The sequence below is a fragment of the Mesorhizobium loti genome (assembly GCF_003148495.1).
Taxonomy (GTDB): Bacteria; Pseudomonadota; Alphaproteobacteria; order Rhizobiales; family Rhizobiaceae; genus Mesorhizobium; species Mesorhizobium loti.
Map to the genome: position 1 here is coordinate 1084270 of NZ_QGGH01000001.1, position 223519 is coordinate 1307788.

Here is a 223519-nt window from a genome sequence, read left to right on the forward strand (position 1 = left end):
GCCATCGCCGCTTCGCTTGGCATCGAGGCGCGGGCGGAGCTGTTGCCTCAGGACAAGCAGCGCATCGTTGGCGAATTGCAGCGCGAGGGGTTCAAGGTGGCCAAGGTCGGCGACGGCATCAACGACGCGCCGGCGCTGGCCGCCGCCGACATCGGCATCGCCATGGGCGGCGGCACCGATGTGGCGCTGGAGACCGCGGACGCGGCGATCTTGCATGGCCGCGTCATGGACGTCGTGCGCATGGTGAAACTGTCGCGGGCGGTGATGGCCAATATTGGCCAGAACATCAGCGTGGCGCTCGGGCTGAAGGCAGTGTTCCTGGTCACCACCATTTTGGGCATCACCGGCCTGTGGCCGGCGATCCTGGCCGATACCGGCGCCACCGTGCTGGTCACCGCCAACGCCATGCGCCTGTTGCGCTGGCGCGGGTGATCCGGCGTTCGGCGGCCGCCGCTCAACCGCTAGCCGTCAGGGGTCGATATCCATCGCGAGCGCTGCGTCCTTCTGGTTCTCCAGTTCCGTGAGCCTGCCTTGGAGCGCGCTGCGGATCGAGGCGTAGGCGGCAGCGCCGAAGGTCAATCGGCGCGGAGCGGGATTCTGCTCGACCGAAGCAATCATCGCTTCGACCATCTTGTGCGGGTCGCCCTTGACGTCGAACGAGCCCTCGGCAAAGGCCTTGCGCAGGTCGCCGACCGGCGTGTTCGCATAGATTTCCTCAGACTGGGAACTGATCAGGCTGGCGCCGAAGTTCGTCTGCGTCGGTCCGGGCTCGACGAGTGTCAAGCCGATGCCAAAGGACGCGACCTCCTGCCGAACGGATTCGACGAAGCCTTCGATGCCCCATTTGGTGGCGTGGTAGAGGCTGAAACCGGGATAGGCCATCTGGCCACCCTCCGAAGAGACTTGCAGGATGCGGCCGCCGTGCTGTTTCCTCAGATGCGGCAGTGCTGCCCGGATTACCTGGATGGAGCCGACAAGATTTGTGTCGATCAGGTCGCGGATCTGGTTGTCGTCAAGCTCTTCGGCGGCGCCGAACAGGCCGTAACCGGCGTTGCTGACGATGACATCGATGTGCCCTAGATCGTCAAAGGCTTTGCCGATCGTTGCCTTGATCGCATCGCTGTCGGTCATTTGAAGAGAAGCGATCCAGAGGTGATCGCTATGATGCGCTTTCAAATCGGCGAGCGCCTGCGGCCTCCGCACCGTTGCGGCAACTCGATCGCCACGGACCAGAAGCCTTTCCGTCAGAAGCCGTCCGAAACCGGACGAGGTGCCGGTGATGAACCATGTCTTGGCCATGGGAGAAGTCCTTTCGTTGTTGACTTCGGCCAAGACTACTCCACTCAACTCATGATACTATCCGTTCAATTTTGGATAGCTTGATGAAGATTCACCATGAATTCGAAGCCCGGACTTCCCGAATTGTCGGCGCTGGCCGCAATCGTCTTGCATCGCAGCTTCCGCAAGGCGGCCGACGATCTTGGCCTGTCCCCCTCGACGCTCAGCCACATGATGCGGACGCTGGAGCGGGGCATGGGCGTGCGCCTGCTCAATCGCACCACACGCAGCGTTGCGCCGACCGAGGCTGGCGAACGGCTGGTCGCACGCCTGCGGCCGCTCTTGTCGGATATCGATGCGGCACTAGCCGAGGTTGATGACTTCCGCGGTCTTGCGTCAGGGACGCTGAGGATCAACACCAGCGAGATCGGTGCCCGGCTGTTGCTCGGATCCGTGGTGCCGTCGTTTCTTCAGCGCTACCCCCAGGTCTCGCTCGATCTCGTCACCGAGGGAAAGCTGGTCGATATCGTCGCCGAAGGCTTTGATGCCGGCATCCGCCTGGGCGAGGCCGTACCGCGGGATATGGTCGCGGTGCGCTTCGGTGGGCCGACACGCTTCATCGCCGTTGCATCGCCGGCCTATCTCGCCGGCCGCCCGGCTCCGCACACGCCAGATGATCTCGGGGATCAAGCCTGCATCCGGTTCCGCTTGCCGAGCGGTAAGCCCTATCGGTGGGAGTTCGAGAAACATGGCCAGGAGATTGCCATCGATGTTCAGGGCGCACTGACACTCGACAGTATGGAGTTGATGGCCGAAGCAGCGGCTTGCGGCATGGGCGTTGCCTACATATCGGACAAGACTGCCAAGCCTTACCTCGATCAGGGATCGCTCGTCACCGTGCTGGACGATTGGTGTCCGCCCATTCCCGGCCTGTTCCTCTATTATCCAGGCCACCGGCTGGTGCCGCCGGCGCTGCGCGCCTTCATCGACGTGTTGAAAGAGACGAAGGGCTGAGGTCGCTACTCGGCTGGGGCCGTCAGCGGCGGCGTGGCGTTGCTGCGCCCTTCCCAGACATAGGAAGCGAGCGCCACTGCGACGGCGACAAGCATCGCGATGGCGCCGAGCAGCGGCAGGCTGCGGTAGCCATAGCCGGCATTGAGCATGGCCGCGCCCAGTGACGCGGCAAGCGCGATGCCGACATTGAAGCCGGACGGAATGAGCGACGAAGCGAGATTCGAGGCGTCTGCCGTCCAGGCCAGGATGCGGGTCTGGATCGGCGTGCCGATGGCGAAGTTGAGACCGCCCCAGATGACGATCGCGACAACCATCGGCAGGGGATAGGGGCTGACGGCATAGATGACGGCCAGCGTCACCGCCTGCAAGCCCAGCATGGTGATCAATGACGGCATCAGCTTCCAGTCGGAGAGCTTGCCGCCCAGGAAGACACCGAGCGTGGCGCCGACGCCGTTGAGCAGTAGCACCCACGGCACCAGGTTCTCGTCGAGCCCGGTGACCTCCAGCAGTGTCGGGGTGATGTAGGTGAACAGGCCGAACTGGCCGATCATCAGCATCAGCATCAGGATCAGCGAGGTCCAGATCTGCTGGCGTGCCAGCACGCGAACCTCGCGGGCGAAACCGGCGGGCCTGGCCGACGATCCCGTCGTGCGCGGCAACAGCGCTGCCATGGCAAGCGTTGCCGCCACGCCCAGCGCGCACATCACCCAGAAGGTCGCGCGCCAGCCCCAGATGTTGCCGATCGCAGTGCCAGCCGGCACGCCGATGACGTTGGAGACGGTGAGGCCGGACAGGATGACGGCAACCGCCATGCCGCGCTGGTCCTCGCGCACAAGACCGACGGCAACGACCATGGCGACGCCGAAATAGGCGCCGTGCGCGACCGCAACGGCAATGCGCAACAAAAGCATCGAGGTGAAATCGGGCGCTAGCGCGCAGGCCGCCTGGCCGATGGTGAAGGCGATGGCGAGGCCGAGCAGCAAGGTTTTGCGCGACAGCGACTTGGTGGCGAGCGCCAGCAGCGGCCCGCCGATGGCGATGCCGCAGGCATAGCCGGAGACGAGATAACCGGCGGAGGGAACCGAAACGCCAAGACCTTGCGCCACTTGCGGCAGCACGCCGGCTATGACGAATTCGGTGGTGCCAAAGGCAAAGGCGGCGATGAACAGGGCGATGAGCGGAAGCGACATGGGAAGGCCTTAGCTGGAATGGCCTCAAACCACGGATGGGCTTTGCGGGCAATCCAGAAATTTTTGGCGCCGCTTTAGCTTTTCTTGACCGATGGCATTAGGCCGGGGTCTTGCGGCCATAGGGAATCTTCAGCCACGCCCGCTCGTGGAGATAATAGAGCAGCGATTTGGTGACGACCTCGGTCAGGCCAATGGTCGCGGCGAGCTTGATGCTTCCCGTCACGACCAACGAAATGATGATCGTGTCGATGGTGCCGGTCGCCCGCCAGGAGAGCGCCTTGGCGAAACTGCGCGAATGGGTGTCCATCGATTTCCTCCGAAAGGCTGGGCTAATGGACCCTTATCCCGACTGGAGGAAGCAGAGCAAAGGTATTTTTGCCGTCGAAACGATGGATCAGCTCGCCTTCAGCCGCGACCCCGTCAGCAGCCCGCGCTCTTCGAGCACCGGATAAGCCATCGAGGCCAGCAGCGAATTGATCTGCTTCAGGTCGCGGATGGTGTCGAGATGGATCGAGCTGGTCTCGACGCTCTTGGCCGTGCCGTCGCGCAGCCGCACGAAATGGCTGGCGCTGGTTTCCTTCTCGCGGTCGCGCAGCTGGTCCTTTTCCAGCACCAGCTGGCGGGCAGTCTCGGGATCGCGCGACACCAGCACGTTGAAGGCGAGCCGGGCATTGGCCAACACCGAGCTGTGGAAGGCGAACAATTCACTCCAGCCCTCGTCGGTGAATTCCAGTCCGCGCTCGAACTTCTTCTTCACATGCACCAGCATGTTGCGCACGATGATGTCGCCGACCTGCTCCAGCTTGACACAGGCGCCGATCAGCTCCTGGCAGCGCAGCGCTTCGTCCTCGGTCAGCGGGTTCCTGGTAAGCTTGGCCAGATAGAGCTTGATGGCCGCATGCTTCCTGTCGACGCGGTCGTCGAGTGCGGCCAGAGCCTTGATCTTGTCGGCGTCGGCGCTCTCGTAGAGCTCGATGATGCGCTTGAGCATGATCTCGACGGTCTCGCAGACCCGCACCACCTCGCGGGTGGCGTTGGCCAGCGCCTGGCTCGGCACGTCGAGCGCGCTCTCGTTGAGCGCCGACAGCTCGACGACGTCGAGCGTGCTGGCCGGCGCCGGCTTGGTGCCAAGCGCCACGATCTTCTCCGAAGCGCGGTAGACGAACCCTGCCAGCGGCAGCCCGGCAAGCAGGATCAGCACATTGAACAGGATGTGGGCATTGACGATCTGGTCCGCCGCCGTCGAACCGAGAAAGGCAAAGTGCGGCCTGAAGATCATGACCAGGATCAGCATGACCAGCGAGCCAAGACCGCGCATCAGGAGATTGCCGATCGGCACGACGCGCACTTCGGGGCTCGACGAGCGGGTCAGCATCGGCGCGATGATCGAGGACCCCAGATTGACGCCGAGGATGAGGACGACGCCGAGTTCGGGCGTGATCAGGCCACGGCCGGCCAGCGTCGCCATCAAGAGCACCGCCGCGATGCTCGACTGGAACAGCCAGGTGATCAGCGCCGCCAGCAGGTAGGCGGTGATGGAATCGGTCGAGAAGTAGTTGATGATGACCGGCATGAGCTGGCTGTTGCGCAGCGGCTCCGATGCCTGGCCGATCATCTCCAGCGACAGGATCAGAAGGCCGATGCCGACCAGGATGCGGCCGGACTGGCGCCAGTCGCGCCGCTCGGTGGCCATGAACATCACCGTGCCGGTAATCAGGCAGAGCGGCACCAGCAAGGTCAGATCGAAGGTGAGCAGCTTGACCACCAGAGCCGAGCCGATCTCGGCGCCGCGCACGGCAAGCTGACCGGCGGCGCCCGAGACGATGCCGGAGCCGGCGAAGGAGCCGACCAGCAGCGTGACGGCGGTGGAGCTCTGCAGGGCGATGGCGAGGCAGGTGCCGGCCAGCACCGCCATGATCGGATTGCGCATGGTGGCGCGCAGGCGATGGCGCAGAACGTCGCCATAGGCGCGCTCGACGCCGGTCTTCACCATGCGGGTGGCAAACAGCATCAGCGCCACGGCGCCGGCCAGATGCAGGAGGACGACGGACCCGCTCATGTCGCCGCCTGCATGCAAACAGGGCGCGCGCCCTGTTTGGCGTGGCGAGCGGGATGAAAAACGGGGTTACGAATCATGACCATGGCGTTGGTGGATATTAGCTCGAATATTTTAGCCGGATAATAAAATCTTGTCGATTTCAAGGGGCCGTTGCAGCGCGACAAGCGGTGTCGGAAAATGGACGGACGCGCAAATGGTTGCATGCCGGGCCGTCGCGGCACGGGCGGATCGCGCGGTGCCGCGATTGGTGCCTTACCTTTGCGATGATGTTCAAGTCTCGTGGGTAAATGGAGGAATTCATTACATAATTGTAATGCAGGTGTTCAGTTTCAGTTCATCCTCCTGCGGCTACTCCTCTGGCATCGACAACCAAGGAGACTTCTCATGAAACGCATTGTCCTTTCCGCCCTCGCTTTCTCGATGCTGGCCGCCACGTCGCTCACCGGCCAGGCCGCACCGCTGAATGCACCGGTCGCTCCGCAGTCGAACCCCAGCCAGGTCGACTGGCAGAAGCCCGGCCACCACAGCGATGTGAAGAAGCGCGTTTTCAAGAAGAAGGTCGTCGTGAAGCGCAACAACTGGCGCAATGGCCAGAAATATTCCAGCTGGAAGCGTCATCAGCCGATCCGCGACTATGGCCGCTACGGCCTGCATCGTCCCGGCCGCGGCCAGGAATGGATCCGCGTCGGCAACGACTATGTGCTGGTCGGCATCCTCTCCGGCGTCATCTTCGGCGCGCTTGCCGCACAGTAACCGGCACCTGGCCGGCCATTGAAGCGAGGCGGCCCGCAACGGCCGCCTTTCTTTTTGGCCTGTGGAAACCGGGTATGGCCCGCATTAGGGGTCGTCGGACTTCGCAGGCATGATTATATGGTGGGGAAACGAGTTCCCCGATGCGCTTTCCACCCGCCTTCCTCGACGAGATCCGCGACCGCGTGCCGATTTCATCGGTTGTCGGCCTGCGCGTCGCGTGGGACCGGAAGAAGACCAACGCGCCGCGCGGCGACTATTGGGCCTGCTGCCCGTTCCATGGCGAGAAGAGCCCGTCCTTCCACTGCGAGGACAAGAAGGGCCGCTACCATTGCTTCGGTTGCTCGGTCTCGGGCGATCATTTCAAGTTCCTCACCGAACTCGACGGGATGAGCTTTCCCGAAGCGGTTGAAAAGATCGCCGACATGGCCGGCGTGCCGATGCCGGTTCGCGATGCGCAGGAGGAGCGGCGCGAAAAGGAACGCGCCAGCCTGACCGACGTCATGGAGATGGCGACCAGCTTCTTCCAGGAACGGCTGCAGGGACCGGAAGGCGCCAAAGCGCGCGCCTATCTCAGAGATCGCGGGCTGACGCCGGCGACGCAGCAATCGTTCCGGCTCGGCTTCGCCCCCGACAGCCGAAATGCGCTCAAGGAGCATCTCGCCGCCAAGGGCGTCCCGAAAGCCGATATCGAGGCCTGCGGACTGGTGCGCCACGGCGACGACATCCCGGTTTCCTACGACTGGTTCCGCGACCGCATCATGTTTCCGATCCCGGATTCCAGGGGCAAGATCATCGCCTTTGGCGGCCGCGCGCTGCAGCCCGATGCGCTGGCCAAATACATGAATTCGCCCGATACCGAGCTCTTCCACAAGGGCAACGTGCTCTATAATTTCGCCCGCGCCCGCAAGGCGCTCGCAAAGGGCGGCACGGTCATCGCCGTTGAAGGCTACATGGACGTGATCGCACTGGCGCAGGCCGGCTTCGAGAATGTCGTGGCGCCGCTCGGCACCGCGCTCACCGAGAACCAGCTCGAGCTGCTCTGGCGCATGGCGCCGGAGCCGATGTTGTGTTTCGACGGCGACAAGGCCGGGCTGAAGGCGGCGTGGCGGGCCGCCGACATGGCGCTGCCGTCGGTGCAGGCCGGGCGCTCGGCGCGCTTCGCGCTGTTGCCGGAAGGCAAGGATCCCGACGATCTGGTCAAGGCCGCAGGGCCGGATGCGTTCCGCATCGTGCTGGCCGAAGCACGGCCGCTGGTCGATCTGTTGTGGATGCGTGAGACGGCGGGCGGCGTCTTCGACACGCCGGAGCGGCGGGCCGAGCTCGAGAAGACCCTGCGCGAGCTGACCAGCCGCATCCGCGACGAAAGCCTGCGCTACCATTATCAACAGGAGATGCGCGAGCGCGTGCTGAGCTTCTTCGGCTCGCAGCGCAGTGCGCGCCAAGGGCGTCAAGATGGCGGCCGGCCAGGCGAGCGTGGCCAGGGCAAGGCGGCCGCTCCCGGCGGGCAGTTCGCCAAGCCTGGCGGCGGCCGCATGGCGATCACCGAAAGCCTCGGCCAATCCGCGCTGGTCAAGCGCGGCGGCGAGGGGATGTCGGTGCGCGAAGCGACGATCATCGTCGCATTGATCAACCATCCGGCACTGATCGACGAGAATTTCGCTCATATCGAGTTTCTCGATCTCGCCAACTCCGATCTGAGGCGGCTGCATGCGGCGATCCTCGATGCGATGGCGCATGACATGGCCAATGACCGTCAGGCCGTCATCGCGACGATCGAACGCGCCGGCTGCGCCGAGATCTGGGAGCGGGCCGTCGGCCTGATCCGGCGGATGCGGCAATGGCCGGCGCTGGAGACCGCTGCCCTTGAAGATGCCCGCGATGCTTTCAGCCAGGCACTGCACTTGCAGCGCAGCGCGCGCACCTTACATAAGGAACTGAAACAGGCGGAAGCGGCGCTCGCCACCGATCCCACAGACGAAAACTACCGGCACCTGATCGAAATTCAGGCGCAATTTCAGGATGTACAGGCGACGGAAGCGCTGATCGAAGGTTTCGGCGTGTCCTCGGGCAGGGCTGGGCGAGCTTAGTTTGAAGCGAGTGAGACGCGAAGGCGTCGTTGCGCGTCGAAATGGCGCGTAACGGGCTAAGTCGGGTAATTGATTCGCTTTTTTCATGCGAATCATGCGAGAGGCGCTTGACCTTCTGGCAGATTGGCGGAATCAGGACGATTCGAAACGTTAACCCGAACCCGCGTCGACGGGAAATAAGCGATGTGAGGGTACTGGTCACTGGACAGGCAGCCTGCCTGCCACAGATATCAGGGTTAATCTGGACTTAATGCATGTCGCCCAAAAGGGAAACCGGTTTGGGGCAACGACATTCACCAAACGAACGAGTTGATGCAGTTACTGGCCCGGTGAAGCGCGTTTCATAAGAGCGCATCCGATTTGACTGGTCCGACAGCTTACGCGGCTTCGATGTTCGGCCGCGAGGAGAAGATAAAGACTATGGCGACAAAGGAAAAGGAAGAGGTCGAAACCGAACGCGAAGGCGCCACCGATGGCCCTCTGCTCGACCTTTCCGATGATGCTGTCAAGAAGATGATCAAGGCCGCCAAGAAGCGCGGCTATGTCACCATGGACGAGCTGAATTCGGTGCTGCCCTCCGAGGAAGTGACCTCCGAGCAGATCGAAGACACGATGGCGATGCTGTCCGACATGGGCATCAACGTGGTCGAGGACGACGAGCAGGGCGAGGAGCCCGAGGCCGCCGACACGGCGGCCGATGCCGAGGAAGACGCCAACGAGCTGGCTGAGCAGACCGGCACCGCAGTCGCCGCCACCACCACCAAGAAAGAACCGACCGATCGCACCGACGATCCGGTGCGCATGTACCTGCGCGAGATGGGCTCGGTCGAGCTTTTGTCGCGCGAGGGCGAAATCGCCATCGCCAAGCGCATCGAGGCCGGCCGCGAGACGATGATCGCCGGCCTGTGCGAAAGCCCGCTGACCTTCCAGGCCATCATCATCTGGCGCGACGAACTCAACGAATCCAAGATCCTGCTGCGCGAGATCATCGATCTCGAAGCCACCTATGCCGGCCCCGAGGCCAAGCAGGCGCCGGTGGTCGAGCGCATCGAGGAAGCCAAGGTCGAGGACAAGCCGCGCCGTTCGCGCGACGAGGAAGAAGACATCACCAATGTCGGCGCCGATACGCGCGGGCTGGTCGATGACGACGAGGAAGACGAGGACGAAGCGAGCCTGTCGCTGGCGGCGATGGAAGCGGAACTGCGCCCGCAGGTGATGGAGACGCTCGACGTCATCGCCGACACCTACAAGAAGCTGCGCAAGCTGCAGGACCAGCAGGTCGAGAACCGTCTGGCTGCGGCCGGCACACTTTCGCCCAGCCAGGATCGCCGGCTGAAGGAGCTGAAGGACCAGCTGATCAAGGCAGTGAAGTCGCTGTCGCTCAACACGGCGCGCATCGAGGCGCTGGTCGAGCAGCTCTACGACATCAACAAGCGCCTGGTGCAGAACGAAGGCAAGCTGCTCAGGCTCGCCGAAAGCTATGGCGTGCGCCGCGAAGAGTTCCTGAAGGAATATCAAGGCTCGGAGCTCGACCCGAACTGGACGCGCGCGATCGGCAATTTGACCTCGCGCGGCTGGAAGGAATTCACCAAGAACGAGAAGGACGCGATCAAGGACCTGCGCGCCGAGATCCAGAACCTCGCCACCGAAACGGCGATCTCGATCCTGGAATTCCGCAAGATCGTCAACCAGGTGCAGAAGGGCGAGCGCGAAGCGGCGATCGCCAAGAAGGAAATGGTCGAGGCCAATCTGCGCCTCGTCATCTCCATCGCCAAGAAATACACCAATCGCGGCCTGCAGTTCCTCGACCTGATCCAGGAAGGCAATATCGGCCTGATGAAGGCGGTCGACAAATTCGAATATCGCCGCGGCTACAAGTTCTCGACCTACGCGACATGGTGGATCAGGCAGGCGATCACGCGTTCGATCGCCGACCAGGCGCGCACCATCCGCATTCCGGTGCACATGATCGAGACGATCAACAAGATCGTGCGCACCTCGCGCCAGATGCTGCACGAGATTGGCCGCGAGCCGACGCCGGAAGAACTGGCCGAAAAGCTCGCCATGCCGCTGGAAAAAGTGCGCAAGGTGCTGAAGATCGCCAAGGAGCCGATCTCGCTCGAAACGCCGGTCGGCGACGAGGAGGATTCGCATCTGGGCGATTTCATCGAGGACAAGATGGCGATCCTGCCGATCGACGCGGCGATCCAGGCCAATCTGCGCGAGACCACCACGCGCGTGCTGGCCTCGCTGACGCCGCGCGAGGAACGCGTTCTGCGCATGCGCTTCGGCATCGGCATGAACACCGACCATACGCTGGAAGAAGTCGGCCAGCAGTTCTCGGTCACGCGCGAGCGTATCCGCCAGATCGAGGCCAAGGCGCTGCGCAAGCTCAAGCACCCGAGCCGGAGCCGCAAGCTGCGCAGCTTCCTGGACAGCTGAGCTCGGACGGCGGTCGCCGGCCAGTTCAATCCATTCGAAGGCCCGGAGCGTCCGCCGTTCCGGGCCTTTTTTACAACGGCACGTTCAGCCGCGTCCCCTTGACGATGATGCCGCCCCGGTCGCCGATCTCAATCGAACCATAGCGCTGCCTGAAGCACTCGGGCAGCGGACGGTCGCCGGGGACCGACAGCCACAGGCGCAGCATATGGCGACGCTTGTCCGGGTCTGGCCAATCGCGAAAGCCCATGCGGTCGTGCAGCAGCGAATGATTGTAGACAAACTGCATGTCGCCGGGCCGAAGCCGCATCGACAGGTTCAGCAGGGGATCATTGGCAAGCCTGTCGAAGAGATCCAGCGCTTCGATATGCGCCGCGCTCAGCCGCATGGCATCGGGGAAGCGTTGCGCGCTGTCGATATATTGGCGCTGATAGATACCGGTCAGCAATCCGGCATGCCAGTTGAGGACCGGGATTTCGAAGTAGGGCTTTTCCCCTTCCGGTATCTCGCCGCGCCGGTCGGTGGCGATCGGATCAAACAGCAGGCGCACCAGATCGGGCCGTCTTTTGCGCATCTCGTTGTAGATCGTCACCGTGCTAACCAGCAGGGACTCGCCGCCTTGCATGGCATCCCTTAGGCAAAGCAGACCGACGACATCGGCGGAGTCGGTGTGAAACGTCTGGCGCTCCGACGTCTGGTAGATGCGTGTCGTGGCGTCCCTGGCGTCGGCGCCGATGTCGCGGACATGGCCGAGGACATGGCCCTGGGCATTCTGGGACCGTGCGCTCCCCAGATGCGCGCCGACCCCGCAGAAGACCGTTGCCGCCATTTGCGCGGAGTATCGCTCGACCGGGAGGCCGCGAAGCACCTCGAACCCAATGCCTGCGATGAGTTTTTCGCGAAGGGTGGCAAGATGGCCGGCAAGCCTGGGCAAGGGGAAATCAGCCTTGGTCAAATTGCCGATATCCTGCGAGCGGGCGAGAAAGCCGGTTGCCGCCATTTCCAATTCCGCGACGTCCTGCGGGTCCAATTCGACCAGCCAATTCTGCGGATGCTTCGCCATGTCCTCGCCGGTCCACGCGGCAGGACTTTCGATCTTTCCCGGCGGCAGCTCGATGGTCTCGCGCATGAAGCTCTCCTGCGGCCGGACCCGTCTCGGACACCGCCGGGGATTTCCCAGGCTGACGGCCACGACGGAGATTGCCGCAATCGGGCGGGTTTTTAAACCGGCTTTCCCAGGTCGGCGCCGACTGTTTGCCGTCGTCGCCATGCCGCCGTCTTCGTGGCGCCTGGCGCGAGGCTCGCCTTCACCCAGCAATCGTGCGCCGGAGCGATAGTCCTTGCGGGACGTTCGCCGCGGGAGGATAATTTCGTATCGGATGCATTTCTGGGCGACAACCCGGATGCCCGCCCCGGCGAAGCCGCCGTGCTCCGTGGCCCCGGAGGAGGTGTGCCATGACAAGCTACATCGTGCTGATGAACTGGACGGAGCAGGGCGCCAAAAACGTGCGCGATTCACCGAAGCGGCTCGACGCCGCAAGGAAGCAGCTGGGAGATATGGGTGGATCGTTCAAGGCGTTCTACCTGACCATGGGCGAATACGACATGGTGGCGGTGGTCGAAGCGCCCGACGACGCGGTGCTGGCGCGTTTCTCGCTGATGCTGGCGGCGAGCGGCAATGTCAGGACGCGGACACTGAAGGCCTTTCCCGAATTCGCCTACCGCGAGATCATCACCTCGCTCGGATAGGGCCGTGACGAAACAGCGCGTAAAGCGCATCGCCATTCCTGGGGAGCTTGCGCTAGGATATAGCCATGTCCGAACCGCATTCGCATTCTCATCTGTGGCCTGGCGTGCCGCTGGCGCTTGGCTCGGCCGCCTTGTTCGGGGCGACGCCGCCGCTCAGCAAGCTGCTGCTCGAGGGCGTCAATCCCTTCATGCTGGCCGGGCTGCTCTATCTCGGTGCTGGACTTGGCCTCGCTCTGTACCGCCTGCTCCGGGGCAGGCAGGCCGCGGCCGGGGAAGCGCAGCTGACCGCTGGGGATATTCCCTGGCTGGCGCTGGCAATCGGCATGGGTGGCGTTATCGCGCCGGTGCTGCTGATGTTCGGCCTGACCCTCAACACGGCGTCCAGTTCGGCGCTGCTGCTCAATCTGGAAGGGCTGGCGACGATGGCCATCGCCTGGCTCGTCTATCGCGAGAATGTCGACCGGCGTCTGCTTCTGGGTGCCTTCGCCATTCTGGCGGGCGCCGTTCTGCTGTCGTGGCAAGGCGAGGGTATCGCCTTCAACCGTGGCGCCCTGCTGGTGGCAGGGGCTTGTGTGGCCTGGGGGATCGACAACAATTTCACGCGCAGGATCTCGGCCACCGACCCGGTGGTGATCGCCATGCTCAAGGGGCTGGTGGCGGGTGTCGTCAATGTCGGGCTGGCGCTTGCCGGCGGGGCTTCGTTCCCCCCGGCGTCGGTCGTGGCAGTCATCGCGGCCGTAGGCTTCTTCGGCATCGGGGTCAGCCTGGTGATGTTCATCGTGGCGTTGCGTCATCTAGGCACGGCACGGACAGGGGCCTATTACTCGCTCGCCCCCTTTATCGGCGCGTTGCTGGCAATCGCCATACTGGGTGACGCCGTCACGCTCAAGTTGGCGGTTGCCGGGCTGCTGATGGGCGCCGGCCTGTGGCTGCATCTGTCGGAACGCCATGAGCATGAGCACGACCACGAGGAACTGGAACACGAGCACAGCCATGTGCATGACGAGCACCACCAGCACCAGCATGACGGGCCGGTGAGCGAGCCGCATTCGCACTGGCACCGGCATGCGCCGATGCGCCACCGGCATCCGCATTATCCCGACCTGCACCATAGGCATGGCCACGGATAGATGCTGACTGTCTGGTACAACACGCGATGCCCGGTTTGCGATGCCGGCATTGTCAGGCAGAAGCGGCGGTTGATCGAAGCGGTCAAGGCTGGGCGGATCGAGTTCCGCGACATCAATTTTGAACCGGCAGCGCTTGCCGGACATGGCGCGTCGCTTGAGGATATCCGCCGCCGGCTGCACGCCACCGACGCGGCGGGCGAGCTGCTAATCGGCGCCGACGTTGCCATCGCCGTGTGGGAGGTCACGCCCGGCGAGGGCTGGCTGGCGACTTTGTTCGGCAATCCGGCTGTCTTGCCGCTGACACGCTTCGCCTATGATCGTTTCGCCGACCTGCTCTATGCCTGGAACCGGCGCAAGGGTCGCTGGTAGCAATTCGTCATTGATGACCAGAAGTGCAAAGGTCCGGAGGACATCTCCGGACCTTTTTCGCGCGAGCTATCGGCGGGCCGGTTCGCACAGCGCGCCGACGATGCGGCGCACCACCGGCAGCACCAGCAGCAGCATCGGAAACGCCACCAGCCAGGACAGGCCCCAGGCGGTTAGCCAGATGGACGGCAGGTCGGGGTGGAGGCCAAGGCTTTTCAGCGTCGAGATGAACGAGACGATGAAGGTCATCAACAGCGACAGCACCAGCGGGCTGAGAACAGCGGCATAGCGCGCAGGCAGCTTCCTGCGCTGATGTCTTGCATTCATTTTGAGGGTTTCCCTGAAGTGTCCGGTCCGTCGCATTGGCATCCATTCGCCGGTGACCGGCAAAATTGCCCGGAAAGACCGGGGTTGGATGCGTTGCTTGACGTCAGACGCTTACGGAGCAGCCGGGGCGCTCGCGGTCCTTTTAGCGGCACGTTTCGCTGAAGGCAAGCCTCTGGCGCCATATCGAGATACATCGTAAGATATATCTTGACTCCACCGATTGGCTTGCCTAATTAAGATATATCGTAAGATAGAACTCAAGGAGCAATCAATGCACAAACATTTTGGGAACAATCATTTCGGCGAGCGCATGTTCATGCACATGGCCGGCAAATTCGGCGGGCGCGGCGGCGGCTTCGGCCCGTTCGGGCACGGTGGTCGTGGCGGTGGACGCGGCGGCCCGGGCGACATGTTCCGCGCTGGCCGCATGCTGGCCGACGGCGATCTCAAGCTGATCACGCTGTCGCTGCTGGCCGAGGCGCCGCGCCACGGCTACGACATCATCAAGGCTCTGGAAGAGCGCACCAGCGGCATCTACAGCCCGAGCCCGGGCGTCGTCTATCCGACACTGACCTTCCTGGAAGAGGCCGGCTATGCCGCCTCCGCCGCCGACGGCAACAAGAAGGTGTTCTCGATCACCGAGGCGGGCCAAGCGCATCTCGCCGACAACCGCGAGATGATCGATGGCGTGCTCGAGCATCTCGAGCGCTTCGGCCGCAAGATGGCCAAGGCGCGCGACTGGTTCGGCTGGAACGACGAGCGCGAAGAGGGCGGGCGCCGCGGCGGCCGCTCGGAGGCGCGCGACGAATTCCGCGCTGTCCGCCACCGGCTGCGCGCGGCTCTCGGCGACTTCGTCGATGCCCCGGCTGACAAGCAGGCCGAGGCAATCGCCATCCTCGAAGCCGCCGCCGAGGCGCTGGAAGCGCTGTCGCACAAGTAAGCTCTTCCGGCATGGCAGGGCGCAGCCCTTGCCCGCCAGGCCAAGGACCGATAGTGAAATTCATCCCGCGCCACGCTACATGGTGCGGGATGAATGCTGTTGGAGGAAGCCCGATGTCTTTTCTGAAGCGTCTTTTCGGCGGTGGTGGCGGCGGAGCCGAGGCGGGTGAGCCGAAGAGCACGGCGCCGGCCAAGCAGGTCGAGCACAAGGGTTTCCTGATCAGCGCCACGCCCTACAAGGCGGATGGCCAGTACCAGACCTGCGGCATCGTCTCCAAGGAGATCGACGGTGTGGTGAAGGAACACAAATTCATCCGCGCCGACCGCTTCGCCGGGCTCGACGACGCCGTCGACATCTCGATCAAGAAGGGCATGCAACTGGTCGACGAGCAGGGCGAGCGGATTTTCGGGTAAGCAAGACCGGTCGAGGCGAAGATCCTCGGCATCTCGCAATGAGCCCAATCGTTCAAGATGAAGATGCTGCCACGCCTGTCGGGAATTGCCAAAACAAGACCTGGTCTCCGCAATACGCCCCGCTATGCCGTCAAAGCCGGCTCACTCTAGAGGCCGCCTTGCCGGACGCTATGGCAGTAAATGCATGAGCTCGTCCGGCATTGGGGTAACCGCCGGCACAGGAGTAGCCGCCGGCGTGGGCGCGGCCGGATCGGTAACATCCGTTCCACCGATGACGTAGCCCGGTTCTTCCGACTCCGAGTAGACTTTCGTTATGATGCCTGATTTGAGCGCTTCAGCGTCCCAGACATTATAAAGGCCCTGCGGCGTTGCCAGCCCCATCATGGCGAACACATCGGCACTGTTGATGCCCATTTCGTCGAAATAATCAGACATCATCTGCTTCAGCGCCGGATCAGGCACCGTCGAAATCTCGTCGAGGTCTCTTCTGCCGTTGTGCATTCGGGGTTTCTTCCGGCCGTTCGTTATCTGATGGACGGCGATCCGGGCATTGGCAGCCGCGGCGCGGACCTGGCCTCCAGCCAGGGCCCATGGGCAGGCCGAGAAACAGTATGCCCCGCCAGAATGAACTTCCCCTTCCGACCAGCCGTTCCTGACCATCTTTTCTGGACAGCGCGGCACCAGCATCGGACAGCCGTTCAACTGCGTCCTGCCTATCGCAGTTTCGAGGCCGGCGGTGCGGATCATGCGTCCCATTTCGAGCGCAGCATCCACGTTCCCGCCGCCAGACTGAAACACGACAGGAAGCTTCTGGCCTTTCAGCTTTCTCAGAAACTTCTCAAATTGTCCGGCTGTGTCAGGTTTGATGATGCCTTCGGCAGAGATCCATTGGACGCAGCTTACCGTGCAATCACCGTTCCGAACCAAAATGAAATTCATCGGCCACACTTCGGGCGTTTTCTGCTGTGCGGCGGCCGATGCGGTAGCAACCAGGGCCGCAAAGAAGCCTGTGACGATCAAGCAAAAGGTTGCGAGCGGACGCAGGCGAGTTGTCACGATGAAAAGTCCCCGCAAACAGCAGAATAATTGCTATCGTCTCAGGCCTGTCCGACACAACCTTTTTTAGAATTCCGTCGGCAAGGGATGGCGTCCATGAAGAAGAGTCTCGACAATTGAGCGTAGCATTTGCCAAGGAGGAAAGCGCCGAGGCGGCATCGGAAACCATCCTGCCGGCTCGCCCTATCTCCGATCGGATCAACTTCGTCACCGAGGTGGGCCTCAAGATGCTGCAGGTTGAATTGGCTCGCGCTCAGCAGGCTCTCGAGGCCGCGAACGTGCTGGAAGATGTCAACGAGAGGCGACGGCAGTCAGCGGTTCCGGTTCGGGATATGCGCTACTATGCCGAGCGCGTCCGTACGGCTCAGCTTATGTCGGTGCCGACGTCCAACGAAGTGATCGCCTTCGGTCACACCATTACCTTCGAGCGTGACGATGGCCGCACTCAGACCTTTCGCATCGTCGGTGAGGATGAGGCCAACCCGTCTCAGGCTTCCATATCGCATGGTTCGCCGGTTGCCATCGCGCTGACTGGCAAAACCGTTGGCGACTTTGTCCAGCTGGGGCAGCGCGAACTTGAGATCCTGTCCATTTCCTAGTTGGACATCAGGTATGGCGTACGACCGGGGCGAGTGCCTGGAACCAATGACGGGCGAGACTGTTCAATTGTAACTTTGGTACCACGCTGACGAGCCCAACCGTTGGGCAAGCGGCCACTTGAGGAGCTCTCATCATGATGATTTCGTCCAGACTTCGTTCACTCGCGGTTGCCGCCATAGCCGCCGGGGCCGTCAGTGTTGCCAGTGCCGCGCATGCCGACAGCGGCACGATTCGCTTCGCCGTCTACAAGGCGGCATTCTTCATCGGTGGCTCCGGCGGCGAAGGCACGCTGACCTTCCATGGTCGCAGCTACCCCATCTCCGTCGGCGCCGTCTCGGGCGGTCTCGCCTTCGGGGTTTCGAAGACCTATTTCCGCGGGACAGTGCGCCATATCAGACGCGCCCGGGATGTGACGGGGGTCTACGGGGCAGCGGGCGGCGGCGGCGCTCTCGGCAAAGGGGCTCAGGTGATCGTCATGACCAATGACAAGGGCGCCCAACTCGAACTCACAGGCAAGCAGGTTGGCCTGCAAGTCAACGCCGATCTCAGCGGTATGGCCATCACGGTGAAGTAAAAAAGGTTCGTCAGTCCTTGGATGGGCGGACCGAAAGGCTCCCGCAGCGCCGGCAGCTTCTGCAAGGCGCCGTCGTTCGCATCGTGGAAGACGTAGGTCGGCTTTGGATCAACCGACCTTCGCTCTTTCAATCACAACTCCTGTTGCCCGCTATGCCGCCTGCAACTCCCGTCGCGGCAGTGGCGGGAAGGCGATCGCGATGCCGACCGCGCCAAGGCCTATGATGGCCGAACCGATGAACAGCCAGTGGTAGTTGGCGTAGGCATCAAACACCATGCCGCCGGCCAGTGGTCCCAGCGCCATGCCGAGGCTGGACAGCATGGTGGCGGCGCCGAACACGGTGCCGAGGATACGCTGGCCGAAATATTCGCGCGCCAGCACCGCGTAGAGCGGCATGACGCCGCCATAGGTGGCGCCGAAGATGACGGCCAGCATGTAGAACTGCTCGAGCCGGCTGATCGAGAGATAGGCGGCAATGACGATCGCCTGGATCGCCAGGCCCGCGATCAGCACCGGCTTGACGCCAAGCCTGTCGGCCAGCACGCCGTAGAAAAGCCGACCGCCGAGGCCTGCGAGACCCTCGACGCTGTAGATCGAGACGGCCGCCATGGGGGCGACACCGCATAGCATGGCATAGCTCACCATGTGGAAGATCGGCCCGGAATGTGCGGCGCAGCAGGCAAAGAAGGTGAGGCCGAGTACGATGAATTGCGGCGAGCGCAGTGCCTGGCCTACCGTCAGGCCAGCGCCTTCGGGGGCCGGCGCCGAGGCCACATCCGCCGTTGCGGGCTTTGGCGGCTGGCGGACCAGCAGCACCGCCGGCAACAGCAGCACCCAGGCGGTGATGCCGATGTCGAACATGGCGGTGCGCCAGTCATAGGCCGAGATCAGCCAGCGGGCGAAGGGCGAGATCGTCATCGGCGCCACCCCCATGCCGGCCGAGACCAGCGAGACGGCTAGGCTGCGGTTGGTGTCGAACCAGCCGGTGGTCAGCGCGATCATCGGCGCGAAGAAGGCGCTGGCGGCGAGGCCGACCAGCACGCCATAGGTGATCTGGAAGCTCAGCAGCGAACCGGCGCGGCTGGCCAGCACCAGCGCCAGCCCGAGCAGCACAGCGCCGATCATGACGACGATGCGGGCGCCAAAACGGTCCGAAATGGCGCCCCAGGCGAAGCCGCCAAGGCCCATCACCAGGAAATTCAGCGTCATGGCGCTGGAAATGCCGGCGCGCGACCAGTTGGTGTCGATCGCCATCGGCTCGAGGAAGATCGCCAGCGAAAACATCGTGCCGATGGCGACACAGGACATCAGCGCGCCAGCGGCGACGATGACCCAACGATAGGAAATGCTCATTCAAATCTCCCATGCCAGAGGGCAGCGCTGCGCGCTGCTTGCGTCCGAAGGACGCTGGCACCGAGGCCGACCCTACAATCCGGTTGCATTTTTTATCCAGTCTGAAATGGCGCCGTTTTCGGTGGCATGGTCTTTTTGGACGCATGTCGTTATCCTAAAACCGCTTCGCACTTTTGGGCGACATGCGTTAGATCGGCAGTTCCGACGTGTATTTGATCGTCTGGCTGGGAACGTCGGTCTTGACGTTCTGCACGCCCTTGATGCGGCTCAGATGCTCCGACTGGAAGCGGCGGTAGTCGTCGATGCCGGCCGCCACCACGCGCACCATGGCGTCGCAATCACCGAGCATCAGGTAACACTCCATCACCTGCGGCAGCTTGGCCACTTCGGTGGCGAAATGTTCGATTGTGTCCTCATCCTGCGTCTTCAGCCAGATGCGGGTGAAGAAGGTCAGGCCCTTGCCGATGCTGGCGGGGTTAAGCACGGCGACGTAGCGGTCGATGACTCCGGCCTCCTCCAGCAGCTTCACGCGCCGCAGGCAAGGCGAGGGCGACAGCCCAACTTCACTGGCCAGATCATTGTTGGCCATGCGCCCGTCGCGCTGCAGTGCCCGCAGGATCCGCTTGTCGACCTCATCCAGCTTCATGGCTTTGGATTCCATTTATTTTTGTATTTGTGACACTCAATGCCAAAATTTGGTGAAATACAACAATCTTCGCAACCAAATTTTGAGCCAGCGTCGGTATGTTTGTCGCCGACATCACGAGATTCCAGACGCAACCAGAGGCGGCGGCCGCCAGGCTAGCCGATGGATAGCCATGAGCATTTCACAGGCAGTCGAGGCGGCGGGCGATGGCTCGGGATCCGAGTTCCGCCGTGGCGTGACGTCCTGCGCGCCGGTGCTGTTCGGCACCATCCCTTATGCGCTGGTGCTCGGCGCCCAGGCCACGCAGAAAGGGCTGAGCACGGTCGAACTGTCCATGATGACAGGGCTGAACTTCGCCGGCGGCTCGGAATTCGCGGCGATCCAGTTGTGGACGTCGCCGCCGCACATCGTGCTCATCGTCGCCATCACTTTCCTGGTCAACAGCCGCCATTTGCTGATGGGAGCGGCACTGGCGCCGTTCCTGCGCGATCTGCCAAGGCGCAAGGTGTTTCCGGCGCTGTTCTTCCTATGCGACGAAAGCTGGGCGCTCGGGCTTGCCGATGCCAGGCAGCGTGCAGCGGCAGGCATCACGCCGGCCTTCAGTCCGCGTTATTATATGGGCGCGGCACTGGCGATGTATCTCACCTGGGTGGGGTTCACCACGCTGGGTGCCGTGCTCGGCCCGATGCTCGGCCATGTCGAGACCTTCGGTTTCGACATGGCGTTTCCGGCCGTCTTCCTGGTGCTGATGCGCGGCATGTGGACGAGCATGGCCGCGGCGCGGCCGTGGCTGGTCAGCCTCGTCGTCGCGGCGCTGTTTTATCTCTTCGTCCCGGGCGCCTGGTATGTCGCCGCAGGGGCTGTATCGGGGCTCATCGCGGCCTGGCTGATGGCAGGTGATGCATGATCAATGCTGCGACCCTTCTCACCATCGTTCTGATCGCCGGCGTTACCTATCTGACCCGGATCGGCGGCTACGTCGTGTTGCGCAACCGCACGCTCAGCGCCCGCGCCGCGGCGGTGATGGAGGCGGCGCCCGGCTGCGTGCTGATCTCGGTGATCGCGCCGGCCTTCGTGTCGCGGAATCCGGCCGATCTTCTGGCTCTGGCCATCACTTTTGTTGCTGCCACACGGCTTTCCATGCTGCCGACCGTGCTGATCGGGGTCGCTTCGGCGGGCCTTTTAAGACATCTGATCGGCTAGAACGAAAAAAGGCAGGCGCGAACGCCTGCCTTTCGATGCGGATGAACTTTGGCGCCTTATGCGGCTGCTGCAACATCGCGGCTGGCTGCCACCACGGCATCGACCTTGGCGGTCGCCTTGGCGAGCGCTGCGGTCACCGCGTCAGGGCCCATGCCGACGCCTTCGATGCGGATGACGTCGACATCGGTCATGCCGAGGAAGCCGAGCACGCCGCGCAGGTAGGGAATGGCGTGATCGAACTGTACGGCAGCGCCTTCCGAATAGATGCCGCCGGAAGCCAGCACGATATAGACCTTCTTGCCGGTGACGAGGCCCTTGGGGCCGTTCTCGCCATAGGCAAAGCTCTTGCCGGAACGGGCGATGTGATCGACCCAGGACTTCAGCGTCGAAGAGATGTTGAAGTTGATGAAGCCGGTGGCGAGGATCACCGTATCAGCGGCGAACAGTTCGTCGAGCGCGACGTCGGAGACGCCGACGACTTCAGCCTGGCGGGGCGTGCGGGCTTCGACAGGCGTGTAGATGCCGCTGGCATAATCGGCGTCGATATGCGGCAGCGGGTTGGCGACGAGGTCGCGCACGACAAGCGTGTTCGACGGGTCGGCGGCAAGCAGCTTCTCGGCGAATTCGGTGGCGATGCGGGTTGAGTGCGAGGCAGCGCCGCGCGGGCTCGACGTTACAAGAAGAATGGACATAGCGGGTCTCTCCAGTGGAATTGAATTGTCCCGCCACATATGGGGCTATCGACCCATTCGATAAACTGGTATATTTTCTATACGATCCATCAACAAAATAGATACAGCAATGCAGCCGAACCCGACGCTCGACCAACTTCAGATATTTGTGACGGTCGCTGAAGCCGGCAGTTTCTCGGCCGCCGGCCGCAAGCTCAACCGGGCGCAGTCCGTTATCAGCTATGGCATCGCCAATCTCGAGGCGCAGCTTGGACTGAAGCTGTTCGAGCGCGAGGGCACGCGCGAGCCGCAACTGACCGAGATCGGCCGGGCGATGCTGGAGGACGCGCGGCGCATGGTCGGCGTGCTGCAGCGCATGCGCTCGCGGGTCGATGGCCACCATCACGGGCTGGAGGCGGAAGTGGCGCTGTCGGTCGATGCGTCGCTGCCTTCGCCGGTGCTGGTGCGGGTGCTGAAGGCATTCGAGGCGCAGTTTCCGACAGTGATGCTGCGCCTGCATATCGGCTCGCTCGGCCTTATCCCGGATCACGTCGTCAACGGACAGGCCGATCTCGGCATTGGCGGCTTGCTGGGCGAGGTCGACGTGCATCTTGTGCGCATCGGCTTCATGTCGATCGTGCTGGCTGCCGCGCCCAGCCATCCGCTGGCGCTGCTGCCGAAGCCGGTGGCGCTCGAGGATGCGCGTGAACACACCCAGCTCGTCGTCACCGACCAGTCCGAGCGTACCAAGGGACGCGACTTCGGTGTCTTCGCCTACCGCACCTGGCGGCTGACGGATGTGCGCACCAAGCATATTCTGATGCGCGAGGGGCTGGGCTGGGGCGGGCTGCCGCGCTGGCTGATATCAGACGATCTGGCGAGCGGCCGGCTGGTGGAAATCGACCTCGAGTCCTTCAGGGAGGTGAGTTCGCCCCTGTTTGCGATGCATCGCAACGACCGCAGCCCGAAGCCAGCGGCGGCCTGGCTGATCGACCAATTCAAGCGCCAACTCGGCTGCTTCAACGAGTTCGAGCCGGGCGAGGTGCCTGAAGAGGAGCTGGAGACAGCCCATCGATCAGCGCCATGAGAACAGTGCGATAATCCTGCGCTGAGGCGCCGGCCTCGATCGCCAGGGCGGCGCGGTCGAAGGCTGCGCCGAGCAGCGCGGTCAGCGCTTCCGCCGGCAATCTCGTCATCGCCTGCGCCCGCATTGCCGCGACCAGCCCTTCGCGCAGCGAGCGGTTGCCGTGGCGGTTGTCGATCGCGTCCATTGCGGGGCGTCCAAGCACGGCCGGGCCATCGAGCAGCAACAGCCGCGTGCGGCCGGGTGCGCGCATGGCGGCGAGATAGGCATCTGAGCCGGCAATCAGTGCTTCGCGCGCATCGAGCGAGGGCGGCGAGGCGCGCTCGATCTCTTCGGCGACCGCTGCCGCCTCCTGCTCGACCACGGCTGCAAACAGCGCCTGCTTGTCGGCAAAATGGTGATAGAGCGCACCGCGCGTCACGCCGGCGGCGGCAGCGATCTCCGGCGTGCCGGTCTCGGCATAGGATTTTTCCGTAAACAGCTTTCGTGCCGCGGCAATCAGGTCGGCGCGCGTCGCTTCGGTGCGGTCGCGGTTGGAACGGCGTGTGGTTTCCTGTTGCATACATGCAGCCTGTATGTTAATTCAATCTACATGCAGACTGTATGTTAATTGACGGGAGAAGGAAAGATGAAGACCACGAGCTACTACCCGGTGCTGATGACGGGCGACGTCGCCGGCACGACGGCGTTCTATGTCGAGCATTTCGGTTTCCAGCCGCTGTTTACGAGCGACTGGTATGTGCATCTGCAATCGGTGGACAACAAACGCGTCAATCTGGGCATCGTCCAGGGCGACCATGAGACTATCCCGGAAGAGGGGCGGGGCCGCACCTCGGGCCTGCTGATCAATTTCGAGGTTCGCGACCCGGACGCGGTCTATAAGCGTGTCGTCGCTGCCGGCTTGCCGATCCTGCGTTCGCTGCGCGACGAGCCCTTCGGCCAGCGCCATTTCATCACCAAAGACCCCAATGGCGTGCTGATCGACGTCATCAAGCCGATCCCGCCGAGCGAGGCGTTTCTGGCGCAGTATGCAGAGGGAGCGGCGGGAGCCTGAGCGCCCGCCTCAGCCAGCCCTTGCCACCGGCGTCACCGTCACCTGGCTGACGCCGGTGCGGCGCACGACGGTGCACAGCGTCTCGCGGCCGATGCGTTCGGCGTCGAGCATGCGCACGAGGTCGTCGACGCCGGTGACAGGACGGCCGTCGATGGCGGCGATGATGTCGCCTTCCTTCAGGCCGGCCTTGGCCGCCGGGCCATCCTTCTCGACGCTGCGCAGCCGCACTGCGGTGCTGGTCGAGACCTGCGATAACAAGGCCGCGCGGCGCGGCAGATTGGTGGTGTCGGCCGAGACGCCGATGAAGGCGCGGCGCACGCGGCCGAAGCGGATGATCTCCGAAATGACGAAGTTGGCGGTGTTGGAGGCGACCGCGAAAGCGATGCCTTGCGCGCCGTGGATCATGGCGGTGTTGACGCCAATGACCTCGCCCGCCGACGACACCAGCGGCCCGCCGGAATTGCCGGGGTTGAGCGCCGCGTCGGTCTGGATGACGTCGTCGATCAGCCGGCCGGTGGAGGCGCGCATAGAGCGGCCAAGCGCCGAGACGACGCCAGAGGTGACGGTCCATTCGAAGCCGAGCGGATTGCCGATGGCAATGGCGATCTGGCCGCGCCGCAGCCGCTTGGAATCGCCCAGCGGCGCGACGTCGGCAAAGCTGCCATCGGCGCGCACCAGCGCGATGTCGGTGTCGGGGTCGCGGCCCAGCACGCGGCCTTCGCTGGACGACCCGTCCGGCATCGAGACGCGCACTGTCCTGGCGTCGCCGACGACATGGAAATTGGTGACGACCAGCCCGTCCGGCGCGATGACGAAGCCGGAACCATGGCCGCCCTGACCGCCGACGCGCTCGATGCGGCAGACGGCCGGGCCGATGCGGTCGACGGCGTCTGCAACGGTCGTCGAATAGGCGTCGAGCAACGTGTCATCAGTTTGGAATTTGGTGGCGGCGAGGGCCATGATCAGGCTCCCTGTTTTCAGGCGAAAGGATGACTATATGTGCGGAGCGGGCCGAACCGTCGCGACCTGACCAGATGGCCAGTCAAACCAGCAACTAGCCGTCAGGCGAGTACCTCCGGGCGCGCTGTCGAGCGATATCTGGGGCATGGATGAACCCAGGAGATATTCATGAGCGACTTCAATCTGAATGCATTTTCCGACGCCATCGCCGATCTCGCGGCACAAGCGGCTCCGGCAACGGCGAGTTTCGCCACGCATCATCACCGCACGGCAAGCGCCTTTCACTGGCGTGACGGCTATTTCGTCACCGCCGAAGAGGCCGTCGAGGCCGGCGAGGAGATCGAGCTGGTGCTGGCCTCGGGCGAGACCGTGAAGGCCGAACTGATCGGCCGCGATCCGTCGACCGGCGTTGCCCTGCTGAAGCCGGCGGGGGCCGTCAGCGCCGTGCCGTTGGCCATGGCCGATGCAGTGCGGCCGGGCAACATCGCCATCGCCATCGGCAACAGCCAGGGCTCGGCTCTGGCCGTGTCGGGTTCGGTCGGCGAAGTCGGTCCGGCCTGGCGCTCGATGCGCGGCGGCACCATCGACCGGCGCATCAATCTTGCCGTCGGCGCCGGCGGCCGTTTCGAAGGCGGTCCGGTGCTCGATGCCAAGGGCGCACTGATCGGCATGCTGTTGTTCGGACCGCGCCACCGGGCGCTGGTCATGCCTTACGAGACGATCGAGCGGGCGGTCGCGACCCTGCGTGAGAAAGGCCATGTCGCGCGCGGTTATCTCGGCGCCGGCCTGCATCCGGTACGCGATCGCGATGCGCAGGGCGCGATGGTGATGAGCCTCGACGACGATGGTCCCGCCAAGGCCGCCGGTCTCTCACTTGGCGACATCATCATGGCGTGGAACGGCGAGGCCGTGCATGGTCCGCGCGACCTGATCCGCAGGCTTGGACCCGACAGCGCCGGCGCTTCGGTGACGCTGGGCGTGGTGCGCGGCGGCGAACAGCGCGATGTCGCGCTGACAATCGGCGAAAAGCCGCTGAGCTGAGGTGATCGATGGACACGCTCACCAGCGACCGGATCATGCATGACGGTGCCGTCTCGCGGCGGCTGGTGGTGCTGATTGCGCTTGGCGATGCGGAGCGCGCCGAGCGCCTGGCTACCTCGCTTGCCGCCAGCGATGACCTGCTGCCGGTCGTGGCCGGCAGAGCCGATGTCGCCATCGTTGACGACCGGAGCGGTGAGGCGGTGCCGGCCGCCATTCCAAGGGTGCTGCTGTCGGGACGCGGCGACGAGCGGCCCACCGGTGAGGTGTTGGCCGTCATGGCGGCGGGCGCGGACGATTTGTTGATCGCCGCAGCAGTGCGGCTGGCTGCGGCCGGCTATCGCGTATCGAACGATGGCAGAAGCGGGCGCCATGAGCATTTCCATGCCGGTGATGGCGAGCCGTTCGAGGAGGAAACCCCCGACGAGCATGCTGTCCGGCCTTCGCTGTCGCCGCGCGAAGCGGAAGTGCTGGCGCTGCTGGCTGAGGGCGCTCCCAACAAGGTGATCGCGCGGCGCCTCAACATCTCCGTGCACACGGCGAAGTTCCACGTCGCCGCAATCCTGATCAAGCTCGGTGCGGCCAACCGCACCGACGCGATCGCCATTGCGATGCGGCAGGGGTTGGTGCTGGTTTAGGAACGACGTGTCCGGCAGTTTTTGGCGATCATTGGAAGAGTCAGCGCCGCCCCTCATCCGCCTGCCAGCACCTTCTCCCCGTATAGTGACGGGGAGAAGGGAGATAGCCGCGCCGCTGGCGCTTGCTCTGCAATATTGATGATTGGCGAAATCATCGGCACAGCCTCTTTCTCCCCGTCACTATACGGGGAGAAATGCCCGGCAGGGCAATGAGGGGCGGCGCGACGCTGAGGTTGAGATATGCATCATCTGGTCGGGATCCCGAGTTCGTCGTAGCCGAGTATCTCGTCCTCCGTCATCGGGTGGTCTCTCACAGGTATCTGGCCTGCTTGCTCTGAAATTTCCATAAGCCTCACGATCAGGTCAGACTCGTTTTGCTGAGAAGTCAGGTTTTCGCGAGCAATTTCGTTTTCGAGGCTCTGCCGGATCGCTTCCGTCACGGACACGCCACGGCTCATGGCGAGTTCTCGGGCCAGCCGCTCCACTTCGACATTCTTAATCAACAAAGCCATTTGGTGATCTGCCATCCGGTGTGGGAATTATATGCCAAATCGGTTGTGACGCCACGTCGTTTGCAGCCGGCAAGACACGGGACCCTCCGCAACGTCACCATAGCTTCCGCCTCAAGCTCTTGTATCCGGCAGCGCCACAGGCAAGGATTGCGCAACGAGATAAAGCCATTGGAGGGAAAAATGTCGCTCAAGGGAAAGACGCTGTTCATCTCCGGCGGGTCGCGCGGCATCGGGCTGGCGATCGCGCTGCGTGCGGCACGCGACGGCGCCAATGTGACGATCGCCGCCAAGACCGCCGAGCCGCATCCGAAGCTGCCGGGCACGATCTATACGGCGGCCGAAGAGATCGAGCAGGCCGGCGGCAAGGCGCTGCCCGTGCTGTGCGACATCCGTGAGGAGGCACAGGTGGCCGAGGCGGTCGCCAGGACCGTGGAAAAGTTCGGCGGCATCGACATCTGCGTCAACAATGCCAGCGCCATCCAGCTCACCGGCACGCTGGAAACCGACATGAAGCGCTACGACCTGATGCATCAGATCAACACGCGCGGCACCTTCCTGGTATCCAAAATGTGTATCCCGCACCTGAAGTTGGCTGCAAATCCTCACATCCTGAATCTGGCGCCGCCGCTCGACATGAAGGCCAAGTGGTTCAAGAACCACGTCGCCTACACCATGGCCAAGTTCGGCATGTCGATGTGCACGCTGGGCATGAGCGCCGAGTTCGCCAAGGACGGCATCGCGGTCAATTCGCTGTGGCCGATTTCGACCATCGATACGGCGGCGGTGCGCAATCTGCTCGGCGGCGCGACGGTGGCGGCGATGAGCCGATTGCCCGACATCATGGCCGATGCCGCGCACGCCATCTTCATGCGGCGGGCGCGCGAGGCATCAGGCAATTTCTACATCGACGAGGAGGTTCTGCGCGCCGAGGGCGTCAGCGACTTTTCGGTCTATGCGCCTGATGCGACCGGGCCTTTGGCCGGCGATTTTTTTGTCCCCGATGAGGTGTTTGCGCGGACGGACAGCAAGATCAAGAATATCTACTGACGAGGATCGAGCCGCCGGCGGTTTGTTTCGATAAGTAGGTCGAAGTCGAACAGCTCCGGCTCGCCGATTCATCGCCCTCGTCGATTGCCTGACGAAGTCGATCGAGCCTTGAAAGATCGTCCTCTTCCATTGGTGTTACGCCTCGTCCTTCTTGCCTTTGCTCAGACCCATCAGCCGGTCGATATAGGCGAGCATGAGGGCCGAGACGACGAAGGCGAGGTGGATGATGGTCAGCCACATCAACTGGTCGGTCGTGTAGGACGACGAGTTCAGGAACACCTGCAGCAGGTGGATCGACGAGATGGCGACGATGGTCGAGGCGACCTTGACCTTCAGCGAGCCGACATCGATCGTGCCCAGCCAGTGCACGCCGCCGTCCTAGTCGTCAAAGCGGCTGACGAAGTTCTCGTAGCCCGAGATGATGACCATCACCACCAGCGAGGCAACCAGGGCGGCATCGATCAGCCCGAGCATCTTCAGGATGGTGTCGGTGTCGCCGAGCGTGAAGGCCACGGTGACGAACTCGTAGAGCTTCTTGCCGAAGGACAGCGCATAGATGGCCAGTGCCACGCCCAGCCCGAGATAGAAGACGACGAGCAGCCAGCGCGAGGCGAGAATGATCGATTCGATGGCGAGTTCGAGACGCTTCATGAAGTGGTTCCGGTTGGTTCTCAGTCGGGCCGTATCTCCTTCAGGTCGCCACTGTTTGCAAGACAAAAAACCCCGCCGGAGAGGGTCCGGCGGGGCTCAATGCGTCCCGCTGGAGTCGGGACGGGGCAGGGAACGCCCAGCCCTGAATCTGGGGTAGGTGCGCCGTCGATTCAATGAGCCCGGTTGCATACCGGTACAATTCTTGTTGAACCCGGCACGTCGATCCATCCCCGGCAGGGCCGGGGATGGATGCTTCTCGCGCCGATTCCACAAACCAGGTCATGGTTTTGAAAACATGACCTAATTGTTGCTGGCCACAGGCGCCACCAGCGAGGTGATGCGGCGGATGGCGACGCGCCGGTTCTCGCGGTTGGGCGCCGCGGTGTTGACCTTCAGATACTCCTCGCCATAGCCCTGCGTGGTCAGGTTCTCCGGTGGGATGCCGAAGGCGTTGGTCAGCGCTTCCGCCACCGCTTCCGCGCGGCGATCGGACAGAGCGAGGTTCGCTTCCGGTGTGCCGACCGCATCGGTGTGGCCTTCGATCAAGAAGGTCTCGGCCGGGTTCTTCTTCAACAGTTTCTCCATGGCGCTGGCTACGCCCTCGAGCTTCTGCACCTCGGTGTCGGAGATCGAGGCCGAGCCGAATTCGAAGTTGAGCGTGTCGAGATCGACGCGCCGTGCAATATCGCGCACGCGGGCCGAGCGCTTGACCTCGTCGATCGAATAGAGGCGCTGCACCTTCTCCACCGGCGGCTGTTCGAGGAAGTCGTAGTAATCGTCCGGGCTCGAGACATCCTCGGAATCGAGGATGTACTCCCGGCGCGGGATGGTCAGACGCATTGGCGGCAGGTCGTCGCCGGGATCGCGCCAGTCGCCTTCATCCTGATAGTCCTGCTCGTCGACATAGCTCAGCACATATTCGCGCCCATCAGGCGTGATGCGCGAACGCTGGATGACGTCGCCGTAGCGGTTGCGGATGGTGACGATCTGGACGCCATTGCCGCGCTCTACCGTCTCGCGTGTGCGGCCTTGCGGCAGATCCTCGTAGTAGACGTCCTTGGCGCCGCGGTTCATGCGCGGACCGTCATTGCTCTGGACGATCGTCTGGCCGCCGAGCTGGATGATGACGCGGTCGCCGATCTCCTTGAGCACGTCGACGCCCTTGGGACGGCGGCGGTCGCGGATGTTCTCGTCGGGCGCGCGATCGAGGCGCTTGCCTTTTTCCTCAGTCACCGGAATCATCTTCTCGGGCTTGATCTCCTGCTGTGCGGCCTTGTCGTCGGTCGGGGGCGGGCCCTGGTCGACGGGAGCGACCACCGGCTTCTGGCCCTGATCGCCGCCTTGCTGGGCGTTCTGCCCGCCATTCTGCTGCCCGCCATTCTGCTGAGTGTTCTTGTCGCCATGCTTCCGGCCGCCGCCCTTGCGCTCGGCATCCTTCTGGCTGTCCAGGATGGGGGCAGCGTTGGGATTGGCAGGGGCTTCGCCCTGCACAGGGTTTTCGCCCTGGACTGGTGCTGCCGCCTCGCCATTGGCCGGTTGCTTGCCGGTGGCTGGCTGTTCGCCGGTCGCCGGCTTTTCGCCATTGGCGGGTTGTTCGCCGGTGACGGGCTTCTCGCCATTGGCAGGTTGCTCACCGGTGGTCGGCTGCTCGCCGGCCGGTTTCCTGCCATGCTTCTTGGTCTTGTCCTGGGGCTGCTCGCCCTGGGCCGCAGGCTGTTCGCCGGCAGGGGCCGTCGCCTCTCCAGCGGGAGCTTCCTTCGGCGTCGGGGCGACTTGAGGTTCGGCCTGCTGGTCCTGCTTCTTCTTGCGCGGCTTGGCCTGCTCGGCGGGCTGATTGTCGTTGGCCGGTTCTGCCTGGCCTGCCGGCGCCTGCTCGGTCTGCTGCTGCTGATCGCGCTTCTTCCTGCGCGGCTGCTGTTCCTCGGCGGGTGCGGCCTGTTGAGCCGGCGCCTGCTCGGTCTGCTGCTGCTGATCACGCTTCTTCCTGCGCGGCTGCTGTTCCTCGGCGGGCGCGGCCTGTTGGGCCGGCGCCTGCTCGGTCTGCTGCTGCTGATCGCGCTTCTTCCTGCGCGGCTGCTGTTCCTCGGCGGGTGCGGCCTGTTCGGCTGGCACCTGCTCGGTCTGCTGCTGCTGATCGCGCTTCTTCCTGCGTGGCTGCTGCTCCTCGGCGGGCTGCGCGCTCTGGGCAGGCGCTGCCTGCTGCTCAGGCTCGGCCTTCTTCCTGCGCTCGGGCTTCTGTTCGGGTTCCGCCTGCTGCTTCTGCGCGCAGGCCTCGGCCGATTCGCCCTCGGCGCACGCTGCTTGCGCCAAAATGAATGGGGCTGACGTGCGCTGGGCGGGGCCAAACGCGGCACCTCCCTGAAGCGGGAACGCGCCCAACGGCGCGGATGCCATCAGCAGGCCAAGTGCGGTGCCGGCCAGAATCCGTGGTTGGCGTTTCATCGAAAATTCTCCTTGTGGGGTCCCATCCTTGCCGAAACCGATCTTGCGCCGATTGGTTCCGGTTTGGCGTGAATAGAGGCCGTGCAGGGCGATTGGCCGACCTTTTGAAGGCAACTTCGTGTCATTCCCCTGGCGATCGCCGAATTCCGACCATTGCCGCGCTTGACCTTACCGGCGGCTGGGGCCACATGCCGGGAATGGAAACGCCATTCTGGAAAACCAAGACGCTTGAGGCGATGAGCCCGGCCGAGTGGGAGTCGCTCTGCGACGGATGCGGCAAATGCTGCCTGTCGAAGCTCGAGGACGAGGACACCGGCGAGATCTACTGGACCAGCGTCGGCTGCCGGCTGTTCGACGCCGAGACCTGCCGCTGTTCGGACTACGCCAACCGGCTGGCGCGTGTTCCCGACTGCGTCGGGCTGACGCCGCAGAACGTGCGAACCATCAGCTGGCTGCCCAGCACCTGCGCCTACCGGCTAGTGGCCGAGGGCCGCGACCTCTACTGGTGGCACCGGCTGGTGTCGGGCAGTGCGGAGACCGTGCATGAAGCCGGTATCTCGATGCGCGGCCGAGTCAAGGCGAGCGAAACCGATCTTGCCGAGCCGGAAGACTATTTTGACTACATGCTGGACGACGAACCCTAAGGCTCGCGCCGGGACGAGGAGCCAGGGCTCGCGTTAGAGAACGACGAACTGCTGGGGTTCGCGCCGGGGGCGCCTGATCCTTGGCCCGCTGGTAGGGAACAGGGTCTGTGTCGGGCGTTTGGCGTTCACCGCAGGCTGCGGACGATGGCGAATAGCCGGAATTTCCCTTTTCTCGCCACATGAACCGAAGATGAACAGCAGGTTCGTAAAGAGTTCAGACAGGCAAGTGCATTCTCCCCCCATCGGTTCACGAGGACGGGCGAAAGCCCAAAAAAGGAGAGAAGACGATGTTCAACACGATCAAGACGGCAGCCCTTTCGGCCCTGGTCGGTCTCGGCACGCTGACGGCTATCCCCGCTCACGCCGACAGCCTCTATCTCGGCTTCGGCAACAACAACGACCCGCGCTTCGGCGTCTATGCCGGCGATGATGGCTATCGCCATCGCCGTGACGAGCGTCGCGACGGCTGGCGCCGTGGCTGTTCGCCGGACCGCGCCCTCGACAAGGCCGAACGCATGGGCCTCTATCGTGCCCGCATCGTCGACGTCAACCGCCGCACGGTCAAGGTGATGGGCCGCCAGGACGGCGACCGCGTCGTGATCGTGTTCGCCAACGAGCGCGGTTGCCCGGTTATCTATCGCTGAGGCTGAGGCTGAGGCTGAGGCTGAGGCTGAGGCTGAGGGTGAGGGCCGGTCAGAAGACACGACCTCTGCGAGCCTCAGCCTGGAGACAGGACCTTCTGCGAAGGTCGACGCGGCATGATCCTCTGCGAGGATCAGCCGGGACTAGCCGAGCCCCTTTCCAGTTGAAGGGTGTGGCTCGAAAAAACCCCGCGGGAGCAATCCCGCGGGGTTTTTCATGCTCGCTATCGACTGGTGATTGCATCCGTGGCTGGGCAAGGCTCAGCCACGGATCGTCAGAGCTGCTTATTTCAGTTCGAAGGTGACGGTGACCTGCACATTGTAGGAATTCTCGCCGGCCTGCACCGGAGCCGCAGCACCCGCCGCGGCGTCGAAAGCCTTGGCGTTGATCGGCATTGGCGTCGGCGCGATGTTCTGATCAGTGATCTCAAGCACACGGCCGAGGCTGACGCCTGCGGCCTCGGCCAGCGTCTTGGCCTTGGCCATGGCGTTGGCGACCGCCTTCTTGCGCGCCTCGGTGACCGTGGCCGCCGGGTTGTCATTGGTGAAGGCGATGCCGCCGCCCTGGTTGACGCCGAGCGACACCGCCTTGTCGAGGATTTCGCCGGTCTTGTCGACATCGCGCACCCGCACCGAAAGCGTGTTGGTCACCTGATAGGCGACGAGTTCGGCTTCCTGGCTGCCGTCCGGCTTGTTGGTGTAGTTGTAGCGCGGGTTGATCTGGATGCCGGCGGTCTGCAGGTCGCGGTCTTTGATGCCGGCCGACTTCATCGCTGCGATCACGGCGGCCATGGCGTCATTGTTGGCGTCGAGCGCCGCGCGCGCGGTCTTGGCCTCGCGCATGACGCTCAGCGTCAGGACCGCTAGATCAGGGGCTACGGTTGCTTCGCCTTCGCCTGACACGATAATGCGGGGCGGCGTCGGCAAATCGGTGGCTCCAGCCATCGCCGGAAAAGCGATTGCAGCGGCGAGCGCGAGAGGCAAAAGGTGTCTGGTCATGAAAATCTCCTTGGTCTGCGATCAAGTCGCAGAGGTCGCCTAGAGCGCGATTATGGGTTGATTTGGGCGATCTCCGAAAGCCTGTCGGGAAAGCCTTGTGCCGCGACGGGAAAAACATTAATCCAGCCCGCGTGGGGCCTGTAGCTCAATGGTTAGAGCCGGCGGCTCATAACCGCTTGGTTGGGGGTTCGAGTCCCTCCGGGCCCACCAGAATTAACCTATAACTATTTGACTTTATTTTATTTTTTCTAAGATGCCCACAACGTGGACTCGAACCCCCTTCCGTCGCCAACCGCTCCTTGGCGGGAAGCGGCATCTTTGGGACCAGGTGCACGACATGCCTACAGGCTGTTAGCGTCGACCGAGGCAATCATGTCGAAGGGTGGGACCGTATCCTTAGAAAGCGCAGACAGCCAATGACCGCAAATGGCGCATAGTTGCCGTCGCTGTCATGGCTGCAGTCCTCGACATTGATAAAGCATCTTGGTCAAGGCGTGAGCCGGACACCGCTTACTGGAAATATGGTGTTACAGTTGGTCCAGAGGCTACGGTTGCCCCGCCTCGAACGGATGGACGCTTCGACAAAGCGAACGTAGTCCAAAGCTTTGTGGAGGTAAGACTTGCGACGCACTCCCTTGGAGTCCCTCACAGCGGAGGCGAAGCAAGGCATAGAGCGCCCACATATCTGCCGCGATCTCTAATGTCCTCGTGTGTGAAATTCAGACGTGCAAAACATGGCCTCACCGGAAATGCGGCCCACCAAAGGCGCCACAAGCAGGACATGTCATTCCATCGGCCGTTTCTTGTCCGAACGGGCGACAAAATAGAGCACCGTGATCGCGGCAAACACCAGAATGTTGATGATCGACGAAAGCGCGTAGAGTTCGGGCTTGACGCCGTAGCGCAGTGCGCCCCAGGCGACCGATGGCATAGTAGGGGTTGCGCCGAGCAAATAGAACGAGATGTCTAGGCCATTGAGCGACAGCACGAAGGCTACGATCAGGCTGCCCAATATGCCCGACCAAGTCAGCGGTAGCATCACCTCGTAGAAGGCGCGTGCCGGCGAAGCGCCACAGACCACAGCTGCCTCGTTCATGCGCCAATCATAGCGGTAGAGCAGGGCTGCCATGATCAGGAAACAGAACGAGAAGCAATGCACCGAATTGGCGATTATGGCGGTGACCATGTTGCCCTGCAGTTCGAAGACCAGATAGTAGAGCGACATGGACGAGATGCCGAGCAGTATCTCGGATACGAACAATGGTCCCGCAAAGAAGGCCGCGTAGAGGAGGGCTTTACGCCCGCCGAACCGCAACACCCCTACCGTTGCCAGGAAGCCTAGGACTGTCGAGAGGATCGATGTACAGGTCGCGATGATCAAGCTGTTCAGGAATGCGTCCTGGTATACAGTATTGGTGTAGAGCCTGATGTAGCTCCCATAGTCGAACTCCGGAGGATAGGGAAAATTCGGCCGACTCGACAGCGAGGCGAACAGGATGTGGATGATCGGCATGTAGAGGAACGCATAGGCTATCACCAGGATCGCGCCCATCAGCCATTTCGTCAGCCTTTCATTGCTTGCCTGTGCATACATCACTGTCGTCCCATTCCGGTGAAACCTGTGCGGCGCAGGTCGATTCCGAGGCTGAAGACACCGAGCACCAGCATCGAAAACAAGAAGAGCACGACACCCATGGCGGCGCCGAGCGCCCATGTGCCGGACTCACCAAACTGCTGCGCGATCGACATGCCGTAAAGAACGCCATTAGGACCGCCGAGAAAGCGAGGCGCCAGCGCGGCCGACAGCGTCGGGATGAAGCAGAGGAGGAACCCGACGATTGTACCCGACAGATTGAGTGGCCAGACGATCTCTGAAAATATCCGGAAACGGTTAGCACCACAGGCGCTCGCCGCGCTCGCCAGCCGAAAGTCGAAATTCAAGAGCGACAAATACACTGTCGTTACCACCATAGGCAGGTAGAGATAGACCAATGCGATGAAGGTGGCCGAATTCGAATACATGATAAAACGCAGCGGTGCGGCCCCTAGCTTCAGAAGCACCCCGTTGACCAAGCCAGTCGGCCCCAGCATGCCCTGCAAGGCGATAAGGCGCAGCACTTCGCCAGAGAGGAACGGCACGGCAAGCAACAGCGAAAGGATCAGCTTGTAGCGACCCCCGTGACGCACGATGAAGAAGGCGATCGGCCAGGAGACGACGACCGAGAATACTGAAACGAAGATCGCCATGAACAGCGAACGTATGAAGAAAATGAAATAAGCTGGCTCGGTCGCGAGCGTCACATAGTTCATCGCCGTCCATTCTCGGACGATTTTGTAGTTCTCGGTTTGCCAGAAGCTCAAAACGACCAGTGCGATCAAAGGCAAGACGAAGAAGATGACCAGGAAGACGGTTGGTATGTGCAGGAACAGGCGCCTGTTAAGCCTATTTTCGGCCTCGGACATCATTCACCTCCCTGCCGGAAATACGTGGCACTGTGAGGGGTTCCACGACAACGAAAGCTTGGTTCCGAGTGCCAGAGGTTCCTCTCTCTTGGGCTGCACCGCGATAATGCGCTCGTCGGCCTCGGTTTCGAGGATGTATTCCACGAAGGGTCCTCTCAGCACCACGTCGGCGACAGTGCAGGGAATGCCGGCACTCCCTGATCTTGATGGCAGCAGTTCGAAGCGCTCGTTCTTGACGAAGACCTCGACGCGGGCGTTGCCCTTGCGCTCGGCAACCTCCTCATAAGGGAAAGAATAGTTATAACGCTGCAGATCGACCTTCTTGGAGGCTGCATCGAACGCCCCATCAAAGCGTGTCGACTTGCCAACGAAGCGCGCGACGAAAGGCGTCGGCGGATGGTCGTAGATCAACTGTCGTTCACCGAGGGCTTCGAGCTTGCCACCGTTGATCACGGCGACGCGATCGCTCATTGACAGCGCTTCCTCCTGATTGTGGGTCACATAGACGAAAGGGATTCCGAGTTGCTTTTGATAGCGGCGGATTTCCACTTCCATTTCGTTGCGCAATTCACGGTCGAGATTGGCGAGCGGCTCATCGAGCAGCAAGAGGGTGGGGTGGGTGACCAATCCACGGCCGAGCGCGACGCGCTGCTGCTGGCCGCCGGAAAGTTGATTTGGGTACCTGTCCATCAGCCCGTTAAGCGACAATATTGCCTCGGCCCAGTCCAGGCGCTCGAGGATCATCTGCGGCGGCTGGTTGGTCATCCGCAGTGGGAAGGCCAAATTTTCGCGAACGGTGCGGTGCGGAAACAACAGGAATTCCTGAAACACCATCCCGATGCCGCGTTTGTGCGGCGGCAGGTCTGTGACGTCGACGCCGTCAAAAAAAATGCGTCCTGCGGTGGGCCGGTCAAGTCCCGCAATCAGCCTGAGCAGCGTGCTCTTGCCCGAGCCGCTGGGGCCAAGAATGGCGATGAACTCGTGTTTGTCGATATCGATGCTGAGATCGTGCAGCGCGCGGACCTGGCCGTATTGACGCGAAATATTGGCAATCCGGATGTAGGGGGCCTCGGCGCCGTTTTGGCTCTGATTCATGTTGGATCACCTGACATTGAGGGCCGTGGTCCCTCCGACGGGGCAACGCCCTGCCGGAGGGTAGCGTCATTGCTTGGGAGAATGACGGACGATTAGGCTGCCTGCACGTTCGACCACACGCGTTCCCATTTCTCGGGAGAGGATGGCTGATCAAACATGAAAAGATCCGCGATCTCGCTCGACCGATCCATCAGATAGACTTTACGCTCTTCCTCGGTCGAGATTCCTCTTAGATCGATTGTGGTCGAGCAGCCGGCCACCTCGCCGATCCGCTTCATGATCTCAGATGAGATCATTCTGTCGATGAATTTGTTGCACAGGTCGAGCTTGGGGCCATCCTCGACACCGGACGTTACAAGCCAAGTGTCGACCCAGCCCAATCCCCCTTCCTTCATCTTAAGCGTATGGCGGAAATCCTGTTTCGGGTTACGGTCTTTGGCCGTCAGAAGCTGACGGAATACTTGCGCGAATTCGGTCGCCGCCACGACGGCGCCACTCTGCAAAAGCTGGAACAACGTCGGGTTGTCCTGATAGCGGGTCAGAAGCAGCGCCTTCTGTTCGATCAGCAATTTCTTAACACCGTCAAGTTCCTCATCGGTCAGGACATATGGGTTGAAAGGCTTTCCATCCGGGCGAGGTTTTTCGCGCGAGCCCAACCGGTCCGTCACCAACAATGCCGCCAGGGCGATGTTTTCCTCGAAACGCGCGCTAGTGGACAGTTGGCCTGACAGGGCGGGATCGAACATGCATTCAATCGTACCCGTCTTCTCCGGCGCGACGACTGCCGCGTTGTACGTGATCCCATAGGCGCCCCAGCAGAACGGATAGCCGATCTTGCTGCCGGATGCCGGGTCGGTCAGCACCTTGAACTTCTCGGCATGGAATTCCGGAAGGTAGTTTGCCGCGCTCGGCACGTGAGCGTAGTCGACACTGCGGATCAGTCCGTCTCGAAAATAGAGCTGCGGCCAGAAGCCATCGGCCTGGACCAAATCGAATTCCTTGGCACCGCCGACGCGCAGCTTGTTATAGGCTTCGGAATTGCCGTCGAAGAAAGTGGCGACAAACTTGACGTTGTTCTCTTCCTCGAACTTCGAAACGACATCGGGAAGTACATAGGCCTCCCACATCAGCGCCCGCACCGTCTGTGTCTGCGCCCAGGCGGGCCGGATGAACGGCATGCATAGCGCAGCGCCTGCACCGGCGGCTAGGACGGAGCGTCTGCTAATCTTTTTTTCCTGCATAGTGATCCCCTTTTCGATGTTAGTATCTGCGTACTAATTTTCATGGTCTGTGGTATACGTTGAGGCTGGTCTGATCCTCCTGATCGTTCCGGCTTGTGTTGACGGTTAAGCGATTCCATCGGCCTCGATCGAGCCGAGCACATCGTCGAGCACGTCGAGTGCGTGCGACATGTCTTCATGCGTGCAGTCCAGCGGCGGCTTCACCTTGATCAGGTTGCCGAGGCCGGCATAGCGGCTTTCGCCAAAGAGCACGCCCTTCTCGAGACCGCGCCGGTATACTTCCGAGGCGGCCTTTGTGGCTGGCTCTTTGCTGACCCGGTCTTTGACCAGTTCGAGCGAGACGAACAGGCCAGGGCCGCGGATATCGCCAATCAGCTTGCGGCGATCCGCCATTTCGTGGAGCCGCTGTGTTGCAAAGGCGCCGTGGTCGCGTGCCTTGCCGCACAGATCGTCGGCGATGATCGCGTCGATCGTGGCGACGGCCGCCGCCATCGCGACCGGAAACTGACCGAAGGTCAGCGCGTCCTCGCCCGACTCGAAACCGGTCAGCCGCTCGCTCGCCAAGATGCCGGCCAACGGGAAACCTCCGCTGATACCCTTGCCGAAGGTCATGATGTCGGGAACGATGCCGAAATAGTCGGCCGCGAACATTGCACCCGTGCGGCCGAAGCAACTCTGGATCTCGTCCCAGATCAGGATGATGTCGTTCCGGTCGCAAATGTCGCGCACGCCTCTCAGGAACGACAGCGGCAGATCGATGTGGCCGCCATTGCCGGGAATTGGCTCCATCATGATGGCGACGACACCACCATCGACGCCCTTGTGGATCGTCTCTTCCAGCAGTCGCAGACAGAGCTTTGATTCCATCTCGACATCCATACCCAGCCGCGGACGATAGGGATCGGGATGCGGCACACGGGTAAAGCGCGGCTGGATCGGCAGGAAAGGGTTGTTTGGATGCGGCCAGCTGGCCGCCATCGTGGTCAGCGAACGGCCATGATAGGCGTCCTGCAGCACGATGATATTGTGGCGACCAGGCTTGTTCTTGAACGCAAGCTTCATGGCCATTTCGACGGCCAGGCTGCCGTGCAGGCAGTAGCCGATGCGATTCAGGTCGCCGGGCGAGATCTCGCGCAGCTTGGCGGTGAGCTTGAGCAGTGGGATCGTGTTGAAGTTCGGCCGGGCGTGGGTGATTTCGCGCAACTGGGCGATCGCCGCTTCCACCACACGTGGATCATTGGCGCCGAGATTGTTCGACCACGCCTGGGAGGTGCAGTCGAGATATTGGCGGCCTTGGTCGTCCCAGACATACGAGCCTTTGGCGCGCACCAGCGTAATCTTTGCTTCGTCGCCCCCCAATGGATCGTGGATCAGCGACTGCTTACCCTGTTCCAGAATGTTTCTAGAATGAGACGTGTCTGTCTGGCTGATATTCATGGCTCACCTCAACCTATTGGGATGTGGCTGATTATCGGCGTGGACCGCTTGACAACAAGGACGAATAGCTGAACGATTAATTCGTGACGCTTATGAATATCCAAGTTCGCCATATTCATTCCTTCATCGCCGTCGCGAATGAGAAAAGCTTCGCGCGGGCTGCCGAGAAGCTGAATGTCTCTCAACCAGCCCTGTCGCAGACGATCATCCAATTGGAACAGACCCTGGGCTTTCCGGTGTTTGAGCGCACCACCCGAAGTGTCAGTCTGACGCCGTCGGGCGAAAAGCTGTTGGCTAGGGCGCGGGCGATTAGCCAATCGCTCGAAGCCCTGTACGGTGAGGCACGGTCGCTGCAACTCGCGCTCAAGAACGAATTGCGCGTTGGGTACATGATCGGTACCGCCGTGCAGTTTATCCCAGCAATCGTTCGTGAGTTTGAGCGAATTCGTCCGGGTGCCTCCCTCCACCTGCAAGAGTTTGATTTCTCGGATCCGAGCGCCGGCCTGAGAGACGGCAAGGTCGATTGTGGTATCATTCGGCCGCCGATCGACCTGGACGACATCGACCTTGTCGAAATCGCACGCGAGAAATGTGTCGCATGTCTCCCTACGGGACACCGCCTTAGTCGGCAGGAAACGGTTGTGCTCGACGATATACTCGACGAGCCGATCATTGCCGCGCCGGTGCCGGGCGTATGGCGCGACTACTGGTTAGCAAATGACTACCGCGTCGACAGGCCGGCGAAAGTTGTGTTCGAGGCTGCCACCGTCGAATCCGAGCTTCAGGCGGTCGCATCCGGTCGCGGCATAAGCATCACCGCCGACAGCACCGCGCAATACTACGCTCGGCCAGGCGTGGTCTTCAGGCCGATTCGTGACATGCGGGAATGCGTCATCGCCATCGGTTATCGAGGCACGCCGAACAAGCTGGTCGCAGATTTCATTTCGGTGGTAAACCGGGTTTCCCAAGGCCACGATGGCTAAGTTGGGAGATAGCGGCGCGCCATGTTTCTGCTGTCCATGTCCTCCGCCTAACAGCACCTCGATCGAGGCATGAGGATTGCGGAGTTGCAGGCACTCCCCCGAGAATTCCAGCCTGCCGTCACGCACCCTGGCCGCAGACGCTTCAACACGCCGTGATCATTGGTAGGCAACCCCCGCTTCGCCAGCGGAGGGGAAATCATCCGCGGGTATGATGAAGTCAACAACCCTGCACAGTGCATCCATATCGCGTCGTTCAGGACATATGTCCTTAGTCGCCATGCAGAGCGCTCCCGTTTTCGCGGTCGAAGACGTAAATGCTTTTGGGATCGACGCATAGGGTAAGCCGGGTTCCACGTCTTAGCGAGGCATCAGGCGACACGCGCGCAACGGCCTTCGTGCCGGCGATGATGAAGTGTACCAGGGTATCCATTCCAAGAGGCTCGACAAGCTCTGCAACGGCTTCGATCCGGGTCGATATTTGGCCTCCGTTTGGACTGAGGGATAAATGTTCGGGCCGGATGCCGAGGTCGACTGTCCGCCCCACCGCGTCGGCGAATCTGGAAATGCCTCCAGGCAGTTCGAGACGCGAGCCATCGGACAGGACGCCAATCAGTTGTTCTCCATGTCGTTCTAACGCTGCGCTGACGAAATTCATGCCAGGCGACCCGATGAACCCGGCTACGAACTTGGTCGCCGGTTTCAAGTATAGTTCCTGAGGCGGCGCGATCTGCTCTATCTTGCCGGCATTCATGACGACCACCCTGTCGGCAAGCGTCATCGCCTCGATCTGGTCATGGGTGACATAGACCGTTGTGGTCGGCACCGCCTCGTGGATCTGTTTTATCTCCGCGCGCATCTGGACGCGGAGCTTGGCATCCAAGTTCGAGAGCGGCTCGTCGAACAGGAATACCGCCGGATTTCTGATCATGGCGCGCCCCATTGCAACGCGTTGGCGCTGTCCGCCAGAGAGTTGCCTTGGTTTGCGTTTAAGCAGGTGGCCGATGTCCAGGATCCGGGCGGTCTCGATCAGTCTCGTTTGGATTTCACCACGTGGCGTCTTCTTCAAACGCAGCCCGAACGTGATGTTGTCCTCAACCGAAAGATGCGGGTAAAGCGCATAATTCTGGAAAACCATGGCGATGTCACGTTCTCCCGGCAGGAGGTCGTTAACCCGTCGCTCGCCGATTTTTATCTCTCCACCCGTGATGGTCTCGAGTCCGGCGATCATGCGCAGTGTGGTGGATTTTCCACATCCGGAAGGGCCGACCAGCACCACGAACTCGTGATCCTTGATGCTGAGGTCGATTCCGTGGACGGTTTGAACGTCCCCATAGGCCTTGACGACTTTGTTCAGCTCGATGGCGGCCATAAGCCCTCCGGTGTTGGGTCTTGGCGGTTATCGATCGCGGACGAGGATGTTATCGCTCTTGAGCCAGAACGGCGCGAAATAGAGCGGTGTCGAGGAAAGCGGCAGGATGTCCGCCCGTAGTTCCACGCCAATCACGTTCTTCATGAAATCGCGGCGCGCGGCGATGCGCTTGAACGTCGACGGATGCTTGACCTCGATTTGGGATCTCAGCGGTGCGTCGGCAAACACCACGGCGTCCTCGCAGTTCAACGCCCAGCCGACTGCGATCGGCGTCGGGATCACGTCGACCTGGAAATGCATGCCCGAGCGGATGCGGTCGTTCGAGCCAGGCCGAACCGGGCTATGTGTCCACTCCTCGTAGCCGCCAAGATGCCCCGGATTGAGAGCCGGCCCGAGCTTCGATTTTGCGAGCGTCGATACTACCGTTTCATGAAGAGTGCCGCCCTCGACGCCGATCGCGGCCGTCTCGTACCAGGAAATCAGGCCTTGAAAATAACCCTTGGCGATAGCGAGAAACTCGTCGTTGGCGACATCGAAAAGGCCCGCTCGGGAGGAAAGACCGCCCCAATGTCCGATTGCGGTCGTAACACCGTCGCCACGCTTGAGCTTGCGGCCCGTTGCGCTTCGCAGGCCAATCACGGTTTCACCCTTGCTGGCCGACGCGAACATGGTATGGACGTTCAGCGGGTCTCCAGCATATCCCATGCGCGAGACGGCATCGAACTCGCTGTCACCCTCCTGGACCCCGGAAACGATCCTCCACGTCGCCAGTGAGCTGCGTGTTGCAGCCCATTCGAACGCCGCGATCTGATCAGCATCGACGGTGACGGCGACGCCGTTTTCCGGGTGCATCAGGATATGGGTCGCATCCCGCAGCCTGCCGGAAGGGCCGACCGCTCGCTGAAACGCCTGTACGTAGACCGCGGGGACGAAATAGGCTGTTTCGGAAGCTTCGTCCTCAAATGGCTCGAGATACTTCCAGCCCACCAGCCCTATGGTGTCGCCTGCCTTGATTCCAGCGTCGCCAAGACGGTCGGAAAAGCGAGGGAAACGAGAGCGATCCTGCGCCATGAGGCTCAGGGTCTGGCTCAAAAGCACCGTCAATCCCGACAAGCGCGCGAGTGGAGCGTAGCTTTCGGACTCGTTGCCGGTGAGCAGTACACGCTTGTTGTTCGGCCCAAGAAGAAGGAAGGCTTCTTCGAAGCGCGGCTCGAAACCCGTCAGGAAAGCGATGTTGCCGAAATGCTCCCGATCGGCATAAACGGCCAGCCAGTCGCACCCCGCTTTGTCATAGGCGGCGCGGACACGAGCATCATATATCTCAGCGGGAACGTGCGGCCTTTCGCCGAGGATGCCGAAGTCCGGCAACCGAACGGATGTGAGGGAAATGGTCATTTGGCATCCTTTTGTTTGTGCCGGCGCGAGAGCTGTTGAAATTGGCTGCGAGGGAGATCAATCGCCGTACATCCGGGCCTGCGCGTCCCATTCGAAATCTTTGTCGAGAGGGTAGGTCGGACGAGGCAACAGGTTCCATTGCAACTGCGTCATGTCCAATTGCGAGGTGCCGTCGCTCAGCAGCAGGATATGGCGAGCCGAGACATCTTCGAGCTGAGGATGGAGATACCCAAGCTTGACGACATATGCCTTGTGCTCGGTTGGACTGATGTCCATTGCAACGAAATGGTGCGGCGTGGTTATGCCGATGGCATTGGCGTGGAATGTTGCAATCACGTTGCCGCTTCGCACCTTGGCCCACGCGCCCTCCTTGGATCGGTATGGCTGAAATCCCGGCAGCACCAACTCTTCTCCGCATGCCTCCACGAGCACGCTGACGCGGCGCGCCGTCTTCGGACGGGAAAGATGCTCGGCCCCCAATTCGATTTCCACCGTCGAGCCGACACCGGCCTGGACGAGTTTACGGACAGTCTCGGGAGCTGTAATGCCGGCGACAACGACATCGCGGACCTGTTCGTCGTCGAGCGCTGCCTGCAAGACAAGGGTCAGATCTCCGGCCGCACCGGCCGTGGTGTTGTCTCCCGAATCGGATACGAACACGGGGCGCTGCGGGCATTCGACCGCGAGTCTCAGTCCCTGCCGAACCTCGGCGGTCTCCATCTTGAGATTGAATTCTGCGCGCTTCGCCCATATGGCTTGCGCCAACCGTGTGGCCTGCACGCGCGCCAGCTCGGCGTCGCCGTCGCTTACTGCAATCGCCGATACGGCGGTCCAGGGCCTGTCGTTCCACGCGAATCCGACAAGGATGTTCGCCTCCATCATGCCTGGCACGCTGTCGTATTCGGGCAAGGAGCCGTAGAGGCTTTTCGCGGGCTCCAGGGTTGTGACCGCCGTCTCCCCGGGGACGAGAATTGGTAGGCTCACGACGGATTTCTTGGGCGTAATGCCGGTTCGAATGACCCGGATAAGCTGGTCGGCGGCTCGGTACCCCGTCTGCCTGTCGTCACGATGCGGCGCGGTGCGCAGAACGCTGATGACCGTGGACGCCTCGAGAAGTTCCGGAGTCATGTCGCCATGGAGATCGAGCGACACGCCGATCGGCACATCAGGCCCAAGGACATTCCTGATGGCCTGAATGAAATCGGTGTCTGCGTCGATGTCCAAACCCTGGACCTCCAACGCGCCATGATTGGCAACGAGCATCCCGTCGAACGGCCCGCGTTCGCTGATCAGCGCGAGCGTCTTTTCCTTGACGTCTTGATATGCCGACAGTTCCAGCGGCCCGCCGGGCAGCGCAGTGGCCCAGTACAACGGGACCGCCTCGACGTCGCTATCCTGCGCCATGCGCGCTAGCATGCCCCGGACCATCCAGACATCGCCTTCGGACAAGTCCCTGCCGGTGTAGTGTTGTATCGCGTCCTGCGTGGTTGGAACCGGAGAGGCGAGCATGATTTCAATGGAGAGGCCGACGATAGCTATGCGCATTCTCTGACTTTCGGACGGACTTGGATTGAGTTCATGGAAGGACGTGCGGAGAATCGAGACCCGTGACACCGTCCAGCGCGAGTGCGACACCACCGAGAAACGGGCTGACCGTCGACAACTGCGAGAAAATGACCTTGGTCTGGACCGACATCGAAGGATGCGCCAGTCGCTGCAGGGCGCGTTCGACCGCTGGCCGAAGGTAAGGTTCTGCGCTCGCCATATCGCCGCCAAGGCAAACCAATGGCGGATTGAAGATGTTCACGAGACTGGAAATCGCAGAACCGAGGACTGCGCCAGCATTGTCGAGCACACCGACAACGACCTCATCATTCGCGTTGGCGCGCTCAATGATCTCTTTGAAGGAGGATGGCAGATTGCCGGTCAGCCTGCCGATCTCCTCTGCCAGCGCAGGCTCGCAAAGGTAGGCTGAAAGGCAACCCGAGGCGCCGCAGGAACAATAGCGGCCTTGCGGGACCACCTTGATATGTCCCAGTTCTCCCGCCAGTCCCGTCGAACCGCGATAGATGTCGCCGTCGAGGAATAGAGCGCCGCCGACGCCAGAGCCCGAGAACAGATAAATAAAATCTCTGACGTCGACGCATTCACCGAACATGTATTCCGCCATCGCGGCGGCCTTGCCGTCATTGCCCGCAAAAACGGGAGCATCCAGTGCAGAGGAGAACATATCCACCACAGGGACGCCGCGCCATCCAAGGACGGGAGCGTGAAGCAGTACGCCCTCGTCCGTGAGGAGGCCTGGAAGTGAAATGCCGACTCCGAGCGTCTCGCTGTCGCGACCGCATTCACTGACTATTTCCTTCACCCCCCGAGCGACGACATCGGCGACTTCGTCGAGCTTTCCATCGAAAGCCTGGACCTTGGAGCACACAGGGATTCCGTCGAGTGCGGCGGCGACATAGCCGATTGTGTCAGCCTCGATCTGAACGCCAACGATCAGACCGCTTTCGGGAGAGATGGTGAGGCCTTCCATAGGGCGACCAGGTTTGTTGCTGGTCGCCACAGGGTTGCGTTCAACCAGTCCCAACTCACTGAATTGATTGACAATGGAGGAGACGACAGACTTGTCGATGCCCGTCTTGGCGACGATGTCGCGCTGCGAAACGTTAGGCTCGATGCGTATCCTGTGAAAGATCGCATTGGCATTGAAATGCCTGATGTACGACTTGCTCAAGCCTTGCTCCGATATTTTTCTTGTTTTGAGAATAATTCATACGAGGAGGCCGTATGGGTTGTCAATCGACGAACACCTGTGAATTTCATTTTTCGTATTAATATCGTTATATATCAATCTGTTGCGTGAATTGTCTTCATCGTATGGCTCGCCCACTGGGATATTTTGAACGCGATCTGTTGACGCGCATCGTTTTTTGGAGGTAGGTTTTTCTTGTTTACAGAATATATGCCGACGGCAAAACGCTCGGCTGAACAGAGGGTAGAACAATGAGTAACTTGAAATGGGTCGGCATGGCGCTCGGGGTGCTCGCGAGCGCATCAGCGGCCAGGGCCGACGGTCCCAAGGAGCTTTGGCACTATTATGCGGCGGGATCTGAAAAGGCCGGTATCGAAGCCCTGATCGCTTTCGCCAACAAGCAGAATCCCAACAACCAGATCGTCGGCAAGGTGATTCCGGGCAACGCCGTTGAAATGCGTCGTCAATTGCAGACCGCGTTCATGGGAAACACGCCGCCCGCCGCCTATCAGAGCTCGATGGCATCGGAGCTGAAGACGTTCGTCGACAGCGGCAAACTCCATGATCTCTCGGAGACCTGGGCAAAAATCAAGGGCGACGAGATTTTCCCGGAGGGCGTTCAGCGGGTCGTCAAGATCGGCGGCAAGCCCTATGGCATTCCCTATGACCTGTCGCTGATCAACAACATCTTCTACAACAAGGCCATCTTCGAAAAAGCAGGGCTTCAGCCTCCCAAGGACTACGAAGGCCTGGTGGCCGCATGCGACAAGCTGCGCGCGGCGGGCGTGGAGCCTTTGGGCAATGCGGGGGGGCCGTTCTGGAGCCTGTATAACTTCTACGCGCCCCTCGTCTCCACTGTGGGCACCGAGGGCTACTACAAGATCGCGAGCGGCGAACTCGGCTTCGATAGTCCGGATTTCCGCAAGGCCCTCGACCTCTACCGCAGCACCATGGTGAAGTGCTACGCCAAGAACTGGAGCGGCAAGACCTGGACTCAAACGGCCGACGATGTCGTCAACGGCAATACCGGAATGTTCATGATGGGCGCCTGGGCGGCGGCCTATTTCAAGCAGGCGGGTTTCGCACCCGTTGAGAAGTTCGATGTGTTTCCAGCGCCAGGGACAGAGGGCAAGGCGATTTTCCAGATGGATGCCTTTGCGGTTCCGGAAGGACCGGCCGATACGCTTGAAACCGCTGAAAAATTCGTCATCTCCGCGGCGTCGGCGGAAGGTCAGGCGGCATTTGCCATTCCGAAAGGTTCACTCGCACCAAATGTGACGGTTGATCCGTCGATCTACGATGCCGTGGGTGCCAAATTCGCGAAGGAACTGGCGGATGCATCAAAGGCCAACGCTGTGCTGCCGAACCTGTTTTTCCTGCTGCCCACCAAGGTCGGCACGGAATTGGGCGTCCAAATGGAGAAATTCGCGATCGACCCCTCCGATGCAAACGAAAACGAGATGATAACGACGCTTGAGGGCTTGCGGCAGGAAGCTTTGACGGAGGGATCTTATCTGAAGTGGTGATACCGTGGTCGGGCCGATACATGTCGGCCCGACATCCAGGGACGCTGACGATACGATTTGTTGATTCCGCTCGCCGAGAGAACAATCCGACATGCCGAACTTCCAACTTATGCGCCGGAAGTTTCAGACCGAAGGGGTGACCCACGCAGTCTTTCTGTCGCTTCCTGTAACCCTTTTTGCTGTTTTCTATGTCTATCCCATCGTTTCCACATTCAATCTGTCGCTTCACAGCTGGGATGGTTTCTCACCCTCTCCGAAGTATGTCGGGCTGCAGAACTACGTCGTGCTGCTTCACCAATCGCGCTTCTTCCACGCTCTTTTGAACAACATTTCCTGGCTCGTCTTCCTCCTGCTTGGGCCAACGAGCCTCGGCCTGCTCCTGGCGGCTTTGCTCGACAGGGGCATGAAGGGAGAATCGGTGTTCCGGGTCATCTTCTTCCTGCCCTTCACGATCCCGGCCGTGGCCGTGGCCGCGATCTGGCGCTGGATGTATGAGCCGACCAATGGCCTGCTGACGACAGTCATGCGGTCGGTCGGGTTGGGTGGCCTGGCTCAGAACTGGCTGGGGGACCCCTCGATCGTCAACTTCGCGCTCATGGGCTCGATGATGTGGTGGACGACGGGTTTCGCCTTCCTGGTGTTCTTCGCGGGCCTTCGCAATATTCCGGTCGAGTACATAGAGGCCGCGAGGATCGAGGGGGCGACGCCCTGGCAGGTCTTCTGGAAAGTCAGCTTCCCGCTTCTATGGCCCTCCACGATCGTCGTCCTCGGTATGGCCGCGGTCGACGCGATGCGCCTGTTCGATATTGTCTGGGCGATGACCAATGGCGGCCCCGCATATGCCTCCGAGGTCCTGGCCACGCAGATGTACGACACCGCCTTCGGTAGATTCGAGATGGGCCGCGCCAGCGCGATTTCGGTCTACCTTCTGGTGATCGCCGGGGTCATCATCATGCCCTACATCTACCAGCTGGCAAAACGTGTCCAGGACAGCGAGGCGGAATAGATGAACACTGCAACCGCCAAGCGCACGGCTCTACCGTTTTCGATCCTGGTGGCGGCGGCGGCGATCTTTGCCGCCCCCCTGGTCGTTGCGTTCCTGACGTCGCTCAAATCGCCGTCCGAAATAACGCGAGTGATCGCGTTGCCGAACGAACTCTTCTTCCAGAATTACGCCATCGCCTACGAGCGGATGGGGCGAAGCTTCCTGAACTCGATTGCGATTACGGTGCCATCCGTGATCCTGTCGCTGCTGGTGGGGGCGATTTCCGGCTATCCGCTTGCCTACATGCGCGGAGCTGGCGGACGGGTGGTCTATCTCTTCCTGCTGACGGGCATGCTCGTTCCCTTCCAGATCGTCCAAATCCCTCTGTTTTTTCTGATCAGGGCGATTGGTCTTTACGACACTATTCCCGGCATGTGGCTGGTCCACACCGCCTACAGCGTTCCCTTCTGCACCTTCTTCATGCGGAATTTCTTCGCGTCGGTACCCAGGTCGATGTATGAGGCGGCACTCATCGACGGCTGCAGCCCGGCAGCCTACTTCTGGCGGCTTCTTCTTCCGGCGTCGGGATCAGGTCTCGCCGCTCTCGCGATCATCCAGAGTCGCGCCATCTGGAACGACCTTCTCTTTGCCATTACCTTGACAACGAGCGACGAGGCCAGACCTGTCACGGTGACGATAGCCGGTTTCGCCAGCAGCCTGCAGGTTGAATACGGTCCGCTGATGGCCGCCACGCTTATCTCGCTTCTGCCGGTGATGCTCGCCTACCTGCTCTTCCAAAAAGCCTTCGTGCGCGGTTTGCTTGGGGGAGCCGGGAAATAATCGGATCCAGATCCATCAGATCTGAAATAGTGATCACCAGTTTTAGTCTGACGCATGCTTGGTTGAGTCAACGACGTCTCCTTACGATGAGGTGGCGCCAGCTCGACGTCGTCGACAAGCGCGCGTCAACGCATTATTCCAAGCCCCGCTTCGAGCTGTTCGCCGAACAGCCGGCTGCCTATCGCGCGTCCGTCATCGGCAATACGCCGGTCAAGATCGCTGTCGAGGCCGCCATTCGCCAGGGCTGGGATTGCTTCATTGGGCGGGATGGCGATTTCGTCGGCATGCAGTCCTTTGGCGCATCCGGCCCGGCAAGGATCTGTTCCGGCATTTCGGCATAACCGCCGAAGCGATCGTCGCTGTCGCGCGGAGCAAACTGCCCCCTGCGAGATAAGGCCGAGGCAGGCCCGCAATGTCCCAGAACCATGCCTGCGGAGTGGTGCCAGGCGAACTGAGGATCGGGAAGATGGTTGGTGCAGATGGCGGATGATCCGTTTCTATCGCAAGCGCATCCGTGCATCAATGTCTCGACGGGCGCTCGGCGACATCGGTGGAAGTTCCATTACGGCAAACTGCGTCCTGCTACATGTTAAAGTGCTACATATTGTGACACAGACAGATCAAGACCTTTCCCAATCCAGCCCGATATCGAGGATCGGCGCACCGTGTGTGATCCAGCCAATCGAAATCAGGTCGACGCCGGTCGCGGCAATTGCAGGGGCCTTCTGCGCGGTCACGCGGCCCGATGCCTCGGTAATCGCCCGTCCGCCAACCATCGCCACGGCCTGGGTCAGCTGCTCGACCGACATGTTGTCCAACAAAACCGCGTCGGCTCCGGCCGCGAGTGCCAGTTCGAGCTGCTCAATCGTGTATGAATGGGATGGTTTGAGCGAGCTCGATCGTTCGGCGCTATAACGGACTACGGCTCTGCAAATATATCCGCCGTGCTTCCGGGCTGATCGAGCCTCCAGATGCGGGCCATGCAGAGGCGGATCTCGTCAGCGGTAGCGCCGCCTCGAAATTCGGCAAGGCGTATGGCCTTGGCTTCCAGTTCCTGTTTCGCAAGCGTGTTGCCGGGGTCGCCCTTGGGCTCGTCGACGCGGGCATCGAGTTTGCGGCCGTCAACAGTCGTGACGCTCACCTTGCCGACCCATTGCTTGGGATAAAGGGTGTCGACCTCGGCGTCGCGTTCCATCCGCACCTTCGCGCGGAAGCGGGCGATGCGGGTGTCGGCAAGTGCGTGGCGTTCGAACGCGTCGAGGTCGGCGACGCCATGGACGGCGATGAGCCCCAACACCGTACCCATGGAGAACTTCGCCTGATGGACGGTTTGCGGAATGACCACCGCGCCCAGGACATCGATGGCTCCCTGGTGGACATGGGTCACCACGTCAGTGATGTCGTCCGGACCGAGCCCCTCGCGGAGCATGAGAAGCTGCAGCGCATCAGCGGCCGGATGGGTGTGCCGGCAGGCGGCGTGCCATTTGAAGGACGTCTCCTCGGTTGCCCAACGGCTGCCGAGGCCGTCCGTCAGGCGGGCCGGATCGGCGTCGCTGGACATGCCGGCCGCCATGCCCTTTTTCCCTTCGAGGATCTGCGCGGCCCCCTTGAAGCCATCGCGCGCCAGATAGGCAGAAAACAGGCCGTTGGCGGCCGCTCGCGCCGTATGAAGCTGCTTGGAATCGGCGGCACCACGCAGGAATTCCCAGAGCCCCGCCGCCTGGGTGCCGGCGGAGCCGAGCGCATGGTTGAGGCCGGCTGCGTCCAGCCCGATCAACTTGCCGACCGCTGCGGCCGCGGCGACAGAGCCAGCCGTGCCGGTGGTGTGGAATATCTCGTAGTGCGAGCGTCCGAGGAACTCGCCAACACGAATACCCGTCTCGTAACCGGCTATGCAGGCCGTCAGGATGTCGCGGCCGGACTTGTTCTCGGCCTCGGCAACCGCCAGGACGGCCGGAAAGATCACTGCCGCCGGATGAAAGACCGAGCCGTTGTGAACGTCGTCCTGTTCCACGACATGGGAGGCCGCGGCGTTGACCATCGCCGCAAAATAGGGGCTGGTGCGCCGCCGCGTCGGGATGATGGTGCTTGGGCCGTCCGCCGGCCCCATCGCGCGCGCAAAGCCATCAATCATCTCGACCTGGTGCGCGCCCTTGCCGGCCAGCGCCGAGCCGAGCCAGTCGATCATCAGTCCTTGCGCGAAATGAACGACGCGGGGCGGAATTTGTTCGAAGTCGAGTGCGGCAATGAAGGCGCAGAGCCTGGCGGTCGGCCAGTCGGCGGTGTCCGTGCTCATCTGTTGCCCCTCCTCTGCATGCCCTTTAGACCAAAGCGGCCCGGCGCAGCACCTGCCTTGCACGTTCGATCACCGGCCGATCCACCATCTCGCCGTTGACCTGGCTGGCTTCGCCTGATGAGGCTGCACCAATGATGTCGCGTGCCCATGTGATTTCATTTTCGCGCGGGCGAAAGCCATTGCGAATCGGCTCGATCTGCCTCGGGTGAACAGCCATCTTGCCGCCGAAACCCATCTTCATGGCATGGCGTGCGTCATCTTCGGTGATTTCGGGACTGCTCAGGTCGGTCGTCACGCCGTCGATCGGCGCGGCCCGGCCAGCCGCGCGCGAACGCCAGACGATTTCGTTGCGCGCCGCAAGCAGGATCAGCCGATCATGCGCGCAACCGAGATCGAGCGAGAAGTCGACCGAGCCGAAGGCAACGGCAACGACGCCGGGCGTGGCCAATATGTCCGGCAGGTTGGCGAGGCCTACGGCGCTCTCGACCAGCGCGATGACGGAAACGCTGCGTGCCATGTGCCTGGTCATATCAGCAATGTCTTCCGGGCGTTCGGCCTTGGGCAGCATGACGGAGGCGCCGTCGAGGCGCCGCACGGCATCGATGTCCGCTTCGTGCCAAGGTGTGCCAACGGCGTTGATGCGGACCACGACCGCGGATTTCAGCGCGGCTGCATGAGCGACAATTGCTTCGCGAGCGCGGTCCTTGTCGCCAGGGGCGACGGCATCCTCGAGGTCGAGAATGACCGCGTCCGCGCCGCTGCTGTCGGCCTTGGCAAACCGCTCCGGCCGCGAGCCGGGTACGAAAAGCGGCACGACAGGCGTGACGAAGCTCACCATTGCGCCGTGGCCTTGACCGTCACATGGCCGTCGGCCGACCGTACCTCGAGAGCCATGCCGTCTTGGCCTGGGGATGTTGCACTCAGAAGCAGGCGCTGTGGGCCGCTCGCCGGACGCACGCCGCGGAACGAGAAGCGGCGCGGCGCGGCGCCTACAATAGCGGTGGCGAAGTTCACGAGCAGTGTCGCCTGCAGCGGACCATGGATGACGAGCCCGGGATAATGCTCGACCGTCGTGGCGTAGGGCGCGTCATAGTGGATGCGGTGCCCGTTGAAGGTCAGCGCCGAATACCGAAAAAGCAGCACCGGATCGACGTCGACCGAAAGCTCGTGCGGTGCGGTCGGGTTTGGATTTGCTGGCGGGGCAGAGGGCGCAGCATTGGCTTCGGCACCGCGATAGACGATGGTCTGGTCCTCCTCGATCACCGGGCCGGCGTCGTTGGCAATGTCGTGCCGGACCGTGACGAAGGTGAGCGGGCCGGTGCGGCCCTGCTTCTCCTCGATAGCGGTCAATGTCGAGCGGCGGCGGATGCGATCGCCAGAGCGGATCGGAGCCATGAAACGCACATCGCTGGCAGCCCACATGCGGCGTGGAAGCAGCACCGGCGGCAGGAAGCTGCCTTTGGCCGGGTGCCCGTCAGGTCCGAGTTCGCGCCTATCGGCAATATCGGGCGTCAGGCACCAGTGCAGTCCCGGCGTGGCCGCGCCCTCCGCAGTTTGCGCTGCGTAGTCGCCAAGCGTGGCGCCAAAGCTGGCCAGCAGGCGCGGGGTCACAACATCCTCGACCTCGTATGTGCGTCCAACCCATTCCTGCAGCGTGCTTGTGTCCAGGCTCATGAGGTCCTCGTCAGGCGGCGAATTCGGACCGGATCCGGTCTGTGTCGGCGCCAAGGGCGGGAACGCTGGGGACCGTTGCGAATCCCTCCGCCCGCCCTGGCGGCACCGGCACGGCGATGCGCCTGCCGTCCGGCAGCGCCACCTCTGTCCTGCGCAACGCCTTGTGGTGAGGCAGGTCGCGCATTGCGCTCACCCGACCCCAGGCGATCTGTGCCTCGTTGAGACGGTCTATGGCCTCTTCGCAGTCGATTGCCGCGAAGATCGGTTCGATCTCGGCGTCGAGCGCCGTGCGGTTGGCTACCCGCCAGGCATTGGTGGCGAAGCGTTCGTCGGCGAACAGGTCCTGTCTTTGCAGCACGACGCTGCAGAAGCGCTTCCATTCATTGTTCTGCTGGATGGACACGACCACGCTGCCGTCCCGACAGGCATAGGGTCGATAGGGGTAGATCGAAGCGTGCGCCAGGCCATATCTCTGCGTCTCGCGGCCCGCATATTCGTAGTGCAGCAGCGGCACGGCCATCCAGTCGGCCATGGCGTCGAACATGGCAATTTCGACAATGCGACCGCGCCCGGTCTTTTCGCGCGCCAGCAAGGCTTCGAGGATCGCCGCATGGGCGTTCATGCCGGTGGCGATGTCGGCGGCGGAAACCCCGACCTTGCTCGGCGTGTCCGGTGTGCCGGTCACCGCGCAGATGCCGCTTTCGGCCTGCACCAGCATGTCGTAGGCGCGCATGGCCGCGTAGGGCGTGTCCTGCCCGTAGCCGACGATGTTGATGGCAATCAGCCGAGGGAATTTTTCCGCAATCACATCGGCGGAGAGGCCGAGCCTGTCGATGGCGCCCGGCGCGAGATTCTGCACCAGGACATCCGCGCGCGCCACCATCCGGTGCAGCAGAGCCAGGTCGTGCTCGGTCTTCAGGTCGAGAACCGCGCTTTCCTTGCCGCGGTTGAGCCAGACGAAGTAAGCCGACATGCCTTCAACAGCGGAATCGTAGTGACGCGCGGTTTCGCCTTCCGGGCGCTCGATCTTCACGACGCGTGCGCCGGCATCGGCGAGGCGGACCGTGCACAGCGGAGCGGCGACGGCCTGCTCGATGGAAACGACAAACAGGCCCTCCAGCGGGCGGGCGTCGTCAGACATTGCGCTGCACCCCGGAGCGGGCGAGCACACCAGGCTTCAGCCGCTCGTTCTTGCCGTAATCCTCGGCGGCGTGGAAGAACAGATGCGGCGTGCCGTCAATGTCCTCGAGCCGCTTGCGGTAGGCTTCCAGATAGGCCTGGCGGCCATCGTCGCCGACACGGCCCGGCATATAGGCGACGAAGGGCGGCAGCACGTCGAAACCGGAATAGCGCAGCAGACCATTGTGGATCGGCCACAGCACCGTGAGGATGTCGCCATCGATGCCGTCGGGCGCGTAGGTGTCGGCCGATGTGCCCGTGGTGGCGGCCACCATGGCGAACTTTCCCCTGAACATACCGGTGTCGTATTTGCGGCCCGGCAGATAGGCGAAACCGCGCGCGAAGACACGATCGGCCCAGCCCTTGAGCATTGCGGGCATTCCGAACCACCAGACCGGGAACTGGAACAGCACGAAGTCCGCCCGCTTCAGTTTCTCGATCTCGGCGCTGATGTCGGCCGACAGTGCGTCGGCCTCGTAGGCTACGGTCTGCTCGCGCGGCAGGCTGAAGAAGTCCGCATCGTTGCGCTCGCCTGATATGTCGCCCGGCCCTGCGACAGGATTGAAGCCCTTCGCATAGAGGTCGCTGACGACCACATCGTGGCCTGCGCGGGTCAAGGTTTCCACAGCCAGATCCTTCATGGCGCCGTTGAAGGATTTTGCTTCCGGGTGTGCATAGACAATGAGGACGTTCACGGACGACTCCTAGTAGGAACGCGGTAGTCCAAGCACGTGCTCGGAAAGGTATGACAGGATGAGGTTGGTCGAGATCGGCGCGACCTGATAGAGACGCGTCTCGCGGAACTTGCGCTCCACATCGTACTCTTCCGCGAAACCGAACCCGCCATGCGTCTGGATGCAGACATTGGCGGCCTCGTTCGAAGCGTCGGCTGCCAGCATCTTGGCCATGTTGGCTTCAGCGCCGGGGTTCTTGCTGGCCTCGTAGAGGTTCAGCGCCTCGCGCACCATCAATTCGGCCGCGCGCATGTTGGCGTAGGCTCTTGCGATCGGAAACTGGATGCCCTGGTTCTGGCCGATCGCCCGGCCAAACACATGCCTTTCCTTGGCGTAGGTGCCTGCCTTTTCGATGAACCATTTCGCATCGCCGACGCATTCGGCTGCAATCAGGATGCGCTCGGCATTCATGCCCGAGAGGATGTAGCGGAATCCCTTTCCCTCTTCGCCGATCAGGTTTTCGGCCGGCACGCGCAGATCGTCGAAGAAGACTTCGGTGGTGGCATGGTTCATCATGGTGCGGATCGGCCGGATGGTGAGGCCGTTGCCAACGGCTTCGCGCATGTCGACGATGAGGACGGAGAGGCCGTCGGTCTTCTTCATGCCGTCCTTGAGCGGTGTAGTCCGCGCCAGCAGCAGCATCAGATCCGAATGCTCGGCGCGGCTGGTCCAGATCTTCTGGCCCTTGACCACGAAATGATCGCCATCAAGGCGAGCCGTGGTCTTGAGCGCGCCGGTATCCGTGCCGCTGGTCGGTTCCGTGACGCCGAAGGCCTGCAGGCGCAATTCTCCCGCGGCGATCTTCGGCAGGTATCGCTGCTTCTGGGCTTCCGAGCCGTGGCGGACAAGCGTGCCCATCGTGTACATCTGGGCATGGCAGGCGCCGCCATTGCAGCCGGCGCGCTGGATTTCCTCCAGCACGGCAGCGGCGGCCGAAAGCGGCAGGCCCGCGCCACCATACGCCTCGGGGATCAGGATCGAGAGCCAGCCGGCCTCGGTCAACGCTGCGACGAATTCACCGGGGTAGGTCATGTCCCTGTCGAGGGCGCGCCAGTATTCTCCGGGAAAGCGCGCGCACAGCCTGGCGACGGCATCGCGAATGTCCTGATAGGATTCCATGAGGTTTGTCCGGCTTTTCGTCTTGCTGCGGGCCTCACTATCGCGCCTCAATGCCCTGTCAGCAATGCAAGGCGGACGTGAGCAGATATAACGGAATTCGAATGCTTAGGGCGGGGGGCCGAGAAGCTGGCCAACCCAGACGGCCCGCCCGACAAGATCCTTGACGACGTCCTCTATCGCTTGTCCTGCAAACCGCGCCAGCCGCGAGGCAGGCCGGTCTGCCGGGTAGGCAAGGATCAGGCGGCGCACGGGCACCGGGTCGATCAACGGCGCGGCGGTGAGCAGCCCGGCGGTCACGTCGGCATGGATGGGAGCGAGCGGCAGGATCGTCCAGCCATGGCCGTTGCGCACCAGGTCCTTCAGCGCCGAATACGAATCCGCTTCGATGCCGACATCGAGCGTGATGCCGGCATCCGTGGCGCAGCGTTCGACAATGATGCGCAGCCCGTGCTTGATGCTGGGCAGCAGCAGGCGCTTGCCGGCGAGCGAGGCGAACGATACGGCGCGCACGGTCGAAAATCCCGCGTCGGGCGGTCCGATCAGGAAGAGGTTTTCCAGGAGCAGCGGACGCGAGCGCAGTGAACGTGCCATGCGTGGGTCGTAGAGCACCGCAACGTCGACCTCGCCGCGATGCATCCAGTCCAGCAGATAGCCTGTGTAGGCGCTGACAAGTCTGAGTTTCGCCTTGGGATGGGCCTTGCCGAAGGCGGCAGCCAGCGGCAGCGAAATAATGTCGGCAACAGTGGGTGGCAGGCCGATGGCCACTTCGCCGGTCAGCGGCGCATCGGCGGGCGTGGCCGTGGCGCGGATCTCGTCGATCTCGGCCATCACGCGCATGGCGTGCGTCAGCACCTCCTTGCCCTGCTCGGACAGCACCATGCCGCGTCCGTGGCGCAGGAAAAGGGCAAAGCCCAATTCCTCCTCCAGCATGCGCACCTGCCGGCTGAGCGCCGGCTGCGCGATGTGCAGCCGGTCGGCAGCCTTGCTGAGGCTGCCGAGTTCAGCGACGTGGATCAGGGTGCGTAGCTGCGACAATTCCATGAGCTATCGAATATCATTATATCTGGTCACAAGAAAGAGACGAAGATTAGATCGGACGGCCGAGGTAACCTGGTTCCAATCCAAATTCCCGGAGGTCCAAGGTGACGGCGAGCGTAGAAGCAAAACATCCGCAAGCAGCAGCGCTTGCAGCCGCTCCGGCGGCGTCTGAAAGGCAGTGGCCAGATCAGGTCTATGACGTGCTCAAGGCTGCCGGCATCAGTCATATGTCCTATGTGCCGGACGCCGGCCATACCACATTGATCCGCCTTTTCAGTGAGGATCCCGAGGTCGTCACCAATGTGCTGACGACGGAGGAGGAGGGTATCGCCATTGCCGCAGGCTCCTGGCTCGGCGGCAAGCGGAGCGTCGTGCTCATGCAATCCTCAGGCGTCGGCAATTGCATCAACATGCTGTCGCTTCCCGTGCAGGCGCGCTTTCCCTTGCTCGTCCTAGTGACGATGCGGGGCGAATGGGCCGAGTTCAATCCGTGGCAGGTGCCGATGGGGCAGGCGACGGAGGCCTCGCTGAAGGCTATCGGCCTCAGGGTGCTGCGCGCCGAGACCGGTCCCGACCTCGTGGAGACGGTGGCGCAAGCGGCCCTGATGGCTTTCGACGCGGACCAGCAGATTGCCGTGCTGATCGGGCAGCGGCTGCTCGGCAAGAAGAAGTGGTGAGCGACATGAATTTACCGACGATGGACCGCCGGGTTACGGTGAAGAAGCTGCTCGACGCCCGCGACGGCGCATTGGTCGTGACCGGTCTCGGCTCGCCGAGCTACGACGTGCATGCCGCCGGCGACCGCAACGACAACTACTATCTGTGGGGCGCCATGGGGGGTGCTGCGCTGATCGGCCTCGGGCTTGCCCAGGCCCAGCCCGACAAGCGGGTCATGGTTATTACCGGAGATGGCGAACAGCTGATGGCGTTCGGTTCGCTGGCGACGATCTCGGTGGCGCGGCCGAAAAATCTCGACCTAATCGTGCTCGACAACCAGCATTTCGGCGAGACCGGCATGCAGTCCAGCCACACCGGCAAGGGCATTGGTTTCGACAAGGTCGCGGCCGCCTGCGGTTTTTCGAAAACCGCCGAGTTGCGTTCGCTGGAGGAGGTCGACACGCTGTGTGAAGAGCTTTGCCGCCCGGCCGACGGCCCACGCCTTTTCGTGCTGAAAATCACCGCCGAGAACCTGCCGCGCTCGCTGCCGCCGCGCGACGCGGTCGAGGTCAAGAACCGCTTTCGCGCCCATCTGGGCTTTGCCACCTGTTGAGGGCCGATATGACGCTGGTCAGTTTCCAGAACACGGTCGGCGGTCGGCTGCAACCGATTGCCGATACATTCGAGAGCCATGATCCGTTTACCGGCAAGCCCTGGGCCCTGATCCCGCGCGGCGGAGAGGCCGAGGTGGACGCTGCCGTGGCGTCCGCCAAAGCGGCTTTCCGGTCGAAGGAATGGGCCGGCATTACGCCCACCGCGCGCGGCAAGCTGCTTGTGCGACTGTCTGAGCTGATCGCCGAGAATGCGGATCGCATTGCCGCCATCGAGACGCGTGACAACGGCAAGCTGATCACCGAAATGACGGCGCAGCTGCATTATATCCCGGAATGGTTCCGCTATTTCGGCGGTCTTGCCGACAAGATCGAAGGGTCGGTGCTGCCGATCGACAAGGCAGGGATGTTTGCTTTCACCCGCCACGAGCCGCTGGGTGTCATTGCGGCAATCGTGCCGTGGAACTCGCCGCTTCTGCTTCTGACTTGGAAGCTCGCGCCGCTGCTGGCGGCCGGCAACACTGTCGTCGTCAAGCCGTCGGAACATGCCTCCGCCTCGACGCTGGAGTTCGTGAAACTGTTTGCGCAGGCGGGCTTTCCCCCTGGCGTGGTCAACACCGTCACCGGCATGCCGCTGGATGTCGGCGTGCCGCTCGTTGCCCACCCCGACGTCGCCAAGATCGCGTTTACCGGCGGTGAGCCCGGCGGGATCGCCGTTTACCGCGCGGCTGCCGAACAGCTCAAGACCGTCACGCTGGAGCTCGGCGGCAAATCGGCCAACATCGTCTTCGACGATGCCAATATCGAGAGCGCGGTCAACGGCGCGATATCAGGCATTTTCGCCGCCAGCGGCCAGACCTGCATTGCCGGCTCTCGCCTGCTGGTGCATCGCAAGATCCATGACCGGTTCGTGGAGAATGTCATAACGCTGGCGGCCAGCGCTCGACTGGGCAATCCGGCGCTGGCCGAGACGCAGGTGGGACCGATCACCACGCAAGCCCAGCGCGAAAAGGTGCTGTCCTATCTCGGCATCGCGCGCCGCGAGGGTGCACTTTGCGTGCTGGGCGGTGGCAAGCCGGCTTCCGGCGAACTGGCCGAGGGCTGGTTCGTCGAGCCCACCATTTTCACCGGCGTGAACAACACCATGCGGATCGCGCGTGAAGAGGTGTTCGGGCCGATCCTGTCGGTCATTCCGTTCGACGACGAGGACGAGGCCTTCGCCATTGCCAATGACAGCCCCTACGGACTGGCGGCCGGGATATGGACCAGCGACATGGGCCGGGCGCTGCGCGGCGCGGCCGCGATGGAAGCGGGGATGGTCTGGATCAATTCATATCGCACCGTCTCCTACATGGCGCCCTTCGGCGGCTACAAGAGGAGCGGTATCGGTCGCGAAAGTGGGCAGGAGGCCATCAATTCCTATCTGCAGACCAAGACGGTGTGGATAGACACGGCCGGCAAGACCGCCAATCCCTTCGTTATCCGCTAGGGTAGGCTTCGGTGGGAGAATCTTCCTTATCCGTGGCCAAGCTCGGCACATCGCTCCCTGAGACGGTGGCCGACTTACAATGATCGAGGGACTGGACATGAGACAGGCAGGCAAGGTGGCTGTTGTCACAGGAGCGGCGCGCGGCATCGGACGCGCTTGCGCGGAACGCTTTCTGGCCGAAGGCGCGAAGCTCGTGCTCGGCGACATCGATGCCACGGAACTGAGAAAATGTGCCGCGGAAATCGGCACCACCGACAGCGTCCTGGCTCTCGTTACGGATGTCAGCAAGAAGGACCAGATCGATGCGCTGGTTGCGGCGGCGGTAGCGAAGTTCGGCCGTGTCGACATCATGGTCAACAATGCCGGCATCGCTCCGGTTCAAGACTTTCTCGACATCACAGAGGCGGACTACGACAGGGTTCTCGCCGTCAATCTGAAGGGCGCGTTCATGGGCACCCAGGCGGCAGCCCGGCAGATGATCGCGCAGGGTGGTGGCGGCGTTATCATCAACATGTCGTCGATCAATTCCGGCCTCGCCAACCCGCGCGTCGCCACCTACGCGATCTCCAAGGGCGGCATGAACCAGGTCACCAGCACCGCGGCCGTCGCCTTCGCTCCCCACGGCATCCGCGTGGTCGGTGTCGGCCCGGGCACTATCGCCACGGACATGGTCATGGACGGGACATTCATCGACTCGGAAGAAATGCGGCGGGCGGTTCTTTCGCGCACACCGCTCGGGCGCCTCGGCACGGCAGCCGAGATCGCCTCGGTCGTGGCGTTCCTGGCCAGCGACGACGCTTCCTACATCACCGGCGAGACGATCTACCCCGACGGAGGGCGCCGGGTGCTGAACTATACGGTCCCGATCAAGGAGTGAGGATATGGGTAATTTCGACAAGCTGCATCACATCTGCATCGTCGTGCACGATATCGACAAGGCGCAGGCCTATTATGACTCCATCGGCATCGGGCCATGGGAGTCCTATCCGCCGCTGGCTGAATACGAAGAACTCCAGGTCCCAAGCCCGGAGGGTTTCAAGGCGATGCAATACCGGATTTGCAACCTGCCGAACACTCAGCTGCAACTGTGCCAGCCGAACCACGATCCTTCACCACAGCGGATTCATCTCGATACAAAGGGTGAAGGCGTCTTCCACATCGGCTTTGAGGTCCGTGATGCGGACGCAGCCGAAACCAAGGCGAAAACCGACGGCCTTGCCGTGCTGATGCGCGGGCGCCGGGAAAACCGCACCGGCTTCACCTACTACGACACAGCCGACAAGGCGGGGGTGATCCTGCTGACGCGGGCGACCAATCTGCCCGGCAAATGATCTTCGCGCGAAGGATTGGGGCTGGACAAGGAGACGGGGCGATTGATCAGCTGCCCCGCAATTCCTGAAGCCGGTCGACCAGGAATTTGCCGCTGGTGATGATGTGCATTTCCAAAAGGCCGACTGCGCGCAGTGTGTCCTTGGCTTCGCACAGGTCGATGAGCTGCCAGTGGTCGCGGTCGGACTGGGCTTGGATCTCGGTGAGCGTCACCATCATGCGCGTGTAGCGTTCGAGCTGCTGGTAGATGCGCCCCACCAGTTCGATCGTCGCCTTGCGGCCGGACGGCGCGTAGAGCGCTGCGTGGAAGTTCCAGTTGAGCTGGTTCGAGTACTCGCCGGTCTTGCCCTGCTCCTGGTGCTGTTTTGCGCGCTCGCGGGCCAGCGCGAGGTCGGCCTCCGTCATCCTTGGAATGGCTAGTGCCAGTAGCCATGTTTCGATCCGGGCCCGCAATTCGTAGAGCTCGAGGATCTCGTCCAGGGAAATGGAGGTGACGACGGCGCCCTTGTGGGAAACCAGCGTGACGAAGCCTTCCGAATGAAGCTGATGCAGCGCCTCTCGCACCGGAATTCGGCTGACGCCGAACTCGGTGGCCAGATGCTCCTGCCGCAGCTGGAAGTTGGCCTCGTATTCGCCGATCAGGATCTTCTGCCTGATGGCATCGGCGACCTGGGTCGAGATGGTTTTCTTCTGTACGAGCATGAATCAGCCTGGGGCGGCCGCCGTGTTTGTCGACTGGCGCCGTTTTGATTGAAGAAGTGGACGCATAGCACCGTTGTCACTGCGATGCCATGTCGCCCGTTTCGCTTCAGTAGACATGTTCCTCGATGGGCTGGTTGCCAGCGATCCGTTCGTAGCGGAAGGCCGATAGGTCGACAGAGCGGTACTCGCCATAGGCAATGAGATCACTGACGCCCGACCCGGTTGCCGCTGCATGCATCATGCCGTGGCCGCTGAAGCCGGTGGCCAGGACAAAGTTCGAGATCTCGGGATGCCGGCCGATGATGCCACTGTGGTCGAAGGTGTTGTACTCGTAGAGCCCCGCCCAGGCGCGCAGCATGCGCAATTGTTCGAAGCCGGGTACACGATGGGCCAGCGCCGGCCAGATCAACTCGTCGAACAGGTCGTAGTCCACATCCAGGCCAAAATCGTCCGGGTCGTTCTCGCGCACCGGCGGAATACCGCACAGGAAGAGCTGACCTTCCGGCCGCAGCCAAAAGCCGCTTGTGTCGAAGACGAAGGGGCAGTTGTCGATCCTTGCCGGCGTTTCGAAGACGAAGACGCAGCGCTTGCTCGGGACAACCGGCAACTCGGCGCCGGCCATCCTGGCAATGCCCGCGCTCCATGGTCCGGCCGCGTTGATCACTGTGCCGGCGGCAAGCCGTTCGCCATTGTCCAGAACCACTTCGCCGACCTTGCCGGGAGACGCCATGCTCAGTCCGGTCACCGTCGCGGCGAGATAGTCCACGCCCTGCGTGCGCGCCTTGCGGCGAAATGCCTGCATCAGGCCAGGGCCGTCGAACCAGCCTTCGCTGCCAAGGCCGAGTGAGCCAAGCGCGAGATCGTCCGTGTTGAGCCACGGGAAGCGTTGTGCCAGTTCGACCTGCTCGATCAGCTCGGCGTCGACGCCCATGCCGCGCTGAACGCGGTTCTTGGCGCGCTGCGCGTCGGCCCGCTCGGGCGTCGCCAGCACGAGATAACCGGGCTCATGCAGGCCGATGTCGGCCAACTCATCGCCAATGGCAAGCCGTGTCTTTACCTGGCGCAGGAAGTCGATGCTGAACTTCGACATGGCGATGTTCGGCGCCGTGCCGAACTGCTGGCGTATGGCGCTGGTCGATAAGGAAGACGAGGACGCCGTGTAGTAGGGGTCCCGCTCGATCACCGCGATCCTGCCATCGAAATCCGGATTGGCTGACAGGAAGTAGGCGATCGAGCTGCCGACAACGCCTCCGCCGACGATCACCACATCATAGTTTGTGCCCATTCCAATCGTGTTCCCTATCTCGAATGTTATCGGTGGCGACGAAGGATTGGATACTTTTCTCTATCGACCCACCTCCAAAATGAGACATAACCCGGTCTTCGACGCAGAAAAAGGGGTTTGACGCGAAAATCAGAATACATTATCCAATTTTTACCAAATATCAGGCATGCCGAGGATTGTTCCGTGGGCCTCATCGCTCCCCGTCTCGACGTCATCAAGCCAAGCCCCAGCATGGCGGTCACCGCGCGGGCAATCGAAATGCGCTCAGCCGGCATCGACGTCATCAGCCTGAGCGCCGGCGAGCCGGATTTTCCGACGCCTCCGCACATCGTCGAGGCGGCCTACGAGGCGATGCGCAGGGGGGAGACGCGCTATACGGCGGTGGATGGCACGGCCGCGCTGAAGAAGGCGGTGGCCGGAAAATTCAGGCGCGAGAACGGCCTCGACTACAAGCCTTCGCAAATCAGCGTCGCGGGTGGCGCAAAGCAGATCATCTACAACGCCCTGCTGGCAACGCTGGCTCCCGGCGACGAGGTGGTTGTCCCCGCGCCCTATTGGGTTTCCTACACCGACATCGTCCTGCTCGGCGAAGGCAAGCCCGTGGTCGTTCCCTGCACGGAGGCGCAGGGCTTCAAACTGACGCCGCAAGCCCTGCGAGCCGCGATCACGGGGCGCACGAAATGGCTGCTGCTCAACACGCCCTCCAATCCGACCGGCGCCGTCTACAGCCGCGACGAACTTGCGGGCCTGGCCGAGGTGTTGCTCGATCACCCGCATGTGCACGTGCTGACCGACGACATCTACGAGCATATCCTGTTCGACGGGCGCGCCTTCCACACCATCGCCGGCGTCGAGCCACGGCTGAAGGACCGCACGCTGACAGTCAATGGCGTGTCGAAGGCCTATGCCATGACCGGCTGGCGGATCGGCTACGCCGGCGGGCCGGAAGAGTTGATCCGTGCCATGGCGACCGTGCAGAGCCAAAGCACGTCGAACCCGTCATCCATCTCGCAGGCCGCGACCATAGCAGCACTGGAAGGTCCTCAGGACTTTCTTCGCCCGCGGGCGCTCGAATTCCAGGCGCGGCGCGACCGCGCACTGGAGCTGCTGCGCGCGATTCCCGGTCTCACCTGCCAGACGCCCGAGGGCGCCTTCTACCTCTATCCCAATTGCTCGGCCCTGATCGGCCGTCGCCGCCCGGACGGCACTCCTATCGGCAGCGACGACGATTTCTCGCTCTACCTGCTCGATCAGGCACGGGTCGCGGTGGTGCAGGGCTCAGCCTACGGCCTGTCACCGCATTTCCGCATTTCCATAGCCACGTCGATGGACCTGATCGAAAAAGCGATCAGGCGCATCGCCGAGGCCGTCGAAGCGCTGCGATAGGCCGGCGATGGATCTCGACTTCGTCCAGAAGCTGATCGAATTTGTCTCGCGTTCGCCCATTGCCGAACTGGAGATCGAGCGCGACGGCGTTCGCATCCGCATGTCCAGGCAGGCGGCGCCGGCGCAATCCGCGTCGCAGGTGCAGCCTTCGCCGCAGCCAGCCGCAGACACCGCCGTCTCTTCAAATCCAGCTTCGACAACTCCGCCCATCGCGTGGCATTCAATCCGCGCGCCGCTGACAGGCGTGTTCTACCGTTCCGGCACCGAAGGCGAACCGCCGCTCGCTTCGCTTGGCGATGTGGTCGTGGAAGGGCAGACGATCGGCGTCCTAGAAGCCATGAAGACGTTCAACGTCGTGGAATCCGATCGCGCTGGGCGGATCGTGCAGATCGCGTTCGACGACCATGCCGCCGTGCAGTCCGGTGACGTGCTGTTCGTTCTCGAAGATTTGGGCTAGCGGCGATGTTCGATACCGTCCTTATCGCCAACCGCGGTGAAATTGCACTGCGCATCCTGCGTGCATGCCGCGATCTCGGATTGAAGACGGTGGCGGCGCATTCGGAAGCCGATGCGGGCCTTCGCCATGTCGCGCTGGCGGACAGGGCGATCTGCATCGGACCGGCTGCCGCGACGGATAGCTATCTCAACATCGCCGAGATCATCACCGCCGCGCAGCTCGCCGGCGCGGGTGCGATCCATCCGGGCTATGGGTTCCTCTCGGAAAATGCTGCCTTCGCCGGGGCCGTCGAAAACGCCGGCCTCATCTTCATCGGGCCGTCTGCGGCGGCGATCCGTACCATGGGCGACAAGGTCTCCGCCAAGCGCACTATGATCGCCGCCGGCGTTCCCTGCGTTGCGGGCTCGCAAGGTGCGCTGCCGCAGGATGAGCAAGAAGTGCGCGCCATTGCCGAAGCCATCGGCTATCCGGTCATCGTCAAGGCGGCGGGTGGCGGCGGCGGGCGCGGCATGCGTATCGTGCGCGAGGAGCGCGCGCTGATGGAAGCCGTTTCGATGGCGGTGAAAGAGGCGGACCGCGCCTTCGGCAACCCGCAAGTCTATCTGGAAAAATTCCTCGAGCACCCGCGCCATATCGAGATCCAGATTCTGGCGGACAAGCACGGTAGGGCGGTCTGGCTCGGCGAGCGGGATTGCTCCATGCAGCGCCGCCACCAGAAGATCATCGAGGAGGCGCCGGCGCCCGGCATCGCCCGCGAGGCGATCGCCGAGATCGGCGACCTGTGTGCCAGCGCATGCCTGACCATCGGCTATACCGGTGCCGGCACGTTCGAGTTCCTCCACGAGGACGGACGCTTCTCTTTCATCGAGATGAACACCCGCGTGCAGGTGGAGCATCCCGTCACCGAACTCGTCACCGGTATCGATATCGTGCGTGAACAGATCCGCATCGCCCGCGGCGAACCCCTGTCGTTCAGCCAGGAAGACGTTCGCATTCAGGGCCACGCCGTCGAATGCCGCATCAACGCTGAAAATCCGTACAGCTTTCAGCCGCATCCGGGCCGGGTCGAGCGCTGGACGCCGCCGGGCGGTCCCGGAATCCGCGTCGAATCGCATCTCTATTCCGGCTACACCGTGCCGCCGCATTACGATTCGCTGGTGGCCAAGCTGTTGGCACATGGCGCGACGCGGGCCGAGGCGATCCGGCGCATGAGCGGGGCGCTGGGCGAGATGGAGGCGGTCGGCATCGCCACCAATGCACCGCTGCACGGCCTCCTCATGGAGGAGCCCGGCTTCGCCGCTGGCGGCTTCGATATCCACCATCTTGAACGTCTCATTGAAGGCGGTCTGCTCCGGGGACGAGGCGGTAATGACGGTTGAGGAGATCGAAAGGCTGACCGCCTGGTGCGCAAGTGCCGGCATCGGCGAGATCGAGCTGGCGGAGGCCGGCTTTTCGCTGCGCCTGCTTGTGCAGTCCGTTGTTGCCCCGACACCCGTGGCCGCGACCGAGGCGCCGAAGGCCGAAACGGTCTTCAAGGGTGTGCGCGCGCCCGGCGTCGGCGTGTTCCGTCTCGATCATCCAACGACCGGTCGGTCGGTTGCCGCACCTGGCCAAATGGTCCGCAAGGGCGAGACGGTCGGCGTCCTGCAGGTCGGCCCATGCCTGAAGGCCGTGCTCGCGCCGGCAGACGGCGTGCTGGGCGCGGCGCTGGCCGAGGACGGCGCGGTCGTCGGCTACGGCACGCCGCTCTACGAGCTGGTGTGAAGGCAGAGGCGATGGTTCGAACCACTGAGGAAAGCGCCATGGCGACCAAAGGATTGCAGGTCGATATCAATTCCGACATGGGCGAGGGTTTTGGAGCCTACAGGCTCGGCGACGATGCGGCGATCCTCGACATCGTCAGTTCCGCCAATGTGGCCTGCGGCTTTCATGCCGGCGACCCCGAGATCATGGCGGCCACGTTCTTGATGGCGCGCGAGAAGGGCGTCGCCGTTGGCGCGCATCCGAGCTTCGCCGATCTGTGGGGATTCGGACGCCGCATCATCCCGCATTCCATGGATGAGATCGAAAGGCTGGTCGCCTACCAGATCGGCGCGGCGCAGGCGCTTTCCGCCTATGCCGGCCACCCGATCCGCTATGTGAAGGCACATGGCGCGCTGGGCAACCTCACCCAGACGGACCGAGGCGTCGCCGAAGCCGTGACGCGCGCGGTCAAGGCCGTCGATCCCGGCCTGATCTGCCTGGCGATCGCGCTCGGCTTCCAGGACAGGATCGCGCGCGACGCGGGCCTGACGGTCAGGTCCGAAATCTTCGCCGACCGCGCCTATACGGAGGAAGGCTTTCTTGTCTCGCGCAAGCTGGACGGCGCGGTCATCCACGATGCCGAGAAGGCGGCGGAACGGGTCGTGCGGATGGTCAAGCAAGGCGCCATCGAGACGCTTTCCGGGCAGCTGCTGCGGACGCCGATCGATTCGATCTGCGTCCACAGCGACACGCCGGCGGCCGTCGCCATCGCCGCGCATGTCAGGAGACGGCTGGAAGCGAACGGTGTCAGGGTCCGAGCGTTCGCGGCCTGAGCACGGCCGAACGGTTACGCGGCCGTGCTGGCGGGCACGGCCGCCATCGTTTCAGAACCAGACATCGCTGAGGCGATGTCCGCGTGGATAAGGGTCTATCGGGTCAAGGCCATGCTGGCCGATGCTGGTGATCCAGGCCTGCCCGGCGATGGTGACCACGACGGCGTCGCGCTCGCCGACGCGCGCATTGGCGATCACGCGGGAATCGAAATGGGTCCCGATGATCGACTTGTTGCGGAACAGCTCACCCTTGGCGATCTGCCCTTTCGCAGACATCACTGCCAGCCGCCCGGTGGTGCCGGTGCCGGTCGGCGAGCGGTCGAGCCTGCCATGCAGGCACACCGTGCCGTTGACGCTTTCCACGCGCCCGTCGATGCGCTCGATCGGGCCTTCGAAAATCACGTTGGACACGTCGCGGATCTTCGCGTTCTCCGGATGCACGACCTCGAGCTGCTCGTTGACCGCCTTCTTGATGCGTTGGCCCATCAGCGACATCTGGTGAGCCTCGTCGGGTGTTATGGAAAAGCCGAGTGCGCGAGCGTTGACATGGGCGAAAGTCATGCCGCCATAGGAGGTGTCGACGGTGATCGTGCCGAGCCCTTCAACCTCGACTGGCGTGTCGAGATGGACCGCGAAAGCCGGCACATTGGTGAACTCCACCTGCTTCACCTTGCCGTTCTCGCAGAGGCAGCGCACCTCAATCATGCCGGCCGGTGCTTCCATGCGCAGCAATGTCTCGGGTTCCTTCATCGACACCATGCCGGTCTCCAGCGCCACGGTGGCGACGCAGATGGTGTTGGAGCCCGACATGGGCGGGTATTCGGTGCTTTCGAGGATCACATAGCCGAGGTCGGCCGAGCTATCGCAGGGCGGCAGGATGATGTTGGCGTTGACGTAGGGTGCGCCGCGCGGTTCGAAGAGGACCAGCCCGCGTATGTCATCCATATGCTCTTGCAGATATTCCTTCTTTTCGAACATGGTCTTGCCGGGCACGTCCATGACGCCGCCGGTGATCACATTGCCGACTTCTCCCTCGGCATGGCAGCCGACGACCGTGAATGTTCTAGACCAGCGCATTTCTTCTCCTTCTGAACGATCGGTTCTCAATTCCTGCGGCGATGAGGGGAATGGAGTGCTTTCGCAAAACGCGGATGAGGCGGACGAATGACTTCAAACGCCGTCCAGCCCTTGCTCGAGACAACGGTCGAGCTGTTCGATCTCCTGGGCTGAGAGGCTGATGCCGTCTCTCTCCGAAGCCGCACGAGCAAGGAACCGCCGCTGCGAGGGCAGGCGTGCACCCTGACCTACGATCGCCTCGAACAGGGCTTCAGCACGACCCAGAGGATTTCCGGGACGGCCGGCGGAAAAAGCTTGCGGCGAAAAGGCGATGATCAGCTCTCCATGCGATGGATAAAGCGTCGTGGTGCCAAGCAGATCGAGTGCCTCGGGGCTGGTCAGGTCGCCGATCATAATGCCGGCGAGCAGTTCGATCATCGTGCCGATGGCAGAACCCTTGTGCCCGCCGAAGGAAAGCATGGCGCCTGCCAGGGCAGCTTCCGGATCCGTCGTCGGCCTGCCGTCGACATCGATCGCCCAGCCTTCCGGCAGTTTCTTGCCGGCCCGGCGGTGCAGCTCGATCTCGCCGCGCGCGGCAACCGAGGTCGCGAAGTCGAAAACATAAGGTGGCTGCTCTTCGCGCGGCCAGCCAAAGGCAAAAGGATTGGTGCCAAGCAAGGGTCTGTTGCCACCGGTCGGGGCGACTGTGGCATAGCTCGGGCACATGGCCAGGCCGGCAAGGCCTGCCTGCGTCAGGGCTTCGACCTCCACCCAAAGGGCGGAAAAATGTACCGCATCGTTGATCGCGAGCGCGGCAATGCCGCACGAGCGTGCTCGTTCGACCAGCACGGGCAGACCCAGTTCGAAGGCCGGGTTGGCGAAACCGTGCTTCGCATCCACTTTGACGAGGGCGGGAGCGTCTTGAGGCAACAACTCGGGCACCGCGTTCGGCTCCACCTTTCCGGCCTTGATCGTCCGCAGGGCGCCTTCGATCCGGTAGACACCATGCGATTTGCAGGCGTCGCGTTCCGCCGCGACGATGACCCGTGTGATGGCGCTGGCCTGGATGGGGTTCAGTCCGGCCTTGCGGAAAATTGCATCGACGCGCTCATGCAGGGCATCGATGGTGAGAACGGTGTTGCTCATTTCTGGCCTTCGGGTTTTGGCTGCGCGCAAACGCTGCCTTTAAAAATCCAGACCGCCGGCAAAGGCTCTTAGATCCTTTGCAAGCAAAGCGGGCTGCTCGAGGGCTGCGAAATGACCACCGCGCGGCATCGCTGTCCACCGGCGGATGTCCTTGAAGACGCGTTCGACCCAGCTTCTTGGCGGCATCGGCAGCTCTTTGGGAAACAACGCCACCGCAAGCGGGACGTTGATCGTCGTGCCGGGCGCGAATGCAAGCGGGCGAGCGCGCGTTTCCCAATAGAGCCGCATCGACGAAGCGACGGTCCGGGTGAACCAGTAAAGCGAGATGTTGGCGAGCATGTCGTCGCGCGAAAAAGCGGCGTTACCCAGATCGCCGTCGCAATCGCTCCAGTCGCGGAATTTTTCGATCATCCAGGCTGCCAGTCCGACCGGCGAATCCATCAGCCCGTAGGCAAGCGTTTGCGGACGCGTCGCTTGAATATGAGCATAGGCGCCATGAAGATCCGCCCATCCGGCTTTCCGTTCCAGGAAGGCGCGTTCTTCCAAGGTCAGGTCGCCATCCGGGCTTGGATCGTGAGGGGGGGAGAATGAGCCGGGGATGAAATTGAGATGCACCCCGGCGAGACTGTCGGGATGCGCGTGTGCCAGACAGGTCGACACGCCGGCGCCCAGATCCCCTCCCTGGGCGAGATATCGTTTGTAGCCGAGACGGCTCATCAACTCGGCCCACAGGTCGGCAATTGTGAACAGGTTGAGACCAGGCTTGGTCGGCCGGCTCGAAAAGCCATAGCCGGGAATCGACGGGGCCACGACATTGAAGGCGTCCTCCTGTCTTCCGCCATGCGAAAGCGGGTCGGTCAGAAGCGGGATCAGCCTGTGAAATTCGAAGACGCTGCCTGGCCAGCCATGTGTGAGTATGACCGTTCTGCCGGTCGCAACAGCGGGGCGCGCATGGATGAAATGGATGGTTTGGCCACCGATTTCCGTCTGGTAGTGCGGATGGATGTTCCAGGCGGCTTCCTGCTTGCGCCAGTCGAAGCCGGAGCGCCAGTGCTGCATAAGTAGCCGCAGTTCTTCGTATTCCGTTCCCTGCGCCCAGCCTATCGCCTGCAATTGGTCCGGCTCGCGCCAGTTCGAGATGCGCTTCTTCAAATCGTCGATTTCAGACTGGGCAATCTCGATCGTGAAGGGGCGAATTTTCATGGGGCCCTCTGCTTGCCGACGATGAGGTTGCGGGCGGCGATAAAGTCGCGACGTCGCTGCCGGTTGGCGCGAAGCGCTTCCGTCGACGCTTCGATCGACACAGGCAAGAAACGCAGGCGCGCGCCGACCGGCGCTTGCGCCAGCCGCCAGAGGTCGGCTTCGATCACCGTAGCGATCTTCGGATAGCCGCCGCACGTGTTGGCATCGGCAAGCTGGATGATCGGTTGGCCGGACGGCGGCACTTGAACGGTGCCCGGCACGATACCGTGGGAGAGCAATTCCAGCGGTGAGAGGAGGGAAAGCGTCTCTCCGGAAAGGCGATATCCCATACGGTTGGCGTCGTTGGTGATGCTCCATTCGTTGCCGGTGAAAGCCGCCTGGGCCTCCGGCGTGAAGGCGTCGAATTCGGCGGCCGGCAGAACCCGCAATTCGATTGCGCAGGCAGCGCCGTCCGCCGCGCCGCGCCGCTCCTCCAGCGCTGAGCCAAACCCGCCCGCAGGAAGGCCGCATTGCGCAGGGTTGAGCGCAAGCCGGTCGCCGCGGGACAGCCCGCGTCCGGCGAGCCCGCCGAAACTGCCTTTCACATCCGTCGCGCGCGACCCCATGACTGGCGGCAGATCGAGCCCGCCGGCGAAGGCGATGTAGGAACGGGCACCGATGCGCGGCGCTTCGAGGACAAGGGTCTCGCCGGCGCGGATCGCCATGGCCCACCAGGGCGGGCAGGGCCGGTCGCCGACGCTGACGGCGCAATCCGCGCCGGTGATGGCGACGGCGGTGTCGATGTGCACGCGCAGCCGGAACGGATGAAGCGCGACCTCGATCCCGGCGGCCGAGGGATCATTGCCCAGCATGAGATTGGCGATCGCCAACGCCTGCCTGTCCATGGCGCCGCCATGGCTGACCCCCAGCGCCAGATGGCCGGGCCGGCCGAGATCCTGGACGGTGTTCGGCAGGCCGGTGGTGAGGATCTCGATCATGCCTCGATCCCTGCGATTGCGAAGCGGATCGTGTCTCCAGGCCTGAGCAGCACGGGCAATTCCGCTTCGGCCCTGAACAGCGTCACGTCCGTATGGCCGATGATGTGCCATCCGGATGGTGCTGTCATCGGCATGATACCCGCCTGCGCGCCGCCGATGATAACGGCGCCCTCGGCGACTTTGAGGCGAGGCGTGCTGCGCCGTGCCCACGCCAGCCGCGGGTCGAGACCGGACAGATAGGGAAAGCCCGGCATGGCGCCGATGGCAGCCACGGTGTAGGTGGCCGCCGCGTGGCGCCTGACGGTTTCATCGACAGACATGCCGCAATGCGCGGCCCAGCCGGCGAGGTCCTCGCCGCGCGCGCCGCCATAGCTGACGGGAATGGTATGATGCGTACCGGCTATCGCGGAGGCTTCCGTGCTGGCCCAGAGCGACTTCAGCTGCTCGCCGAGGCTTTGTGCGTCGGTGGCGAGCGGGTCGAACACTACGAGGAGGTTGTTCATGCCGGGAACGGCCTCGCGTACTCCCTCGAGGTTCAGCGCGGCATCCGCTACCGCCCAGACCAGTTCCTGGGTGGCATCATTGAAAGCCCCCTGCGCGCCATCGAGCAGCAGCGCGCCTGATCCCGCAAGACTGATGTGGGGCGTACCTGCAACCACGGGCGGTCAGTCCTTCACCGGCACTGTATAGTTCAGGATCAGGCGACCGCCATCCGGATAGATGGTTTGGCCGACAATGTAGGAGGCGTCGTCGCTGGCCAGGAAGGAAGCGACGCTGGCGATCTCCGAGGGTTCGCCACAGCGGCCGCTCGGCGTGCGCGACAGGATGGTCTGGCGCTGCGCTTCGCTGGCCATGACGGAACTCTTGACCATGTCGGTCAGGATGGTGCCGGGGCCGATGGCGTTGACGCGGATGTTGTGCGGGATCAGGCCGACGGCCATCACCGCCGTCAGCTGCTTGATGCCACCCTTGGACACGGCATAGGCGACGGAATTGGGAATGGCCAGAATGGCGTTGATCGACGACATGTTGATGATCGAGCCGCCGCGTCCCTGCGCGATCATGGCTCTTGCCGCAGCCTGCCCAAGAAGGAAGGGCGCCTTGAGATTGACGCGCTGAACCAGGTCGAAGGCCTCCTCGGGGAAGTCGACGAAATCGTCCAGATGGATGATGCCGGCATTGTTGATGAGCACGTCGACACCGCCGAAGCTTTGCATGGCCTTGGCAATGATGCCGTCGGCCATGTCCCTGCTGATTTCGGAAAGGTCGGCGGACAGCCAGACGGCGCGCTCGCCAAGACGTTCGGCATGCTCGCGCCCGCGATCGGCCTGCACGTCGACAAGCACAACCTTGGCGCCATCGGCATGAAAGCGCTCGGCGCAGGCAAGGCCAAGGCCTTGTGCCGCCCCGGTAACGATCACGACTTTTCCTGCGTGCTTCACGATCCAAATCCCTTTTATGATTTTTGACAATTATGGATATGTTATCCAACTTATCTTGAACTTCGACGCCATTGCAAGCCCGGATGAATGGCTGCCGGATGACTGCACTAGGCCGGCACGCAGCGGTTTTGGGCAGTCTTTGCTTTTTTCAGAGGACTATCCGCAAGTCGGTTGACACTGCCGAATTAATTGTGATTGGATACTATATTCACAAAAGAGGACCGACAGTGGGAGAACGGGAGATGGCAGATGCACCTCAGGGAAGCGAACTGATAGACGCGTTCCGCGCTCTTGCGACGCCACTGATCAGCGACAATCTCGCTCGTGTCCCCGGAGCTGTCGGGTTGCGGCCATTTCATCGGGTGAGCGGCGTCATGGCGGGGAGGGCGCTGACGGTCAGGACCCGTCCCGGCGACAACCAGTTCATCCATCGTGCGCTCGATCTGTTGCAGCCCGGAGACGTCATCGTCGTCGATGGCGGTGGCTATGAGGGCCGCGCGCTGGTCGGCGAAATCATGACAAGTGTCGCGGCGTCGCGCGGCGCCGCAGGCATTGTCATCGACGGCGCCATCCGCGATGCCGGTGCCATCGGCCGCAGTCCGTTTCCATGCTTCGCGCGATCGGCCATCCATCTCGGGCCGTACAAGGATGGTCCGGGAGCCATTAATGTTCCCGTCTGCATAGGCGGCATGGTCGTCGGTCCAGGTGACATCGTCGTGGGCGACGAGGATGGCGTCGTGGCATTTCCAATCGACGGTGCCGCGGCCTTGCTGGCCGCCGTCCTGGCGCAGGAAAGCCGCGAGGCCGACATCATGCAGAGCATCCGGGAGAACCGCTACCAGGGGGCGTATGCCCGGGCCTCCGGCGGCAGTCACTGATCTGCCGGGTCAGTCCTTGCCGGTGACAAATCGCGTGGCCGGCTGGCGATCTTGCTCAACATAACCGCTCCCCAGCTAACCGAGGGGCGAAACAATGCATTTCAGGTACGCCGCCTGGATGCGCCAACAGGGGAAAATGGAGAGAATTAATGGTTGTTTCCTTCAAGAGGCTCACTTGTGCCACCGCCCTTGCCGGGCTGGCTCTGACCACGATGGCCGCGGCTGCCGACATCAAGATCGGCATCGTGGCTCCCATGACTGGCCAACTGGCCAGTGAAGGGCAGGATATGGAGAATGCCGTGAAGATGGCGATCGATGCCGTCAACGCCAAAGGCGGCGTCAACGGCGACAAGATCACCACCACGACCGCCGATGACGCCTGCGATCCGCAGCAGGCGGTGACCGCAGGCAGCAAGCTTGTCTCGGAAGGCGTGACTGCCATCGTCGGCGGCTACTGTTCGGGCGCCGTCTTGCCGACGTTGAAGATCTACGGTGACGCCGGCATCCCATTCGTCATCATCGGAGCGAATTCGACCAAGCTGGTCGCTGCCAATCAGGGCAATGCCTTCCTCGCCAATTCGACCGGCGACATGCAGGCGACGACGGCCGTCGAACTCTTCAAGAAGAACGGCTTCAAGAAGATCGCGGTCGTGGACGAAGGCGATGCCTATTCGTCCGACTTGGCCAAGCTGACCGCCGAAGCCTTCAAGAGCGCAGGCGGCGAAATTGCCGCCAAGGAGACCACCACGGCCGGCGAGCAGGATTATTCGGCGGTCGTCACCAAGATCAAATCAAACGGCGCCGACGCTGTCTTCTGGACCGCCTATCATGCCGGTGGCGCATTGCTCACCAAGCAGCTTCGGCAGGCCGGTTTCCAGGGCGGCATTGTGCTGGGCGACGGCAACAATTCGCCGGAATATCTGGAAATCGCCGGTTCGGCCGGTGAGGGCGTGTACCTGTTGTCCCCGCCCACCGTCGACCTCCTGTCCGGCGCGGCCGACTTCAAGGCCAAGTACAAGGAAACCTATGGCCGCGATGCCGGCGCCTATGCGGCGCTCTCCCACGATGTGGGCGACTTGATCGCCGATGCGATCACGCGGGCCAAGTCGGTGGATCAAAAGGCGATCATCGAAGCGCTCAAGGCAAGCGACTTCAAGGGCCTTGCCGGTGAAATCAAGTTTACCGACAAGAACACGCTCCAGACGTCAAATTTCCGCCCGGTGATCGCCAAGGGCGGCAAGTGGGTGGCTGTCGAATAAAGGCGAACCAGATTGACGCCGAGGCAGGCCTTGTGGCGGCCTCGGCGTCACCGCCGATTGTCTGGCGCCGACGCTGCGCCCAGGCAAGACTTTTTCAATTCTGCCCCCGGAGCATCAATGACGCTCGACCTGCTTATTCAGCAACTGGTGAACGGTCTTATCGTCGGCTCGTTCTATGCCCTGATCGCGCTTGGCTACAGCATGGTGTTCGGCGTCATCAAGCTCCTGAATTTCGCCCATGGCGACATCTACATGAACGGCGCCTTCGTTGGCCTCATCGTGTTTTCCTTCGTCGGCATATGGGTTGGCAACGGCTGGCTGGGCGTGGTCTGCGCCCTGCTGGTGTCGATGTTGGTTGTCGGCTTGCTCGGCGTCGTCATCGAACGCTTCGCCTATCGGCCGATGCGCAATGCGCCGCGCCTCTCCATCCTGATCACGGCGCTCGGTGCGTCGATGGTGCTGAACGGTACGGCACTCGCCCTGACGGGCGGGCGGCATTACGCCTTCAACACGGATCTCGGTTTTGCCGGTGTCGACATTTCCACCGTTCACATCACCTACACGCAGATGGTGCTTGTGGCCGCCTCCATCGCTCTTATGGCCGGGATGCAGGCCTTTGTCTCACGCACCATGTACGGCAAGGCGATGCGCGCGGTGTCCATCGACATGGGGGCAAGCCGCCTGATGGGCATCGATGTCGACCGGGTGATCGCATTGACCTTTTTCATGGGTTCGGCGCTCGCCGCCGGCGGCGGGGTCATGGCCGGCGCCTATTATGGCAGTGTCCATTTCTTCATGGGCTTCATCATGGGGCTCAAGGCCTTCACCGCCGCGGTCATAGGCGGGATCGGCAGCGTGCCGGGCGCCATGCTCGGCGGCTTGCTGCTCGGCCTGCTCGAGGCTTTCGGCTCGTCCTTGCCCTTCGTCGGCTCGGAGTGGCGTGACGTCTTCGTGTTCGGGACCTTGATCCTGTTCCTTGTGTTCAAGCCGACCGGCCTTCTTGGTCGCTCGGTGGTGGAGCGGGTGTGATGACCGACGAAGTGAGGACCATGCCGGCCACCGCGCAACCGCGACTGATGCGCTGGTCCGTTGTGCTGCCTGGCCTGGCGGCACTCGCCTGCGCGCTGGTGTTGCCGCAATTCGCCAACGCCTATGTGACTGAGGTGGCGACCACGGCGCTGCTCTATGTCGTTCTGTGCCTCGGGCTCAACATTGTCGTCGGCTATGCGGGTCTGCTCGATCTCGGCTACGCCGCCTTCTTCGCGGTGGGCGCCTACACATCAGGCATCCTGACCGCGGAGTTCGGCTTCAATTTCTGGCTCACCATCCCGGTCGCCATGGCGGCAGCCTGCGTGGCCGGCATCATCATCGGCGCTCCGACCTTGAGGCTGCGCAGCGACTATCTGGCGATCGTGACGCTGGGCTTCGGCGAGATCGTGCGCATCATCGCCCGCAACCTGGACATCACCGGCGGCGCCAGCGGCCTTATCGGCATCGAGCGGCCGGAGATCTTCGGCTTCAAGCTGATGCAGGTGCAGCACTTCTACTATGCGTTCCTGGTGCTGGCGCTGCTCACCGCCTTCGTCTGCCTGAGCGTCGAGCGGTCGCGAATGGGACGAGCCTGGTTTTACGTTCGCTATGATGAGGACGCCGCCGCCGGTATCGGCATCAACCGTGTCACGGCCAAGCTGCAGGCCTATATGATGGGCGCGGTGATCGCGTCCGTGGCCGGATGCCTCTACGCGGCCAAGATGACGGCCATCTCGCCGGAGAGTTTCACCTTCAACCAATCGCTGCTCATCCTGCTTGGCGTCGTGCTGGGTGGCATGGGCCGCATTCCCGGCGTTGTGCTCGGTGCAGTTCTCGTGGCCCTGCTTCCGGAGGTGCTGCGCGGGGCGGGCACCTATCGTCCCCTGGTGACCGCGGTTGCGCTGCTGGCAATCATGCTCTTCAGGCCGAACGGGCTCTGGCCGGACAAGCGAGTTTGACCATGGCCTTGCTGAAAGTCCGCGATCTGCGCCTCAGTTTCGGAGGACTGAAAGTCCTTCACGACATTTCGTTCTCGGTCGAGAAGGGCGCTATCAACAGTCTTATCGGGCCGAACGGGGCCGGCAAGACGTCGCTCTTCAATTGCCTGACCGGATTCTACAAGCCGAAGGGCGGCTCGATCAGTCTGGGCGGCCGGCCAATTACCGGTTTGCCGCCGCATCGCATCACCGCGCTCGGGCTCGCCCGCACATTTCAGAACATCCGGCTGTTCAAGGAAATGACCGTTCTGGAAAACGCCATGTCCGGCCAGCATTGCCGCAGCCGCCACGGCATTGTGTCGGCGATCCTGCACTTGCCGGCACAGCGGCGCGAGGAGGAGGCGATCCGAGCAGCCGGCATGCGCTGGCTCGATTTCGTCGGCATCCAGCAGCACGCGCATCGCCGCGCCGGCGGTCTTTCCTATGGCGATCAACGGCGGCTTGAACTCGCAAGAGCCCTGGCGTCGGCGCCCGAGCTCATCTTGCTGGACGAGCCTGCCGCCGGCCTGAACGAGCGCGAGAAGTTGGACCTTGTGCACCTGATCCGCCGCATTCGCGACGAGACCGGCGTCACCGTCCTGCTGATCGAGCACGACATGGGCCTGGTCATGCAAGTGTCGGAGAAGATCGTGGTGTTCGACTACGGCCAGAAGATCGCCGACGGGCCACCGGAGGCCGTGCGAGCGGACCCCAGGGTTATCGAAGCCTATCTCGGTACGGAGGAATGATGGACGTCGAAATCGTTCTTTCCGCGGACCGCATCGTCGCGCGCTATGACGGCATCGAAGCCCTTCATGGCGTCAGCCTTTCGGTCAAGCGCGGCCAGATCGTCGCCCTGCTTGGCGCAAACGGTGCGGGCAAGAGCACCACGCTGCGCACGCTATCGGGCCTTGTTGCCGCATCCTCTGGAAGTGTCCGCTTCCTGGGCGAGGACATAACCAGGGTTCCTGCCCATCGCCTGCCGCATCGCGGGCTCGTCCACGTTCCGGAGGGAAGGCGTATCTTCGGCGACATGACGATCAAGGAGAACCTTGACCTCGGCTCGTTTACGCTTGCCGACGATGTCGAGCGCCGCCGGCGGCTGGACCACGTTTTTGAACTCTTCCCCATCCTGGCCCGCAGACAGAATGGCGATGCAAGGAACCTCTCGGGAGGTGAGCAGCAGATGCTGGCGATCGGGAGGGCCCTCATGGCCGCGCCCAAGGTTCTCCTGCTCGATGAGCCTTCCATGGGCCTGGCGCCGCAATTGATCAAGGAAGTCATGAACATCGTGCAACGCCTCAATCGTGAAGGCGTGACCATTCTGCTCGTGGAGCAGAACAGCAAAGTCGCCTTGAAGTTCGCCGACTACGGCTATGTGCTCAAAGCCGGGCGCGTCGTTCTTGAGGGACCAGGCAGCGATCTCGCGAGCAATGAAGCGGTCATCAGCGCCTATCTAGGCGGCGTCGCCGCCTAGATACATGGGCTCGAACCGCTTATGGCTGGGTCGCGGGGCCGTACGAAACAATGCAGGAAATTTGCGAGACCGGTCGCGAGTTGGCTGTCGCGCTATTTGACCGTCATGCGGGTTTGTCATCCGGGTGGCCTAGTTCGCAAAACCAGCCGCCCAGATATTTCACCGAGGGTGCCTTCGGATCGGGAACCGGCGTCCTCGCCTCCACCGCTGCGCGGAACGGCTCGGCACTGTCCTGGGGAACAAATCCGATATGGTCTGCGCCGCTGTTGTCGACCATCTTCAGCTTGTTGTCTGAGATGCCGAAGGAGATCGTGTGGCCGACACGCGGCGCGGTAAGAGCTGCCTCGACCAGGCGCACGCAGTCGGCGAAAGAAAGATACGACCACAGCATGCGGCGGTCGGCCGGCTCGGGGAAGGACGAGAAGATGCGCAGGCACGCGGTCTCGATGCCGAACTTGTCCCAGTAGAGCCGACTCAGGCTTTCGACGAAATTCTTCGAGACGCCGTAGAGGCTGTCCGGACGCACCGGCGCGTCGATGCCGATATGAGCTTCGACTTCATGGTAGCCGATGGCATGCACCGAGGAGGCATAGATGACGCGCTTCACACCGTGTTTCCGGGCGCCTTCGTAGATGTGATAGGAGCCACGGATGCTGGAATCCAGGATCGTTTGCCAGGCGCATTCAAGCGGCGCGCCGCCGAAATGCACGATCGCGTCGCAATCCCTGGTGGCTGCGATTGTCGCCTCCATGTCGGCGAGGTCGAAGACCGCCTCTTCTTCGTGCGGGGCAAGGTCGCCGAACGGTTCGCGACCCGCCAGGCGGATGGTTCTTGCCAGCGGCACCAGCCCCTTTCGCAGTTCCGAGCCGAGGCGGCCGGCTGCGCCGGTGATCAGGATGCGTTCGTAATGGGGCATGGTCTACTCCACTTGCGCGACGGCGGCGTTGATCCGCGCGATCGCTTGGGCGAGCACCTCTTCGCTGGTGGCGGTGGAGATGCGGAAATAGGGTGAAAGTCCGTAAGCAGCGCCGGGAACCGAGGCCACGCGGCCCTCGTTCAGGAGATAGGTCGCCACCGCCGTATCGTCCTTCAGCACGACGCCTTTGGGTGTCTTGCGGCCGATCAGGCTGGCGCAGCCGACATAGGCATAGAAGGCGCCTTCCGGCGGTGGAAGCGTCAGGCCGTTGATGCGTCTTATGCCATCGACCACCAGATTCCTGCGCGCCTCGAATGCATTGCGGAAACGAGCCACCTCGTCCTGCGGGCCGTTCAGCGCCGCGACCGTCGCCGCCTGAGCAATGGAACAGACCGAGGTGACAGACTGGCTCTGGATGGTCGACATCGCCTTGACGAGTGGCGCCGGCCCGGCTGCGTAACCGACGCGCCAGCCGGTCATTGCATAGGCCTTGGCCACGCCGTTGACGATAAGGCTTCGGTCCCGAAGGTCCGGGCAGGCCTTGCCAAAGGAGACGAATTCGCGACCATCGAAGATGATGTGCTCATAGATCTCGTCGGACAGGATGAGCACCTGCGGATGCCTGGCAAGGACAGTACCTAGCGCTCTGAGGTCGTCGGCCGAGTAGACCGCGCCGGATGGATTGCCGGGCATGTTCAGGAAGAGCCATTTGGTTCTGGGCGTGATCGCCTTTTCCAAGAGCTCGGGCGTCAGCCTGAAGCCGCCGCTTTCCCCGCATTCGACCGTGACGGGCGTGCCGCCAAGCAGCTTCACCATCTCAGGATAGGATACGAAATAGGGTGCGGGCAGAATGGCCTCGTCGCCGGGTTCCAGCGTCGCCATCAGCGCGTTGAAGATGATCTGCTTGGCGCCGTTGGCCACGACGATGTCGTCGGCTGTGTAGTCCAGTCCGTTCTCGCGCCTGAACTTCCCGGCCACGGCCTCGCGCACTTCCGGCGAGCCGGCTGCGGCGGTGTAGAGGGTCTGGCCCGCCTTTGCGGCTGCATAGGCCGCTTCGATGATGTGAGCTGGCGTCGGAAAATCCGGTTCGCCAAGGCCAAGGTCGATGACGTCGACGCCTTTGGCCCTCAGCGCCTTGGCCGCCTGCGAGGCCGCCATCGAAGCCGACGGCTTGACCACCGACAGGCGCGAAGCAATGTAGCTCATCGGCTTTTCTCCGAAATATAGCCCCTGGACACGTCCTGTGCCCGCGCCTCCGTACTGCGCTTGGCCGGATCGCCATAGCCGCCACCGCCGGGAAGTTCCAGAACCAGACGACGCCCTTCCGGAACGTGCTGCCAGCCCTTGGGGCGCATCAGCGTGCCATCGTCGAGTCTGACGATGCCGGCAATCCCGTCCTTGCCGCCATTGCGGCCCTTGGCTGGATGTTTGACCCGGTCGAACATGGCGGAGAAATCGAACTCGTGGCCTTCGGTGGCCGCGATTTCGAGGATCTGGCCGAGGCCGCCGCGAAATTCCCCATCGCCGCCGGAATCGGGACGCAGTTCCTTGCGCCAGATGACGATTGGTCCGGTGTGCTCGGTGGCCTCGATCGGCATCGTATGGACACCGGACGGAAAGGCGGTGGCGGAAAGCCCGTCCAGCGTCGGGCGCGCGCCCATGCCGCCGGAATTGAACATCAGCACCTCGGCGCGGCGCCCGTCGCCACCGGCGACCGGCCTGACCGAAATGTGGATGTTCCAGAGTGCCGCCGCGCCTTCGGCCAGGATCTGACCCGGCAGCGCCTTGGCCAGCGCGCCCAGCACCAGGTCGGGCACCATATGGCCGATGACGTGCCGCAGGGAGACCGGCGCCGGCCGCGGGGCGTTCAGGATGTTGGTCGGCGACGATATGGTGAACAGAGCAAGCGAGGCCGCATTGTTCGGGATCTCCGGCGCCACCACGCATTTCAGGGCGTAGCAGGCATAGGCCTTGCTGTAGATGATCGGAACGTTGATGCCCCAGCGGCTTATCGGATCGGTTCCGGAGAAGTCGACATTCAAATGGTCGTCGCCAATCGAGACGGCGGCCACCAGCGTGACCGGCGTGTCGTAGCCGTCGGTCACCAGCTCGTTCGACCAGGTGCCTTTCGGCAGCGCCTTGATGCGCTCCAGCGTCGCGTCATGGGTGCGCGTGAAGATGAACTCTCCCAGCCTGTCCAGCGATGCCAGACCGATCTCCTTCATCATGTCGACCAGGCGGCGGTGGCCGACCTCGTTGCAGGCGGCCAGCGAATAGAAGTCGCCGACAACCTGGTTCGGCTCGCGCACATTGGCGCGCAGGATCTTCACCAGATCGAGGTTCACCTTGCCGCGCTCGGCAAACTTCATGATCGGGATCTGGATGCCTTCCTCGTAGACCGACTTGCCGTCGGCGCCGAAGCCACGTCCGCCAACGTCGACCACATGGGCCGTGCAGGCGAAGAACGCCACCAGTTCGCCGTTCAGGAACGAGGGCGAGACCATGGTGATGTCATGCAGATGGCCGGTGCCTTTCCAGGGATCGTTGGTGACATAGGTGTCGCCTTCGTACATCTCCTCGCGCGGGATTTCGTTCATGAATTGCAGCACGGCCTCGGCCATGGTGTTCACATGCCCGGGCGTGCCGGTCACGGCTTGTGCCAGCATCTCGCCGCGCGGATTGAACACGCCGGCCGACAGGTCGCCCGATTCACGCACCGATGTGGAGAAGGCTGTCCGCAACAGGGTCAGTGCCTGCTCCTCGACCACCGAGATCAGGCGATTCCACATCACCTGCATCCGGATTTCCAAGATGTCGCTCATGCCTGGACGCCTTTGCGGATCAGGAGGATCGAACCGTCGCTCTGCAGCACGGCATCGAAGAGGGTGGTGACGACCGTTGACGTCTCACGCTCGACGATCACCGCCGGGCCGCTGATGCGATCCCCCGGCGAAAGGTCGGCGCGTTCGATGATGGCTGAAACCTGGACCGTTCCGGTCGCCGGATCGAAAACCTCGCGCGTCTGCGAGGCGGTAACAGTCCTGGTCCCCATGCTGATCTCGTGCCTGGCGGGGGCCGGCCGTACGTCCTGCGCCTTGACCGACCAGGTGACGATCTCGATTTCCAACCCGTCGAGGCCATCGATGGCACGGCCGAAGAAGCGCGCGTAATTGTCCCTGAAGGCGTCCTTGACGCCGACCTCATCGCCGGGCGTGAACGGCCTGTCGGGCAGCGGCACCGGGATTTCCCAACCCTGGCCGGCATAGCGCATGAAGGCGGTGATCTCGCGGGTGATGGCGCCATCCGTGCCGGCCCGCACGAAGCTCTCGGCGGTGGCCTTCAGCCCGTCGAGCAGCGCATTCACCTCGCATGCATCGAAACGCGACAGCCGCATCAGCTTGGAAGCCAGCGCCTCATAGCCGAACGGCGCCTTGAGGAAGCCGATGGCCGAGCCGACGCCGGCGCCTTGCGGAACAAGGCACTGTTCCACGCCAAGCTTTTCGCACAGCCGTGCCGCATGCAGGGGCGCAGCGCCGCCAAAGGCGATCATCACATTGTCGGAGATGTTCTTGCCGTTTTCCACCGCGTGGACGCGGGCGGCATTGGCCATGTTCTCGTCGACGACCTCGCAGATGCCGAAGGCGGCGGAAACGGAATTGAGCGAAAGCCGGGTGCCGACATCGCGGGTGATGGCCTCCTCCGACGCCCGCGTGTCGAGCCTGATGGCGCCGCCGGCGAAATTGTCGGGATCGAGCTTGCCCAGGACGAGATCGGCATCGGTGATGGCTGGGCGGCTGCCGCCGCGCCCGTAGCAGGCGGGACCGGGTTCGGACCCGGCACTTTCCGGGCCGGTCTGGATGCGCCCCATGGCGTCGACCCAGGCGATCGAGCCGCCACCGGCGCCGATTTCGATCATCTCGATCACCGGGATCGAGATCGGCATGCCGGAGCCCTTGCAGAAGCGATAGGTGCGGGCGACCTCGAAGGTCCGCGCCGTGCGTGGGGAATAATCCTCGATCAGGCAGATCTTCGCAGTCGTTCCGCCCATGTCGTAGGAGACGACGGAGTCCAGGTCGAAGCGCCGCGCCACGTCGGCTGCGAAGATGGCGCCGCCGGCCGGACCGGACTCGACCAGGCGCACCGGAAATTCGGATGCGGTTTCCACCGAGATCAGACCACCGCCCGAGTGGATCATGAACACCGGGCAGTTCGCTCCCATCTCCTTCAGCCGCACCTGTAGGCGCACCAGATAGTCGGCCATCTGCGGCCGCACATAGGCATTGGCGCAAACCGTGTTGAAGCGTTCGAACTCGCGCATCTGCGGCGAGACCTCGGCGCTGATGGAGATCGGTATGTCCAGCTTTCCGGCGAGGATTTCGCGCGCCCGCCGCTCGTGCACCGCGTCCATGTAGGAATGAATGAAGCCGATGGCGACGGCGCCGAAGCCGCCGGCGGCGATGCTGTCGGCGATCTCGTCGAGTGCAACTTCGTCCAGCGGCTGCAATTCCCGCCCATCCGCGCCGATGCGCCCTTTGACCGTATAGCGATGCTCGCGCGGGATCAGTGGCGGTGGCAGCTTCAGGTTCAGATCATACTGTTCGAACCGGTTTTCCGTGCGCATCTCGATGACGTCGCGAAACCCTTCGGTCGTGACCAGCGCCGTCTTGGCGCCGCGCCGTTCGATGAGCGCGTTGGTCGCCAGCGTGGTGCCGTGGATGACGATGTCGAGGTCCGCCAGCGTGATGCCGGCGTCGCGCACGACGATCTCGATCCCGTCGAGGATGGCCTGCTCTGGCGCGGCATAGTTGGTCAGGATCTTGGTCGAGAAGATCGTGCCGCGCACATCGACCACGATATCGGTGAACGTGCCGCCGATATCCGCGCCGAGACGGATGTCATTTGCCGTGCTGATCATGCGTTGGCCTTCTGCGAAGCGAGCGCTGCGTCGCGCATCTGGGAAAGGGTCTGACGCGGCGTGATCGCCTCGGGCGAGATATCCAGCTCCAGGACCGCGCCGGTCGTAGACGCCAGCGCCCTGCCGAAAGCGCCGGCGAAATCCCCGGTCGCGCCGACCCGCTCGGCATGGAAGCCATAGGCCCGGGCGATGCCGACGAAATCCGGGTTCTCGATGTTCGTTCCCGACACGCGCGCCGGATAATGCCGCTCCTGATGGGCGCGGATGGTGCCGTAGATGCCGTTGTTCAGGATCAGCACGATGGGCTGCGCCCCGGCCTGCATCGCCGTCCCCAGCTCCTGGCAGTTCATCTGGAAATCGCCATCGCCGGCAAAGCAGACCACCGTGCGTCCGGGAAAAGCCACCTTGGCCGCGATGGCCGCCGGCAGGCCGTAGCCCATGGCGCCGGATTGCGGGGCGAGCAGCCGTGCCTTCGGCCCGAATTTGAAGAACTTGTTTGGCCAGACGGTGAAATTGCCGGCGCCATTGGTCAGGATCACGTCATCGGGCAGTGTCTCGCGCAGCCAGCGGCTGACCTCGACCATGTCGACGGGGCCCGGCTGGGCCGGAGCCGTGAACGTGCCCTCATAGCTTTGGCGTGCCTGCGACCGCCACGCGCCCCAGTCGCCCTTGATCGGCGAGAGCGCCTTGGCGAAGGCGTTCGGCCCGGCATGGATGCCAAGCGAGGGCACGTAGATCTTGCCGATCTCGCGATCCGAACCGTGGGCATGGATCAGCTTCTGCTTCGGCTCGGGCACGGACAAAAGCGTGTAGCCGTCCGTGGTCATCTCGCCAAAGCGCACATTGATCGCCAGGATCAAATCGGCATCGCGGATCAGCTTCTTGACATGCGGGACCATGCCGACGCCCGCCTCACCGACGAAGACCGGCGAGCCATTGTCGAACTGATCCTGGAAGCGGAACGCCGCGACCACCGGAATGTCGGAGGTTTCGGCGAAAGCCTGGAGCGCGGCGCGCCCGTCAGTGGACCAGTTGGCGCCGCCGATCAGGATGACCGGCCTGCTCGAGGCGGCAAGCATGGAGCGGGCCTCGGCCAGCGCATCGGCATCGGCCGCCGCCTCGAACATCCTGGCCGGTCCGCTGAGTGCGGCGACATCGGTCAGCGTCGTCAGCATGTCCTCGGGCAGGGCGATAACCACCGGGCCGGGCCGCCCGGTGAGCGCCGTGGTCCAGGCCCGGGCAACGATTTCCGGCAGGCGCTCGACATCGTCGATCTCCACGGCCCATTTCGCCATCGTGCCGAACACGGCGCGGTAGTCGATCTCCTGGAACGCTTCACGGCCGCGCATGTCGGTGCCGACCTGGCCGACGAAGACGATCATCGGCGAACTGTCCTGCATCGCCGTGTGCACGCCGATGGACGCATTGGCAACGCCCGGTCCGCGCGTCACGAAGCAGATGCCCGGCGAGCCCGTCAGCTTGCCATAGGCCGAGGCCATGAATGCCGCACCGCCCTCGTTGCGGCACAGCACGTAGTCCAGCTTTCCATGAGTGTCGTGCAGCGCGTCCAGCACGGCCAGGTAGCTTTCGCCCGGCACGCCGAAGCTCTTGGTCGCGCCGAGCGCGATCAGGCACTCGACAAGGAGGCGACCGCCATTGCGGATCATGCTTCGACATCCTTCATTCAGGCGGCAAGCGGACCGAGCCTGCCTTTCGGATTCATACCTGCACGCTGGCGGATCGAGACGAAACCAAGAAATGCCGTCTATTCGAAAGTTTTTCTTTACTGAGAGACGCGCACCAGGACATCCGGGTTCATTGTGCCCAGCGGATCGAACACAGCCTTGAGCCGCGCCATGAGCTCTCGCTCCACCAGGCCTCGATTGCGGTCGGCCATGGCGACCTTGGCCCGGCCAAGTCCATGCTCGGCTGCAAAGCTGCCGCCCATCTGCGTGGCAAGAGATGACAGCGCCTCGGCGAACAGCTCGGCCTTGCCGTCGAAATCGGCACGACCTTCCGGCGGCGACAAGTTGTAATGGATGTTTCCGTCGCCAAGGTGCCCGAACGGGTTTACCCGCACGCCGGGAAGAATGCCGCCGCAGATCTTCGCGCCTGCCTCGACGAAACGGGCGATTGCGGCTGGAGGGACGGAGATGTCGTGCTTGAGCTGCTCGCCTTCCAGCCTCTGTCCCTCCGGTTGCTCCTCGCGCAGCCGCCAGAATTGTGCCCGATGCGCACCTGTCGCCGCCAGCGCGCCGTCGACGACCAGGCCCTGTTCCATGCCCCATTCCAGCGCCGAAGCCAGGATCTCGTCCAAGGGAACACGTAGCGATCCCGATGCCAGTTCGACCAGCAGATAGACGTCGCCCCGTGCCTCCAGTTGGTAGGCAAGGTCGGGCAAGTGCTTGAGCGCCAGTTGCAGGCCGAAATCGGAGAAGAACTCGAGGCCAGTCAGGAATTCCCCGGCCTCGCCGCGCAGGAAAGCACCGAACGAAACAGCGGCGGCAAAGCCGGGCAGGACCAGAAGGGCGCTCGCCTGCTGCCGAGGCTTGGGGTACAGCCGCAGGATCGCGCGCGTCACGATCCCGAGCGTGCCTTCCGCGCCACAGAACAGCTTGCGCAACTGATAGCCGGCATTGTCCTTCTGCACCGCGCGCAGTCCGTCCCAAACCCTGCCATCAGGCGTCACGACTTCGAGACCCAGAACGAGATCCTGCATCATGCCGTAGCGGAAAGCCTGGCTGCCGCCGGCATTGGTGCCAATCAGGCCGCCGATCCTGGCGCTGCCTTCCGCGCCGAGATGCATTGGAAACATCAGGCCATCCGGTTCCAGCGCCTCGTGCAGCGCGGCCAGCACGACGCCGGCTTCGACGACGATCGATCCGCTGTCCAGATCCGGATTGCCGATCGCCGTCATGCGCGAAAGCGAGACGATCACCGCATTCGACTGCTGGGCGACGGCGGCGCCGCAAAGCCCTGTGTTTCCGCCTTGCGGGACCACTGCCAGTCCGGCCTCGCGGCAGAGTTTGACAACACTGGCAACCTCAGACGTATCCGCGGGCGTGGCAACGCCCAGCGGTGCGACGCCGTAGCGATTGAGCCAGTCGCGCTGGTAAGGCTCGGCATCGCTGCCCGAAAGCCAGCCTTTCGGCCCGAGAATCTCGTGCAGCGCGGTGGCGGGATCAATCATGGAGATGCCTGAAGGCGTGCGGCGTGACGCATTCGGATCGTTGCTTCCAATCAATGGCCCAGCACCTGCGACAGGAATTGTCGGGTGCGCTCGTTGCGGACGAGGTGAAGAACTCGTCCGGAGGCGCTTCTTCGAGGATCTCGCCGCCGTCCATGAATAGCACCCGGTCGGCCACGCGGCGCGCAAAGCCCATCTCATGGGTCACACAGATCATCGTCATGCCTTCCGAAGCAAGCGTGACCATGACGTCAAGCACTTCGGAGACCATTTCGGGATCGAGCGCCGAGGTCGGCTCGTCGAACAGCATGATCTGCGGCTGCATGCAAAGAGCACGCGCAATCGCGACCCGCTGCTGTTGGCCGCCGGACAATTGGCTGGGATATTTCAGGGCCTGCTCGGGAATGCGCACCTTTTCCAGATAGCGCCGGGCGGTCGCCTCGGCTTGCGCCCGCGGCTGTTTGCGCACGATCATTGAAGAGATCACGCAGTTCTCCAGAACCGTCATGTGTGGGAACAGGTTGAAGTGCTGGAACACCATGCCGACTTCGCGCCTGATCTCATCGATGTTGCCGACGTCGTCGTTGAGCTCGGTGCCGAGCACGACGATGCGGCCGCCATTGTGCTGTTCGAGGCGGTTGATGCAGCGGATCATGGTCGACTTGCCGGAGCCGGAGGGGCCGCAGACGACGATTTTTTCGCCCCGCTTTACGGAAAGGTTTATCCCGCGCAGCGCGTGGAACGTGCCGTAGTATTTGTCGAGGTTTTCGATGCGGAGCGCCGGCTCACCGGTCGAATTGGTCGAGATCACCTGCACGCCTCCTTACCGTTCGCTGACCGACATGCGGCGCTCGAGAAAGGCGCCATAGCGGGACAGGCTGAAGACGAAGATGAAGTAGATAAAGGCGATGAAGGCATAGACTTCGACATAGGCGAAGCGCCATTCGCCGGTGCCGTAGGCGGCATTGCCGGAGGCCAGGATCTCGAAGAATCCGACGATGACCACCAGCGAGGTCTCCTTGAACGAGATGACGAACTGGTTGATCGTCGCCGGCATTGCGTTGCGCATGGCCTGAGGCAACAGGATTCGACTGATGCGTTGCCAATAGCGCATGCCAAGCGCCATGGCAGCCTCCTCCTGTCCTGTCGCGACGCCCTGCATGCCGCCTCTCACGATCTCCGCCTGATAGGCGGAGAAGAACAAAGCGGAGCCCAGGATCACGCGGTAAAGCTTGTCGCCCTGCAGCCATTGCGGCAGCGCGAACGGCAGAACCACGGCAAATGTGAAGAGGATCGATATCAGCGGAAGCGAACGGACCCCGTCGATGATGAGGCCCGTGGTCCGCGAGATCCAGGGCAGCTCCGACCGGCGCAGCAAAGCGAGGCAAATGGCCAGCGGGAAGCCGATCAGGCAGGTGGTGACGAAGATGAACAGGGTCAATGCCAGCCCGCCCCACGCTTCCTCGCCGACATGGGCAAGACCAAGCACGCCGCCTTTCATCAACACGTAGAAAAGGCCCGTTCCGGCTCCCCATACCAGCGCGATCCGGCGGCCGGTCCAGAATGCCGGGATACAGCTCAGCACCGTCATGACCACCACGGCGACGCAGGCGAGCGCCGAGCGCCATTGTTCTTCATAGGGATAGAGGCCGAAGAAGATGATCCGCCATCTCGCTGCGATGACCGACCAGCAGGCTCCGGCGGCCGCCTGGCAGGCTTCCGGCCCGCCGCTGGTGGTGAAGACAGCGGAGAAAACCGCCCAATTCAGCAGCTTCCAGACCAGGAAGACCATGATCGTCAGGCAGGCCAGCGACACCACCGCCTGAAGCGGCGTCGCGAAGAAGCGCCGCTTCAGATCCTCGAGCCTGCCGGGAGCGGGTGGAGCGACAAGGACCATCTCCATCTCTCAGCCCCTCAGTTGATTGCCCTTGAGGGCAATTGCCTTGTTGATGCGGTTGAAGACGGCGGCAAGGCTGAGATTGATGGCGAGGAAGCCTGCCATCAGGATGCCGATCGCTTCGAGGGTCTGCCCGGAATGGTTGATCGTCAGCGCCACAATCATGAAGAAGTCGGTGAGGCCCACCGCGATCCCCATCGTGGTCGCCTTCATCAGCCAGACATACTGGTTGGCAAGGATTGGCAGCATGGCGCGCAGCGCCAGCGGCAGTCGCACCAGCGTGAAGACCCGCCAGGGACTGAGGCCCAGGGAAAGGGCTGCCTCGACCTGGCCGGTGCCGACAGATTTGAAGCCGCCGCGTACGATCTCCGCGATGTAGGAGCCGCCATAGATGGCGATGGCGATCGCGAGGGTGGCAAACTCCGGTGGGATACGCAGGCCGCCTCTCAGATTGAGGCCTTGCAAAGCGGGGAAGTCGAGCAGCGGCGTATCCGGCAGACGTCCGAGGGCCAGAATGATGGCCGAGCAGGCAAGTGCCGCCGCGGCGGCGGCGAACTGGATGGTATGCCGCTGGCCGATTGGCTGGGCAAGGCGCGACGTCCTGCCCAGCCATGCCGGCAGCACGATGGCCGCGATAACGGCCACCGTGGCTGCGGCAAACGCGGCACTGCCGACGTTCGGGAATGGAATGTAGAGGCCGCGGCTGGTTAGCAGGAAGCCCCAGGCTTCGTGCGCGCTGCGCGGCGTCGGCAGGTGCGTGATGATCGCGTACCAGAAGAACACCTGGAGGATCAGCGGGATGTTGCGGAAGATGTCGACATAGGTGCGGCCGAGCAGCCGCGCCAAATCGTTCGAGGACGTCCGCGCCAGACCGACGATCGTTCCCACGATGGTCGCCAGTATCAGGCCGACGCTCCCCAGGAACAGCGTGTTGATGATGCCGATGAGGAAGTACCACCAATAGGGATCGTTGGCCGTGGCGGGCAGCAGCGAGAAATTCACATCCCAACCCGTCGACTTGAACAGAAAGTCGAATCCGGAGGTGATCCCCTGGTCAGCCAGGTTGCGGCGCGCGATCACGATGCCGGCAAGCACCATCGCGGCGATCGAGCCGACATAGAGAACCTGCAACAGCGCGTTGTGGACCTTTTGATTTCTCAGCAGGCTGACCATCCAAAGATCCTTGCCGAATTGTCGCCGGCCCCGCCCGGCAGATGCCGGGCGGGGCCGGCGCGAGATGCGTTAAGAGCGGATCAGTCGATCACCAGCGGGAACAGGACACCACCATTGTTCCAAAGGTTGGTCAGCTCGCGGTCCATCTTGTAGGGCGAGTCCTTGCCGAGGTCGCGCTCGAAGATTTCGCCGTAATTGCCGACGTTCTTGATCACCTTGTAGGCCCAGTCGTCATCGAGACCGAGACCCTTGCCCATGCCTGGCGTGACGCCGAGGAACTTTGCGACTTGCGGCGAGGTCGGCTTGGCCTTGATCTCGTCGACGTTCTTGGAGGTGATGCCTTCCTGCTCGGCGAAGATCAGGGTGCTCAGCGTCCAGTTGGCGATGTCGACCCAATTGTCGCCGCCTTGCCGCATGATCATGACTTCAGGTTCGACAGCGAGCACGTCGGGCAGGATGACATGGTCGTCGACTTTGCTCTTGGCGATGCGCGCAATGGCCAGTGTCGGACCCCACTGCGCATAGAGATCGCAGCGTCCCGAGAAATAGGCTTGCTCGAGCTCCTCCGTCTTTTCGATGAGTACGGGTTCGAGCTTGATGCCAAGCTTGGCCGTATAGGCCGCGACCTGCTGTTCCTGCGAGGTACCGGCGGGAATGCAGATCGTGCCGCCAGCGGCATCCTTGAGCGACTTGAGGTTGAGCTCCTTGTGCGCCATCACCTTCGTGGTTCCGAGGTAGTAGGACATGGAAAATTGCAGCCCGAGCTCGGTGTCTCGGCTGAGCGTGCCGCCCGACGCCTTGATGATGATGTCGACATCGCCTGACTGCAGGGACGGCCAGCGCTGCGCCCAGCTGATCGGAACGATCTTCAGCTTTGCCGGGTCGCCGAGCACGGCCGTGGCCACCGCCCGGCAGAGGTCGATGTCCATGCCCTTCCAGTTGCCCTTGTCGTCGACTTCGGCGAAGCCGAGATAGGATCCGTCATGGCCGGTGCAGTTGAGCACGCCGCGCGCCTTGACGGTCTCCAGCGTCTTGCCGCCGGCGGCTTCTGCCGGCGCTGCAAAATGCACAAGTCCAAGGGCCATGGCTGCGGCCCCCCATTTCATCGTTTTCATGTTCCGTCTCCACTGTTGAGGCTGTTTGGTTTCTTGTTGTTGGAGGTCCGAAAGTTTTCTTTCGGAGCTCGGTCTCAAAGCCGCTCCTAGTCGGAAAGCGGGGTCGGTTTCGGCACGGAGGAAATCTTCAGGTCGCTGCTCCAGTCCTGCTGGGCGAGCCATCGATGAAGGGCGGCGACCGCCTTCACGCGCAGATGCCCGCGCGGGACGATCAGGTAGAAGCCAGGGACCTCCTCCGGTCTCATATCGGCAAGGGCGTCGCGGCCGACCGGCGCGACAAGCGCCCCCGACCTCAAATCTTCCTCAGCGTCGATGACGGAGACGAGACCGACGCCGATGCCTTGCAGGGTTGCACGGCGCATGGTTGCGGCGTCGTCGAAGCTGATGCTTCGGTTGCCATCCGTCTGCTCGATGGCAAGGTGGCGTAAAATGTCTGGCCAAAGGCGCTTCGATTTGACGGTGTCCAGCAAGGTGAACAGCGTCAGGTCCTGCGCCGACTTGATGCTTTCGCCGATGGCCGGAGTGCAGCAGATGACCTTCGGGTCCGGCACGAGCAGGATGGTCTCGTAGTCCGGCCAATTGCCGTAGCCCCACTGGACGGTCATATCGATGTCGTCGCGCCCGAAATCGGGCAGGTCGACCATCGTCGTCAGGCGCAGATCCGCACCCGGCAATATCTCCCGGAACAGGGACAGACGAGGCAGCAGATAGTGGGTCGCAAAATAGGGGCTCGCATTCAGGTTGATGCGGTCCCGGTAGTTCGACTTGGTGACGCGGCGAACGCCTTCGGAAAACTCGTCGAACCCGGCTTTGACATAGTGCGAGAGAAGGATGGCCGATTCTGTCAATTCGACCGACCGTCCCTTGCGCTCGAACAGCGTCACCTGAAGCGTATCCTCCAGAAGCTTGATCTGCTGTCCGACGGCCTGCGGCGTGACCAGCAATTCGTCCGCCGCCTGCCGAAAGCTCTTGTGCTGCGCGACGGCGTGGAAGACGCGAAGCGCATTCAGCGACGGAAGGCGGAGCTTGCCGGTCATCGTGTATTCCACCTCCTTTCGCTTGCGTTCCTGTTGGATCATTCAGCGCCGCAGGCGCCGCTAAGACAGCTCAGGCGTATATATAACCACCTGAAACAATTACGTTTTCTCCGGTCATATAGGTGTTCTTGGGACCGCCCGTCATGAGCACCCACTCGGCAATCTCCGTAGGCTCGGCACCACGACCCAGCGGGCTCGCCTTGGCCAGTTCCTCCAGGAAGCCGAGGGCCTTGGCCCGCTCCGTGGCCATGCCTGCGGGGGCCACCGAATTCACTAGGATTCCGTGTTTTGCGACGTCATGGGCGAAGGAGCGCGTCAGGCTGACCACGGCGGCCTTGGTTGCCGCATAGTGGGCGTTCTGCGGATGCGCCTTGAAAGCGTCGACAGAGGTCAGGTTCACGATCCGCCCGCGCACATGGCTCTTCGGCTCCTGCGACTGCATATGGCGAACGGCCGCCACCATCATGTGGTAGGTGCCTTTGATGTTGATGCCATTGGAGGCGTCCCAATCGGCATCGCTGATCTCGAGGAGCGGGCGGCGAGGGTAGATCGCGGCGCAATTGATCAATGTATCGATACGCCCGAGCTTCGAAACGATGGCGTCGAAGGCGGCGTGGCACTGAGGACCGATCTGTATATCGCATAGGGCGGTCGCGGTCGGCAGGCCGTTGGCCTTTGCCGGCTCTAGCGCGGCTTCGGCGGCGTCCTGGTTGATGTCGATTATGCCGATCTTCGCCGCTCCGGCCTCTACAGCCATCCGGGCCAGAAGCGCGCCGAGGCCGGCGCCGCCACCAACGATCAGAACGGAAAGATCCTTCATTCAAGTTTTTCCTTACTTGGTGCCGCTTGGCGAGGTCGGCCAGGTCGGCATGATGTCAAAACGGGTAACGTCGGCCCATGCGGGCAGGCCGAGCACCGCGACGACCATTCTGGCCACGTCGTCCGGCTGCACCACTTTGCTGGCGTACATGGCCGCGCGCGCCTTGGCGTCGAGGATGTCCTGGTAGAGCTGCGTCTCGACACGGCCGGCGACGATCTCGGTGACGCGTATGCCTGATGGGGAGAGGTCGGCGCGCAACGCGGCGGCAAAGCCGGAGATCGCCGCCTTGGTGGCTGAATAGACGGCAATGTTGGAATATGCCGCGTGGCCCGCGGTGGAGCCGGTGAACAGGATGTGGCCAGACTGCCGCTCGCGCATCTGCGGAACGACGAGGCGGGTAAGCATGATTGCTGCGCTGAGGTTTACCTCCAGCGTGGAGTCGATGTCGGCGATCTTCATGTCGGCGAAATTGCCCAGCGGCGGCATGATCCCGGCATTGTTGATCAGCACGTCGATGGTGAGATCCGCCAGAACAGCCTCCAGCGCCTCGCGATCGGTGATATCGACAGCGATGGGCACGATGCCGGATCGCTCGGCCTGCAACGCCTTGAGCGCGGACTGGCTGCGCCCGACCGCATAGACGTCATAGCCGGCGTCGCTCAACGCGATCGCCATGGCCCGCCCTATGCCGCTCGTTGCACCTGTGATGAAGGCTGTCGTCACGTGGGTTTCCCTGATTGCCTGGTTTCAGTCTGCGGCCTGGGCCGATGCCGCGAAACCAAGAAAACCAGCAAAAAGGAAAGATAAACTTTCGAAAGCCCGTTCAGCCTGCGAAACTTACTGGGGTGTCCGCACAATCGCGGAAGCCGAAAACCCAAGGAAACGCTGGGAGAATGGCGCTTTCAATGCGTCGGAAAACGGGTGTCGCTGGCCGGCAGAGCAAAAACAAGGCTTTCGCAATGCGTGGCCAATCTGGTCCACGCGCCTGCGCATGCGAAGCGAAGTCGCCGGCCTCACCCTCCTGTCGGGGCAGGCCTCTTCATATCGGTAAAGAGCGATGCCGCGGCCGCCTTCTGCTCGGCCTCGGTCGCCGCGACGCCTGAAGCCCGGGCCAAAGCGCGCACGCGCCCGAGGCTGTTGTGCAGATGCTTGCGCATGGCCTGGCGAGCAGCGCGACCGTCCTGCCTTTCGATAGCGTCCACGATGGTTTTGTGTTCGTTATGGATGCGGGCGTAGTAGCTGTCCTTGAGCGCTGATGTGACCACATAACCCAGTTGAAAGCGTGGAACGATCATCGGCCTGAGATAGCTCAGGAAGCCGTGGATGAATTCGTTGCCTGCGGCTTTGGCGATCGCCAGATGGAAATCATAGTCATAGTGGATCTGGACGGCTGCGGGATCCGCCTGCTGGGCGTCGACCTGTTCCATCAGGGCCCGGATTGCATTCGCCTCCGCATCGGTGCGCCGTTCGGCGCACAGCCCGGCGGACTCCACCTCGACACTCAATCTCAGTTCGAGCAGAGCGATGGTTTCCGGCAAGGTCCTGAGGGCCTCGTCCGGTATCGAGAAATTGCGCGGCGCCGGCGTTTCGCTGACGAACATGCCGCGTCCTTGCTGCGGCACCACCATGCCCTCGGAGCGCAATCGCGCCACCGCTTCCCGCACCACCGTGCGGCTGACGTCGTATTCGGCGCAAAGCTCTGCCTCGGTCGGCAATTGGGCGCCGGGCAGCAACTGCCCGGAGCGGATCTTTTCGGACAGGCTCTCGGCCACGACGGTGGAAAGTGGCTTGCGCTTCGTCATCAGTGTTCCCCAGTCCGATGCCAGATGCAGGATGATGCCCGAACCGGCAAGGCCATTCAAACCGCCGCGGTGACGATCAGCTCGACCAGCATTCCGGGCTTGGCCATGCGTCCTTCGCCGGAAGAGCGCGCCGGTGCGTGCTCCTTCGGCATCCATGCGTCCCAGACCGTGTTGACTTCGTCGAAATCCCTGATGTCGTCCAGCCACATCTGCACGTGAAGGATGCGGGTCTTGTCCGTACCGGCCTTGGCAAGCAGGACGTCGACCTTGCCGAGCGCCTCGCGCATCTGGTCAGCGGCGGACTGACCCGGCTTTGCGACCTGGCCGGTGAGGTAGAGGGTGCCATTGTGGATGACCCCGTGGTGGATGCGGGTGTCGAAGTCGAAGCGCTTGATGTCACTCACTGGATTGTCCTTGTCAGATTTCCGGCCTCCGCTGGATGGGGTCAGATTGCCGGCGTCTGCCGGATGGGGTTTCCCTGCAGATATTGCGCGTAGGGCGCCTGAACGAGCCAGCCAGCGTCGACGGGCAGGGTCACACCGGTTATCGATGCGGCGCGGTCGGAGCAGAGGAACAGTGCGGCCTCGGCAACGTCGCGCGGCTCGACGAAGCGGCGCAGCGCGGTGGTTGCCTGGATGGCTTCGGGGTTGCGCTCTCCCTTGGCGATCCTGGCTTTCAGACCGTCCGAAAGCGTGTAGCCGGGTGCCACCGCATTGACGCGCACACCATGCGGACCGAGTTCGGCGGCCAGGATCTGGGTCAAGGCCAGAACGGCATGCTTTCCGGGCGTGTAGGCGGGCAGGGACAGCGGCGCGAAAGAGGCGAGCGAGCCGACATTCAGGATCGCGCCTCGCCCGGCAGCCGACATCAGCCGGCCGAACACCTGGCAACCCAGCAGGGTGCCGCGATAATTCACCCGCCACATCCTCTCGTCCTCGTCCAGATCCTGGTCGAGGACGTGCTTGCCGCTCTGCAGGATGCCGGCGCAATTGACGACGATTTGAGGTGTGCCGAACGCAGCGCTGACGGCCTGCGCCAGCGCTTCCACCGAGCCGGATTCGGCAACATCGGTTTGGACAAATAGCGCGCGCGGTGCGCCCGCCGCCTTGCAGGCGCCAACCGCCTCATTGCCCCGTGCCGCATCCCTGCCGGCGACGACCACATGGTAGCCATCCTCGGCAAAGCGCAGCGCTATCGCGCGTCCGATGCCGGAAGTGCCGCCGATGACGACGGCCGTCAATGTCTCAGCCATTGCCGCGGCCCTTGCGCTCGATGTCGAAGAATTCGGACATGGCCCGGACCTGGAAATCCATCATCGGGCGCCCCGGCTGAATGCGGCAGCCAATCTCTTTTGCCGCCTTTAGCAGGGCGGTCTCGGCGGGCTCCATGATGATGTCCACGACCGTCATGTCCGGGGTCAGCCGGCTCACGTCCAGCGGCAGCGGGTCGCCGGCATGCATGCCGACCGGTGTGGCGTTGATGGCCATATGCATGCCGGAAGGATCTGCCTCGCCGACATGGATGCGGCATTTCGGGAAGACCAGCGCAACCAGCGCCGCCAGTTTTTCGGCGCGGCCGGTATCGATGTCCGCAAGGCGGATCTCTTCCGCGCCGGCTTCGGCGAGACAATAGGCCAGGGACGCGCCGGCGCCACCGGCTCCGACCTGGAGAATGCGGCGGCCGGCAATCTCATGTCCGCCTGCGTTGAGGCCATCGATGAAGCCCACGCCGTCGAAATTGTCGGCGTACCAGCTGCCATCGGGCAGCCGGCGCACGGAATTGGCGCTTTGCACCCGCGCGGCGCGGTCGTGAGCGGCGGTGCATTTGTGATAGACCGCGACCTTGTACGGCACCGAGATGATGACACCGCGGATGTTCTCGGCCGCCGTGATGCCGGCCCAAAAGGTTTCGAAATCCTCCGGGCGGCAGCTCAATGGCACCATGAGGCTGTCGAGGCTCTTTTGCTCGAAGATCTCGTTGAATATGCCGGGGCTCTTGGCGTGTGCCACGGGATGGGCCAGCATCACGAAGATGTCGGCCTTGCCGGTTCCGCGCATCGGTTCACTCCTTTTCTTTTGACAGTTCATGGGCGCTGAGGATCTCCAGTGCCTGGACGAGGGACGAGTGGTCGGCCTCAAACCCTGCACCAAGGTCGGCATGCACAGCACTTGCAGCAAATTATTGCCGTATGATATAGGACATCATACAAATTTCAACATCCCTTTCGCACATCGGAGACTGACCGGAAAATGCAAGAGCGCCCCAATACGCTGAAGGCTGCCGTGACAGCCGGGCGAGCCCATATCGGCATCTGGTGCTCGCTGGCTTCAGCCCTCACCACGGAAATTGTCGCAGGCTCTGGAGCCGGCTGGCTGCTGATCGATGGCGAACACAGCCCCAACGATTTGCGCAGCATCATGGCCCAGCTGCAGGTCATGGGCGGCTTCGACAGTGAGGCGGTGGTGAGGCTGCCCTCCGACGATCCCAATTTGATCAAGCAAGCGATGGACATCGGCGCGCGCAGCCTGATGATCCCCAATGTGCGGACGGCGGATCAGGCGCGCAGCATCGTTGCCGCGATGACCTATGCTCCGGCCGGCTTCCGGGGATTCTCGGTCGCCCACCGCGCCAACGCATTCGGCCGCATCGCCGGCTATCATGGGCGGGCGCGCGAGCAGCAACTGCTGGCCGTGCAGATCGAATGCGAGACGGGCGTGGCGAACGCTGCCGAGATCGCGGCGGTGGATGGCGTCGACGTCCTCTTCGTCGGACCCGGCGACCTTTCCACCAATATGGGCGCGATGGGCAATCCCGGTGCGGCGCACGTTCAAGAAGCGATCGCCTCGGTGCGCAAGGCAGCAACAGCGGCAGGCAAGGCCAGCGGCATCCTGGCTCCTGCAAAGACCGATGCCGACCGCTACCTCGCCGACGGCTTCACCATGGTTGCCGTTGGTTCCGATCTCGGCCTGCTCGCCCGGGGCTCGGATGCCCTGATCGCTTCGTTTAACCAATAGGCCGGACACAGAATATGGCGATCCCTTCCTACAAAGCGCCGTCGCGCACCGCCTACGACATCGTCATCGTGGGCGGCGCCGTCGTCGGTTCGTCGACCGCCTACTGGCTGAGCCAGGCGCTGGGCAGCGGCGCCTCGATCCTCGTGGTCGAACGCGACTCGAGCTACGAGTTCTCGTCGACAGCGCTCTCCACCAGCGCGATCCGGCAGCAATATTCCAATCCGATCAATGTGAAGATCAGCCAGTTCGGCATCGAGATCATCCGCGGTTTCGAGGAGCGGATGGCGCCCTTCTACAAGGACGAACCGGCACCCGACCTCGGCTTCAAGGAGCATGGATATCTTTACTGCTGTTCACCTGACGGCGTCGAAGCGGCGCGCGAGCGTGTCGACCTGCAGCGCAGTCTCGGAGCCCACACGGTCTTCCTCGAGCCGGGCCCGCTGAAGGAGCGCTTTCCCTGGCTCAATGTGGAGGATCTCGGCGGTGGTTCCTGGGGCTCCCGGGAAGAGGGCTGGTTCGATTCGATGGGGCTGTTGAATGGCTTCCGCCGCGCCGCCCGCGCCAGCGGCGTCGAGTATATCGACAATGCCGTGACGGGGCTGGATATCGCCGATGGGCGGGTCGTCTCGGTGCGCCTCGCGACCGGACAGACGGTTCGTTGCGGAACATTGGTCAACGCCGCCGGCCCACGCGCGCAACAGGTCGCCGCCATGGCCGGCCTGTCGATCCCGGTCGCGCCCTACAAGCGCTACAGCTTCGTCTTCGCCAGCGCCAACCCGATCCCCGGCCGGATGCCCAATGTCATCGACCTTTCCGGAACATTCGTGCGTCCAGAAGGCGAACTTTTCCTCACCGGCAACACGCCGCAAGGCGACGGGCCGGCCGGCTACGATGACTTTGAAATGCACCATGAAGAGTTCGACGACTACATCTGGCCGGCACTCTGGCACCGCATTCCGTCCTTCGATGCACTCAAGGTCCAGACGAGCTGGACCGGCCACTACGAGTACAACATGCTCGACCACAACGGCATTGTCGGCTTCCACCCGCAGGTGACGAACTTCATGTTCGCCAACGGCTTCTCCGGGCACGGGCTGCAACAGTCGCCAGCCGTCGGTCGGGCCGTTTCAGAACTCATCGTCCACGGGTCTTTCCAGACGCTCGATCTGTCGCCGTTCTGTTACGAGCGCATAGAGCGCAATGAGCCGTTCCTGGAAGAAGCCGTGATTTGAGACCGGCTCTTGAGTTGCCGACAAGCTCGGTACACGGATGCAAAGTGCTATACGCAATGCATAGGGCGGTGGTGTAGAATGATGTGCAATTCGGCGGCTCTGCTGCCCACCGACAACTTGCGAACGAGGTGGAGGATTTGATGCGGAACACGATGCTGGGCTTCGCGGCACTTGCCCTGGCCGCGTGCCAATCGGCTCCTGAAGCGCCGCAATCAGCCGCTCTCGAACCTGCGTCAGATACTGTTGCTGTTTCTCCTCAACCTGCCCCTCCTGGCTCCGCAATCATGGATCAATCCATGACAATCACTCCCCCTGCGAAGGGCGTTCCAACAAGGTACGCCGCATTTTCGGGCATGTGGGTTGGACGATTGGAGGGGACGGATGAAGCCAAAGTCGCTGTGCAGACGATTTCTCCGAACGGCAAAGTGACGGTCACCTTTGCGTGGGGAATGCTGGGCGATAACAATCCGGGAGAGGCCGCCGGAGCAGGAAAAATTGTAGGGACTACGTTGAAGCTTGGGCGCCTCCCGAATGGTGCGGACGTCAGTTTTATGATGCTGCCCGACGGAACCCTGGCCGGAACCGTTGCGCTTGCCGGCCAGACCTACACGGGCGTATTCATCAGGCGATGACCATCCAACTGGTCACATTGTGGCCGGCTGAATATCCCACTCGTCCTAGGCAAGAATTACGGTGACAGCGCACGTTTTGCCATGTTCGGTCATCGGCGACGCCGAAGCGCCGGGCCCGATCGCCTGGGCAACCTACGCCGGCCACCGCTTCGCTCGCGAGCTGGATGAAGCCGATATCGGCGACGCACTGCCCTTCCGCCGCGAGGTCACGGCGCTGGCGGCGGAATAGAGGCTGGTCTGCGAATGTCGGGATTGTTCAACCATACCGCATTGCACAATTCCTTCGCTTGGTCACAATGCATGCATGGTCCGAACCGCACTCGCCGTCCTGGTGATCGACGAAAACCGCATCCGCGCCGCGATCATCGAGGCGGGGTTGCGCGAGGCCGGCCATGAGCGGGTCACCGTCATCCATGACGTGACCGGTATTGCGCGGCGGATCGCCGAGATAGAGCCGGACGTCATCGTCATCGATCTCGAAAATCCGAACCGCGACATGCTGGAAAACATGTTCCAGCTGTCGCGCGCGGTGAAGCGGCCGATCGCCATGTTCGTCGACCGCTCCGACCAGGCCTCGATCGAGGCGGCGGTCGATGCCGGCGTTTCGGCCTATGTCGTCGACGGCCTGCGGCAGGAGCGCGTCAAGCCGATCCTCGACATGGCGGTGAGCCGCTTCAACGCCTTCTCGCGCATGGCGCGCGAACTGGAAGAGGCGCGCAATGAGCTCGAGAGCCGCAAGGTGATCGATCGCGCCAAGGGCATCCTGATGAAGTCGCGTGGCCTCTCCGAAGAGGCCGCCTACACGCTGTTGCGCAAGACGGCGATGAACCAGAACCGCAAGATCAGCGACATCGCCCAGAGCCTGGTGACCGCCGCCGGGCTGCTGGGACCGGCGGAGGACGAATGAGCATGGGCGCCGAGCACCAGATCACCGCCGGCTTCATGCCGCTCTTCGACAGCGCCGTGCTGGTCGCCGCAAGCGAGTTGGGCTTTGCCGCACGCGAAGGCATCGATCTGACGCTACACCGCGAAACGTCGTGGGCCAACATCCGCGACCGCATCGCCATCGGCCACTTCCATCTCGCGCATATGCTGGGGCCGATGCCGCTGGCCTGCAATCTCGGGCTGACGCCGCTCGCTTCCGAGACCATCGTCCCGTTCTCGCTCGGGCTCGGCGGCAATTGCGTCACGATTTCCAACGCCGTCTGGGCCGGCATGGCGGCGCATGGCGCCGCGCCTGATCTCGATCCGGCGCGCGCTGGTGCAGCACTTGGCGCGCTCATTCGCGAGCGTGCTGCCGCCGGCCATGATCCGTTGCGCTTCGCCGTCGTGCATCCGCATTCCGGGCACAATTACGAACTGCGCTACTGGCTTGCCGCCTGCGGCATCGATCCGACGCGACAGATCGAGATCGTCATCGTGCCGCCGCCGTTCATGGCCGACGCGCTGGCCACCGGGCGGATCGACGGCTACTGCGTCGGCGAGCCCTGGAACAGCGCCTCTGTCGCCGCCGGCACCGGCCACATCGTCACCGTCAAGGCCCAGATATGGCGTAACAGCCCGGAGAAGGTGATCGGCGTGCGCAAGGCCTGGGCGGACGAGAACCCCGAGGCACTGGCCGCACTGCTGCGCGCGCTGCATCATTCAGCTCGCTGGTGCCAGGATCCGGCCAACCACGGCGAATTGGCCGCTGTCATGTCGCAGCCTGGTTTCCTCGGCCTGCCGCCGGCCGTGCAGATGCCGATCCTGACTGGACATCTCCAACTCGGCGACGGCGCGGAGCGGACGATCGACGACTTCTTCCTGCCCTTCGACAAGGCCGCGAACTTTCCGTGGAAGAGCCATGCGCTGTGGTTCTACACGCAGATGGTGCGCTGGGGGCATGTGGCGCACACGCCTGAGAACCTCGCCATTGCTCGGGATTGCTATCGTCCCGACCTTTATCGTTCGGCGCTGAAGCCGCTTGGCGTCGCACTTCCCGGCGCCAATTCGAAAGTCGAGGGCGCGCTCCGCGTCGCCACCGCGGTCGGCGCGACAGGCGCGGGCCTTATGCTCGGTCCGGACGGGTTCTTCGACGGCCAGATCTTCGATCCCGACGAGATCGACGCCTACATTGCCGGCCAGAAATCGGCTCGCGCGGACGCCTGATCATTTCCGCGCCATTCTTGTGCATTGCACAAAAATTGTGCGTGCGATGGTCCTAATGAACAATCTTTGGCCTGCCAGCCATAGGGACCGGTGTGCCGGCGACCGGTACGCACCACTGATTTTATTGTTCTTTTTCATCTCTTTCGAAACTGGCACGGTTCATGCTTTGAGATAGTCAGGCCCTTCACGGGTCACGGAACAGGCGTCCAATGGCGGGCGCCACAGGCAAAGCTGCCGCTCAGGTTCATGCGCTCCCGGTCACCGGGACGCGAAGACCTGGCTGGCGGCTTTTTTGTTTTGATCAACACGCAATCGACGACGCGGATCCCAAGCCGCGCCCAACCGGAGACGACGATGACGAAACGGATCAGGACTGGAACGACCCTCAAAGACATGACGCGCCGCGATTTTCTGGTCAGCAGCGCGATGACGGCGGGCCTGTTCATGGCGGCCCGCAAGCTCTTTCCATCCGGCGCCTATGCCGCCACCACCGCTCCGGAAGTCACCGGCGCCAAGCTCGGCTTCATTGCGCTCACCGATGCGGCGCCGCTGATGATCGCCAAGGAGAAGGGGCTGTTCGCCAAGTTCGGCATGCCCGATGTCGAGGTGCTCAAGCAGGCCTCCTGGGGCGCGACACGCGACAATCTGATGCTCGGGGGTGCAGCCAACGGCATCGACGGCGCCCATATACTGACGCCGCTGCCTTACCTCATGCACACCGGCAAGGTGACGCAGAACAACCAGCCGATGCCGATGGCGATCGTGGCGCGGCTCAACTACGACTGCCAGGGCATTTCTGTCTCCCAGGAATACGCCGGCACCGGTGTCGGCCTCGACGCCTCGAAGCTGAAGGACGCCTTTGCCGCCAAGAAGGCAGCCGGCAAGGACATCAAGGCCGCCATGACCTTCCCGGGCGGCACCCATGATCTGTGGCTGCGCTACTGGCTGGCAGCCGGCGGCATAGATCCCGACAAGGACGTCTCGACCATCGTCGTGCCGCCGCCGCAGATGGTGGCCAACATGAAGGTCGGCAACATGGACGTGTTCTGCGTCGGCGAGCCGTGGAACGAGCAGCTCGTCCACCAGGGCGTCGGCTTCACCGCCGCCACGACGGGCGAATTGTGGAAGGGCCATCCGGAAAAGGCGCTCGGCCTGCGCGCCGAATTCATCGAAAAATACCCGAACGCCACCAAGGCGATCCTGATGGCCGTCATGGAAGCCCAGCAATGGTGCGAGGCCAAGGAAAACAAGGATGAGATGGCCGCCATCATCGGCAAACGGCAATGGATGAACGTGCCTGTCGCCGACATCATCGGCCGCCTCAAGGGCGATATCAACTATGGCAATGGCCGCGTCGCCAACGGCACCGATCTCTACATGAAGTTCTGGAAGGATGGTGTCTCCTATCCGTTCAAGAGCCATGATGCATGGTTCCTCGCCGAGAACATCCGCTGGGGCAAATTCGCGCCGACCACCGACATCAAGGCGCTGGTCGGCCAGGTCAACCGCGAGGATCTGTGGCGCGAGGCGGCCAAGGATCTCGGCGTCGCGGCAGCCGACGTTCCGGCGTCCTCGTCGCGCGGCATCGAGACCTTCTTCGACGGCAAGATCTTCGATCCGGCCAACCCGTCCGCCTATCTCGACAGCCTGAAGATCAAGGCATCGGCTTGACCAGCACAAACGGCGCCTTGCGCCGTTTGTCGCTCGAATTATCTGCCCCACGGAGTTTTTCCCAGACATGTCGATCCAGACTATCGAGGACACAACAGTGAAGGCGTTCCCCGCGAAGCCGGCGGCGGTCATCGCCTTCACCGCCAGGGCGCGGCGCCGCTTCGATCCGCTCGCCATCGCCGGCAAACTGGCGAGCGCGCTGGTGCCGCCCATCATCGTCATCGCGCTGATGCTGGTCGTCTGGCAGATCGCCTGTTCGTCGCCGACATCGAGCCTGCCGCCGCCGACCCAGGTGTGGAACGAGGCCTATGATCTGATCGCGCATCCGTTCTTCGACAATGGCCCGCAGGATATCGGGCTCGCCTGGCGGGTGCTGATCTCGCTGCAGCGCGTTGCCATCGGTTTCGGCCTGGCGGCGATCGTCGGTGTCGCGCTCGGCGCGCTGGTCGGTCAGTCGATCTGGGCGATGCGCGGCCTCGACCCGGTGTTCCAGATCCTGCGCACGGTGCCGCCGCTGGCCTGGCTGCCGCTGTCGCTGGCCGCGTTCCGCGATTCCAGCCCGTCGGCGATCTTCGTCATCTTCATCACCTCGATCTGGCCAATCATCATCAACACCGCCGTCGGCGTGCGCAACATCCCCGAGGATTACCGCAATGTCTCGCGCATCCTGCGGCTCAACCAGTTCGAATTCTTCGTCAAGATCATGGTGCCGGCCGCCGCGCCCTACATCTTTACCGGCCTGAGGATCGGCATCGGCCTGTCCTGGCTCGCCATCGTCGCCGCCGAAATGCTGACCGGCGGCGTCGGCATCGGCTTCTTCATCTGGGACGCGTGGAATTCGTCGCGGCTGCCCGACATCATCGTCGCGCTCGCCTATATCGGCGTCACCGGCTTCTGCCTCGACCGTCTGGTCGCGGCGGTCGGCGCCTTCGTCACCCGCGGCACAACGGCAAAGTGAGGAGAGGGGCGATGACGGCCTATCTGAAGCTCGACCATATCGACAAATCCTTCACGCGTGGTGCCCAGGTCAGCGAGGTGTTGAAGGACATCCGACTGACCATCGACAAGGGCGAATTCGTCTCCATCATCGGCCATTCCGGCTGCGGCAAGTCTACCTTGCTCAATCTGATCGCCGGGCTGACAAAGGTGTCCGCCGGCGCCGTGCTGCTCGAGGACAAGGAGGTCGACAGTCCCGGTCCCGAACGCGCCGTGGTGTTCCAGAACCACTCGCTGCTGCCGTGGCTGACGGTCTACGAAAACATCAACCTGGCGGTGGCGAAGGTCTTCGGCCGTACCAAGAGCAAGGCCGAGCGGCATGACTGGATCATGCGCAATCTCGACCTCGTGCAGATGGCCCATGCCAAGGACAAGCGCCCGGCCGAGATATCGGGCGGCATGAAGCAGCGCGTCGGCATTGCCCGGGCGCTGGCCATGGAGCCGAAGATACTGCTGCTCGACGAGCCGTTCGGAGCGCTCGATGCGCTGACGCGCGCGCATCTGCAGGACGCGGTGATGGACATCCATTCCAGGCTCGGCTCGACGACGATCATGATCACCCATGATGTCGACGAAGCGGTGCTGCTCTCCGACCGCATCGTCATGATGACCAACGGCCCGGCGGCGACCATCGGCGAAGTGCTTGCCGTGCCTCTGGCGCGGCCGCGCCGGCGCGTCGAACTCTCTTCCGACCGGACTTTCCTGCGCTGCCGCGAGGCAGTGCTGAAGTTCCTCTACGAACGCCACCGCTTCGTCGAAGCCGCGGAGTAGCACCATGAGCGAAAGACTTGTCATCATCGGCAACGGCATGGCCCCCGGGCGCATGCTCGAGCACCTTTTGGAACAGGCGCCGGGCCGCTACACCGTCACCATCTTCAACGCCGAGCCTCGCGTCAATTACGACCGCATCATGCTGTCGCCGGTGCTGTCGGGCGAGAAGGCCTATGAGGAGATCATCATCCACGGCGACGGCTGGTACATCGCCAACAACATCACCCTCTACAAGGGCCACAAGATCGTCGCCATCGACCGGGCGGCGAAGACCGTCACCTCCGATCATGGCGTCACCGAACCCTACGACAAGCTCGTCATCGCCACCGGCTCGGTGCCGTTCATCATTCCGGTGCCCGGCCATGATCTGCCGGGCGTGCTGACCTATCGCGATCTCGACGACGTGCAGGCGATGATGCTCGCCGCCCAGTCGCGGGCCAAGGCGGTGGTCATCGGCGGCGGCCTGCTCGGGCTGGAGGCCGCGGCCGGTTTGAACGCGCAAGGCATGGACGTCACCGTGCTGCATGTCATGCCGACATTGATGGAGCGCCAGCTCGATCCGGCCGCCGGCTATCTCTTGCAGCGTGCGGTGGAGCAGCGCGGCATCAAGGTCATCACCAAGGCCAACACGCGGGCGATCACAGGCAATGGCAAGGTCGGGCAGGTGGAACTCGCCGACGGCACCATCATTCCAGCGACGCTGGTGGTGATGGCGGTCGGCATCAGGCCGAATTCGGCGCTGGCCAAACAGGCCGGCATCGCCGTCAACAGGGGCATCGTCGTCGACGCCGGCATGCGCAGCAACGATCCCGACATCTACGCACTCGGCGAATGCGCCGAGGTCAACGGACAGGTCTACGGCCTCGTCGCACCGCTCTACGAGATGGCGCGCGTGACAGCCAGCCAGCTTGCCGGCAACGAGGCGGCTGCCTTCGTCCATATGGACACGCCGACCAAGCTCAAGGTCACCGGCATCGACCTGTTCTCGCTCGGCGACTTCGCCGAGGGCGAGGACCGCCAGGAGATCGTGCTGCGCGACGCGGCCGCCGGCGTCTACAAGCGCCTGGTGCTGAAAGACGACCGCATCATCGGCACGGTGCTCTATGGCGAGACGGCCGACGGCGCCTGGTTCAACGATCTCAAGAAGAAGCAGACCGACATTTCCGAGATGCGCGATACGCTCATCTTCGGCCAATCCTACCAGGGGGGTGCCCCGCTGGACCCTATGGCGGCCGTTGCAGCCTTGCCGGATGATGCGGAAATCTGCGGCTGCAACGGCGTTTGCAAGGGCAAGATCACGGGCGCGATCACGGCCAAGGGCCTGACCTCGCTCGATGATGTGCGGGCCCACACCAAGGCCTCGGCCTCCTGCGGCTCCTGCACCGGGCTGGTCGAGAAGCTGATGGTGCTGACCATCGGCGACAAATACAATCCGGCGGCGGTGCAGCCGATGTGCGGCTGCACGACGCTCGGCCATGACGAGGTGCGCCGGCTTATCATCGCCAAGCGCCTGAAGACCATTCCCGCCGTCATGCAGGAACTGGAGTGGACGACCTCCTGCGGCTGCGCCAAATGCCGGCCGGCGCTCAACTACTATCTCGTCTGCGACTGGCCGGACGATTACGCCGACGACTACCAGTCGCGCTTCATCAACGAGCGCGTCCACGCCAACATCCAGAAGGACGGCACCTATTCGGTGGTGCCGCGCATGTGGGGCGGGGTGACCAACGCCGCGGAGCTGCGCGCCATCGCCGACGTCGTCGACAAGTTCGAGATCCCGATGGTCAAGGTCACCGGCGGCCAGCGCATCGACATGCTCGGCATCCGCAAAGAAGACCTGCCGGCGGTGTGGGCCGATCTCGGCCAGGCCGGCTTCGTCTCCGGCCACGCCTATGCCAAGGGCCTGCGCACGGTGAAGACCTGCGTCGGCTCCGACTGGTGCCGCTTCGGCACGCAGGATTCGACGGGGCTGGGCATCCGCATCGAGAAATTCATGTGGGGCTCGTGGACGCCGGCCAAGGTCAAGATGGCGGTATCGGGCTGTCCCCGAAACTGCGCCGAGGCGACCTGCAAGGATGTCGGCGTCATCTGCGTCGACTCCGGCTACGAGATCCATTTTGCCGGGGCGGCCGGCTTGGACATCAAGGGCACCGAGGTGCTCGGCATGGTCAAGACCGAGGACGAGGCGCTGGAACACATCGTGGCGCTGACGCAGATGTACCGCGAGCAGGGCCGCTATCTCGAGCGCATCTACAAATGGGCCAAGCGCATCGGCATCCCCGAGATCAAGCGCCAGATCATGGACGATGGCGACAAGCGCAAGGCCTATTACGAGCGCTTCGTCTTCAGCCAGAAATTCGCCCAGGTCGACCCGTGGTCGGAGCGCGTTTCCGGCAAGGACAAGCACGAATTCCGGCCGATGGCCTCGGTCGGGTTTGCGCAGGCGGCGGAGTGATCATGATGAACTGGATATCAATCGGCTCCCTCTCGGACATCCCGCGCCGCGGAGCGCGCTGCGTCGTCACGCCCGAGGGAAAAATCGCCGTCTTCCGTACCGCCGACGATCAGGTCTATGCCATCGACGACCATTGCCCGCACAAGGGCGGGCCGCTCAGCCAGGGCATCGTGCACGGCACGGCGGTGACCTGTCCCTTGCACAATTGGGTGATTTCGCTGGAGACGGGCAAGGCGCTCGGCGCCGACGAGGGCGCGGTGCGCAGCATTCCGGTGCGGGTCGAAGGCGAGCGTCTGTTCATTGCGCTGGAAGCGCTGGCCAGCCGCGCGGCCTGAACCATGGAGATCGACGCAGCGCGCGAGGTGAGGACCACCTGCCCCTATTGCGGGGTGGGCTGCGGCGTGCTGGCGAAGGTCGCCGCGGACGGGCAAGTGTCCGTCCGCGGCGACCCCGACCATCCGGCCAATTTCGGCCGGCTCTGCTCCAAGGGCTCGGCACTGGCCGAGACCATCGATCTCGACGGCAGGCTGCTGCATCCGGAGATCCACGGCCGTCGCGCCGGCTGGGACGAGGCGCTCGACCTTGTCGCCTCGACCTTTTCGCAGACAATCGCCGAGCACGGGCCCGATGCGGTCGCTTTCTATGTCTCCGGCCAGTTGCTGACCGAGGATTATTACGTCGCCAACAAGCTGATGAAGGGCTTTGTCGGCTCGGCCAACATCGACACCAATTCGCGCCTTTGCATGGCATCGTCGGTTGCCGGCCACCGCCGCGCCTTCGGCTCCGACACCGTGCCGGGAACCTATGACGATCTGGAGCTTGCCGACCTGATCGTGCTGGTCGGCTCCAACCTCGCCTGGTGCCATCCCGTGCTCTACCAGCGCATCGCGGCTGCCCGGGAAAAGCGACCGGAGATGAAGATCGTACTGGTCGACCCGCGCCGCACCATGACCGCTGATATTGCCGACATGCATCTGGCAATCGCGCCCGATGGCGACGTCGCTTTGTTCACCGGGCTGCTCGCTTATCTCGGCCAGCACAACGCGCTCGACCGCGCCTATATCACGGCGCACACGACCGGCTTCGGGCAAGCGCTGTTCGCCGCCTCCGTGCTCGACCTTGCCGGCGTCGCCGCCGCCACGGGCCTGAGCGAGGACGAGCTTGGCCGCTTCTACGGCCTGTTCGCGGCGACGCCGAAAACAGTGACGGTCTACAGCCAGGGGGTGAACCAGTCGTCCTCGGGCACCGACAAGGTCAACGCCATCATCAACTGCCATCTCGCCACCGGCCGCATCGGCAGACCGGGGGAAGGGCCGTTCTCGGTGACCGGCCAGCCCAACGCCATGGGCGGCCGCGAGGTTGGCGGCATGGCCAACATGCTCGCCGCCCATATGGAAATCGAAAACCCAGAGCATCGCGAGCGCGTGCAGCGCTTCTGGAATGCGCCGGCCATTGCCGGAAAGCCCGGCCTGAAGGCGGTCGAGATGTTCCAGGCGCTGGCCGAGGGGCGCATCAAGGCGCTGTGGATCATGGCCACCAATCCGGTCGATTCGATGCCGGACGCCGATGCCGTCGAAGCGGCGATCAAGGCCTGCCCGTTCGTCGTGGTGTCGGACGTGCTGGCCGAGACCGACACCGTCCGCCACGCCCATGTCCGGCTGCCCGCCGCTGCCTGGGGCGAAAAGGACGGCACCGTCACCAATTCCGAGCGCCGCATCTCACGCCAACGCGCTTTTTTGCCCATGCCCGGCGAGGCAAGGCCCGACTGGCTGATTGTCGCCGAGGTGGGCATGCGGATGGGGTTTGGCGGGGCGTTTTCCTATGAGACCCCGGGGGAGGTTTTTGCCGAGCACGCCGCTTTGTCGGGGTTCGAGAATGACGGCGCGCGGGATTTCGATATTGGCGCTTATGGGGAGATCGATGGGGAGGGGTATGAGGCACTTGAACCGTTCCAGTGGCCAGCGCCCAGTCGTGCCGACCCCTTCTGGCCTGCCGGCCATCTCCCCCTCGAGGGGGGAGATACGCAGCTTCGCGGCCTGCGCACATCCAGCAGCGCAGGAGATTGGCGAAAGCCGAGCGGCGAGCTGATCTCCCCCCTCGAGGGGGAGATGGCCGGCAGGCCAGAGGGGGTCGGCACGACTGAGCTCCAACCTATTCGCTTCTTCGCCGACGGCGGCTATTTCACACCCGACCGCAAGGCGCGCTTCATTGCGATCCGCCCAACCACGGAAATCCGCACCAGCCCCGACTATCCGCTGATCCTCAACACCGGCCGTATCCGCGATCATTGGCACACCATGACACGGACGGGCAAAAGCCCGCGGCTGTCGCAGCACATCGCCGAGCCCTTCGTCGAAATCCACCCGGTGGATGCGCAACGCTTCGGCATCGGCGACGCCGACATCGCGCGCGTTTCCAGCCCGCGCGGCGACGTGCTGGTGCGCGCTCTGGTGACGGCACGCCAGCGCCAGGGCAGCCTGTTTGCGCCAATGCACTGGACCGATCAGTTTGCCGCGAAGGGCCGGCTCGACACGCTGACTGCGCCGCTGACCGATCCCATTTCCGGCCAACCGGCGCTGAAACATGTCGCAGTCCGCATCGAGAAATTCGCTGCTAAAGCCTTTGGCTTCGCCGTGACGCGGCAGAGGCCGGCGCCTGATACCGCGGCCTACTGGGCGGTGGCCAAATGTAACGGCGGCTGGCGGGTCGAATTGGCCTTTGCCGATGACGACATCGACTGGGCCGGCTTTGCCGGGTCACTGTTCGGCGCGTCAGCGGGTGCCGAAATGTCAGCCTATCATGACAGCGACGCCGGCCAGCATCGCATCGCCGCCTTCGACGGCGATCGATTGTCAGGCGCCCTGTTCGTCGCGCCCGGCCCGGTCGCCGTGTCGCGCGGCTGGGCGGCGGAACAGCTGAGCGCCGATCATGTCGACCGGCGCGGCAGGCTGGCGATCGTGGCCGGGCGGCCGGGCGGGATCGATGTCGACCGCGGCGCCATCGTCTGTTCCTGTTTCGGCGTCGGCGCCAACCAGATCGCGGAAGCGGTGCGCCGCGGCTGCGGCAGCGTCGCGGCAATCGGCGCGGCCCTGCATGCCGGCACGAATTGCGGCTCATGCCGCGCCGAGATTAGGGTTATTGTCGACGCACAGAGTCTCCAAGCAGCCGAGTGATTGTCCTCGCCAAGGGGCCTGCGCGACGGTGCTTGTTGGGCTATGGTGGCGCAAGCGTGCAGCGTCAGCACGAATCGTCTTCAGTCAGGGTCATCCAAATGGCAAATCCCCCGCGCCGACCGACAAATCCGATGACTGCCGCCGAAGCGGCTTTCAAGCCGGTGAAGAAGCCGGTCGCCCCGGTCCGCGAGCCTACGGCCGCTCCGGGTGTCAGGGAGCTTGTTTCGATCCGGATCGACCGCGCCGTGCTGGACCATTTCCAGGAGGATGGTCCTGGCTGGCAGGACCGCATCAACGACGCCTTGCGGCAAGCGATAGAAGGCAAGCCTGCTGTCACCGGGGATGATCGTTCAGACGACGAGTAGCGGCTGTTCCAGCCGGCTCACGCTTCGAAGTGCAGGATATAGAGCTTGCGCGTCTTCTCGTGGATCGTCCATTCGCCTTTCCAGCCTTTCGGCAGCACCAGCATTTCGCCGGCGCCAACATCCTCGCTGCGGCCATCGGGACTATGCAGCGAGACCCGTCCTGAGACGATGTGGCAGGTTTCGGAATTGCTGTCGCGCGATGCGGTGAACCGGCCCGGCGTGCATTCCCAGACGCCGACTTCCAGTGTGCCGTCCGGCGACGTCCACAGCGTCTTCGACGCTTCGAGCTGATTGCCGCTGATCGAGGTCGGCTTGGGCTCGGGCTCGCCGAGATCGATAGCGGCGAGATGGGCGAAGGTCTGAAAGTCGGTCATGGCGGGTCTCCAGGCAGGCACTGAAAATGCAGAAGGTTTTTGGAATCGTTCCGAAGGCTCAATGCCCGGTGATGCGGTCGGCGATCGCGGCCAGTTTCGACGTGTGCTGGAGGCCGGCCTCCTCGCGCTCGTCGGCGACGCGGTAGAGCTGGTACATCGAGTGGACACCGAGCCAGCGCATCGGCTCGGGCTCCCATTTGCTGACCTTGCGGTTGACCCAGGGCAGGCGGGTCAGTTCGGTGTCGCGGCGCAAGATGAGATCACGCAGCGTGCGGCCTGAAAGGTTGGAGCTCGACACGCCGAGCCCGACATAGCCGCCGGCCCAGCCAATGCCGGTCTCAAGGTCGAGACCAGCCGTCGTGCACCAGTCGCGCGGGACGCCGAGCACACCGCACCAGGCGTGGTCGATGCGAAGCCTGGCTGTCTGCGGCAGAAGGCGGATGAGGATGGCGTGCAGGCTTTCGATGGTCGCCTGCTGCGTCTGGCCGCGCACGTCGGTCTGTGAGCCGTAGCGATACGGCACGCCGCGCCCGCCCATGGTGATGCGGCCTTCCCTGGTGCGCTGCGCGTAGCAATAGGCGTGCGCGGCGTCGCCCAGGAGCTCATGGCCTTGCCAGCCGATCTCGTCCCACAGCGACTGCGGCAGCGGCTCGGTGATGATCTGCGCGCTGTTGAGCGGCAGCCAGAGCCGCTCATTGCCCGAGATGCCGGCCGTGAACCCTTCGGTGGCGCGGATGATGATCGGTGCGCGCACGGTGCCGCGGTTCGTCGTGACCTTGCCCTTCTCGATGCCGGTCACGGTGGTCTGTTCATAGATCGGCACGCCGAGCCGCTCGACGGCTTCGGACAGGCCGCGCACCAGCTTGGCCGGCTGCACGCGCGCGGTGCCGTGGTGGATATAACCGCCAAGCACATTTTTGATGTTGATGCGGGCCTTGGCCTCTTCCTGGCCAATCAGGCTGACGCGGTCCTGCGGTACGCTCCAGCCGATCGCATCGGCATAGGCGGCCTTGATCCGTTCGAGCTGCGGCGGGTTGGTGGCGACCGTCAGATTGTCGACGCGGCGGATGTCGGCATCAATGCCTTCGGCCTCGGTCACCTTGATCACTTCATCGACCGTGCCATGCATGGCGGTTTCCATGTCGATGACGGCGCCGCGCGTCGACATCTGCAGATATTTCTCGCGCGACCAGCTGAAGCCGCCGGACAGCCAGCCGCCATTGCGGCCCGACGCGCCGAAGCCGGCGAACTCCCGCTCGACGATGGCGATGCGGATCGAAGGATCGGCCTTCTTCAGATAGTAGGCCGTCCACAGCCCGGTGTAGCCGGCGCCGACGATGCAGACATCGGCTTCGATATCCCCCGGGAGCGGCGCGCGATAGGCCGGCAGGCCGATGTCGGCATACCAGAACGAGACGTTGCCGTTGACTTTGGCGTCCATGTCTAAAAATCCTGCGGGGAAAAAGAGCGGTCAGGTCATCGTCATGTCGGCGCGGTTGTCGTCGGCAAGAAGTTTTGCATCGACGACGGACCAGCGCAGATCGACTGTGTCACCAATCGAGAACGGTGCGGCTTCCAGCGACGAGCGCACGATGGCGACCGAGCCATCGCGAAGCGTCACCTGGTATTTCGAACCCGACCCCAGATAGATCGCCTCGCTGACTTCACCGGTGAGGCTGTTCTGCCCTGCGGTCAAAGGCGTTTTTGCGCTGGCAAGCGAGAGCTTTTCCGGTCGCAGCAGGACCACCGGCTTCTGGCCGCCGGCGAGCTTGCCGCCGGCAACGATCTTCTGGCCGGCGATCGTCAGGCTGGTCTCGTTTCCGGACGTCTGGGCATCGCCGCGCAGGCTGGTCGATTCGCCGATGAACTTCGCTACGAACAAGGTCGTCGGCTCGTCATAGAGCTGGCGGCCCGTTCCCACCTGTTCGATGCGTCCCTGGTTGAACACGGCGATGCGGTCGGAAAGCACCAGGGCCTCTTCCTGATCATGCGTGACGTAGACGAAGGTGGTGCCGAGTTCGCGGTGGATACGCTTGATTTCCAGCTGCAGCCATTCGCGCAGTTTTTTGTCGAGCGCGCCGAGCGGCTCGTCCATCAGGAGCAGCGGCGGATCGAAGACGATGGCGCGCGCCAGCGCCACGCGCTGCTGCTGGCCGCCAGAGAGTTCGGCTGGATAGCGATGCGCGAAATCGGCCATCTTGACCATATCGAGGGCGCGCGCGACTTGGCGATCTCGCGCCGGCTTGTCCATGCCGCGCAAGGTGAGGGGATAGGCGACGTTCTTGCCGACCGTCATGTGCGGAAACAGCGCGTAGTGCTGGAAGACGACGCCGATGTTGCGCTTGTGTGCCGGCAGGGCGACGATGCTTTTGCCGCCGACGGCGAGGTCGCCGGAGGTGAGGTCGGTGAAGCCCGCGACGACGTTGAGCGTGGTGGTCTTGCCCGAGCCGCTGGGTCCGAGCAGCGTCATGAACTCGCCCGGCTCGATATGCAGGCTGACATCGTCGAGCGCGGTGAAATTGCCGTAACGCTTGGTTGCGCCCTTGATGTCGATGGCCGCGCCACGTTCCCTCGCAGTCATCTCAACTCCTCGTCGATTTCGAGCTGATGATCAGCCCGGCGCTGATGATCAGCGTCGTGGCAATGAAGATGATGGTTCCGACCGCCGTCACGGTCGGGTCTGCGTCGCGGGTGATGCTGGTGAAGATCTGCACCGGCAGGGTCTTCAGGTACGGGCTGGTGATGAACAGCGCGACGATGATTTCATCGAAGGAGGTGACGAAGGCAAACAAGAGCCCCGACAGGATGCCCGGCGCGATCAGCGGCAAGGTCACGGTGCGGAAGGTGGTGAAGCGGTCGGCGCCGAGGCTTGCCGCCGCCGTCTCCAGCCGCACGTCGAAGACTTCGAGGCTCGCCGACACGGCGATGATGACGAAGGGGATCGCCAGCATCGTGTGCGCGATGACGAAGCCGGTGGTGGTGCCGACGAGTTGGTAGTCGAGATAGACGGCATAGATGCCGATGGCCAGCACCACGCCGGGTACGATCATCGGCGTGATCAGGATGGCGCGCAGCAGGCCGGCGCCGGCATGTTTCATGCGGCTGAGGCCAAGCGACGCCAGCGTGCCGATCAGCGTAGCGGCGACGGCGACGAGGCCCGCGACCCTGAGCGAATTGAAGAAGCTCGACAGCCAATCGGGATTGGTGAAGAAATTCGCGTACCACTGCCAGGAGAAGCCGGACGGCGGGAAGGCAAGCGACTTCTTCTCGTTGAACGACATTGGGATGATGACCAGCGTCGGCATCACCAGCCACACGGCGACCAGCAGGCAGAACAGGCCGAGCAGAATGCGGAATGGGGCCAGCCTCATGATCTGGACGCCTGCTTGTGGCGCTGGCGCATCAGCGGCGCGGCGAGCGCCAGAAGCACGAAGGTCGCGACCAGCAGCACGACGCCCATGGCGCCGCCACGGCCCCAGTTGAGCAGGCTGAGCACCTGGCTCTGCACCAGCGTCGACAGCATGGTGCTGCGCGGGCCGCCGAGCAGGGCCGGGGTGATGTAGAAGCCGAGCGACAGGATGAAGACGATGATGGCGCCGGCGAAGACACCGGGCAGCGACAGCGGCAGATAGATCTGCAGGAAGGCACGCGCCGGCCGCGCGCCGAGGCTGCGTGCGGCCTGGACGAGGCGCAGATCGATGCCGCGCATGACCGAATAGAGCGGCAGGATCATGAAAGGCAGCAGCACCTGCGCCATGCCGATGACCACGCCGGTCTGCGTGCGGATCAGCTTCACGCCGTCAAAGCCGAGCAGCCTGATCACCGAATTGATGATGCCGGAATCCTGCAGCAGGATGACCCAGGCCAAGGTGCGCACCACGCCGCTGACCCAGAACGGCACCAGCACGCACAGGATGAGGACGAGGCGCAGGCGCGGCCCGACCGCCGTCATGAGATAGGCGTAGGGATAGGCGGCGATGACGCAGACGATGGTGACCCAGGCGGCGATGGAAAAGGTGCGCCACAGGACCGTGACGTTCACCGGCGTGGAAAAGAACCAGACGTAATTCTGTAGGCCCCAGGCCGGGTCCGAAAAACTGCGCAGCGTGACGGTCAGCAAGGGATAGCCCATCGCGGCGATGAGCAGGAGCAAGGCCGGCATCGCCAGCAGCGAAGGATAGGCGGCAAGGCGCAGGCGCCGCTGCGGCCCCTGCACGGCACCTGCCGGCCGGGGATGATCACCCCCGGCCGTCGGCGTATGCGATGTCTGGTTCACGCCGTCACCTTGGCGGTAGCCGGCTCAGTTGCCGGCCATCAGCGCCGTCCACTTGTCGGACGCGGTGGCGAAGTTGGCGACCCAGAACTTGATGTTCTGCTGGTAACCGAGCTTGGCGTGGTCCGGCGTGTTGGTCAGGAAGGCGCCGACGGATGCGTCTACCTTCGGCTGAGCCTCGCTGTTGATCGGCGAGTAGGACGTCTGCTCGGTCAGGATCTCCTGCGATTTCTTGCCGAGATAGGCGTTGATCAGCGCGTAGGACGCATCGGTGTCCTTGGCGCCGACCGGGATGGTCAGCTGATCCATGACGACCAGCCAGTCCTTCCACACGGGCGTGTAGGCAGCGCCGTTCTTGACCGCCGTCATGGCGCGGCCGGTCCACATGATGATCATGTCGGCCTCGCCGGATTCGGCGAGCTGCTGGGATTCGGCGCCGGTCTTCCAGAAGATGGTGTCCGGGCCGATGGCCTTGATCTTGGCGATGCCCTTGTCGATGTCGGCCGGCGTCATGGCGTCGACCTTGCCGCCGTCGGCCAGGATGGCCTGTTCTATCAGGCCACCGATCGGGCTGCCGCTGCCATCGATGGCGCGGGTGCCGGGGAATTTCGCGGTGTCGAAGAAATCCTTCCAGTCCTTCGGCGGATTGTCCTTGTACTTGTCATTTTTGTACATCAGGACCATGCCGTAGTTCATCGCCGGCACGCTGCATTCGCCGACCTGTCCGGCCGGGATGTGCGAGATGTCGAGCTTGGTCAGGTCGAGTTTCTGGAACAGTTTTCCGCAATGCACGAAGGGCGGAAAATCGTCGGTATCGACGACATCCCAGGTCACATTGCCGGATTCCACCTGCGCCTGAAGCTTGGCGATTTCGGTCGGCCCGTCGTTCAGAAGCTTGACGCCGCTCTTGTCGACGAATTCCTTGAGCGCGGCGACCTGGCCGTCCTGGTAGATGCCGCCATAGGAGACGAAGGTCAGCGTCTTTCCCTTCAGCGACCCGTCCACCACGGTCCCGGCCGGCGGTGCGTTCTGCGCGTGAGCGGCGGCTGCGAGCAAGGCCAGTGCGGCGGCGCCGACAAACCCGGCCAGTCTTGATCTGCTTCCCATTTTCTAACCCTCCGATGGCTCGCTGTTTGATTTTGGCAGACCGGGCGCGAGCGTTTTCCGGGCTACATATTGGTCGAGGTCGACGGCGCCGCTGGTCGGCGGCGCGATGATCCAGAGCACTTCGGCCACCGTGTCACCGACATTGATGGTTCGGTGGGGCGTCGAGGTCGAGTATTCGATGCTGTCGCCCTCTTCGAGGATGAAGCTCTCGTCTCCGAGCGTCAGTTGCACGCGCCCGCGCAGCACGAGGAACATCTCGTGCGCGTTGCCATGCGTGTAAGGCACGTCGCCGGTCGAGCCACCGACGGCGAATTCGCCGCAATAGACTTCCATCTCGCGGATTGGCCGGCGCGACAGCAGCGTCTTGCGGTAGCCTTCGCTGGTCGGCAGCGCCGGCCGCTCGGCGCGTGTCAGCACCGTGTGCGGCGACACTTCGCAGTCGTCGAAAAGATCGGCAAGGCTGATGCCGAGCGCATTGGCGATCAGCATCAGCGTGCTGGTGTTGGCGCCCGAAAGGCCGCGCTCAAGCTGGCTCAGGAAACTGGCGGTGGTGCCGATCATGTCACCGAGCTGGCGCAGCGTCAGGCGTCGCGTGGTGCGATAGGCCTTGATGCGATCGCCGAGCACCGTCGAGCGGCGCGCTTCCGCGCTGGACGCGGCGCTGTCGTCTGGGATGTGGTCCTCGGTAATCTTCATGGCGATCTCAGGGTTCACTTAACATGCTATTAAGTGAGGTCTCCTGGCAAGTGGATTCGCCTGCTCATCTGAAAATCGCTGATGGACCTGCAGAAGGTGCATGCTCGGCCGGCCGGCGGGAGCAGGGTGCCGGTTCGGCCCGATCACTGGATCATGAAGCGCGAACTGAACGGCAGGCTTGCCGCGCCGACTGCCTTGGGGCTGATGGTGACGCGCGCCGGCAGCGCCTGGATGTCGGGGAATTCCCGGCCGATGTCTGCGCACAAGGCCTTGGCGATTTTCTGCGGCGCATAACTGGACAGGACCACCGTCCTGAACTCGACAAACTGGGTCAGTGCGGAGATCGACGCTTTCAGGCGATTGGAGCATTCCCCCAGCCATTCGCTGTAGGCCTCGCCAAGGTCAGGCCACTCAGGGCTGCTGCTCCAGATGATTTCGGACGGGCGCCCGCGCCTGGTCAGTTCGCTCTCCAGGCGCACAAGGCCATGATCGAAGCTGGCGCTGGAGTTTCCCTTGTAGATCTGGTGGTTGAGGATGAGCCTGCTCTGCAGCCGTGCTCCGAGATAGAAGAACAAATAGTCGTTCAGCGGCTTGGCGACGCCGAACATGCTTTCGCCGCCGGCCACCGCGGTGATGTCGTTCTGCACGAAAACCGGCAGCTTGCTCTGCTCTTCGATCTCGCCTTGCAGGGCCTTGAGGGAGGTGCTCGATCCGTTGCGGGTTGCAGCCATGGCGTCGACCTCGTCGGGGACAGCCAGCCCGATGCCGGCGACGCGGCTGCGCGCCTCGACCGGCAGGCTCGTCATGGCTTGCCCGATCGCTCCCAGCAAATCACTGCTTTGCGGAAACGGATTGGCTTCATCCGCCGGCAACTGCTTGTGGAAGCGCACGGTGCCAATGAAGTCGATGAGCGCGATGTCGATCCTGCGCCGGCTGAAGCCGACACCAACCGCATAGGCGCCCTCCGGATTGAGCGAAAGCGGTATGGTGGGCGGCCCGACCCGGCCGCGCTGCGCCTCGCCTTGCGAGACCAAGCCTTCCTGCTCGAGCGAACGGACGATGACCGAGGCTGTCTGCGCCGACAGGCCGGTCTTCTCGCCGATTTCCATCCGCGAAATGCCTTCGTTCTGAAGCAGCAGCGACAGCACCAGCCGCTCATTGTAGCTGCGCACGCTCAACGCATTCAGCCCGCTCGCACGATCGGCGATGCGCAAGGGGTTGGGTGGTGCGAATCTCATGTCAGGCAAGGGTCGCCCCGTCGGTAAGAGCGCGTTGCCTGGTGGCGCCGGGATTGCTCATGTCGAGCGGCTCCAGCCGATGGCATCGACCGCGCGGGCGAGCGCGGTGCCCAGCAATCTGTGCGCTTCGGCATCGATGTGAAACCCGTCCGCTTCGCTGCAGGACACCACCGAGCCGGCATCGAAAAAGTGGAGTTCAAGCGAGTCCGCCAGAACCTCGAACTCGAGCGCCAGCAGGCGCGATTTCTCCGGCGCGCCGGCGAAGATGGACTTCCATTCCTTGACGTCGTCCTGCATCGGCGGCGGCGCCACGATCATGATCTCGGGCGTGGTGCCGCCCGGCCCGGGCGCCAGCTCCTTGATGTCGTAGACGAGGCAGCCGATGCCCATCGCCACTTCCGACGGCGGCTTGTTGAAGCGGATCTTCAGGTCGTTGGTGCCGAGCATGATGATGACGAGGTCGAGCGTCGCATGGCTCTGCAGGCAAGGGCGAAGATAGGTTCGGCCGTTCTTGTGGGCGCCCTCGATCGGATCGTCGTGGACAGTGGTTCGGCCGCTCAATCCCTCCTCGATGACGTACCAGTCGGCCCCCAGCTGAGCACGCAATATCCCCGGCCAGCGTTCACCCGGACCATAGCGCTGGAGCGGTCCTTTGCCGGGCATTTGGCCGTGCGTGTTGGAGTCGCCGTAGCACAAGACAGATCGCATGTTTTTTCCCGTCGGAACTGACAGCACGCCGAAGCCGGCGAGCGCCATTCATGATGGATAGCGGAGCGGTGAAAGGCAAGCAAGGGAATAGTCATTCAACATGACTAACTATTGACAGGCCGAATCCGCTGTGCTTCTAAAGTGCCCGGAGGAGTTCTCGACCGTCATCATCGTCCAGCAGAAGTTGGGCTTCGACACGCATGTGTCGGGGGCGGGAGAATTGCGTGCATCGGTCGGTTTGCGACGCCGGGCATGCATTGGGAGAGCGTCTCGCGGTCCGTGCGAATTCGTACGGCCGGCCATACGAATTCGTAGGCCGGGGCAACCACAAGGAGGAGAATTCAATGTTAGGATTGCTGAAAACCGTCGGCCTGGGGATGCTCGTCGCATCAGCGCTTGCCGTGACGTCCCTGGCGCATGCGGAAGACGTCAAGCTGATGGACGGCGTCGCGCCGCGCTCCGACGACACGCGCATGACCGCGGCCGGTGCGTTCAAGAAGGACCCGCCCTGGGTCATCGGAATGAGCGACTTCGGCGTCAACGCAAACACCTGGACGGTGCAGGTGGCGCATGAGGCGGAGAACGCCGCGGCAAAGGACAAGCGCATCTCGAAGTTCATCCTGCTCGATGCCGGCTTCGACCAGAAGAAGCAGGTGGCCGACATCGAGGATCTGATCGCGCAGCATGTCGACGCGATCATCGTTCAGCCGGTGACCAGCACATCGGCGAATGCCAGCATCGCCAAGGCGGTCGCCGCCGGCATCCCCGTCATCCTTCACACCGGCCGCATCGATTCCGACGCCTACACCACCGAAATCCAGGGCGGCGCCGAGCACTTCGGCAAGGTGATGGGCGACTGGCTGGTGAAGACCGTCGGCGACAACGGCAAGATCTGGGTCCTGCGTGGCCTGGCCGGCCATCCGGAAGACACCAACCGCTACAACGGCCTCCTGGAATCGCTCAAGGGCACGCATGTGCAGATCATCGCCGAGGAGCATGGCGACTGGCAGTACGACAAGGCCAAGAAGCTGTGCGAGACGCTCTATCTGAACAATCCGCAGGTCGACGGCATCTGGTCGTCCGGCGCCGACATGACGCGCGCCTGCGTCGATGTCTTCAAGCAGTTCGGCACGCCCATTCCACCGATTTCGGGCGAAGGCAACAATGGCTATTTCGGCCAGTGGATCACGGACGGATTCAAGTCGATCTCGCCGGAATACAGCCCCGCCCAAGGTGCGGCCGGCGTGCGCGCCGCTGTCGCCCTGCTCGAGGGTCAACAGCTCTACAAGCGCTATGTCTACAATCCCGACGGCTGGGACAAGGACAAGGCCGCCAAATACTATCGCGACGACCTGACGGCCAATGTCTGGTGGCCGAGCGAACTGCCCGAGGACAAGCTCAAGGAATATTACGGCAAGAAGTGACGGCGCCGTGGCTGGCGGGGAGTGGACAAGCATTCCCCGCAGGCCGTTCCATCTTTTGAATCCGGTTCGTTCGAGGGTTTCGTGACCAATCTTATCGAGATGTCCCACATTTCGAAGGCGTTCGGAGGGAGCAAGGCGCTCCACTCGGTTTCCCTCGATCTCAAGGCGGGCAGCGTTCATGCCCTGATGGGGGAGAACGGCGCCGGCAAATCGACTCTCATGAAGATCCTAGCGGGCGTGCATCAGCCTGATTCCGGCGAGATCTTCATGAATGGGGAAAAGCTCGATCTGAAGTCGCCGCGCGACGCGCTGAATGCGGGCATTTCGACCGTTTTCCAGGAGCATTCGCTGCTGCCCAATCTGTCGATCGCCGAGAACATGTTTCTCGGTCGGGAACCGACGACCCGGTTCGGCTCGATCGACTATTCCGCGATGAGCAGCCAGACCGCCAGGGCGCTTGGCGAACTCGGCCTCACGCTCGACCCGTCACAACTCGTTTCCAACCTGACCATCGCCGAGCGGCAGTTCGTCGAGATCGCGCATTGCATCCAGGCCGACGCCAGTGTGCTCATCCTCGATGAACCGACGGCAGCCCTCAATGCGGCCGATGTCGATGTGCTCAACCGCAACATCCGCCGGCTGCGCGATAAGGGAAAGGCTGTCGTCTACATCTCGCATCGCATGGAGGAGATCTTCGAGCTGTGCGACACGGTGACGGTGCTGAAGGACGGCGCACTGGTCGGCACCAGGATGGTGTCCGAGATCACCACCGACGAACTCATCGCCATGATGGTCGGACGCGAACTCCAGGACCTTTTCCCCGATCGCACCGATGACAAAGGCGACGAGATCCTGCGCGTCGAGAACCTCAGGATCACCGAGACAGCGCAGCCGTTGTCGCTGACTTTGCACAAGGGCGAGATCGTCGCCCTGGCCGGGCTGGAGGGGCAGGGCCAGCAGCGCTTCCTGCGATCGCTGATCGGCCGCTACCATCCCTTCGCCGGGACGATTTCCATCAACGGCAAAGCGCTGAAGATGCCGCTCTCGACATCGGCGGGCGTCCGTCATCTGCAGCAACTGAAGGTCGGCTTCGTGCCCGAGGACCGCAAGGAAGAGGGGCTCTTCCTCGCTTTGCCGATCGCCCACAACATCGCCATCGGATTGCATTCGAGGCGACCCGAACTTGCGCCGGCGCGACCCTATCGAAGCGTCATCGCGCACATGATGGAGGTCATGAACATAAAGGCGGCAGGGCCGTCCGCTCCGGTCGGCTCCCTGTCGGGTGGCAACCAGCAAAAGGTCTTGCTCGGCCGTTATCTTGCCGCCGATCTCGATCTTCTGCTGGTCGAGGAGCCAACCCGCGGCGTCGACATCGGCGCCAAGTCCGAGATCTACCATCTGCTGCGCGACTTCACCCGCAAGGGCGGCGCCGTGCTGGTGCTGTCTCGCGAGACGATCGAATTGATCGGGCTCTGCGACCGCATCTACGTCGTCCATCACGACACGATCGTTGCCGAAATGCCGGCAGCGCAGGCGACGGAGCACAAGATCCTCGACGCGGCCCTGATGGGCGGCTCCACGCGCCAGCATTAGGGGCCTCCATGCATCGTTCGCTGTTTAACATCTTGAGTGGCCGGAACACACGGCAAGGCCTGTGGGGCCTGCCGCTGCTAGTTGCCTTGCTCATTTCGCTCTGGCTGACGGTCGAGACGACACAGTTCGCGACGGCTGAAAACCTCTTCAACCTGGTTGCCCAGGCGATGCCGCTGATCATTGCGGCGATCGGACAGCTCGTCGTCGTGCTCATCGGCGGGCTCGATCTATCGGTCGGCTCGGTCATCAGCTTCACCACGGCGGTGCTGGCGCTCGACCAGCCGGCGATCGTGCTGATCCCGGCGGTCTTTCTGCTGGCCGCACTCATCGGGCTGATCAACGGCCTGGCGATCACCCGCTTCAACGTCCATCCGATCATCGCGACGCTGTCGACGCAGTACATCGTGCTTGGCATCACGCGCATCTTGCGTCCCGTCTCCGGCGGCACCGTGCCGGAGATCGTCATCGCCGCCGTCTCGGGCAGTTTCCTTGGCATTCCCTATCCGGTCTTCTGGGGCATCGTCGTGATCGTGGCAGCCTGGAAGCTGCTCTACGGATCGCGATACGGGCTGCACCTGTTTGCGATCGGCGGCGGCATCGCGTCCGGCGCCGAGAGTGCCGCCCGCAATTTCGGCGTCTCCGACCGCCGCAACATCATCCTCGCCTATATGGTCTGTTCCTGTTTCGCAGCGGTTGCCGGTGTCTTCCTGGCCGGGCGCATCGTGTCGGGCGATCCGAATGTCGGGCTGCTTTTCGAACTCGACACCGTCACCGCCGTAGCTCTTGGAGGCACCCAGCTCTCCGGCGGCATAGGCAGCCTGCACGGCACGGTGATCGGTGCGCTGGTCATGGCGCTGCTGGCCAATGGCATGAACCTCGCCAACGTCTCGCCCTTTGTCCAGACAGCGATCAAGGGTGGCATCCTGCTGGCGGTGGTCGGGCTGCAATCCCGCAAGAAGATGGGGCTCTGAGAAATGGCTGCCGTTCTCGCAAATCCGATTACCCGGCGTCTGCTGCGCATCCCGCCGTCCTATTTTGTCTTCCTCGTGCTGCTGGCGACGCTGTGGATCGCGCGGCCGAACATGCTCAACCTCAACATCATGGGTATCTTCATCAGGCAGATCGTTCCGCTCGGCATCCTCGTGCTGGGGCAACTCGTCGTCATGCGGGTGAAGTCGATCGACCTCTCCGGCGGCGGCATCATCCTCTTGATCAACTATTTTATTTCGTCGGGCAGCTTCCCCGGCGCGTCGCTGCCATTCTTCGTCGTGCTGGCGCTCGCCACCGGCCTCGTCATTGGCCTGTTCAACGGCTTCATGATCGGCAACCGGCGGGTGTCGGCCGTCATCGTCACGCTGGCGGTCAGCATCATCCTGGTCGGGCTGGTGCAGTTCCTGTCGAGCGGCAATCCGCCCGGCGACGTGCCGAAACTGTTCAACGACCTCTACAACACGAAATTCCTGTCGGTTCCGACGCCGGTGCTGTTCTGGATCCTGCTGACCGCCGCGGTGTCGCTGCTTTTGTCGCAGACGGTGTTTGGCCGCTACGTCGCCTCGGTCGGAGAGAATGCCGAAGCCGCCCATTTTTCCGGCGTACCGGTTCAGCGCACCGTCATCCTGGCGCATACGCTCGCCGGCCTGATCGCGGCGATCGCGGCCCTGGTGCAGACCGGTTCGATTGCCGTCGGCAGCGTCCGCGTCGGTCTCGATCTGCCGATCTTGGCTGTCGCGGCAACGATCCTCGGCGGCGTCGTCTTCGGCCGCGGCGACGGTGGCGTCTGGGGACCTTTCTTCGGTGCGCTGTGTTTTGCGCTGCTGTTCGTGGTGATGACGGTGCTCGGCATCGACGAGCCCGGCAAGCTGATCGCCCAGGGCGTCATCATCCTCGGCGCGGCGATCTTCTATGGAGTGCGCGTGCGAACCCCCTGACGTGAAACAGCGAAAAGGCGAGCCGGCACCGGCGTTTGCCGGGACCGATAGAACCGCGCGTTCAGACAAATTGGCAAACAGATGGAGAAACATGGATGTCACCGCCAAAAAACATCATGTGCTACGGCGACTCGCTGACCTGGGGCTGGGTTCCGGTCAAGGAGGGGTCGCCGACCTACCGCTATCCCTATGACCAGCGCTGGACCGGCGTCATGGCGGCGGCGCTGGGAGCGGGCTATCACATTATCGAAGAAGGCTTGAGCGCACGCACGACCTGTCTCGACGACCCCAACGACCCGCGCCTGAACGGCGCCAATTACCTGCCCTCGGCCATCGCCAGCCATCTGCCGCTGGATCTGGTCATCGTGATGCTCGGCACCAACGACACCAAGTCCTATTTCCGCCGGACGCCTTACGAGATCGCCAATGGAATGGCGAAACTGGTCGGGCAGATCCTGACCAGCGCCGGCGGCATCGGCACTCCTTATCCGGCCCCGAGGGCGCTGGTCATTGCGCCACCGCCGCTGACCCCGATGCCCGATCCGTGGTTCGAGGGCATGTTTGGCGGCGGTCACGAAAAATCCAGGGATCTGGCCAGGCAGTACAAGGCGATGGCGGATTTCATGAAGATCGACTTCCTCAATGCCGGCGACTTCGTCACCACGGACGGTGTCGACGGCATTCATTTCACTGCCGCAAACAACGCCGATCTGGGGCGCGCCGTCGCCGACAAGGTCAAGTCGATCCTCGAGCCGGGCAAGGTCAGCACCGCCGCTTGAACCCGCCACGCCCGTCGGCTTGCGGCACACAGGCCCAGGGCGCAGGTGTATCGCTCGTTTCCTCCGGCGATACACATAGATACGGGGCCGTTTGGCCCCGTATCTATGTGGTGCTCGACGGTGGCAGACCTGTGTTGATCAGGGCTTTGTTCCCGGAACATCATCGGCGGACGCTTTGGTCTGGCGGTCGAAAACGACCGCCAGCCCGTTCTTGACGGCAAGCGTGGCGACCATGTCGTCGAGTTCGCGATCGGGAATGGCGGGTTTGAGGACGTGCCGGATGGCCTGATAGGCCTGCTCGGTCGACACATAGTCGTAGCGCTTTTTGCGCGCTTCCACATATTGTTCGATGAGAATGCTCAATCGGCGGGCGGCGATGTCATCTCGTTGCTGCAAGGGAGCCTCCTCAAGCGTCGATCATCTGCAGACCCCTAGGATGTAAAAACCCGCGCCGCGAAAGTTAAGGCCTGCCGCAGGCTCGAAGCCAAATAAATACGCTGTCGTCACCGACGAACAGCGCGGCGGCCGGCGAGCCTTGCTTAGGGCCTCGTCAAAATCGGCGGCAACGAGCAGGCCCCGAGCGCGGAGCGATCCGCCAGACCTGCATTCACAACAACTCCGACAGAACGGCCATGAAGTGGTCGTTCTCCGATGCCGAGCCGATGCTGACGCGCACATAGGTGTCGAAGCCCTGCTGCTTCCACGGTTTGACGATGACGCCTTGGCGCAGCAGGCCCTCGACGAAGACGGAAGCATCTTGCCGGCAGTTGAAGAACAGGAAATTGCCCCTGGAGGCCGCGACGTCGACCCCCTTACTCCTGAGGAAAATCTCGACGCGTGCTCGTTCCGCCATGGCCAGCGCGACGACCCTGGCGAGGTGTTCATCATCGGCGAGCGCCGCCAGTGCGGCGGCCTGGGCCATGGCGTTGGCATTGAAGGGCGTGCGGACACGATCGAGCAGCGCGCGCAGCTCCGGGTCGCCGACGATGCCGAAGCCGATCCGCAATCCGGCAAGCCCGAACGCCTTGGAAAAGGTTCGAAGCACGATCCAGGGCCGGTCGCGTCGGCTTAGGTAAGGCAGGGACGACGTATAGTCGTCGCCCTCGGCATATTCCGCATAGGCTTCATCGATGACGATCAGTGTCTCGTCGCTCACCGTATCCAGAACCCTCGACAGATCGCCGCCGGTGAGCCAGCTGCCGACCGGGTTCATCGGGTTCGAGAACAGCAGCATGCGGGGCCGTTCGCGCACCGCCTCGACCAGCGCGTCGACATTGATGGTGAGATCGTCGTCGACGGCAACGCGTTTGACGGTCGCGCCCATCAGCGTCGCATAGTCCTCATGCAGCGGGAACGACGGATAGAGCGTGACGACGGCGTCGCCTAGCCGCAACACGGCCCGGCTGATGACGGAGAGAAGGTCTTCGGAACCGTTGCCTAGGATAATCTGGTCCTCGGTGACGGCATATTTGTCGGCGATCGCCTGGCGCAGCTTGCGTCCGGCAGGGTCCGGATAGAGGCGGAACATCTCGGACCCGGCATGCATCGTCGTGGCCAGCGACGGGCTTGGCCCGAGCGGGTTTTCGTTCGAACCTAGTTTGGCGATCCTGGCCGGCGCGTATCGTTGTTGCACCTCGTCAATGGTCAGCCCGGAATTGTAGGGCGAAAGGCGGTTGACTTCGGTGCGAACCATATCCGAGGCTTTCGACACGGGCGGGCTCCTCTGCGGCGGATTTCGTCATCAGTATCGCAGCTGAAATAGTTTGTATATGCTTGTATATGTAACTTGATCTGATAGTCTCGAAACTGATGCCGAAGCCGACACCGACCAGGAGGATCACATGCGCAATGCTTCTCTCTTCGATCTCTCCGGCAGGAAGGCGCTTGTCACCGGCGCCAGTCGCGGCATCGGGCGCAGCATCGCCGAAGCGCTGAGCGCGGCCGGCGCCGACGTTGCGGTCACGGCGCGCAGCCTCGCTTCGCTGGAGGACACCGTGGCAGCCATCCGCGCCGCCGGCGGGGTGGCGCATGCCATCGCGCTCGATGTCACCGATGTCGGCCGCTGCCGCGCAGCCACCGACGAGGCGGCCGGCCTGCTTGGCGGCCTCGACATTCTCGTCAACAATGCCGGCGTGGAAGAGGTTCGGCCCTCGCTCGATGTCGACGAGGCGCTGTGGGACAGGATCGTCGACACGAATCTCAAGGGAGCGTTCTTCTGCGCCCAGGCCGCCGCGCGACAGATGCGGGACGCCGGGCGGCCTGGCGCCATCATCAACCTGTGCTCGCTGACATCCGAAGTCGGAATCCCCACGGCGGTGCCGTATGGCTCGTCGAAGTCGGGCCTGCTCGGCATGACGCGGGCGCTTGCGGCGGAGTGGGCGGAGCTTGGCATAAGGGTCAATGCGATCGCGCCGGGCTATTTCAGGACAGCGATGACTGATGTTTTCTACAGCAACGAGGCATGGCAGCACTCCATGCTGGCCAAGATCCCGCAGCGCCGTTTCGGCGACCTCCACGACCTGCACGGCATCGCGGTGTTCCTCGCTTCGGATGCGGCAGCCTACATAACCGGCCAGTCCATCCCGGTCGATGGCGGCTTTCTCGCCTCGATCTGATCTTGCGGTTTGTCTGCGTCGTTTCGATCGGAAGGATGATGGAAAAATTGCTGGCGACCATCATACATACATGTATATACTTTTGCCCGAGTGAAGCCTCTCGATGGCTTTGATCCTTGTCCCGGGTCGACCTGTCGGCCTGCAGAACTATGGCCGATCAGCGCCAACCGTCATTGCGTTCCAAGAGTTCCAGGAGAACGAGCAGCCATGTCCGACATCAGCTTCCACGATTTGTCATCCATCGATGCCGACCAGCGCGCCAGTCTGCTGAAGCGCGCCGAGGCCGATCTGACGGTCTTCGTCGAGAAGGTCCGGCCGATCATCCAGGCCGTCAAGGACGAAGGCGACGCCGCCTTGATCCGCTTTGCCAGGGAACTCGACAAGGCCAATGTCGCCGAGGGCGAACTGCAGGTGTCGGAAGCCGAGTTCGATGCGGCATTCGACAAGGTCGAAAAGGATGTCGTCGAGAGCATCCAGTTCGGCATCGACAACATCAGGCATTTCCATGAGGAGCAGAAGCCGGAAACGATGTGGCTCAAGGAAGTCCGGCCGGGCGCCTATGCCGGCGACCGGTACACGCCGATCGCTTCCGTTGCGCTCTACGTGCCGCGCGGCAAGGGCGCCTTTCCGTCGGTGACGATGATGACATCGGTGCCGGCGGTGATTGCCGGCGTGCCGCAGATCGCTATCGTGACGCCGCCGACATCGGATGGGTCGGTGGATGCGGCAACGCTCGTCGCCGCGCGCCTCGCTGGCGTGGGGACCGTCTACAAATGCGGCGGCGCGCAAGCGGTCGCCGCCGTCGCCTACGGCACGGAAACGGTGAAGCCCGCGCTCAAGATCGTCGGCCCCGGCAGCCCGTGGGTGGTGGCGGCCAAGAGCGTGTTGTCATCGGTCATCAACACAGGCCTTCCAGCCGGTCCGTCGGAAGCGATCATCTTTGCCGATGACAGCGTCGACGGCGGCCTTGCCGCGCTCGACCTGTTGATCGAAGCCGAGCACGGGCCGGATTCCTCGGCCTATCTGGTGACGCACAGTCGCAAGGTCGCCGAAGCCGCATTGGCTGCAATCCCGGAGCACTGGTCGCGGATGACCGAGCAGCGTGTGGAGTTCTCACGCGCGGTGCTGACCGGCAAGCGCGGCGGCATCGTGCTGACGGCGTCGCTGGAAGACAGCTACCGCTTCATCAACGACTATGCGCCCGAGCACCTCGAGATCCTGTCGAAGGAGCCGTTCGCGCATCTCGGGCGTATCACCGAGGCGGCCGAAATCCTGATGGGTCCGCACACGCCGGTGACGCTGGCCAACTTCGTCCTCGGACCCAATGCGGTGCTGCCGACCAGTCGCTGGGCGCGAACCTATGGGCCGCTTTCGGTGACGGACTTCGTCAAGCGCTCGTCGGTCGGCTATGTCACCTCGGCCGCCTATCCGGAACTCGCTCTGCACGCCCGCAGGCTCGCCCGTTATGAAGGGTTCAGTTCGCATGAGAACGCGGTCTCGGAAATCCGCGACCGCTATCTCGCCGGCTGAGCGGAAACGATCGCGATGAAGGCGGCACGACTCTACGGACCCGGCGATCTGCGCGTCGAGGACATCGCCGCGCCTGGCGCGCCGGATGCGGGCTGGGTGAAGCTCAGGGTCGACGCCGCCGGCATCTGCGGTTCGGACCTGCACAATTTCCGCACGGGCCAGTGGATAAGCCGGTCGCCTTCGACGGCCGGCCATGAGCTGGCCGGCACGGTGACCGCCATTGGCGCGGGCGTCGACACCGTCGCCATCGGCGACAGGGTCGTTGCCGATTCCCGTTTCTGGTGCGGAGACTGCGCGCAATGCCAAGCCGGCAGGCGGCATCTCTGCGCGTCGCTGGGCTTCGTGGGGGAGATCTGCGACGGCGGATTTGCCGAACAGGCGGTGCTGCCCGCACGGCTTTTGCATATCATCGATGCCGGGCTCGACGAGCGGGTCGCGGCGATGGCCGAGCCGCTGGCGGTGGCGCTGCACGCGGTGCGGCGCCTGCCGAAGGCGGCAGGCGCGGTGCTGGTCGTCGGTTGCGGGCCTATCGGCGGTCTTGCTGCGCTGCTGCTGTCGCGAACCTTCGCCGGCACCGTGCTCGTCGCCGATCGCAACCAGAACCGCTGTGCCCGCGTGGCGCGAGTGACGGGTGCGACGATTGTCGATCTGAACCGGGATGCCATTGCCGCCGCAACCGCCAATGCCCCTTTGCTCGCGGCCGTTGAGGCGACCGGCAGCATCGCGGCGCTCAATCAGCTGCTCGGCGTTCTCGATCCCGGCGGCACGGTCGCCATGGTTGGCATCTTCCATGGCCGCCTCGACATCGATCCCAACATGCTGGTCGAACGCGAAATCGGGTTGCTGGGATGCCATGCCTTTGCCGACGAACTGCCCGAGGCCGTGCGGATGCTGGGCGACCTGAGCGAACCGCTGCTGGCGCTGATCGACCAGGAGATCGGCCTCGATGAGATTCCCGCCGCCTATCAGCGGCTGTTGGCGGGTCGCAGCGACGGCTTGAAAACAATCATCCGCATGCCGCAACCTGTCGAGCAGTCGTGATTTCCGATAAATCGCCGGAAAGGACTTTTGAAATGATCACTTTGCCCGATACGGCCAGCCCTCTCTACGAGAAGGTGAAGGACTACATCCTGTCGAACATCGGAACGGGCCGGTGGGGCAAGGATCGCAAGCTGCCGTCCGAAAATGAGTTGGTGGCGTCGCTCGGCGTGTCGCGGATGACGGTTCACCGGGCCCTCAGGGAGCTGACCTCGGCGGGGTTTCTGATCCGGCTGCAAGGTGTGGGAACCTTCATCGCGCCACCGCGGCCGCAATCGACGCTGATCGAGATCAACAACATCGCAGCCGAGATTGTCGAGCGCGGCAACAGGCATCGTTCCGAAGTCCTCGTCCTCGAAACCATCATGCCGACAAAGGATCTGGCGCTGTCGTTCGAGTTCGCAAAGCGTGTCTCGATCTATCATTCCGTCGTCGTCAATTTCGAGAACGATCTGCCGGTGCAGCTCGAAGAGCGTTTCGTCAATCCGAGCCTCATCCCCGATTATGACAAGCAGGATTTTTCGAAGACGGCGACCTATGACTACCTCATGCAGAAAACCCCGGTGACCGAGGTCGAGCATATCATTTCGGCGGTCCCGGCCGATGCCGAGACAGCGCGGCATCTGGGCATCGATGTCGGCGCCTGCTGCCTTTTCCTGCACCGCCGGACCTGGACGGGCGCGGTGGTGGCGACGATCAGCAAGCTGACTTACGCCGGCAGCCGCTACTCGCTCGGCAGCCGTTATTCCCCCTCCAAAAACAGCTGATGGCAATGGGCGAATGCAGCCGGAGAGGTTCTGCTGTCAATGTATATACATGTACTGATGAGAATGATTTCGCCCTTGGCGGACGAACTGGCTGGAAGGAGCAACAGATGACGCCGATACCGAGCCGCACGGCGCGGATCCGGGCGCTCGCGCAGCATGATGTTGCCGAAGCACAAAGCGCGCTGGCGGCGCTGCTGGGCGACCTGTTCGCGATGCGCCCCCGCAATGTGCGCATCAATTTCGACAAATACAGCCTCAATTCCCTGAACGGCTTCTTCGAAGACGACGGCAAGGCCTACTTCTTCAAGTTCCATCAGGAGGAACGGGAAGAGGCGATGACGGGCGAGTACTACCGCGCCGAGATCCTGTCGCGCGCTGGCCTGCCGGTCGATCAGCCGGTGCACATGTCGGCTCAGCCCGGCGAGCAGATCCTTGTCTATCACCGCCGCACGGATCCGAGATTTTCGGATGTGCTGTTCGCGCTGGATGCTCGGGATGATTCCGAGAAACGGGGTGAAGCGGTTCTCGCCGAGCGCGACCTGTCGGCCAGGCTGCTCAAGGTCTATCTGGAGACGCTGCATCCCGTGACTGTCGAGGACATAGCGGCGGAGCCGATCCACAGGCTGTTTCATGAGCGCCTGATCGATGCCGACACACGCTTGTCGCCAGGCGGCCGGCTGGCCGACTTCTATGTCGGCAAACCGTTTGTCTTTCCCGGTTCTGAACTGGATTGGGATCAATTTTCCCAGCTGAAATTCGTCATCAACGGCCAGCGCTATGCCAGCAGCGTCGGTGAGCTTTTCGATACCGCGGCAGTGCGCTTGCGGCCGGACCGGCTTGCCGATGCCGGCGGCGTGGTCGCGCATGGCGATGCCCACAACGCCAATGTCTGGTACACGGCGAAGGCGGGAAGGGCGGAGCTGTCCTTCTTCGATCCCGCCTTTGCCGGCTCGCATATCCCGACGCTGCTGGCGGAGGTGAAGGCGACGTTCCACAACATCTTCGCCCATCCGTTCTGGCTCTATGATCCGGCGGCCGCGACCGAGGCATTCCGCGCCCAGGCGCGGCTGGACGGAAACCTGCTCCATGTCGACACCGACTGGGACCTGAGCCCTGTCCGCCGCGATCTGCTGGAGGTCAAGGCGACAGCGCTGTGGCAGCCATTGCTGCTGGAGCTCAAACGGCGCGGCATGCTTCCGGTCGATTGGCGCGCGGTGCTGCGGGCGGGCCTTTTCTTGTCGCCGACGCTGGTCATGAACCTGCGCGCCGGCGCGCGCAGCCACACGCCGGTCTCCTCCCTCATTGCCTTTTCAGTCGCCGTCATGGTCGGTAGCGAGCCCGTTGCCGGGGCCGATCGGGTGACCGCTTTCCTCGACCGGATCGATCCGGAAAAGCGTGAAAATTGAGTCTGTCCAACTTGTATATGCATGTATGTATTTTAGCCTTGACATCCGCTCCCGCTGACGCTGAAATATCCTCGCACTTCACCATGAAGTGGCAGGTAAGACGCCGAGGCACAGTGCCGCAAGAGCAGAAACCCGCAGTCTCACCAGACCGGCTACCTGGGTTAGAAAAAGCGGTCTGATCATCAAGGGGAACAAAGATGATGCGTAACCTAACAGGACAATTTCGCGCGCTCGTGATGGCCGCCGCCATCGGGCTCGCCGCTGCTCCAGCAGCCCACGCGGCCGATGCGGCCATTCCCACCACGCCCGAGGCAGGATCGTTCAAGATCGGCATCGAGCCCTGGCTTGGCTATGGCCAGTGGCATGTCGCCGAGGCCAAGGCGCTGTTCAAGGCAAACGGGCTGAGCGACGTCCAGATCGTCAATTTCGCCGAGGACAAGGACATCAACGCAGCACTTGCAAGCGGCCAGCTCGACGCCGCCAACATCGCCACCCACACGGCGATGGGCATGGTGGCGGCCGGCCTGCCGGTGAAGATCGTGCTGCTGCTCGACGTCTCCATGACCGCCGACGCCATCATCGCCGGTAAGGACGTCACCTCCATCGCGGACCTCAAGGGCAAGCAGGTCGCCTTCGAGGAAGGCACGACGAGCGACATCCTGCTCAAATACGCACTCGCCAGGAACGGCATGTCGATCGACGACGTGAAGCCGGTTCCGATGCCGGCTTCCGACGCCGGCAGCGCCTTGATCGCCGGCCAGGTGCCGGTCGCGGTGACCTATGAACCCTACCTCACCGTCGCCATGGCGCAGAACAAGGATCTCAAGCTGCTGTTCACCGCCGGCGAGGATCCCGGCCTGATCAGCGACGTGCTGGTGGTGCGTGACGAGGTGATCAAGTCGCGACCCGGCCAGGTGCTGGCCATGATCAAGAGCTGGGACGCGGCGCTCAAGGATTACAATGCCGACACGCCCGGTGGGCGCGCCATCATCGCCAAGGCTGTCGGCTCGGACGTCAAGGATCTCAACACCGCCTTCGACGGCGTGCGCTACTATTCGCTCGCCGAAAACAAGACGGCGCTGACCGGCGACTTCACCACCAAGACCTTCGCCGATGTCGAAGCGGCCGCCAAGAACGCCAAGTTGCTGCAGGCCGATGTGACGCCGGAGCAGATGATCGACCCGTCCTTCGTCAAGGCGGCGGAATGACCAAGGCCGGATCGCGGTGGTGACGCAGATGCCGGGGGAGCGTCCCGCTCAAACGGATCCGGCTCGTCCTACATCGGAGCCGGTCACGAAACCGGCGAGGCGCCGCCGATCCTCCGGGATCGGCGTGCCCATCGCCAGGTCGCGCTTCCTGACCATCGCGGTGGCCGTCTTTGTCGGGCTCGGCCTTGCCTGGTGGGCGGCGACCGGACTGGGATTGGTAAAGGCGATCTTCCTGCCGTCGCCGGGCAGTGTCGCTATGCAGATCGCCAAGCTCGCGGCCGACGGCACGTTGTGGCTGGACCTCAAAGCCTCGATGTACCGCATCTCCATCGGCTTCCTCATCGCCTCGGCCCTGTCGATACCGATCGGCGTGCTGATCGGCAGTTTCCGCTCCTGGGAAGCGGCCATCGAGCCGCTGGTGGATTTCATCCGCTACATGCCGGTCGTCGCTTTCGTGCCGCTCTCCATCCTGTGGGCGGGCACCGGCGATTCGCAGAAGTTCCTGATCATCTTCATCGGCACCTTCTTCCAGCAGGTGCTGATGATCATGGACAATGTGAAACGGGTTCCCGCCGATTTCATCGGCCTTGGGCGCACGCTCGGCCTGCCGGACCGCAAGATCCTGACGCGCATCGTCGTGCCCAGTGCCTTGCCGGGCATCTGGGATACGCTGCGCATCAGCCTGGGCTGGGCATGGACCTGGCTGGTGCTGGCCGAACTTGTCGCGGCGACATCGGGGCTGGGCTATCGCATCACCGTGTCGCAGCGCTATTTCCAGACCAACACCATCATCGGCTACATCCTGCTGCTTGGCCTGCTCGGCCTCATCACCGACCAGGTGATGAAGGCGTTGGAAAAGGTGCTGTTCAAGCAAGAGGGCCGCTCGCAATGAGGTCCAGCCGATGAGCCCCCCCAAATTGCGGATCGCCGGTCTCCACAAGAGCTTCGGCACCGGCGAGCGGCGCACGGAAGTGCTGCGCGATATCAACCTCGATCTTGCCGACAACGAGTTTGTCTCCCTGGTCGGCACGTCGGGCTGCGGCAAGAGCACGCTGCTGTCGATCGTGGCCGGGTTGCAGGACTTCGACGCCGGCGATCTCAGCATCGATGGCGCGCCGATCCTGCAGCCGGGTCTCGACCGTGGTGTCGTCTTCCAGTCCTACACGCTGCTTCCCTGGCTGACGGCGCGGCAGAACATCGAGTTTGCCCTCAAGGCGGCGGGTTATGATCGCGCGGCCTGCCGCAGGATCGCGCTGGAGCATCTCGAACTCGTCAAGCTCTCCGGTAGCGCCGACCGCTATCCGGCCGAACTCTCGGGCGGCATGAAACAGCGCGTCGCCATTGCGCGTGCGCTTTCCTATCGGCCCAAGATGCTGTTGATGGATGAGCCCTTCGGCGCGCTCGATGCCTTGACCCGGCATCAGATGCAGGAACTGCTGACCCAGATCTGGGAGGAACACAGGTTGACCGTCCTGTTTGTTACCCATGACGTTGAGGAAGCCGTCTATCTGTCGGACCGGATCGTCGTCATGGGCATCGGCCCGGGGCGCATCACGCAGACCTTCAACGTCGACATCGAGCGCCCGCGCCGCGAAGAGGTGATGGAAAGCCCTGCGTTCATGGATCTGCAGCGCGGCGTGCACAAGGCCATCCGCGAGGGTTCAAAACGCCCCGAAATGGCGTAAGCGCCCGCGGTCACTTGCCGGCTCTCGGGGCACCAATCACGTCGCCTTGCCGACTGCCGCTTCCAGTTCCAGCTCGCCTTCGGAAATATCGTCGAACGAGGCGTAGTTCATGTTGTAGAGGCGGGCGTAGAGGCCTTTTCTTGCCATCAGCTGTTCGTGGTTGCCGCTTTCGACGATCTCGCCATTCTGCAGCACGATGATGCGGTCGGCGCCGCGGATGGTGGCCAGACGGTGGGCGATGACCAGCCCGGTGCGGCCTTCCAGCAGGGTGATCAGCGCCTTCTGGATCAGCATCTCGGTGTAGGAATCGATGCTGGCCGTGGCTTCGTCGAGCACCAGGATCTTTGCATCGGCGACGAGTGCGCGCGCAAAACTGATCAGCTGGCGCTGGCCGAGCGAGAGGTTGCCGCCGCGCTGCTCGAGTTCGGTGTCGTAGCCATCGGGCAGGTTCTCGATGAAATCGTGCGCGCCAACGGCCTGTGCGGCGCGAACCACTTCCTCGCGGCTGGCTGATGTCTTGTGGTAGCGGATGTTTTCCAGCACCGAGCCTGAGAACAGGAACGGCTCCTGCAGGACCATCGCGACCTGATCGCCGAGCGAATCCTGGGTGAGGTCACGCACATCGTGGCCGCCGACCAGGACCTCACCCGACCAGACGTCGTAGAAGCGGTGCACCAGCGCCATCGAGCTCGACTTGCCCGACCCGGTCGGGCCGACAAGGGCTACGGTCTCGCCCGGATTGACGCGAAAGGAGATGTTCTTCAGCACCGGCTGGTTCGGCCTATAGCCGAAGGTGACGTTCCTGAACTCGACCGAGCCGTCCATGTCGCGCGACAGCGCCACCGCACCTTGCCTGTCGCTGACGTCGACCGGCACGTCGAGCACTTCGGAGATGCGCTGGCCCGAAGCCATGGCACGCTGCATGACGCTGTATTGCATGGTCAGCGAGCGGATCGGGTCGAAGAAGCGCTGGATATAGAACAGGAACGCCACCATGACGCCGATGTCGAGGCTGTGCGAGAGCACCATCGAACCGCCGACGACAATGACGGTGGCCATGGCGATGCCGGTCAGCGTGTCGACGATCGGCACCATCACCTGCGCGTATTTCGCCGAGGTCAGATGGGCATTGAGATTGGCCAGCACCTTCTCGTCGTAGAGGTCGAAATTGACGTGCTGGCGTTCGAGGCTCTGCACGGTGCGCACGCCATGGATGCCTTCGGCCAGCGCGCCGTTGGCGATAGAGTTGGTTTCGTGCGCGGCCATGAAGGCGACCTTGGCGCGCGGCAGCCAGAACAGGCGCACGATGAACAGCACCGGCATGGTCGACAACGTCAGCAGGCCGAGCCGGAAATCGAGCCACAAAAGCACGCTGACGATACCGAACAACAGCACGATGTCGCCCACCGACATGACAGATGTCTCGAGGAATTCCTGCATCGAATTGACGTCGCCCTGCAGGCGCGACATCAGCCGGCCGACCTCGGTCTTGTCCATGAAGCTCAGCGAGACCCGTTGCAGGTGGCTGAACATGGCGCGGCGCAGGTCGGACAGCACATTCTCGGCCACCTTGCCGACGACGCTTTCCTGCACATAGCTGGCGGCGTAGTTGATGAGGATGATCACCGTGAAAGCGCCGATCGCGGCGATCATCACCGACTGGTCGAGCCTGCCCGCCGTCATGCCGTGGTCGATGGCGTAGCGGATGACCAGCGGGATCGCCAATTGCGTCAGCGTGAACACCAGAATCGCGGCGACCGAGATGAAGATCCGGCTCTGATACGGCTTCACGAAGCTCCAGATGCGCCTGACGATGCGCGGGTCGTAGGCCTTGCCGAAGACCTCTTCCTCGTCACGATGCGAGCCGACCACGGCTTTTGTTGGCCGGCCGCTGGTGTCTTCCTTGTCGTCGTCGCTTTGTGTCGACATCACGCGGCTCTATCTCTTTAGTTTTGACGCAATTCCCAAGGGAAAGCGCTACGCGCTTTTCCCGGGAAAACCGGTTTCCACTTTTCCTGGAATTGCTCCCGCCACGACAGGCCGGTCATCGTCCGGCCGCAGCTGCAAATCGTAGAGCGCGCGATAGCGCCCACTGAGCGCCAGCAATTCCTCATGCGTGCCGCGCTCGACGATCCGGCCGCCTTCGACGAACAGGATCTGGTCGGCATGCATCAGCGAACTCAGCCGGTGCGAGATGATCAGCGTGACGCGATCCTTGGCGAAGCGCTTCATGGCCGCCCGGATGCGCTGCTCGGTGCCGGCGTCGATGGCCGCGGTCGAATCGTCGAAGACCAGCACCGATGGCCGTAGCATCAGGCTGCGAGCGATGGTCAGGCGCTGCCGCTGGCCGCCGGAAAGCGAGGCGCCGCGTTCGCCGACGACCGTGGTGTAACCCGCCGGGAGCCCGATGATGTAGTTGTGCAACTGGGCGTACTCGGCCGCCTGTCCGATGCGGGTCTCGCGCGCCCAGGGATTGCCGTAGGCGATGTTGTTCTCGATCGAGGTGGTGAACAGGAACGCGTCCTGCTGCACGACGCCGACGGCCTTGCGCAGCGATTGCAGCGTCACCTCACGGATGTCCTGGCCGTCAATGGTGATCTTGCCCGAGGTGACGTCGTAGAAGCGCGGGATCAGGTGCGCGATGGTCGACTTGCCGCTGCCCGGCGGTCCGACAAGGCCGATGGTCTCGCCGGACCTCGCCTCGAAGGAGATGCCGGACAGCGTCGGGCGGTCGCCCGCGCCCTCATAGCGGAAGCCGACATTGTCGAAGCGCAGCACGCCGTCGGTGACGACGAGGTCCTTGGCACCGGGCGCGTCCTCGATGTCTAGCTCGGCATCGAGCAGTTCGAACAGGCGGGTGCCGCAGGTCGAGGCGCGCGCGAAGGAATTGACCATCAGGCCGAGCTGGCGCACCGGCATCTGCAGGATGGTCATGAAGGTGAGGAACTGGGCCAGCGTGCCGACGCTGATCTGGCCTGCGATCACCTTCTGGCCGCCGAACCAGAGCACCAGGCCCATGGCGGCCAGGAACGAGAAGTTCATGGCGCTGGTGTTCGAGACGCGGATGTCGACGCGCTGATTGGCAAGCTCCAGCGCCGACAGCTTGGCGCGGTCGAATTTTTCCAGCTCATGCCGCTGTGCCGCGAAGGCCCGCACGACGCGGATGCCGCCGAGATTCTCATCCATCACCCGGCTCAGCACCGAGAGGCGCTCCTGCAAAGTCAGCCAGGTGCTGCGCAACGCCAGCTGGGTGACCGAGGACCGCCAGGCGACGAACGGCACAAAACTCAGGCTGAGCAGCCCGAGCACGAGATCGGTGCTGATCAGGAGATAGGCGCCGACGCCGATCAGCACGCCGAGCAGCACGACGCGCAGGATGCCGGTGGAAAAGAACATGCGCACGCCGTCGAGATCGAGCAGGCCGAGCGTGATGAGATCGCCGGTATGGACCCTGTCGTGGTAGGCGAAGCTCAGGCGCTGGATCTTCTCATAGAAAGCCAGGCGCAGTTCATAGCCGGTGCGGTGGCCGACGGCCTCGCCATAGTAGTTCTGCGCCATGGTGAAGAGGCCGCGCAGGATGCTGACGACGAGCAGCGTCAGCGCCGTGTTCCACAGCGCCTGTTCCGCGGCAGCACCGGCGCCCGCGGCCATCACGCCCTGCGCCTGGTCGATGGCGCGTCCCAGCAGGCGCGGGATGAAAAGCTGCAGCGTCGCCGCGATGAAGGTCGAGACGATGGTGATGGCGACCTGCCAGGGATGGCGCAGCGTCATGCGCACGATGCGGAGCAAGGTGCTGAGGCCCTTGCCCCAGGAGGCTTCCGCCACATGGGCAAACGATTTGCCGCGCTCCGGCGCGCCGCCGATTGCTTGCGTGTTCAAGGAAAATATCCAAGCCAATCCGGACGTTAGCCCAGACTAATAAAGCAGACTCAATTCAGATGGCGCAATGTTACGCGTGTCCGAGTTGGCCGTTCAAGAGCCAATTCCGACATCGCACTGTGCCTGAACGGAAACGTGCCGCTCTGCGGACCTTCGGACTGCTGTCGAGCCGTTCAAAAACCCTGGCCGTGCCGCCAGCAGGCAATCTGGTGGCCGGCTGCGACCTCTCTGGCTGATGGTTTCGCCTTTCGGCAGTCGGGCAGGACTAGGGGGCAGCGGTCGGCGAAGGAGCATCCCGTATTCGGGATGCCAACGGCCTCGATCTCGATGGGAGCGGATGTCTTTGGCTCGACCTCATTGGAGGACGCGGCCAGAAGCAGCTCGGTATAGGGGTGATTGGGGCCTTGGAAAATCTGGTCGGAGGAACCGGTTTCGACGAGGTGGCCGCGATAGAGCACGCCGATCCTGTCGGCCATGTAGCGCACGACCCTGAGGTCGTGGCTGATGAACAGATAGGTCGTGTCCTTGTCGCGCTGCAAATCGTTGAGCAGGTTGAGGACCGTCGCCTGGACGGAGACGTCGAGCGCCGAAGTGGGTTCGTCGAGCACGACGACCTTCGGCACGCCGGCGAAGGCGCGCGCTATGGCCGCCCGTTGCCGCTGGCCGCCGGACAGCGATCGCGATTTCTGTTCGGCCGTGATGCCGGCGAGGCGAACCGAGGCCAGCAGGTCGCTGACGCGCGCTCTCACCTCGCTCCGGCGCAGGCCGGCGAGCCGGCGCAGCGGGCGGCCGAGGATTTTGCCGATCCGCTGGCGCGGATTGAGCGTGCGGTCCGGCGACTGGAAGACCATCTGCACGTCGCGCCGTTCGGCAAGGTTCCTCTTCTCGACGCGCGGCGCGACTGTCCTGCCGAACAGCTCGACCGATCCGGCATCAGGCGTCTGCAGGCCGGTGACGATCCGTGCCAGGGTCGACTTGCCGGAACCGGACTCGCCGATCAGCCCGAAGGTTTCGCCCTGGCCGATGTCGAGATCGACGTGGTGCAGCACTGACTGGCTGCCGAAGGCATGGCTGACGTCCTTGCAGGCGATCGCGATCCGGCGTTCTTTCGGCGCGCCGGCGTCTTCATCCTGGACAGCCGCGTGCGGTGGCAGGTCGGGTCTATCGGTCTCCGCCAGCCTTCCATCCCGCTTGGTGTAGTTGATGGCCGGGATCGAGGCGATGAGCGCCTTTGTGTAGGCATGAGAAGGATTGTCGAAGACATCGCCGGCGGCGCCGCTTTCGACCACCGTGCCCGACTGCATCACCGCCACCCGGTCGCAGGAGCGGCGGATCATGTGGATGTCGTGGCTGATCAAAAGGATGCTGGTTTTGTGATCCTTGCGCAGGTCATGCAGGATGGCGATGATCTCGGACTGGACGCTGGCGTCGAGCGCCGTCGTCGGCTCGTCCAGCACCAGCAGCGACGGGTCGAGCGCAATGGCGATGGCGATGTTGGCGCGCTGCTGCATGCCGCCGGAGAGTTCGTGCGGATAGAGCCCCAGCACACGCTCCGGATGGCTGACGCGGACACGGCCGAGCAGTTCGGCGGCACGCTCGTGCGCCTCGTCGAGGCGCACCGGGCGGTGCCGCATGATCGTCTCGGTGATCTGGCGGCCGATCGTCATGCTTGGATTGAGCGCCGCGCCCGGGTGCTGGTAGACGGCGGCGATGTGATTTCCCCTGAGCTGGCGCAGCTGCTCGGCGGAAAGGTCGCGGATTTCCCGACCCTGGAATTCCAGCGCTGACGCCGCGAGGCGGGCGTTCTTCGGCAGATAGCGCAGTATGGCGAGCGCCACCGAGCTTTTGCCAGATCCCGACTCGCCGACCAGGCCGAGCGCTTCGCCTTCGCCGATGTGCAGCGACACGCCGCTGACGGCGGGATGCGATCCCTTGCGCCCGTCATAGGCGATGGACAGCTGGTCTACGTTCAGAACCGAGGAGGACATGGGGACTTGAAACCACTTTCTTCCAGCGCTGCCATCGAGGGCAATCGCTTCCGCTTTCGCAATGCATTATCTCTATAAAATTACTCGGATTAAGCCGGAGCGCAATCTATCTTTCTCGGATCAGCAGAGATTGTCGCCGCTTGCCGAGGCAGCGCGACGGTCTCCGGAGCAGATCTGGAAGGAGGCCGGCATGGCTCGAGACCACATGATCCTCAGCGCATTTTTCTTCAACCCGCAGGGCGATCATCGGATGTCGTGGCGCCATCCGCGGGCGCCGGGCCGGGAAGTGCTGGACTTCGAATTCTATCGCGATCTCGTGCAGGCGGCCGAGCGCGCCAGGATCGACACGATCTTCGTCGCCGACCACGTTTCGATCTGGGATTCGGTCAAGAGCGGCGTCGCCCACTACGCCAATGCCCGCCTCGAACCGCTGACGCTGTTGTCGGCGCTGGCCGGTGTGACCAAGCATATCGGCCTGATCACCACGGCGTCGAGCTCCTACAGCGAGCCCTACAATGTGGCGCGCATGTTTGCCTCGCTCGACCACATCAGCAAGGGCAGGGCGTCGTGGAACGTCGTCACCTCGGCCATGGACGAGGAAGCGCGCAATTTCGGCCGCGACGGCAATATCGAACATGCATTCCGCTACGAGCGCGCGGCCGAATTCCTCGATATCGTCAAGGCGCTGTGGGACAGCTGGGAAGACGAGGCGCTGCTGATCGACAAGGCGTCAGGCTATTTCGCCGACCCCGACAAGGTCCATCCCATCGATCACAAGGGCAAGCACTTCAGGGTGCGCGGGCCGCTCAACGTCTCGCGGCCGCCACAGGGCCATCCGCTGATCGTCCAGGCGGGCTCCTCAGAGGACGGCAAGAACTTCGCCACCGCCCAGGCCGATGCGCACTTCGCCATCTACAGCACCAGGGAGGATGGCATCAAATATCGTCAGGATATCAACGAGCGTCTCGCCCGCCACGGCAGGCGGCCGGAGAGTTTCAAGATCCTGCCCGGCATCCTGCCGATCGTCGCGGCTTCAGAGGCGGAAGGCCGGGAAAGGCAGGAGTATCTGCAGACCCTGCTCCCCGATCAGGTTGGCATCGACCTTCTGTCCAGCTGGAGCGGGCTGGACCTGTCGGTGTTCCCGCCGGACGGGCCGCTGCCGCCGCTGCCGGACGAAAGCACCTTCAATGGCGGGCGCACCTCGCTCAACCGCGTCAAGCAGTGGGCGAAGCAGAATCTCAGCCTGCGCGAGATCGCCCGCAAGCTCGCCAACAGCGGTTCGGTGCCGACCGTCGCCGGCACGCCGGTACAGATCGCCGACCAGTTGCAGGACTGGTTCGTGTCGGGTGCCGCCGACGGCTTCAACCTGATGTTCCCGCTGCTGCCCGAGGATTGGGTGAACTTCGCCGAACAGGTGGTGCCGGAGCTGCAGCGCCGCGGCGTATTCCCGACCGAATATGCGCCGGGAACGTTGCGCGACCGCTTCGGCCTGGCGCGGCCCGCCAACCGCTTCGCCGAGCAGCGCGACAATGCGCGCGCCGTGTCCTGACCGGGAGAACAATCATGACCATCGCACCGAGATTGCAGCCGCGCGAAGCCACCGCTCCGCGGCTCGTCAATGTCCTGCACAGCCCCAAGCGCGTGCGCGTCAAATTCGGCGGCCGCACCATCGCCGACAGCCGCAATGTGCTGGTGCTGCGCTCCAACCATTTCCTGCCGATCTACTTCTTCCCGCCGTCAGCGGTCGACCCATCGGTGCTGAAACCCTCGCTGCATCGTGAGCCTCATCCGGTCGGTGGCGAGACCGCCTATTGGGACATCGACAGCGGCGATAGGCGCAGTGCCAACGCCGCCTGGTCGTTCGTCTCGCCGCCGGATGAAAACCTGTCGCCCCTGGCCGGGCGCATCGCCTTCACATGGAAGGCCGTCGACCATCTTCGTCCATGCGCGAGACCCGTATGCACGCATCGATGTGCTGCAAAGCTCGAGCCATGTGCAGGTCTGGTTCGATGGCGAGCCGATCGCCGACAGCCATCGTCCGGTGCTGCTGTTCGAGACGCATCTGCCGACGCGTTTCTATCTGCCCTCGGAAGACATCCGGCTGGAGCGGCTGACGGCGTCCGTCACAACGACGCGATGTCCCTACAAGGGCATCGCCTCCTACTGGTCCGGCCTGCTGAGCGACGGAACGGTGCGCCCGGACATCGCCTGGAGCTACCGGGATCCCATAGAGGAAATGCCGAAGATCAAGGGCCTCATCGCCTTCTATCCGCAGGCCGTCGACCGCATCCATCTCGACGGCGAACCCGTCGCATAGCTTTTCAATCTTCATTTCAGAGCAGGGGTTTAACATGACCAAACGCAGAGATATCGACTCACTTCGCAATCTGTCGGGGGACATCTGGAATATCGCCGTCGACGAATATCAGGGTGGCTTTCTCAAGCGCCGCGATCTCCTGAAATATGCCGCACTGCTTGGCCTGACCGGCTTTGCCGCCTCACAGGGGCTGGGAGGCGCCCGCGCCGCGGGCGCCACAGGCGGCACCGTTCGTGTCGGGCTTGGCCAGCCGACCAAGGCGATCGATCCGGTTTCGGTGACCGATCCGGCCAGCATCGGGGTGATCAGCCAGGTCGGCGAGTATCTGATCCTCGACGACCCGAAGGACGGGCTGCAGCCGAAGCTCGCTCTGTCCTGGGAAGCCGACGAGACCGCCCGCCGCTGGACCTTCAAATTGCGGCCAGGGGTGAAATTCCACGATGGCCGCGTGGTCACGGGCCGGGATGTGGTGGCGAGCTTCGAGCGGTTGGTCGATCCGGCCAGCGGCTCGTCGGCCTTGTCGGCCTACAAGGGCATCCTGTCCAAGGGCGGCGCCAAGCTGGTCGATGACGAAACCGTCGCCTTCGATCTCGATGGTCCAAACAGCAACTTCCCGTTCTATGTCTCCTCCGACGTCTACAATGCCGTCATCCTGCCGGCCGACTATGCCGGTGATTTCGAGAAGACGTTCAACGGCACCGGTCCGTTCAAGCTCGAATCCTTCCGTCCCAAGCAAGGCGCCAGCTTCGTGCGCAATGAGGATTACTGGGGCGACAAAGCGCTGCCCGACCGGGTCGAGATCAAGTTCTTCGACGACGAGCAGGCGCAGGTGCTGGCGCTGCAGGCCGGCCAGCTCGACGTCATCCCGAGCACGACGCGCCTGGAGCTGGCTATTGAGGGCAATCGCAATTTCAAGCTGCTGAGCGTGCAGGCAAGCTCGCATGACCAGGTGCATCTGCGCACCGACCAGGCGCCGTTCACCGACAAGCGCATCCGCCGTGCGCTGGCGCTCACCATCGACCGCGAGGCGGTGGTCAAAGGTCTGCTGAAGGGCCGCGCCATCGTCGGCAACGACACCCCGTTCGCGCCGATCTTCCCCTCGGCCGATCCGTCGGTGCCGCAGCGCAAGCAAGACATTGCTGAAGCCAAGCGGCTGCTTGGCGAGGCGGGCGCGCCGAACGGCTTCGAGGTGACGCTGACCACCGAGCGCGCCTATGACATTCCCGATTATGCGGTGATCATCCAGAACTTCGCCAAGAAGGCCGGCATCGACGTCAAGCTCAATGTCCTGCCACAGGATGCCTATTACGGCTCGGCGACCTTCGGCAGCTCGCCCTGGCTGGATTCGGTGCTCGGCATCACCGACTACGGCCATCGCGGCACGCCCGACATCTTCCTCAACGCGACGCTGAAGAGTTCGGGAGCCTGGAACGCGGCGCATTTCAACAATCCGGCCTATGATGCGCTGCTGCTCGACTACTCCAAGGCGCGTGACCTGCAGGCACAGCGCCTCGTTGCCGGCAAGATCCAGACCTTGCTGCTCGACGAGACGCCGGCGATCATCAGCTACTTCTCGCAATACAGCCGCATCGTCAGCTCGAAGGTCGAGGGCGTGCGCTTCACCGCGATCTCGCATCTGCTGCTCGACCGCGTTTCCTTCGTCCAGGCATGATCGCGACATGCTGACGAGCCGCATTCTGTCAGCGCGTGTGGGCACACTTGTCCTCACGCTATGGCTGGTCAGCATCCTGGTGTTCTTCGCCGGGCAGGTTCTGCCCGGCGATGTCGGCCGTGTGATGCTCGGGCCTTTTGCCGACGCGCAAGCGGTGGCGGAACTGAACAAGCGGCTCGGCGCGGACCAGCCGGTTCTCCTCCAGTACTGGCTCTGGTTCAGCAAGGCCGTCACCGGCGATTTCGGCACCTCGCTGTCGATGCGCGGACCGGTGGCGCCGTTCGTGCTGGAAAGCCTCAAACGCTCCGCGGCCCTTGCCGGCATTATCTTGATCTTTCTCGTTCCGCTCGGCGTTGGCGCTGGCGTGGTTGCCGGTCTCAATGCCGGCCGCCTCATCGATCGGCTGATCGTCATGGCGGGCGTTTCCTTCGGCATCGTTCCTGATTTCGTTTCCGGCCTGATGCTTCTCATCATTTTCGGCCTGTGGCTGAACTGGTTTCCGATCTCCGGCGTTGCGCCCGATGGCGCGGGCTTCTGGACGCATGGCTACTATCTGATCCTGCCGGCGCTGCCGCTGGTGCTGAACCTTGCCGGCTATATCGCCCGGATGACGCGGGCAGGGGTGATCGAGGCGATGGCCGCCGATTACACACGCACCGCGGTCCTGAAAGGGCTCGAGCGGCGCGAGATCATCTTTCGGCACGTGCTGCGCAATGCGCTGACGCCGACCATCGCGGTGCTGGCGACGCAGACTGGATACATGCTTGGCGGGCTGGTGGTGATCGAGGCTTTGTTCGGCATCCAGGGACTGGGCAATCTGGTTCTGAACGCGGCCAAGGCCCGCGACTTCCCGATGCTCGAGGCGGGCGTGCTGGTGATGGCGGCGATCTTCGTGCTGTCGGCAGCGGCGGGCGACCTCGTGCTGGCCCTGCTCGATCCGCGGCAACGCCGCCGGATCTCGCCATGACGGATCTGGCGGAATTTCCCGCGCCGCGGCGCGCTGTGGCCGGCTTTCCGGCAGTGCGCAGGATCCGCAGTGCTTTCTCCGGACTGGCCCCGTCGATTGTGATCGGATCGCTGCTGCTGCTGTTCTGGGTCGCCTGTGCGCTGTTCGGCAATCTCTTCGTTCCCTACGATCCCTATGCCGAGGATTTCCTCGCCATGCTGACGCCGCCCGACGCCGCGCACTGGTTCGGGACCGATCAGCTCGGCCGCGACGTGCTGTCCCGCATCGTCGTTGGATCGCGCGACATCCTGCTGGTTGCGCCGCTGGCCACATTGGCCGGCGTTACCGCCGGCAGCATCATCGGCCTTGTGCTCGGCTATTTCGACGGCCTCACCGATGCCATCGGCGCGCGGCTGCTCGACACGCTGATGGCGTTTCCGTTCATCGTTCTCGTCACCATGACGCTGGTGGCGATCGGACCGTCGAACCTCACCGTCATCCTGGTGATCGGCATCGCCTACGCGCCGCTGGTGGCGCGCACCGTTCGCGCCGCCGTGCGCGAGCAGAAGGAGCGCGACTATGTCAGCGCCGCGCGGCTCGGCGGCGAAGGCGCTCTCGCCATCATGTTCCTGGAGATCCTGCCCAACATCCGGGAAACGATCCTGATCGAGCTGGTCACAAGGCTGGGCTACGCGTTCTTTTCGATCGCGACGCTGAGCTTTCTCGGCCTCGGCATCCAGCCGCCATCGGCCGACTGGGGACTGGCTGTCGCTGACGGCTACGGCTTCTTGACCGGCGGCAAATGGTGGGTCGTCGTCTTCAATTCCGCGGCAATCGTCTCGCTGGTCATGGCGACCAACCTGATCGCGCAAGGCATCGGCGCCTTCGAGAACAGCGATGCATGAGCCTTGATCGGGCGTGCCGAAAATCTCTTTTGCATTGAAGCCTGACGCGCATCCTTATATCGCATGGCTATGAAGAAAATCGGTTTCCTGTCATTCGGGCACTGGACGCCCTCGTCGCAATCGCAAGTGCGCTCGGCTTCGGACGCGCTTTTGCAATCCATCGATCTCGCCGTCGCGGCCGAGCAGCTGGGCGCGGACGGGGCGTACTTCCGCGTGCATCATTTCGCCCGCCAGCTCGCTTCGCCATTCCCGCTGCTGGCGGCCGTCGGCGCCAAGACCAGCCGCATCGAGATCGGCACCGCCGTCATCGACATGCGCTACGAGAATCCGCTCTATATGGCCGAGGATGCGGGTGCCGCCGACATCATCGCCGGTGGCCGCCTGCAGCTTGGCATCAGCCGTGGTTCGCCCGAGCAGGTGATCGATGGCTGGCGCTACTTCGGCTACGTGCCGCCGGACGACAAGAGCGACGCCGACATGGCGCGGCATCACGCCGAGGTCTTCCTCGAGACGCTGCGCGGCGAGGGGTTCGCCCAACCCAATCCGCGGCCAATGTTCCCCAATCCACCCGGCCTCTTGCGCCTCGAGCCGCATTCGGAGGGTTTGCGCGAGCGGATCTGGTGGGGGGCGGCCACCAATGCCACGTCGGAATGGGCGGCGAAGCTTGGCATGAACCTGCAAAGCTCGACGCTCAAATTCGACGAGAGCGGCAAGCCGTTCCACATCCAGCAGGCCGAGCAGATCCGCATCTATCGCGAGGCCTGGAAGGCGGCCGGTCACAAGCGTGAGCCGCGCGTCTCGGTCAGCCGCAGCATCTTTGCGCTGGTCGACGATCGCGACCGCGCCTATTTCGGACGCGGCAATGAGAGCCGCGACCAGATCGGCTTCATCGAGGAGAACACCAAGGCGATCTTCGGGCGCAGCTACGCGGCCGAGCCGGATGTGCTGATCAAGGAATTGGCGCAGGACGAAGCGATCACTGAGGCCGACACGCTGCTGCTCACCGTGCCCAACCAACTCGGCGTCGACTACAATGCGCATGTCATCGAGGCGATCCTGACCCATGTCGCGCCGGCGCTGGGCTGGCGCTGACGCCGGATCGATCAAGGCGAATAGTTCCAGGGAGGTACACCGTGGCGAAGAAGGCTTTGATCGCCTGGGGCGGCTGGGAAGGCCACACACCGGAGCGCAGTGCGAAGATCGTTCGCACCCTGCTTGAGCGCAACGGCTTCGACGTCACGCTGGGCGAAGGCACGGCGATGTTCGCCGATCCGCAGCTTGCTTCCTTCGATCTCATCGTGCCGGTCATCACGATGTCGACGATCGAGAAGGCCGAACTGCAGAACCTGACACTTGCCGTTCGCGGGGGAAGCGGGCTCGGCGGCTTTCACGGCACAATGGGCGACAGTTTTCGCAACGAGCCCGACTATCAGTTCATGACCGGCGGCCAATGGGTCGCGCATCCCGGCGACATCATCGACTACAGGGTCGCCGTCACCAGGCCTGACGACCCGATCACATCGGGCGTCAGTGATTTCGCCTACCGGTCGGAGCAGTATTACATGCATGTCGATCCGAGCAACGAGGTGCTGGCCACGACCATTTTCACCGACGCGCATTTCCCCGGGATAGGCGGCGTTGTCATGCCGGTCGTCTGGAAGCGTCGCTATGGAGCGGGCAAGGTTTTCTACAGCGCTCTCGGGCACAATGCCGACGAGTTCGCGGTGCCGGAAATGGCCTTGATTGTCTCGCGCGGCCTTGTCTGGGCCGCCCGCTAGGTTTTGAGGACACGAGCATGACCGTACCGGTGAGAGACTTGCCGCTGCACACGCCCATCGATGGCCGGCACCGCAAGATGCTGATCGACGGCCTCTGGTGCGATGCGCTCAGCGGCCGGACCTTCGAGACGCGCAACCCCGCCACCGGCGCTGTGATCGGCACCGTGCCGCTCTCCGATTCAGGCGATATCGACCTCGCGGTGGCGGCGGCCCGGCGCGCCTTCGACGGGCCGTGGAGCCGGTTCAAGCCCTATGAGCGCCAGGTGCTGCTGTTGAAGATCGCCGACCTGATGGAGCGCCATTGGGAGGAGATCGCGCTTTCCGACACCACGGATATGGGCATGCCCATCGTGCGCACGCTGGCCAACAAGAACCGCGTGCTCGGCATGCTGCGCTTCTATGCCGGCATGGCGACGTCGATCCATGGCCACACGATCGGCAATTCGCTGCCGGGGGAGATCATCTCCTATACGCGCAAGGAGCCGGTCGGCGTGGTCGGCGCGATCATTCCCTGGAATGCGCCGACCGCGGCGTCGATCTGGAAGATCGGTCCGGCGCTGGCGACCGGCTGCACCATCGTGCTGAAGCCTTCCGAGGAAGCGCCGCTGACGCCGCTGCTGATCGGCGCGCTGATGATGGAGGCCGGCGTGCCGCCCGGCGTCGTCAACGTCGTCACCGGTACCGGTGCGGAGGCCGGCGCGCCGCTTGCCGCCCATATGGACGTCGACAAGATCGTCTTCACCGGCTCGACAGCAACCGGCCAGAACATCCTGCGTGCCTCAGCCGGCAACATGAAGCGCGTTTCGCTGGAGCTCGGCGGCAAGTCGCCGGTCATCGTCTGCACTGATGCCGATCTCGAACGGGCCGTGCCGATCGCGGCGATGTCGGTGTTCGCCAATTCCGGCCAGATCTGCATCGCCGGCTCGCGGCTATTCGTCGAACGGCCGATCCATGACGAGTTCGTCGAACGGGTCTCTGCCTATGCGGCGAAACTCAGGATCGGTGACGGCGCCGACCCCGAGACCGAGATCGGGCCGCTGATTTCGCTGAGGCAGCTCGAACGCGTCACCGGTTTCATCGAAGACGGCACCAGGCAGGGCGCCAGGCTGGTCACCGGCGGCAACCGCATCACCGAAGGTGCGCTTGGGTCAGGCAACTTCATCGCGCCGAGCGTCTTTTCCGGCGTCACCGACGACATGCGCATTGCCCGGGAAGAAATCTTCGGCCCGGTGATCTCGGCGCTGCCGTTCGACACGCTGGACGAGGTGGTGCGGCGCGGCAACGACACGCCTTATGGGCTGGGCGCCGGCGTCTTCACCCGCGACCTCGGCAAGGCGCACCAACTGGCCAACCGCCTGCGCGCCGGCTCGGTCTGGGTCAACACCTATCACGCGATCGACCCGGCGGTGCCCTTCGGCGGCTACAAGATGAGCGGCTACGGACGCGAGGGCGGGGCGGAGCATCTCGACGAATATCTCAACACGAAAGGCGTGTGGATCAGGACGGATTGAGAGGGGCGGAATTTTGCCGGTGGCGCTCTATGGCGCCCCCTTTGTCCTGCCGGACATCTCCCCCACGAGGGGGGAGATCGGCCGTCACCGCGACCTTCGCCAATCTTCGGCCTAGCAGGAAGAGAGCCGGCGCCGAAACTGCCAATCTCCCCACCCGTGGGGGAGATGTCCGGCAGGACAGAGGGGGGCGCCACAGAACTCGACGTTTGTTGCTGGTTTCTTCCCGCTCCGCTCACCCGATGCCGCCGGTGACCGCGTAGACGCCAGCCGTCCGCCCATCCTCCAAGCGCACCACCGCTGTCACGATCGAGCCATAAGAGCCGCGCCAGGCGCTGTGGGACCGCTGATGCTCCGCGGCCGGGACGAGGGCATGCCCGCTGAAGCGCTGGCCGCTCCGCTGCAGCGCGACGGCCTCTCCGTTGACATGCACCTTGACGCTGGCCGCCTCAGTTGCCTCGCCGGGCAGGTTGAGCGTGATGACGATCTCTTGCTGATCACCGGAAGGTCGCGTCTCGGCGGCAAGCGTGATGGTGAGCGCCGGCGCCTTGCCGTCACCCGCCCTGCCAGCGCGGCCCGCAAACACATCGTCGGGCAGTTCGGGCGTGCGCGGGGGGCGCGTGCGACGCTGACTGGACTGTTCGAAATCGCCGGCTATGCGCAGCAGCCTTTCGTCGTCATAGGCCTTGCCGGCGAAGGTCAGGCCGACCGGCATGCCGATATCGGCCATCGTGCCCATCGGCACGGTGACGGTCGGGATGCCGAAATGGCGCCAGACCAGATTGCCGTTGGCGACCCAGGTGCCGTTGCGCCAGGCAAGCGCTGCGGACGCCTCGTTGATATCGGCATCGGCCGGCCCGACATCGGCGGCGGCGGGCAGCATCACGGCGTCGATGCCCTGCGTGTCCAGCCAGTCCTCGAAGTCGATCCGCCTCGTCGCTTCCAGCCCCTTCAGGCCTTCTTCGAGCGTTGGAATGTCAGTGAAAGGCGTGACGCCGGCTCGCGCCCGCTCGACATATTCTCTGAGATCGAAGCCGCCCTCATAGCGGTCGGGCAGCGTGCCGGGCGGTTGCGGGAAGATCTTTGGGCCATCGACCGAAACGAGATCGGGCAACGCCGGGTCGGCATTGGCGCGCAAAAAATCGTCCCAGCCCCAGATGCAGAGATCCCAGAGCTCGCGCTCGGCGAAGTCCTGCGGCACCAGCCCGCGCTCGACCATGCCGCGCGCGCCGGGGCGGTCGCGTTCGTAGTTGGAGACGACGGGAAAATCGACCTCGACCACCTCGGCACCAAGCCGCTTCAGGTCGGCCGCCGCCTGCTCCCACAGGGTAAGCACCGAGGCCCGGGTTTCGATCGGCTTGTCGGTCTCGCTGTCGCGGCCGATATACATTCTGGGCACGCCGAGCCGCATACCTTTCAGCGACCCCGCCAGTGTGAGACCGGTATAGCGTGGCGGCCGCACGTCGGAGCTTTTCGGCAACTTGACCCAGGGCTGCGCGCGCCAGAAATCGCCTCGCGTCACGGGGTCGTCGGCGACGATCACGTCGAGCAGTTCGAGCATGTCGGGCACGCTGCGCGTATGCGGCACCACGACATCCATGGTCGGCACCAGCGGCCAGTTGCCGCGCACCGAGATGACGCCGCGCGACGGCGTGTAGGCGACCAGCGCGTTGTTGGTGGCCGGCGCGCGTCCGGACGACCAGGTTTCTTCGCCAAGCCCGAAGGCGCAGAAGCTGGCCGCTGTCGCCGTGCCGGAGCCGTTCGACGAGCCCGATGCGAAGGCGGCGGTCAGATAGTCGGTGTTGTAAGGGCTTTCGGCGCGGCCATAGACGCCGCGCTGCATGCCGCCATTGGCCATCGGCGGCATGTTGGTGAGGCCGATCAGCACCGCGCCGCCGGCGCGCAGCCGGGCGATGGTGAAGGCGTTCTCATTGGCGACGAGATGTTCGAAGGCCGGCGAACCAGCAGCGACCGTCAGCCCGGCGACCTTGTAGCTGTCCTTGGCGGTGTAGGGGATGCCGTCGAGCGGCCCGAGCACAGCACCGTTGCGGCGGCGCTGGTCGGAGGTGGCGGCCTCCTCGAACATATCGGGGTTGAGCACCGGAACGGCGTTGAGAGCGATGCCGTGCCGGTCGAAATGCGCGATGCGCCTTAGATAGGCTCCGACCAGTTCGACGCTGGTGACTGTGCCATTGTCGAGCGCGCGGCGCAGTTGGTCGATCGTCGCTTCGACGAGATGAAGGCCGGCATCGGTCATCGCTGGTCCCAAATTTCCACACACCATGGATGAGCGAGGCCGTTAGCTTCGGCAAGGGCCTATTGCGGTCTTCGTTGGAACTTTTGTCCGGCTGGCGATTTTGGATGTATGATGCGATTCCGGAATGGCCAGGAGGGTGTTGCCGATGACCACGAAATGCGTTGCGATCCTAGCTCTCGCTCTCGTCATGGGCTCAAGCCTTTGCGCCCCGGCCTTCGCCGGCGACCGGCATCACGACCGCCGGGTCCAATCCGAACGCTACGTTCCCGCCGATGACGATCTCATCAACTTCCTGTTCGGCGGCCCGCGTTACTACGATCAGCAGCTGTTCACGACGGCTGCTGGAGCCTGCTCCTACCATCGCGTCGGACCGGACGCGAATGCGTTGAACAAGATCAACGATCATCACTGCGGTAAGTAGCCAGTAGGGCAGTAGGGCAGTAGGGCAGTAGGGCAGTAGGGCAGTAGGGCAGTAGGGCAGTAGGGCAGTAGGCTGCGCCTCAACGCTGGCCGCTCTCCTTCATCCGCTCGATGATCTCGGCCATCAGCGCCAGGTCGCGGCGTGAATCGGCGAGGTCGGTCAGCGGCTTCGTGCCTTCGGTGATGTGGCGGTGGAAAATCTCCAGTTCGTTGGAGAAGGCGTCGCCATAGAGCGGGCCGAAGGTTTTCGTCACCGGGCCGAGCGGGCCGGCATCGGTGACTTCCAGACGCGTCGGCAGGCTGCGGATGTAGGGCGTGTCGTAGAGGATGCGCACGCGTCTGGTGTTGGAGCGCACCTCGATCATGGCGTCGAACAGGCCGAGATCGTCGACCACTGCGTCATACAGACAAGCGAAATGGCCGTAGTCGAAAGTGATGCTGGTGTTGGCGCCGCCATTGGTGCGGTGCGCGGCTAGCACGCGTGCCGGCTCGCCGATCAGCCCGCGCATCGCCGAAATGTGGTGCGAGGAAAGCGCCGTCAGGCCGCGATAGGCGCGTACCAGATCGGCCGGTGCGTCGGCGCCGACCACTTCGCGGATCAGCGCGTCGCGTTCCTTGGCGCCACGCGCCAGCAGGGCAGGGTCGATATCCCTGGGATAGAGGACGTTCTGGCTCTTCTTGAGAAAATGCCGGCCTTCCGAGATCAGGTCGAAGATGCGGACATGGGTGATGTCGGCGAAGGCAGGCAACTCGTCCCTGGCCGCCAGATAGGCCGGCGCGTAGCGGCGCATATAGCCAACGAACAGGGTTTTTTCGTAGCCCGGCATCAGCACCAGCAGATCGTCGATCTCGCGCACCGTCAGGCAAGCGGGCTTTTCCAGCAGGATGTGCTTGTTGGCAGCAATCGCCGCGCGCACGAAGCGGCTGTGGGTGTCGTCGGACGACAGCACGAACACCGCGTCGATGTCGGGCGAATTGATCAGCGCCTCGGCCGTCTCGAAAGCCTTTGCCGTCGGATGTTGCGACGTGCACAGCGCCACCAGGCTCGGCGACACGTCGTACACGCCCGCGACCACCCAGCGCTCCCGCTGATCGCTCAGCACCGGCAGATGGATCGACTGCGCGACCTCTCCAAGACCGACAAGCCCGACACGAATTGGTGCCACTCGTAAACTCCCTTTGATTTCAAGTCTCGGGCTGGCCAGGACGGCCAGCTGTTGATTGACCGATCAGGCCGCGCCGGTGACCAGCGCGACGAGCTCGTTGCCTGACGTTTCCGAGGCACGCACGGTCGCTGCCATCTTTCCCGCCCGCATTACCCAGATCTGGTCGGACAGACGGCGGACCTGATCGAAATTGTGGCTGACCAGGATGACGCTGACGGACTGCTCGCGCAGGCGCCGGATCAGCGCCTCGACATTGGCCGTTTCCTGCACGCCGAGCGCCGCCGTCGGTTCGTCCATCACCACCAGCTTGGCGCCGGAGCCGACGGCGCGGCAGATCGAGATCGCCTGCCGCTGGCCGCCCGACAGGCGCCGCACCCGTTGGTTGATCGACGGCACGTTGATCGACAGCCGCGACAGCATGGAACGGGCCTCGCGTTTCATCGCCTTGCGGTCGAGGAAAGCGAAGGGGCCGATGCGGCGCACGATCTCGCGGTTGAGGAACAGGTTCTGCGCCACCGTCAGTTCGTCGATCAGCGCCAGGTTCTGGTGCACGGTCTCGATGCCGGCCTTGCGCGCCTCGTCGGGGTTGGCGAAGGGCCGCGCCCTTCCGTCGAAGAACAAATTGCCGGCGTCCGGCTGATGCACGCCGACCAGGCTGCGGATCAGCGTCGACTTGCCGGCGCCATTGTCGCCGATGACGGCGGTGACTTCGCCGCGACGGGCCTGGAAGGCGACGTCGGTGAAGGCGCGGATGCCGCCGAAATGCTTGCTCAGCCCTTCGCAGGCGATGATCGCCTCCGTGGCGGGGATGTGATGGGGAGCGCTCATTTCTGATACCGCATGATCAGCGCCGCCAGCACCACGATGGCGCCCACAGCAAGCGGTTGGTAGAAGGCCGACACGTTGAGCAAGGTCAGGCCGTTGACGAGTGCTGTGAGCATCAGCGCGCCGATCGCCGGCCCAAGAATGCTGGCGCGGCCGCCGAACAGGCTGACGCCGCCCAGCACCACCGCCGCCACTGAATTCAAGAGCAGGCTGGTGTTGATCTGCGGTTCGGCCGAGCCGATGCGGGCGACCAGAAGAATGGCCGCTATGCCGGCGCAGAAGCCCGAGACTGTATAGGCAGCGATCTTGACCCGGTCGGTGCGGATGCCGAGCGCGCCGGCACTTTCGGCCTGGCCGCCGGTGGCCAGCAGATGCACCCCGAAGCGCGTGTGGTAGAGCGCGATATGCGCGACGATGACGGCTGCGATCGCCACCCAGACCGGATAACCGAACGGTCCGAACGAGCCTGAGGCGAGCCTGAGCAGGAAGGTCGAGCCGACCATGGTCGGCTCGCCACCCGACAGGATGAGCCCAAGCCCGGTGATGCCCGACAGCGTACCGAGCGTCACCACGAAGTCGGGAATTTTGCCTGCGGTGATGATCAGGCCGTTGAGGAAGCCGACGGCGCTGGTGGCGAGAACCGCGAGCACGCAGGCGATGAAGATGCCGTAGCCGGCGGCGTTGACGAGGCCGAGGATGATGGCGCCGAGCATGACGGCGGCGGCCAGCGACAGGTCGATGCCCGAGGTGGCGATGACGAAGGTCTGGCCGATCGACAGCACGACCAGGATCGCCGCCGCCAGCAGCAGCGCCTGCAGGTTGGCGACGCTGAGAAAGACCGGCTGAGCGATGCCGAAGACGATGACGAGGCCGACCAGGCCGACGACGGATGCCCAGTCGGCCCAGAAGGAGGGATCGAGGAGGAGAGCCGCCAGGGAGGGACGGCTCTCCTCCGCACCCGCCGAATGGGCGGCGGGCGCGTTGTCTGCAGGTGTGCTCACTTCAGCATCTCGCGGAAGGGATCGGGATAGTCGCCGCCGGGACGCGGAAAGTTCTTCAGCGAGGCTTCGGCATTGTCCTTGTTGATCAACAGCACAGGCGCGGGCACGTTGGCGGGCAGTTCCTTGCCCTTGGCCGCGATCGCACAGGCTTCGACGCCCATGGCGCCGACGACATAGGGGTATTGCGCGACGGTGGCGGTGAGTTCGCCTGATGCAATCGACTTCAGCGCGTCGACGATGCCGTCGAGGCCGATCACCTTGACGTCCTTGCCGGAGGTCTGCACGGCGCGCTCGACGCCGAGCGCCATGATGTCGTTGGCGGCAAAGAAGCCGGCGAGGTCCGGATGCGCGGCAAGGATGTCGGTGGCGGCGGTCAACGCCTTCTCGCGATCCCAGTCGGCGCTGACCATCACCACGACTTCGAGCTTGCCTTCGACGGCCTGCTTGAAGCCCTTGATGCGGGCATTGGAGCCGACATCGCCGACGATGCCGGCGACCAGCGCGACCTTGGCGCCCTTCGGCACGAGCTTCAGCATCTCTTCGCCGGCCAGCGCGCCGGCGGCGACATTGTCGGTGCCGATATAGGTCGAGACGGCAAAGCCGGCGGCCTTGGCCTGCTCGGGGTCGATGGTCGAGTCGATGTTGACGATCGGCTTCTTCTTCTGGGCGACCGGCACCAGCGCCTGGACGAGGTTGGATACGCTGATCGGGTTGACCAGATAGCAATCGAAATCCTGCATGGCCATGGCGGTCAGGCGGTCGGCCTGGCCGGTGGCGTCACCCATATTGGCGGCGGCCTGGACGCTGACATTGACACCGTTGGCCTTGGCCTGCTCCTCGATGCCCTGCTGCATGGTCTGGAAGAAGGGGTTGTCGAGGCCTTTGACGATGGCCGCGACTTTCGCCGCATCCTCGGCGTGGACGGGCGCTGAGACGATGGTTGCAAGCACGCCTGCGCCAAGCAGGCTCGTACCGAGTTTCAGGCAATTGAACACGCGCATGGTTTTTCCTCCTCCTGATTGTTTTATGTGCTGCATCAATGTCGCTGTCCGGCGACTGCAATGTCCGACGGTGCGCAAGCGACCCCGGCGCCTGGCGCGACGATCCGCCAACAGGTTGCTGCCCGCTTTGTGGTGTGCGGGTCGCAGCCCCGGTTCGGGCGCTTTTTGATGTCAGGCATTGCTCCTCCCAGAGCGCCGGCCGATGCCATGCCAGCGTTTCCGCATGTTTTAGAAAAAATTGACACGCGTCAAGATTTAAAATGGTGCGCAGCGATTTTGACTGTGCGGTCCCTACGGCATGACTGGCCAGCCGATATGCGCTACAACCAAGGCGCGAAAAAAATGCCGCCCAGAGGGAACCTTTGGGAGGCATCGGCGTTTGTCGCTGCTTTTGTGCAAGGGGAGGTTTTGGGGATGGAGCGTTTCGAAATCCTAGAAGAGCCAACAGGCACATTCTCGATTTTCGATACATTCACGGAATTGCCGGCAACGGTCGAAGGCGGTGCGTGCATCGGGCTTTACCGGCACGAAGTGCCGCTGGCGCTGCTTGCAGCGATTGAAACGGTTCAGCCCGGCAATTTCTCGCTGCTGCCATCCTTGGCGGCGTTGAACGGCTGGCGGGCCAATGAAGACGATCGGTCGCTTTCAGATGACCTGCTGGCGTGAGCAAAGCCAGCCGCCATCGCATCAAAAAATCATACCGTAGGGGAAATCACGCCCTGTCGTCGAAAGCGGCGGTCAGGCATGGGGGGCAAGGGGAGGTTGTAGAGCGTTGGGAGGTGAACAATGTCTGATCAGGACGACCTGATCCGAGCGGCCATCGGACGGCTGCTCGCCGAGAAGACAGGCGCCGCCGTCATCTCGATGAGAGAGAGCACTACGGAGCTTCTGGCGCTGACCGGTGCCGCGCTGGACGAAAGACTGCAGGACCTTCTGCTGGAAATGGCCGAAGTCCGCGGCATGATGGTCGCGCTCGATATTTAGGACGGCCATCGATCTGGCAGCCAGTCCGCCGACCAAGGCGATGCCGTTTTGCCGAAGGGCTGACGCGGAGTTTGGGGGCAGGGCGCGGGTGACCTGAAGGGTGGCGCCCCGCCCTAACGCTGCTCGATCAGTGTCCGCGCCGCATCTTTCCCCGCCGAGAGGATACGATCCGACAATTCCGTCCCTTCGACGGCGCGAGCCAATTGGAGCGCGCCGATGAGCGTTGCAAAGACAGCCAGCGCCACGCCTTCCGGATCCTTGTCCTGCGGAAGTGCGGCAGACAATTGGTGGGCCAAAGCCAGCAAGCGGTCGGTATAGACCTTACGCGTTTCAGGCGGTTGACGCGCGAGCTCCGGCAACAGCGCGGCCGACGCGCAGCCCGTTCCCGGATTATCCCGGTGCTCGGCCGACAGATACGCCTCTATCGCCATCTGCGGGCCACCGGAGGCCAAGGCTTCCGCCAGTTGCTGCGACTGAATCTCCATGGCTGCCGCCACGCTCTCGCGGACAAGCTCGGCCTTGGATTGAAAGTGCGGATAAAACGCCCCGTTCGTCAGCCCGGCGTCGCTCATGATGGTCGCCAGTCCGGACGCGGCTATGCCGTCACCGCGAAAACGGTCGGCGGCGACTTCCATGATCCGGCCGCGTGATGCGTCCTTCCGGCCCTTTTCGTAGCGCATGGCTGCATTGCCTTTCTGCTATTGCATTATGGTCATAATTTGATAGTATGAGTGTAATTCAAAGGACGCGAAAAAGCTAGCCCTCATGATTTTGGAGCACGAAATGAATATGAATTCCGGAAGAACCGCTGTCGTGACCGGCGCCTCCTCGGGCATCGGCCGCGCCAGCGCCGAGGCACTGGCGCGGGCAGGCTTCACTGTCTTTGGAACGAGCCGCAAGGCCAGCAACGGCCCGGACGGGGTGACCATGCTGGTTTGCGACGTGACCGACGATGAGTCGGTTGCCGCACTCGTTTCGACGGTGCTCTCGCAGACCGGCCGGATCGACCTCCTGGTCAACAATGCCGGCGTCGGCCTGCTTGGAGGCGCCGAGGAATTCTCGATCGCGCAGGTGCAGGCCCTGTTCGACGTCAACCTGTTCGGTGTCATCCGCATGACCAATGCCGTGTTGCCGTCGATGCGGCGGCGTGGCGAAGGGCGCATCATCAACATCGGCTCGGTGTTGGGCCTCGTGCCGGCGCCGTATTCAGCGCATTATTCGGCGGTCAAGCACGCGCTCGAGGGCTATTCGGAATCGCTCGACCACGAGGTTCGTGCGTTCAATATCCGCGTCTCGGTCATCGAGCCGGCATTCGTTCGCACCGTCTTCGACCAGAACGGAATCCAGCCGGATTCGCTGTTGAAGGAATACGATCAGGCTCGAGCCGGACTCGAAGCGCTCCTTCGCGATGTGATGCCTGTAGCCGACCGGCCGGAAGTGGTGGCGCAGGTGGTCGTCAAGGCAGCGACCGATGCCCGCCCGCGGCGGCGCTACACCGCCGGCAAGGCAGCGCGCCAGGTCAGCCTACTGCGCCGTTTTGCCCCCGCGGCGATATTCGACAAGAGCCTGCGCAAACAGTTCCGCCTGCCGGTTTGAATGACAGAGGGGATTTAACGCACATGCGACACGCCAAAATCACTTTGAGAAAGTCACTGCCATGAAGGCATACGTCGTTGATAAGTATAACAAGAAGGGCACTCTCCGGCTGGCTGAGATGCCGGAGCCGGAACTCGGGGACAGCGATGTCCTGGTCGAGGTTTACGCCGCGGCGGTGAACCTGCTCGATTCCAAGGTCAAAACCGGAGAGTTCAAGCTGATCCTTCCCTATCGCCGGCCCTTCATCCTGGGTCACGACGTAGCCGGGAGGGTTGTCCGCGTGGGATCGAAAGTCCGCAAATTCAAACTCGGCGACGACGTCTATGCGCGGCCGCGCGACGGCCGCATCGGGACGTTCGCCGAGTTCATCGCCATGGATGAAGCCGACGTGGCCTTGAAGCCTGTGAACCTCAGCATGGAGGAGGCGGCCTCGATCCCGCTAGTCGGTCTGACCGCCTGGCAGGCGCTCATCGAAAGGGCGAGCTTGAAGAAGGGACAGAAGGTTTTCATTCAAGCTGGCTCCGGCGGCGTGGGGACATTCGCCATCCAGCTGGCCAAGCATCTCGGCGCAATCGTTGCGACAACCGCCAGCGCAGCGAGTGCCGATCTGGTCAGGGGGCTCGGCGCCGATGTGGTCGTCGACTACAGGAAAGACGACTTTGAGAAAGTCCTGTCGGGCTACGACGTCGTCTTGAACAGCCAGGACGCCAAAACGCTTGAAAAATCCCTGAATGTGCTGAAACCGGGTGGCAAGCTCATCTCCATCTCCGGTCCACCGGATCCCGAATTTGCCAGGAAGCAGGGACTGAACGTGGCGCTGAGGCTAGTGCTGCGCTTTCTGAGCCGTGGAATCCGGGCCAGGGCCAGGCGCCGTGGCGTGAAGTTCTCGTTCCTTTTCATGTGGGCGCAGGGCGAGCGGCTGAGCAAGATCGCGTCGCTCATCGAATCCGGTGCGATCCGCCCGGTTGTCGATCGGGTCTTTCCCTTCGAAGCGACCAACGAGGCTCTGGCCTACGTCGAAACAGGACGCGCCAAGGGCAAGGTGGTCATCAAGGTCAGGTAGGATACCTGTCACATCTTCGATGTCATGGATCAATTCGTCCCGGTAGGATCGATCGTTGTCAGGCGTGCCCTGGCCTCGATGAGGCGCCTTTGCGCGGCCCTTATCCGGCCGCACAATGCGAGATTAAGGGCGACGCCAGCTTCCTCGTCCAGCAAGTCATTCGCGCGCTTGAGAGAGTTTTCAGCTCGTCTTATGCGCAGTCTGGCGTTGGCCGTTTCGATGCTGTGAATTTCAATCATCTGTCCAGAGTCCTTTGGAGTTCCGGTCCCTTCCTTGAGTAAACCGCCGCTGATCGGATTGGTTCCAGCCATGGCGGGCACCGCCCGTGGCAGGCGGAGCGATCCAGTCGGGCCTACAACGCTGTCGCTGCGGTGGTGACCATGCCTGCCAGGCGCTGCGCTACGTCCGAGCCTCACTGCAACGCTGACTCTTTTCCCTGCCCTCAAACGTCTTAGCTACAGTGAAGCAACGGAGCAGGGTCGATGAGCCTCAAGGACAAGAAAATCGTGGTCACCGGTGGCAGCCGTGGGCTTGGCCTCGGACTGGTCGAAGCGCTGGTCGAACAGGGCGCCAGCGTGACTGTCGTTGCCCGCGGCGCCGAGGCGCTGGAGGCGGTCGGTGCGCGGCTCGGGGTCGCCACCATCTCAGCCGACGTCACGGACGAGGACGCGGCCTATCGCATTCTTGGCGAAGTCCGCCCTGACATCGTGGTGCTGAACGCTGGCGCTACGCCTCGGATGGGGCGGCTGGATCAGCTGAAGTGGGAGGATTTCTCCATTGCCTGGGAAACCGACGTCAAGGCGGGGCTCTACTGGCTGCAGGCGGCGCTCAACCTGCCGCTCAAGCCGGGCAGCCGGGTGCTGGTGGGGTCGAGTGGGGCTGCCGTCACCGGATCGCAGATGTCGGGTGGTTATGGCGGCTCCAAGCGCATGCTCTGGTTCATGGCCAAATATGCCAATGGTGTTGCGCAGGAAAAGAAGCTCGGCATCCGCTTCCAGGCGATCGTACCGCGGCAGATGATCCTCGGTACCGGAACCGGCGATGCCGCGGCCAACGCCTATGCAGGCTCGATGGGCATTACGCCGGAACAATTCGTCACCCGCTTCGGCGCGCCGATGCCGCCCAGGGCGTTCGGCGACAGGGTGGTTTCAGTGCTCGAAGACCCGCAATATGCCGAGGGCGTCGTCTTCGGCCTCAACGGCGATGCGGGCGTGACCGTGATGGAGGGCGCGGCGGCTTGAGCGAGCGAGAACCTGCCGTGGACCGCGACCGACAGGAAGGGCTGCTTGCCCTTGCCGCCGCGCTGCGGCCGGAGCTGCACCGCTACTGCGCGCGTCTGATGGGATCGGTCATCGACGGCGAGGATGTCGTGCAGGACACCTTTGCCCGGGCCTTCGTTGCGCTGGACGAGCTGTGCGAGGTGCCGCAGTTGCGGCCCTGGCTGTTCCGGATCGCCCACAACCGCGCGCTGGACCTGCTGCGCAGCCGTGCGATCCGCGTCGCTGAGCCCATCGAGGCGGCGCTTGAGATTGCCGACACCAAAGCCGACCCGGTGGAGACGCTGATGCGCAGGCAAGCTGTACAGACCGCCGTGTCGCGCTTTGCGGAGCTTCCGGTTCTCCAGCGCAGCGTCATCATCCTCAAAGATGTTCTCGACGAGCCGCTGACCGAGATCGCCGCTCTGCTGGACATCACGGTCGATGCGGTGAAGGGGCATCTGGCGCGCGGCCGCGCCCGGCTTCGGCAGATCAATGCCACTGCCGCGGCGCTTCCCGACGCGCGCATCGCATCCGCCGCCGTGGTTTGCTATGCGACCCTGTTCAACCAGCGCGACTGGGACGGCTTGCGCGCGCTGCTTGCCGACGACGTCAGACTTCATCAGTCCTTGCATCCGCCGCGCTCGGGCGCCGCCGACGTCGGCATGTTTTTCACGATCTACGCCAGGAGCGATCGCGTATGGCTGACGCCGGCATGGCTCGAGGGCCGCGAGGTGATCGCGGTGTTCGAAAACCAGACCGACCCGAAGCCCCATCATTTCATGCGGCTGGAGTGGCGGGAGGGGCGGATCAGCTTCATCTGCGACTATCGCTATGTCAGCTATATCGCCGAGGATGCGGAACTGGTGCTGGCCAGGGACGCCGGATCTTTCGGTCGCGGCACCGGGCGCTGAGGGAGCATTAGCCGCGTCGGGCTGCGTCAATCGCCGCGACGTCGATCTTCCTCATGTCCATCATCGCATCAAACGCGCGCCTGGCTTCGTCGCCGCCGGCCGCCATCGCCTCGGTCAGCGTGCGCGGTGTGATTTGCCAGGACACGCCCCATCTGTCCTTGCACCAGCCGCACGCGCTCTCCTGGCCGCCATTGCCGACAATGGCATTCCAGTAGCGGTCGGTTTCCTGCTGATCGTCGGTGGCGATCTGGAACGAGAAGGCCTCGCTTTGCCTGAACGCGGAGCCGCCGTTCAATCCGATGCAGGGAATGCCGGCAACGGTGAATTCCACCGTCAACACGTCGCCCTTCTTGCCGGACGGAAAATCACTCGGCGCACGGTGAACGGCGCTCACCTTGGTGTCGGGAAAGGTCTTTGCGTAGAAGTGGGCCGCAGCCTCGGCGTCCTTGTCGAACCAGAGGCAAATCGTGTTCTTTGGCGTCTTTGGCATTGCGTGTTCCTTTCGATCTGAAGCCGGATTTCCGTCCTTGTGTCCCGCCCACGCGCTCTTCCGAAATAGGTCGCCAACCGCTTTTTCTCCACCCTTGCGCAAGCAAGCCGACAAGCGCGGCTGACCGCTTTGCGTCCCTTGGCGGAATGGTGTTTTCGGCGTCAGAGTTGATCTGGCAGACGTCAGCCCAGAAGATTGCGTGCGGTGCGCATGAAGATCTTTGAGCCGATCGGGATCAGGTCGTCGGGAAAGTCGTAGTCCGGATTGTGCAATGCAGGGTGCCGCTCGCCTGCACCGAGGAAGAACATTGCCGACGAAGCGCTGTGGCCGAACAGGCCGAAATCCTCCGAGGCGCGCATCGGCAGGGCTTCTTCGCCGTGCACGACGCCCTCTTCGTCGAGCGCGCGTTGCAGGTGCTCCACCGCATCCGGCGCGTTGACGCTGGCGACGAAGATCTCGTGATAGTCCCAACGAGCGGAAAGACCATGCTGGCCGGCGATCTTCGTGACCAGCGCTTCAGCAGCAGTGCACAGGTTTGCCATGCGCTCGTCGCGCCGGGTCCGCAGCGTCGCCCAAACCTCGGCATGCGCCGGTGCGATGCCGTACACGGCTTCGCCCATCGCGGCATGGGTGACGGTCACCATGGAGAAGTCGTCATCGGCGAAGGTTCCGCTGCCGAGCGCAGGGAGCGCCGGCATCAACTCACTGATCGCCAGCATCGGCGAGGTGCCGGTCTCGGGCATGGACGAATGCGCGGTCTTGCCCTCCAGCACGATGCGCATGCCGCGTGAAGCGCAGTTGACGACGCCGGTTTTGACCCGAACTTCGCCCAACGGCACGCCGGGCAGATTGTGCAGCGAGAAAGCGAAATCCGGCGCGATCTCGGTGAAGCGCGGATCGGCGACTACGCCGGCTGCGCCATTGCCGGTTTCCTCCGCCGGCTGGAACATCAGCACGACGCGGCCGCTTGCAGGCCTGTCGCGCCCGAGCTGACGGCCAAGGGACGCCAGGATCGCAGTGTGTCCGTCATGGCCGCACATATGCGACTTGCCCGGCACCCGCGAGGAATGCGGCACGCCTGAAAGCTCTTCGATCGGCAAGGCATCGAGTTCCGAGCGGAACAGCACCGTCGGCCCTGCCTTACCGCTGTCGTATATGGCCGCCACGCCGTGCCCGCCCAATCCGGTGAGCACTTTGTCCGGCCCGGTATCGGCGAGGAAGTCGACGACCTCTTTTGCCGTCTTCTCCTCCTCGTTGGAGATTTCCGGCTGCTGGTGCAGCTTACGCCGCCACGTGGTCAACTCGACAATGTCTCGGTTGGTCAGGGTCACGCGTTTCGGCCTCCGTTTGCTCCGATCGGCACAGTGTCGCAAACGCTTCTAGCGTACGCGATTGGGGCAGAGCGCTTTGAACTGGTCCAGCGTAACATCGTATGACGAGGCGCCGGAGCCATCGAGCAAGACGTTCTCATCCGTATCGGTTATCAGATAGTCCGTCGTCACATCCGTGCCCTTGTTGCGGCCCTGGAACAGCATGTTGGCGCCATAGAAGGTGGTGAATTTGCCGGTCTTGCAGTTGGCGATGATCTCGAAGTGCAGGGGCGCCTTCATTTCCGCGGCAATGCAATCCTCGGAGAAATCATGGCCATATTCGCGGCAGTAGACGCGCGCCTTCTGCCTGCTGTGTTTGGCCAGGATGCCGGCGTGGGTGGAGCCGATGCCTGTCTTTTTGACGATGGTGAGTTCCATTCCCACCTTGTTGCCGTAGTAGATCGTACTCGCTTGCGCCGCTGTCGGCAGGATCAAGGCGGACAGCACAACCAACAGATGTCGCATGGAAAATCCTCCCTTTCACCGGAAGGATTTCACGTGCGCGATCGCCCGGTCAAGGCCCTCGATGCAACACGGCTCGCAGAGGCCGACGCCGCTGCGAGCTGTGTCTAGATTGCTTATTGATTGATCTCGGGTTCGACGAGCTTTGCCAGGTTTCGGAGCGACTCCTGCCAGCCGAGATAGCAGGCCTCGACCGGAATGACGTCCGGAATGCCGGCCTGGGTGATGTCAATCTCGGTGCCGACCGACACCTTTCTCAAGACTATGGTCACCCGGATCTCGCCGGGCAGATTGGGATCGTCGAACCTGTCGGTGTAGAGCAGGCGCTCGGCCGGAACCAGTTCGAGATACTCGCCGCCGAAGGAATGGCTGTCGCCGGTGGTGAAGTTGCGGAAGGACATCTTGAACGTGCCGCCGACCTTTGCCTCGAGGTGATGGACCGTGCAGGTGAAGCCGTTCGGCGGAAGCCACTTGGCCAGTGCGTCCGCTTCAACGAAGGCGCGATAGACCTTCTCCGGGCTGGTCGTCAGAACGCGATGCAAACGTACGGTGCCGGGCATATCCTGTATCCTTTCATGATTGCCTACAGTACCCCAAGGACGAACGAGGCGTGGTCGGTCCGACATAGGCTCTCGGATTTTTTAACGACCGGCGCGGCATGACCTGTTCAGCCACAAGCGAACTGAACTGTTGCCGGCGTTTGATGAGATCTCGAACGGCATTCATGCCCCCGAGCGCCACAATACGGGACGAGCCATCCGGTTCCCGCCGAGCGCTGTTTTTCCTTTGGTTGCCGGGCATTAGGTCAGGGGACAGGCAGGCAATGGTCGGCTATTCGATCTAATTTCTTTGCAAGCCGTTAATGCGGCCATGCTGTTAATCAGTATTCGCTAATGAAGACCGCGGGGTACGCCATGACCAAGAATCTCGGCAACGCACGTTACATGCCGCCAAAGGACGTCAAAGCCTCTGTGTTCAGCAAGGCCGCACCGGCGCTGTTTCCGTTGGTCGTGGCGGCGCTGGGCTACATGATCGGCAAGCAGTTCTTCGGCATCTAGGGCCGGTGGTGCAAACATCCACTAATGTCTAATGTCGCTTGCCGCCTATGCCTTGGGGGCTGCCGGCAAAACAGTCGCGGACAAAGTCTTGGGACGGCGCCTGAGCGTCGGCGGGAGGCGGTTCCCAGCCGAAGACGCTGCGGCCGCCGAGCTGGTGCGATTGGTCGAACTCACCGGCGACGATTTCCTTCAGGCTCGGCCCGGTAACGTAGCGTTCCAGCAGTCGCGCCTGGCCGTCCAGCCGTTGCAAGGCGCCGAGTTCCTCCTCATTGCCGAGCTTTGCCTTGCGGACCGCCGATTTCATCACCGCGATGGTCTCGTCATAGACCTTCAGCGGCACCGGAAAGGGATGCCGGTCCTTGCCGCCATGCGCCAGCGAGAACCGCGCCGGATCGGAGAAGCGGCACGGCGCGCCATGCACGACCTCGGCCACCATCGCCAGTGCCCGCACCGTTCGCGCGCCGACGCCCGGTACCAGCAGCAATTCGGGAAAATCCGCCGGGCCGCCTTCGATCGCCGCGGAAATGTTGCCGTGCAGGCGGCGCATGACGATATCGCTTTCGCGCACATCATGGTGGGCCGGCATGATCAGATTGGGCAGCATCGGCTGGGCGGATTGCGGCTTTGCCGATGGTTCGATGGCGGCAAACTCGCGCACGATGCTATCGGGACCGAGCTGGCGCAATAGGTCCAGTTGGCCGCTGCGCGAGGCCTCGGCGCGGTGATCGGTGAGGTTGACGATCTCGCCCTGCCGCTCGCCCTCGATGGCCGCATGCGGCTCGTCGACGAAACTTTTCAGGCCCTCCGAGAGCCAGTGGTAGCGGCGCGCCAGCTTGCTGTCGCCGTTCATGCCTTGCTGGACGACCACCCAATGGCTGTCATCGGTGACGATGAAGCCGTGCAGATAGAGATCGAAGCCGTCCTGCACGGCGGCGCTGTCGACCTTGGCGACCAGCCGGCTGGCCGTGGCCAGAGCCTTGCCGTCGAAGCCGACACGCTCGCCGATCGCCTCGAGTTCATGCGGCGTCTTGCGCGAATGGGTGCCGCGCCCGCCGCAGACATGGATGCCGAGTTCGCCCGACAGCGGTGTCAGCCCGCGCTTCAGCGCGCCGATCACGCTGGTGGTGATGCCGGAGGAATGCCAGTCCATGCCCATCACCGCACCGAAGGACTGGAACCAGAACGGATGCGCCAGCCGGCGCAGCAACTCGTCGCGGCCATAGTGGTGGATGATGGCTTCGCACAGCACCGCGCCCAGGCGCGTCATGCGATCGCCCAGCCATTTCGGAACCCGCCCGCCATGCAGCGGCAGGTCGGCGCTACCGCTTCGCTGCGTCACTGATACCTCCGGCCGGTGAGTCGGTCACCGGCAGCCTCGGATAGAGATGGCATCAGGGCGACGATTTGCAAGCGGATGCGCAAACGCCGATTCAGAATCTGAATCAAGTCGGGGCTTTATCTCACTGTCTTACAATGATTTTCTTCAACCGGCTCTTTCTAAACATGGACGTCGCCGAAGGAGAGTTCGCCGTCGTCGCCAGGCGTCAGGAAGGCAGCCACCAGGAGGCCAACGTAGAGGAGCGCAACCACGGCGACAATGACTGCGCCCGGAATGGGACCGAGGGCAGCGGCGCTGACGGCCTCGCGCAATGTGCCGACGAAGCCGACCGGCACAGCTTGATCGATCAGGCTCGGCGTCGACAGTTTAAGGATCCAGGCGAGGAGCAGAATCAGCATCATGTGCATGTAGTTGCGGCGCAAACGCCGCGCCAGCGCCACCCTTTGCGAGACCAGGAATTTCGGCGCGCGCAGGCTTTCGCCGACGATCAGCAGCCAGTCAGAAGCGAAGTCCGGCTGCGGCGAGAATATCTGAGCGAAATAGTGGCGCTCGAACTGGCGCACGCGGGCGCGATAGACATCGAAGAACCGGTAGCGACGCGCCTCGATCCACAACAGAAGGAGCACCAGCAGCATGGCGAAAAGCAGCACGCCGTGATGGGCACTGGCCGTTGACAGCGACACTGACAACATGGCGGCGACAACGGTGATCGCCCAATTGCTCGTACGGTCAAGGCGGTCGCGCCAACCGGCCATGCGGGCGATCTCAGCGCGGTGGAAATGCGACATCACGGTGACCAGTTCGCCTGACGAAAGCGGCCTGCCGATGGGCGTTGCCGGCGCATCGTTCATGGCTTCCTCCCAACCAAATGAAACGCATCAGATTTGATCTCGTTCCGTAGCGGTCGGAATGGCCGGGGAGATTTCGACATCCTGGCGGGTTCGCAGGCCTTGTCCGGCCTGTCACTCCGGCCCGCCGATCCAGTCGACCAGGAGGGCGGCAAAGCCGAAGGCGGCGGCGATGGCGCAGACCTCAGGCCAGCCGCCTGAGGCCCAGGCGATGCCGGCGAGCATCGAACCGACGGCGCCGCCGATGAAGAAGATGCCGACGAAGAGGCCGTTGAGGCGGCCGCGCGCTTTCGGCTGCAGCAGGTTGATGGCGCGGCGGCCGAGCGTCTGGTCGCCGGTCACGCCGATGTCGAGCAGCACGGCGCTGACACCCATCAGCGCTAGAGACCATCCGGTTCCGGATTCAGCCGAGCCGGTCCAGGCGGCGAGCCCCATCGCGCCGATCAGCACGAGATGGCAGGCGATGGTTGCGGACCGCGTCCAGCCGCGGTCGCCGGCGCGGCCAAACAGCGGTGTCACAATCGCGCCGCCTGCGCCGACCAGTGCGAACAGCGCGATGCCGCGCTGGCCGAGGTCGAAAGGCGGCTGCGCGAGGCGCAGCGCCACCGCCGTCCAGAACAGGCTGAAGGCCGCCATCACCAGCGCCGCCGTCAGCGCGCGGCGCCGCAGCACCGGCTCGTCGCGCAGCAGGTCGAACAGTGAAGCGATCAGCGCTCCATAGGAGGATCTCGCTGCCGGCCGTCGTCGCGGCAAGGTGAAGGCAAGCACGCAAGCCAGTACGACCAAGGCCGCGGCGCTGATGCCATAAAAAACCCGCCAGCCCCAGGCATCGGCAATCAGGCTGGCCAGCGGCCGCGCCAAAAGGATGCCGACCATCAGCCCGCTCATGACATCGCCGATGACGCGGCCGGCCTGCCCGGGCGGCGCCATCGAGGCGGCGATCGGCACCAGGATCTGGATCGCCGAACAGGCAGCCCCGAGGACGAACAGGACGATCAGCAGCGAGCCGGCGGTGGGCGCCGTTGTGGCGACGCCAGCCGCCAATGCCGCCGCGGCCAGCATGCGCAGGATCAGGGTGCGGTTTTCGGCGAGGTCGGCGAGCGGCACCAGGAAGAACAGGCCGGCGGCATAGCCGAGCAGGGTGGCCATGGCGACGAAGCCGACGCTCGCGGCACTGGCGCCGAGCGATGGCCCGATCAGGCCGACCAGCGTCTGTGGGGCGAACAAATTGGTGACGATGATGCCGACCGCGGTGGCAAACAGCAGCGTCTGCGGGCCGGTGATGGTCGCAGCCGGCCCGGCCATCCGGCCGTCATTGGTGTCGAGCATTGGGGTATCGAGCATTGAGTCCTCAGGGATTTGCATGTCGTGCGAGGACTTTATGCCAAAGCATTATCATGCTACAATTCAATCAATTCGATAATGATTATGCGAGATACGCATGAATATCCACGACCTCGAAGCCTTCATCGCCGTGGTGGAGACCGGCTCGATCGTCGGTGCCTCGGCAAGGCTCAACCTCACCCAGCCGGGCGTGACGCGCCGCATCCAGAACCTCGAGGACGGGTTGGCCACCGCGCTGCTCGACCGCCAGTCGAAGCCGCTGAAGCCGACCGCCTCCGGCCGTGAGGCCTATGAGCACGGCCGGCGCGTGCTGCGTTCGCTCGAGGATCTCAGGGCCGGCGTGTCGCCGCAAGGCGAGGTCAAGGGCGAGTTCCGCCTGGGCATCATGCCCTATCTCTCCGATGCCGCCCTGGCGCTGCCGCTCGACAGCCTGCGCGCTGCCTTTCCGCAGCTGACGCTGCGCATCTCTTCAGGCTGGTCGCCGAGGCTGGTGGAGCAGGTGGCGCGCAGCGAACTCGACGCGGTGGCGGTGTGCCTCGCCGAGGGTTTGGCGCCGCCCGACGAACTGGTCTGCGACGATCTCGGCGTGCAGTCGGTGCTGCTGGTCGCATCACCTGGCCTCGGTGTGCCGAAGCCCGCCGATCTTGCCTCGCTGTCGCGCTTTCCCTGGGTGATGAACGAAAACGGCTGTGGTTTTCGCGCTTTCATCCGCCAGAGTTTCGACGCCCTCAGGCTGCCGTTCCAGGTCGGGGTGGAGGCGCTCAGCGTCGATCTCCGAATGTCGCTGGTGGCGCGCGGCCACGGCATCGGCATCGTCACGCCGGGTGCCTTCGCCGACAGCCGCTGGCGCGACAGGGTGGAAGTCATCGATTGCCCGGACTTCAAGCCGCAAGTGCGCGCCTGGCTGCTGCACCGCCCGCCGGCCGGCCGGCTGAGCCGCCCGATCGCGCTGTTTCGCGACGCGCTGATCGAAGGGCTCGAGGTGCCGATGCCGCTGGTGTCGTAGAGCGGGGGTGGGGTAGCGCTAGGACCGTCTAGTCCCGTTCCGTCTCCAGCCGCTCGCGAAAATCGTCAAGCTCGGCCTGCGCGATGCCGGCGACTTCGGCGTTGGCGGGATAGCTGCCGCTCGCGACCTCGTTGCGGAAGCCCGACAAAGCTTCGACGCGCGCGTCCCTCACTGCCTTTTGCAGTACGGCCAGATTGCCCCAGGCGCGTGCATGGCGCGGCAGGCGGCCGCTCTCGCCGCAGATGTCCGAGGTGAACAGGAAGATCACGTCGGCCTCCGCGCCCGAGCCGAGCGACACGGTGACCAGCGAGGTACGGCGGTTGATCTCGGCCATCACGTCAGCCGCGATGATCTCGCATTCGACGGCGAAGGCGCCGGCATCTTCCAGCCGGCGAAAACGGTCCCACAGCTCAAGTGCCTCGACGGCGGTCTTGCCGACGGCCCGAATGCTGCCGACCCAGGTGGATTTGCGCGGCACGAAACCGAGATGGCCCATGACGGGGATCTGTTCGTTGGCGAGCATGCGCACGGTATCGAGACCGCGCCCGGTGATGACGGCGTCGGCGCCCGCCGTGACGGCGGAGAAGGCGGTGCGCAGGATTTCGTCTGATGTCACCACATCGGCAAAGCCGAGCGCGGCGGTGACGAAGACGCGGCGCGATCCTTCGCGCACGCGGGACACGTTGGCGGCGCGGCAGACCACCATCTCGATGCCGGCGGCCTCGGCCGCCGCCGCCTCTTCGGCGGTTTCGGCCGTCACCTGGGCGGCATGCCGGCCGCCGCCCTTCAGCGCCCGCAGGCTGGCGACGGTCACGCTGCGCTCGACCTCGCGGCCGCCGAAGTCGAAGATGCGCGGCATTTTAGCCCTTCAGCTTCTTGGCATAGTAGTCCGGCGCAACGACACCGGGCTTGGAAAACCAGGCCGGCACGTCGACGCCGGAATAGAGCAGGATGTTGCCCCACGGGTCGAAGGCGCCGGTGCGCACGATGACCTTGGCCTTGGCCGCCATCTCGCCAAGGATGGTCTCGTGCGTCGTGGTCTCGAAATCGGCGTCGGGGAACAATCGCTTCAGCTTGGCCAGCAGCGGCGCATTGTGCACCGGCAGCGTGTCGGCATAGCCGACGCGCTCGGCGATCAGGTTGGCGGCGATCGGCGCCAGCACGGTTTCGAGGTCGGGCACGTCGGGCGAGATGGCGAGGTCGATGCGCCAGGCGCTCGACGGGATCGGAAAGCCCGCATCGCAAACGATCATCAAATCGCCATGGCCCATCGAGGCGATGGCGTGCGCCAGTTCGGCGTTGAGCAGCCGGTTTCGGTTCATGTCGGTCCCTTCCATGTTGTCTTGATTGCCTCGGCGTAGAGCGCATCGGCCTGTGCCCGCTCGGGCAGGCCCGGAATGACGCCGAGCCGGGTGCAGGCGATGCCGCCGCAGACGACGCCGAAGCGGACCGCGTCGACGATGTCGCGGCCTTCGGCCAGCGCCACCGCGAAGCCGGAGTTGAAGGCGTCGCCGGCACCGGTGGTGTCGACCACGGCGACGGGCACGGCTGGCACCATCACGTCGAGCTCATCGGTCAGGATCAGGGCGCCGCTGCGGCCGAGCGTCACCACCACGTTGCGCACGCCTCGCCGGCGCAATTCGCCGGCGAGTTCGCGCGAGGAGCGCGGATCGTCGGCCGGCAGGCCGAGCAGGATGCGCAATTCGCTCTCGTTGGGGGTCAAATAGTCGACGGAGGCGAAGATCGCGTCGGGAAGCTGGCGCGCCGGTGCCGGGTTGAGGATGGTGCGGGCGCCATGCTTGCGGCCAAGCTGCATGGCGCGGGCGGCGGCCGCGATCGGCACTTCAAGCACGGTCATGACGACATCGCTTTGCGCGATGCGCTGTTCGGCCGCGTCGACGGTCGCCGCATCCATCAGCTCGTTGGCGCCCATGTCGAGGATGATGAAGTTCTCACCCTTGTCGTTGAGGATGATGAAGCCGACGCCGGTGGCGCGTTCGGTTCTCGTCGTGACCAGGCTCGCATCGACGCCCTCGGCGGCATAGAGGTCGGTGGCAATGCCGGCGAGCTTGTCGGTGCCGATGATGGCGACCAGCGCCGAGCGCGCGCCGAGCCTTGCGGTGGCCACCGCCTGGTTCGAGCCCTTGCCGCCGGCGCCCATGTCGAAATCGGTGCCGAGCATCGTCTCGCCGAAGATCGGCAGTTTTGGCGCCCGCATGGTCAGGCCGACCGCGAAACTGCCGACGATGGTAATTCTGGGTGTGCTCATCAATGCCTCGTTCAGGACGCCATGGCGCGTGCCAGGATCGCTTCCTCGTTGATGCCGGCTCCGGTCAGCTCGCCCGATATGCCACCATTGCGCAGCACCAGAACGCGTTCGGCGTTCATGATCAATTCGGGAATCTCCGACGAGATCATCACCACAGCCACGCCTTCGCCGGCGATGCCGCGCAGGATGGCGTAGATCTCGGCCTTGGCGCCGACATCGACGCCGCGCGTCGGCTCGTGCAGCACCAGCACGCGCGGGTTGGTGACCAGGCTGCGCCCAAGGATGATCTTCTGCTGGTTGCCGCCCGACAAGGTCGCCAGCTTTTGACCGAGATGTGAAATGCGCGCGTCGAGCCGGGCGACCTGCGCGCGGGCCTCGCGGCGCACGGCACCACGCCGCATGAAGCCGGCCATCGAGAAGCGCGGCAGCGAGGCCGAGACGACATTGTTGGCGACGCTCATCGACAACAGCGCACCGGCGCCGCGGCGGTCGGCCGGCACCAATGCCATGCCGTTGCGGATCGAGGCCTGCGGGTCGGCGGCGCGCAATTCCTTGCCGTCTATGGTGACGCGGCCGCTGCGCTGGCACAGGCCGAACAGCGCCTCGCCCAGCATGTCCTTGCCGGAATCCGGCAGGCCGCCAATGCCGAGGATTTCGCCGGCGCGGGCATGAAAGCTCAGCCTGTCCAGCCCCGGCGCGGTCAGCTTGTCGACAGACAGCACGATTGCCGCCTCATCCGACCGCGCTTCCGGTTGCAGCGACCATTGCGCCGCCGTGTCGAGGTCGCGGCCGACCATGGCGCGGATCAGCCGGTCTTCCGACACGCCGTCATTGTCGATGGTCTCGATGGTGCGGCCGTCGCGCATCACGGTGATGCGGTCGGCAAGGTCGAGCACTTCCTTCAGATGATGCGAGACGTAGATGACGGTGACGTCTTCGCCGCGCAACTGCCTGACGATTTCGAACAGCCGTTCGCTCTCACGCTTGGACAGCGCCGAATTGGGTTCGTCGAGCACCAGCACGCGGGCGCGCTGGCGGATGGCGCCAGCGATCTCGACCAGCTGCATCTCGGCCACCGACAGGCGCGACACTTTCGTGTCGGGATCGAGCGCGCCCATGCCGAGCCGGGTCAGTGCCGCGCGCGCCTCGCGCCGCATCTGGTCGCGCGGCACGAAGGACAGCGACGAGCGCGCCGCCATGTCCGACATCATGATGTTCTCGGCGATGGTCAGCGTCGGGCAGAGCGCCAGTTCCTGGTAGACCACGGTGATGCCGGCGGCGCGGCTGGCCAGCGGCGAGGCAATGGTGGCGCGGCTGCCGTCGATGCGGATTTCGCCGCCGTCCGGTTGCAGGTCGCCGGCCAGGATGTTCATCAGCGTCGATTTGCCGGCGCCGTTCTCGCCGATGACGGCGTGCACCTCGCCGGCGCGGAAGCCGACGGAAATGCGGTCGAGCGCCAGCACGCCGGGGAACCGCTTGGTCAGCCCGGAGATTTCGACGATGGGGGTCTGTTGCTCTGTCATTGGCTGGCTGGCCGAGCAGGTCTGCCGGATCGGCAAACCTGCTCGGCTTGCTTGTTACTTCTTGGCCACCTCGGCGATGTTTTCCTTGGTGTAGATGCCGACGCCGGTGTCGACATTGTTGATCGGCTGGCCCTTGAGGAATTGGACGATCAGGTCGACCGCGGCAAAGCCCTGCTTCTCCGGCGCCTGGTCGATCGTGGCATTGACATTGCCGTCCTGGACAAGCTGCACCGTCTGGTCGAGCAGGTCGAAGCCGACCACCTTGACCTTGTCTGCGGCCTTGTTGCGTTCGACCCACGTGCCGGCGGCGGGCGTCGAGCAGCATTCGAGCGACAAGACGCCTGATATCGAGGGATTGGCGAGCATGGCGTTCTCGATCGCCGCATAGATCTTCTGCGGGTCGGTGCCGGTGTTGAGCGTCGAGACCACCTCGATGCCGGATTCGGCCTTCAGCGCCTCACGCGCGCCCTTCTCGCGGTCGAGCGACCACTGCGCGGCGGCGTCGATGGTGGTGATCATCACCTTGCCCTTGCCGCCCAGCACCTTGGCCATCAGCTTGCCGGCCTCGCGGCCGGACTGGACGAGATCCTGGCCAGCGAAGGCGAGGCGCTTGCTCTCCGGATTGTCGGTGTTGAAGGTGACGACCGGGATGCCGGCAGCGATGACGCGGTCGATCACCGGCGCCAGCGCGTCGGTGGAGACGGAAGAGATCGCCAGCCCGTCCATCTTGCCCATCAGTGTCTCGATCTCCGAGATCTGGCCGTCGGCATCGGCGCCGACGGGGCCGATGAACTGGGCGCCGACCTTGTCCTCCTTGGCGGCGCGCTCGACGCCGGCCTTCATGAACGGCGCGAATTCGTTGGAGACGTCATGGTAGGAAACGTAGATGTCGAGCGGCTGCCCGGCGTCGATCTTGGCCTTGATGCGCGGCGCCAGCGTAAAATCGGCGAGCTTGGATTCGGCATGCGCCGACAGCGGAAGCAGGCTGAGCGTGGCTGCGAGAATGACGTGTCTGATGTTCATGGATAGTCCTCCCTTTTTGGTTCTGGTTGCTTCTGTTTTCTGCACTTAACCCGTCCGGCGCGTGCTCCATTTGTCGATGCCGACCGCGATGATGATGACCAGGCCGATCATCAGTTCCTGCACGAAGGGCGATACGCCCAGCAGCACCAGCCCGTTGCGCATGACGCCGATGATCAGCACGCCCAGAATGGTGCCGAGGATGGTGCCTTCGCCGCCCGACAGCGAGGCGCCGCCGACGATGGTGGCGGCGATGACGTCGAGCTCCAGGCCGAGCCCGGTGCGTCCGGCCTGGCTGGAGGGCAGGAAGGCGAGGCCCAGAATGCCGGCAAGCGCGGCGAGCACGCCCATCAGGATGAAGGCTGATATCTTGACCTTGTTGACGGAGATGCCGGAGACCCGCGCGGCCTTGGCGCTGCCGCCGACGGCATAGACGCGGAAGCCGAAATTGGAGAAGGACAGCACAATCCAGGCCAGCACCGCGACGATGACGAAGAACACCAGCTGCATCGGGATGATGGTGAACAGGTAGCCCTGGCCGATGAAGGAGAAGGTCGGCAGCACTTCCGGCAACGCGCCGTTGCGGGCGTTGACCGTCACCGGCTGGCCGTTGGTCAGGATGAGGGCCGCACCACGCACGATGGAGAGCATGCCGAGCGTGGCGATCAGCGAGGGCAGGCGGCCATAGGTGGAAAGCACGCCGTTGATGAGGCCGATGGCGACGCCGGTCAGCAAGCCGACGCCGATCGCCGGCAGCAGCGTCCAGCCGGCAATGATCAGCATACCTGTGGCGAGGCCGGAGAATGCGTAGGTCGAGCCGACCGACAGGTCGACCTCGCCGGCGATCAGCACGAACGTCATGCCGACCGCCATGATCCCGAGCAAGGAGATCTGGCGCCCGACATTGAGCAGGTTCAGCGATGTCAGGAATCCATCGGTGGCGAAGGACAAAAACAGGCACAGCACGAGCAGCGCGATGAACACGCCTGCCTCGCGCGCCCGCAACAGCCGCGCCATCGTGAATCGGTCCGTGGCTGGCGCGCGCGCGCCGGTCCTGACCGCATCGGCCATACAGCATCCTCCCTGCGCGTGGCCCGCCGGTCCTCACCAGCGTGGCCACTCCTCCGTTTCATCGACCCGAGCCGAGCTCGTGCGCGGGCCGTTGCCTTGGAGCCGGTCCCGAACTGATTCAGGATCAGGCTCTATCTCCCTGTTCCGCCATGATTTTTCGGGAGTCCGGTTGCGGCTCCCTGGATCATGGCCGGGCGTGGGCTGACCGCCACACCCTGTATTTGCAGCGTCAGGACGCCTTGCGGAAGGAGCCGGCCGGCACCTTGTGCATCTCGTCAAAATTTCCGTAGTCGCGCACCTTCTTGAACGGCGCGTTCTCGACGGCGTTGTAGGAACAGATGTAGCCCCAGCGATAGGTGTCCGAACGGTTGGCATCGGAGCGGTGCAGCAGATTGCCGTCGAAGATCAGCGCATCGCCGGCTTCCATCTCGACATAGATGTGCTCGAAGCGCTTCAGCGCCGCGTCCAGGTGTTCCTGCTCGACATTGGTCTGGTCGTTTTCTCTGATATGGTTGAGACGGCCGAGCTTGTGCGTGCCTTTCAGCACCTGCAGGCAGCCGTTCTCGCGGGTCGCCTTGTCGAGCGCGACATAGATGCTCATCATCTCGGGCGCCAGGCAGCCGTAATTGTACCAGTAGCCGAAATCCTGGTGCCATTCCCAGGCGCCGCCCTCATTGGGCTGCTTCATCGTCATCTTGTGGCTGTAGAGGTAGATCGGCTTGCCGACGGCGGCCTCGGCCAGATCGACCATGCGTTCGTCGCGGGCGAGAAGACCGTATTTGTCGTCCTCGGCCTTGGTCCACATCTTCAAAAGGGTGGTCTTGCCTTCCTTGTCGCCCTTGGCCATCACGGCGCCGCTCTTGTTTTCCGCTTCGAGCTGCTTGCGGGCGTGGTCTCGGAAATCCTCCACTTCCGCGACGCTCAGCAGTCCCCTGCGGATAATGTACCCGTCACGGGCGTAGAGCTCGGTTTCCTGCTTGGTCATCGCCAACATCGTCTTGCCTCCCTGGTCCATCGGGGCCGCCGCTGGCGCAAGGCGCCTGGAAAGCCCGCAAAACTTGGGGGATCCGGCCACTACCCGCCGAAATCCCGTCCTCTTGAGATCGACCATAGCGACGCCGGGCAGCGAACAAAATGGACAGCAAGCCACTCGTTTTGTATAAAACGCGCATGATGGCAAAGACGTCGGTTTTCGAGAGTTTCCACTATGTGCCGGCGGCCGGATGGACACGCACGGCGTTCAGCGTGCTGCGCGCCGGCAAGGTCGCCGCGGCGCCCGACTACCGCATCGAACGGCCCGTCTATCCCGGCCAGGACATCCTCTATTGCCTTTCGGGCCGGGGTTTCGTGGAGACGCTGGGGCAGAGGCTGGAGGTGCGCGCCAACCAGCTGGTGTGGATGGCAAACGAGGCGCCGCATGTGCACGCGGCCGATCCGGCCGATCCCTGGACCTTGCTCTGGTTCAGGCTCGACGGGCCCGATCCGGCCATCCTGCGGCGCAAACTGTTCGGCGAAGGGATATTGCGGACCGTGTTCACGGAAGGCACCGGCCCGGCGCCATGGTTCGAGCGGCTGTTCGCGGCGTTGCGGCGGCGCGACGCCGGGCTCGACCTGCGCCTCAACCAGCTGGTCGCCGAATTCCTGCTTCTGGTCGACCGTGCGGTGAACGGCGCCGGCAATGACGATCTGCCGAAGCCGCTTGCCGCCGCACTCGACGCCATGCGCGCCGAGCCCGGCTCCGCCTGGACGGCGCCGGACCTCGCCACCGTCACCGGCCTCGGCGCCTCGCAGATAAGGCGGCTGTTCCAGAAACATCTGCGCACCAGCCCGCACCAATGGCTGATGCGCGAGCGGCTGATGCAGGCGCAGTCGCTGCTGGTGCAGGGCGACCAGCCGCTGGCCGAAGTGGCCGAGGCCTGCGGCTTCTGCGACGTCTATCATTTCGGGCGCGAGTTCAAGCGCTCGGTCGGCATCTCGCCGGCCGCCTGGCGGCGCAGCGAACTGAGTGCGGCGCCGGGGCGTTAGGATAGTCGATACTTACGAATCCTTTCAGGCGGTTGGGCGTGGCTGTTCAGATTTTGAGTCCGCGTGTCCGGCCGTCCCTTGAGAATCTCCTTGCCTTGAGCAACATGGCGACGATGCCCGAGGCGCAAGAATGAACAAGCCGATTTCCACCGCACCACCACGCAAGGCGCCGATGGCTCTGACCGCGGACCTCGTTGCCCGCACCATGCGCGCGGTAGAGGATGCCGGGCCGACGCCGGGCATGGTTTACATGACCGATGCGGACTATGCGCGCATCCGCGACGAAGTGCTGGCCACGGCTCCAGCCGGGCCGCTGAAATTGTTTGCCTATGGCTCGCTGCTGTGGAAACCCGCAGGCGAGGTGAGCGGCGGCGAACGCGCGGTGGCGACCGGCTGGCACCGTTCGTTCTGCTTCACGGTGCAGCGTTTTCGCGGCACCGTCGAGCAGCCCGGCCTGATGATGGCGCTCGATCGCGGCGGCCAGTGCCAGGGCATGGTGTTCGAGATCGCCGAGCCGGTGGCGGCCAATCTCGAAGCGCTGCTGCGCCGCGAGATGACCATCCTGCCGGCCGTCAACGTGCCGCGCTGGCTGCAGGTCAGGACCGCAGGCGGCTCATGCCGCGCGCTCGGCTTCGTCGTCGATCCGGCCAATCCGCGCTATGCCGGCAAGCTCGACAAGCAGGCGATCGCGGCGACGCTCGCGACAGCCGTCGGCCATTGGGGCTCGGGTGCCGAATATCTGTTCGAGACCATCCGCCACCTCGAAGCCTGCGGCATCCGCGACCGCAATCTGTGGCAGCTGCAGGCGCTGGTGGCCGAGGAGATCGGACGCCTGTCGTTCACCCGTCCCTGAGCCATACCAGCATTTCGCCGGGCTCGCGGTTGTCCCAGGCGAAGTAGGGAATGGCGGTCAGACGCGTCTCGGCGGTGGCCGGCGGCTCGGGCCTGTAGAGCCCGCTTTGCCAACCGTCGGCGGCGTCGGCAAGTGCTGTGGCCGACAGCGTCACCACACCGCCGAGAAGCTCCGGCCGGTGCCGTGCTTCGACGCTGGCCGTCCTCGGCAGGGACACGCGATGCAGCTGGCTGTCATTGTCTGATGCCTCGACGCAGTAGATCAGCGGACCGCGCGACAGCGCGACGCGGCCGGCATCCTGGCGCACCTGCGGATTGGCATAGAGCCGCTCGATCGGCATTTCGAGATCGAGCCGCACCTGGTCGCCCTTTTTCCATGTCCGCCGGATCGCGGCATAGCCGTCGCTGGTGATTTCAGCCAGCTTGACCGCCTCGCCATTGATATTCAGCTCGGCGGCGGCGCTCCAGGCCGGGATGCGCAGGTGCAGCGTGAACTCGACCGGCGCCTGTGGTTCAACCGTGATCTCGACGGCGCCGTCCCAGGGATAGCGGCTCGCCTGGGCAAGGCTGACCGGGATGCCTGATATGTCGAAGCGGGCGGTCGAGTCGCCATAGAGATGGACGGCCAGCGCATCGTCGGCCAAGCTGTAGAAATAGCTGCCGATCGAGGCGACCATGCGCCCGATATTGGGCGGGCAGCAGGGGCAGCGGTGCCATTTCCAGCGGTTGTGGGCGCCCCGGCTTTCCAGCGGATTCTCGTAGAAGAACAGCGAGCCGTCGAGCGACAGGCCCGAGATCGAGCCATTGTAGAGGGCGCGTTCCATCATGTCGGCGTAGCGCGCGTTCGGTCCCATGCCGAGCATGCGGCTGGCCCAGAACACCAGCCCGACCGCGGCGCATGTCTCGGCATAGGCGCTCTCGTTGGGCAGGTCGTAGTCGCTGGTGAACCCCTCATTGTCAGCCGACGGCCCGAGCCCACCGGTGATGTAGAGGCTCTTGGTGGTGAGATCGTCCCACAGAAGGTCGAGTGCTGTCCGCAGCGTGTCGTCGCCATACTCGGTGGCGATGTCGGCCATGCCCGAATAGAGGTACATCGCCCTGACCGCGTGGCCGACCACCTTGTCCTGCTCGCGCACCGGCTTGTGCGACTGGTTATACTCATAGGTCTTGAAGTGGAAATCCTTCGGATCGGCGCCGCGGGCGCGGGCCTCCTCGTCGAAATAATGCGGCTGCCGGCCGCGCTCGTCGATGAAGTATTTCGCCAGCTCCATGTATTTCCGCTCGCCTGTCACCCGTGCCAGCTTGACCAGCGCCAACTCGATTTCCTCATGGCCGCAATAGCCATGTTTCTGGCCGGGCTGCGGCCCCAGCACCGTGGCGATATGGTCGACGAAGCGACACATCACATCGAGCAGCTTGCGTTTTCCGGTGGCCTGGTAGTAGGCGACCGCGCCTTCGATCAGATGGCCGGCGCAATAGAGCTCGTGGCAGTCGCGCAGATTGGTCCAACGCAGGCCGGGCTGGATGCGCTGGTACCAGCTGGAGAGATAGCCGTCTTCCTGCTGCAGCTTCTCATACATGTCGATGACGGCATCGATCTTCTTCTCCAGTTCCGGGTTCTTGCGCCGGTAGAGCGAATAGGCCGCGGTTTCGATGGTCTTGCCCCAGTCGGAATCCCAGAACATCTGCGTCGTCACGGTGCGGGCGGTGAAGCCGTCATTGACATGGAAGGGGATGACGATTCCGGGCGAGGGCCGGTCCGGGTCGATCTGCTCCAGCATGCGGGCCTCGACGCAGCGCTCGTAGAGGATGTCGGCGGTGCGCGTGGCGACCGCGTCGGCGCGGTCGCCCCAGAAGCCGTGCACGTCGACCTGCGGCACCGGCAGCGGGCGGAAGGCGAGCTTTGGCTTGGCCGATTTTACGGATGGCGATGCGGTCATGAACTTACTCCATTCGGTCTGTCTATTTGACGGCCCCGGCCATCAGGCCGCGGATGTAGAAGCGCTGCAGGGCCAGGAAAAGGATGAGGCACGGCACCATCATCACGGTGACGCCCGCCTGCACCGCGCCCCAGTCGATGGCGCCGAAGCGGCCCGATTGCAGTGCGGTCATCATCACCGGCAGCGTGAATTTGGACTGGTCGGTCATCAGCACGAGGGCGGCGAGGAATTCGTTCCAGGCGCCGAGGAAGGCAAACAGCGCGATGGTGACGACGCCCGGCCAGACCAGCGGCAGCATCACCTTCAAAAGCATGGTCAGATTGCTGGCGCCGTCCATGCGGGCGGCTTCCTCGATCTCGCGCGGCACCGCGTCGAAGGCGTTGCGCATCATGAAGATCGAGAACGGCAGTTGCAGCGTCACATAGACGCCGACGAGGCCGGTCAGCGTGTTGTGCAGGCCAAGCTTGGTCAGCACCAGGAAGATCGGCGTCAGGATCGACTGGAACGGGATCATGATCGTCGACAGGATGAGGATGAAGAACAGGTCCTTGAACGGAAACCGGAACCGCGAAAAGCCGTAGCCGGCCAGCACGCTGACGGCGACCGACAGCACCACGGTCATCACCGAGACGTAGATGCTGTTCTGTGCCGAGACCCACAGCCCGTCGCCGAAGCTGTTGAGCGTGGCATAGTTCTCCAGCGAGAAGCCTGATGTCGGCCAGGGCGGCAGCGGCGGCTGGCGTGCTTCCTGCGCCGGCTTGAACGCCGACAGCACCGCCCACACGATCGGCGCCGCAAACAGCACCGAGGCGATGACGCCGGTCGAATGCTCACCGATGCGGGCCAGAAGCCGGCGGTTGCGGGAGGCGGCCTGCGCCATCAGTCGAGCCCCTCGGGCTTGCGCAGCAGCCACAGCTGGACGAGGCTGAGCGCCACCAGGACGACGAGCAGCACCATCGACAAAGCCGCGCCATAGCCGAGCTTGAACGACACGAAGGACTGGTTGAAGATCCAGTAGACCGCCGTCAGCGTCTGGTTGCGCGGGCCGCCGCGCAGGATGATGTAGAACTGGTCGAAGGCGAGGATCGAGCCGGCGACCGACAGGATCAGCGCCAGCGCCAGCGTGCGGCGCATCAGCGGCAGGGTGATCGCCCTGAACCTGGCGAATGGCCCGGCGCCGTCGATGACGGCCGCCTCCTGCAGATCCTGCGGGATCGACTGCAGGCCGGCCATCAGGATGATCATGGTGAAGCCGGCGACCTTCCAGACGACCATGGCGATGATCGACCAGAAGGCCGGCTGGAAGGTGGCCAGAAGGTTGAACTTCCTGTCGATCAGGCCAAGGTCGTAGGCGGCCGGGCTGAACAGGCCGGAATCGACATTCAAGAGCCACGACCAGAGCAGACTGGCCGAGGCGAAACCGACAACCGCCGGCATGAAGAACATGGTCCGGTAGAGATTGGTCAGCGGCCGCGGCCGTTCGACGAACAGCGCCAGCGGAAACGCCACCACGAAGATCGCGATGGTGACGATCACGGTGTAATAGGCGGTGAAGCGCAGCGCGTTCCAGAACCTGGTGTCGCGCAGGATGGCGACATAGTTGCCGAGGCCGATATAGAAGTGCTCGCCCATCAAGGGCCAGTTGTGCAGCGACATCCACGCCGTCATGCCGAGCGGGATCAGGAAGAAGACGACGACCAGCGCGACAGCCGGCGCGACATAAAGCAGGCCGATCCACTGCCGGCGGCCGGCGACTTTGCGGGCGCGGGGCGGGGCGGTGGTTGCTGCGATGGAGGTCATGACTGTTCCCTTGGCGCTGCGTCCCCCTCCCCCTTGAGGGGAGGGTCCGGCCGAAGGCCGGGGGTGGGGTCGTCTCTGCAGCGCGCCGACATCAAGAAACGTCGAGCACTGCCGAGACGTCCCCACCCGGACCTGCGGTCCGACCTCCCCTCGAGGGGGAGGTGGGGTTGGCGCTTATTTCTGCGGCGCCTGGTCGATGATCGACTGCATCGTCTCCTGCGCATTGGCGATCGCGCCGTCGACATCGTCGCCGAAGAAGACCTCGTTGATCATCTGCGTCCACGGCCCGTTGGCGGAGTTGATCAGGTCGTTGAACACCACCGAATAGGGCGTGCGGCCCTTGGCCATTGCCTCGGCGGCGATCTGGTAGCGTGGATCGAGATCCTTCAGCGCGTCCTTGGCGATGTCGCCGCGCACCGGCAGGCTGCCGTATTTGGCGAGGATCGTCTGGCCCTCGAGCGAATAGGCGAAATCGAGGAACTCCTTCACCACGGGCAGTTTCGTGGTGCCCTTGGTGACGACGAAATTGTCGCCGCCGGCAAAGGACGACCAGCCGCTATCCTTGCCCGGCAGGAAGGTGACGCCGTAGTCGATATCGGGATACTGGGTGTTGAGCGCGCCGATGGCGAAGGCGCCGGACGGCGAGATGCCGATATTGCCGGCGGCGAAGGCGGCGAAGAAGTTGGCGCCGGTGTCGGTCTGCGCGCCTGCCGGCACCAGATCCTTCTTGACCATCGAGCGGTAGAGATCGATGGCGCCGCGCAATTGCGGGCTGTCCAGCGTCGCCTTGGAGCCGTCCTCCGAGAGAATGTCGCCGCCAGATGCCCAGATCAGCGGCGTGAAGGTGAAGATGTTGCAGCCGCCGCAATTGCCGGAGAAGTAGAAGCCCTTGATGTTGCCGCCGAGTGCGTTGACCTTCTCGGCGTCGGCCGCGATCTCGGCCCAGTTGGCCGGGCCTTTTTCAGGGTCTAGGCCAGCCTGCTTGAACAGCTTCTTGTTCCAGATCAGCACCGAGGCGTCGGCGGAGAAGGGCAGGCCGTAAATGTGGTCCTTGTAGGTTCCGGTCTTCACATGCGCCGGCGACAGGCTGGCGAAATAGGGCAGGGACTTGGCCCAGTCGGTGATGTCCTCCAACTGGCCGGCGGCGGCGAAGGAGGGCGTGTAGATCAGGTCGAGCGAAAGCGCGTCGGGCGCGGTGCCGCCGGCGGCCGCAGCACCGTATTTCGGGATGATCTCGGCATTGGGGATGATGTCCAGCTTGACCTGGTTGGTGTGCCCCTTGTTGTAGGCATCGACGATCCTCGGCATGAAATTCGAGCCGTCGGCGCGCACCCAGATGTTGGCCGTCTCGGCGGCGGCAGTGCCGAGACCGCTGCCCAGAACGGCAGCGGCCAGGGCCAGTTTGGCAATCAGATTCCTCATGTTCTCCTCCTCCAGGGTTGGCCGCGCTTCGCGGCTTGGCGCCGATCACGCGGCGCTTTGGTTTTCAGCCATCCAGCGGATGGCCGCATGACTGCCGCACCACCAGCCGGCATGGCAGTTTTCGAATGCCCGGCGCGGCGGGCTTGCCGCCGACCAGTGAAAGCAGGGTCAGCCCGGCCTCGCGCCCGAGTGCGACCAGGTTCATGTCGACAGAGGTCAGCGGCGGGCGTGTCGCCTCGGCCACGATCTCCCAATTGTCGAAACCGATGACGCCGACATCGCCGGGAACGCTCAAGCCACGCTCGCGCAAGGCATCGATGACGCCACGCGCGATCTGGTCGTTGCCGCAGAAGACGGCATCCGGCCTCTCGCTCTTGCCGCCGAACAGCTGCGCCACCGCCTCGTGACCCCAGGCTTCCGACCAGGAGCCGAGCAGCGGCTCGGTGACCGGCAGGCCGTTTTCCATCAGCACGTCGCGGTAAGCCTGGGCGCGGGCGTGCACCACGGCGAAGCTCGCCGGCCCGGTGACATGCGCAATGCGCTTCCAGCCCAGCCGGCACAGATGCTCGACCGCCAGTCGGGCGCCGTCGGCATCGTCCGAGACGAAGGCAATGGCGTCGGGATCGGGCTGCGTGAAGGCATAGATCACCGGGACGCGCAGATTGGAGAGGTCGACTGGCAGATGGCGGTCGATGCGCTTGCCGGTGGCGATGATGCCGTCGACGCGCTTGTCCAGCATGGCGTCGACATGCATCTGGCCCAGCCGCGGATCCTCCTCGACATTGCACAGGAACACCGAGACGCCATTGTCGACCAGCGCGTCCGAAATGCCCGACATCAGCGGCAGCGAGAAGCGGCCATAAGTATCGTTGGTGAGCAGGCCGACGGTGAAGCTGCGCCGCCTGAGCAGGCTCTGCGCTAGGCTGTTGGGCCGAAAGCCGAGACGCCGGGCCGTCTCGCGGATGCGTTCGCGCGTCTCGGCCGTCATGCGCCCCTGATCGTTGAGCGCCTTCGAGGCGGTGGCGACGCTGACGCGGGCTTCAGCCGCCACGTCACGCAAGGTGACTGGCTTGGAAAAGACCGGACCTGGCTGATCGTCCGATGGCATCGCGCCGAAAATCCTCAGTTGGGAAAAGGTTTTCTCTTAAGGTCCGAAAAAAGACCCGGCACATGGCCAAGCCTGATCGGAACTGTTTGAAAAAACCTTTTCTCAAGTCAAGGCTAGGCCAGATCGGGAGGTCGTTCAAGGAGAAAAGTGGGTTGGAGTTCCGTTGGTGGAGAGAAAGGTCAGAGATAGCAAGGCTTGGGTTCCTCTCTCCCACTCCCGTGGGGGCGAGGAACCACTGATTGTCAGTGAAGTGTTAATCGCTTGCGCGCCATGGTGATCTCCCGCCAAGACAGCAGAGCCTCGACATGTCCGATACGCCCTACAGTCCGAAAGGCCCGGCGCGGCCTCGCGCCGGCGTGACGGCGGCCTTGCAAGGCGCCGACGAACGCCGCCGTAACGCGGCCACCATCGCCCGGCTCAAGGCGGAACTCGCGGCGCAGGCGGCACTGATCGCCAGCCAGGAACTTTCGCTGGCGCACAGCCGCAAGATTTTCGACCGCGCCTCGGTCGCCGCGCGCCTCGGCGTTTGGGAATGCAGCCTGCCCGGCGAGCAGCTGGCATGGACCGATGTGGTCTATGATCTGTTCGACCTGCCGCGCGGCTCGGTGCTCGATCGCTCGGAGATCATCAAGTGCTACCCGGCGGAGTCGCGCAAGGCGCTGGACACGTTGCGCGGCCGCGCGATCGCCGAGCGCAGCGGCTTCAATCTCGATGCCGAGATCACCACTTTCGCCGGCCGCAGCCGCTGGATCCGCATCACCGCGACCGTCGAGTGCGAGGAGGGCGTTCCCGTGCGCATCTTCGGCATGAAGCAGGACATCACCGAAGAGAAGATCCTGTCGGACCGGATGCGCTATCTCGCCGAATATGACGTCATGACGGGGCTTGCCAATCGCGGCCGGTTCCAGGCGCGGCTTGCGCATGCCGACGAGGGCCGCCCGCTCGGCGCGCTGCTTCTGGTCGACCTCGACGGCTTCAAGGCCGTCAACGATACGTTCGGCCATGTCGTCGGCGACGAATGCCTGAAGGAAGCGGCAAAGCGGCTTGCCGCCGGCTGCGGCGAGGCCGATTTGGTGGCCCGCGTCGGCGGCGACGAGTTCGCGGTGCTGGTTGGGCCGCATCTCGATCGTGGGGCGGTCTCGGGTCTGGCGCGCCGCATCATCGAGGCGATGGGCAAGCCGGTCGCCGCCTGTGGCCAGTCGCTCGGGCTCGGCGCCTCGGTCGGCATCGCATTCGCTGAAGCGGGCGCGCCCTGCGATCTGTTCGCGCAGGCCGACACCGCGCTCTATGCCGCCAAGGCGGCAGGGCGCAACACGTTCCGCATCTTCAAGGCGCAAGCCGGCGTGAGAGGCCGCAGCGCCGCGGCGTGAGATCTGGCGGCTGTTTGTTCTACAGCCCTCGCCGACCTGGCCCGCACATCTTCCACAGTCGGTGGCGCCCATTTGCATTTGGCATGCAGGGCGCTCGCGAAAAGAGTGCTATGGAAGGGACATGAGCGTCCTTGCTCCGCTCTTCCCGACATTCGAGGTCATTTTCGTGCGTGAACCGTCGCTGCTGCCCGTCTTTGGAAAACTTGGCCTCAAGGCGCCTGTCGCCCTGGTGGCGCCGGCGTCGTCGGCGGGTGTCGTGTCGCGCCTGCGGGAGCTGGTGGCCGCGCATGGCGGCATGATGCTGAAGCTGTCGGTCATCGCCTGGACGGTGCTGATCCTGGGCGCCGTGTTTTTCATGATGCAGGGCTGACCGGCATGGCCAACCGCTACACGCTGCGCATGGAGCTCCCCCAGAGCTGGAGCATCATCGACGTCTTCACCGGCCAGCCTGCCGTGGTCCGGCAAAAGGTGATGGTCGGGATGGGTCCGCGTGAGGCCGAGGACATGGTCGTGCAGATGAATGTCCGCGACGTCAAACGCCGCGAGCGGGCCGAGCGCAAGGCCTGATCCGTACCGGCCGCCGGCAGAAGCCTGCCGCACCGCAAATCAAGGGATTCCCGTGAGAGCCAGCCTGAAGCAGAAGATACTGGAGGTCTGCGACCGCAAGATCTCCGAGAAGGGGGCCGGCGTCGGCGTGTCGTTCTACGCGTTTTTCGCCAACAGGAACGACGACCCCGAACTCCTGATGGAAGCCGCCGAATGGTGGATCAGAACGCACCGCCTCGACCATTTTGAAAAGGCTGCGAAGATACGCGCGATGGTCGAGGAGATGGATCTTTAATCTTTGTTTTGAACGACATGCATTGGGCTGATCAGCCGAAATCGGCTGCCGTCAGCACATACATGCTCTTATGGGTGCGGTCGTAGGCCTTTGTCGCCACTTCGCGGATGGCGCTGCTCTCGGTGTCGAATGTCTGGAGGTAGCCAGCCTCGTCGGCAGCAGTTCCCGGCCGCATCTTGGCCATGGCGTCGGCTGCGACGGAGAACGAGATCTGGAACATGCCGTCATGGCCGACGAAACGGATGCGCTTGCCGGCTTCGTCATAGCTGCGGCTGCGGTTGGGGAAGGTGAGGCTCATGTCTTGACCTCCGTGGCGGCGGCCTTCTTGGTCACCCGCTTCTTCTTCGGCGTCGGGTTCAGGGCTTCAGCGACGCGGTCGGCCTCTTCCTTGGCCAGCCGCAGCTCCCTCAACCTTGCCGTCTTGATCTCCCGGGCCCTTGCCTCGGACATGTATTCGGCTGTTGCCTTGTTTTTCTCCGCCGTCTTTTTCTGCTTGTCGACAAAGCGGGCTTCAGCTTTTTCCATGATCGTCTGATTGCCTTCGGCCATCGAAGAAATCTCCCTTGTGCCTGAAATCGTGAAAGTGAACTTGTCCGATAAATAGGCACTCGATCGGCAAAATTCAATCTTTTGAATTATTTGACACTCTGCGGATAGCACGAAACGGCTGGCCGAAATAATACTTTTGAATATTTAATCTGGCCCGCGAATAATTTTTGGCACTCCTATCTATCGAGTGCCAACGCGTCTATAAAGGACGGGCGTGGCCGCCTGTGCCGGCCCCAGAAAGAAGTTCCCATGAAATTTCGGCCACTCCACGACCGCGTCGTCATTCGTCGCGCTGAAGGCGATATCAAATCCAAGGGCGGCATCATCATTCCCGACAATGCCAAGGAAAAGCCGCAGGAAGGCGAAGTCATCGCCGTCGGCCCGGGTGCACGCGACGAAAACGGCGCGCTGATTGCACTCGACGTCAAGGCCGGCGACTTCATCCTGTTCGGCAAATGGTCGGGCACCGAGGTCAAGATCGACGGCGAGGACCTTCTGATCATGAAGGAAGCCGACATCATGGGCGTTATCGACAAGAGCGCCGTCGACAAGACGGGCGTCGAGAAGACCGTGCCTGCCAAGAAGGCCGCCTGATTGGAGCGCTGCGTGTCCTTCGGGATGCGCAAGGGACACTCCGGGCTTTGATCATGGAGGGCAGGGCTCTGCCTTCCTCAAACCGAACTGGATAAAAAATCATGTCTGCCAAGGAAATCAAATTCTCCACTGATGCGCGCGACCGCATGCTGCGCGGCGTCGAGATCCTCACCAATGCGGTGAAGGTCACGCTCGGCCCCAAGGGCCGCAACGTCATCATCGACAAGGCCTATGGCGCGCCGCGCATCACCAAGGACGGCGTCACCGTCGCCAAGGAAATCGAGCTTGCCGACAAGTTCGAGAACATGGGCGCGCAGATGGTGCGCGAAGTCGCCTCGAAGACCAACGACCTCGCCGGTGACGGCACCACCACCGCAACCGTGCTGGCCGCTTCGATCCTGCGCGAAGGTGCCAAGCTGGTCGCCGCCGGCATGAACCCGATGGACCTCAAGCGCGGCATCGACCAGGCGGTTTCCGCCGTGGTCAAGGAAATCCAGGCGCGCGCCAAGAAGGTCAAGTCATCGGCCGAGATCGCACAGGTCGGCACTATCGCCGCCAATGGCGATGCCAGCGTCGGCGAGATGATCGCCAAGGCGATGGACAAGGTCGGCAATGACGGCGTCATCACCGTCGAGGAAGCCAAGACCGCCGAGACCGAGCTCGACGTCGTCGAAGGCATGCAGTTCGACCGCGGCTATCTCAGCCCCTATTTCGTCACCAATGCCGACAAGATGCGCGTCGAGCTAGAAGAGCCCTACATCCTCATCCACGAGAAGAAGCTCGGCAATCTGCAGGCGATGCTGCCGATCCTCGAGGCGGTGGTGCAGAGCGGCAGGCCGCTGCTGATCATCTCCGAGGACGTCGAGGGCGAGGCTCTGGCGACGCTGGTCGTCAACAAGCTGCGCGGCGGCCTCAAGGTCGCGGCCGTCAAGGCGCCGGGCTTCGGTGACCGCCGCAAGGCGATGCTGGAAGACATCGCCGTGCTGACATCAGGCCAGATGATCTCCGAGGACCTCGGCATCAAGCTCGAAAACGTCACCATCGAGATGCTCGGCCGCGCCAAGCGCGTGCTGATCGAGAAGGACACCACCACGATCATCGACGGCGCCGGCACCAAGGCGACGATCCAGGCGCGCGTCGCCCAGATCAAGGGTCAGATCGAGGAGACGACCTCCGACTACGACAAGGAAAAGCTGCAGGAGCGGCTGGCCAAGCTCTCCGGCGGCGTTGCCGTCATCCGCGTCGGCGGCGTAACAGAGTCGGAAGTCAAGGAAAAGAAGGACCGCATCGACGACGCGCTGAACGCAACGCGCGCGGCGGTTGAAGAAGGCATCGTGCCCGGCGGCGGCGTGGCTCTGCTGCGTGCCCGCTCGGTGCTTGGCGGCCTGACCGGCGCCAATGCCGATGTCACAGCCGGCATCACGATCGTGCTTAGGGCGCTCGAAGCGCCGATCCGCCAGATCGCCGAGAATTCCGGCGTCGAAGGCTCGATCGTCGTCGGCAAGCTCACCGACAGCAAGGACCACAATCAGGGCTTCGACGCCCAGAACGAGACCTATGTCGACATGATCAAGGCGGGCATCGTCGATCCGGCGAAAGTGGTGCGCACCGCACTGCAGGATGCCGGCTCGATCGCAGCCCTGCTGATCACCGCCGAAGCGATGATCACCGACATTCCGGCCAAGGATGCAGCACCGGCAGGTGGTGGCGGCGGCGGCATGGGCGGCTACTGATCCTGATTCAGGTGAGGCCGGCCTGCAAACGCCGGTTTCGGCTCGGCCTGACCTGAATCTTCCACGCCGGTTTCGGCTCGGCCTGACCTGAATCTTCCACGCCGGTTCCAAGAGCCGGGACTACCGCCGGGGGATTTTCTCCCGGCGTTCAGGCCTCTAGCCCAGGAGACCGATCCATGATCACGTTCGTGCGGAAGCCAGAGACGGTCGTCACGACCGAAAAAACCGAGGAAAGCCGCTTCGACCGCATCCGCAGGATTGCCGCCGACAAGCACAAGAAATCCGACTCCGACACGGCAACGCCAGCAAAGAGCGAGCCCAAACGCCCGATGTAAGGCTCTGCGGCTCGTACGCCACTACTTTCCGCTCAACCTCAGCACCACGTCGCGTGTCAGCGGCGCGAGTTCGATGCCGTCGGTCGCTTGCGGGTCCAGCCAGATCATCTCCTCGATTTCGGCGGCCGGCATCGGCTGGCTCTCGATCGGCTGTGCGGCAAAAGTGAGCGCGAACAATTCCGCTTCGACCGTGTAATCCGGCTCATTGGCCGCCTTAGCCGAAAACAGGCCGAGCCGGGCGGCGATGCGGGGGTCGATCACCAATCCGAGTTCCTCGCGCAATTCGCGCACCAGGGCATCGACCGGTTCCTCGTCCGGCTCGATCTTGCCGCCGGGTTGCATGAAGGCGTTGGTATCGCGCTTGCGCACCAGCAGCAATTTGCCCGACGCATCCGTGATCACAGCTGCGGCAATCCTGATCTTGCGGCTTTCGGAGGGGATGGAATTCACGCTAGTATCATCCGTGGTCGTTTGGTGCGGAGCTTGCCAGATTTTGGCAGGCGACCGAGACGAAACCGCGATTCTCGATAGGGAGACAAGTTCATGTTTGCGGCCAAGGCCATCGACACGTCGGACAAGGCCGCGTTCTACCGTGACCTCGCCACCCAGCTTAAGGCGCTGCTCGAGGGCGAGCGCGATTCGATCGCCAACGCCGCCAACACCGCGGCGCTGATCTTCCAGATGGTGCCGGACCTCAACTGGGCGGGGTTCTATTTCCTGCAGTCGGACGAGGAAATGGTGCTCGGACCGTTCCAGGGCAAGCCGGCCTGTGTGCGCATCGCCGTCGGCAAGGGCGTGTGCGGAACCGCGGTCGAACTCGGCACCTCGATGCTGATCAAGGACGTGCATGATTTTCCCGGCCACATCGCCTGCGACGCCGATTCGCGCTCGGAACTGGTCGTGCTGCTCGAGGACGATGACGGCGTCTTCGGCGTGCTCGATCTCGACAGCCCGCTGCCCGCCCGCTTCGACAAGGCCGACCAGGCCGGCATCGAGACGCTGGCGGCGATCTATGCCGCGGCGAGTTCCTTCGAGGATTAGTTCCTCGATCCAGCATCCGCCGTCGAGTTCCTTCGCGCCCCCCTCTGTCCTGCCGGACATCTCCCCCACAAGGAGGGAGACCGGGCAGCTGTGACGCCGGCTCTCGCTTGCAACGCTGAAAATTGGCGATATCGGTCGCGGCATCCAATCTCCCCACCTGTGGGGGAGATGTCCGGCAGGACAGAGGAGGGCGCCGTGGAGCGCTACCTTTGAACCCTCAGACGAACTTCACCAGCATCAGGCTGAAGCAGCCGATGAACAGGAAGGCCGAGAAGGCGAGCGCCAGCGGGCGCAGGCCGCGGGAGCGCAGCTGCGAAATGTCGGCCTGCAGGCCCATGGCGGCCAGCCCCATGGTCAGCATGATGGTGGTGGCGAGCGCCATGGCGGATTTCACCTCGGCAGGCACCGTGACCAGGCTGTTCAGCGCCACGACGGCGACGAAGGCGGCGACGAACCACGGCATGGGAGGCCGCGCGGCTGTCTGATCGCCGCTCTTGCGGCGCGCCATCAGGCCGAGTGCGACGACCATCGGCGCCAGCATGGCGACGCGGGTCAGCTTGGCGACGGTGGCGATCTCGCCGGACTGGGTGCCGTTCTGGAAACCAGCGCCGATGACTTGCGCCACCTCATGGATCGAGGCGCCAGCCCACAGGCCGAAAGCGTGCTGGTCGAGGCCGAGCATGGGCGCCATAAGCGGGAAGCCGAGCATGGCGATGGTGCCGAACAAGGTGATCGAGGCGACGGCGTAGGTGACGTCCTCGTCGCGCGCATCGGTGACGATGTTGGTGGCGACGATGGCCGAGGCGCCGCAGATCGAGGTGCCGGCGGCGATCAACTGCGCCAGCTTGGCGTCGACGCCGATTAGCCGGCCGAGCATGATGGTGAAAACGAAGGTGGCGCCAAGCGTCGCCGCGACAATGCCGACGCCGCCGGCGCCGATCGACACAACTTGTCCAAGCGTCAGCTGGAATCCGAGCAGCACGATGGCGAAGCGCAAGAGCCGGCGCTGCGAAAACGCGATGCCGGCCTTGGCATGGGCGGGCGTGCCGAGCACGTTGGAGTAGATCATGCCGGCGACCACCGCGAGGATCATCGGGCTGAACAAAGCGAAGCCGGAGACGTTGCGGGCCGAGAAGGCGACGGCAGTGATCATCGCGACAAGGACGATGCCGGGGACGATGCCATTCCAGTTGAGGGATCTTCGCCCTTGCGTCAGATCGGCAGGAAACGCTTTTCGGAATATCGTTCGCGAAGTGGGAAACGGAAGACAATGCAATGCTCCAGACGGGTACGCTGGGAGAATGTCATTCCTACACCGATCTTTCCAACGAATTATTCTCGTTAGAACGATCGATTTTTACGAATGATTCCTCGGACGCTGGCAGTGCAAACGCCTGACGGCGTGGCGATCCTCCTATCCCTCGACGCCGGGGATCAGCAGGCAGATGTAGCGCCAGCAGATCCGCCGCGCCCGTTCCAGGTCCTCCTCTTCATATTCGCCGGCACTCTGCCAGAAGAAGCCGTCGATCAGCGCGGCGATGCCGTCGACGGTGTCGTCGACCTGGTCGGCCGGAACCAGCCGCTTGACGGCATAGCGGATGTTGGAAACGAAGCGCGCGCCGGTCAGGTGGTAGAGATGCTTGATGCGCGGCTCGGTCTGCGCTGCGATCATGAACTGCATCCAGGTCACGGCGCGCTTGGGCACGCCGAGGTGCTGCGGTGCGAAGGAGCCGTCGACGATCGCCTTCAGCCGTTGCGCCGGCGTCGGATCGGCAGGCGCCAGCTTCAGAATATCCTGGCGAAACAGGTTCGACAGGTTGCGCATGGCCAGCGCCATCAGCTCTTCCTTGCTGTCGAAATAATGGTTGACCAAACCGGCCGACATGCCGGCGCGCCGTGCGATCACCGCCATCGTGGCGCCGGACATGCCTTCCTCGCCGACGACGGCAATCGCGGCGTCGACCAGCTCGTCGCGGCGCATCGCCTTGATTGATCGTTTTGCCATTGCAATGCCTTCTCGTTTGTATATTGATTGGCCATTCAATACATTATATCGTCATTCAATCCAAGCCGGAGTTCACATGCCCAGCGTCGTCATTTCCGGGGTCAGAACGGTCGAAACCCACTGGATCCCGCTTGCCGACGGCCGCAAGCTGGCCGCCCGTCTGTTCCTGCCTGATGACGCCGAGAAAAACCCCGTTCCGGTAATCCTCGAATACATACCGTATCGCCGCCGCGACGGCACGCGCACCGGCGACGACGAGATGCATCTTTTCTTCGCCGGGCATGGCTATGCCTGCGCGCGTGTCGACATTTCCGGTGCCGGCGATTCCGACGGCCTGCTCGACGACGAATATGTCAAACGCGAGCAGGATGACGGGCTGGAGATCCTGGCGCATCTGTGCGCGCAGCCCTGGTGCACCGGCGTCGCCGGCATGATCGGCATCAGCTGGGGTGGATTCTCAGGCCTGCAGCTGGCGGCGCGTCGACCGCCGCAGCTGAAGGCGGTCATCACGGCGTGCTCGACCGACGACCGCTATGCCTGCGACGCGCATTACAATGGCGGCCTCGTGATCAACGACAATTTCGGCTGGGGCGGGGCGCTGTTCGGCTATTCGGCACTGCCACCGGACCCGGCCGTCGTCGGCGAGGATCGCTGGCGGCAGATGTGGAGAGACCGCCTCGACGACCACAAGAACCATGCCGCCGAGTGGCTGAAGCACCAGCGCCGCGATGCGTTCTGGAAGCAGGGCTCGGTCTGCGAGGATTTCTCCGCGATCGAGTGCGCGGTGCTGGCCGTCGGCGGCTATCTCGACGGCTATACGCAGACCATCTTCAACCTGGTCGAGAATCTCGAGGCACCGGCCAAGGGCCTTTGCGGTCCCTGGGGCCACAAGGAGCCGAACAGCGGCGTGCCGGGACCGGCAATCGGCTATCTGCAGGAATGCATCCGCTGGTACGATCATTGGCTGAAGGGGATCGACAATGGCGCTGACAGCGATCCCGATATGCGCCTCTATCTGATGGACTATGCCAGGCCGCATTCGCACATCGACGCCCGGCCGGGCCGCTGGCTCGGCTTCCCGCAATGGCCGGCAAAACAGATCGGCGGCAAGGCTTATTGGCTGAACGGTGACGGCAAACTCGGCGAAACGCAGGGCGCCGGGGCAGGACCGCTGACCATTTCATCGCCGCTCACCACTGGCGTTCAGGGGCAGGAATGGTGCCCCTACGGCCAGGGCCGCATCTCGGCCGAAGGCGCGCGCGACCAGCGTGCGGACGATGGCGGCTCGCTGTGCTTCGACAGCGCGGCGATGGCGGCCGACCTGCCGCTTGCCGGCATCTCGAAAATCAGGCTGCGCGTTGCATCGGACAAACCGCAGGCGCAGATCTGCGTCAGGCTGAACGATGTGGCGCCCGACGGCACCTCGGCCTTCATCACCTTTGCGCTGCTCAATCTGGCGCACCGCGAGAGCCACGAATTCCCGACGCCGCTGACGCCAGGACAGTTCGAGGATGTCGAGCTTGACTTCAAGCCGGTGGCGCAGATCATCCCCGAAGGGCACAGGCTGCGGGTAGCCATTTCGTCCTCCTACTGGCCGATGGCCTGGCCGTCGCCGGAGCGTACCATGCTGACCTTCGACCCGAAGGGCTGCCGGCTCGATCTGTCGCTCCTGGCCAGCGAGGAGGGCCTGGCGCCCGTCGCCTTCGAGGAAGCGCTGTGGGCCGAGCCGGGTCCGGTGACGGTCAAGGAGCCGGCTCGCCAGCTGCGCTCGCTGACGACAGACCTGCCGACCGAGCGCACCGAACTGACGGCGCTGTCCGACGATGGCCGCTTCGTCTTCGAGGAAATCGGCACCGAGATCACCTCCTGGCGCCGCAAGATCTATGGGATATCAGACAACGACCCGACGAGCTGCGTGACGCAAGTGACCTGCCATGAGGAACTGACCCGCCCGGACTGGAACGCGCGCCTCGATTGCGAAATCACCGTCAGCTGCGACCGCGACAGTTTCCACATCAGCGGCTGGCTCAAGGCCTATGAGCGGGGAACGATCTTCGCCGAACGGACTTACGACGAGGTCATTCCACGCGACTGCCTATAATCAACAAACGTGCAGCCAACAAAAAGGGGAACAAAAATGCGCATGAAACTCGACCGCAGAACATTCCTGGCCGGCTCGTCGGCACTGGCGATCCTGCCCTATATCGGCTTTGCGCGGGCGGCCGACAGAACCAACCCGATCATCGCGCTCGATGCCGACATCGGCAATCTCGATCCGGGCAACCGCGTCGGCACCACCGAAGGCAACATCATCCGCTCGGTCTGCCAGACCCTGGTGCGCTTCGAGCCGGGCAAGACCAGCTGGACGAATGACGCGGCCAAGGAGATCAAGCAGATCTCCGACACCGAGTTCGACTTCGAGCTCAACCCCGGCCAGATGTTCACCGGCGGTTTCGGCGAGATGACAGCGGACGACGTCAAATACTCGTTCGACCGCTACATCAATGGCGACAAGAGCGGCAAGAAGCTCGCCTATGCCGACGACATGGAAGCGCTGAAATCGGTCGAGGTGACCGGCAAATACACCGGCAAGCTGATCCTCAAGCATCCATCGGCGGCGCTCTGGCTGATCGGCATCTGCGATGCGTCAGGCGCGATCCTGTCGAAGAAGGCCGTCGAACAACTGGGCGACAAGATCGCCACGACGCTGATCGGATCCGGCCCGATGGTGCTCAAGGAATGGCGCCCGAAGGAGCAGTTCGTGCTCGCCGCCAATCCCGACTACAAGGGACCCTACAAGGCGCATTTCGAGGAGATCACCGGCAAGATCATCCCCGAGCACAAGACCTCCTTCCTGTCCTATCAAGCCAAGGAACTCGACTTCACCGCTTTCGATGCCGACCAGCTCGACACCGCCAAAGGCCTGCCGGACACCAAGGTTATCGACATTCCCGGCATCGACTACACCTGGATCGGCATCAACGTCGAAAAGGGCGATCTTGCCGACATCAAGGTGCGCCAGGCGATCCGCTGGGCAATCGATGTCGATGCCATCATCCAGGGCGCCTATTCCGGCGCCACCTCGCGCGCCAAGACTCTGCTGGCGCCCGGCCTGCTCGGCAATTGGGCCGACGCGCCGCTCTACACCAGGGACGTCGCCAAGGCGCAGGCGCTACTGGCCGAGACCGGCAAGACGGGGCTGACCTTCACCTTCACCTGCCTCAACGACGCGACCTCGCTGGCGGTCGCGCAGATCGCCCAGGCCAATCTCGCCGAGGTCGGCATCACGCTCACCATCAACGCGATGGATTCCGGCGCCTACTGGGCGCTCGGCGCCGACGATGCCAGCAAGGATCTCGAACTGACGCTCATTCCCTACACGTCCAAGTTCGACCCAAGCTTCCAGACGCAATGGTTCCTCGCCAGCCAGATCGGCCTGTGGAACTGGCAGCGCTGGAACAGTCCCGAATTCGACAAGCTCCACCAGGAAGGGCTGGAGACGCTGGACAAGGCCAAGCGCGAGGCGATCTATATCAACATGCAGAAGCTGCTCGATGAATCGGCCTCCTGCATCTGGATCACGCATGGCCGCAACTTCTTCGTCGACGCGGCCTGGCTGAAGCCGATGTTCCTGCCCAATGGCAAGGACTGGCAGTTCGAGTTCTTCGACAAGGCGTGAGGTCAAACCGGTGGACCTGGGAGGGGTGGTTGACCAGATGACCAGATGTGGCGGGCCGGACCCGGAGCGTTCATGACCAGGTCGCAACGGACCGCTGCTTTCATCGCCAGCCGTCTTGCGTCGGTGGTGCTGACCATCGCCGGCGCCACGCTGCTGCTGTTCCTGATGGTGCGCCTGGTGCCGGGGGATTTCACCTCGGTGATGCTCGGCCCGCGAGCGACGCCGGAGCTGCGCGCCCAGATCACCCATGACATGGGTCTCGACCGCAGCATGGTCGAGCAGCTCTGGTTGTTCGCCAGCCGTGCCGCAACCGGCAATTTCGGCGAGGATGTCGTTTCGCACCGGCCGATCCTCGACATCGTGCTCGATGTCATTCCCAACACGCTGGCGCTTGCCTTCAGTGCCCTGGCGCTGGCTCTGGTTGTGGGCATTCCGATCGGCGTCATCGCTGCACTGAAACCGGGCTCTTGGCTCGACAGCGGCCTGGCGTTGCTGTCGATCTCCTTCATCACAACGCCGACCCTGGTGGTCTCGGTGATCCTGTTCCTGATCTTCGCCATCGGTCTGCACTGGCTGCCGGTGGCGGGCGCCGGCAACCCCGGTGACATCATGGACCGGCTGCGGCATCTGATCTTGCCCAGCGTGGCGCTGGCGCTCGGCTGGGTCGGCTATATCTCGCGGCTTGTGCGCGCCGCACTGCTCGACACGCTGGCCGAACTGCATGTGCGCACGCTGCGCGCCTATGGCGTTTCCGAATACCGCATCGTCGGCCTCTACGCGCTGAAGCTCGCCCTGGTGCCGGTGGTGTCCATCCTCGGCATCGGGCTCGGCGACCTGATCGGCAGCTCGGTCGTCGTCGAGATCATCTTCGCCCGCTCCGGCATCGGCAGCCTGATCTTCAATTCGATCGCCCAGCGCAACTACCCCGTCGTGCAGGCTTGTGTGGTGTTCATCGTCGCCTTCTACATCGTCGCCAATCTGGTGGTCGACATGATCAACGCGCTGCTCGACCCGCGCATCGCGGTGGGCCGCGGATGAGCGGACTGGTCGCGACGCTCAAACGCATCTGTTCGGAACGCGACGGCCGGCTTGGGTTGGCCTTCACGTGTCTCATCCTGGTGTTCGCGCTGGTTGGACCGCTGGTCAGCCCCGACCCGAACGCCATCGACATCAAGGCCCGCTTCGCGCCGCCGGGCGTGATGCATCTTCTGGGCACCGACAATCTCGGCCGCGACCTGATGGCGCGCACCTCGGTCGGCACGCGCTATGCGCTGACGCTGGCGGTGATGATCGTCGTCATCTCGTCGGTCATAGGCTCGCTGATCGGCATTGTCGCTGGCATCGCCGGGGGCTGGGTCGACCGGGCGGTGACGGCGGTGTTCGACATCGTCAACGCTTTCCCGCCGCTCATCCTCGCCTTCGCGCTGATCGCGCTCTACGGCAAGGGCTCGGCCACCTTCGTGCTTCTGGTCACCGTCGTCTTCATTCCGCAATTCGGCCGCATGGCGCGCGCCCGCGCCCAGACCTTGCGCACCCTGAGCTTCATCGAGGCCGAACGCATGCTGGCCGTCCATCCCGTCACCATCGTGGTCAGGCACTACCTGCCCAATGTCGCCGGCCCGATCATCGTGCTGGCCAGCATGAACCTGCCTGTGGTGATCGCCTTCGAAGCTTCGCTCTCCTTCCTCGGCTTTGGCGTGCAACCGCCGAAATCGTCGCTCGGCACGCTGATCAAGGACGGCTTCATCTCGATCAACCAGTCCTGGTGGCCGACTGTTGCCGCAGCCCTTGTGCTGGCCATCGCCACGCTCGGCGCCACCTTGCTCGGCGAAGCGCTGCGGCGCGTCATCGACCCGAAGTCGGCGGGGGTGCGCTGATGGCGATTTCGCTGCGCAACCTGTCGGTCGACTACAGCCTGCCGCAAGGCACCGCGCATGCGCTGCGTGGCGTGTCGCTGGACATAGAAAAGGGCGAATTGCTCGGGCTGGTCGGCGAATCCGGCAGCGGAAAATCGACCGTCGCCTTCGCGCTGATGGGCCTGCTCGCCAACAATGCCAAGGTCACCTCGGGTACGGCGACGATCGACGGCAAAAGCTTCGACCTGACGAAGCGCAATGCGACGGCGGCGTTGCGCGGTCGCGGCATGGCGATGATCTTCCAGGACCCGATGATGTCGCTCAATCCAGTGTTCACCATCGGCACGCAGCTGTGCGAAGTGCTGCGCCGGCGCTCACCCGGCAGCGACCGCAAAGCCCGGGTCGGGATGGCCGAAGATGCGCTCGACAAGGTCAAGCTCAGCAACCCGCGGCGGCGGATGAACCAGTATCCGCATGAACTGTCCGGCGGCATGCGCCAGCGCGTCGTGATCGCCATGGCGCTGCTGTCCGAACCGGCGCTGCTGATCGCCGACGAGCCGACGACGGCGCTCGATGTCACCGTCGAGGCGCAGATAATGCGTGAGATCATCGGCCTGCGCGACCGCATCGGCTGCGCGGTGCTTTTGATCACCCACAGCCTCGGCCTGGTCACCGAATATTGCGACAGGCTTTCGGTGCTCTATGCCGGCGAAAGACTGGAAAGCGGCACAGTGAGACAAGTGCAGCGCCAGCCCGGCCATCCCTATACGCGCATGCTGTTCGACTGCGAGGTGCCGATCGACCGCGAGCGCCAAGCCGATGCCTCGGAGAACCGCTTCACGGTGATATCAGGCGACCTGCCGGACCCGCGCCGGCGGCCGCCCGGCTGCATCTTCAACGGACGCTGCGATGTTTCCTTCGACGATTGCGCCGTTATCAACCCCGGCGATTATCCGGTCGGCAACGAGGCCGAGCACAGGGCCCGCTGCCTTCGGTTGGCGACGCCATGACCGACGCGATCTCGATCAGCAATGCGCAACTGCGCTTTGGCGAGACCGCCGCGCTCGACGGCGTGTCGCTGGCCATCCCGCAAGGCACGTGTTTCGGCATCGTCGGCGAATCCGGTTCCGGCAAGACGACGCTGATGCGTGCCGTTCTCGGCCTGCAGAAGCTTGACCAGGGCGAGATTCGCATTCTCGGCAATCCGCTGGTGCACAGCCGTGCGGCGCTCAAGCAACGCGCCAGCTTCATCCAGCCGATCTTCCAGGATCCGGCTGCTTCGCTGTCGCCGCGCAGCCGCATCCGCACGCTGATGAACGAGGTCGGCACGGTGCTGAGGGAACCGCATGCCGCAATGCATGAGCGGCTGCGTGTCATCCTGAACCGGCTTGGCCTGCCGCCAGGTGTCATCGACAAATACCCGCACGAGATTAGCGGCGGCCAGGCGCGGCGCGTGGCGATCGCGCGGGCGTTGCTGATGAAGCCGTCGATCCTGATTGCCGATGAGCCCACCGCCGGTCTCGACGTCTCCGTGCAGGGCGACCTGCTCAATCTGCTGCAGGACATCAGGCGGTCGGACAACATCACGCTGGTGGTCATCAGCCACAATCTGGCGATCGTGCGCCTGATTGCCGAAAACGCCGTCGTCATGCGCGCCGGCAAGGTGGTCGAGGGCGGTGAAGTGGGATCGCTGTTCAAATCACCTCGGGAAGCCTATACGCGCGAATTGCTGGCCGCGTGGCCTGGTGTCACGCAGTCCAAACCGACGGGCTGAAAGCTGGCTAAAGCTGAGCTTCGATGGCGGCCTTGTCGATCACCGACCAGACATGCCTGATCCTGCCGTCGAGAAATTCATAGAAGACGTTCTCGCTGAAGGACACTTTCCGGCCGTTGATGGGCAGGCCAAGGAAGGTTCCGATCGGCGTGCAGTTGAACTGAAGCCGGCTGGCTATGAAGGGCGTGTCCGAGATCAGCAGCTGGATGTCGAAATAGAGGTCCGGAATCTCCGAAAAATCCCGCTCCAGCACCTTGCGATACCCGGCCAGTCCGATCCGGTCGCCATTGTAATGCACCTCGTCATGAACGAACCGGTGCAGGTGCCGCCAATCCTGATTGTTGAGGCAAGCGATGTAGCCGAGATAGGTGTCGGTAAGATCGGTGTCGGTCACGGCGATTGCTCCGGTGCTGATGCCTGGTCTCGAACCTGTGGTTCGCGCGAACAGGAAGATAGAACGACCGACGATTCATTCCAGATGGGTTGCGCTCTATCGGCGGCAACGCAGAGGACGGCCGGCAGCCGCCAGCCGACCTCCGGGTCACGCCCGGCTAGAACATACCGCGATCGTTGCTGCGCTGGTCGTCTTCCACCAGATGCGGCTGATAGATTCCCGCTCGCGCCGTTCGCCGCCAGGGCCGGGCCGGGTCTGCCGGATTGTTGTCGATATCGGCGACGGAAATCGCGGCGGTTCCATCGGCTGGACATTGCGCCGCCCAGCGGCCACCGGGGGCAACGATCCCCGAAGGCGCGGTCAGGCTGTGTTGCGCGGGGAGAGAGAAACTCGCCCAGTAATTGTTGCTTGCCGCGTGTCCCTGCATCTCGACGGCGAAGGCCGGACCATCGGCGGCAGTGATTGTCGAGAACAGGACGCAGTCGACATCTAGCCTCTCATAGTCGATGAAAATCTCGGGAAAGTGCGCTTCCATGCCGAGCGTGCAGCCGAAGCGGAGCCCGTCGACCTCGAACGTCATGGGGATCGAACCCGGCGTGTACATGAAGGAGATCTTGGTGTTCGACAGCATGCGCTCGTCATAGCGCGTCACCAGCTCGCCGCGATCGGAGACGACATAGAGGCTGTTGTGCGGCCGACGCGGTCCGCTCAGCCGATGCACCGAACCGAAGACCGTCCACAGCCCAAGCTCGCGCGCAAGCGCTGTCGTCGCCTCCAGTTCCTCGCGCAGGACAGCCCATTCGAACCGGCTCCAATCGGCCGGCCCGATATTTTCGCGGCCGCTGGCCGACATGATGCGCTTGTTCGGGGAGCAGGTCGCGCCCTCGGGAAAGTGCAGCAGTCTGGCGCCCGCCTGCCGGGCCTCCTGCATCAGGCGTCGCATCTCCAGCCCGCTGTCGCGCAGCTTGCCGATGTCGTGCGGGTCGTCATGGACGGTGCTTTGCGCCACGGCCAATCGCACCGATCTCACTTCGGGCGCCGGATCATCCGGCGCACCGCGGTGAAAATGCCTGAGAGCAGCCGTATAGGACTCGCCTGTCCTGGCAGCGCGAGCCCGCACACGACGTTTGAAATTTGTATTTTGCGTCATTGTCATGGCCTTTCACGTCCCGGATGGCGTTCCCCAGCAACCACATCCGAAACGGTCGGACCAAGACAGCGGCCTGAGACTGGAAAGCCCCTTTGCCTCCGTTGAAAGGCCGTGCTGGGGACGGTCCCTGGAGGTTCGGCGCAGGCCACGCCGTGGAGAATGATGCCGATGCTGTCCTGCTTCGTCAACCGGGCAGGCAACCGATGCTGACCGGTCGAAAGGCTCACACCTAATCCCGGTAGCGCAGCGCGTCGACCAGCAGCGAGAAGGCTGGCGTCGCCTGCCGGCGGCTGGGGTAATAGAGATGGTAGCCGGGGAAGGGCGCGCACCAGTCGGCGAGCACCCGCACCAGCCGGCCGTCGGCCAGATAGGCTGTCACCTGGTCGTCGGGCATATAGGCGAGCCCCAATCCGGCGAGCACGGCATTCATGCGCAGTGCGGCTGTGTTGAACACCAGCTGGCCTTCGACCCGCACCTTCAGCTCGCGCCCGGCCTTCTCGAACTCCCACGCATAGAGCCCGCCATAGGTCGGCAGCCGCAGATTGATGCAATTGTGGTCGGTCAGGCCCTGCGGCACGCGTGGTTTTGGCCGCGTGGCGAAATAGGCCGGCGACCCGACCACCGCCATGCGCATATCGGGGCCGATGCGCACAGCGATCATGTCGCGTGCCACCTGTTCGCCCAGCCGCACGCCGGCATCATAGCGCTCGGCAACGATGTCGGTCAGGCCGTAATCGACGATGATCTCTATCCTGATGTCGGGATAGTCCGGCAGCAGCCTTGATATCGCCGGCCACAGGATCGCATCGGCGGCATGCTCGCCGGCGGTGATGCGGATGGTGCCGGCGGGTTTTTCGCGCAAGGCGCTGAGCGCCGTGAGCTCGGTCTCGATCTCGTCGAGCCTCGGCCCGACGGTGCGCTGCAGCCGCTCGCCGGCTTCGGTCGGCGAGACGCTGCGCGTGGTGCGGGTCAGAAGCCTGACGCCCAGCCGCTCCTCCAGCGTGCGAACTGTGTGGCTGAGCGCCGATTGGGAAACGCCGAGCTTGGCCGCCGCCCTGGTGAAGCTTTCCTCGCGCGCGACGGCGAGGAAGGCGGTCAGCTCGTTCAGATTGTCTCGCGGCATTCATGAGCCCTTCTCATAAGTACATGCCGGTTATAGCAGCTAATCATGGGCAATCGCAGGCCCTAAATTGGCATCACAAGATCGGGCGGCCCAAAGCTGGGCGGCCTTGAAGCCAATGGCCGCGTCGGGCCCGGCGTGGAAAAGGAACAAAACCATGGATATCAAGCGAAGCGGTTCTCAAGCCTCCGGCAAGGGACCGGGCGACTGGTTCACCGGCACGGTGCGCATCGACCCGCTGTTCCAAGCCATCGCACCGGCCCGCGCGGCCGGCAACGCCGTCACCTTCGAGCCCGGCGCGCGCACCGCATGGCACACCCATCCGCTCGGCCAGTTGCTGATCGTCACCGCCGGCTGCGGCCGCGTGCAGCGCGAGGGCGGCCCGGTCGAGGAAATCCGGCCCGGCGACGTGGTTCGCTTCGAGCCGGGCGAGAAGCACTGGCATGGCGCGGCACCCACCACCGCCATGACCCACATCGCCATCCAGGAAGCGCTCGACGGCAAGGCGGTCGACTGGATGGAGCCCGTCAGCGACGCGCAGTACCAGGCCTGATCGCCGGAGCCAGCAGAATGTCCACGCCCGCACCGCACAAGACGGCCATCCTGGCGATTATCCTCGTCAGCTACGTGATGATCGTGCTCGACACCTCGATCGTGCTCACCGGCCTGCCGAAGATCCATCAAAGCCTGGGCTTCACGGATGCCGGGCTGGCATGGGTGCAGAGCGCCTATACCTTGACCTTCGGCGGCTTCCTGCTGCTGGGGGCACGGGCGGGCGACATTCTGGGCCGTAGGCTGATGCTCATCGTCGGGCTCGCCCTGTTCACGCTCGCCTCGCTGGCGATCGGTGCTGCGCAATCAGCGGCCTGGATGATCAGCGCGCGGGCCATCCAGGGCCTTGGCGCCGCCATCCTGGCGCCGTCGACGCTGGCGCTCCTGCAGACCACCTTCGCCGAGGGCTCCGAACGCACCCGCGCCGTGTCCTACTACAGCGCCGTGGCCGGTGTGGCGGCAAGCGTCGGCCTGGTGCTGGGCGGCGTGCTTGCCGACTGGATCTCCTGGCGCGTCGGCTTCTTCATCAATCTCCCTATCGGCATCGCGATGATCATCGCCGCACGCCGCACCATCGTGGAAACCGAGCAGCGTGCTGGCCAGCTCGACATCGTCGGCGCACTGACCTCGACCGTTGGCATGACGGCCCTTGTCTACGGCTTTATCCGTTCGGCCGACACTGGCTGGGCAAACGCCGGGACGATCGCGTCGCTGGCGGGCGCCGTGCTGCTGCTTGGCGTCTTCGTCGTCAACGAGTGGAACGCGAAGCAGCCGATCATGCCGCTGCGACTGTTTGCCAGCCGCGAGCGCGCTGGCGCATACGCCGCCCGTATCCTGTTCCTGGGCGCCATGATCGGCTTCTTTTTCTTCACCACGCAGTATCTGCAAGGGGTACTCAACTACAGGGCATCGCTGACCGGCATGGCCTTCCTGCCGATGACGATGGTCAATTTCGCCGTGGCGATGGTCGTGCCGCAGCTGACCCGCAGGTTCGGCAACGGCCGGCTGCTCGCCTGCGGCCTCACGCTCTGCCTCGCGGGCATGGTGTGGCTGAGCCGCGCCTCGTTCGATACTTCCTACCTAACCAGTGTGGCGTTGCCCATGGTGCTGATCGGCGCGGGACAAGGCATGGCGCTCAGCCCGCTCACCACATCGGGCATTGCCGGCGTCGCACCCCAGGATGCCGGCGCCGCCTCGGGCGTCGTTAACGTCGCTCATCAGCTCGGCAATTCGCTTGGCCTCGGCGTGCTTGTTGCAGTGGCGGCGGTGGGCGCCGGCGCGCTCGATGGCCGGGAGCTGCTCGCCTACCGCGTCGGCACCGCGCTCACCGCCGGCTCCGCCATGCTGGCATTCGCGCTGCTGATCGTCTGCGCGCTGATCGTGCGGCCCCGCAAGTCGGCGCAAGCGGTTGCGAGCGGCGCGAACGCCTGAGTGCCGGACATGGGGCGACAGCCTCAACAGGAATCGAAAGGAGAACAACAATGCAAAAGCGCACACTTGGAACCAGCGGTCTCGAAGTCTCGGCTCTCGGACTCGGCTGCATGGGCATGACCTCGGTCTACGGGCCGCCAGCCGTGAGGGGCGATATGATCTCGCTCATACGGACAGCCGTGGATCAAGGCGTCACCCTGTTCGACACGGCGGAGGCCTACGGCCCCTTTGTCAATGAGGAATTGGTCGGCGAAGCGCTGGCGCCGTTGCGGGACAGAGTGGTGATTGCCACGAAGTTCGGCTTCGACATCAATCTTGAGACGGGCCAGCGCAGCGGCGGCCTGAACAGCAGGCCGGATCATATCAGGGCGGTCGCGGAAGCTTCACTGAAGCGCCTCAGGACCGATCGCATCGACATCTTTTATCAGCACCGCGTCGATCCGAATGTGCAAATCGAGGATGTCGCGGGCGCGGTGAAGGAGCTGATCGCGGAAGGCAAGGTCAAGCATTTCGGGCTCTCCGAAGCTGGAGCGCAGACCATTCGGCGCGCTCACGCTGTCCATCCCGTTACCGCGGTGCAGAGCGAATATTCACTGTGGTATCGGGGACCCGAGGCGGAGATCCTGCCAACACTGGAGGAACTCGGCATCGGTTTCGTTCCCTTCAGCCCGCTGGGAGCAGGCTTTCTGACCGGCAAGATGGATGCGAACACGACGTTTGCCAGCACCGACTTCCGCGCCAGTGTTCCCCGCTTCGCGCCCGAGGCGCTGAAGGCGAATGTGCCGCTGGTCGACCTGCTGCGCAAGGTGGCGGCAGCAAAGGGCGCCACCCCGGCACAGATCGCGCTTGCCTGGCTGATTGCTCAGAAGCCATGGATTGTTCCGATCCCTGGCACCACGAAGCTGCACCGTCTGGAGGAGAACCTCGGATCTGCCGCCATCGCGCTTGCGCCGGAGGAGCTCAAAGATATCGACCAGGCTGCCTCGCAGATCACGTTAAAGGGTGCTCGCCTGCCGCAAGCGGTGCTGGACATGACGAACCGCTAGGAAAGGAGAACAACAATGCAAAAGCGCACACTTGGTACAAGTGGTCTCGAAGTCTCGGCCATCGGGCTGGGCTGCATGGGGATGAGCCAGTCATACGGGCAACCGATGGAGACGCCGGATGCTGTCCGCCTGATCCGCTCAGCGTTCGAGCGCGGCGTCACTTTCTTCGACACCGCCGAGGTCTATGGCCCGTTCAAGAACGAGGAGGTCGTCGGTGAGGCGCTGCAGCCAATCCGCGACCAGGTGGTGATCGCCACCAAGTTCGGCATCGACATCGCTGGTACGGCCGGACACGACGGCATGGATAGCCGGCCGGAGCATATTCGCGACGTCGTCGAGGCCTCTCTCAAACGGCTGAGGACCGACCACATCGATCTCCTCTACCAGCACCGCGTCGATCCGGTCGTGCCCATCGAAGAGGTGGCGGGCACGGTGAAGGACTTGATCAGCCAAGGCAAGGTCAAGCATTTCGGCCTCTCCGAGGCGGGCATGCGCACCATCCGTCGCGCGCATGCGGTGCAGCCGGTCACCGCACTTCAAAGCGAATACTCGCTGTGGTGGCGTGAACCCGAGGAGGCGATCCTGTCGGTCCTCGAAGAACTGGGGATCGGCTTCGTGCCCTTCAGCCCATTGGGCAAAGGCTTCCTCACCGGCGCCATCAACGCCAGCACGACGTTCGACAGCAGCGATTTCCGCAACACTGTCCCGCGTTTTGCGGAGGGGGCCAGGCGAGCGAACCAGGCGCTGGTCGATGCGATCGTCGCGATCGCGGCCGGGAAGAAGGTGACCCCAGCCCAGGTCGCGCTCGCCTGGCTGCTGGCGCGGAAGCCTTGGATCGTTCCGATCCCCGGCACCACGAAGCTCAATCGCCTCGAGGAGAATATAGGATCGGCGGCGGTTGCGCTGACGGCGGACGATCTTGCCGACATCGAAAATGTGGTCTCGGCAATTGCCGTGCAGGGAGAGCGCTACTCCCCGCAACAGGCGGCAAGGTCGATCGCTGAGCCAGGCGCCAAGGAGAGCGAGATGAGCCAGTCGGGCCTGTTCTCAAGACGAGGTGCGCTTATGACCGCGCTTGCATTGCCACTGGGTGCTGGATTGGGTGCCGGATCGAGCCTGCCCGCCGCCGCGTCGAACGCGCGGCAGGCGGGCAGCGCCAAGGTTCTGGTGGCGTACTACACCCGAACCGGCAACACGCGCGTCATCGCGCGCCAGATCAGCCGGGCTCTCGGAGCGGACATTTTCGAGATCCGCACCGTGGATCCCTACCCGGAAGACTATGAGGAGCAGGTCGCAGTGGCGGAACAGCAGCGGGTGTCCGGTTTCGAACCGCCGCTCGCCACCACGGTGCCGGACATCAGATCCTACGAGACGGTGTTCCTCGGATTTCCGATCTGGGGCATGACCGCGCCTGCGGTGATCCGCTCCTTCCTGGCGAAACACGATCTGTCGGGCAAGACATTGGTGCCGTTCATCACCCATGGCGGCTACGGAATCGGGCAGAGCCTGAAGGTCCTCGCCGACCATGCGCCGGCGGCGAGGCTCATCGAAGGTTTTTCCAAGCAGTGCGACCAGGAGCGCGAGACGCTGGAACAGGTCACACGCTGGCTCGGCAGGGTCGAAGTGCCCGGCTGAGCCACCACATTAAGGGCGTGCTCTATGGCATCGCAGCCGCGCTGCCGCACATGAAGACCCAGAGAGCGGCCACATGTGATCCTGTTGCGGCCGACGGCGCAGAAGTATTGAGGGCACAAGGATCGTGCCCGGATCGGATGGCAGTATCTCAGCTTGGGATTTGGCTTTCTGCGAACTCGCGTCTTGCGGCCGTGAAAACCTCGCGGGCAGCGTCGGCATTCATGACGGCGATCGCAAGGCCAATGACAATATCTGGCCAAGCCGAGTTCCACACAAATGCCGTGACCAGGCCGGCGGCAATGATTGCGATATTCGCCAGGACATCGTTGCGCGCCGACAAGAATGCTGCGTGGGTAAGGCTGCCGCTGTGATGGCGATAGCGAGCGAGCATCAGCGCGCACGACAGGTTGACGAGGATCGCGCCAGCCGCGGTAAGCGTTAGCGGAACGGGCGCTGGCGGGATTGGAACGTTGAACTTCTGCCAAGCCGTCCAAAGGGTCGCCAAAGCCGGGATCAGAAGTACCCCGGCCAGCGCCATTCCAAGCCGCGCTCGATTACGGATAGTCCAGCCCAGCGCAACCATGATCAGCAGGTTGACGGATGCATCCTCGAGAAAATCGATGCTGTCGGCGAACAGAGATACAGATCCGATCCAAACGGCGACGGCAAACTCGATACCGAAATAGCCAAGGTTCAGGATGGCGACCATCCGCACCGCCTTGCCTAGCGTCCCGGTCATATCCTGTCCTCATCAATTGCCGCTGCCGCAAGGCATATAGGGTTTCCATGACATGAGACATTGCCGATTTCAGCGGCCGCCTTGACAACGCTGCGGTTCCTGCTCCAGCTTGGCGCCATGTTCGTTTTCGCGCCCACCATCACCAAGCGACGCCGCTCCTGCACGAGCGGCAAGCTGATTGCGCGACGACAACAACCAGCACGATAGACCTGGTTCGTTCGTTTCCAGCCCCGCCCGCGACATCCGCCGGCGGGGTTTTCATGTCTGGAGCACTTCATGACCATCGTTTCGTCCATCCGACTTCGGCCGGCCACGCCGGCGAATGCCGCCGCGATCCGGGACATTGTGCGCACCGCCTATGCCAAATGGGTGCCGGTGATCGGCCGCGAGCCGCTGCCGATGCGCGCTGACTATGAGAAGGCGGTTGCCGAGCATCCGTTCGATCTCGCCGTCGAGGATGGCGCCATTGTCGGGATGATCGAAACCGTCCTGACCGACGATCACCTCTGGATCGAGAATGTCTGCGTCGCACCGCAGGCGCAGGGCAGGGGGATCGGCCGGCTGCTGCTGGAACTAGCCGAGCGCAAGGCAATCGAAGCGGGCCGCCTCGAGCTTCGCCTGCTGACCAATGGCGCCTTCGAGGCCAATGTGTCGCTTTACAAAAAGCATGGCTATGTGATCGATCGGGAAGAGCCGTTCATGGGCGGCATGACGGTCTATATGAGCAAGAGGCTCGCGGGATCACCGGTAATCTGAGGAAGGAGTTCGACAATGTCCATCAGCGTCAGGCTTAGGCAACTCTCAGGGCATTACGCGGTTTCCCGGCTGGAGGCGGGCGACGCCATTCCCGGTTGGGCGGACGGGCCAGGCTTCGTCAGCATCACAAGGACCGACGACGAACTTTCGATCGTTTGTCTGCAGGATCGTGTGCCGGATAGCGTCAGGCAGGACGGTGACTGGGTGGCCTTCAAACTCCAGGGGCCGTTTGCCTTCGACGAAACCGGTATCGTGCTGTCGGTCATAAGGCCGTTGTCGGAGAACGGGTTGGGCATCTTCGTGGTGTCCACTTTCGATGGCGACCATCTGTTGGTGAAAGCGACGGATCAGGCCGCCGCGAGGCGGTTTCTGGTCGAGGCTGGACATATCTTGCTGTAATCCAGCCTCGCTCTGGCTCAACGACTCGCGCACTGGCTCAACCACTTCCGGGGTTGCGTTTGACAGCGGCGGTTGTGCATCGTTATCTCCAGCCACATATGACGGCCGGCACGGCCATGCGGTGCATCCCAAGGAGCAAACCATGTCACACAATCTGCAATTCTATATCGATGGCGCGTGGGTCGATCCTGTTGTGCCCAACACTTTCGACGTCATCGACCCGTCGAATGAGGATGCTTTCGCCCAGATCTCGCTCGGCTCCAAGGCCGATGTCGACAAGGCGGTGGCCGCAGCCAAGCGCGCCTTCAACAGCTTTGGTTTCACCGAGGTCGGCGAGCGGCTCGAACTCCTGAACCGCATCATCGCGGTCTACAAGAAGCGCAGCGCCGATCTGGCGGTTGCCGTGTCGCGCGAAATGGGTGCGCCGCGCCAGATGGCATTGGACAGCCAGGTCGGCATCGGTCTTGCGCATCTGCAGAAGATGGCCGACGTGCTAGGGAGTTTCGAGTTCCGCCACGTGAAGGGCAATCATCTCGTGGTCAAGGAGCCGATCGGTGTCGTCGGCCTGATCACGCCGTGGAACTGGCCGCTCAACCAGATCACCTGCAAGGTCGGTCCGGCGCTTGCCGCCGGCTGCACCATGGTGCTCAAGCCCTCAGAGATCGCGCCGCTCGACGCCATCATCTTCGCCGAGATCCTGGACGAGGCCGGCGTACCGAAGGGCGTGTTCAACCTCATCAATGGCGACGGTCCGGGCGTCGGCCAGGCGCTGTCCAGCCATCCCGACATCGACATGATGTCGTTCACCGGTTCGACCCGCGCCGGCATCCTGGTGGCCAAGGCCGCCGCCGACACGGTCAAGCGCGTGCATCAGGAGCTTGGCGGCAAGTCGGCCAACATCCTGTTCGGGGATGTCGACCTCGCAAGCGCCGTCTTCAAGGGCGTCGCCGGTTGCTTCAGCAACAGCGGCCAGTCCTGCAACGCGCCGACGCGCATGTTCGTGCCGCGTGACCGCCACGACGAGGCGGCCGGCTATGCCAAGGCGGCTGCGGAAAAGTTCACCGTCGGCCCCGCCGACGCTGCCGGCACCAAGCTCGGCCCGGTCGTCAGCCAGGTCCAGTTCGACAAGATTCAGGACCTGATCCAGGCCGGCATCGACGAGGGTGCGACGCTGGTCGCTGGCGGCCCTGGCCGTCCGGCCGAACTCAACCGCGGTTATTATGTCAGGCCGACGGTGTTCGCGGACGTCACCCACGACATGCGCATCGCGCGCGAAGAGATTTTTGGGCCGGTGCTGGCGATCATGCCCTATGACAGCGTCGATGAGGTGGTCGAGACCGCCAACGACACCGTCTATGGCCTCGCCTCCTACATCCAGGCCAAGGACATGAAGAAGGCGCGCGAAGTCGCGGCGCGCATGCGCACCGGCAATGTCTACATCAACTATCCCCAGTGGGACGCCGGCCTGCCGTTCGGCGGCTACAAGCAGTCGGGCAACGGCCGCGAATATGCCGAATACGGGCTCGAGGATTTCCTCGAGATCAAGGGCATCGCGGGATATGAGGCGGCGGAGTAAAACGGGTCGGGGCGCGCCACGATAAGTGGCGCGCAACTTTCTGGATCTGGGCCAATCGCCCGAAGTTGGCGCTGCCCCTCACCTGCCTGCCGGCATCCTCTCCCCGTATAGTGACGGGGAGAGGGACGCTGCCATCGCCGGTTTCGCCAATCACCAGCGTTGCAAGTAGGGCGCCAGCGTTGCGGCTAGCCCCTTCTCCCCGTCACTATACGGGGAGAAGTGCCCGGCAGGGCGATGAGGGGCGGCGCTGGCCTCGGCGATTGGTGGTCCAAGGTGGAACCGATCATCGGTGCGAACCAGTTTGCCTTGTGCCTCGCAACGCCGTTCCTTGCCAATTGGCAAATAGATGCTATATATCTGCCAATAGCGAGGCAACAAATGCAGCTTCAGTCCATCGTCACCACGCCTGCCACGGTCGGCAGCGTCATCTCGGATGACGAGGCGGGCGCCTTGGCGCGCACCACGGTCAACCTGTTCAAGGCCTGGAATCTCACGGATATGGAGGCCTGCATCCTGCTTGGCGGTATGTCGGCTCGGACCTGGGCGCGTTGGAAGACTGGGGCGAAAGAAGGCGGCATCGGCAGGATCGACCGCGATCTGCGCACCCGCATGGCGCACCTGATGGGCATCCACAAGGGCCTGCGCTATCTGTTCACGGAGCCGGCGCGCGGCTATGCCTGGATACGCAAGCCCAATGCCACCTTCGGCGGCCAGTCGGCCCTCGACCTGATGCTGCGCGGCGAAATCTCCGATCTCTCGGCGATGCGGGAATGGCTCGATGCGGAGCGTGGTGCATGGTGAGTGGGCTTGCGGTCCGTCGCCGCGTCGACTGGCACCAGACCTTCCGCATCATCCGCTCCATCCATCCGCCCATCGATCTCTTCGAGGACGTTGCCGACCCGCGCGACTGGGAGGCGCTTGCCGCCGTCGAGGCGAAAACGAACCCGCGCATCCGGTTCGAGATCGGCGACCTCGGCAAGGTGTCGGCCGCAAGGCGGATTTCCGGTCCCGGCGCGAGCTTCGTGATGGCGCCCTTCGTGCATTGCTCGACGCTCAGGCCAGGCCGTTTCTCGGATGGCAGTTACGGGATCTACTATGCCGGCGACAGCGAGGAGGTGGCGCTGGCCGAGACCATCCACCACCATCAGAAATTCATGGGCGCCACCAACGAGGGGCCGGGCTGGACAGCGGATTTCCGCGTGCTGATCGGCGGCGTCGACCGCAGCCTCGATGACGTGAACGCCGTGCCAGGCGTGCTCGACCCGGACGACTACACCGCCTCGCAGGCGGAAGGGCGGGCGTTGCGGGCTGCCGGCAGCGATGGGCTGGTGTGGAACAGCGTGCGCATGCCGGGCGGCGGCTGCATCGGCATCTTCTGGCCTGATGTCATCACCGTTCCGGTGCAGGGCCGGCACTACAGCTATCACTGGGATGGCGCCCGCGTGGACTTCGTGCGCCAGCACGATACGGGAAAGGTGCTGGCCGTCACCTGATGGCGGGCGGACACGCTTTACAGATCGCGGGGAAGCCGATATCCATAAATCCAAGGATTCGGATATATGGATAAGAAAGACACTTTGAATGCACTGGCCGCACTTGGCCAGGAGACGCGGCTGGATGTCTTCCGGCTGCTCGTGCGCGCTGGGCCGGAAGGCATTCCGGCTGGCGAGATCGCGACAAGGCTGGACACGGTCCAGAACACCATGTCAGCGCATCTGAAGGTGCTCGCCCATGCCGGGCTGATCCGCCCCGAACGCGACGGTCGGATCGTGCGCTACGTCGCCGACATGACCGGCTTGCGCGACCTGCTGGCCTATCTGATGGAAGATTGCTGCAATGGCGCGCCGGAACTCTGCCGACCCGTCATCAATGCTGTGACCTGTGACTGCTAGTCCTGTCTGGGAGCAACCACCGATGAGCGATCCGACATTCAACGTTCTTTTGCCATGCACCGGCAACTCGGCCCGCTCGATCCTGGCCGAGACGATGCCGAACCGCGTCGGATGAAGACCGTGGCGGACGACTTGCCACGCCGCATCGTCGCGGAAGCGCTGGGAACCGCGCTGCTGGTCGCGACCGTGGTCGGCTCCGGCATCATGGCTGCCCGGCTGACTCACGACGTCGCCATTTCGCTGCTCGGCAACACGCTGCCGACCGGGGCGATCCTCGTCGTGCTGATCACGATACTAGGGCCGATCTCCGGGGCGCATTTCAATCCGGCCGTCACGCTGGTGTTCGCGCTTCGCCGCGAGATCGAGGCGAACGCCGCGCTTGCCTATGTCGTTGCCCAAATCGTGGGCGGCATCGCCGGATCGTTTCTGGCTCACGCCATGTTCGAGCTGCCGATCCTGCAGGTTTCCGCGACGGTGCGGACCGGAGCCGGGCAATGGCTCGCGGAGGCGGTGGCCGCCTTCGGGCTCGTCTTCACCATCCTGGCAGGACTGCGCTTCCGCTCAGACGCGATTCCCTGGCTGGTTGGACTCTACATTACCGCCGCCTACTGGTTCACGGCCTCGACCTCCTTCGCCAATCCGGCCGTCGCCGTTGCCCGGGCATTCTCAGACACATTCGCGGGCATCCGTCCGGTCGACCTGCCGGGCTTTATTGCCGCCGAATTGCTCGGGGCGCTGCTGGCCATGGCCCTGGCGGGCTGGCTGCTCGCCGAACCGAAACCAACAAGACAGATGAAGGCTGCCGAATGACCATCACCATCTACCACAACCCCGATTGCGGCACCTCGCGCAACACGCTGGCCATTATCCGGCAGTCCGGCGAAGAGCCGGAGGTGATCGAATATCTGAAGACGCCGCCGTCGCGCGAAAGGCTGGTCGAACTGATCGCGGCGATGGGCATGACGCCGCGCGACCTGCTGCGCGAGAAGGGCACGCCCTATGCCGAACTCGGCCTTGCCGACCCGAAATGGTCCGACGAGAAGATCCTCGATTTCATGCTGGCGCATCCGATCCTGATCAACCGGCCGATCGTGGTCAGCCCGCTCGGCGTCGTCCTGGCGCGGCCCTCGGAAAAGGTGCTGGACATCCTGCCCAACCCGGAGATCGGCGCGTTCACCAAGGAGGATGGCGAGGTGGTCACTTACGCCTCGGGCAAGCGTGCCGGCTAACGCTATTTCCATATTTTTCGAAATTGAGTTGACGGCGCGAAAAGTGTCGCATAGCCTACTTCCATGAAACTCGAAAAAGCAGCCGCCCAACTCGAAGCGCTGGGCAACCCGACGCGGCTTCAGCTCTATCGCATCCTGGTGCGCGCCGGCGATGACGGGCTTGCTGTCGGCAGTGTCCAGGGCAAGCTCGACATTCCGTCCTCGACGCTGTCGCATCACCTCAAGCGGCTGGTCGACACCGGCCTGGTGACGCAGGAGCGGCAGGCGACGACGCTGATCTGCCGCGCCAACTATCCCGGCATGAATGCGCTGATCGGCTATCTCGCCGATGAGTGCTGCGCTGACGCCACTTGCGCGCCCGCCGCCAGCAAAGCCCTGGTTTGATTTTTTTTGCGCTTGTAATTCGAAGATACCGGAAGGATCGAACCTATGGACATGATGGCAAATCTTCCCGTCGGGGTGATCGGCGCCGGCCCGGTCGGCCTTGCAGCCGCGGCGCATCTGGTCGAGCGCGGCATCCGTCCGCTCATCCTGGAGCGTGGTGAAAGCGTGGGTGCGGCACTGCTCGAATGGGGCCATGTGCGGGTATTTTCGCCGTGGGAATACAACATCGACGCAGCGGCGCGGGCGCTTCTCGACCGCTCCGGCTGGACGGCGCCGGACAGCCAAGGCCTGCCGACCGGCGGCGAGATCGTGCGCGATTATCTGGCGCCTCTCGCGGCACTTCCCGCGATCGCCGCCAATTTGAAACTCGGTGCGGAGGTCACCGCGATCACCCGTCAGGGACATGACAAGGTCGCCAATGACGGCCGCAAGGACGCGCCCTTCGTCATCCGCTATCGCGATGCCGGTGGCGAGCACCGCGTTCTCGCCCGCGCCGTCATCGACGCGTCCGGAACATGGTGGCGGCCAAACCCGATCGGTGTCGACGGCCTGCCGGTTCCCGGCGAAGGCGCGGCTTGCGGGCGCATCGCCTATGGCATTCCCGACGTGGTCGGCAAGGCGAGAGAAGACTATGCGGGCAAGCGCGTCCTGGTCATCGGCGGCGGGCACTCGGCCATCAACGTCGCCCTGGCGCTGATGGAACTGCAGGACGCGGCACCTGGCACCGAGATCTTCTGGGCGCTGCGCCATGCCAGCGTCGACAGGCTGCTCGGCGGCGGGCTGAACGACCAGTTGCCCGAACGCGGCGCGCTTGGGCTGGCCGCCAGGCAGGCGATGACGGATGGCAGGCTGAACATGCTGGCGCCTTTCGCCGTCAACCGCATCGAGACGCAGGGCGAGGGGCTCGCCGTCGATGCCAGCCTGGCCGGCAAGCCGTTCAGCCTGGCCGTCGACCGCATCGTCGTCACCACCGGCTTCCGGCCCGATCTGTCGTTCCTCGGCGAAATCCGCATCGCGCTTGATCCCGTCGTCGAAGCGCCGCCGGCGCTGGCGCCGCTGATCGATCCGAACTTCCACTCCTGCGGCACGGTTCCCGCGCATGGCATCGCGGAACTCGCGCATCCCGAACCCGGCTTCACCATCGTCGGCTCGAAATCCTATGGCCGCGCCCCGACCTTCCTGATGGCGACCGGCTACGAGCAGGTCCGCTCGGTGGTCGCCGACATTGCCGGAGACCATGTCGCGGCCCGCGAGGTGCGGCTGGTGTTGCCGGAGACCGGCGTGTGCAGCGCGGTCGGTGTCGTGACGGTATCGGCAAGCGCCGGCTGCTGCGGCGGGCCTGCGCCGGCCGATGTCGACGCTTGCTGTGTCGAGGATGCGCATGCCAAGGCCAAGGGCGCCTCGGGCTGCGGCTGCGCAACCACGCCGGCCAGCACCGAGGCGCAAGAGACGATGGCAGCCAGCATCGATGCCTGACCGGTCCGTTCTGCGCAAGGCGATCTGGGCGCTGGGGCTGACCCAGATCATCGGCTACGGCACGCTCTTCTACAGCTTCTCGATCCTGGCGCCGGCAATGGCCAGGGAGTTCGGCCTCGCGGAAGGCTGGGTGTTCGGCGCCCTGTCCGCCTCGCTGTTTGCCGGCAGCCTGTTCGCGCCGACGGCCGGGCGATGGGCCGACCGCTTCGGCGCCGGCCGCATCATGACCATCGGCTCGGTCGCGGCAGCGGTGGCGCTGGCGCTGTGCGCCGTCGCGCCCGGCCGCGTGACCTTCGTCCTGGCCTTGCTGGCCATGGAGCTGGCCTCCAGCTTTGTCCTCTACAGCGCCGCCTTCGTGGCGATCGTACAGATCGGGGTTCCCCGGCCGCAACGCAGCATCACCCACCTGACGCTTATCGCGGGGTTTGCCTCGACCCTGTTCTGGCCATTGACCTCGGCGCTGCACGCGCAGCTGACATGGCGCGAGGTCTATCTCTTGTTCGCCGCGCTCAATCTCGGGCTCTGCCTGCCGATCCACGCCTGGCTGATGCGCCTGTCACGCCGTAATGCAACCGCAACGCTGCAAGGACCCGCCCGCGCTTCCGAACAGGGCGCACTGCTCGATCCGCGGCGCGGCCGGGCCGCATTCCTGCTCATGCTGGCGGGGTTCGCCACCGAGGGTTTCGTGCTGTCGGCGATCCTCATCCACATGGTGCCGCTGACGGCGGCCCTTGGGCTGGGCACCGCCGGCCTCTTCGTTTCGACCCTGTTCGGGCCGGCGCAGGTCGCCAGCCGGCTGATCAACATGCTGTTTGGCGGGCGGCTTCAGCAAACGCATCTCGCCGTCATCGCCGCGTCGCTGCTCACGGCCGGGCTGTGCGCGCTGCTGCTGACCACGCCGTGGCTGCCCGGCGCCTTCCTGTTCGTGTTCCTGTTCGGCCTCGGTTCCGGCCTCACCAGCATCGTCGGCGGCACCTTGCCGCTCGAACTCTTCGGCCGCGAAGGCTATGGCGCGCGGCTCGGCTGGGCGAGCGCTGCCCGCCAGTTCACTTCGGCCTTCGCCCCGTTCGCGCTCGCCTTCATGATGGCGCGGACATCCGTCGCCAATTCGCTGTGGGTGCTGGTGGTCGTCGCTGCGAGCGGCGTCATCGCCTTCCTCGCCATCGCGCTGCTGAGACGGCGTGGCGGCCGGGTGGCGTTTGCGATTGGCGGCAATCCGGAAGAGGCGACCTAAGGCGCGGCGGGATGCGGTGCCTTCAATGCCTGAGTATCTTGCTGAGGAAGGCGCGGCTGCGGTCGGTCTTGGGGTACGAGAAGAACTCGTCCGGGGTGCCGCTTTCTCCGATCGCCGGCAAAAATGGAATGGTTTTCCTGCCATATCGTCTCTACCCGATCTATATATCGGTTGAGATCGATGCAGGTGAATATGGACCAGGACATCATATTGAAGGCGCTGGCGCATCCGTTTCGACGCGATGTCCTGGCGTGGCTGAAGGAGCCTGAACAGCACTTCGCCGCGCAGGCGCATCCGCTCGAGATGGGGGTCTGCGCCAGCCAGTTCGACCGTCGCGGCCTGGCGCAGTCCAGCGTCTCGGCGCATCTGGCGACGCTGGCGTCGGCGGACCTCGTCACGACACGGCGGGTCGGCCAATGGGTGTTCTACAAGCGCAACGAAGAAACCATCGCGGCCTTCCAGGCCGCCCTGTCCGGTCTCTGACGATCCTCCCCCGTCCTCCCCCCATGAAAGGCTTTTTCTCATGACTACACTCTTTGATCCGCTGCAGGCCGGCGACCTGGCGCTGGCGAACCGCATCGTCATGGCGCCGCTGACGCGCAATCGTTCACCCAATGCGGTCCCCGGCGACCTCTCGGTCACCTATTATGGTCAGCGCGCCACGGCCGGGCTGATCGTGACGGAGGCCACCGCCATCAGCCATCAGGGCCAGGGTTATGCCGACGTGCCAGGTCTCTATGGCGCGGATCAGCTTGCCGGCTGGAAACGTGTCACGGACGCGGTCCATAGAGCCGGCGGCAAGATCGTGGTCCAGCTCTGGCATGTCGGACGCATCTCGCATGTTTCGTTGCAGCCCGGCGGCGGCAAGCCGGTGGCGCCGTCGGCGATCAGGGCAAACTCCAAGACTTTCCTGGTCAGGCCGGATGGCAGCGGCGAGTTCGCCGAGACCTCCGAGCCGCGCGCGCTCGATGCGGCCGAAATCCCCGGCATCGTCGACGATTTCCGCCGCGCCGCCAAGGCGGCGATCGAGGAGGCAGGTTTCGACGGCGTCGAGATCCATGGCGCCAATGGTTATCTCGTCGACCAGTTCCTGCGCTCGGGCACCAACCATCGTACCGATGACTATGGCGGTTCCATCGAGAACCGGACGCGCTTCCTGTTCGAGGTGGTCGACGCGGTCGCGGGCGCCGTCGGCGCCGGCAGGACCGGAATCCGGCTGTCGCCGGTGACGCCCGCCAACGACACTTCGGATGCCAATCCGCAGCCGTTGTTCAACCATGTGGTGGAGGGGCTGGGCCGTCGCAGCCTGGCCTATATCCATATCGTCGAAGGCGCGACCGGCGGGGCGCGTGACTTCAGCCAGGGCGACAGGCCGTTCGACTACGCGGAACTCAAAGCCACCTACCACAAGGCTGGCGGACGCGGTGCCTGGCTGGTGAACAATGGCTACGACAAGGAACTGGCCGAAAAGGCCGTTGCCGACGGCAAGGCGGACCTTGTCGCGTTCGGCAAGCTGTTCATCGCCAATCCCGACCTCGTGAGCCGGTTGAAGCGGAATGCCGAACTCAACGCCCCCGACAAGGCGACGTTCTATGGCGGCGACGCCAGGGGCTATACGGACTATCCGACGGCAGCCTGAGCCACCCCACCGGACGGTTTGCCCTTTCGCCCGCAGCGGAAGGGCAGCCGGTCGGCCTGTCACGACGATCCATGACCGGACTGAACAATTCGGCCCGGACGGCGTACAGATCCTTGCAAGGCAACGCTATTCTTCGATTGATACAATGGCCGCCGGACAGATTGACGGGAAGCGCCGAGAAGGCGCTCCCTGTCGCTGCCTTCAATGCCTGAGTATCTTGCTCAGGAAAGCCCGGCTGCGGTCGGTCCTGGGATGCGAGAAGAACTCGTCCGGCGTGCCGCTTTCGACGATGGCGCCGGCGTCCATGAACACCACGCGCTGGGCAACCTTGCGGGCAAAGCCCATCTCGTGCGTCACCACCATCATGGTCATGCCTTCCTCGGCGACCGCGACCATGACATCGAGCACTTCGGAAATCATCTCGGGGTCGAGTGCCGAAGTCGGCTCGTCGAACAGCATGATCTTGGGCCGCATGCCGAGGCAACGCGCGATCGCCACACGCTGCTGCTGGCCGCCGGAAAGCTGTGCGGGATAGGCGTTGACCTTGTCGGCGAGGCCAACCTTGGCCAGCAATTCGCGCCCGGCCTTTTCGGCCTCGGCGCGCGGGATCTTGCGGACATGGATGGGGGCGAGCGTGACGTTCTCGAGCGCGGTCTTGTGCGGGTAGAGGTTGAACGACTGGAAGACGAAGCCGATCTCGGTGCGCAGCTGCGTCATGTTGGTGGCGGGGTCGCCGAGGCGCTGGCCGTCGACGACGAGGTCGCCGTCCTTGATCGCCTCCAGGCCGTTGACGCAGCGGATCAGCGTGCTCTTGCCCGAGCCGCTCGGGCCGCAGACGACGACCACCTCGCGCGGCTCGACGCTGAGCGTGATGTCCTTCAGCACGTTGAGCGAGCCGAACCATTTGTTGACGCCGCGAAAGTCGATCATGCCCGTTTTGGTCATCGATGTTGGCCCTTTGGGATTGGCTGTCACAACTGCACCTCGCCATGCGCGGCACCCATGCGCCGTTCGAGCCGGCGGGCCAGCATGATCAGGGGATAGCAGACGATGAAATAGCCGACGCCGACGAGGAAGAAGACCAACAGGCCGTTGGGCACACGCTGCACCACCAGCCAGCCGACGCGGGTGAGGTCGGTGAGGCCGATGGCGGAGACGACGGAAGAATCCTTGATCAGCAGCACATATTGCCCGACCAGCGGCGGCAGCACGATGCGCATCGCCTGCGGCAGCACCACCTGGCGCATGCGCTGCCAGCGCGACAGGCCGGATGCCAGTGCCGCCTCGACCTGGCCGGTCGGTACCGAGCGGATGCCGGCGACGACGATCTCGCAGATGAAGCAGGCGGCCAGATTG

General features: G+C 63.6%; 222 protein-coding genes, 1 tRNA gene and 9 pseudogenes (2 of these 232 running past the window's edge). 122 read left to right on the plus strand and 110 right to left on the minus strand.

Annotated features, from left to right (window positions below):
* On the plus strand, positions 1-432 hold the 3' portion of the coding sequence (locus C8D77_RS05460; RefSeq protein WP_109660012.1) for a heavy metal translocating P-type ATPase. The gene continues 1806 nt to the left of window position 1, outside the view; only the last 432 of its 2238 coding nucleotides appear in the window; the start codon falls outside the window, past its left edge; it ends in the stop codon at positions 430-432.
* Positions 433-468: 36 nt separating this feature from the next.
* Here the strand turns inward: C8D77_RS05460 and C8D77_RS05465 are convergent, their stop codons facing one another.
* A complete protein-coding gene (locus C8D77_RS05465) occupies positions 469-1299 on the minus strand; it encodes an SDR family oxidoreductase (RefSeq protein ID WP_109660014.1) in 831 nt (276 codons plus the stop codon).
* Between the two features lie 96 nt (positions 1300-1395).
* On the opposite strand from C8D77_RS05465, the gene C8D77_RS05470 reads away from it, so the two are divergent.
* Positions 1396-2292 carry a LysR family transcriptional regulator gene (locus C8D77_RS05470; RefSeq protein WP_109660016.1) on the plus strand — a complete coding sequence of 299 codons (897 nt, stop codon included), beginning with the start codon at positions 1396-1398 and terminating at the stop codon, positions 2290-2292.
* Positions 2293-2297: 5 nt separating this feature from the next.
* Here the strand turns inward: C8D77_RS05470 and C8D77_RS05475 are convergent, their stop codons facing one another.
* The 3 genes from C8D77_RS05475 to C8D77_RS05485 all read right to left on the minus strand — a co-directional run bounded on the left by C8D77_RS05475 (position 2298) and on the right by C8D77_RS05485 (position 5541).
* A complete protein-coding gene (locus C8D77_RS05475) occupies positions 2298-3482 on the minus strand; it encodes an MFS transporter (protein WP_109660018.1) in 1185 nt (394 codons plus the stop codon).
* Positions 3483-3579: 97 nt separating this feature from the next.
* The gene (locus tag C8D77_RS05480; protein ID WP_109660020.1) at positions 3580-3789 is read right to left on the minus strand and encodes a DUF2061 domain-containing protein; all 210 of its coding nucleotides are present in this window, start codon (positions 3787-3789) and stop codon (positions 3580-3582) included.
* Between the two features lie 87 nt (positions 3790-3876).
* Positions 3877-5541, minus strand: coding sequence for a Na/Pi cotransporter family protein (locus C8D77_RS05485; protein ID WP_109660022.1), 1665 nt, complete (start codon positions 5539-5541; stop codon positions 3877-3879).
* Positions 5542-5925: 384 nt separating this feature from the next.
* On the opposite strand from C8D77_RS05485, the gene C8D77_RS05490 reads away from it, so the two are divergent.
* The 3 genes from C8D77_RS05490 to rpoD all read left to right on the plus strand — a co-directional run bounded on the left by C8D77_RS05490 (position 5926) and on the right by rpoD (position 10823).
* The gene (locus tag C8D77_RS05490) at positions 5926-6294 is read left to right on the plus strand and encodes an RcnB family protein (protein ID WP_109660024.1); all 369 of its coding nucleotides are present in this window, start codon (positions 5926-5928) and stop codon (positions 6292-6294) included.
* Positions 6295-6434: 140 nt separating this feature from the next.
* The gene (gene dnaG / locus C8D77_RS05495; RefSeq protein ID WP_109660026.1) at positions 6435-8381 is read left to right on the plus strand and encodes a DNA primase; all 1947 of its coding nucleotides are present in this window, start codon (positions 6435-6437) and stop codon (positions 8379-8381) included.
* A 420-nt stretch (positions 8382-8801) separates the two neighbouring features.
* Positions 8802-10823: an RNA polymerase sigma factor RpoD gene (gene rpoD / locus C8D77_RS05500; protein WP_109661301.1), complete on the plus strand. Its 2022-nt coding sequence runs from the start codon at positions 8802-8804 to the stop codon at positions 10821-10823.
* A gap of 70 nt (positions 10824-10893) precedes the next feature.
* Here rpoD and C8D77_RS05505 read toward each other — a convergent pair whose 3' ends face one another.
* Positions 10894-12090: a TauD/TfdA family dioxygenase gene (locus C8D77_RS05505; RefSeq protein WP_245951641.1), complete on the minus strand. Its 1197-nt coding sequence runs from the start codon at positions 12088-12090 to the stop codon at positions 10894-10896.
* 185 nt (positions 12091-12275) lie between these two features.
* Here C8D77_RS05505 and C8D77_RS05510 point away from each other — a divergent pair, with 185 nt between their 5' ends.
* The 3 genes from C8D77_RS05510 to C8D77_RS05520 all read left to right on the plus strand — a co-directional run bounded on the left by C8D77_RS05510 (position 12276) and on the right by C8D77_RS05520 (position 14068).
* Positions 12276-12569 (plus strand): GYD domain-containing protein, encoded by a 294-nt coding sequence (locus C8D77_RS05510; RefSeq protein ID WP_109660030.1) that lies wholly within the window; start codon positions 12276-12278, stop codon positions 12567-12569.
* A gap of 65 nt (positions 12570-12634) precedes the next feature.
* Positions 12635-13699: a DMT family transporter gene (locus tag C8D77_RS05515; RefSeq protein ID WP_109660032.1), complete on the plus strand. Its 1065-nt coding sequence runs from the start codon at positions 12635-12637 to the stop codon at positions 13697-13699.
* Entirely contained in the window at positions 13700-14068 is a 369-nt protein-coding gene (locus C8D77_RS05520) for a thiol-disulfide oxidoreductase DCC family protein (RefSeq protein WP_109660034.1), read from the plus strand. It begins immediately after the preceding gene.
* 66 nt (positions 14069-14134) lie between these two features.
* Here the strand turns inward: C8D77_RS05520 and C8D77_RS05525 are convergent, their stop codons facing one another.
* The gene (locus tag C8D77_RS05525; RefSeq protein WP_109660036.1) at positions 14135-14392 is read right to left on the minus strand and encodes a DUF2798 domain-containing protein; all 258 of its coding nucleotides are present in this window, start codon (positions 14390-14392) and stop codon (positions 14135-14137) included.
* A 271-nt stretch (positions 14393-14663) separates the two neighbouring features.
* On the opposite strand from C8D77_RS05525, the gene C8D77_RS05530 reads away from it, so the two are divergent.
* Together C8D77_RS05530 and C8D77_RS05535 are read left to right on the plus strand one after the other, a co-directional pair.
* Positions 14664-15332 (plus strand): PadR family transcriptional regulator, encoded by a 669-nt coding sequence (locus tag C8D77_RS05530; protein ID WP_109660037.1) that lies wholly within the window; start codon positions 14664-14666, stop codon positions 15330-15332.
* A gap of 113 nt (positions 15333-15445) precedes the next feature.
* Positions 15446-15745: an HlyU family transcriptional regulator gene (locus tag C8D77_RS05535; protein ID WP_109661303.1), complete on the plus strand. Its 300-nt coding sequence runs from the start codon at positions 15446-15448 to the stop codon at positions 15743-15745.
* A gap of 168 nt (positions 15746-15913) precedes the next feature.
* On the opposite strand, the gene C8D77_RS05540 is transcribed toward C8D77_RS05535, so the two are convergent.
* On the minus strand, positions 15914-16801 hold the full coding sequence (locus C8D77_RS05540; protein WP_127265013.1) for a COG3904 family protein: 888 nt from the start codon (positions 16799-16801) through the stop codon (positions 15914-15916).
* A 116-nt stretch (positions 16802-16917) separates the two neighbouring features.
* Here C8D77_RS05540 and greA point away from each other — a divergent pair, with 116 nt between their 5' ends.
* Both greA and C8D77_RS05550 read left to right on the plus strand, forming a co-directional pair.
* A complete protein-coding gene (gene greA, locus C8D77_RS05545; protein WP_109660041.1) occupies positions 16918-17400 on the plus strand; it encodes a transcription elongation factor GreA in 483 nt (160 codons plus the stop codon).
* 134 nt (positions 17401-17534) lie between these two features.
* Positions 17535-17975: a lipid-binding SYLF domain-containing protein gene (locus C8D77_RS05550; protein WP_109660043.1), complete on the plus strand. Its 441-nt coding sequence runs from the start codon at positions 17535-17537 to the stop codon at positions 17973-17975.
* 150 nt (positions 17976-18125) lie between these two features.
* Here the strand turns inward: C8D77_RS05550 and C8D77_RS05555 are convergent, their stop codons facing one another.
* Positions 18126-19328, minus strand: coding sequence for an MFS transporter (locus C8D77_RS05555; RefSeq protein ID WP_109660045.1), 1203 nt, complete (start codon positions 19326-19328; stop codon positions 18126-18128).
* A gap of 187 nt (positions 19329-19515) precedes the next feature.
* Entirely contained in the window at positions 19516-19974 is a 459-nt protein-coding gene (locus tag C8D77_RS05560; protein WP_109661305.1) for an Lrp/AsnC family transcriptional regulator, read from the minus strand.
* Positions 19975-20146: 172 nt separating this feature from the next.
* Here C8D77_RS05560 and C8D77_RS05565 point away from each other — a divergent pair, with 172 nt between their 5' ends.
* Together C8D77_RS05565 and C8D77_RS05570 are read left to right on the plus strand one after the other, a co-directional pair.
* Positions 20147-20881: an AzlC family ABC transporter permease gene (locus C8D77_RS05565; protein ID WP_109660047.1), complete on the plus strand. Its 735-nt coding sequence runs from the start codon at positions 20147-20149 to the stop codon at positions 20879-20881.
* Entirely contained in the window at positions 20878-21177 is a 300-nt protein-coding gene (locus tag C8D77_RS05570; protein WP_109660049.1) for an AzlD family protein, read from the plus strand. Before C8D77_RS05565 ends, C8D77_RS05570 begins: the two co-directional genes overlap by 4 nt.
* 56 nt (positions 21178-21233) lie before the next feature.
* Here the strand turns inward: C8D77_RS05570 and C8D77_RS05575 are convergent, their stop codons facing one another.
* Entirely contained in the window at positions 21234-21869 is a 636-nt protein-coding gene (locus tag C8D77_RS05575) for an FMN-dependent NADH-azoreductase (protein WP_109660051.1), read from the minus strand.
* 109 nt (positions 21870-21978) lie between these two features.
* Between C8D77_RS05575 and C8D77_RS05580 the strand changes: the two genes are divergently transcribed.
* Entirely contained in the window at positions 21979-22935 is a 957-nt protein-coding gene (locus C8D77_RS05580; protein WP_109660053.1) for a LysR family transcriptional regulator, read from the plus strand.
* On the opposite strand, the gene C8D77_RS05585 is transcribed toward C8D77_RS05580, so the two are convergent.
* Complete coding sequence (locus C8D77_RS05585) at positions 22868-23494, minus strand: TetR/AcrR family transcriptional regulator (protein ID WP_109660055.1); 627 nt, start codon at positions 23492-23494, stop codon at positions 22868-22870. The two genes, C8D77_RS05580 and C8D77_RS05585, sit on opposite strands and share 68 nt — an antisense overlap.
* Before the next feature lie 66 nt (positions 23495-23560).
* On the opposite strand from C8D77_RS05585, the gene C8D77_RS05590 reads away from it, so the two are divergent.
* Positions 23561-23986 (plus strand): VOC family protein, encoded by a 426-nt coding sequence (locus C8D77_RS05590; RefSeq protein ID WP_109660058.1) that lies wholly within the window; start codon positions 23561-23563, stop codon positions 23984-23986.
* 9 nt (positions 23987-23995) lie between these two features.
* Here C8D77_RS05590 and C8D77_RS05595 read toward each other — a convergent pair whose 3' ends face one another.
* Positions 23996-24946, minus strand: a complete 951-nt coding sequence (locus C8D77_RS05595; protein ID WP_109660060.1) for a S1C family serine protease — start codon at positions 24944-24946, stop codon at positions 23996-23998.
* A 168-nt stretch (positions 24947-25114) separates the two neighbouring features.
* On the opposite strand from C8D77_RS05595, the gene C8D77_RS05600 reads away from it, so the two are divergent.
* Positions 25115-25987: a S1C family serine protease gene (locus tag C8D77_RS05600; protein ID WP_109660063.1), complete on the plus strand. Its 873-nt coding sequence runs from the start codon at positions 25115-25117 to the stop codon at positions 25985-25987.
* Between the two features lie 8 nt (positions 25988-25995).
* Positions 25996-26622, plus strand: coding sequence for a helix-turn-helix transcriptional regulator (locus tag C8D77_RS05605; protein ID WP_109660065.1), 627 nt, complete (start codon positions 25996-25998; stop codon positions 26620-26622).
* A gap of 245 nt (positions 26623-26867) precedes the next feature.
* Here C8D77_RS05605 and C8D77_RS05615 read toward each other — a convergent pair whose 3' ends face one another.
* Entirely contained in the window at positions 26868-27134 is a 267-nt protein-coding gene (locus C8D77_RS05615; protein WP_170136671.1) for a type II toxin-antitoxin system VapB family antitoxin, read from the minus strand.
* A gap of 180 nt (positions 27135-27314) precedes the next feature.
* Between C8D77_RS05615 and C8D77_RS05620 the strand changes: the two genes are divergently transcribed.
* Complete coding sequence (locus tag C8D77_RS05620) at positions 27315-28181, plus strand: SDR family oxidoreductase (RefSeq protein WP_109660069.1); 867 nt, start codon at positions 27315-27317, stop codon at positions 28179-28181.
* Positions 28182-28316: 135 nt separating this feature from the next.
* Here the strand turns inward: C8D77_RS05620 and C8D77_RS05625 are convergent.
* Both C8D77_RS05625 and C8D77_RS05630 read right to left on the minus strand, forming a co-directional pair.
* Positions 28317-28832, minus strand: a pseudogene (locus C8D77_RS05625) (TIGR00645 family protein).
* Positions 28833-29132: 300 nt separating this feature from the next.
* On the minus strand, positions 29133-31274 hold the full coding sequence (locus C8D77_RS05630) for an OmpA family protein (protein ID WP_109661307.1): 2142 nt from the start codon (positions 31272-31274) through the stop codon (positions 29133-29135).
* A gap of 197 nt (positions 31275-31471) precedes the next feature.
* Between C8D77_RS05630 and C8D77_RS05635 the strand changes: the two genes are divergently transcribed.
* Together C8D77_RS05635 and C8D77_RS05640 are read left to right on the plus strand one after the other, a co-directional pair.
* On the plus strand, positions 31472-31918 hold the full coding sequence (locus C8D77_RS05635; protein WP_109660071.1) for a YcgN family cysteine cluster protein: 447 nt from the start codon (positions 31472-31474) through the stop codon (positions 31916-31918).
* Positions 31919-32205: 287 nt separating this feature from the next.
* Entirely contained in the window at positions 32206-32562 is a 357-nt protein-coding gene (locus tag C8D77_RS05640) for a hypothetical protein (protein WP_109660073.1), read from the plus strand.
* Between the two features lie 282 nt (positions 32563-32844).
* On the opposite strand, the gene C8D77_RS05645 is transcribed toward C8D77_RS05640, so the two are convergent.
* Positions 32845-33558 (minus strand): SIMPL domain-containing protein, encoded by a 714-nt coding sequence (locus tag C8D77_RS05645; RefSeq protein ID WP_109660075.1) that lies wholly within the window; start codon positions 33556-33558, stop codon positions 32845-32847.
* A 134-nt stretch (positions 33559-33692) separates the two neighbouring features.
* On the opposite strand from C8D77_RS05645, the gene C8D77_RS05650 reads away from it, so the two are divergent.
* Positions 33693-33768, plus strand: a tRNA-Ile gene (locus tag C8D77_RS05650).
* A gap of 574 nt (positions 33769-34342) precedes the next feature.
* Here C8D77_RS05650 and C8D77_RS05655 read toward each other — a convergent pair.
* The 5 genes from C8D77_RS05655 to C8D77_RS05675 all read right to left on the minus strand — a co-directional run bounded on the left by C8D77_RS05655 (position 34343) and on the right by C8D77_RS05675 (position 39794).
* Entirely contained in the window at positions 34343-35152 is an 810-nt protein-coding gene (locus C8D77_RS05655; protein ID WP_245951644.1) for an ABC transporter permease, read from the minus strand.
* Positions 35152-36021 (minus strand): ABC transporter permease, encoded by an 870-nt coding sequence (locus C8D77_RS05660; protein WP_109661311.1) that lies wholly within the window; start codon positions 36019-36021, stop codon positions 35152-35154. The genes C8D77_RS05655 and C8D77_RS05660 overlap by 1 nt, the downstream gene beginning before the upstream one ends.
* A gap of 3 nt (positions 36022-36024) precedes the next feature.
* A complete protein-coding gene (locus C8D77_RS05665; RefSeq protein WP_109660077.1) occupies positions 36025-37116 on the minus strand; it encodes an ABC transporter ATP-binding protein in 1092 nt (363 codons plus the stop codon).
* Positions 37117-37208: 92 nt separating this feature from the next.
* On the minus strand, positions 37209-38357 hold the full coding sequence (locus C8D77_RS05670) for an ABC transporter substrate-binding protein (RefSeq protein WP_109660079.1): 1149 nt from the start codon (positions 38355-38357) through the stop codon (positions 37209-37211).
* A gap of 105 nt (positions 38358-38462) precedes the next feature.
* Positions 38463-39794: an aspartate aminotransferase family protein gene (locus tag C8D77_RS05675; protein WP_109660081.1), complete on the minus strand. Its 1332-nt coding sequence runs from the start codon at positions 39792-39794 to the stop codon at positions 38463-38465.
* 92 nt (positions 39795-39886) lie between these two features.
* Here C8D77_RS05675 and C8D77_RS05680 point away from each other — a divergent pair, with 92 nt between their 5' ends.
* On the plus strand, positions 39887-40777 hold the full coding sequence (locus C8D77_RS05680) for a LysR family transcriptional regulator (RefSeq protein WP_109660083.1): 891 nt from the start codon (positions 39887-39889) through the stop codon (positions 40775-40777).
* A 268-nt stretch (positions 40778-41045) separates the two neighbouring features.
* Here C8D77_RS05680 and C8D77_RS05685 read toward each other — a convergent pair whose 3' ends face one another.
* The 4 genes from C8D77_RS05685 to C8D77_RS05700 are packed head-to-tail and all read right to left on the minus strand — an operon-like array spanning position 41046 to position 46278.
* The gene (locus C8D77_RS05685; protein WP_109660085.1) at positions 41046-42146 is read right to left on the minus strand and encodes an ABC transporter ATP-binding protein; all 1101 of its coding nucleotides are present in this window, start codon (positions 42144-42146) and stop codon (positions 41046-41048) included.
* A 27-nt stretch (positions 42147-42173) separates the two neighbouring features.
* Positions 42174-43541: a M24 family metallopeptidase gene (locus C8D77_RS05690; protein ID WP_109660087.1), complete on the minus strand. Its 1368-nt coding sequence runs from the start codon at positions 43539-43541 to the stop codon at positions 42174-42176.
* 57 nt (positions 43542-43598) lie between these two features.
* Positions 43599-45086, minus strand: a complete 1488-nt coding sequence (locus C8D77_RS05695) for a M81 family metallopeptidase (RefSeq protein ID WP_109660089.1) — start codon at positions 45084-45086, stop codon at positions 43599-43601.
* Positions 45087-45117: 31 nt separating this feature from the next.
* Positions 45118-46278: an ROK family transcriptional regulator gene (locus C8D77_RS05700; RefSeq protein WP_109660092.1), complete on the minus strand. Its 1161-nt coding sequence runs from the start codon at positions 46276-46278 to the stop codon at positions 45118-45120.
* A 293-nt stretch (positions 46279-46571) separates the two neighbouring features.
* On the opposite strand from C8D77_RS05700, the gene C8D77_RS05705 reads away from it, so the two are divergent.
* The 4 genes and pseudogenes from C8D77_RS05705 to C8D77_RS05720 all read left to right on the plus strand — a co-directional run.
* Positions 46572-47822: an ABC transporter substrate-binding protein gene (locus tag C8D77_RS05705; protein ID WP_245951695.1), complete on the plus strand. Its 1251-nt coding sequence runs from the start codon at positions 46572-46574 to the stop codon at positions 47820-47822.
* Between the two features lie 136 nt (positions 47823-47958).
* The gene (locus tag C8D77_RS05710; RefSeq protein ID WP_245951645.1) at positions 47959-48828 is read left to right on the plus strand and encodes a carbohydrate ABC transporter permease; all 870 of its coding nucleotides are present in this window, start codon (positions 47959-47961) and stop codon (positions 48826-48828) included.
* Positions 48829-49647 carry a carbohydrate ABC transporter permease gene (locus C8D77_RS05715; protein ID WP_109660098.1) on the plus strand — a complete coding sequence of 273 codons (819 nt, stop codon included), beginning with the start codon at positions 48829-48831 and terminating at the stop codon, positions 49645-49647.
* A 137-nt stretch (positions 49648-49784) separates the two neighbouring features.
* Positions 49785-50041 (plus strand): annotated as a pseudogene (locus C8D77_RS05720) (transketolase-like TK C-terminal-containing protein); the annotation flags it as partial.
* A gap of 226 nt (positions 50042-50267) precedes the next feature.
* On the opposite strand, the pseudogene C8D77_RS05725 reads toward C8D77_RS05720, so the two are convergent.
* From C8D77_RS05725 to C8D77_RS05760, 8 genes and pseudogenes are all read right to left on the minus strand, one after another.
* Positions 50268-50516 (minus strand): annotated as a pseudogene (locus tag C8D77_RS05725) (nicotinate-nucleotide diphosphorylase); the annotation flags it as partial.
* A 50-nt stretch (positions 50517-50566) separates the two neighbouring features.
* Positions 50567-51943 carry an MmgE/PrpD family protein gene (locus C8D77_RS05730; RefSeq protein WP_109660100.1) on the minus strand — a complete coding sequence of 459 codons (1377 nt, stop codon included), beginning with the start codon at positions 51941-51943 and terminating at the stop codon, positions 50567-50569.
* A 25-nt stretch (positions 51944-51968) separates the two neighbouring features.
* Positions 51969-52781, minus strand: coding sequence for an HpcH/HpaI aldolase/citrate lyase family protein (locus C8D77_RS05735; RefSeq protein ID WP_109660102.1), 813 nt, complete (start codon positions 52779-52781; stop codon positions 51969-51971).
* Positions 52775-53617, minus strand: coding sequence for an HTD2 family dehydratase (locus tag C8D77_RS05740; RefSeq protein WP_109660104.1), 843 nt, complete (start codon positions 53615-53617; stop codon positions 52775-52777). Before C8D77_RS05740 ends, C8D77_RS05735 begins: the two co-directional genes overlap by 7 nt.
* Before the next feature lie 10 nt (positions 53618-53627).
* Positions 53628-54758, minus strand: coding sequence for a CaiB/BaiF CoA transferase family protein (locus tag C8D77_RS05745; RefSeq protein ID WP_109660106.1), 1131 nt, complete (start codon positions 54756-54758; stop codon positions 53628-53630).
* Positions 54751-55491: an NAD(P)H-dependent oxidoreductase gene (locus C8D77_RS05750; protein WP_109660108.1), complete on the minus strand. Its 741-nt coding sequence runs from the start codon at positions 55489-55491 to the stop codon at positions 54751-54753. The genes C8D77_RS05745 and C8D77_RS05750 overlap by 8 nt, the downstream gene beginning before the upstream one ends.
* Positions 55492-55500: 9 nt before the next feature.
* A complete protein-coding gene (locus C8D77_RS05755) occupies positions 55501-56649 on the minus strand; it encodes an acyl-CoA dehydrogenase family protein (RefSeq protein WP_109660111.1) in 1149 nt (382 codons plus the stop codon).
* A gap of 105 nt (positions 56650-56754) precedes the next feature.
* Positions 56755-57690, minus strand: coding sequence for a LysR family transcriptional regulator (locus tag C8D77_RS05760; RefSeq protein ID WP_109660113.1), 936 nt, complete (start codon positions 57688-57690; stop codon positions 56755-56757).
* Positions 57691-57791: 101 nt separating this feature from the next.
* Here C8D77_RS05760 and C8D77_RS05765 point away from each other — a divergent pair, with 101 nt between their 5' ends.
* The 5 genes from C8D77_RS05765 (at position 57792) to C8D77_RS05785 (ending at position 61775) form a co-directional block, all read left to right on the plus strand.
* Positions 57792-58364 carry a thiamine pyrophosphate-binding protein gene (locus C8D77_RS05765; protein WP_109660115.1) on the plus strand — a complete coding sequence of 191 codons (573 nt, stop codon included), beginning with the start codon at positions 57792-57794 and terminating at the stop codon, positions 58362-58364.
* A gap of 5 nt (positions 58365-58369) precedes the next feature.
* Positions 58370-58957 carry a thiamine pyrophosphate-dependent enzyme gene (locus C8D77_RS05770; RefSeq protein ID WP_109661313.1) on the plus strand — a complete coding sequence of 196 codons (588 nt, stop codon included), beginning with the start codon at positions 58370-58372 and terminating at the stop codon, positions 58955-58957.
* An 8-nt stretch (positions 58958-58965) separates the two neighbouring features.
* Complete coding sequence (locus C8D77_RS05775; RefSeq protein WP_109660117.1) at positions 58966-60444, plus strand: aldehyde dehydrogenase; 1479 nt, start codon at positions 58966-58968, stop codon at positions 60442-60444.
* A gap of 97 nt (positions 60445-60541) precedes the next feature.
* Positions 60542-61321 (plus strand): SDR family NAD(P)-dependent oxidoreductase, encoded by a 780-nt coding sequence (locus C8D77_RS05780; RefSeq protein ID WP_109661315.1) that lies wholly within the window; start codon positions 60542-60544, stop codon positions 61319-61321.
* A 4-nt stretch (positions 61322-61325) separates the two neighbouring features.
* The gene (locus C8D77_RS05785; protein WP_109660119.1) at positions 61326-61775 is read left to right on the plus strand and encodes a VOC family protein; all 450 of its coding nucleotides are present in this window, start codon (positions 61326-61328) and stop codon (positions 61773-61775) included.
* 46 nt (positions 61776-61821) lie between these two features.
* On the opposite strand, the gene C8D77_RS05790 is transcribed toward C8D77_RS05785, so the two are convergent.
* Together C8D77_RS05790 and C8D77_RS05795 are read right to left on the minus strand one after the other, a co-directional pair.
* Positions 61822-62475, minus strand: coding sequence for a GntR family transcriptional regulator (locus tag C8D77_RS05790; protein WP_027167548.1), 654 nt, complete (start codon positions 62473-62475; stop codon positions 61822-61824).
* Positions 62476-62581: 106 nt separating this feature from the next.
* Entirely contained in the window at positions 62582-63760 is a 1179-nt protein-coding gene (locus C8D77_RS05795) for an NAD(P)/FAD-dependent oxidoreductase (RefSeq protein ID WP_109660121.1), read from the minus strand.
* Between the two features lie 183 nt (positions 63761-63943).
* Here C8D77_RS05795 and C8D77_RS05800 point away from each other — a divergent pair, with 183 nt between their 5' ends.
* The 5 genes from C8D77_RS05800 to C8D77_RS05820 are packed head-to-tail and all read left to right on the plus strand — an operon-like array spanning position 63944 to position 68179.
* Positions 63944-65146, plus strand: coding sequence for a pyridoxal phosphate-dependent aminotransferase (locus C8D77_RS05800; RefSeq protein WP_109660123.1), 1203 nt, complete (start codon positions 63944-63946; stop codon positions 65144-65146).
* Between the two features lie 7 nt (positions 65147-65153).
* Positions 65154-65603, plus strand: a complete 450-nt coding sequence (locus C8D77_RS05805) for an acetyl-CoA carboxylase biotin carboxyl carrier protein (RefSeq protein WP_109660125.1) — start codon at positions 65154-65156, stop codon at positions 65601-65603.
* A gap of 5 nt (positions 65604-65608) precedes the next feature.
* Entirely contained in the window at positions 65609-66982 is a 1374-nt protein-coding gene (accC, locus tag C8D77_RS05810; RefSeq protein ID WP_109660127.1) for an acetyl-CoA carboxylase biotin carboxylase subunit, read from the plus strand.
* Entirely contained in the window at positions 66972-67367 is a 396-nt protein-coding gene (locus C8D77_RS05815) for an acetyl-CoA carboxylase biotin carboxyl carrier protein (protein ID WP_109660129.1), read from the plus strand. Before accC ends, C8D77_RS05815 begins: the two co-directional genes overlap by 11 nt.
* Before the next feature lie 38 nt (positions 67368-67405).
* A complete protein-coding gene (locus tag C8D77_RS05820; protein ID WP_109660131.1) occupies positions 67406-68179 on the plus strand; it encodes a LamB/YcsF family protein in 774 nt (257 codons plus the stop codon).
* Between the two features lie 51 nt (positions 68180-68230).
* On the opposite strand, the gene C8D77_RS05825 is transcribed toward C8D77_RS05820, so the two are convergent.
* The 6 genes from C8D77_RS05825 to C8D77_RS05850 form a co-directional block, all read right to left on the minus strand.
* Positions 68231-69256 carry a proline racemase family protein gene (locus C8D77_RS05825; protein WP_109660133.1) on the minus strand — a complete coding sequence of 342 codons (1026 nt, stop codon included), beginning with the start codon at positions 69254-69256 and terminating at the stop codon, positions 68231-68233.
* 93 nt (positions 69257-69349) lie between these two features.
* Positions 69350-70381: an Ldh family oxidoreductase gene (locus C8D77_RS05830; protein WP_109660135.1), complete on the minus strand. Its 1032-nt coding sequence runs from the start codon at positions 70379-70381 to the stop codon at positions 69350-69352.
* 39 nt (positions 70382-70420) lie between these two features.
* A complete protein-coding gene (locus C8D77_RS05835; RefSeq protein ID WP_109660137.1) occupies positions 70421-71584 on the minus strand; it encodes an epoxide hydrolase family protein in 1164 nt (387 codons plus the stop codon).
* Positions 71581-72561, minus strand: coding sequence for a 5-oxoprolinase subunit C family protein (locus C8D77_RS05840; protein ID WP_109660139.1), 981 nt, complete (start codon positions 72559-72561; stop codon positions 71581-71583). Before C8D77_RS05840 ends, C8D77_RS05835 begins: the two co-directional genes overlap by 4 nt.
* Positions 72558-73220 carry a 5-oxoprolinase subunit PxpB gene (pxpB, locus tag C8D77_RS05845; protein WP_109660142.1) on the minus strand — a complete coding sequence of 221 codons (663 nt, stop codon included), beginning with the start codon at positions 73218-73220 and terminating at the stop codon, positions 72558-72560. The genes C8D77_RS05840 and pxpB overlap by 4 nt, the downstream gene beginning before the upstream one ends.
* A 6-nt stretch (positions 73221-73226) precedes the next feature.
* Entirely contained in the window at positions 73227-74003 is a 777-nt protein-coding gene (locus C8D77_RS05850; protein WP_164548750.1) for an SDR family NAD(P)-dependent oxidoreductase, read from the minus strand.
* Positions 74004-74245: 242 nt separating this feature from the next.
* Between C8D77_RS05850 and C8D77_RS05855 the strand changes: the two genes are divergently transcribed.
* The 6 genes from C8D77_RS05855 (at position 74246) to C8D77_RS05880 (ending at position 79623) form a co-directional block, all read left to right on the plus strand.
* A complete protein-coding gene (locus C8D77_RS05855) occupies positions 74246-74881 on the plus strand; it encodes an RraA family protein (RefSeq protein WP_109660144.1) in 636 nt (211 codons plus the stop codon).
* Positions 74882-75030: 149 nt separating this feature from the next.
* Complete coding sequence (locus tag C8D77_RS05860; RefSeq protein ID WP_109660146.1) at positions 75031-76140, plus strand: branched-chain amino acid ABC transporter substrate-binding protein; 1110 nt, start codon at positions 75031-75033, stop codon at positions 76138-76140.
* Positions 76141-76257: 117 nt separating this feature from the next.
* Positions 76258-77169, plus strand: a complete 912-nt coding sequence (locus tag C8D77_RS05865) for a branched-chain amino acid ABC transporter permease (RefSeq protein ID WP_109660147.1) — start codon at positions 76258-76260, stop codon at positions 77167-77169.
* A complete protein-coding gene (locus tag C8D77_RS05870) occupies positions 77169-78128 on the plus strand; it encodes a branched-chain amino acid ABC transporter permease (RefSeq protein WP_245462898.1) in 960 nt (319 codons plus the stop codon). Before C8D77_RS05865 ends, C8D77_RS05870 begins: the two co-directional genes overlap by 1 nt.
* Positions 78129-78130: 2 nt before the next feature.
* Positions 78131-78895 (plus strand): ABC transporter ATP-binding protein, encoded by a 765-nt coding sequence (locus tag C8D77_RS05875; RefSeq protein ID WP_109660151.1) that lies wholly within the window; start codon positions 78131-78133, stop codon positions 78893-78895.
* Positions 78895-79623, plus strand: coding sequence for an ABC transporter ATP-binding protein (locus C8D77_RS05880; protein WP_109660153.1), 729 nt, complete (start codon positions 78895-78897; stop codon positions 79621-79623). Before C8D77_RS05875 ends, C8D77_RS05880 begins: the two co-directional genes overlap by 1 nt.
* A gap of 103 nt (positions 79624-79726) precedes the next feature.
* On the opposite strand, the gene C8D77_RS05885 is transcribed toward C8D77_RS05880, so the two are convergent.
* The 17 genes and pseudogenes from C8D77_RS05885 to C8D77_RS05965 form a co-directional block, all read right to left on the minus strand.
* Positions 79727-80539 (minus strand): NAD-dependent epimerase/dehydratase family protein, encoded by an 813-nt coding sequence (locus C8D77_RS05885; protein WP_109660155.1) that lies wholly within the window; start codon positions 80537-80539, stop codon positions 79727-79729.
* 3 nt (positions 80540-80542) lie between these two features.
* Entirely contained in the window at positions 80543-81745 is a 1203-nt protein-coding gene (locus tag C8D77_RS05890) for a pyridoxal phosphate-dependent aminotransferase (protein WP_109660157.1), read from the minus strand.
* On the minus strand, positions 81742-83361 hold the full coding sequence (locus C8D77_RS05895; protein ID WP_109660160.1) for a hydantoinase B/oxoprolinase family protein: 1620 nt from the start codon (positions 83359-83361) through the stop codon (positions 81742-81744). Before C8D77_RS05895 ends, C8D77_RS05890 begins: the two co-directional genes overlap by 4 nt.
* On the minus strand, positions 83358-85454 hold the full coding sequence (locus C8D77_RS05900; protein ID WP_109660162.1) for a hydantoinase/oxoprolinase family protein: 2097 nt from the start codon (positions 85452-85454) through the stop codon (positions 83358-83360). The genes C8D77_RS05895 and C8D77_RS05900 overlap by 4 nt, the downstream gene beginning before the upstream one ends.
* Complete coding sequence (locus C8D77_RS05905; protein ID WP_109660164.1) at positions 85451-87121, minus strand: thiamine pyrophosphate-binding protein; 1671 nt, start codon at positions 87119-87121, stop codon at positions 85451-85453. Before C8D77_RS05905 ends, C8D77_RS05900 begins: the two co-directional genes overlap by 4 nt.
* A gap of 116 nt (positions 87122-87237) precedes the next feature.
* Positions 87238-88644 carry an FAD-binding oxidoreductase gene (locus tag C8D77_RS05910; protein WP_109661320.1) on the minus strand — a complete coding sequence of 469 codons (1407 nt, stop codon included), beginning with the start codon at positions 88642-88644 and terminating at the stop codon, positions 87238-87240.
* Positions 88645-88694: 50 nt separating this feature from the next.
* A pseudogene (locus tag C8D77_RS05915) lies at positions 88695-89452 on the minus strand (amino acid ABC transporter ATP-binding protein).
* 12 nt (positions 89453-89464) lie between these two features.
* Positions 89465-90544, minus strand: a complete 1080-nt coding sequence (locus C8D77_RS05920; protein ID WP_109660166.1) for an amino acid ABC transporter permease — start codon at positions 90542-90544, stop codon at positions 89465-89467.
* 3 nt (positions 90545-90547) lie between these two features.
* Positions 90548-91711, minus strand: a complete 1164-nt coding sequence (locus C8D77_RS05925; RefSeq protein ID WP_109660168.1) for an ABC transporter permease subunit — start codon at positions 91709-91711, stop codon at positions 90548-90550.
* An 80-nt stretch (positions 91712-91791) separates the two neighbouring features.
* The gene (locus C8D77_RS05930; protein WP_109660170.1) at positions 91792-92826 is read right to left on the minus strand and encodes an amino acid ABC transporter substrate-binding protein; all 1035 of its coding nucleotides are present in this window, start codon (positions 92824-92826) and stop codon (positions 91792-91794) included.
* An 86-nt stretch (positions 92827-92912) separates the two neighbouring features.
* Positions 92913-93863, minus strand: coding sequence for a LysR substrate-binding domain-containing protein (locus C8D77_RS05935; protein ID WP_109661322.1), 951 nt, complete (start codon positions 93861-93863; stop codon positions 92913-92915).
* Between the two features lie 70 nt (positions 93864-93933).
* On the minus strand, positions 93934-94683 hold the full coding sequence (locus C8D77_RS05940) for an SDR family NAD(P)-dependent oxidoreductase (RefSeq protein ID WP_109660172.1): 750 nt from the start codon (positions 94681-94683) through the stop codon (positions 93934-93936).
* Between the two features lie 12 nt (positions 94684-94695).
* The gene (locus C8D77_RS05945) at positions 94696-95406 is read right to left on the minus strand and encodes an SDR family oxidoreductase (protein WP_109660174.1); all 711 of its coding nucleotides are present in this window, start codon (positions 95404-95406) and stop codon (positions 94696-94698) included.
* Between the two features lie 290 nt (positions 95407-95696).
* On the minus strand, positions 95697-96485 hold the full coding sequence (locus C8D77_RS05950; RefSeq protein WP_164757896.1) for a FadR/GntR family transcriptional regulator: 789 nt from the start codon (positions 96483-96485) through the stop codon (positions 95697-95699).
* A 56-nt stretch (positions 96486-96541) separates the two neighbouring features.
* Positions 96542-96889 (minus strand): RidA family protein, encoded by a 348-nt coding sequence (locus C8D77_RS05955; RefSeq protein WP_109660178.1) that lies wholly within the window; start codon positions 96887-96889, stop codon positions 96542-96544.
* A gap of 41 nt (positions 96890-96930) precedes the next feature.
* Complete coding sequence (locus C8D77_RS05960) at positions 96931-97737, minus strand: SDR family NAD(P)-dependent oxidoreductase (protein WP_109660181.1); 807 nt, start codon at positions 97735-97737, stop codon at positions 96931-96933.
* Positions 97730-98542: a shikimate dehydrogenase family protein gene (locus C8D77_RS05965; RefSeq protein WP_109660183.1), complete on the minus strand. Its 813-nt coding sequence runs from the start codon at positions 98540-98542 to the stop codon at positions 97730-97732. Before C8D77_RS05965 ends, C8D77_RS05960 begins: the two co-directional genes overlap by 8 nt.
* Before the next feature lie 192 nt (positions 98543-98734).
* On the opposite strand from C8D77_RS05965, the gene C8D77_RS05970 reads away from it, so the two are divergent.
* The 13 genes from C8D77_RS05970 (at position 98735) to C8D77_RS06025 (ending at position 112942) form a co-directional block, all read left to right on the plus strand.
* Entirely contained in the window at positions 98735-99499 is a 765-nt protein-coding gene (locus tag C8D77_RS05970) for an HpcH/HpaI aldolase family protein (protein WP_109660185.1), read from the plus strand.
* Between the two features lie 14 nt (positions 99500-99513).
* Positions 99514-100731 carry an NAD(P)/FAD-dependent oxidoreductase gene (locus C8D77_RS05975; protein ID WP_109660187.1) on the plus strand — a complete coding sequence of 406 codons (1218 nt, stop codon included), beginning with the start codon at positions 99514-99516 and terminating at the stop codon, positions 100729-100731.
* A 140-nt stretch (positions 100732-100871) separates the two neighbouring features.
* Positions 100872-101363, plus strand: coding sequence for a hypothetical protein (locus C8D77_RS38245; RefSeq protein WP_109661325.1), 492 nt, complete (start codon positions 100872-100874; stop codon positions 101361-101363).
* Positions 101364-101424: 61 nt separating this feature from the next.
* A complete protein-coding gene (locus C8D77_RS37490; protein WP_170136637.1) occupies positions 101425-101592 on the plus strand; it encodes a hypothetical protein in 168 nt (55 codons plus the stop codon).
* Between the two features lie 75 nt (positions 101593-101667).
* Positions 101668-102270 carry an ANTAR domain-containing response regulator gene (locus tag C8D77_RS05985; RefSeq protein ID WP_109660189.1) on the plus strand — a complete coding sequence of 201 codons (603 nt, stop codon included), beginning with the start codon at positions 101668-101670 and terminating at the stop codon, positions 102268-102270.
* Between the two features lie 2 nt (positions 102271-102272).
* The gene (locus C8D77_RS05990; RefSeq protein ID WP_170136696.1) at positions 102273-103511 is read left to right on the plus strand and encodes a CmpA/NrtA family ABC transporter substrate-binding protein; all 1239 of its coding nucleotides are present in this window, start codon (positions 102273-102275) and stop codon (positions 103509-103511) included.
* 354 nt (positions 103512-103865) lie between these two features.
* On the plus strand, positions 103866-105182 hold the full coding sequence (locus C8D77_RS05995; protein WP_109661327.1) for a CmpA/NrtA family ABC transporter substrate-binding protein: 1317 nt from the start codon (positions 103866-103868) through the stop codon (positions 105180-105182).
* A 67-nt stretch (positions 105183-105249) separates the two neighbouring features.
* Positions 105250-106140, plus strand: coding sequence for a nitrate ABC transporter permease (gene ntrB, locus C8D77_RS06000; protein WP_109660193.1), 891 nt, complete (start codon positions 105250-105252; stop codon positions 106138-106140).
* Between the two features lie 11 nt (positions 106141-106151).
* Positions 106152-106949 carry an ABC transporter ATP-binding protein gene (locus tag C8D77_RS06005; protein WP_109660195.1) on the plus strand — a complete coding sequence of 266 codons (798 nt, stop codon included), beginning with the start codon at positions 106152-106154 and terminating at the stop codon, positions 106947-106949.
* Between the two features lie 4 nt (positions 106950-106953).
* The gene (gene nirB, locus C8D77_RS06010; protein WP_109660197.1) at positions 106954-109404 is read left to right on the plus strand and encodes a nitrite reductase large subunit NirB; all 2451 of its coding nucleotides are present in this window, start codon (positions 106954-106956) and stop codon (positions 109402-109404) included.
* A 5-nt stretch (positions 109405-109409) separates the two neighbouring features.
* A complete protein-coding gene (gene nirD, locus C8D77_RS06015) occupies positions 109410-109739 on the plus strand; it encodes a nitrite reductase small subunit NirD (protein WP_109661329.1) in 330 nt (109 codons plus the stop codon).
* Between the two features lie 3 nt (positions 109740-109742).
* Positions 109743-112577 carry a nitrate reductase gene (locus C8D77_RS06020; protein WP_109660199.1) on the plus strand — a complete coding sequence of 945 codons (2835 nt, stop codon included), beginning with the start codon at positions 109743-109745 and terminating at the stop codon, positions 112575-112577.
* Positions 112578-112675: 98 nt separating this feature from the next.
* The gene (locus C8D77_RS06025) at positions 112676-112942 is read left to right on the plus strand and encodes a BrnA antitoxin family protein (RefSeq protein ID WP_109660201.1); all 267 of its coding nucleotides are present in this window, start codon (positions 112676-112678) and stop codon (positions 112940-112942) included.
* Positions 112943-112959: 17 nt separating this feature from the next.
* On the opposite strand, the gene C8D77_RS06030 is transcribed toward C8D77_RS06025, so the two are convergent.
* The 9 genes from C8D77_RS06030 to C8D77_RS06070 all read right to left on the minus strand — a co-directional run bounded on the left by C8D77_RS06030 (position 112960) and on the right by C8D77_RS06070 (position 121338).
* On the minus strand, positions 112960-113316 hold the full coding sequence (locus C8D77_RS06030; protein ID WP_109660203.1) for a cupin domain-containing protein: 357 nt from the start codon (positions 113314-113316) through the stop codon (positions 112960-112962).
* Positions 113317-113374: 58 nt separating this feature from the next.
* Positions 113375-114757 carry an NAD(P)/FAD-dependent oxidoreductase gene (locus C8D77_RS06035; RefSeq protein ID WP_109660205.1) on the minus strand — a complete coding sequence of 461 codons (1383 nt, stop codon included), beginning with the start codon at positions 114755-114757 and terminating at the stop codon, positions 113375-113377.
* Positions 114758-114787: 30 nt separating this feature from the next.
* Complete coding sequence (locus tag C8D77_RS06040) at positions 114788-115897, minus strand: ABC transporter ATP-binding protein (protein WP_109660207.1); 1110 nt, start codon at positions 115895-115897, stop codon at positions 114788-114790.
* A gap of 1 nt (position 115898) precedes the next feature.
* The gene (locus tag C8D77_RS06045) at positions 115899-116687 is read right to left on the minus strand and encodes an ABC transporter permease (RefSeq protein WP_109660209.1); all 789 of its coding nucleotides are present in this window, start codon (positions 116685-116687) and stop codon (positions 115899-115901) included.
* Positions 116684-117592 carry an ABC transporter permease gene (locus C8D77_RS06050; protein ID WP_109660211.1) on the minus strand — a complete coding sequence of 303 codons (909 nt, stop codon included), beginning with the start codon at positions 117590-117592 and terminating at the stop codon, positions 116684-116686. The genes C8D77_RS06045 and C8D77_RS06050 overlap by 4 nt, the downstream gene beginning before the upstream one ends.
* A gap of 24 nt (positions 117593-117616) precedes the next feature.
* Positions 117617-118696 (minus strand): extracellular solute-binding protein, encoded by a 1080-nt coding sequence (locus C8D77_RS06055; protein WP_109660213.1) that lies wholly within the window; start codon positions 118694-118696, stop codon positions 117617-117619.
* Positions 118697-118699: 3 nt separating this feature from the next.
* Positions 118700-119392, minus strand: a complete 693-nt coding sequence (locus C8D77_RS06060) for a helix-turn-helix domain-containing protein (RefSeq protein ID WP_109660215.1) — start codon at positions 119390-119392, stop codon at positions 118700-118702.
* 143 nt (positions 119393-119535) lie between these two features.
* On the minus strand, positions 119536-120630 hold the full coding sequence (locus tag C8D77_RS06065) for an ROK family transcriptional regulator (protein ID WP_109660217.1): 1095 nt from the start codon (positions 120628-120630) through the stop codon (positions 119536-119538).
* A gap of 57 nt (positions 120631-120687) precedes the next feature.
* Positions 120688-121338, minus strand: coding sequence for an SGNH/GDSL hydrolase family protein (locus C8D77_RS06070; protein WP_109661332.1), 651 nt, complete (start codon positions 121336-121338; stop codon positions 120688-120690).
* Between the two features lie 377 nt (positions 121339-121715).
* Between C8D77_RS06070 and C8D77_RS06075 the strand changes: the two genes are divergently transcribed.
* The 5 genes from C8D77_RS06075 to C8D77_RS06095 all read left to right on the plus strand — a co-directional run bounded on the left by C8D77_RS06075 (position 121716) and on the right by C8D77_RS06095 (position 127062).
* Complete coding sequence (locus C8D77_RS06075) at positions 121716-122762, plus strand: substrate-binding domain-containing protein (RefSeq protein WP_425453707.1); 1047 nt, start codon at positions 121716-121718, stop codon at positions 122760-122762.
* 81 nt (positions 122763-122843) lie between these two features.
* Positions 122844-124355: a sugar ABC transporter ATP-binding protein gene (locus C8D77_RS06080; RefSeq protein ID WP_109661334.1), complete on the plus strand. Its 1512-nt coding sequence runs from the start codon at positions 122844-122846 to the stop codon at positions 124353-124355.
* Between the two features lie 8 nt (positions 124356-124363).
* Complete coding sequence (locus C8D77_RS06085; RefSeq protein WP_109660221.1) at positions 124364-125326, plus strand: ABC transporter permease; 963 nt, start codon at positions 124364-124366, stop codon at positions 125324-125326.
* A gap of 3 nt (positions 125327-125329) precedes the next feature.
* Positions 125330-126283 carry an ABC transporter permease gene (locus C8D77_RS06090; RefSeq protein ID WP_109660223.1) on the plus strand — a complete coding sequence of 318 codons (954 nt, stop codon included), beginning with the start codon at positions 125330-125332 and terminating at the stop codon, positions 126281-126283.
* Positions 126284-126378: 95 nt separating this feature from the next.
* A complete protein-coding gene (locus C8D77_RS06095; RefSeq protein ID WP_109660225.1) occupies positions 126379-127062 on the plus strand; it encodes an SGNH/GDSL hydrolase family protein in 684 nt (227 codons plus the stop codon).
* Between the two features lie 138 nt (positions 127063-127200).
* On the opposite strand, the gene C8D77_RS06100 is transcribed toward C8D77_RS06095, so the two are convergent.
* Positions 127201-127458, minus strand: coding sequence for a hypothetical protein (locus C8D77_RS06100; protein ID WP_109660227.1), 258 nt, complete (start codon positions 127456-127458; stop codon positions 127201-127203).
* Positions 127459-127669: 211 nt separating this feature from the next.
* A complete protein-coding gene (locus C8D77_RS06105) occupies positions 127670-128773 on the minus strand; it encodes a histidinol-phosphate transaminase (protein ID WP_109660229.1) in 1104 nt (367 codons plus the stop codon).
* A 130-nt stretch (positions 128774-128903) separates the two neighbouring features.
* Here C8D77_RS06105 and C8D77_RS06110 point away from each other — a divergent pair, with 130 nt between their 5' ends.
* From C8D77_RS06110 to C8D77_RS06150, 8 genes are all read left to right on the plus strand, one after another.
* The gene (locus tag C8D77_RS06110) at positions 128904-129677 is read left to right on the plus strand and encodes an SDR family NAD(P)-dependent oxidoreductase (protein ID WP_109660231.1); all 774 of its coding nucleotides are present in this window, start codon (positions 128904-128906) and stop codon (positions 129675-129677) included.
* A 207-nt stretch (positions 129678-129884) separates the two neighbouring features.
* Positions 129885-131207, plus strand: a complete 1323-nt coding sequence (hisD, locus tag C8D77_RS06120) for a histidinol dehydrogenase (RefSeq protein ID WP_109660233.1) — start codon at positions 129885-129887, stop codon at positions 131205-131207.
* A gap of 15 nt (positions 131208-131222) precedes the next feature.
* On the plus strand, positions 131223-132248 hold the full coding sequence (locus tag C8D77_RS06125; protein ID WP_109660236.1) for a zinc-dependent alcohol dehydrogenase: 1026 nt from the start codon (positions 131223-131225) through the stop codon (positions 132246-132248).
* Positions 132249-132280: 32 nt separating this feature from the next.
* Positions 132281-133012: a histidine utilization transcriptional repressor HutC gene (hutC, locus tag C8D77_RS06130; protein ID WP_109660238.1), complete on the plus strand. Its 732-nt coding sequence runs from the start codon at positions 132281-132283 to the stop codon at positions 133010-133012.
* Between the two features lie 107 nt (positions 133013-133119).
* Positions 133120-134418, plus strand: a complete 1299-nt coding sequence (locus tag C8D77_RS06135) for a hypothetical protein (protein ID WP_109660240.1) — start codon at positions 133120-133122, stop codon at positions 134416-134418.
* A 200-nt stretch (positions 134419-134618) separates the two neighbouring features.
* Positions 134619-135626 carry an ABC transporter substrate-binding protein gene (locus C8D77_RS06140; protein ID WP_109661336.1) on the plus strand — a complete coding sequence of 336 codons (1008 nt, stop codon included), beginning with the start codon at positions 134619-134621 and terminating at the stop codon, positions 135624-135626.
* Between the two features lie 124 nt (positions 135627-135750).
* Positions 135751-136518 carry an ABC transporter permease gene (locus C8D77_RS06145; protein ID WP_170136673.1) on the plus strand — a complete coding sequence of 256 codons (768 nt, stop codon included), beginning with the start codon at positions 135751-135753 and terminating at the stop codon, positions 136516-136518.
* 10 nt (positions 136519-136528) lie between these two features.
* Positions 136529-137311, plus strand: a complete 783-nt coding sequence (locus C8D77_RS06150) for an ABC transporter ATP-binding protein (RefSeq protein ID WP_109660244.1) — start codon at positions 136529-136531, stop codon at positions 137309-137311.
* A 36-nt stretch (positions 137312-137347) separates the two neighbouring features.
* Here C8D77_RS06150 and C8D77_RS06155 read toward each other — a convergent pair whose 3' ends face one another.
* The 3 genes from C8D77_RS06155 to C8D77_RS06165 form a co-directional block, all read right to left on the minus strand.
* Positions 137348-139240 carry an ABC transporter ATP-binding protein gene (locus C8D77_RS06155; RefSeq protein ID WP_109660246.1) on the minus strand — a complete coding sequence of 631 codons (1893 nt, stop codon included), beginning with the start codon at positions 139238-139240 and terminating at the stop codon, positions 137348-137350.
* A gap of 48 nt (positions 139241-139288) precedes the next feature.
* A complete protein-coding gene (locus C8D77_RS06160; RefSeq protein ID WP_109660248.1) occupies positions 139289-141190 on the minus strand; it encodes an ABC transporter ATP-binding protein in 1902 nt (633 codons plus the stop codon).
* Positions 141191-141363: 173 nt separating this feature from the next.
* Positions 141364-143178 carry a dipeptide ABC transporter ATP-binding protein gene (locus C8D77_RS06165; protein ID WP_109660250.1) on the minus strand — a complete coding sequence of 605 codons (1815 nt, stop codon included), beginning with the start codon at positions 143176-143178 and terminating at the stop codon, positions 141364-141366.
* Positions 143179-143368: 190 nt separating this feature from the next.
* Between C8D77_RS06165 and C8D77_RS06170 the strand changes: the two genes are divergently transcribed.
* From C8D77_RS06170 to C8D77_RS06205, 9 genes and pseudogenes are all read left to right on the plus strand, one after another.
* Positions 143369-144727, plus strand: coding sequence for an LLM class flavin-dependent oxidoreductase (locus tag C8D77_RS06170; protein ID WP_109661339.1), 1359 nt, complete (start codon positions 143369-143371; stop codon positions 144725-144727).
* A gap of 14 nt (positions 144728-144741) precedes the next feature.
* Positions 144742-145038 (plus strand): annotated as a pseudogene (locus C8D77_RS38250) (DUF427 domain-containing protein); the annotation flags it as partial.
* Between the two features lie 112 nt (positions 145039-145150).
* Positions 145151-145495: a DUF427 domain-containing protein gene (locus tag C8D77_RS38255; RefSeq protein WP_245951647.1), complete on the plus strand. Its 345-nt coding sequence runs from the start codon at positions 145151-145153 to the stop codon at positions 145493-145495.
* A 34-nt stretch (positions 145496-145529) separates the two neighbouring features.
* Positions 145530-147167, plus strand: a complete 1638-nt coding sequence (locus C8D77_RS06180; protein WP_109660252.1) for an ABC transporter substrate-binding protein — start codon at positions 145530-145532, stop codon at positions 147165-147167.
* 7 nt (positions 147168-147174) lie between these two features.
* Positions 147175-148134, plus strand: coding sequence for an ABC transporter permease (locus C8D77_RS06185; protein ID WP_109660254.1), 960 nt, complete (start codon positions 147175-147177; stop codon positions 148132-148134).
* Positions 148131-149018, plus strand: a complete 888-nt coding sequence (locus C8D77_RS06190; RefSeq protein WP_109660257.1) for an ABC transporter permease — start codon at positions 148131-148133, stop codon at positions 149016-149018. Before C8D77_RS06185 ends, C8D77_RS06190 begins: the two co-directional genes overlap by 4 nt.
* 69 nt (positions 149019-149087) lie before the next feature.
* Positions 149088-150110 carry an LLM class flavin-dependent oxidoreductase gene (locus C8D77_RS06195; RefSeq protein ID WP_170136698.1) on the plus strand — a complete coding sequence of 341 codons (1023 nt, stop codon included), beginning with the start codon at positions 149088-149090 and terminating at the stop codon, positions 150108-150110.
* 41 nt (positions 150111-150151) lie between these two features.
* Complete coding sequence (locus C8D77_RS06200; protein ID WP_109660261.1) at positions 150152-150796, plus strand: ThuA domain-containing protein; 645 nt, start codon at positions 150152-150154, stop codon at positions 150794-150796.
* Between the two features lie 17 nt (positions 150797-150813).
* Positions 150814-152307 (plus strand): aldehyde dehydrogenase family protein, encoded by a 1494-nt coding sequence (locus tag C8D77_RS06205; RefSeq protein ID WP_109660263.1) that lies wholly within the window; start codon positions 150814-150816, stop codon positions 152305-152307.
* Positions 152308-152539: 232 nt separating this feature from the next.
* Here the strand turns inward: C8D77_RS06205 and C8D77_RS06215 are convergent, their stop codons facing one another.
* A complete protein-coding gene (locus C8D77_RS06215) occupies positions 152540-154561 on the minus strand; it encodes an amidase (protein WP_109660265.1) in 2022 nt (673 codons plus the stop codon).
* A 145-nt stretch (positions 154562-154706) separates the two neighbouring features.
* On the opposite strand from C8D77_RS06215, the gene C8D77_RS06220 reads away from it, so the two are divergent.
* Positions 154707-154982 carry a hypothetical protein gene (locus C8D77_RS06220; protein ID WP_109660267.1) on the plus strand — a complete coding sequence of 92 codons (276 nt, stop codon included), beginning with the start codon at positions 154707-154709 and terminating at the stop codon, positions 154980-154982.
* Positions 154983-155061: 79 nt separating this feature from the next.
* Here C8D77_RS06220 and C8D77_RS06225 read toward each other — a convergent pair whose 3' ends face one another.
* The 4 genes from C8D77_RS06225 to C8D77_RS06240 all read right to left on the minus strand — a co-directional run bounded on the left by C8D77_RS06225 (position 155062) and on the right by C8D77_RS06240 (position 158974).
* Positions 155062-156147: a Gfo/Idh/MocA family protein gene (locus C8D77_RS06225; RefSeq protein ID WP_109660269.1), complete on the minus strand. Its 1086-nt coding sequence runs from the start codon at positions 156145-156147 to the stop codon at positions 155062-155064.
* Between the two features lie 63 nt (positions 156148-156210).
* Positions 156211-156975, minus strand: a complete 765-nt coding sequence (locus tag C8D77_RS06230) for an ATP-binding cassette domain-containing protein (RefSeq protein WP_109660272.1) — start codon at positions 156973-156975, stop codon at positions 156211-156213.
* Positions 156972-157973, minus strand: coding sequence for an ABC transporter permease (locus C8D77_RS06235; RefSeq protein ID WP_109660274.1), 1002 nt, complete (start codon positions 157971-157973; stop codon positions 156972-156974). The genes C8D77_RS06230 and C8D77_RS06235 overlap by 4 nt, the downstream gene beginning before the upstream one ends.
* Positions 157970-158974, minus strand: coding sequence for a sugar ABC transporter substrate-binding protein (locus C8D77_RS06240; RefSeq protein ID WP_109660276.1), 1005 nt, complete (start codon positions 158972-158974; stop codon positions 157970-157972). The genes C8D77_RS06235 and C8D77_RS06240 overlap by 4 nt, the downstream gene beginning before the upstream one ends.
* Before the next feature lie 60 nt (positions 158975-159034).
* Here C8D77_RS06240 and C8D77_RS37495 point away from each other — a divergent pair, with 60 nt between their 5' ends.
* Positions 159035-159640 (plus strand): hypothetical protein, encoded by a 606-nt coding sequence (locus C8D77_RS37495; protein ID WP_170136674.1) that lies wholly within the window; start codon positions 159035-159037, stop codon positions 159638-159640.
* 120 nt (positions 159641-159760) lie between these two features.
* Positions 159761-159958 carry a hypothetical protein gene (locus C8D77_RS06250; protein ID WP_109660280.1) on the plus strand — a complete coding sequence of 66 codons (198 nt, stop codon included), beginning with the start codon at positions 159761-159763 and terminating at the stop codon, positions 159956-159958.
* 113 nt (positions 159959-160071) lie between these two features.
* Here the strand turns inward: C8D77_RS06250 and C8D77_RS06255 are convergent, their stop codons facing one another.
* Entirely contained in the window at positions 160072-160638 is a 567-nt protein-coding gene (locus C8D77_RS06255; protein WP_109660282.1) for a TetR/AcrR family transcriptional regulator, read from the minus strand.
* 103 nt (positions 160639-160741) lie between these two features.
* Between C8D77_RS06255 and C8D77_RS06260 the strand changes: the two genes are divergently transcribed.
* Both C8D77_RS06260 and C8D77_RS06265 read left to right on the plus strand, forming a co-directional pair.
* Positions 160742-161554 carry an oxidoreductase gene (locus tag C8D77_RS06260; RefSeq protein ID WP_109661341.1) on the plus strand — a complete coding sequence of 271 codons (813 nt, stop codon included), beginning with the start codon at positions 160742-160744 and terminating at the stop codon, positions 161552-161554.
* Positions 161555-161615: 61 nt separating this feature from the next.
* Entirely contained in the window at positions 161616-162617 is a 1002-nt protein-coding gene (locus tag C8D77_RS06265; RefSeq protein ID WP_109660284.1) for an NADP-dependent oxidoreductase, read from the plus strand.
* A gap of 29 nt (positions 162618-162646) precedes the next feature.
* Here C8D77_RS06265 and C8D77_RS06270 read toward each other — a convergent pair whose 3' ends face one another.
* The gene (locus C8D77_RS06270) at positions 162647-162928 is read right to left on the minus strand and encodes a hypothetical protein (RefSeq protein WP_245462897.1); all 282 of its coding nucleotides are present in this window, start codon (positions 162926-162928) and stop codon (positions 162647-162649) included.
* A gap of 171 nt (positions 162929-163099) precedes the next feature.
* Between C8D77_RS06270 and C8D77_RS06275 the strand changes: the two genes are divergently transcribed.
* Complete coding sequence (locus C8D77_RS06275; RefSeq protein WP_109660286.1) at positions 163100-163858, plus strand: SDR family NAD(P)-dependent oxidoreductase; 759 nt, start codon at positions 163100-163102, stop codon at positions 163856-163858.
* Complete coding sequence (locus tag C8D77_RS06280; RefSeq protein ID WP_109660288.1) at positions 163855-164787, plus strand: sigma-70 family RNA polymerase sigma factor; 933 nt, start codon at positions 163855-163857, stop codon at positions 164785-164787. The genes C8D77_RS06275 and C8D77_RS06280 overlap by 4 nt, the downstream gene beginning before the upstream one ends.
* A 7-nt stretch (positions 164788-164794) precedes the next feature.
* On the opposite strand, the gene C8D77_RS06285 is transcribed toward C8D77_RS06280, so the two are convergent.
* From C8D77_RS06285 to C8D77_RS06300, 4 genes are all read right to left on the minus strand, one after another.
* Positions 164795-165277 (minus strand): VOC family protein, encoded by a 483-nt coding sequence (locus tag C8D77_RS06285; protein WP_109660290.1) that lies wholly within the window; start codon positions 165275-165277, stop codon positions 164795-164797.
* A gap of 182 nt (positions 165278-165459) precedes the next feature.
* Complete coding sequence (locus tag C8D77_RS06290) at positions 165460-166608, minus strand: amidohydrolase (protein WP_109660293.1); 1149 nt, start codon at positions 166606-166608, stop codon at positions 165460-165462.
* Between the two features lie 48 nt (positions 166609-166656).
* Positions 166657-167112: a hypothetical protein gene (locus tag C8D77_RS06295; protein WP_109660295.1), complete on the minus strand. Its 456-nt coding sequence runs from the start codon at positions 167110-167112 to the stop codon at positions 166657-166659.
* A gap of 113 nt (positions 167113-167225) precedes the next feature.
* Complete coding sequence (locus tag C8D77_RS06300) at positions 167226-167669, minus strand: SRPBCC family protein (RefSeq protein WP_109660297.1); 444 nt, start codon at positions 167667-167669, stop codon at positions 167226-167228.
* 354 nt (positions 167670-168023) lie between these two features.
* Here C8D77_RS06300 and C8D77_RS06305 point away from each other — a divergent pair, with 354 nt between their 5' ends.
* A complete protein-coding gene (locus C8D77_RS06305) occupies positions 168024-168167 on the plus strand; it encodes a hypothetical protein (protein WP_109661345.1) in 144 nt (47 codons plus the stop codon).
* A 28-nt stretch (positions 168168-168195) separates the two neighbouring features.
* Here C8D77_RS06305 and C8D77_RS06310 read toward each other — a convergent pair whose 3' ends face one another.
* From C8D77_RS06310 to C8D77_RS06320, 3 genes are all read right to left on the minus strand, one after another.
* Positions 168196-169506, minus strand: coding sequence for a DUF763 domain-containing protein (locus C8D77_RS06310; protein ID WP_245468803.1), 1311 nt, complete (start codon positions 169504-169506; stop codon positions 168196-168198).
* 158 nt (positions 169507-169664) lie between these two features.
* Positions 169665-170357 carry a DUF2270 domain-containing protein gene (locus tag C8D77_RS06315; RefSeq protein WP_109660299.1) on the minus strand — a complete coding sequence of 231 codons (693 nt, stop codon included), beginning with the start codon at positions 170355-170357 and terminating at the stop codon, positions 169665-169667.
* Between the two features lie 111 nt (positions 170358-170468).
* Complete coding sequence (locus tag C8D77_RS06320) at positions 170469-171683, minus strand: MFS transporter (protein ID WP_109660301.1); 1215 nt, start codon at positions 171681-171683, stop codon at positions 170469-170471.
* 112 nt (positions 171684-171795) lie between these two features.
* Between C8D77_RS06320 and C8D77_RS06325 the strand changes: the two genes are divergently transcribed.
* On the plus strand, positions 171796-172704 hold the full coding sequence (locus tag C8D77_RS06325; RefSeq protein ID WP_109660303.1) for a LysR family transcriptional regulator: 909 nt from the start codon (positions 171796-171798) through the stop codon (positions 172702-172704).
* Between the two features lie 28 nt (positions 172705-172732).
* Here the strand turns inward: C8D77_RS06325 and C8D77_RS06330 are convergent, their stop codons facing one another.
* The 7 genes from C8D77_RS06330 to C8D77_RS06360 all read right to left on the minus strand — a co-directional run bounded on the left by C8D77_RS06330 (position 172733) and on the right by C8D77_RS06360 (position 179581).
* Positions 172733-173563, minus strand: coding sequence for a 3-methyl-2-oxobutanoate hydroxymethyltransferase (locus tag C8D77_RS06330; protein ID WP_109660305.1), 831 nt, complete (start codon positions 173561-173563; stop codon positions 172733-172735).
* Position 173564: 1 nt separating this feature from the next.
* A complete protein-coding gene (gene rbsD, locus C8D77_RS06335; RefSeq protein WP_109661348.1) occupies positions 173565-174026 on the minus strand; it encodes a D-ribose pyranase in 462 nt (153 codons plus the stop codon).
* The gene (locus C8D77_RS06340) at positions 174023-174973 is read right to left on the minus strand and encodes a ribokinase (RefSeq protein ID WP_109660307.1); all 951 of its coding nucleotides are present in this window, start codon (positions 174971-174973) and stop codon (positions 174023-174025) included. The genes rbsD and C8D77_RS06340 overlap by 4 nt, the downstream gene beginning before the upstream one ends.
* A gap of 11 nt (positions 174974-174984) precedes the next feature.
* Positions 174985-176496 (minus strand): sugar ABC transporter ATP-binding protein, encoded by a 1512-nt coding sequence (locus C8D77_RS06345; protein WP_109660309.1) that lies wholly within the window; start codon positions 176494-176496, stop codon positions 174985-174987.
* A 54-nt stretch (positions 176497-176550) separates the two neighbouring features.
* Complete coding sequence (locus C8D77_RS06350) at positions 176551-177519, minus strand: sugar ABC transporter substrate-binding protein (protein WP_109660311.1); 969 nt, start codon at positions 177517-177519, stop codon at positions 176551-176553.
* A 45-nt stretch (positions 177520-177564) separates the two neighbouring features.
* Entirely contained in the window at positions 177565-178587 is a 1023-nt protein-coding gene (locus C8D77_RS06355; protein WP_109660313.1) for an ABC transporter permease, read from the minus strand.
* Between the two features lie 229 nt (positions 178588-178816).
* Complete coding sequence (locus C8D77_RS06360; RefSeq protein WP_109661350.1) at positions 178817-179581, minus strand: phytanoyl-CoA dioxygenase family protein; 765 nt, start codon at positions 179579-179581, stop codon at positions 178817-178819.
* 176 nt (positions 179582-179757) lie between these two features.
* Between C8D77_RS06360 and C8D77_RS06365 the strand changes: the two genes are divergently transcribed.
* Positions 179758-180612 carry a helix-turn-helix domain-containing protein gene (locus C8D77_RS06365; protein ID WP_245951649.1) on the plus strand — a complete coding sequence of 285 codons (855 nt, stop codon included), beginning with the start codon at positions 179758-179760 and terminating at the stop codon, positions 180610-180612.
* A 130-nt stretch (positions 180613-180742) separates the two neighbouring features.
* Positions 180743-181465 carry a gamma-glutamylcyclotransferase gene (locus C8D77_RS06370; protein ID WP_109660317.1) on the plus strand — a complete coding sequence of 241 codons (723 nt, stop codon included), beginning with the start codon at positions 180743-180745 and terminating at the stop codon, positions 181463-181465.
* On the opposite strand, the gene C8D77_RS06375 is transcribed toward C8D77_RS06370, so the two are convergent.
* The 5 genes from C8D77_RS06375 to C8D77_RS06395 form a co-directional block, all read right to left on the minus strand.
* Complete coding sequence (locus C8D77_RS06375; protein ID WP_109660319.1) at positions 181452-183404, minus strand: glycoside hydrolase family 127 protein; 1953 nt, start codon at positions 183402-183404, stop codon at positions 181452-181454. The two genes, C8D77_RS06370 and C8D77_RS06375, sit on opposite strands and share 14 nt — an antisense overlap.
* A 22-nt stretch (positions 183405-183426) precedes the next feature.
* Complete coding sequence (locus tag C8D77_RS06380) at positions 183427-184284, minus strand: carbohydrate ABC transporter permease (RefSeq protein WP_109660321.1); 858 nt, start codon at positions 184282-184284, stop codon at positions 183427-183429.
* The gene (locus tag C8D77_RS06385) at positions 184284-185204 is read right to left on the minus strand and encodes a carbohydrate ABC transporter permease (RefSeq protein WP_109660323.1); all 921 of its coding nucleotides are present in this window, start codon (positions 185202-185204) and stop codon (positions 184284-184286) included. The genes C8D77_RS06380 and C8D77_RS06385 overlap by 1 nt, the downstream gene beginning before the upstream one ends.
* A 174-nt stretch (positions 185205-185378) precedes the next feature.
* Positions 185379-186626 (minus strand): ABC transporter substrate-binding protein, encoded by a 1248-nt coding sequence (locus C8D77_RS06390; protein WP_109660325.1) that lies wholly within the window; start codon positions 186624-186626, stop codon positions 185379-185381.
* Between the two features lie 64 nt (positions 186627-186690).
* On the minus strand, positions 186691-187734 hold the full coding sequence (locus tag C8D77_RS06395) for a LacI family DNA-binding transcriptional regulator (RefSeq protein ID WP_109660327.1): 1044 nt from the start codon (positions 187732-187734) through the stop codon (positions 186691-186693).
* A 305-nt stretch (positions 187735-188039) separates the two neighbouring features.
* Between C8D77_RS06395 and C8D77_RS06400 the strand changes: the two genes are divergently transcribed.
* From C8D77_RS06400 to C8D77_RS06415, 4 genes are all read left to right on the plus strand, one after another.
* Positions 188040-189104 (plus strand): sensor domain-containing diguanylate cyclase, encoded by a 1065-nt coding sequence (locus C8D77_RS06400; protein WP_109660329.1) that lies wholly within the window; start codon positions 188040-188042, stop codon positions 189102-189104.
* Between the two features lie 121 nt (positions 189105-189225).
* Entirely contained in the window at positions 189226-189474 is a 249-nt protein-coding gene (locus C8D77_RS06405) for a hypothetical protein (protein ID WP_245462894.1), read from the plus strand.
* 5 nt (positions 189475-189479) lie between these two features.
* The gene (locus tag C8D77_RS06410; protein WP_027160878.1) at positions 189480-189671 is read left to right on the plus strand and encodes a hypothetical protein; all 192 of its coding nucleotides are present in this window, start codon (positions 189480-189482) and stop codon (positions 189669-189671) included.
* Positions 189672-189723: 52 nt separating this feature from the next.
* Positions 189724-189945 carry a DUF6500 family protein gene (locus C8D77_RS06415; protein ID WP_109660331.1) on the plus strand — a complete coding sequence of 74 codons (222 nt, stop codon included), beginning with the start codon at positions 189724-189726 and terminating at the stop codon, positions 189943-189945.
* Positions 189946-189976: 31 nt separating this feature from the next.
* Here C8D77_RS06415 and C8D77_RS06420 read toward each other — a convergent pair whose 3' ends face one another.
* A complete protein-coding gene (locus C8D77_RS06420; RefSeq protein ID WP_109660333.1) occupies positions 189977-190243 on the minus strand; it encodes a DUF1488 family protein in 267 nt (88 codons plus the stop codon).
* Positions 190240-190494, minus strand: a complete 255-nt coding sequence (locus C8D77_RS06425) for a hypothetical protein (RefSeq protein ID WP_109660335.1) — start codon at positions 190492-190494, stop codon at positions 190240-190242. Before C8D77_RS06425 ends, C8D77_RS06420 begins: the two co-directional genes overlap by 4 nt.
* 249 nt (positions 190495-190743) lie before the next feature.
* Between C8D77_RS06425 and C8D77_RS06430 the strand changes: the two genes are divergently transcribed.
* The 3 genes from C8D77_RS06430 to C8D77_RS37500 all read left to right on the plus strand — a co-directional run bounded on the left by C8D77_RS06430 (position 190744) and on the right by C8D77_RS37500 (position 193156).
* Complete coding sequence (locus C8D77_RS06430; protein ID WP_109660338.1) at positions 190744-191088, plus strand: co-chaperone GroES; 345 nt, start codon at positions 190744-190746, stop codon at positions 191086-191088.
* 101 nt (positions 191089-191189) lie between these two features.
* Entirely contained in the window at positions 191190-192821 is a 1632-nt protein-coding gene (gene groL / locus C8D77_RS06435) for a chaperonin GroEL (RefSeq protein WP_109660339.1), read from the plus strand.
* A 176-nt stretch (positions 192822-192997) separates the two neighbouring features.
* Positions 192998-193156, plus strand: coding sequence for a hypothetical protein (locus C8D77_RS37500; protein WP_164482308.1), 159 nt, complete (start codon positions 192998-193000; stop codon positions 193154-193156).
* Positions 193157-193177: 21 nt separating this feature from the next.
* Here C8D77_RS37500 and C8D77_RS06440 read toward each other — a convergent pair whose 3' ends face one another.
* Positions 193178-193606 (minus strand): NUDIX hydrolase, encoded by a 429-nt coding sequence (locus C8D77_RS06440; RefSeq protein ID WP_109660341.1) that lies wholly within the window; start codon positions 193604-193606, stop codon positions 193178-193180.
* Positions 193607-193699: 93 nt separating this feature from the next.
* On the opposite strand from C8D77_RS06440, the gene C8D77_RS06445 reads away from it, so the two are divergent.
* The gene (locus C8D77_RS06445; protein ID WP_109660343.1) at positions 193700-194197 is read left to right on the plus strand and encodes a GAF domain-containing protein; all 498 of its coding nucleotides are present in this window, start codon (positions 193700-193702) and stop codon (positions 194195-194197) included.
* Positions 194198-194414: 217 nt separating this feature from the next.
* On the opposite strand, the pseudogene C8D77_RS06450 reads toward C8D77_RS06445, so the two are convergent.
* Both C8D77_RS06450 and betI read right to left on the minus strand, forming a co-directional pair.
* Positions 194415-195468, minus strand: a pseudogene (locus C8D77_RS06450) (YeiH family protein).
* 143 nt (positions 195469-195611) lie between these two features.
* Positions 195612-196202: a transcriptional regulator BetI gene (gene betI / locus C8D77_RS06455; protein WP_109661354.1), complete on the minus strand. Its 591-nt coding sequence runs from the start codon at positions 196200-196202 to the stop codon at positions 195612-195614.
* Between the two features lie 76 nt (positions 196203-196278).
* Here betI and C8D77_RS06460 point away from each other — a divergent pair, with 76 nt between their 5' ends.
* The 6 genes from C8D77_RS06460 to C8D77_RS06485 all read left to right on the plus strand — a co-directional run bounded on the left by C8D77_RS06460 (position 196279) and on the right by C8D77_RS06485 (position 203511).
* Positions 196279-198303, plus strand: coding sequence for a CocE/NonD family hydrolase (locus C8D77_RS06460; protein WP_170136675.1), 2025 nt, complete (start codon positions 196279-196281; stop codon positions 198301-198303).
* Positions 198304-198339: 36 nt separating this feature from the next.
* Entirely contained in the window at positions 198340-199881 is a 1542-nt protein-coding gene (locus tag C8D77_RS06465; RefSeq protein WP_109660347.1) for an ABC transporter substrate-binding protein, read from the plus strand.
* A gap of 72 nt (positions 199882-199953) precedes the next feature.
* Complete coding sequence (locus tag C8D77_RS06470; RefSeq protein ID WP_164757555.1) at positions 199954-200919, plus strand: ABC transporter permease; 966 nt, start codon at positions 199954-199956, stop codon at positions 200917-200919.
* A complete protein-coding gene (locus C8D77_RS06475; protein ID WP_109660351.1) occupies positions 200916-201758 on the plus strand; it encodes an ABC transporter permease in 843 nt (280 codons plus the stop codon). Before C8D77_RS06470 ends, C8D77_RS06475 begins: the two co-directional genes overlap by 4 nt.
* On the plus strand, positions 201758-202747 hold the full coding sequence (locus C8D77_RS06480) for an ABC transporter ATP-binding protein (protein WP_109660354.1): 990 nt from the start codon (positions 201758-201760) through the stop codon (positions 202745-202747). The genes C8D77_RS06475 and C8D77_RS06480 overlap by 1 nt, the downstream gene beginning before the upstream one ends.
* The gene (locus C8D77_RS06485; protein ID WP_109660356.1) at positions 202744-203511 is read left to right on the plus strand and encodes an ABC transporter ATP-binding protein; all 768 of its coding nucleotides are present in this window, start codon (positions 202744-202746) and stop codon (positions 203509-203511) included. The genes C8D77_RS06480 and C8D77_RS06485 overlap by 4 nt, the downstream gene beginning before the upstream one ends.
* Positions 203512-203518: 7 nt before the next feature.
* Here the strand turns inward: C8D77_RS06485 and C8D77_RS06490 are convergent, their stop codons facing one another.
* The 3 genes from C8D77_RS06490 to C8D77_RS06500 all read right to left on the minus strand — a co-directional run bounded on the left by C8D77_RS06490 (position 203519) and on the right by C8D77_RS06500 (position 206178).
* Positions 203519-203905 carry an ester cyclase gene (locus C8D77_RS06490; protein ID WP_109660358.1) on the minus strand — a complete coding sequence of 129 codons (387 nt, stop codon included), beginning with the start codon at positions 203903-203905 and terminating at the stop codon, positions 203519-203521.
* Between the two features lie 157 nt (positions 203906-204062).
* Entirely contained in the window at positions 204063-205055 is a 993-nt protein-coding gene (locus C8D77_RS06495) for a carbon-nitrogen hydrolase family protein (protein WP_109660360.1), read from the minus strand.
* A gap of 229 nt (positions 205056-205284) precedes the next feature.
* Positions 205285-206178, minus strand: coding sequence for a LysR family transcriptional regulator (locus C8D77_RS06500; RefSeq protein WP_109660362.1), 894 nt, complete (start codon positions 206176-206178; stop codon positions 205285-205287).
* Between the two features lie 154 nt (positions 206179-206332).
* Between C8D77_RS06500 and C8D77_RS06505 the strand changes: the two genes are divergently transcribed.
* The 5 genes and pseudogenes from C8D77_RS06505 (at position 206333) to C8D77_RS38265 (ending at position 210839) form a co-directional block, all read left to right on the plus strand.
* Positions 206333-206728, plus strand: coding sequence for a (R)-mandelonitrile lyase (locus C8D77_RS06505; protein WP_109661356.1), 396 nt, complete (start codon positions 206333-206335; stop codon positions 206726-206728).
* A gap of 17 nt (positions 206729-206745) precedes the next feature.
* Positions 206746-208158 carry an MFS transporter gene (locus C8D77_RS06510; protein WP_109660364.1) on the plus strand — a complete coding sequence of 471 codons (1413 nt, stop codon included), beginning with the start codon at positions 206746-206748 and terminating at the stop codon, positions 208156-208158.
* A gap of 50 nt (positions 208159-208208) precedes the next feature.
* Entirely contained in the window at positions 208209-209204 is a 996-nt protein-coding gene (locus tag C8D77_RS06515) for an aldo/keto reductase (protein ID WP_109660367.1), read from the plus strand.
* 15 nt (positions 209205-209219) lie between these two features.
* Positions 209220-210197, plus strand: a pseudogene (locus C8D77_RS38260) (aldo/keto reductase); the annotation flags it as partial.
* Between the two features lie 72 nt (positions 210198-210269).
* Positions 210270-210839: a flavodoxin gene (locus C8D77_RS38265; protein WP_170136699.1), complete on the plus strand. Its 570-nt coding sequence runs from the start codon at positions 210270-210272 to the stop codon at positions 210837-210839.
* A 148-nt stretch (positions 210840-210987) separates the two neighbouring features.
* Here the strand turns inward: C8D77_RS38265 and C8D77_RS06525 are convergent, their stop codons facing one another.
* Positions 210988-211578: a cation efflux transmembrane domain-containing protein gene (locus C8D77_RS06525; protein WP_109660371.1), complete on the minus strand. Its 591-nt coding sequence runs from the start codon at positions 211576-211578 to the stop codon at positions 210988-210990.
* 276 nt (positions 211579-211854) lie between these two features.
* On the opposite strand from C8D77_RS06525, the gene C8D77_RS06530 reads away from it, so the two are divergent.
* The 12 genes and pseudogenes from C8D77_RS06530 to arsK all read left to right on the plus strand — a co-directional run bounded on the left by C8D77_RS06530 (position 211855) and on the right by arsK (position 220524).
* Complete coding sequence (locus C8D77_RS06530; protein WP_109660373.1) at positions 211855-212334, plus strand: GNAT family N-acetyltransferase; 480 nt, start codon at positions 211855-211857, stop codon at positions 212332-212334.
* 15 nt (positions 212335-212349) lie between these two features.
* Positions 212350-212733 (plus strand): ACT domain-containing protein, encoded by a 384-nt coding sequence (locus tag C8D77_RS06535; RefSeq protein ID WP_109660375.1) that lies wholly within the window; start codon positions 212350-212352, stop codon positions 212731-212733.
* Positions 212734-212875: 142 nt separating this feature from the next.
* Positions 212876-214309, plus strand: coding sequence for an aldehyde dehydrogenase family protein (locus tag C8D77_RS06540; RefSeq protein WP_109660377.1), 1434 nt, complete (start codon positions 212876-212878; stop codon positions 214307-214309).
* 378 nt (positions 214310-214687) lie between these two features.
* Entirely contained in the window at positions 214688-215110 is a 423-nt protein-coding gene (locus C8D77_RS06550) for an MbcA/ParS/Xre antitoxin family protein (protein WP_109661358.1), read from the plus strand.
* The gene (locus C8D77_RS06555) at positions 215104-215802 is read left to right on the plus strand and encodes an RES family NAD+ phosphorylase (protein ID WP_109660379.1); all 699 of its coding nucleotides are present in this window, start codon (positions 215104-215106) and stop codon (positions 215800-215802) included. Before C8D77_RS06550 ends, C8D77_RS06555 begins: the two co-directional genes overlap by 7 nt.
* A gap of 66 nt (positions 215803-215868) precedes the next feature.
* Positions 215869-216201, plus strand: a complete 333-nt coding sequence (locus tag C8D77_RS06560; protein WP_109660381.1) for an ArsR/SmtB family transcription factor — start codon at positions 215869-215871, stop codon at positions 216199-216201.
* A gap of 22 nt (positions 216202-216223) precedes the next feature.
* Positions 216224-216313 (plus strand): annotated as a pseudogene (locus C8D77_RS06565) (arsenate reductase ArsC); the annotation flags it as partial.
* Positions 216313-217011 carry an aquaporin gene (locus C8D77_RS06570; protein ID WP_109660383.1) on the plus strand — a complete coding sequence of 233 codons (699 nt, stop codon included), beginning with the start codon at positions 216313-216315 and terminating at the stop codon, positions 217009-217011. The pseudogene C8D77_RS06565 and the gene C8D77_RS06570, both read left to right, overlap by 1 nt.
* Positions 217008-217430 carry an arsenate reductase (glutaredoxin) gene (arsC, locus tag C8D77_RS06575; protein WP_109660385.1) on the plus strand — a complete coding sequence of 141 codons (423 nt, stop codon included), beginning with the start codon at positions 217008-217010 and terminating at the stop codon, positions 217428-217430. The genes C8D77_RS06570 and arsC overlap by 4 nt, the downstream gene beginning before the upstream one ends.
* A 63-nt stretch (positions 217431-217493) precedes the next feature.
* Positions 217494-217814, plus strand: a complete 321-nt coding sequence (locus tag C8D77_RS06580; protein ID WP_109660387.1) for an ArsR/SmtB family transcription factor — start codon at positions 217494-217496, stop codon at positions 217812-217814.
* Positions 217815-217865: 51 nt separating this feature from the next.
* Entirely contained in the window at positions 217866-219290 is a 1425-nt protein-coding gene (locus tag C8D77_RS06585; RefSeq protein WP_170136700.1) for an NAD(P)-binding domain-containing protein, read from the plus strand.
* Positions 219283-220524: an arsenite efflux MFS transporter ArsK gene (gene arsK / locus C8D77_RS06590; RefSeq protein ID WP_109660392.1), complete on the plus strand. Its 1242-nt coding sequence runs from the start codon at positions 219283-219285 to the stop codon at positions 220522-220524. The genes C8D77_RS06585 and arsK overlap by 8 nt, the downstream gene beginning before the upstream one ends.
* A gap of 22 nt (positions 220525-220546) precedes the next feature.
* Here arsK and C8D77_RS38955 read toward each other — a convergent pair.
* Positions 220547-220639 (minus strand): annotated as a pseudogene (locus tag C8D77_RS38955) (polar amino acid ABC transporter ATP-binding protein); the annotation flags it as partial.
* A gap of 77 nt (positions 220640-220716) precedes the next feature.
* On the opposite strand from C8D77_RS38955, the gene C8D77_RS06600 reads away from it, so the two are divergent.
* A complete protein-coding gene (locus C8D77_RS06600) occupies positions 220717-221007 on the plus strand; it encodes an ArsR/SmtB family transcription factor (RefSeq protein ID WP_109661360.1) in 291 nt (96 codons plus the stop codon).
* 40 nt (positions 221008-221047) lie between these two features.
* On the plus strand, positions 221048-222163 hold the full coding sequence (locus C8D77_RS06605) for an alkene reductase (protein ID WP_109660394.1): 1116 nt from the start codon (positions 221048-221050) through the stop codon (positions 222161-222163).
* Between the two features lie 201 nt (positions 222164-222364).
* Here the strand turns inward: C8D77_RS06605 and C8D77_RS06610 are convergent, their stop codons facing one another.
* Both C8D77_RS06610 and C8D77_RS06615 read right to left on the minus strand, forming a co-directional pair.
* Positions 222365-223108: an amino acid ABC transporter ATP-binding protein gene (locus tag C8D77_RS06610; protein ID WP_109660396.1), complete on the minus strand. Its 744-nt coding sequence runs from the start codon at positions 223106-223108 to the stop codon at positions 222365-222367.
* Positions 223109-223134: 26 nt separating this feature from the next.
* Positions 223135-223519: the 3' portion of an amino acid ABC transporter permease gene (locus tag C8D77_RS06615; protein WP_109660398.1), read on the minus strand. 290 nt of this gene lie beyond the right edge of the window; only the last 385 of its 675 coding nucleotides appear in the window; its start codon lies off the right edge, out of view — the gene reads right to left on this strand; its stop codon occupies positions 223135-223137.

What these genes read in the sequence shown, in the direction of transcription:
- C8D77_RS05505 (WP_245951641.1), bottom strand. Translation starts at nt 12,090, where the DNA reads ATGGCGACGACGGCAAACAGTCGGCGCCGACCTGGGAAAGCCGGTTTA.
- C8D77_RS05940 (WP_109660172.1), bottom strand. Translation starts at nt 94,683, where the DNA reads ATGAAGGATCTTTCCGTTCTGATCGTTGGTGGCGGCGCCGGCCTCGGC.
- C8D77_RS05660 (WP_109661311.1), bottom strand. Translation starts at nt 36,021, where the DNA reads ATGTCCGAGGCCGAAAATAGGCTTAACAGGCGCCTGTTCCTGCACATA.
- C8D77_RS05645 (WP_109660075.1), bottom strand. Translation starts at nt 33,558, where the DNA reads ATGACCAGACACCTTTTGCCTCTCGCGCTCGCCGCTGCAATCGCTTTT.
- C8D77_RS05880 (WP_109660153.1), top strand. Translation starts at nt 78,895, where the DNA reads ATGGACGTCGAAATCGTTCTTTCCGCGGACCGCATCGTCGCGCGCTAT.
- C8D77_RS37495 (WP_170136674.1), top strand. Translation starts at nt 159,035, where the DNA reads ATGTCCGACGGTGCGCAAGCGACCCCGGCGCCTGGCGCGACGATCCGC.
- C8D77_RS05515 (WP_109660032.1), top strand. Translation starts at nt 12,635, where the DNA reads ATGTCCGAACCGCATTCGCATTCTCATCTGTGGCCTGGCGTGCCGCTG.
- C8D77_RS06570 (WP_109660383.1), top strand. Translation starts at nt 216,313, where the DNA reads ATGAAGACCGTGGCGGACGACTTGCCACGCCGCATCGTCGCGGAAGCG.
- C8D77_RS06580 (WP_109660387.1), top strand. Translation starts at nt 217,494, where the DNA reads ATGAAACTCGAAAAAGCAGCCGCCCAACTCGAAGCGCTGGGCAACCCG.
- C8D77_RS05840 (WP_109660139.1), bottom strand. Translation starts at nt 72,561, where the DNA reads ATGATCGAGATCCTCACCACCGGCCTGCCGAACACCGTCCAGGATCTC.
- C8D77_RS05860 (WP_109660146.1), top strand. Translation starts at nt 75,031, where the DNA reads ATGGTTGTTTCCTTCAAGAGGCTCACTTGTGCCACCGCCCTTGCCGGG.
- C8D77_RS05590 (WP_109660058.1), top strand. Translation starts at nt 23,561, where the DNA reads ATGAAGACCACGAGCTACTACCCGGTGCTGATGACGGGCGACGTCGCC.
- C8D77_RS06155 (WP_109660246.1), bottom strand. Translation starts at nt 139,240, where the DNA reads ATGTCGACACAAAGCGACGACGACAAGGAAGACACCAGCGGCCGGCCA.
- C8D77_RS06505 (WP_109661356.1), top strand. Translation starts at nt 206,333, where the DNA reads ATGGATATCAAGCGAAGCGGTTCTCAAGCCTCCGGCAAGGGACCGGGC.
- C8D77_RS06045 (WP_109660209.1), bottom strand. Translation starts at nt 116,687, where the DNA reads ATGAGGCTGGCCCCATTCCGCATTCTGCTCGGCCTGTTCTGCCTGCTG.
- C8D77_RS06350 (WP_109660311.1), bottom strand. Translation starts at nt 177,519, where the DNA reads ATGAACATCAGACACGTCATTCTCGCAGCCACGCTCAGCCTGCTTCCG.
- C8D77_RS06610 (WP_109660396.1), bottom strand. Translation starts at nt 223,108, where the DNA reads ATGACCAAAACGGGCATGATCGACTTTCGCGGCGTCAACAAATGGTTC.
- C8D77_RS05740 (WP_109660104.1), bottom strand. Translation starts at nt 53,617, where the DNA reads ATGAGCCTGGACACAAGCACGCTGCAGGAATGGGTTGGACGCACATAC.
- C8D77_RS05760 (WP_109660113.1), bottom strand. Translation starts at nt 57,690, where the DNA reads ATGGAATTGTCGCAGCTACGCACCCTGATCCACGTCGCTGAACTCGGC.
- C8D77_RS05595 (WP_109660060.1), bottom strand. Translation starts at nt 24,946, where the DNA reads ATGGCCCTCGCCGCCACCAAATTCCAAACTGATGACACGTTGCTCGAC.
- C8D77_RS06535 (WP_109660375.1), top strand. Translation starts at nt 212,350, where the DNA reads ATGTCCATCAGCGTCAGGCTTAGGCAACTCTCAGGGCATTACGCGGTT.
- C8D77_RS05575 (WP_109660051.1), bottom strand. Translation starts at nt 21,869, where the DNA reads ATGTCCATTCTTCTTGTAACGTCGAGCCCGCGCGGCGCTGCCTCGCAC.
- C8D77_RS05910 (WP_109661320.1), bottom strand. Translation starts at nt 88,644, where the DNA reads ATGATTGATCCCGCCACCGCGCTGCACGAGATTCTCGGGCCGAAAGGC.
- C8D77_RS05935 (WP_109661322.1), bottom strand. Translation starts at nt 93,863, where the DNA reads ATGACCGGCAAGCTCCGCCTTCCGTCGCTGAATGCGCTTCGCGTCTTC.
- C8D77_RS05900 (WP_109660162.1), bottom strand. Translation starts at nt 85,454, where the DNA reads ATGATCAGCACGGCAAATGACATCCGTCTCGGCGCGGATATCGGCGGC.
- C8D77_RS05680 (WP_109660083.1), top strand. Translation starts at nt 39,887, where the DNA reads ATGAATATCCAAGTTCGCCATATTCATTCCTTCATCGCCGTCGCGAAT.
- C8D77_RS05560 (WP_109661305.1), bottom strand. Translation starts at nt 19,974, where the DNA reads ATGAAGCTGGATGAGGTCGACAAGCGGATCCTGCGGGCACTGCAGCGC.
- C8D77_RS05820 (WP_109660131.1), top strand. Translation starts at nt 67,406, where the DNA reads ATGGCGACCAAAGGATTGCAGGTCGATATCAATTCCGACATGGGCGAG.
- C8D77_RS06285 (WP_109660290.1), bottom strand. Translation starts at nt 165,277, where the DNA reads ATGCCAAAGACGCCAAAGAACACGATTTGCCTCTGGTTCGACAAGGAC.
- C8D77_RS06405 (WP_245462894.1), top strand. Translation starts at nt 189,226, where the DNA reads ATGAGCGTCCTTGCTCCGCTCTTCCCGACATTCGAGGTCATTTTCGTG.
- C8D77_RS05510 (WP_109660030.1), top strand. Translation starts at nt 12,276, where the DNA reads ATGACAAGCTACATCGTGCTGATGAACTGGACGGAGCAGGGCGCCAAA.
- C8D77_RS06190 (WP_109660257.1), top strand. Translation starts at nt 148,131, where the DNA reads ATGACGGATCTGGCGGAATTTCCCGCGCCGCGGCGCGCTGTGGCCGGC.
- C8D77_RS05730 (WP_109660100.1), bottom strand. Translation starts at nt 51,943, where the DNA reads ATGAGCACGGACACCGCCGACTGGCCGACCGCCAGGCTCTGCGCCTTC.
- C8D77_RS06315 (WP_109660299.1), bottom strand. Translation starts at nt 170,357, where the DNA reads ATGAACGATGCGCCGGCAACGCCCATCGGCAGGCCGCTTTCGTCAGGC.
- C8D77_RS06385 (WP_109660323.1), bottom strand. Translation starts at nt 185,204, where the DNA reads ATGACCTCCATCGCAGCAACCACCGCCCCGCCCCGCGCCCGCAAAGTC.
- C8D77_RS05525 (WP_109660036.1), bottom strand. Translation starts at nt 14,392, where the DNA reads ATGAATGCAAGACATCAGCGCAGGAAGCTGCCTGCGCGCTATGCCGCT.
- C8D77_RS05705 (WP_245951695.1), top strand. Translation starts at nt 46,572, where the DNA reads ATGGCGCTCGGGGTGCTCGCGAGCGCATCAGCGGCCAGGGCCGACGGT.
- C8D77_RS05805 (WP_109660125.1), top strand. Translation starts at nt 65,154, where the DNA reads ATGGATCTCGACTTCGTCCAGAAGCTGATCGAATTTGTCTCGCGTTCG.
- hisD (WP_109660233.1), top strand. Translation starts at nt 129,885, where the DNA reads ATGTCCGACATCAGCTTCCACGATTTGTCATCCATCGATGCCGACCAG.
- C8D77_RS05555 (WP_109660045.1), bottom strand. Translation starts at nt 19,328, where the DNA reads ATGAGCATTTCCTATCGTTGGGTCATCGTCGCCGCTGGCGCGCTGATG.
- C8D77_RS06355 (WP_109660313.1), bottom strand. Translation starts at nt 178,587, where the DNA reads ATGGCCGATGCGGTCAGGACCGGCGCGCGCGCGCCAGCCACGGACCGA.
- C8D77_RS06150 (WP_109660244.1), top strand. Translation starts at nt 136,529, where the DNA reads ATGAGCCCCCCCAAATTGCGGATCGCCGGTCTCCACAAGAGCTTCGGC.
- C8D77_RS06170 (WP_109661339.1), top strand. Translation starts at nt 143,369, where the DNA reads ATGGCTCGAGACCACATGATCCTCAGCGCATTTTTCTTCAACCCGCAG.
- C8D77_RS06345 (WP_109660309.1), bottom strand. Translation starts at nt 176,496, where the DNA reads ATGACAGAGCAACAGACCCCCATCGTCGAAATCTCCGGGCTGACCAAG.
- C8D77_RS06510 (WP_109660364.1), top strand. Translation starts at nt 206,746, where the DNA reads ATGTCCACGCCCGCACCGCACAAGACGGCCATCCTGGCGATTATCCTC.
- C8D77_RS05475 (WP_109660018.1), bottom strand. Translation starts at nt 3,482, where the DNA reads ATGTCGCTTCCGCTCATCGCCCTGTTCATCGCCGCCTTTGCCTTTGGC.
- accC (WP_109660127.1), top strand. Translation starts at nt 65,609, where the DNA reads ATGTTCGATACCGTCCTTATCGCCAACCGCGGTGAAATTGCACTGCGC.
- groL (WP_109660339.1), top strand. Translation starts at nt 191,190, where the DNA reads ATGTCTGCCAAGGAAATCAAATTCTCCACTGATGCGCGCGACCGCATG.
- C8D77_RS05815 (WP_109660129.1), top strand. Translation starts at nt 66,972, where the DNA reads ATGACGGTTGAGGAGATCGAAAGGCTGACCGCCTGGTGCGCAAGTGCC.
- dnaG (WP_109660026.1), top strand. Translation starts at nt 6,435, where the DNA reads ATGCGCTTTCCACCCGCCTTCCTCGACGAGATCCGCGACCGCGTGCCG.
- C8D77_RS05655 (WP_245951644.1), bottom strand. Translation starts at nt 35,152, where the DNA reads ATGTATGCACAGGCAAGCAATGAAAGGCTGACGAAATGGCTGATGGGC.
- nirD (WP_109661329.1), top strand. Translation starts at nt 109,410, where the DNA reads ATGAACTGGATATCAATCGGCTCCCTCTCGGACATCCCGCGCCGCGGA.
- C8D77_RS05790 (WP_027167548.1), bottom strand. Translation starts at nt 62,475, where the DNA reads ATGCTCGTACAGAAGAAAACCATCTCGACCCAGGTCGCCGATGCCATC.
- C8D77_RS06600 (WP_109661360.1), top strand. Translation starts at nt 220,717, where the DNA reads ATGGACCAGGACATCATATTGAAGGCGCTGGCGCATCCGTTTCGACGC.
- C8D77_RS05780 (WP_109661315.1), top strand. Translation starts at nt 60,542, where the DNA reads ATGAGACAGGCAGGCAAGGTGGCTGTTGTCACAGGAGCGGCGCGCGGC.
- nirB (WP_109660197.1), top strand. Translation starts at nt 106,954, where the DNA reads ATGAGCGAAAGACTTGTCATCATCGGCAACGGCATGGCCCCCGGGCGC.
- C8D77_RS05950 (WP_164757896.1), bottom strand. Translation starts at nt 96,485, where the DNA reads ATGACGAAGCGCAAGCCACTTTCCACCGTCGTGGCCGAGAGCCTGTCC.
- C8D77_RS05870 (WP_245462898.1), top strand. Translation starts at nt 77,169, where the DNA reads ATGACCGACGAAGTGAGGACCATGCCGGCCACCGCGCAACCGCGACTG.
- C8D77_RS05985 (WP_109660189.1), top strand. Translation starts at nt 101,668, where the DNA reads ATGGTCCGAACCGCACTCGCCGTCCTGGTGATCGACGAAAACCGCATC.
- C8D77_RS05965 (WP_109660183.1), bottom strand. Translation starts at nt 98,542, where the DNA reads ATGCGCGGAACCGGCAAGGCCGACATCTTCGTGATGCTGGCCCATCCC.
- C8D77_RS06305 (WP_109661345.1), top strand. Translation starts at nt 168,024, where the DNA reads ATGACCAAGAATCTCGGCAACGCACGTTACATGCCGCCAAAGGACGTC.
- C8D77_RS06135 (WP_109660240.1), top strand. Translation starts at nt 133,120, where the DNA reads ATGACGCCGATACCGAGCCGCACGGCGCGGATCCGGGCGCTCGCGCAG.
- C8D77_RS06295 (WP_109660295.1), bottom strand. Translation starts at nt 167,112, where the DNA reads ATGCGACATCTGTTGGTTGTGCTGTCCGCCTTGATCCTGCCGACAGCG.
- C8D77_RS06030 (WP_109660203.1), bottom strand. Translation starts at nt 113,316, where the DNA reads ATGACCGACTTTCAGACCTTCGCCCATCTCGCCGCTATCGATCTCGGC.
- C8D77_RS05640 (WP_109660073.1), top strand. Translation starts at nt 32,206, where the DNA reads ATGTTCAACACGATCAAGACGGCAGCCCTTTCGGCCCTGGTCGGTCTC.
- C8D77_RS06185 (WP_109660254.1), top strand. Translation starts at nt 147,175, where the DNA reads ATGCTGACGAGCCGCATTCTGTCAGCGCGTGTGGGCACACTTGTCCTC.
- C8D77_RS05895 (WP_109660160.1), bottom strand. Translation starts at nt 83,361, where the DNA reads ATGAGCGACATCTTGGAAATCCGGATGCAGGTGATGTGGAATCGCCTG.
- arsK (WP_109660392.1), top strand. Translation starts at nt 219,283, where the DNA reads ATGCCTGACCGGTCCGTTCTGCGCAAGGCGATCTGGGCGCTGGGGCTG.
- rpoD (WP_109661301.1), top strand. Translation starts at nt 8,802, where the DNA reads ATGGCGACAAAGGAAAAGGAAGAGGTCGAAACCGAACGCGAAGGCGCC.
- C8D77_RS05695 (WP_109660089.1), bottom strand. Translation starts at nt 45,086, where the DNA reads ATGCGCATAGCTATCGTCGGCCTCTCCATTGAAATCATGCTCGCCTCT.
- betI (WP_109661354.1), bottom strand. Translation starts at nt 196,202, where the DNA reads ATGGCAAAACGATCAATCAAGGCGATGCGCCGCGACGAGCTGGTCGAC.
- C8D77_RS06025 (WP_109660201.1), top strand. Translation starts at nt 112,676, where the DNA reads ATGGCAAATCCCCCGCGCCGACCGACAAATCCGATGACTGCCGCCGAA.
- C8D77_RS06390 (WP_109660325.1), bottom strand. Translation starts at nt 186,626, where the DNA reads ATGAGGAATCTGATTGCCAAACTGGCCCTGGCCGCTGCCGTTCTGGGC.
- C8D77_RS05615 (WP_170136671.1), bottom strand. Translation starts at nt 27,134, where the DNA reads ATGGCTTTGTTGATTAAGAATGTCGAAGTGGAGCGGCTGGCCCGAGAA.
- C8D77_RS05690 (WP_109660087.1), bottom strand. Translation starts at nt 43,541, where the DNA reads ATGACCATTTCCCTCACATCCGTTCGGTTGCCGGACTTCGGCATCCTC.
- C8D77_RS06265 (WP_109660284.1), top strand. Translation starts at nt 161,616, where the DNA reads ATGAAGGCATACGTCGTTGATAAGTATAACAAGAAGGGCACTCTCCGG.
- C8D77_RS05490 (WP_109660024.1), top strand. Translation starts at nt 5,926, where the DNA reads ATGAAACGCATTGTCCTTTCCGCCCTCGCTTTCTCGATGCTGGCCGCC.
- C8D77_RS06065 (WP_109660217.1), bottom strand. Translation starts at nt 120,630, where the DNA reads ATGAGATTCGCACCACCCAACCCCTTGCGCATCGCCGATCGTGCGAGC.
- C8D77_RS05890 (WP_109660157.1), bottom strand. Translation starts at nt 81,745, where the DNA reads ATGAGCTACATTGCTTCGCGCCTGTCGGTGGTCAAGCCGTCGGCTTCG.
- C8D77_RS06410 (WP_027160878.1), top strand. Translation starts at nt 189,480, where the DNA reads ATGGCCAACCGCTACACGCTGCGCATGGAGCTCCCCCAGAGCTGGAGC.
- C8D77_RS05975 (WP_109660187.1), top strand. Translation starts at nt 99,514, where the DNA reads ATGGCGATCCCTTCCTACAAAGCGCCGTCGCGCACCGCCTACGACATC.
- C8D77_RS05795 (WP_109660121.1), bottom strand. Translation starts at nt 63,760, where the DNA reads ATGGGCACAAACTATGATGTGGTGATCGTCGGCGGAGGCGTTGTCGGC.
- C8D77_RS05745 (WP_109660106.1), bottom strand. Translation starts at nt 54,758, where the DNA reads ATGTCTGACGACGCCCGCCCGCTGGAGGGCCTGTTTGTCGTTTCCATC.
- C8D77_RS06125 (WP_109660236.1), top strand. Translation starts at nt 131,223, where the DNA reads ATGAAGGCGGCACGACTCTACGGACCCGGCGATCTGCGCGTCGAGGAC.
- C8D77_RS06330 (WP_109660305.1), bottom strand. Translation starts at nt 173,563, where the DNA reads ATGCCGCGCATCTTCGACTTCGGCGGCCGCGAGGTCGAGCGCAGCGTG.
- C8D77_RS06540 (WP_109660377.1), top strand. Translation starts at nt 212,876, where the DNA reads ATGTCACACAATCTGCAATTCTATATCGATGGCGCGTGGGTCGATCCT.
- C8D77_RS05550 (WP_109660043.1), top strand. Translation starts at nt 17,535, where the DNA reads ATGATGATTTCGTCCAGACTTCGTTCACTCGCGGTTGCCGCCATAGCC.
- C8D77_RS06180 (WP_109660252.1), top strand. Translation starts at nt 145,530, where the DNA reads ATGACCAAACGCAGAGATATCGACTCACTTCGCAATCTGTCGGGGGAC.
- C8D77_RS05830 (WP_109660135.1), bottom strand. Translation starts at nt 70,381, where the DNA reads ATGAGCAACACCGTTCTCACCATCGATGCCCTGCATGAGCGCGTCGAT.
- C8D77_RS05995 (WP_109661327.1), top strand. Translation starts at nt 103,866, where the DNA reads ATGACGAAACGGATCAGGACTGGAACGACCCTCAAAGACATGACGCGC.
- C8D77_RS05920 (WP_109660166.1), bottom strand. Translation starts at nt 90,544, where the DNA reads ATGGAGATGGTCCTTGTCGCTCCACCCGCTCCCGGCAGGCTCGAGGAT.
- C8D77_RS06525 (WP_109660371.1), bottom strand. Translation starts at nt 211,578, where the DNA reads ATGACCGGGACGCTAGGCAAGGCGGTGCGGATGGTCGCCATCCTGAAC.
- C8D77_RS05905 (WP_109660164.1), bottom strand. Translation starts at nt 87,121, where the DNA reads ATGATCCGCAATGGCGGTCGCCTCCTTGTCGAGTGCCTGATCGCGCTC.
- C8D77_RS05960 (WP_109660181.1), bottom strand. Translation starts at nt 97,737, where the DNA reads ATGGCTGAGACATTGACGGCCGTCGTCATCGGCGGCACTTCCGGCATC.
- C8D77_RS05875 (WP_109660151.1), top strand. Translation starts at nt 78,131, where the DNA reads ATGGCCTTGCTGAAAGTCCGCGATCTGCGCCTCAGTTTCGGAGGACTG.
- C8D77_RS06220 (WP_109660267.1), top strand. Translation starts at nt 154,707, where the DNA reads ATGACCACGAAATGCGTTGCGATCCTAGCTCTCGCTCTCGTCATGGGC.
- C8D77_RS06205 (WP_109660263.1), top strand. Translation starts at nt 150,814, where the DNA reads ATGACCGTACCGGTGAGAGACTTGCCGCTGCACACGCCCATCGATGGC.
- C8D77_RS06340 (WP_109660307.1), bottom strand. Translation starts at nt 174,973, where the DNA reads ATGAGCACACCCAGAATTACCATCGTCGGCAGTTTCGCGGTCGGCCTG.
- C8D77_RS06365 (WP_245951649.1), top strand. Translation starts at nt 179,758, where the DNA reads ATGATGGCAAAGACGTCGGTTTTCGAGAGTTTCCACTATGTGCCGGCG.
- C8D77_RS06360 (WP_109661350.1), bottom strand. Translation starts at nt 179,581, where the DNA reads ATGTTGGCGATGACCAAGCAGGAAACCGAGCTCTACGCCCGTGACGGG.
- C8D77_RS05635 (WP_109660071.1), top strand. Translation starts at nt 31,472, where the DNA reads ATGGAAACGCCATTCTGGAAAACCAAGACGCTTGAGGCGATGAGCCCG.
- C8D77_RS06395 (WP_109660327.1), bottom strand. Translation starts at nt 187,734, where the DNA reads ATGCCATCGGACGATCAGCCAGGTCCGGTCTTTTCCAAGCCAGTCACC.
- C8D77_RS06275 (WP_109660286.1), top strand. Translation starts at nt 163,100, where the DNA reads ATGAGCCTCAAGGACAAGAAAATCGTGGTCACCGGTGGCAGCCGTGGG.
- C8D77_RS06110 (WP_109660231.1), top strand. Translation starts at nt 128,904, where the DNA reads ATGCGCAATGCTTCTCTCTTCGATCTCTCCGGCAGGAAGGCGCTTGTC.
- C8D77_RS06470 (WP_164757555.1), top strand. Translation starts at nt 199,954, where the DNA reads ATGACCAGGTCGCAACGGACCGCTGCTTTCATCGCCAGCCGTCTTGCG.
- C8D77_RS05480 (WP_109660020.1), bottom strand. Translation starts at nt 3,789, where the DNA reads ATGGACACCCATTCGCGCAGTTTCGCCAAGGCGCTCTCCTGGCGGGCG.
- C8D77_RS05485 (WP_109660022.1), bottom strand. Translation starts at nt 5,541, where the DNA reads ATGAGCGGGTCCGTCGTCCTCCTGCATCTGGCCGGCGCCGTGGCGCTG.
- C8D77_RS06070 (WP_109661332.1), bottom strand. Translation starts at nt 121,338, where the DNA reads ATGCGATCTGTCTTGTGCTACGGCGACTCCAACACGCACGGCCAAATG.
- C8D77_RS06260 (WP_109661341.1), top strand. Translation starts at nt 160,742, where the DNA reads ATGAATATGAATTCCGGAAGAACCGCTGTCGTGACCGGCGCCTCCTCG.
- C8D77_RS05990 (WP_170136696.1), top strand. Translation starts at nt 102,273, where the DNA reads ATGGGCGCCGAGCACCAGATCACCGCCGGCTTCATGCCGCTCTTCGAC.
- C8D77_RS05675 (WP_109660081.1), bottom strand. Translation starts at nt 39,794, where the DNA reads ATGAATATCAGCCAGACAGACACGTCTCATTCTAGAAACATTCTGGAA.
- C8D77_RS06165 (WP_109660250.1), bottom strand. Translation starts at nt 143,178, where the DNA reads ATGTCCTCCTCGGTTCTGAACGTAGACCAGCTGTCCATCGCCTATGAC.
- C8D77_RS06465 (WP_109660347.1), top strand. Translation starts at nt 198,340, where the DNA reads ATGCGCATGAAACTCGACCGCAGAACATTCCTGGCCGGCTCGTCGGCA.
- C8D77_RS06230 (WP_109660272.1), bottom strand. Translation starts at nt 156,975, where the DNA reads ATGAGCGCTCCCCATCACATCCCCGCCACGGAGGCGATCATCGCCTGC.
- C8D77_RS06090 (WP_109660223.1), top strand. Translation starts at nt 125,330, where the DNA reads ATGGCTGCCGTTCTCGCAAATCCGATTACCCGGCGTCTGCTGCGCATC.
- C8D77_RS06375 (WP_109660319.1), bottom strand. Translation starts at nt 183,404, where the DNA reads ATGACCGCATCGCCATCCGTAAAATCGGCCAAGCCAAAGCTCGCCTTC.
- hutC (WP_109660238.1), top strand. Translation starts at nt 132,281, where the DNA reads ATGATCACTTTGCCCGATACGGCCAGCCCTCTCTACGAGAAGGTGAAG.
- C8D77_RS05835 (WP_109660137.1), bottom strand. Translation starts at nt 71,584, where the DNA reads ATGAAAATTCGCCCCTTCACGATCGAGATTGCCCAGTCTGAAATCGAC.
- C8D77_RS06060 (WP_109660215.1), bottom strand. Translation starts at nt 119,392, where the DNA reads ATGAAGATTACCGAGGACCACATCCCAGACGACAGCGCCGCGTCCAGC.
- C8D77_RS05885 (WP_109660155.1), bottom strand. Translation starts at nt 80,539, where the DNA reads ATGCCCCATTACGAACGCATCCTGATCACCGGCGCAGCCGGCCGCCTC.
- C8D77_RS05855 (WP_109660144.1), top strand. Translation starts at nt 74,246, where the DNA reads ATGGCAGATGCACCTCAGGGAAGCGAACTGATAGACGCGTTCCGCGCT.
- C8D77_RS06555 (WP_109660379.1), top strand. Translation starts at nt 215,104, where the DNA reads ATGGTGAGTGGGCTTGCGGTCCGTCGCCGCGTCGACTGGCACCAGACC.
- C8D77_RS06380 (WP_109660321.1), bottom strand. Translation starts at nt 184,284, where the DNA reads ATGGCGCAGGCCGCCTCCCGCAACCGCCGGCTTCTGGCCCGCATCGGT.
- C8D77_RS38265 (WP_170136699.1), top strand. Translation starts at nt 210,270, where the DNA reads ATGACCGCGCTTGCATTGCCACTGGGTGCTGGATTGGGTGCCGGATCG.
- C8D77_RS05770 (WP_109661313.1), top strand. Translation starts at nt 58,370, where the DNA reads ATGAATTTACCGACGATGGACCGCCGGGTTACGGTGAAGAAGCTGCTC.
- C8D77_RS06140 (WP_109661336.1), top strand. Translation starts at nt 134,619, where the DNA reads ATGCGTAACCTAACAGGACAATTTCGCGCGCTCGTGATGGCCGCCGCC.
- C8D77_RS06325 (WP_109660303.1), top strand. Translation starts at nt 171,796, where the DNA reads ATGAATATCCACGACCTCGAAGCCTTCATCGCCGTGGTGGAGACCGGC.
- C8D77_RS05685 (WP_109660085.1), bottom strand. Translation starts at nt 42,146, where the DNA reads ATGGCCGCCATCGAGCTGAACAAAGTCGTCAAGGCCTATGGGGACGTT.
- C8D77_RS05970 (WP_109660185.1), top strand. Translation starts at nt 98,735, where the DNA reads ATGCAAGAGCGCCCCAATACGCTGAAGGCTGCCGTGACAGCCGGGCGA.
- C8D77_RS37500 (WP_164482308.1), top strand. Translation starts at nt 192,998, where the DNA reads ATGATCACGTTCGTGCGGAAGCCAGAGACGGTCGTCACGACCGAAAAA.
- C8D77_RS05465 (WP_109660014.1), bottom strand. Translation starts at nt 1,299, where the DNA reads ATGGCCAAGACATGGTTCATCACCGGCACCTCGTCCGGTTTCGGACGG.
- C8D77_RS06095 (WP_109660225.1), top strand. Translation starts at nt 126,379, where the DNA reads ATGTCACCGCCAAAAAACATCATGTGCTACGGCGACTCGCTGACCTGG.
- C8D77_RS06195 (WP_170136698.1), top strand. Translation starts at nt 149,088, where the DNA reads ATGAAGAAAATCGGTTTCCTGTCATTCGGGCACTGGACGCCCTCGTCG.
- C8D77_RS38245 (WP_109661325.1), top strand. Translation starts at nt 100,872, where the DNA reads ATGCGGAACACGATGCTGGGCTTCGCGGCACTTGCCCTGGCCGCGTGC.
- C8D77_RS06515 (WP_109660367.1), top strand. Translation starts at nt 208,209, where the DNA reads ATGCAAAAGCGCACACTTGGAACCAGCGGTCTCGAAGTCTCGGCTCTC.
- C8D77_RS06445 (WP_109660343.1), top strand. Translation starts at nt 193,700, where the DNA reads ATGTTTGCGGCCAAGGCCATCGACACGTCGGACAAGGCCGCGTTCTAC.
- C8D77_RS05600 (WP_109660063.1), top strand. Translation starts at nt 25,115, where the DNA reads ATGAGCGACTTCAATCTGAATGCATTTTCCGACGCCATCGCCGATCTC.
- C8D77_RS06425 (WP_109660335.1), bottom strand. Translation starts at nt 190,494, where the DNA reads ATGGCCGAAGGCAATCAGACGATCATGGAAAAAGCTGAAGCCCGCTTT.
- C8D77_RS06585 (WP_170136700.1), top strand. Translation starts at nt 217,866, where the DNA reads ATGATGGCAAATCTTCCCGTCGGGGTGATCGGCGCCGGCCCGGTCGGC.
- C8D77_RS06085 (WP_109660221.1), top strand. Translation starts at nt 124,364, where the DNA reads ATGCATCGTTCGCTGTTTAACATCTTGAGTGGCCGGAACACACGGCAA.
- C8D77_RS05735 (WP_109660102.1), bottom strand. Translation starts at nt 52,781, where the DNA reads ATGGTGAGCTTCGTCACGCCTGTCGTGCCGCTTTTCGTACCCGGCTCG.
- C8D77_RS05620 (WP_109660069.1), top strand. Translation starts at nt 27,315, where the DNA reads ATGTCGCTCAAGGGAAAGACGCTGTTCATCTCCGGCGGGTCGCGCGGC.
- C8D77_RS06400 (WP_109660329.1), top strand. Translation starts at nt 188,040, where the DNA reads ATGTCCGATACGCCCTACAGTCCGAAAGGCCCGGCGCGGCCTCGCGCC.
- arsC (WP_109660385.1), top strand. Translation starts at nt 217,008, where the DNA reads ATGACCATCACCATCTACCACAACCCCGATTGCGGCACCTCGCGCAAC.
- C8D77_RS06300 (WP_109660297.1), bottom strand. Translation starts at nt 167,669, where the DNA reads ATGCCCGGCACCGTACGTTTGCATCGCGTTCTGACGACCAGCCCGGAG.
- C8D77_RS06035 (WP_109660205.1), bottom strand. Translation starts at nt 114,757, where the DNA reads ATGGACGCCAAAGTCAACGGCAACGTCTCGTTCTGGTATGCCGACATC.
- C8D77_RS05715 (WP_109660098.1), top strand. Translation starts at nt 48,829, where the DNA reads ATGAACACTGCAACCGCCAAGCGCACGGCTCTACCGTTTTCGATCCTG.
- C8D77_RS05785 (WP_109660119.1), top strand. Translation starts at nt 61,326, where the DNA reads ATGGGTAATTTCGACAAGCTGCATCACATCTGCATCGTCGTGCACGAT.
- C8D77_RS06270 (WP_245462897.1), bottom strand. Translation starts at nt 162,928, where the DNA reads ATGGCTGGAACCAATCCGATCAGCGGCGGTTTACTCAAGGAAGGGACC.
- C8D77_RS05630 (WP_109661307.1), bottom strand. Translation starts at nt 31,274, where the DNA reads ATGAAACGCCAACCACGGATTCTGGCCGGCACCGCACTTGGCCTGCTG.
- C8D77_RS05605 (WP_109660065.1), top strand. Translation starts at nt 25,996, where the DNA reads ATGGACACGCTCACCAGCGACCGGATCATGCATGACGGTGCCGTCTCG.
- C8D77_RS06485 (WP_109660356.1), top strand. Translation starts at nt 202,744, where the DNA reads ATGACCGACGCGATCTCGATCAGCAATGCGCAACTGCGCTTTGGCGAG.
- C8D77_RS05535 (WP_109661303.1), top strand. Translation starts at nt 15,446, where the DNA reads ATGTCTTTTCTGAAGCGTCTTTTCGGCGGTGGTGGCGGCGGAGCCGAG.
- C8D77_RS06370 (WP_109660317.1), top strand. Translation starts at nt 180,743, where the DNA reads ATGAACAAGCCGATTTCCACCGCACCACCACGCAAGGCGCCGATGGCT.
- C8D77_RS05825 (WP_109660133.1), bottom strand. Translation starts at nt 69,256, where the DNA reads ATGCGCTGGTCTAGAACATTCACGGTCGTCGGCTGCCATGCCGAGGGA.
- C8D77_RS06255 (WP_109660282.1), bottom strand. Translation starts at nt 160,638, where the DNA reads ATGCGCTACGAAAAGGGCCGGAAGGACGCATCACGCGGCCGGATCATG.
- C8D77_RS06475 (WP_109660351.1), top strand. Translation starts at nt 200,916, where the DNA reads ATGAGCGGACTGGTCGCGACGCTCAAACGCATCTGTTCGGAACGCGAC.
- C8D77_RS05925 (WP_109660168.1), bottom strand. Translation starts at nt 91,711, where the DNA reads ATGGTCAGCCTGCTGAGAAATCAAAAGGTCCACAACGCGCTGTTGCAG.
- C8D77_RS06500 (WP_109660362.1), bottom strand. Translation starts at nt 206,178, where the DNA reads ATGCCGCGAGACAATCTGAACGAGCTGACCGCCTTCCTCGCCGTCGCG.
- C8D77_RS06605 (WP_109660394.1), top strand. Translation starts at nt 221,048, where the DNA reads ATGACTACACTCTTTGATCCGCTGCAGGCCGGCGACCTGGCGCTGGCG.
- C8D77_RS05530 (WP_109660037.1), top strand. Translation starts at nt 14,664, where the DNA reads ATGCACAAACATTTTGGGAACAATCATTTCGGCGAGCGCATGTTCATG.
- C8D77_RS06495 (WP_109660360.1), bottom strand. Translation starts at nt 205,055, where the DNA reads ATGACGCAAAATACAAATTTCAAACGTCGTGTGCGGGCTCGCGCTGCC.
- C8D77_RS06430 (WP_109660338.1), top strand. Translation starts at nt 190,744, where the DNA reads ATGAAATTTCGGCCACTCCACGACCGCGTCGTCATTCGTCGCGCTGAA.
- C8D77_RS06215 (WP_109660265.1), bottom strand. Translation starts at nt 154,561, where the DNA reads ATGACCGATGCCGGCCTTCATCTCGTCGAAGCGACGATCGACCAACTG.
- C8D77_RS05930 (WP_109660170.1), bottom strand. Translation starts at nt 92,826, where the DNA reads ATGAAAACGATGAAATGGGGGGCCGCAGCCATGGCCCTTGGACTTGTG.
- C8D77_RS05565 (WP_109660047.1), top strand. Translation starts at nt 20,147, where the DNA reads ATGAGCATTTCACAGGCAGTCGAGGCGGCGGGCGATGGCTCGGGATCC.
- C8D77_RS06550 (WP_109661358.1), top strand. Translation starts at nt 214,688, where the DNA reads ATGCAGCTTCAGTCCATCGTCACCACGCCTGCCACGGTCGGCAGCGTC.
- C8D77_RS05580 (WP_109660053.1), top strand. Translation starts at nt 21,979, where the DNA reads ATGCAGCCGAACCCGACGCTCGACCAACTTCAGATATTTGTGACGGTC.
- C8D77_RS06480 (WP_109660354.1), top strand. Translation starts at nt 201,758, where the DNA reads ATGGCGATTTCGCTGCGCAACCTGTCGGTCGACTACAGCCTGCCGCAA.
- C8D77_RS05665 (WP_109660077.1), bottom strand. Translation starts at nt 37,116, where the DNA reads ATGAATCAGAGCCAAAACGGCGCCGAGGCCCCCTACATCCGGATTGCC.
- ntrB (WP_109660193.1), top strand. Translation starts at nt 105,250, where the DNA reads ATGTCGATCCAGACTATCGAGGACACAACAGTGAAGGCGTTCCCCGCG.
- C8D77_RS06460 (WP_170136675.1), top strand. Translation starts at nt 196,279, where the DNA reads ATGCCCAGCGTCGTCATTTCCGGGGTCAGAACGGTCGAAACCCACTGG.
- rbsD (WP_109661348.1), bottom strand. Translation starts at nt 174,026, where the DNA reads ATGAACCGAAACCGGCTGCTCAACGCCGAACTGGCGCACGCCATCGCC.
- C8D77_RS06240 (WP_109660276.1), bottom strand. Translation starts at nt 158,974, where the DNA reads ATGCGCGTGTTCAATTGCCTGAAACTCGGTACGAGCCTGCTTGGCGCA.
- C8D77_RS05775 (WP_109660117.1), top strand. Translation starts at nt 58,966, where the DNA reads ATGACGCTGGTCAGTTTCCAGAACACGGTCGGCGGTCGGCTGCAACCG.
- C8D77_RS06530 (WP_109660373.1), top strand. Translation starts at nt 211,855, where the DNA reads ATGACCATCGTTTCGTCCATCCGACTTCGGCCGGCCACGCCGGCGAAT.
- C8D77_RS05755 (WP_109660111.1), bottom strand. Translation starts at nt 56,649, where the DNA reads ATGGAATCCTATCAGGACATTCGCGATGCCGTCGCCAGGCTGTGCGCG.
- C8D77_RS06250 (WP_109660280.1), top strand. Translation starts at nt 159,761, where the DNA reads ATGTCTGATCAGGACGACCTGATCCGAGCGGCCATCGGACGGCTGCTC.
- C8D77_RS06560 (WP_109660381.1), top strand. Translation starts at nt 215,869, where the DNA reads ATGGATAAGAAAGACACTTTGAATGCACTGGCCGCACTTGGCCAGGAG.
- C8D77_RS05520 (WP_109660034.1), top strand. Translation starts at nt 13,700, where the DNA reads ATGCTGACTGTCTGGTACAACACGCGATGCCCGGTTTGCGATGCCGGC.
- C8D77_RS05670 (WP_109660079.1), bottom strand. Translation starts at nt 38,357, where the DNA reads ATGCAGGAAAAAAAGATTAGCAGACGCTCCGTCCTAGCCGCCGGTGCA.
- C8D77_RS05470 (WP_109660016.1), top strand. Translation starts at nt 1,396, where the DNA reads ATGAATTCGAAGCCCGGACTTCCCGAATTGTCGGCGCTGGCCGCAATC.
- C8D77_RS06055 (WP_109660213.1), bottom strand. Translation starts at nt 118,696, where the DNA reads ATGGGAAGCAGATCAAGACTGGCCGGGTTTGTCGGCGCCGCCGCACTG.
- C8D77_RS05585 (WP_109660055.1), bottom strand. Translation starts at nt 23,494, where the DNA reads ATGCAACAGGAAACCACACGCCGTTCCAACCGCGACCGCACCGAAGCG.
- C8D77_RS06020 (WP_109660199.1), top strand. Translation starts at nt 109,743, where the DNA reads ATGGAGATCGACGCAGCGCGCGAGGTGAGGACCACCTGCCCCTATTGC.
- C8D77_RS06320 (WP_109660301.1), bottom strand. Translation starts at nt 171,683, where the DNA reads ATGCTCGACACCAATGACGGCCGGATGGCCGGGCCGGCTGCGACCATC.
- C8D77_RS05865 (WP_109660147.1), top strand. Translation starts at nt 76,258, where the DNA reads ATGACGCTCGACCTGCTTATTCAGCAACTGGTGAACGGTCTTATCGTC.
- C8D77_RS06040 (WP_109660207.1), bottom strand. Translation starts at nt 115,897, where the DNA reads ATGACTGCGAGGGAACGTGGCGCGGCCATCGACATCAAGGGCGCAACC.
- C8D77_RS06420 (WP_109660333.1), bottom strand. Translation starts at nt 190,243, where the DNA reads ATGAGCCTCACCTTCCCCAACCGCAGCCGCAGCTATGACGAAGCCGGC.
- C8D77_RS06075 (WP_425453707.1), top strand. Translation starts at nt 121,716, where the DNA reads ATGCTCGTCGCATCAGCGCTTGCCGTGACGTCCCTGGCGCATGCGGAA.
- C8D77_RS06005 (WP_109660195.1), top strand. Translation starts at nt 106,152, where the DNA reads ATGACGGCCTATCTGAAGCTCGACCATATCGACAAATCCTTCACGCGT.
- C8D77_RS05570 (WP_109660049.1), top strand. Translation starts at nt 20,878, where the DNA reads ATGATCAATGCTGCGACCCTTCTCACCATCGTTCTGATCGCCGGCGTT.